At 61.9% G+C, this 179,549-nt stretch carries 154 protein-coding genes, 4 pseudogenes and 1 riboswitch; of the genes and pseudogenes, 75 read left to right on the top strand and 83 right to left on the bottom strand.

Going from position 1 to position 179,549, the window contains the following annotated elements; translation table 11 throughout:
- From G9X64_RS36465 to G9X64_RS09150, 6 genes and pseudogenes are all read right to left on the bottom strand, one after another.
- Positions 1–224: pseudogene (locus tag G9X64_RS36465) on the bottom strand (polysaccharide biosynthesis protein); the annotation flags it as partial.
- A gap of 123 nt (positions 225–347) precedes the next feature.
- The gene (locus G9X64_RS09170; protein ID WP_168307632.1) at positions 348–914 is read right to left on the bottom strand and encodes a sugar transferase; all 567 of its coding nucleotides are present in this window, start codon (positions 912–914) and stop codon (positions 348–350) included.
- A gap of 289 nt (positions 915–1,203) precedes the next feature.
- Positions 1,204–2,496 (bottom strand): plasmid replication protein RepC, encoded by a 1,293-nt coding sequence (gene repC / locus G9X64_RS09165; RefSeq protein ID WP_168307631.1) that lies wholly within the window; start codon positions 2,494–2,496, stop codon positions 1,204–1,206.
- A gap of 149 nt (positions 2,497–2,645) precedes the next feature.
- Positions 2,646–3,698, bottom strand: coding sequence for a plasmid partitioning protein RepB (gene repB / locus G9X64_RS09160; protein WP_168307630.1), 1,053 nt, complete (start codon positions 3,696–3,698; stop codon positions 2,646–2,648).
- 42 nt (positions 3,699–3,740) lie between these two features.
- Positions 3,741–4,955, bottom strand: a complete 1,215-nt coding sequence (repA, locus tag G9X64_RS09155) for a plasmid partitioning protein RepA (protein ID WP_168307629.1) — start codon at positions 4,953–4,955, stop codon at positions 3,741–3,743.
- Positions 4,956–5,513: 558 nt separating this feature from the next.
- The gene (locus G9X64_RS09150; RefSeq protein WP_168307628.1) at positions 5,514–5,972 is read right to left on the bottom strand and encodes a helix-turn-helix domain-containing protein; all 459 of its coding nucleotides are present in this window, start codon (positions 5,970–5,972) and stop codon (positions 5,514–5,516) included.
- A gap of 358 nt (positions 5,973–6,330) precedes the next feature.
- Here G9X64_RS09150 and G9X64_RS09145 point away from each other — a divergent pair, with 358 nt between their 5' ends.
- The 5 genes from G9X64_RS09145 (at position 6,331) to G9X64_RS09125 (ending at position 11,557) form a co-directional block, all read left to right on the top strand.
- The gene (locus G9X64_RS09145; RefSeq protein WP_168307627.1) at positions 6,331–7,533 is read left to right on the top strand and encodes an MFS transporter; all 1,203 of its coding nucleotides are present in this window, start codon (positions 6,331–6,333) and stop codon (positions 7,531–7,533) included.
- 218 nt (positions 7,534–7,751) lie between these two features.
- On the top strand, positions 7,752–8,312 hold the full coding sequence (gene msuE, locus G9X64_RS09140; protein ID WP_168307626.1) for an FMN reductase: 561 nt from the start codon (positions 7,752–7,754) through the stop codon (positions 8,310–8,312).
- Between the two features lie 243 nt (positions 8,313–8,555).
- On the top strand, positions 8,556–9,395 hold the full coding sequence (locus tag G9X64_RS09135) for a MetQ/NlpA family lipoprotein (protein WP_168316218.1): 840 nt from the start codon (positions 8,556–8,558) through the stop codon (positions 9,393–9,395).
- A gap of 442 nt (positions 9,396–9,837) precedes the next feature.
- Positions 9,838–10,923 (top strand): methionine ABC transporter ATP-binding protein, encoded by a 1,086-nt coding sequence (locus G9X64_RS09130; protein ID WP_168316092.1) that lies wholly within the window; start codon positions 9,838–9,840, stop codon positions 10,921–10,923.
- Positions 10,904–11,557, top strand: a complete 654-nt coding sequence (locus G9X64_RS09125) for a methionine ABC transporter permease (RefSeq protein ID WP_168307838.1) — start codon at positions 10,904–10,906, stop codon at positions 11,555–11,557. The genes G9X64_RS09130 and G9X64_RS09125 overlap by 20 nt, the downstream gene beginning before the upstream one ends.
- Before the next feature lies 1 nt (position 11,558).
- Here the strand turns inward: G9X64_RS09125 and G9X64_RS09120 are convergent, their stop codons facing one another.
- On the bottom strand, positions 11,559–12,917 hold the full coding sequence (locus tag G9X64_RS09120) for an LLM class flavin-dependent oxidoreductase (RefSeq protein ID WP_171376440.1): 1,359 nt from the start codon (positions 12,915–12,917) through the stop codon (positions 11,559–11,561).
- Positions 12,918–13,014: 97 nt separating this feature from the next.
- Here G9X64_RS09120 and scpA point away from each other — a divergent pair, with 97 nt between their 5' ends.
- Positions 13,015–15,153 carry a methylmalonyl-CoA mutase gene (gene scpA / locus G9X64_RS09115; RefSeq protein WP_171376439.1) on the top strand — a complete coding sequence of 713 codons (2,139 nt, stop codon included), beginning with the start codon at positions 13,015–13,017 and terminating at the stop codon, positions 15,151–15,153.
- Between the two features lies 1 nt (position 15,154).
- On the opposite strand, the gene G9X64_RS09110 is transcribed toward scpA, so the two are convergent.
- A complete protein-coding gene (locus G9X64_RS09110) occupies positions 15,155–16,315 on the bottom strand; it encodes a fumarylacetoacetate hydrolase family protein (protein WP_168307835.1) in 1,161 nt (386 codons plus the stop codon).
- 366 nt (positions 16,316–16,681) lie between these two features.
- Here G9X64_RS09110 and G9X64_RS09105 point away from each other — a divergent pair, with 366 nt between their 5' ends.
- From G9X64_RS09105 to G9X64_RS09095, 3 genes are read left to right on the top strand one after another with little or no spacing between them, the layout of a single operon-like run.
- A complete protein-coding gene (locus tag G9X64_RS09105) occupies positions 16,682–17,692 on the top strand; it encodes a Gfo/Idh/MocA family protein (RefSeq protein ID WP_171376438.1) in 1,011 nt (336 codons plus the stop codon).
- A 10-nt stretch (positions 17,693–17,702) separates the two neighbouring features.
- Positions 17,703–18,800 carry a Gfo/Idh/MocA family protein gene (locus G9X64_RS09100; RefSeq protein WP_171376437.1) on the top strand — a complete coding sequence of 366 codons (1,098 nt, stop codon included), beginning with the start codon at positions 17,703–17,705 and terminating at the stop codon, positions 18,798–18,800.
- Between the two features lie 18 nt (positions 18,801–18,818).
- Positions 18,819–19,229: a VOC family protein gene (locus G9X64_RS09095; protein WP_168307832.1), complete on the top strand. Its 411-nt coding sequence runs from the start codon at positions 18,819–18,821 to the stop codon at positions 19,227–19,229.
- A gap of 67 nt (positions 19,230–19,296) precedes the next feature.
- Here G9X64_RS09095 and speB read toward each other — a convergent pair whose 3' ends face one another.
- The gene (gene speB / locus G9X64_RS09090) at positions 19,297–20,352 is read right to left on the bottom strand and encodes an agmatinase (RefSeq protein WP_171376436.1); all 1,056 of its coding nucleotides are present in this window, start codon (positions 20,350–20,352) and stop codon (positions 19,297–19,299) included.
- A gap of 96 nt (positions 20,353–20,448) precedes the next feature.
- Here speB and G9X64_RS09085 point away from each other — a divergent pair, with 96 nt between their 5' ends.
- On the top strand, positions 20,449–21,612 hold the full coding sequence (locus G9X64_RS09085; protein ID WP_171376435.1) for an aminotransferase: 1,164 nt from the start codon (positions 20,449–20,451) through the stop codon (positions 21,610–21,612).
- Here G9X64_RS09085 and G9X64_RS09080 read toward each other — a convergent pair.
- From G9X64_RS09080 to hutC, 4 genes are all read right to left on the bottom strand, one after another.
- On the bottom strand, positions 21,592–22,128 hold the full coding sequence (locus G9X64_RS09080; protein WP_168316100.1) for a flavin reductase family protein: 537 nt from the start codon (positions 22,126–22,128) through the stop codon (positions 21,592–21,594). The two genes, G9X64_RS09085 and G9X64_RS09080, sit on opposite strands and share 21 nt — an antisense overlap.
- A complete protein-coding gene (locus G9X64_RS09075) occupies positions 22,125–23,480 on the bottom strand; it encodes an LLM class flavin-dependent oxidoreductase (RefSeq protein WP_168307829.1) in 1,356 nt (451 codons plus the stop codon). Before G9X64_RS09075 ends, G9X64_RS09080 begins: the two co-directional genes overlap by 4 nt.
- A 110-nt stretch (positions 23,481–23,590) precedes the next feature.
- Positions 23,591–24,529 carry a LysR family transcriptional regulator gene (locus G9X64_RS09070; protein ID WP_171376434.1) on the bottom strand — a complete coding sequence of 313 codons (939 nt, stop codon included), beginning with the start codon at positions 24,527–24,529 and terminating at the stop codon, positions 23,591–23,593.
- 30 nt (positions 24,530–24,559) lie between these two features.
- Positions 24,560–25,267: a histidine utilization transcriptional repressor HutC gene (gene hutC, locus G9X64_RS09065; RefSeq protein WP_168308102.1), complete on the bottom strand. Its 708-nt coding sequence runs from the start codon at positions 25,265–25,267 to the stop codon at positions 24,560–24,562.
- Positions 25,268–25,492: 225 nt separating this feature from the next.
- On the opposite strand from hutC, the gene G9X64_RS09060 reads away from it, so the two are divergent.
- The 4 genes from G9X64_RS09060 to G9X64_RS09045 all read left to right on the top strand — a co-directional run bounded on the left by G9X64_RS09060 (position 25,493) and on the right by G9X64_RS09045 (position 28,513).
- On the top strand, positions 25,493–26,320 hold the full coding sequence (locus G9X64_RS09060; protein WP_168316101.1) for a transporter substrate-binding domain-containing protein: 828 nt from the start codon (positions 25,493–25,495) through the stop codon (positions 26,318–26,320).
- Between the two features lie 98 nt (positions 26,321–26,418).
- A complete protein-coding gene (locus G9X64_RS09055) occupies positions 26,419–27,060 on the top strand; it encodes an amino acid ABC transporter permease (protein ID WP_171376433.1) in 642 nt (213 codons plus the stop codon).
- A complete protein-coding gene (locus G9X64_RS09050) occupies positions 27,057–27,725 on the top strand; it encodes an amino acid ABC transporter permease (protein ID WP_171376432.1) in 669 nt (222 codons plus the stop codon). Before G9X64_RS09055 ends, G9X64_RS09050 begins: the two co-directional genes overlap by 4 nt.
- Positions 27,722–28,513 carry an amino acid ABC transporter ATP-binding protein gene (locus G9X64_RS09045; RefSeq protein ID WP_171376431.1) on the top strand — a complete coding sequence of 264 codons (792 nt, stop codon included), beginning with the start codon at positions 27,722–27,724 and terminating at the stop codon, positions 28,511–28,513. Before G9X64_RS09050 ends, G9X64_RS09045 begins: the two co-directional genes overlap by 4 nt.
- A gap of 48 nt (positions 28,514–28,561) precedes the next feature.
- Here G9X64_RS09045 and G9X64_RS09040 read toward each other — a convergent pair whose 3' ends face one another.
- From G9X64_RS09040 to G9X64_RS09000, 9 genes are read right to left on the bottom strand one after another with little or no spacing between them, the layout of a single operon-like run.
- Entirely contained in the window at positions 28,562–28,915 is a 354-nt protein-coding gene (locus G9X64_RS09040; protein ID WP_168307823.1) for a cupin domain-containing protein, read from the bottom strand.
- A complete protein-coding gene (locus G9X64_RS09035) occupies positions 28,908–29,576 on the bottom strand; it encodes a cysteine hydrolase family protein (protein WP_168307822.1) in 669 nt (222 codons plus the stop codon). The genes G9X64_RS09040 and G9X64_RS09035 overlap by 8 nt, the downstream gene beginning before the upstream one ends.
- A complete protein-coding gene (locus G9X64_RS09030; RefSeq protein WP_171376430.1) occupies positions 29,576–31,126 on the bottom strand; it encodes an ABC transporter ATP-binding protein in 1,551 nt (516 codons plus the stop codon). The genes G9X64_RS09035 and G9X64_RS09030 overlap by 1 nt, the downstream gene beginning before the upstream one ends.
- A 1-nt stretch (position 31,127) precedes the next feature.
- Positions 31,128–32,183 (bottom strand): cyanuric acid amidohydrolase, encoded by a 1,056-nt coding sequence (atzD, locus tag G9X64_RS09025; RefSeq protein WP_171376429.1) that lies wholly within the window; start codon positions 32,181–32,183, stop codon positions 31,128–31,130.
- On the bottom strand, positions 32,183–32,884 hold the full coding sequence (biuH, locus tag G9X64_RS09020; protein ID WP_171376444.1) for a biuret amidohydrolase: 702 nt from the start codon (positions 32,882–32,884) through the stop codon (positions 32,183–32,185). Before biuH ends, atzD begins: the two co-directional genes overlap by 1 nt.
- Before the next feature lie 11 nt (positions 32,885–32,895).
- Positions 32,896–33,912 carry a formamidase gene (locus G9X64_RS09015; RefSeq protein WP_171376428.1) on the bottom strand — a complete coding sequence of 339 codons (1,017 nt, stop codon included), beginning with the start codon at positions 33,910–33,912 and terminating at the stop codon, positions 32,896–32,898.
- Between the two features lie 12 nt (positions 33,913–33,924).
- Positions 33,925–34,851 (bottom strand): ABC transporter permease, encoded by a 927-nt coding sequence (locus tag G9X64_RS09010; protein WP_064654449.1) that lies wholly within the window; start codon positions 34,849–34,851, stop codon positions 33,925–33,927.
- The gene (locus tag G9X64_RS09005) at positions 34,851–35,978 is read right to left on the bottom strand and encodes an ABC transporter permease (protein ID WP_168316104.1); all 1,128 of its coding nucleotides are present in this window, start codon (positions 35,976–35,978) and stop codon (positions 34,851–34,853) included. Before G9X64_RS09005 ends, G9X64_RS09010 begins: the two co-directional genes overlap by 1 nt.
- A 20-nt stretch (positions 35,979–35,998) precedes the next feature.
- Complete coding sequence (locus G9X64_RS09000; RefSeq protein WP_168307817.1) at positions 35,999–37,126, bottom strand: BMP family ABC transporter substrate-binding protein; 1,128 nt, start codon at positions 37,124–37,126, stop codon at positions 35,999–36,001.
- A 338-nt stretch (positions 37,127–37,464) separates the two neighbouring features.
- Here G9X64_RS09000 and G9X64_RS08995 point away from each other — a divergent pair, with 338 nt between their 5' ends.
- Positions 37,465–38,139 (top strand): GntR family transcriptional regulator, encoded by a 675-nt coding sequence (locus G9X64_RS08995; protein WP_168316105.1) that lies wholly within the window; start codon positions 37,465–37,467, stop codon positions 38,137–38,139.
- A 267-nt stretch (positions 38,140–38,406) separates the two neighbouring features.
- On the opposite strand, the gene atzF is transcribed toward G9X64_RS08995, so the two are convergent.
- The 8 genes from atzF to G9X64_RS08955 form a co-directional block, all read right to left on the bottom strand.
- The gene (gene atzF / locus G9X64_RS08990; RefSeq protein WP_171376427.1) at positions 38,407–40,215 is read right to left on the bottom strand and encodes an allophanate hydrolase; all 1,809 of its coding nucleotides are present in this window, start codon (positions 40,213–40,215) and stop codon (positions 38,407–38,409) included.
- A 1-nt stretch (position 40,216) separates the two neighbouring features.
- Positions 40,217–43,756 (bottom strand): urea carboxylase, encoded by a 3,540-nt coding sequence (gene uca, locus G9X64_RS08985; RefSeq protein ID WP_171376426.1) that lies wholly within the window; start codon positions 43,754–43,756, stop codon positions 40,217–40,219.
- A 3-nt stretch (positions 43,757–43,759) separates the two neighbouring features.
- The gene (locus G9X64_RS08980; protein WP_168307813.1) at positions 43,760–44,410 is read right to left on the bottom strand and encodes an urea amidolyase associated protein UAAP2; all 651 of its coding nucleotides are present in this window, start codon (positions 44,408–44,410) and stop codon (positions 43,760–43,762) included.
- Between the two features lie 12 nt (positions 44,411–44,422).
- The gene (locus G9X64_RS08975; protein WP_168307812.1) at positions 44,423–45,244 is read right to left on the bottom strand and encodes an urea amidolyase associated protein UAAP1; all 822 of its coding nucleotides are present in this window, start codon (positions 45,242–45,244) and stop codon (positions 44,423–44,425) included.
- Positions 45,241–46,071, bottom strand: a complete 831-nt coding sequence (locus tag G9X64_RS08970) for an ABC transporter ATP-binding protein (RefSeq protein ID WP_171376425.1) — start codon at positions 46,069–46,071, stop codon at positions 45,241–45,243. The genes G9X64_RS08975 and G9X64_RS08970 overlap by 4 nt, the downstream gene beginning before the upstream one ends.
- On the bottom strand, positions 46,068–46,886 hold the full coding sequence (locus G9X64_RS08965; protein WP_171376424.1) for an ABC transporter permease: 819 nt from the start codon (positions 46,884–46,886) through the stop codon (positions 46,068–46,070). Before G9X64_RS08965 ends, G9X64_RS08970 begins: the two co-directional genes overlap by 4 nt.
- A gap of 65 nt (positions 46,887–46,951) precedes the next feature.
- A complete protein-coding gene (locus G9X64_RS08960) occupies positions 46,952–48,025 on the bottom strand; it encodes a putative urea ABC transporter substrate-binding protein (RefSeq protein ID WP_171376423.1) in 1,074 nt (357 codons plus the stop codon).
- 74 nt (positions 48,026–48,099) lie between these two features.
- Positions 48,100–48,208, bottom strand: a riboswitch (guanidine-I (ykkC/yxkD leader).
- Positions 48,209–48,409: 201 nt separating this feature from the next.
- A complete protein-coding gene (locus tag G9X64_RS08955; protein WP_168307808.1) occupies positions 48,410–49,327 on the bottom strand; it encodes a helix-turn-helix domain-containing protein in 918 nt (305 codons plus the stop codon).
- Between the two features lie 86 nt (positions 49,328–49,413).
- On the opposite strand from G9X64_RS08955, the gene G9X64_RS08950 reads away from it, so the two are divergent.
- From G9X64_RS08950 to G9X64_RS08930, 5 genes are all read left to right on the top strand, one after another.
- Positions 49,414–50,688, top strand: a complete 1,275-nt coding sequence (locus G9X64_RS08950) for an extracellular solute-binding protein (protein WP_168316111.1) — start codon at positions 49,414–49,416, stop codon at positions 50,686–50,688.
- An 87-nt stretch (positions 50,689–50,775) separates the two neighbouring features.
- The gene (locus G9X64_RS08945; protein ID WP_168307806.1) at positions 50,776–51,636 is read left to right on the top strand and encodes a carbohydrate ABC transporter permease; all 861 of its coding nucleotides are present in this window, start codon (positions 50,776–50,778) and stop codon (positions 51,634–51,636) included.
- A complete protein-coding gene (locus G9X64_RS08940) occupies positions 51,633–52,469 on the top strand; it encodes a carbohydrate ABC transporter permease (protein WP_011649800.1) in 837 nt (278 codons plus the stop codon). Before G9X64_RS08945 ends, G9X64_RS08940 begins: the two co-directional genes overlap by 4 nt.
- A 12-nt stretch (positions 52,470–52,481) precedes the next feature.
- Positions 52,482–53,564, top strand: a complete 1,083-nt coding sequence (locus G9X64_RS08935; RefSeq protein ID WP_171376422.1) for an ABC transporter ATP-binding protein — start codon at positions 52,482–52,484, stop codon at positions 53,562–53,564.
- 38 nt (positions 53,565–53,602) lie between these two features.
- Positions 53,603–55,606, top strand: a complete 2,004-nt coding sequence (locus G9X64_RS08930) for an aldo/keto reductase (RefSeq protein WP_168316113.1) — start codon at positions 53,603–53,605, stop codon at positions 55,604–55,606.
- A gap of 42 nt (positions 55,607–55,648) precedes the next feature.
- On the opposite strand, the gene cydX is transcribed toward G9X64_RS08930, so the two are convergent.
- From cydX to G9X64_RS08895, 7 genes are all read right to left on the bottom strand, one after another.
- On the bottom strand, positions 55,649–55,771 hold the full coding sequence (cydX, locus tag G9X64_RS08925) for a cytochrome bd-I oxidase subunit CydX (protein ID WP_024320108.1): 123 nt from the start codon (positions 55,769–55,771) through the stop codon (positions 55,649–55,651).
- A 100-nt stretch (positions 55,772–55,871) separates the two neighbouring features.
- The gene (gene cydB / locus G9X64_RS08920; protein ID WP_168316114.1) at positions 55,872–57,026 is read right to left on the bottom strand and encodes a cytochrome d ubiquinol oxidase subunit II; all 1,155 of its coding nucleotides are present in this window, start codon (positions 57,024–57,026) and stop codon (positions 55,872–55,874) included.
- A 5-nt stretch (positions 57,027–57,031) separates the two neighbouring features.
- Positions 57,032–58,612, bottom strand: coding sequence for a cytochrome ubiquinol oxidase subunit I (locus G9X64_RS08915; RefSeq protein WP_171376421.1), 1,581 nt, complete (start codon positions 58,610–58,612; stop codon positions 57,032–57,034).
- Between the two features lie 75 nt (positions 58,613–58,687).
- Positions 58,688–60,379, bottom strand: a complete 1,692-nt coding sequence (locus tag G9X64_RS08910; RefSeq protein WP_171376420.1) for an amino acid ABC transporter ATP-binding/permease protein — start codon at positions 60,377–60,379, stop codon at positions 58,688–58,690.
- Positions 60,376–62,121, bottom strand: coding sequence for a thiol reductant ABC exporter subunit CydD (cydD, locus tag G9X64_RS08905; RefSeq protein ID WP_168307799.1), 1,746 nt, complete (start codon positions 62,119–62,121; stop codon positions 60,376–60,378). Before cydD ends, G9X64_RS08910 begins: the two co-directional genes overlap by 4 nt.
- A 4-nt stretch (positions 62,122–62,125) precedes the next feature.
- Positions 62,126–62,704 (bottom strand): GbsR/MarR family transcriptional regulator, encoded by a 579-nt coding sequence (locus G9X64_RS08900; RefSeq protein WP_024320112.1) that lies wholly within the window; start codon positions 62,702–62,704, stop codon positions 62,126–62,128.
- A 297-nt stretch (positions 62,705–63,001) separates the two neighbouring features.
- Positions 63,002–63,601 (bottom strand): HupE/UreJ family protein, encoded by a 600-nt coding sequence (locus tag G9X64_RS08895; protein ID WP_168307798.1) that lies wholly within the window; start codon positions 63,599–63,601, stop codon positions 63,002–63,004.
- Positions 63,602–63,875: 274 nt separating this feature from the next.
- Here G9X64_RS08895 and G9X64_RS08890 point away from each other — a divergent pair, with 274 nt between their 5' ends.
- A complete protein-coding gene (locus G9X64_RS08890) occupies positions 63,876–64,907 on the top strand; it encodes a hydroxyacid dehydrogenase (protein WP_168307797.1) in 1,032 nt (343 codons plus the stop codon).
- Positions 64,908–64,926: 19 nt separating this feature from the next.
- Here G9X64_RS08890 and G9X64_RS08885 read toward each other — a convergent pair whose 3' ends face one another.
- Complete coding sequence (locus tag G9X64_RS08885; RefSeq protein ID WP_168307796.1) at positions 64,927–65,949, bottom strand: Tim44 domain-containing protein; 1,023 nt, start codon at positions 65,947–65,949, stop codon at positions 64,927–64,929.
- 84 nt (positions 65,950–66,033) lie between these two features.
- A complete protein-coding gene (locus G9X64_RS08880; protein WP_171376419.1) occupies positions 66,034–66,492 on the bottom strand; it encodes a YbaK/EbsC family protein in 459 nt (152 codons plus the stop codon).
- A 940-nt stretch (positions 66,493–67,432) separates the two neighbouring features.
- Between G9X64_RS08880 and G9X64_RS08875 the strand changes: the two genes are divergently transcribed.
- From G9X64_RS08875 to G9X64_RS08845, 7 genes are read left to right on the top strand one after another with little or no spacing between them, the layout of a single operon-like run.
- Positions 67,433–68,779, top strand: a complete 1,347-nt coding sequence (locus tag G9X64_RS08875; protein WP_171376418.1) for an extracellular solute-binding protein — start codon at positions 67,433–67,435, stop codon at positions 68,777–68,779.
- Positions 68,780–68,839: 60 nt separating this feature from the next.
- On the top strand, positions 68,840–70,141 hold the full coding sequence (locus G9X64_RS08870; RefSeq protein WP_168307793.1) for a carbohydrate ABC transporter permease: 1,302 nt from the start codon (positions 68,840–68,842) through the stop codon (positions 70,139–70,141).
- A gap of 2 nt (positions 70,142–70,143) precedes the next feature.
- Positions 70,144–70,986: a carbohydrate ABC transporter permease gene (locus G9X64_RS08865; RefSeq protein WP_171376417.1), complete on the top strand. Its 843-nt coding sequence runs from the start codon at positions 70,144–70,146 to the stop codon at positions 70,984–70,986.
- On the top strand, positions 70,986–72,041 hold the full coding sequence (locus G9X64_RS08860; RefSeq protein WP_168307791.1) for an ABC transporter ATP-binding protein: 1,056 nt from the start codon (positions 70,986–70,988) through the stop codon (positions 72,039–72,041). Before G9X64_RS08865 ends, G9X64_RS08860 begins: the two co-directional genes overlap by 1 nt.
- Complete coding sequence (locus tag G9X64_RS08855) at positions 72,041–72,820, top strand: glycerophosphodiester phosphodiesterase (RefSeq protein WP_168316121.1); 780 nt, start codon at positions 72,041–72,043, stop codon at positions 72,818–72,820. Before G9X64_RS08860 ends, G9X64_RS08855 begins: the two co-directional genes overlap by 1 nt.
- Positions 72,804–73,808, top strand: a complete 1,005-nt coding sequence (locus G9X64_RS08850; RefSeq protein ID WP_171376416.1) for a LacI family DNA-binding transcriptional regulator — start codon at positions 72,804–72,806, stop codon at positions 73,806–73,808. The genes G9X64_RS08855 and G9X64_RS08850 overlap by 17 nt, the downstream gene beginning before the upstream one ends.
- The gene (locus tag G9X64_RS08845; protein WP_168316123.1) at positions 73,808–74,632 is read left to right on the top strand and encodes an inositol monophosphatase family protein; all 825 of its coding nucleotides are present in this window, start codon (positions 73,808–73,810) and stop codon (positions 74,630–74,632) included. The genes G9X64_RS08850 and G9X64_RS08845 overlap by 1 nt, the downstream gene beginning before the upstream one ends.
- On the opposite strand, the gene G9X64_RS08840 is transcribed toward G9X64_RS08845, so the two are convergent.
- The 10 genes from G9X64_RS08840 to G9X64_RS08795 all read right to left on the bottom strand — a co-directional run bounded on the left by G9X64_RS08840 (position 74,629) and on the right by G9X64_RS08795 (position 85,808).
- Complete coding sequence (locus tag G9X64_RS08840; protein WP_171376415.1) at positions 74,629–75,492, bottom strand: glycerophosphodiester phosphodiesterase; 864 nt, start codon at positions 75,490–75,492, stop codon at positions 74,629–74,631. The genes G9X64_RS08845 and G9X64_RS08840 overlap by 4 nt on opposite strands.
- 71 nt (positions 75,493–75,563) lie before the next feature.
- Positions 75,564–76,658: a pyridoxal-phosphate-dependent aminotransferase family protein gene (locus tag G9X64_RS08835; protein ID WP_168316125.1), complete on the bottom strand. Its 1,095-nt coding sequence runs from the start codon at positions 76,656–76,658 to the stop codon at positions 75,564–75,566.
- Between the two features lie 11 nt (positions 76,659–76,669).
- Positions 76,670–77,449, bottom strand: coding sequence for an ABC transporter ATP-binding protein (locus G9X64_RS08830; RefSeq protein WP_171376414.1), 780 nt, complete (start codon positions 77,447–77,449; stop codon positions 76,670–76,672).
- Entirely contained in the window at positions 77,446–78,237 is a 792-nt protein-coding gene (locus tag G9X64_RS08825; protein WP_171376413.1) for an ABC transporter ATP-binding protein, read from the bottom strand. The genes G9X64_RS08830 and G9X64_RS08825 overlap by 4 nt, the downstream gene beginning before the upstream one ends.
- A complete protein-coding gene (locus G9X64_RS08820) occupies positions 78,234–79,067 on the bottom strand; it encodes an ABC transporter permease (RefSeq protein WP_171376412.1) in 834 nt (277 codons plus the stop codon). Before G9X64_RS08820 ends, G9X64_RS08825 begins: the two co-directional genes overlap by 4 nt.
- Positions 79,064–80,053: an ABC transporter permease gene (locus G9X64_RS08815; protein ID WP_168316129.1), complete on the bottom strand. Its 990-nt coding sequence runs from the start codon at positions 80,051–80,053 to the stop codon at positions 79,064–79,066. The genes G9X64_RS08820 and G9X64_RS08815 overlap by 4 nt, the downstream gene beginning before the upstream one ends.
- Positions 80,054–80,093: 40 nt before the next feature.
- Positions 80,094–81,710 carry an ABC transporter substrate-binding protein gene (locus G9X64_RS08810; RefSeq protein WP_171376411.1) on the bottom strand — a complete coding sequence of 539 codons (1,617 nt, stop codon included), beginning with the start codon at positions 81,708–81,710 and terminating at the stop codon, positions 80,094–80,096.
- Positions 81,711–81,850: 140 nt separating this feature from the next.
- Positions 81,851–83,248 (bottom strand): LLM class flavin-dependent oxidoreductase, encoded by a 1,398-nt coding sequence (locus G9X64_RS08805; protein WP_171376410.1) that lies wholly within the window; start codon positions 83,246–83,248, stop codon positions 81,851–81,853.
- Positions 83,249–83,265: 17 nt separating this feature from the next.
- Positions 83,266–84,327: an ABC transporter permease gene (locus G9X64_RS08800; protein WP_171376409.1), complete on the bottom strand. Its 1,062-nt coding sequence runs from the start codon at positions 84,325–84,327 to the stop codon at positions 83,266–83,268.
- Positions 84,324–85,808 carry a sugar ABC transporter ATP-binding protein gene (locus G9X64_RS08795; protein WP_171376408.1) on the bottom strand — a complete coding sequence of 495 codons (1,485 nt, stop codon included), beginning with the start codon at positions 85,806–85,808 and terminating at the stop codon, positions 84,324–84,326. The genes G9X64_RS08800 and G9X64_RS08795 overlap by 4 nt, the downstream gene beginning before the upstream one ends.
- Positions 85,809–86,043: 235 nt before the next feature.
- Here G9X64_RS08795 and G9X64_RS08790 point away from each other — a divergent pair, with 235 nt between their 5' ends.
- Together G9X64_RS08790 and G9X64_RS08785 are read left to right on the top strand one after the other, a co-directional pair.
- Positions 86,044–87,090 carry a substrate-binding domain-containing protein gene (locus G9X64_RS08790; RefSeq protein ID WP_171376407.1) on the top strand — a complete coding sequence of 349 codons (1,047 nt, stop codon included), beginning with the start codon at positions 86,044–86,046 and terminating at the stop codon, positions 87,088–87,090.
- Between the two features lie 80 nt (positions 87,091–87,170).
- Positions 87,171–88,379, top strand: coding sequence for an acyl-CoA dehydrogenase family protein (locus G9X64_RS08785; protein ID WP_171376406.1), 1,209 nt, complete (start codon positions 87,171–87,173; stop codon positions 88,377–88,379).
- A gap of 79 nt (positions 88,380–88,458) precedes the next feature.
- Here the strand turns inward: G9X64_RS08785 and G9X64_RS08780 are convergent, their stop codons facing one another.
- A complete protein-coding gene (locus tag G9X64_RS08780) occupies positions 88,459–89,676 on the bottom strand; it encodes an SfnB family sulfur acquisition oxidoreductase (protein WP_171376405.1) in 1,218 nt (405 codons plus the stop codon).
- A gap of 322 nt (positions 89,677–89,998) precedes the next feature.
- Here G9X64_RS08780 and G9X64_RS08775 point away from each other — a divergent pair, with 322 nt between their 5' ends.
- Entirely contained in the window at positions 89,999–91,336 is a 1,338-nt protein-coding gene (locus tag G9X64_RS08775; RefSeq protein WP_171376404.1) for an LLM class flavin-dependent oxidoreductase, read from the top strand.
- 62 nt (positions 91,337–91,398) lie between these two features.
- On the opposite strand, the pseudogene G9X64_RS08770 reads toward G9X64_RS08775, so the two are convergent.
- Positions 91,399–92,441, bottom strand: a pseudogene (locus G9X64_RS08770) (substrate-binding domain-containing protein).
- Positions 92,442–92,656: 215 nt separating this feature from the next.
- Here G9X64_RS08770 and G9X64_RS08765 point away from each other — a divergent pair.
- The 22 genes from G9X64_RS08765 to G9X64_RS08660 all read left to right on the top strand — a co-directional run bounded on the left by G9X64_RS08765 (position 92,657) and on the right by G9X64_RS08660 (position 115,733).
- Positions 92,657–93,691: a Gfo/Idh/MocA family protein gene (locus G9X64_RS08765; protein WP_171376403.1), complete on the top strand. Its 1,035-nt coding sequence runs from the start codon at positions 92,657–92,659 to the stop codon at positions 93,689–93,691.
- 11 nt (positions 93,692–93,702) lie between these two features.
- Positions 93,703–94,605 (top strand): sugar phosphate isomerase/epimerase family protein, encoded by a 903-nt coding sequence (locus G9X64_RS08760; protein ID WP_168307771.1) that lies wholly within the window; start codon positions 93,703–93,705, stop codon positions 94,603–94,605.
- 62 nt (positions 94,606–94,667) lie between these two features.
- Complete coding sequence (locus G9X64_RS08755; RefSeq protein WP_168307770.1) at positions 94,668–95,900, top strand: ABC transporter substrate-binding protein; 1,233 nt, start codon at positions 94,668–94,670, stop codon at positions 95,898–95,900.
- 282 nt (positions 95,901–96,182) lie between these two features.
- A complete protein-coding gene (locus G9X64_RS08750) occupies positions 96,183–97,085 on the top strand; it encodes a carbohydrate ABC transporter permease (protein WP_027667130.1) in 903 nt (300 codons plus the stop codon).
- Positions 97,082–97,909: a carbohydrate ABC transporter permease gene (locus G9X64_RS08745; RefSeq protein WP_168307769.1), complete on the top strand. Its 828-nt coding sequence runs from the start codon at positions 97,082–97,084 to the stop codon at positions 97,907–97,909. Before G9X64_RS08750 ends, G9X64_RS08745 begins: the two co-directional genes overlap by 4 nt.
- Positions 97,906–98,976, top strand: a complete 1,071-nt coding sequence (locus tag G9X64_RS08740; protein ID WP_171376402.1) for an ABC transporter ATP-binding protein — start codon at positions 97,906–97,908, stop codon at positions 98,974–98,976. The genes G9X64_RS08745 and G9X64_RS08740 overlap by 4 nt, the downstream gene beginning before the upstream one ends.
- A gap of 295 nt (positions 98,977–99,271) precedes the next feature.
- A complete protein-coding gene (pehA, locus tag G9X64_RS08735) occupies positions 99,272–100,816 on the top strand; it encodes a phosphoric/sulfuric ester hydrolase PehA (RefSeq protein WP_171376401.1) in 1,545 nt (514 codons plus the stop codon).
- 34 nt (positions 100,817–100,850) lie between these two features.
- Positions 100,851–102,485 carry an ABC transporter substrate-binding protein gene (locus G9X64_RS08730; RefSeq protein WP_027667137.1) on the top strand — a complete coding sequence of 545 codons (1,635 nt, stop codon included), beginning with the start codon at positions 100,851–100,853 and terminating at the stop codon, positions 102,483–102,485.
- Between the two features lie 190 nt (positions 102,486–102,675).
- Positions 102,676–103,683 carry an ABC transporter ATP-binding protein gene (locus G9X64_RS08725; RefSeq protein ID WP_171376400.1) on the top strand — a complete coding sequence of 336 codons (1,008 nt, stop codon included), beginning with the start codon at positions 102,676–102,678 and terminating at the stop codon, positions 103,681–103,683.
- Positions 103,674–104,675: an ABC transporter ATP-binding protein gene (locus G9X64_RS08720; protein ID WP_171376399.1), complete on the top strand. Its 1,002-nt coding sequence runs from the start codon at positions 103,674–103,676 to the stop codon at positions 104,673–104,675. The genes G9X64_RS08725 and G9X64_RS08720 overlap by 10 nt, the downstream gene beginning before the upstream one ends.
- Positions 104,676–104,678: 3 nt before the next feature.
- Positions 104,679–105,608 carry an ABC transporter permease gene (locus G9X64_RS08715; RefSeq protein ID WP_168307762.1) on the top strand — a complete coding sequence of 310 codons (930 nt, stop codon included), beginning with the start codon at positions 104,679–104,681 and terminating at the stop codon, positions 105,606–105,608.
- Positions 105,609–105,619: 11 nt separating this feature from the next.
- Positions 105,620–106,489, top strand: a complete 870-nt coding sequence (locus G9X64_RS08710) for an ABC transporter permease (protein ID WP_171376398.1) — start codon at positions 105,620–105,622, stop codon at positions 106,487–106,489.
- Positions 106,490–106,622: 133 nt separating this feature from the next.
- On the top strand, positions 106,623–107,645 hold the full coding sequence (locus G9X64_RS08705) for a LacI family DNA-binding transcriptional regulator (protein WP_171376397.1): 1,023 nt from the start codon (positions 106,623–106,625) through the stop codon (positions 107,643–107,645).
- 38 nt (positions 107,646–107,683) lie between these two features.
- Complete coding sequence (locus G9X64_RS08700; protein ID WP_168316145.1) at positions 107,684–108,637, top strand: ABC transporter substrate-binding protein; 954 nt, start codon at positions 107,684–107,686, stop codon at positions 108,635–108,637.
- The gene (locus G9X64_RS08695) at positions 108,634–109,455 is read left to right on the top strand and encodes an ATP-binding cassette domain-containing protein (RefSeq protein WP_171376396.1); all 822 of its coding nucleotides are present in this window, start codon (positions 108,634–108,636) and stop codon (positions 109,453–109,455) included. Before G9X64_RS08700 ends, G9X64_RS08695 begins: the two co-directional genes overlap by 4 nt.
- On the top strand, positions 109,452–110,456 hold the full coding sequence (locus tag G9X64_RS08690) for an ABC transporter permease (RefSeq protein WP_171376395.1): 1,005 nt from the start codon (positions 109,452–109,454) through the stop codon (positions 110,454–110,456). Before G9X64_RS08695 ends, G9X64_RS08690 begins: the two co-directional genes overlap by 4 nt.
- Before the next feature lie 4 nt (positions 110,457–110,460).
- Positions 110,461–111,540 (top strand): phosphotriesterase family protein, encoded by a 1,080-nt coding sequence (locus G9X64_RS08685; protein ID WP_171376394.1) that lies wholly within the window; start codon positions 110,461–110,463, stop codon positions 111,538–111,540.
- 36 nt (positions 111,541–111,576) lie between these two features.
- Positions 111,577–112,350 carry a glutamine amidotransferase gene (locus G9X64_RS08680; RefSeq protein WP_171376393.1) on the top strand — a complete coding sequence of 258 codons (774 nt, stop codon included), beginning with the start codon at positions 111,577–111,579 and terminating at the stop codon, positions 112,348–112,350.
- Between the two features lie 35 nt (positions 112,351–112,385).
- Positions 112,386–113,228 (top strand): BtpA/SgcQ family protein, encoded by an 843-nt coding sequence (locus G9X64_RS08675; RefSeq protein WP_171376392.1) that lies wholly within the window; start codon positions 112,386–112,388, stop codon positions 113,226–113,228.
- A gap of 2 nt (positions 113,229–113,230) precedes the next feature.
- Positions 113,231–113,878: a TenA family protein gene (locus G9X64_RS08670; RefSeq protein ID WP_168307753.1), complete on the top strand. Its 648-nt coding sequence runs from the start codon at positions 113,231–113,233 to the stop codon at positions 113,876–113,878.
- 23 nt (positions 113,879–113,901) lie between these two features.
- A complete protein-coding gene (locus G9X64_RS08665) occupies positions 113,902–114,795 on the top strand; it encodes a ribokinase (RefSeq protein ID WP_171376391.1) in 894 nt (297 codons plus the stop codon).
- Between the two features lie 104 nt (positions 114,796–114,899).
- Positions 114,900–115,733 carry an inositol monophosphatase family protein gene (locus tag G9X64_RS08660; protein WP_168307751.1) on the top strand — a complete coding sequence of 278 codons (834 nt, stop codon included), beginning with the start codon at positions 114,900–114,902 and terminating at the stop codon, positions 115,731–115,733.
- A 19-nt stretch (positions 115,734–115,752) separates the two neighbouring features.
- Here G9X64_RS08660 and G9X64_RS08655 read toward each other — a convergent pair whose 3' ends face one another.
- From G9X64_RS08655 to G9X64_RS08640, 4 genes are all read right to left on the bottom strand, one after another.
- Positions 115,753–116,832 carry an ABC transporter ATP-binding protein gene (locus G9X64_RS08655; protein ID WP_171376390.1) on the bottom strand — a complete coding sequence of 360 codons (1,080 nt, stop codon included), beginning with the start codon at positions 116,830–116,832 and terminating at the stop codon, positions 115,753–115,755.
- A 93-nt stretch (positions 116,833–116,925) separates the two neighbouring features.
- Positions 116,926–117,753: an ABC transporter permease gene (locus G9X64_RS08650; RefSeq protein ID WP_025398571.1), complete on the bottom strand. Its 828-nt coding sequence runs from the start codon at positions 117,751–117,753 to the stop codon at positions 116,926–116,928.
- Positions 117,750–118,640, bottom strand: a complete 891-nt coding sequence (locus G9X64_RS08645) for an ABC transporter permease (protein WP_168307749.1) — start codon at positions 118,638–118,640, stop codon at positions 117,750–117,752. Before G9X64_RS08645 ends, G9X64_RS08650 begins: the two co-directional genes overlap by 4 nt.
- The gene (locus G9X64_RS08640) at positions 118,640–119,785 is read right to left on the bottom strand and encodes an extracellular solute-binding protein (protein WP_171376389.1); all 1,146 of its coding nucleotides are present in this window, start codon (positions 119,783–119,785) and stop codon (positions 118,640–118,642) included. Before G9X64_RS08640 ends, G9X64_RS08645 begins: the two co-directional genes overlap by 1 nt.
- A gap of 185 nt (positions 119,786–119,970) precedes the next feature.
- On the opposite strand from G9X64_RS08640, the gene msrA reads away from it, so the two are divergent.
- Entirely contained in the window at positions 119,971–120,480 is a 510-nt protein-coding gene (msrA, locus tag G9X64_RS08635; protein ID WP_171376388.1) for a peptide-methionine (S)-S-oxide reductase MsrA, read from the top strand.
- Between the two features lie 6 nt (positions 120,481–120,486).
- Here the strand turns inward: msrA and G9X64_RS08630 are convergent, their stop codons facing one another.
- Entirely contained in the window at positions 120,487–121,359 is an 873-nt protein-coding gene (locus tag G9X64_RS08630) for a LysR family transcriptional regulator (protein WP_171376387.1), read from the bottom strand.
- Positions 121,360–121,456: 97 nt separating this feature from the next.
- Between G9X64_RS08630 and G9X64_RS08625 the strand changes: the two genes are divergently transcribed.
- The 3 genes from G9X64_RS08625 (at position 121,457) to G9X64_RS08615 (ending at position 123,586) form a co-directional block, all read left to right on the top strand.
- Positions 121,457–122,242 (top strand): SDR family oxidoreductase, encoded by a 786-nt coding sequence (locus G9X64_RS08625; protein WP_171376386.1) that lies wholly within the window; start codon positions 121,457–121,459, stop codon positions 122,240–122,242.
- Positions 122,243–122,269: 27 nt separating this feature from the next.
- The gene (locus G9X64_RS08620) at positions 122,270–122,968 is read left to right on the top strand and encodes a ribonuclease activity regulator RraA (protein WP_168307744.1); all 699 of its coding nucleotides are present in this window, start codon (positions 122,270–122,272) and stop codon (positions 122,966–122,968) included.
- 96 nt (positions 122,969–123,064) lie between these two features.
- On the top strand, positions 123,065–123,586 hold the full coding sequence (locus G9X64_RS08615; protein ID WP_168307743.1) for a P-loop NTPase family protein: 522 nt from the start codon (positions 123,065–123,067) through the stop codon (positions 123,584–123,586).
- 311 nt (positions 123,587–123,897) lie between these two features.
- Here G9X64_RS08615 and G9X64_RS08610 read toward each other — a convergent pair whose 3' ends face one another.
- The 7 genes from G9X64_RS08610 to G9X64_RS08580 form a co-directional block, all read right to left on the bottom strand.
- Positions 123,898–124,890, bottom strand: a complete 993-nt coding sequence (locus G9X64_RS08610) for a carbon-nitrogen hydrolase family protein (RefSeq protein ID WP_171376385.1) — start codon at positions 124,888–124,890, stop codon at positions 123,898–123,900.
- Positions 124,891–125,251: 361 nt separating this feature from the next.
- Positions 125,252–126,538 (bottom strand): amidohydrolase family protein, encoded by a 1,287-nt coding sequence (locus G9X64_RS08605; RefSeq protein WP_171376384.1) that lies wholly within the window; start codon positions 126,536–126,538, stop codon positions 125,252–125,254.
- 25 nt (positions 126,539–126,563) lie between these two features.
- On the bottom strand, positions 126,564–127,508 hold the full coding sequence (locus G9X64_RS08600; RefSeq protein ID WP_171376383.1) for an ABC transporter permease: 945 nt from the start codon (positions 127,506–127,508) through the stop codon (positions 126,564–126,566).
- Positions 127,505–128,554 (bottom strand): ABC transporter permease, encoded by a 1,050-nt coding sequence (locus G9X64_RS08595; RefSeq protein WP_168316157.1) that lies wholly within the window; start codon positions 128,552–128,554, stop codon positions 127,505–127,507. The genes G9X64_RS08600 and G9X64_RS08595 overlap by 4 nt, the downstream gene beginning before the upstream one ends.
- A complete protein-coding gene (locus tag G9X64_RS08590) occupies positions 128,544–130,076 on the bottom strand; it encodes an ABC transporter ATP-binding protein (RefSeq protein WP_171376382.1) in 1,533 nt (510 codons plus the stop codon). The genes G9X64_RS08595 and G9X64_RS08590 overlap by 11 nt, the downstream gene beginning before the upstream one ends.
- Complete coding sequence (locus G9X64_RS08585; RefSeq protein ID WP_171376381.1) at positions 130,073–131,485, bottom strand: amidase; 1,413 nt, start codon at positions 131,483–131,485, stop codon at positions 130,073–130,075. The genes G9X64_RS08590 and G9X64_RS08585 overlap by 4 nt, the downstream gene beginning before the upstream one ends.
- An 8-nt stretch (positions 131,486–131,493) precedes the next feature.
- Positions 131,494–132,480, bottom strand: a complete 987-nt coding sequence (locus G9X64_RS08580) for a BMP family protein (RefSeq protein ID WP_011649722.1) — start codon at positions 132,478–132,480, stop codon at positions 131,494–131,496.
- 216 nt (positions 132,481–132,696) lie between these two features.
- Here G9X64_RS08580 and G9X64_RS08575 point away from each other — a divergent pair, with 216 nt between their 5' ends.
- Genes G9X64_RS08575 through G9X64_RS08565 form a run of 3 tightly spaced genes read left to right on the top strand, consistent with a single transcriptional unit; the run spans position 132,697 to position 134,869 of the window.
- The gene (locus G9X64_RS08575) at positions 132,697–133,326 is read left to right on the top strand and encodes a CDP-alcohol phosphatidyltransferase family protein (RefSeq protein WP_168307736.1); all 630 of its coding nucleotides are present in this window, start codon (positions 132,697–132,699) and stop codon (positions 133,324–133,326) included.
- Positions 133,323–133,943, top strand: a complete 621-nt coding sequence (locus tag G9X64_RS08570) for a lysophospholipid acyltransferase family protein (RefSeq protein ID WP_168307735.1) — start codon at positions 133,323–133,325, stop codon at positions 133,941–133,943. The genes G9X64_RS08575 and G9X64_RS08570 overlap by 4 nt, the downstream gene beginning before the upstream one ends.
- Complete coding sequence (locus tag G9X64_RS08565) at positions 133,940–134,869, top strand: phosphatidate cytidylyltransferase (RefSeq protein WP_171376380.1); 930 nt, start codon at positions 133,940–133,942, stop codon at positions 134,867–134,869. The genes G9X64_RS08570 and G9X64_RS08565 overlap by 4 nt, the downstream gene beginning before the upstream one ends.
- A gap of 13 nt (positions 134,870–134,882) precedes the next feature.
- Here the strand turns inward: G9X64_RS08565 and G9X64_RS08560 are convergent, their stop codons facing one another.
- From G9X64_RS08560 to G9X64_RS08550, 3 genes are all read right to left on the bottom strand, one after another.
- The gene (locus G9X64_RS08560; RefSeq protein ID WP_171376379.1) at positions 134,883–135,206 is read right to left on the bottom strand and encodes a chaperone modulator CbpM; all 324 of its coding nucleotides are present in this window, start codon (positions 135,204–135,206) and stop codon (positions 134,883–134,885) included.
- A 2-nt stretch (positions 135,207–135,208) separates the two neighbouring features.
- Complete coding sequence (locus G9X64_RS08555; RefSeq protein WP_168307732.1) at positions 135,209–136,123, bottom strand: DnaJ C-terminal domain-containing protein; 915 nt, start codon at positions 136,121–136,123, stop codon at positions 135,209–135,211.
- A 144-nt stretch (positions 136,124–136,267) separates the two neighbouring features.
- Positions 136,268–136,735 (bottom strand): universal stress protein, encoded by a 468-nt coding sequence (locus G9X64_RS08550; RefSeq protein WP_168307731.1) that lies wholly within the window; start codon positions 136,733–136,735, stop codon positions 136,268–136,270.
- 159 nt (positions 136,736–136,894) lie between these two features.
- Between G9X64_RS08550 and G9X64_RS08545 the strand changes: the two genes are divergently transcribed.
- On the top strand, positions 136,895–137,797 hold the full coding sequence (locus G9X64_RS08545; protein WP_171376378.1) for an NAD(P)-dependent oxidoreductase: 903 nt from the start codon (positions 136,895–136,897) through the stop codon (positions 137,795–137,797).
- Between the two features lie 66 nt (positions 137,798–137,863).
- Here the strand turns inward: G9X64_RS08545 and G9X64_RS08540 are convergent, their stop codons facing one another.
- The gene (locus tag G9X64_RS08540) at positions 137,864–138,706 is read right to left on the bottom strand and encodes a phosphoenolpyruvate hydrolase family protein (protein ID WP_168316163.1); all 843 of its coding nucleotides are present in this window, start codon (positions 138,704–138,706) and stop codon (positions 137,864–137,866) included.
- On the bottom strand, positions 138,699–139,895 hold the full coding sequence (locus G9X64_RS08535) for a Tm-1-like ATP-binding domain-containing protein (protein ID WP_171376377.1): 1,197 nt from the start codon (positions 139,893–139,895) through the stop codon (positions 138,699–138,701). Before G9X64_RS08535 ends, G9X64_RS08540 begins: the two co-directional genes overlap by 8 nt.
- 130 nt (positions 139,896–140,025) lie before the next feature.
- On the opposite strand from G9X64_RS08535, the gene G9X64_RS08530 reads away from it, so the two are divergent.
- The 8 genes and pseudogenes from G9X64_RS08530 (at position 140,026) to yghU (ending at position 147,505) form a co-directional block, all read left to right on the top strand.
- Positions 140,026–140,691, top strand: coding sequence for a GntR family transcriptional regulator (locus tag G9X64_RS08530; protein ID WP_168316165.1), 666 nt, complete (start codon positions 140,026–140,028; stop codon positions 140,689–140,691).
- A gap of 94 nt (positions 140,692–140,785) precedes the next feature.
- Entirely contained in the window at positions 140,786–142,039 is a 1,254-nt protein-coding gene (locus G9X64_RS08525; protein ID WP_171376376.1) for an ABC transporter substrate-binding protein, read from the top strand.
- Between the two features lie 59 nt (positions 142,040–142,098).
- The gene (locus G9X64_RS08520; RefSeq protein WP_171376375.1) at positions 142,099–143,046 is read left to right on the top strand and encodes a carbohydrate ABC transporter permease; all 948 of its coding nucleotides are present in this window, start codon (positions 142,099–142,101) and stop codon (positions 143,044–143,046) included.
- Positions 143,043–143,870: a carbohydrate ABC transporter permease gene (locus G9X64_RS08515; RefSeq protein ID WP_171376374.1), complete on the top strand. Its 828-nt coding sequence runs from the start codon at positions 143,043–143,045 to the stop codon at positions 143,868–143,870. Before G9X64_RS08520 ends, G9X64_RS08515 begins: the two co-directional genes overlap by 4 nt.
- Positions 143,871–143,872: 2 nt before the next feature.
- Positions 143,873–144,964, top strand: a complete 1,092-nt coding sequence (locus G9X64_RS08510; protein WP_168316168.1) for a Gfo/Idh/MocA family protein — start codon at positions 143,873–143,875, stop codon at positions 144,962–144,964.
- Between the two features lie 16 nt (positions 144,965–144,980).
- The gene (locus G9X64_RS08505) at positions 144,981–145,361 is read left to right on the top strand and encodes a cupin domain-containing protein (protein WP_129417095.1); all 381 of its coding nucleotides are present in this window, start codon (positions 144,981–144,983) and stop codon (positions 145,359–145,361) included.
- A gap of 34 nt (positions 145,362–145,395) precedes the next feature.
- Positions 145,396–146,474 (top strand): annotated as a pseudogene (locus G9X64_RS08500) (ABC transporter ATP-binding protein).
- A 155-nt stretch (positions 146,475–146,629) separates the two neighbouring features.
- Entirely contained in the window at positions 146,630–147,505 is an 876-nt protein-coding gene (gene yghU / locus G9X64_RS08495) for a glutathione-dependent disulfide-bond oxidoreductase (RefSeq protein ID WP_171376373.1), read from the top strand.
- A gap of 84 nt (positions 147,506–147,589) precedes the next feature.
- Here yghU and G9X64_RS08490 read toward each other — a convergent pair whose 3' ends face one another.
- From G9X64_RS08490 to G9X64_RS08470, 5 genes are read right to left on the bottom strand one after another with little or no spacing between them, the layout of a single operon-like run.
- Positions 147,590–149,104: an ABC transporter substrate-binding protein gene (locus G9X64_RS08490; RefSeq protein ID WP_171376372.1), complete on the bottom strand. Its 1,515-nt coding sequence runs from the start codon at positions 149,102–149,104 to the stop codon at positions 147,590–147,592.
- 19 nt (positions 149,105–149,123) lie between these two features.
- Positions 149,124–150,833 carry a dipeptide ABC transporter ATP-binding protein gene (locus G9X64_RS08485; RefSeq protein WP_171376371.1) on the bottom strand — a complete coding sequence of 570 codons (1,710 nt, stop codon included), beginning with the start codon at positions 150,831–150,833 and terminating at the stop codon, positions 149,124–149,126.
- On the bottom strand, positions 150,830–151,681 hold the full coding sequence (locus tag G9X64_RS08480) for an ABC transporter permease (RefSeq protein ID WP_171376370.1): 852 nt from the start codon (positions 151,679–151,681) through the stop codon (positions 150,830–150,832). Before G9X64_RS08480 ends, G9X64_RS08485 begins: the two co-directional genes overlap by 4 nt.
- A complete protein-coding gene (locus G9X64_RS08475) occupies positions 151,678–152,616 on the bottom strand; it encodes an ABC transporter permease (RefSeq protein WP_003549356.1) in 939 nt (312 codons plus the stop codon). Before G9X64_RS08475 ends, G9X64_RS08480 begins: the two co-directional genes overlap by 4 nt.
- A gap of 51 nt (positions 152,617–152,667) precedes the next feature.
- Entirely contained in the window at positions 152,668–153,558 is an 891-nt protein-coding gene (locus tag G9X64_RS08470; protein WP_171376369.1) for a proline iminopeptidase-family hydrolase, read from the bottom strand.
- 159 nt (positions 153,559–153,717) lie between these two features.
- On the opposite strand from G9X64_RS08470, the gene G9X64_RS08465 reads away from it, so the two are divergent.
- Together G9X64_RS08465 and G9X64_RS08460 are read left to right on the top strand one after the other, a co-directional pair.
- Complete coding sequence (locus tag G9X64_RS08465) at positions 153,718–154,515, top strand: helix-turn-helix transcriptional regulator (RefSeq protein WP_171376443.1); 798 nt, start codon at positions 153,718–153,720, stop codon at positions 154,513–154,515.
- 65 nt (positions 154,516–154,580) lie between these two features.
- Positions 154,581–155,483 carry a proline iminopeptidase-family hydrolase gene (locus G9X64_RS08460; RefSeq protein WP_171376368.1) on the top strand — a complete coding sequence of 301 codons (903 nt, stop codon included), beginning with the start codon at positions 154,581–154,583 and terminating at the stop codon, positions 155,481–155,483.
- A gap of 11 nt (positions 155,484–155,494) precedes the next feature.
- Here G9X64_RS08460 and G9X64_RS08455 read toward each other — a convergent pair whose 3' ends face one another.
- Positions 155,495–156,406, bottom strand: coding sequence for an acetamidase/formamidase family protein (locus G9X64_RS08455; RefSeq protein ID WP_171376367.1), 912 nt, complete (start codon positions 156,404–156,406; stop codon positions 155,495–155,497).
- 356 nt (positions 156,407–156,762) lie between these two features.
- Between G9X64_RS08455 and G9X64_RS08450 the strand changes: the two genes are divergently transcribed.
- Entirely contained in the window at positions 156,763–159,738 is a 2,976-nt protein-coding gene (locus G9X64_RS08450) for an NAD(P)-dependent oxidoreductase (protein ID WP_171376366.1), read from the top strand.
- A gap of 645 nt (positions 159,739–160,383) precedes the next feature.
- Positions 160,384–161,574 carry a Na+/H+ antiporter NhaA gene (gene nhaA / locus G9X64_RS08445; protein ID WP_168308097.1) on the top strand — a complete coding sequence of 397 codons (1,191 nt, stop codon included), beginning with the start codon at positions 160,384–160,386 and terminating at the stop codon, positions 161,572–161,574.
- A 105-nt stretch (positions 161,575–161,679) separates the two neighbouring features.
- On the opposite strand, the pseudogene G9X64_RS08440 reads toward nhaA, so the two are convergent.
- Together G9X64_RS08440 and G9X64_RS08435 are read right to left on the bottom strand one after the other, a co-directional pair.
- Positions 161,680–162,248: pseudogene (locus G9X64_RS08440) on the bottom strand (DUF2062 domain-containing protein).
- 217 nt (positions 162,249–162,465) lie between these two features.
- Entirely contained in the window at positions 162,466–164,367 is a 1,902-nt protein-coding gene (locus tag G9X64_RS08435) for a potassium transporter Kup (RefSeq protein ID WP_168307716.1), read from the bottom strand.
- 210 nt (positions 164,368–164,577) lie between these two features.
- Here G9X64_RS08435 and G9X64_RS37260 point away from each other — a divergent pair, with 210 nt between their 5' ends.
- Together G9X64_RS37260 and G9X64_RS08425 are read left to right on the top strand one after the other, a co-directional pair.
- Positions 164,578–165,261, top strand: coding sequence for a polysaccharide lyase family 20 protein (locus G9X64_RS37260; RefSeq protein WP_171376365.1), 684 nt, complete (start codon positions 164,578–164,580; stop codon positions 165,259–165,261).
- 195 nt (positions 165,262–165,456) lie between these two features.
- Entirely contained in the window at positions 165,457–166,086 is a 630-nt protein-coding gene (locus G9X64_RS08425) for an adenylate/guanylate cyclase domain-containing protein (protein WP_171376364.1), read from the top strand.
- A gap of 192 nt (positions 166,087–166,278) precedes the next feature.
- On the opposite strand, the gene G9X64_RS08420 is transcribed toward G9X64_RS08425, so the two are convergent.
- From G9X64_RS08420 to G9X64_RS36460, 7 genes are all read right to left on the bottom strand, one after another.
- A complete protein-coding gene (locus G9X64_RS08420) occupies positions 166,279–167,721 on the bottom strand; it encodes an HlyD family type I secretion periplasmic adaptor subunit (protein WP_171376363.1) in 1,443 nt (480 codons plus the stop codon).
- The gene (locus tag G9X64_RS08415) at positions 167,718–169,862 is read right to left on the bottom strand and encodes a peptidase domain-containing ABC transporter (protein WP_168307712.1); all 2,145 of its coding nucleotides are present in this window, start codon (positions 169,860–169,862) and stop codon (positions 167,718–167,720) included. Before G9X64_RS08415 ends, G9X64_RS08420 begins: the two co-directional genes overlap by 4 nt.
- Before the next feature lie 42 nt (positions 169,863–169,904).
- The gene (locus G9X64_RS08410) at positions 169,905–170,213 is read right to left on the bottom strand and encodes a hypothetical protein (RefSeq protein ID WP_168307711.1); all 309 of its coding nucleotides are present in this window, start codon (positions 170,211–170,213) and stop codon (positions 169,905–169,907) included.
- A 67-nt stretch (positions 170,214–170,280) separates the two neighbouring features.
- Positions 170,281–171,501, bottom strand: coding sequence for a GTP-binding protein (locus tag G9X64_RS08405; RefSeq protein WP_171376362.1), 1,221 nt, complete (start codon positions 171,499–171,501; stop codon positions 170,281–170,283).
- Positions 171,502–171,523: 22 nt separating this feature from the next.
- Positions 171,524–176,857: a DUF4082 domain-containing protein gene (locus G9X64_RS08400; RefSeq protein WP_171376361.1), complete on the bottom strand. Its 5,334-nt coding sequence runs from the start codon at positions 176,855–176,857 to the stop codon at positions 171,524–171,526.
- Positions 176,858–177,076: 219 nt separating this feature from the next.
- Complete coding sequence (locus tag G9X64_RS08395) at positions 177,077–178,300, bottom strand: GTP-binding protein (RefSeq protein ID WP_171376360.1); 1,224 nt, start codon at positions 178,298–178,300, stop codon at positions 177,077–177,079.
- A 50-nt stretch (positions 178,301–178,350) separates the two neighbouring features.
- Positions 178,351–179,549, bottom strand: a 1,199-nt coding sequence (locus tag G9X64_RS36460) for a DUF4082 domain-containing protein (RefSeq protein ID WP_246270931.1), incomplete at its 5' end; no start/stop codon positions are given.

Below are 179,549 nucleotides of genomic sequence, written 5' to 3'. Positions count from 1 at the left end.
GAAACGACGACCGGCAACCATTGCACGCCGGTCAGCACCGTCCATTCGTTGAGGCGGAAACAATAGGCGAGCCAGATCGTCAGAACACAAAAGCTGGAATCCACCAGCAAGGCCAGGGCGCGTTTGGCAACACGCGGCATCGCCAGCAGAGGGGCGACGAGCGCTTGCATCGGCATTAAGAACCAACCTGAGCGTGGCGTCTCAGTGGGAGTATTTTCAGGCATTGCTTACCAGCGTCTCGCAGATCAATGGACAACCACCTTCTTGTCGCTTTCTGCAACGAGCGCAACTGAAATAATCGGAAATCAAGGTCTTCCGCACCGACTTATCTATCAGAAGTAGGTAATTTAATGCCGTATGCCCTTACGGCGGATAACCTTCTCTGCGGTCAGAAACAGGATGCGTATGTCGAAGCCGAACGAGCGCCGCTCGAGGTATTCGACATCGAATTTCACCTTCTCCGGAATCGGCAATTCGTCCCGGCCATTAATTTGCGCCCATCCCGTCAGTCCAGGCAGGAGCTTGTCGACACCATGGGCCGTCCGCAATTCTATCAGATCATATTGATTGTAGAGTGCCGGCCGTGGGCCGACGAAACTCATTTTCCCCTCGAGAATGCACCAGAGCTGCGGCAGTTCGTCGAGGCTCGATTTGCGCAGAAACGAACCGATGGGTGTCAGAAATCGATCCGGATTTTCGAGCAGATGTGTGGCAACGGTCGGTGTGTCGACCCGCATGCTACGAAATTTCGGCATCAGGAAGATCTGATTGAAGCGGCCGACACGTTTTGACCAATAGAGGATCGGTCCCGGCGAGGTAAGGCGAACACAAAGAGCAACGACAAGGATTGGAACGAGCAGGATCGCTGACGCAGTCAAAGCCAAGAAAAAATCCACCGCCCGTTTCAAACCCATGCTCCGCAGTTCTTCCGCCTTACCGACCGACCATCCGCCATTCGCGCTATCGCGTTGCCGTATCGTCAAAAAGCGTTTCGCGTCAACTACGAGGACGTGGTGTTCTCCATCGACCGGCGTGGACGCCCACCCACTTGCAGATGCCGCATCGCCTCTCAGGCTTTTGTCAGGTTCCCTAACCCACTGATCCAAAAGCAAGAAGACACCAGTCAGAAGTTATCTCGGCGTTCATTTCCGTTACACTCCGTTAACCATACAAACGCGCGTCAGGCAGACCACGAAGTGAATTTCATCCTGTCTTCCCCCTTATCGGCGAATTGCTGCGGGCAAGGGCCATCAACATCGGTCCGATGGCGAATTCCCCTTTCTCGGCGCGTCGTGTCAGATCGCGCAGATAACCGCCGGCGGAGTTGATGTGCCCTGCCCTTTCGAGGACACAGGCCATGACAGTGGCCGCATTTTCAGGTCCCATGATCTCGCAGGCCTGCTCGTAGGCCGATGGGCTGACGCCGAGCATCGAACGAACGACCACAGCCGCGGCCATCAGCTCGCGCCATGTGCCGACCGAGCCCTGCGGACCATAGGCTGCGATTTCCGGGCAGGCCTGCAGCACCAACCCGAGCGGGAAGGATTTGAGCGCACCTTTGGCAGCGGAGGCAGAACTTGCGGCCGGCACACGCCCATTCTTCTCTTCATCTTTCTGTATTCGGACTGTCGGTTCGGCTCGATCTGCCGATCGATCATCCGCCGTTGCGGCCTGCTTCATTTCAGAAGCTGGTTCAAGTTCAGTGATGGATTGTGGATTTGAATTCTGTATGTGCCGCTCATCATGTTGGGCATTGCCGCTTTGATTTTGAACTTTAACCTGCATTTCCAACTGATTGGTGATTTCTTCGCGCAGCAGATCCAATTCGTCGAGTGCGTCGGCGACCTGTTCGGCGGAAGGCGACCGTGGCAGCCGCTCGACGACACTGCGAAAATGCAAGTGAACCCGGCTCCAATCGCCAGTGGCGCCCTCCTCCAATGCCATCTCGATGAGCTTGGCGATATCGCGCCGGCAAAGCGTCAGGCGTTCTCTGAGCCGCTGCAGATGCAACCGTTCCGCAACCACCTGCGCCGCCAACCGCTCGATCTCCTCAGCGCGCACAAGCAGCGGGGCCAGCGAAAAACCGAATGCCTCGCGGATCTCCCCACCCTGCTCCTTGCGGGCGTAGCGCTTGCCGTTCGGGCTGTCCTTGCGGATCAGCAGCCCGGCTTCGATCAGGGTCGCCAGATGGCGACGGATCGTCTGCTCCGCCATTCCATGCGCGCGTAGCGAGAGCTGTGCATTGGAAGGGAACACAACGAGCCCGTTTTCCTCAGAGATCTCCCCCTTAGGATAAAAGCTCAGCAAGGCGTTCAGGATAGCGAGCGCCCGATCGGTGATGCCGAGCAGCGGCTTGGCCTCGCACAGGGCACGATAGAGTTTCCACTTGTCGATAGATTGGCCGGGCTCGATTTCTCGAGCAGCCGCCTGGCTTGCTAACATGCCAAGCGTCATTGGCCGCCGCCCGAAGGGCGTCGTCACATTTCCGCTTTCCATTTTCTTCGCCTTCTTCAAGGCAAAAGATCGCGGCTCACCAAATTCGGTGCCAAAGACTCTTGACTATGATTCGCGGAAATGTGATTCTCTGGGTGTCTAGATCAGAGAGGGCTTCCGCGACGGCAACGTTCGGGGGCCTTTTCTTTTGCTTATTGATCTCCGTTCTTCGTCAAATCCTGTGTCTCCTCGAACGCCTCGTAGAGACGATCCAGATTGCTGGCGATGTAGGCTCCAAAGGCAGACGCCTTCTCCGCCTTCAGCGCGATGGTGAACTGTTTCCCGTCATCCTTGATCTTCGCCTTGACCGCACCGTCCTTGTGCTGCCAGGCGTGAGCGGCGGGCTGAAGCGCCGCTATCGATGAGGCCTGTTGTTGCCTCCTGCTGATGAAGGCAACCAGCATATCGAAACGGGCATCCGGCTCCGCTGTCCCGAATTCCGCCGATCTGGTGAACTCGATCGCTCGTGCGGCAATATTTTCGGTCTCGAATTTCACGGACAGATCGTGCCAACGATCACGGCCGGTGGTCTTGGCCGCACCGATGGCGGTCAGGACTTCGGCTGGGATCCGCTTGGTGACGGACAGCATCTTGGAAACCGTCGTCTTGTCGGCGCTGAGCGCAGATATGATCGTTTCCCTGTCGAAGCCCAACGTGTCGAGCTTGTCGGCAAACATCGTCCTCTCGATGAAGGAGAGATCGGCGCGTGCCGAATTCTCCTGGCCCTGCGCAATGACATGGTCTCGATCGTCAAGTTTCTTGACCACGGCACGGACAGGTCGACCGAGTTCCTTGGCGGCCCGGGCGCGACGGTGGCCGAAGGCGATCTGATATCGGCCGTCCTTCTCAGGATGCGGACGGACGAGGATCGGCGAATCCTGACCGCGCAGCCGGATCGCCTCGACCAATTCGCGAAACTGTTCGTCGGTATGCGCCAGCCGGTCCGTCACGAAGGAATCTTCGATCAGGGCAGGGTCGAGATCAATCACCGTCTCACCGGTCGCCAGCTTCTCCTCGATCGCTTTGGCCGCATCGGCCTTGGCAGCCAGCGCATCAATACTGCGCGTCACGGCACCTAGAGCGCCGATCCCCTTATAGGTGATCTGCTGCTTCTCGTCCCTGTGGGGCGGTTCGTCCTCATTGTTTACCGCAGTAAACTTCTTGGAATCGTCCATCAGGCCCGAGAGGAGATTCTTACGCGCCATAAGCCAGCTCCTCGTCCCAGTTTACCGCAGTAAACTTCTCGGTCATTTCCGCCCCCAAGCCTTGTGGATGAGATCGGCGATCTCGGTGTTGACGGCATCCATCGCCTCCATGGCGCGGTCATAGGTCGCGCGGGTAAACTGGTTCCGCTCGACTTCGTAAAGCGTCTGGTTGGTCATCGCCGCATCGGAGATCGCGACGCTGCGCAACATCGGATTGGTAAGCACATGGTTCTTGAACATCGAGCGCATGAAGGCGACCATTTGCGTCTGCGGCCCGTCCTGCGGATCGTAGCGAGTGACGAGATAACGCAACCAGTCGAGATTCATATTGCCACCGGCGCCTTTCAGTGTGTTCAGCACCTCGCCGAGCATCTGCAGGAATTGGCACATCGACATGACGTCGAGCATCTGAGGATGAACGGTGATCAGAACTGCCGTTGCACCGCAAATGGCGCTCATGGTCAAAAAGCCGAGCTGGGGAGGGCAGTCGATGATGACGACGTCGTAATCGTCAGCGACTGAAGACAGCGCCTCGTCCAGCCGCGCGAAGAAGACGCGTCCATAGTCACCCGCCTTGCCCTGAGCAAGGACGCGCGGCGTATCATGCTCGAATTCCATCAGTTCGAGATTGCCCGGCACCAGATGAAGATTCGGGAAATTCGTCGGCCGGATGATCTCCCTTAGCGGCCGCCGCTGATCGTCATAGCGAATGGCGGCGTAGAGCGTCTCATTCTCGTTGACATCGAACTCCGGCTGAAAGCCGTGAATGGCGGAGAGAGAGGCCTGCGGATCGAGGTCGACGGCAAGGACACGGTGACCCGTCAGGGCAAGGTGCTGGGCAAGGTGTGCTGCACTCGTCGTCTTGCCGCTGCCACCCTTGAAGTTGACGACCGCAACGACCTGCAGATGTTCGTTGCCGCGGCGATGACGGATATAATGCGTTCCGGCGCGGGCATTGTGCTCCAGGAAGCTGCGCATCTCTTCCATTTGGTCCGCCGTATAGGATCGACGGCCCGACGGCGTGACCTGGGGAAGGGCGCCTTTGCCTTCCAGAGATAGGTTGCGAAGATAGCCGCTGGTGACACCGAGGAAACGCGCCGCCTCGGCAAGCTGAAATTCCCTCAGGCCCTTCAATGCACGCGGCGGAAACATCTCGAGCCGATGCTGCTTCAGCTTGTCGGACAGTTCCTGCGCCTGACCAATAATCAGCTGGTCGACATCGGAAATTGCTTTTTCTATCTGCGGTGCCATATTCATGGAAATCTCGAAAATGCGATTTAAAAGCCCTACGTGCTGTGAAACCGCATTTAGCGCCGATTCTGGAGGAGTGGCAAGGCAAATAGGGTTAACAAGACCCTACGGCCAGGTTGTCCAATCTTTTTCAAAGGCTTGAACACGCCGCCCGGGCGGCCGCTGTCGGAGCAGCAATCGCGCATTCGCTGGCCGAATCGCAAGAGCAAGGCCGCGCAACCGGCATCATAGCCGATCGGATACGTCGGAATCGAGATGTCGTGCGTGCATAGTTCTTTGAAATACCGCGATGGGCAAACCACCTGGACAGTCCGTGACTGTTCAGTGCCGCGTGGCGGAGAACCGTCCTGATTTTCTGCCTGGGGGAGGGGACACGCCGTTACTGTCGAGGTCCTGCAGCAGAGCGCAGAGGCAAGATCCAGGCGATAGGCGGCGAATTCAGCGCCCAGCTCCGCGCCGTCCTTCGAATAGCGATCCGGCAAATGCCAAATCGCAAGCAGACCCTTTCGGGAAATGCCACTGATTGTCCGGTCGGCTCGCCAGGCGCAACGCTGCGATACTCGCCTATTCTCCGCGCGGAAGGGTGATATCCGCTACGGAAGCTCCCAATGTCAGACCGCGACTTTCCGCCTGCGCCATCGCCTTCACCAGCGCGATGACCGTTTCGCGGATATTGCTATCGGCGATCTTTAGAAAGGCGCGGTTGAGCACCAATCCCTCTTTCGTTCGCAGGAATTCGGCGACCGGATCCATATTCGCGGATAGATCCAGCCCTTGTAGCGTCAAAGGCTCGGAATTCTCCTGTTCGAAGAAGAAGCTCGGCGACGTGTGTAGCACCTCGGCGATCCGCTGCAGCCGGCTCGCGCCGATGCGGTTGATGCCCTTCTCGTATTTCTGAACCTGCTGAAAGGTCACGCCGATCTGCTCGGCAAGCCGTTCCTGGCTCATCCCGAGCAACTGCCGGCGCATTCTGATGCGCGCTCCGACGTAGCTGTCTATTGCATTCGCTGTCTTGACATTCATCGCGTGTGTTCAGCCTCGATCGCATTTTCAATCGGCGCAGCTGTAGTATCCCCCGCACCAGTTTTCCATGGTTGTTTTCATATAGCATAGTGGATATGCGACGATCGCGACTGACTGTGATATGAAAGCCCCCGTCCGGAACGACGTGAAATCACGCAGAAATCACTCGGCGGAAACGCAAATCGGACAAAAGCCGTACCAATACGGATAAAACTGGGCTGTAATTGCGTGGCGGCTTACGCTAAATGCAGTTCAGCGACCGTCGCACGAGAGTCTTCCCAGCCCCGATCGCCCGAAAATCCATCGAACAAAAGCGACGTCGCACGGCACCGGCTGTGCCTGTGCAGGAGAACTATTGATGGCAACCGTTGCCGAGCGCGCGCCCCGTTTCGAAAAAACAACGATGTCTATCCTGATGGCGGTCAGCTTCTGCCACATGCTGAACGACATCATGCAGTCGCTGCTCGCCTCACTCTACCCGCTGTTCAAGGCGAACTACGATCTCGATTTCGTGCAGATCGGTCTCCTCACCATGACGTTCCAGGTCACGGCTTCGCTGCTGCAGCCGCTCGTCGGCATCGTCACCGACCGCTGGCCGATGCCCTATTCGCTGCCGGTCGGCATGGCGAGCACCTTTTGCGGCCTCATTCTACTCGGCAATGCCGGCAGTTTCGCCTTGTTGCTGGTTGCCGCAAGCCTGATCGGCTTCGGCTCGGCGGTCTTCCACCCGGAATCTTCGCGCGTTGCCCGTCTTGCCTCCGGCGGTCGCCACGGTTTCGCGCAATCCTTCTTCCAGGTCGGCGGCAATGCCGGCCAGGCGATCGGTCCGTTGCTCGCCGCCTTCATCGTGCTGCCGCTCGGTCAGCACAGCGTCTCCTGGTTCGCCGCCATCGCCATGGTCGGCATGGTGGTGCTGAGTTGGGTCGGCAACTGGTACATCAGCCACAGGCGTCAGAATGCCAGCAAACCGGCAATAAGCCGAACCCTGCCGCTGCCGCAGAACCGGGTTGTCTGGGCGCTGCTGATTCTCGTGCTGCTGACGGCGACGAAGAATGTCTACATGGCCAGCGTGTCGAGCTACTTCACCTTCTATGTCATCGACAAGTTTGCCCTCAGCGTGCAGCAGGCACAGCTGATGCTCTTCCTGTTCCTCGGCTCGGTCGCCGTCGGCACCTTCCTCGGTGGCCCGATCGGCGATCGCTTCGGTGCCCGTTTCGTCATCTGGTTCTCGATCCTCGGCGTCATTCCCTTCGCGCTCTTGCTTCCCTATGCGAACCTCTTCTGGACGGGTGTGCTCAGCGTCGTCATCGGCCTGATCTTCGCGTCGGCCTTCTCGGCAATCGTCGTCTTCGCGCAGGAACTGGTGCCCGGGCGCGTCGGGCTGATTGCCGGGGTCTTCTTTGGCTTCGCATTCGGGGCAGGGGGGCTTGGTGCAGCACTGCTCGGGAGTTTCGCCGATACCCATGGCATCGATTTCGTCTACCGCATCTGCTCCTATCTGCCGCTGCTCGGTCTCCTGACGGTCTTCCTGCCGCGTATTCCCAAGCAGAAACCAGTTTGAGGCGACATCGCTTATCGACAATCGATCGAGCCGGAATGTCACCGACACTCCGGCTCGATGCGTCATTCAGTTTCACACGTCGCCATCCCCACAGGCCCGAACGTATTTTTCTCCTCCTATGGAGAAGAGGGATCACCATTCCTTTAATCCACTATTTTTATAGATAATATTCGTCCAATAATAACGTCGGTCTCGGCACGATATTGGAAGGAAATGGCATGTCTGCTCCCAAACTGGTCGGCCTTGCGGGTAGTTTCAACCGCCCCTCGAAAACCTTTGCGCTTGTCGAAAACATTGCCGGTCTCGCCGGCGAGAAATACGGCTTCGACAACACGATCTACGATTTGACCGATGTCGGCCCCTCGCTTGGCCAGGCGCTGCGCCGTGACGATCTCGACAGTCGCGCTAAGGAAGTCATCGACGACATCGTCAATGCCGATGTGCTGGTCATCGGAGCTCCGACTTACAAGGGCAGTTATCCCGGCCTCTTCAAGCATCTGATCGACTTGATCGCCCCGCATGAGCTGCGCGCCAAGCCGATCATCATCACCGCGACCGGCGGTGGCGACCGGCATGCGCTGATGGTCGAGCACCAGCTCCGCCCGCTCTTCGGTTTTTTCATGTCTCACACGCTGCCGACAGCGGTTTACGCGTCCGACCGTGACTTCAGCAATTACCGTGTCTCGTCCGAACCACTTTCCAAGCGGATCGGGGAGGTCATCGGCGAGCTCGCGGCCTTCTTTCCCAGCCGCAATCAGGCACTTATCGCTGCCGAGTGAAGAGCGTCGGGATAAGCTTGAAACGGCGCCACGGAGGCGCCGTTTGCATTTTGCAACATGCTCACGAGCCGCAATTAATCCACAAAATTGATGGAAATTTATCCTGCCGATATCGATGGCAGGGCAAGAGTTTTTCCGGCCCTTCCTCCACATCAGACATTCGTGCTTCGCTCGCGATCCGCGCATTTGCCATGATCAGCCTGCTCGGGGCGTTCGGCCTCATTCAGTCAGACGGGATATACAATGACCAAGAACAAAAATCTTCACGGCTTCCACCTTTCACGGCGGGCGGCTCTTGCCGCCGTCGCCGTTTCGGCGGCCGCAGTCTTTGCCTTTGCAGCACCTACTCCTTCCCATGCCGAGGACAAGTCGATCAAGGTCGGCATCATGGCCGGCGAGGAGGAGGACATTTGGCGCGTGGTCGCGAGCGAGGCGGGCAAGAAGGGTCTCAAGATCGAGACCGTCATCTTCAACGACTACACCCAGCCGAATGAAGCGCTGGAGCGCGGCGAAATCGACGCCAACGCCTTCCAGCACCAGCCCTATCTCGACAACCAGATCAAGCAGCACGGCTATCACATCGTCCGCGTTGGTTATACCGGGGTCTGGCCGATTGGCCTTTACACCAAGAAATACAAATCCGTCGCCGAGATCCCGGAAGGTGCCGTCATCGGCGTGCCGAACGATCCCTCGAACGAAGGCCGCGCGCTGCGCGTTCTCCAGAGCGAAGGCCTGATCAAACTGAAGGACGACACCGGCATTCTCGCAACCGTCGCCGACGTCACCGACAATCCGAAGAAGATCGAGATCAAGGAACTCGACGCCGGCATCGTCGGCCGCTCGATCGACGATCTGGATGCCGGTATCGTCAACACCGATTGGGCGTTGAAAAGCGGTCTTTCGCCGGCCGAACGCATCGCCCAAGAGCCGGTCGACGACAATCCGTACCGCAACTTCATCGCCGTCAAGGACGACAACAAGGATGCCGACTGGGTCAAGACGCTTGTTTCTTCTTATCAGAACGACACCGTCAAGGCCGAGTTCGACAAGGTCTACAAGGGAACGGGTCTCAGCGCCTATTGATCCGGGGCAGGGCTGGGGGTTAGAGCCTTACCGGGTTAGATTGCAGCATTCTGCCGGAGCAGGTTTTCGTCAGGGCAGAGGCGATTGGCGACGGGCATGCCCTTGGTACGTCCGAGCCGATCGCCTCTGCCCTGGCGGAAAGATGCACGGCCCACCGGCCGCACCGCTTCGCCATGGCGAAGCGATAGGTGCGCCCGCCGATTTTAAAGTCTTGCAGATTTGCCAGGCAAATCTGCGGGAGGGTTGGCTGAAACGGGCCGCCTGATCGACCGGCCGGCTTGGCCGTAGAACTGGGCTACGACGCGCGCCGGCCGGTCGACCATCCGACTCCGTTTGAGCCAACAGAATGCTGCAATCTAACCCGGAAAGGCTCTAAGGCCTGCCGACAGGCGGTCCGGGCGTTCTTGCCCAGGCCGCCTTCAGTATTTGTAAGGAAAAGCACATGAATTCCTTTGTTTCCACCACGGCGATCGAGACGCAGCCGCAAGCGGCGACCGAAGAGGTGGTGAGGCTGACCGACGTGAAGCGGCGGTTCGGCGCCACCGCAGCCCTTGACGGTGTTTCGCTGACGGTGAAGAGAGGCGAGATCCTCGGCATCATCGGCCGCAGCGGCGCCGGCAAATCGACGCTGATCCGCTGCCTGAACGGCCTGGAGCGCGCCGATAGCGGCGAGATCCTCATCGAAGGCCGAGAGATCACCGGCCTTTCAGAACAGGAACTGCAGCCGCTGCGCCGTCGCATCGGCATGATCTTCCAACATTTCAATCTGCTTTCCGCCAAAACCGTCGAAGAAAACGTCGCGCTGCCGCTAAAGATCGAGGGTCTTGCAAAGAGCGAGCGCCTGAAACGGGCGCATGAACTGCTCGACCTCGTCGGCCTTGCAGACAAGGCCAAGGGCTATCCCTCATCGCTGTCCGGCGGCCAGAAACAACGCGTCGGCATCGCCCGGGCACTCGCGGCACGCCCGGCGCTGCTGCTGTCCGACGAGGCGACATCGGCGCTCGATCCGGAAACGACCCGGTCGATCCTGGCACTGCTGAAGGACATCAATCGTAAGCTCGGACTGACCATTCTGCTCATCACCCACGAGATGGAAGTGGTACGCGGCATTGCCGATCGCGTCGCGGTCATCGATGCCGGGCGGATCGTCGAGGAAGGGCAGGTCTGGTCGGTCTTCGCCAACCCGCAGGCTGATATCACCGGGAGCCTGCTCGGCGGCATCCGCCCGCAGCTTCCTGAGCATATCGCCGGCCGGCTATCGGCGACGGCGGGCAGCGAAGCGATCCTCAGCGTCGATCTCGCCGGGCCGCAGGCGCAGGGCGCGCTGTTTGCCGAACTCTCGGCAGCATTGCCGCATTCCTTCCGCCTCGTCCATGGCGGCATCGACCATATCCAGAACCAGCCGGTGGCGCGGTTCTTCATCGCCGTTCCCGCGCGCGACCCCGCGCTTGCCGGAAAGGTCGAACAATTCCTGACGGCCCGGTCCGCCCGGGTGGAGGTGCTTGGTTATGACACCGATCATGCTTGAACTGCTCATTCGCTCCCTTTGGGAGACGATCCTGATGACCCTCGCCTCGGGATTGATTTCGCTCGTCGCCGGCCTGCCGCTCGGCCTTGCCCTGGTCGCGACGGCGCGCGGCGGCATCGCCGAAAACCTCTGGATCAATCGTGTGCTCGGCGCGGTCATCAACGGCTTTCGCTCAGTGCCGTTCATCATCCTGCTGGTGGCGCTAATCCCGCTGACGCGGCTGATCGTCGGCACCGCGCTCGGCACCTGGGCGGCCATCGTGCCGCTCTCCATCGCCGCAACGCCCTATTACGCCCGCATCGCCGAGGTGTCGCTGCGTGAGGTCGACCGCGGGCTGATCGACGCCGTGCGCGCCATGGGTGGCAACCGCTGGACGATCATCCGCGAGGTGCTGGTGCCTGAAGCGCTGCCGGGCATCGTCGCCGGTTTCACCGTCACGCTGGTGACGCTGATCGGCGCCTCGGCCATGGCGGGCGCGATCGGCGCCGGCGGCCTCGGCGACCTCGCTATCCGCTATGGTTATCAACGTTTCGAAACCAGTGTGATGATCGCGGTGGTGGCCGTCCTCATCGTGCTCGTTTGCGGCATCCAGTGGCTTGGCGACCGGCTGGTTGCCAGGCTGGACCACCGATAAATCAGCGCCGGAACCGGGCTGCGGGATGAGCGGCGGGCAACCTGCCGTTCCCGCCGCCGAAAAGCTTCTGCCGCAAGGGTCCTGCAGCATAGTCCGCCTTGAAGACGCCGCGCTCCTGCAGCACTGGGACGACCAGGTCGACGAAATCGCGCAGGCTTTCCGGCGCCACTGTCCGCGCCAGATTGAAGCCGTCGATGCCACCCTCCTCGATCCATGTCGTGAGATGATCGGCGATCTGGTCGGGCGAGCCCACCATCGGTTTCATCCGGCTGCCGAGCACCATCTGGTCGATGATGTCACGCAGCGTCACCGGCTTCGCTGCCTGTTTCGTGATGGCCGCGAGTGCGGATTGGTTGGCGTTGGTCGAGCTCTGGTCAATGACGTCGTCCAATCCATACTTCGAAAAATCGATGCCTGTCGAAGCGGAGTAATGCGCAAGCGAGGCCTCGACGCTCGCATGGCGGCGATAGTCCTCTAGCTTGTCCCGTGCTTCCTTCTCCGTCCGCCCGACGACGATGGTGACCAGGCTCAGAATTTTGAGTGCGTCGGCGCCGCGGCCGAATTCCTCCGCCTTTCCCCGCAGCGCATCGACGGTCGGCTTGGCCGCCTTGGGATTCGGGCCGGCGATGAAGACGCATTCGGCGTGGCGTGCGGCGAAATCCTGCCCGCGTGCCGAGGCGCCGGCCTGGAAGAGCAGGGGCGTGCGCTGCGGCGAGGGCTCGGAAAGATGGATGCCTTCCATCCGGTAATATTTGCCGTCGTGACGGACCGTGCGTATTTTGGAGGGATCGGCATAGATGCCGCCCGCCTTGTCACGCAGCACCGCATCGTCGTCCCAGCTCCCTTCCCAGAGCTTGTAGAGGATCTCGAGATATTCCTCGGCCGCATCGTAACGCGCATCATGTTCCGGCAGCTTGTCGAAACCCATGCTGCGGGCGGCACTGTCGAGATAACCGGTGACGATGTTCCAGCCGATCCGTCCCTTGGTCAGATGATCGAGGGTCGACATGCGCCGTGCCAGCAGGAAGGGTGGCTCGTAGGTGGTGTTGACGGTGACGCCGAAACCCAGATGTTTCGTGACATAGGCCATCGCCGAAATCGGGATCAGCGGATCATTGACCGGGATCTGCGCACCCGTCTCGATCACCGGCGCCGGGCTAGCCTTATAGACGTCATAGACACCGACGATATCGGCCAGGAAGATGCCGTCCAGCTTACCGCGTTCGGCGGTCTTGGCAAACTCCGTCCAGTAGTCGAGATCGGTATAATGCGCTGAGCGGTCGCGCGGATGCGTCCACAGGCCGTGGTTGATGTGCCCGACGCAGTTCATGTCGAAGGCATAGATCTGCATTGTCTTCATCGGACGGGTCCAGAGCTGGGAATAAAAATCAGGGATTTGTATCGCACGGCGATCCTGTGAAATGGTAGGGTGCGGATGAAATAAGCCGGAGGAAAGTATGACGAAAAAGACGCTGTCGGATTGGGCGGAACTGGCGCAGAAGGAATTGCGCGCCTCGTCCGAAACGCTGACCTGGCAAACGCCGGAAGGCATTGCCGTCAAGCCGCTCTATACGGCCGAGGATATCGAAAGCGCCGAGCACCTCGGCTCGCTTCCCGGTTTTTCACCCTTCACCCGCGGCCCGCGGGCGACGATGTATGCCGGCCGGCCCTGGACGATCCGCCAATATGCCGGCTTCTCGACGGCAGAGGAATCGAACGCTTTCTATCGCCGCAACCTGGCCGCCGGCCAGAAGGGCCTGTCGGTCGCCTTCGATCTTGCGACCCATCGCGGTTATGACAGCGACCATCCCCGCGTCGAAGGCGATGTCGGCAAGGCCGGTGTGGCGATCGACAGCGTCGAGGACATGAAGATCCTGTTCGACGGCATTCCGCTCGGCGACATGTCGGTGTCGATGACCATGAACGGCGCCGTCATCCCGATCCTCGCTTCCTTCATCGTGGCCGGCGAGGAGCAGGGCGTCTCGCGGGCCGAGCTCTCGGGGACCATTCAGAACGACATCCTCAAGGAGTTCATGGTCCGCAACACCTATATCTATCCGCCGGAACCTTCGATGCGGATCGTTGCCGACATCATCGAATATACGGCAAGGGAGATGCCGAAATTCAATTCGATCTCCATCTCCGGCTATCACATGCAGGAGGCCGGCGCGACGCTGGTGCAGGAACTCGCCTTCACGCTGGCCGACGGGCGCGAATATGTCAGGGCGGCGATCGCCAAGGGCCTCAATGTCGATGATTTCGCCGGTAGGCTCTCCTTCTTCTTCGCGATCGGCATGAACTTCTTCATGGAGGCGGCAAAGCTTCGCGCCGCCCGCCTGCTTTGGACCCGCATCATGGAGGAGTTCCAGCCGAAGAAGGCTTCCTCGCTGATGCTGCGCACCCATTGCCAGACCTCCGGCGTCTCATTGCAGGAACAGGATCCTTATAACAACATCATCCGCACCGCTTTCGAGGCGATGTCGGCCGTGCTCGGCGGCACGCAGTCGCTCCACACCAATTCCTTCGACGAGGCGATCGCGCTGCCGACGGAGTTTTCCGCCCGCATCGCCCGCAACACCCAGCTGATCCTCCAGCATGAGACTGGCGTCACCAAGGTGGTCGATCCGCTGGCGGGCTCCTATTACGTCGAAAGCCTGACGAAGGAGCTTGCCGACAAGGCCTGGGCGCTGATCGAGGAGGTGGAGGCGCTGGGCGGCATGACGAAGGCCGTCAATGACGGCCTGCCGAAACGGCTGATCGAGGAAGCGGCCGCGCGCCGGCAGGCGGCCGTCGACAAGGGCGAGGAGGTCATCGTCGGCGTCAACCGCTACAGGCTCGACAACGAACAGCCGATCGACATTCTGGAGATCGACAATAGCGCGGTGCGCAAAGCGCAGATCAGACGTATCGAGGAAACGAAGCGGCGGCGCGATGGCGGAGCCGTGCGCGAGACGCTGGCGGCCCTGGCCGAGATCGCACAGAACGGCAATGGCAACCTGCTGGAAGCCGCCATCGAGGCGGCCCGAGCCCGCGCCACGGTCGGCGAGATATCGGATGCCATGCGCGATGCCTTCGGCGACCATGCCGCCACGCCTGTGGTGATCAAGGGCGTCTATGGCCAAGCGTATGAAAATGAGCCGGAGCTCGCCGTGCTCAAGACTCGCATGACCGAAGTGACGGAAGCCATGGGTCACCGGCCGAAGATCATGGTCGCCAAGCTCGGCCAGGACGGGCACGACCGAGGCGCCAAAGTGATCGCCTCGGCTTTCGGCGATATCGGCTTCGACGTGCTCGCCGGTCCCCTTTTCCAGACACCGGAGGAAGCCGCCGGTGTCGCACTCAGCGAAAAGGTCAACGTCGTCGGCGTCTCGTCATTGGCGGCCGGTCACAGGACGCTGCTACCACAGCTGATCGACAGGCTGAGGGAACAGGGCGGTGGTGATATCATTGTCGTCTGCGGCGGTGTCATCCCGCGGCAGGACTATGAATTCCTGCACGAACACGGCGTTGCAGCCGTGTTCGGCCCGGGGACAAACGTTCTCGAGGCGGCAAACTCCGTTCTCGACCTGCTGCAGGGCAGGCGACGGAATCAGTAATTTAGAGAAGACCGCGCTTCGCCAGATTGCTCATCAGCGCCGAAATGCCGAAGGTCCATGGCGGGCATTCGGTGGAAAGGCGCACGGTGTTGACGAGCGCACCGAGGCCTGCCGAGGAAATCTCGACGACATCGCCGATCTTGTGGGTGAAGCCTTGCTTCGGCGCGTCGCGGTCCTGCGTCGGCGCAAACAGCGTGCCGAGGAAAAGCATGAAACCGTCGGGATACTGATGATGGGCGCCGACCGTCTGCTTGACGAGATCGGTCGGATCGCGGCTGATCTGCGACATCGAACTCTTGCCGTGCAGCACGAAACCGTCCTTGCCTGACACCTTCAGGTCGAGTTCGGCCTTCCGTACATCATCGAGGCTGTAGCCGGCATCGAACAGGCGGATGAACGGACCGATCGAGCACGAGGCGTTGTTATCCTTGGCCTTGCCGAGCAGCAGCGCCGAGCGGCCCTCGACGTCGCGCAGGTTGACGTCGTTGCCGAGCGTCGCACCCTTGATTTCGCCGCGGCTGTTGACCGCGAGCACGATTTCCGGCTCGGGGTTGTTCCAGGTCGAGATGGGATGCAGGCCGACATCCGCACCCCAGCCGACGGAGGAGAGCACCGGCGACTTGGTGAAGACTTCGGCATCCGGCCCGATACCGACCTCGAGATATTGCGACCACATGCCCTCGTCGATCAGCGCCTGCTTGACCTTGGCGGCCTCCGGCGAGCCGGCCTTCAGATTGGTGAGGCTGCCGCCGATCAGCGTGCTGACTCGCTCGCGGATTGAGGCCGCACGCTCCGGACTGCCGGCCGCCTTCTCCTCGATGACGCGCTCGATCATCGACTGCGCAAAGGTGACGCCGCAGGCCTTGACTGCCTGCAGGTCGACGGGCGCAAGGAGATAAGGGCGCGTTTGATCCGGAGCACCGGTACTGTTGGCGGCGATGTCCGCCAGCGAGCCAACCGCCTTGCCACTTGCTGCACGGACGAAGGCGGCGGCATCCTGCCGCTCGAGCAGGGCGCTCAGCGTTGGCGTCTCGCGCGACGTGATGTCGACCAGCATGCCCTCGCGTAACGTCACAATGCTCGGTCCCTCCGCTTCGGGATTCCAGATGCGACCGACAAAAAGACCATCTGAAGCGGCGACATCGAGAAGAGCTTGAGACATGGTGATCTTCCATCAAGGCGAGCGAGAAGAGCTCTTTTAAAAATTGCGAGGTGTTGCCGCCCTCCGACCCGGCGACGACCAAAATCGATCACATTCATGATGACGGGGCAAGATGCGCGGGAGAAAAAGACCTTCGCCTGATCGGCTCAAGCGGCGGGCTTCCTCGGGAATCCAACTGCAAAAGCCCACAAAATAACTATTTAGATACAAAATAACTGTTAAATTTCAAATATTTAAATACAGGCTGTGACGATTTTGCCCTCCATCTCGCCTTGACAGGAGCCGGCTTTCGTTATCTGTTTTGCCCAACATGGAGGAGGCTGGCTTCAGCCGGCCGCACGAAAATCCCAGGAGGATATTGCAGCGATGTTGAGATTTGCCGTCGTCGGAATCGACCATGGGCACACGTTCGATCACGTGAAGGGATTGTTGGCCGCAGGCGGCGAATTCGTCGGCTATTGCCCGCAGACCTCGGTGCCGGCACTGCGCGAGGCCTTTGAGAAGACCTATCCTGACGCGCCGCAGGTCGATAGGGAAAAGCTGTTCGACGATCCGTCGATCGATGTCATTTGCATTTCCGCCATTCCGCGTGATCGTGCCGGGCTTGCCATCCGCGCAATGAGATCGGGCAAGGACGTGATGACCGACAAGCCGGGCGTGACGACCTTCGCCCAACTCGAGGACGTCAGGCGCACCGTTGCCGAGACCGGCAAGATCTTCTCGATCTGCTTTTCCGAGCGCCACTGCGTTCGCTCCGCCGTCAAGGCCGGCAAGCTTGTCGCCGAAGGCGCGATCGGCAAGGTGATCCAGACGCTCGGCGTCGGTCCACACCGGCTTCAACTGCCGACCCGGCCGGACTGGTTCTTCGATCCCGAAGCCTTCGGCGGCATCATCGTCGATATCGCCTCGCACCAGGTCGACCAGTTCCTGTTCTATACCGGCTCGACCACCGGCGAGGTCATCGCAAGCTCGATCGGCAATTTCGGCATGCCCGACAAGCCCGCCTTCGAGGATTTCGGCGAGGTGCTTCTGCGTTCCGACAAGGCGGCGGGCTATGTCCGTGTCGACTGGTTCACGCCGGAAGCGCTGCCGACCTGGGGGGACGGGCGCCTGACCATTCTCGGCACCGAAGGCTACATCGAACTGCGCAAATATATCGATATCACCGGCCGGCCGGGCAAGGATCACCTCTTCCTGGTCAACGGCAAGGAAATGACCCATATCGATTGCAGCGGCGAAAAACTCGATTATTTCGACGCTTTCACTACCGACGTCGGCAACCGCACGCAGACGGCGATGACCCAGGACCACGTTTTTGAAGTCTGCCGTCTTTCGCTTGAAGCCCAGGCGAAAGCCGCGCGCATCGGCGCTCGCTGAGGAGGATATCATGACCAGGAAATTGCGCGTCGGCGTCATCGGCGCAGGCATCGCTGCGCGGCATCTGGCCGGCTTCGGCTGGAACAAGGAGCTTTTCGAAGTCCCCGTGCTCTGCTCGCTCGACGAGGAACGCGGCAGGGCGCTGTGCGAGGAATACGGCATTGGCGAATATACGCAGGATGCGGATACGCTGTTTGCCCGTGACGATCTCGACATCATCGACATTTCGACGCCGCCGAGCTCGCATTTCGAACTCTGCCGCAAGGGTATCGAATCCGGCAAACACGTGATCTGCGAGAAGCCGCTCTTCGGCTCGATCGCCGAGGTCGACGAGATGGGTCGCATCCTCGATCGTTACCCCGGCAGGAGGCTGATGCCGATCTTCCAGTATCGCTACGGGTCCGGCCTGCAGAAGCTGAAGCTGCTGATCGAGCGCGGCCTGGCCGGAAAGCCGTTCCTGACGACGATCGAAACCCATTGGTGGCGCGGTCCGGATTATTATGCCGTGCCTTGGCGCGGCAAATGGGCGAGCGAACTCGGCGGCGGCCTTCTCGGCCACGCCATCCACGCCCATGACATGCTGAACTATGTGCATGGCCCCTGCGCCGAGGTGTTTTCCTATGGCGCGACGCTGGTCAATCCGATCGAGGTCGAGGATACGGCAGCCCTTTCGGTGAAGATGCAGAATGGCTCGCTGGCGACGCTGTCGATGACGCTCGGTTCGCGCAAGGAAATCTCGCGGCTGCGCTTCTGCTTCAACGACCTCGTCGCCGAAAGCATCATCGAACCTTATACGATGGGCCGTGATCCGTGGACGTTCGTCGCCGGGACAGAGGAACATCAGGCGCGGATCGACGAAGTGCTCGCCGCCTATGTGCCCGGCGAGGATGGCTACACCCGTCAGTTCGAGCTCTTCCACAAGGCGATCGTCGAGGACATCGACCCACCGGTGACATTGCAGGATGCCCGCAATTCGCTGGAACTGGTAACGGCCGCCTATTTCTCGCAGCGAACGGGACAACCGACGCCTATGCCGATCGCCGCCGATCATCCGCTCTATCGCTCCTGGCTTCCGGCAGGGGAATGGCGTGCTGCGGCCACCGTCTGAACCGGGAAGGGCTCTCCCATGCTGAAATCCTTCGAGCATGTCGGCATGACGGTCAGCGACATGGATCGCACCGTCGATTTCTACTGTGGCCTGCTCGGCCTCAGTCTCGTGCTGCGCAAGACGATGGCGAATGGCATGCAGGTCGCGTTCCTCGATGCAGGCGGCGGCATGCTGGAGGTCTTTGCGCCGCCCGGCGGCGCGTCGAGGGCGGTCGACGTGCCTGACGATACGGCCGGTGTCCGGCACCTCACCTTCCATTTCGACAATGTCGACGAGGCCTTCACCCGCCTTGAACAGGCGGGCGTCGAGATCAAGGAGCGGCCGCGCTTCGCCGTCCACTCCGAGATGCTGAACAAGATCGCCTTCGTTCGCGATCCCGACGGCATCATCGTCGAGCTTTCCGAACGCTCTGAGACCCGCCAGGGCTGACGCAGGTGCTGCCGATTGCTTCGCTGCGGGCGGTCAGACCGTCCCGCAGCAGTACGCGAGGTCGGCCTTAGCATTTGCCGATCGATGGACTAAACACCATGAGGCTCAGGATCTCAAAGAGCACCTGTGCTGCCGCGTGCGCTGTGTTGGTCGTTGCGTCATATTGCGGGGCAACTTCGACGACGTCACCACCGACCAGATTTATGCCTTTCAGCCCGCGTATCAGTTCTAGGACTTCACGCGTGGTCAATCCACCGACCTCGGGCGTGCCCGTGCCGGGCGCAAAACTCGGATCGAGGCTGTCGACGTCGAAGGAAAGATAAGTCGGGCCATCGCCGACGATGGATTTTGCCTTGGCAACGACAGCCGCAATCCCCATTCCGCTGATGTCCTCGGCATGGATCACAGTCATTCCTGACGCATAGGAGAATTCCCACAAATATTCCGCCGAACCACGGATACCAATCTGGATTGTCCTTGTCGGATCGAGCACGCCATCCAGCACCGCATTGCGGAACGGCCCCCCGTGATGAAACTTCGTCTGATCGAAGGCGCCGCTTGTATCGCAATGGGCATCGATATGGATGAGGCCGACTGGTTGCTGCCGGCCGATCGCCTTCAAAATCGGATGGCTGATGGAATGATCGCCTCCGACCGAAAGCGGTGCGACACCGGCATCGACGATCTGGGTGATGCGCTTTTCGATGTCGTCGTGGCTGAGCTCCAGCCGATAACGGCTTTGGAACTGGATATCGCCGATGTCGGCGACCCGAAGATCGAAGACCGGCGCCGTGGCGAGAACGTGATTATAAGGGCCGATTCTTTCGATGGCGCGAAGCGCTCTCGGTCCGAAACGGGAGCCAGGGCGATTGGTGACACCAAGATCCATGGGGATTCCGGTGATCGCGACCTGGAGATTGCCGAAGTCCGGATCATCGGCCGCGACCTGCATGTAGGGTGCGCTGAGGAAGGTCGGTATTCCGGCGTATGGCGCCAGTCTCGTGCCGCTCTTGGAGATGATCTTCTCCGCCACTTTGCGAAACTTCTCATCGAATATCTCGCCGCCATTGGCATCTGCAAATTCTGTGCGCAGCTGTTCCAGCCGCGTTTTGTCCCACACCATGCGCACGTGTCTCCGCTTCAGGTCCGTCTCACCAGACAAAGAGGTTGAGAAAACAATTGGTATCGTTGTAGCAATCGGTATCAAAGAGAAATCGATATGATCGCTGCAAAACCCAATTCGCTCGTTGCCCGCCTCTCTGCCCCGCCCATTCCCTCCGTCGTCGCCTGGAGCCGCGAATACAAGGGCGAAAAAGGGCCGCTCATCGATTTGTCGCAAGCCGTGCCCGGCTATCCCGCGCATCCGGAGATGCTTCGGCTTCTTGCCGAGGCGGCCGGACAACAGGCGATGACGGGATACGGGCCGATCGAGGGCGAGCCTCTGTTACGCAAGACCTACGCGGCTCACCTCGCCGAGCTTTACGGCGCCGACCTTTCCGCCGGCAATATCCACACTACCGCCGGCTGCAATCAGGCGTTCATGTGCGCAGCGATCGCGCTTGCGGGCGCCGGCGATACGGTCGCGCTCACCAATCCCTTCTATTTCAATCACGACACGACGCTGTCGATGCTGGGGATCGGGCGTCGATTGGTCGATTGCGACCCCACCGTCGGCTTTCTTCCTGATCTGAGTTCAGCCGAGGCGGCCCTTGCGGCCGGCGCGAAGATGCTTGCCGTCGTCACACCCAACAATCCCACCGGGGCCGTGTATCCACCAAGCCTGCTTCACGAGCTTTTTGTTCTCTGTCGGAAATATGGCGCCTGGCTGATCCTCGATGAAACCTATCGCGACTTCCTCGGCGAGGATTATGGGCGGCCGCACTCTCTTCTCTCCGAGCCGGGCTGGGAGGACACGCTCGTCCTTCTCTACAGCTTCTCGAAATCCTTCTGCATCCCCGGTCACAGACTGGGGGCGATCACGGCAGGCCCCAAACTCGTCGCCGAGATCGCCAAGGTGATGGACAATATGCAGATCTGCGCGCCGCGCTCGCCTCAGGTCGCCGTTGCATCGGCGATCCCGACGCTCGCTGACTGGCGGGCCGGCAACCGGCTGGAGATCGCCCGCCGGGCTCAGGCGTTGAGGCAGGTCTTTTCCGGGTTGCCGGATTGGGAGATCGGAGCGATCGGCGCCTATTTTGCCTTTGTCCGTCATCCCTATGCCGATCGATCGTCTTCAGAGGTCGCTGAAAAACTCGCCAAAGAGTCCGGCATCGTCTGTTTGCCCGGCGCCTATTTCGGCGAAGGTCAGGAGCGTTACCTCAGACTGGCCTTTGCCAATGCGGATGTCGCCTCGATCGGGCTATTATCCGAACGCCTTTGCTAGGCCGCTGCGATCAACCTCCGGCGGAAGTTCATGATAGCCACCGCGCCAGTAGAGTAGCGGCCCTATGCCCTGCCGGATTTCGATCGCGCAGATATGCCCGACCAAAATGGCGTGGGAATGGTAGTGGAATGCGGTTTCGAGCTTGCAGTCAAGCACCGTCAGGGCCCTTTCAAGGGCGGCGGCGCCAGTCTTGAGGCGATACCATCCCGCGTTGCCGTAGCGCTCCGTGCCCTTTCGCCCGTCAAGACCGGCAAAGGATTGCGCCACCTGCTGCTGGTCGGCGGCTAGCACGTTGACACAGAAGCAGCCGTATCGTTGCAGCGCCGGCCATGAGGAAGATGCGCGGTTGACGCTGACGATGACGGAAGGCCGCTCCGCCGAAAGCGAGGAGACCGACGTTGCGGTAAAACCGGTCCGGTCTTGACCGTCGCCGACCGTAATCACGCTGACGGCACCCGCCAGATGACGCATCGAAAGCTTGAAGTCCGCCTCACTGATCAAAGCCTCGACACTCATCGGGCTGGCTCTTTCGTTTTGGCAAAGCGGTTTACAGGCATTGAAAGACCGAGGTTTTCACGCAAGGTCTTGCCTTCGTATTCCTCACGGAACAGCCCGCGGCGGCGAAGCTCCGGCAGGACAAGCCGCACGAAGTCGTCGAGACTGGACGGCAAGGTCGGGAACATCAGGATGAAGCCGTCGGCGGCGCGCGTTTCGAACCATTCCTCCATGTAGTCGGCAATCTGGGCCGGCGTGCCTGTCATGCCATTGCCGGTATGCTTCTCGGCATAGTGCCGGATGAGTTCGCCGACGGTGCGGCCGCTTCTGACGAAATCGACCAGTTCGTCAAACAAAGCGCGCGATCCCTTGGGCGCCGGCGGCAGCCGATCCATGGGGAAAGGCTTGTCGAGAGCCACGTCGCGCAGGTCCGCTTCCAGGAATTCGGAAAGCATCAGCCGGCCGACATCAGGATGCATCTTGTCGATCAGATAATCCACCTTCGCCTTTGCCTCGGCTTCGGTTTCACCGACGTTGATGACGATGCCCGGCATGATTTTCAGATCGTCCGGATCGCGCCCATAGGCCGGCATCCGGTTCTTGACGTTTTCGTAGAAGGCGCGGTTGCGATCGATATTCGATGCGAGGCTGAAGACGATTTCGGCGGTGCGTGCCGCCATGTCCATTCCGGGTTCCGAACCGCCCGCCTGGGCGATGACGGGGCGGCCCTGGGGTGTTCGCGCGATGTTGAGGGGGCCGCGAACCTGGAAATGTTTGCCCTTGTGGTTAAGCGTGTGGTGCTTGTCCTTGTCATAGTAGACCCCGTTTTCACGGTCGAGAAGCAGTGCGCCATCCTCGAAGCTGTCCCAAAGGCCGAACACGACATCGACGAATTCGTTGCCGCGCTCATAGCGTAACGCATGCGGGTCGAGCCCCTCGCGATTGAAGTTATAGCCGGTTTCGTCGTGATCGGAGGTGACGACATTCCAGCAGACGCGACCCTTGCTCAGATGGTCGATCGAGGCGAACAGACGCGCGACATTGTATGGCTCGTAATAACTCGTCGAGACCGTCGCCACCAGACCGAGATCATTGGTGGTAACCGCCAGAGCCGAAAGCAGCGAGAGGGGTTCGAAACGGTTCATCTTGGTCGGAATGCGGGCAAGCGCATTGGCGTCGCCGACGGCAGCAGCGGGCGAATCCGCCATGAACATGAAATCGAATTTAGCCGCCTCGGATCGCTTGGCGACATCGAGCAGATGAGCGAAGTCGTTGGCCCCATTGACGTCGCTTGCCGGATGCAGCCAGGAAGCTGGATGAAAGCCGAACGTATAGACGAAAGTCCCGAGTTTCATCTTGTCGGTCCGCGCCATCGAGCTCTCCTGCTATGTCGGCCATGCCGCCAAGGAAAGGCGACTGCGCAAATTATCGCCAGGCGCAAATTTTCATCAATATCGCTCAGCTAGGTTCCGTTTTAGTTTTTCTAAAGTATCGACTTAGGCGCGGACGCCACGGCCTGCTGACGAGAAATAGCGACGAGCCAATCGCGGAATTCGTGCCCGTGGGGCTTCTGCAAGGCGGCCCGATCCCAGGCGAGAAAATAGCTTTCACGCAGTGCAATGCGCATGTCGACCGGAATGACGAGCGTTTGCGCCTCAAGCTCATCTGATATCATCGACAGTTGTGCAAGCACGACGCCGCGCTTGTTGACTGCTGCGTCAATTGCACTGCTCGACAGGGTGAAGGAAAGGCCCGGTGTCGACGCATCGAAGGAGACACCGGCCTTGGCGGCAAAATCCGCCCAGCTGGGGTAGGGAGTGAAGTGCCGTTCCCACTCGACGTGGAGGAGGGGCTGCTCGAAAAGATCGCGAGCCGCATGCGCCCGATCCTGCATCAGCGCCGGCGAACAGGCAGGCACCACCCAATCGCGAAACAGTTCGGTATAATGTTCGTGCTGGAGGACGTCCGATCCATAGCTGACGCGGAAATCGACATCGTCGAAGCCGATCCGAGGCTCCCTGTCGCGTCCGATAATCCTCACTGGAACGTCGGGATGAAGCGCCTGCCAGTCGAAGATGCGCCTGCCGATCCATTTGTTGACGACGGAGGAAAGCGCACTGAGCACCAAGGCCGTCTCGTTGCGCGCCTTTTCCAACAGTTGCTGGGCGAGCGCAAATTGCTCGAACCCCTTCGATATCTCCTGATGGTAGAGCCGGCCCCAAGCAGTCAGCTCGACGGTTCGTCCGCTGCGCTCCAGAAGCGAAATTCCAAGAAAGCTCTCGATCTTGCGAATCTGCTGGCTGATGGCCCCCGGCGAAACGCTGAGGTCCAGTGCCGCGGCCGTCACGCCGCCACAGCGCCCCACCGCCTCGAACGCCTGCAAACTTTTCAGCGGGATCGCCTTGAGGCGCTCATCGGTCACTTGCAGAACCTCTCGTGATTTGCGTCGAACTCAATTTGCTGCCGGATGAAACGTCCCCGCAAACTGGAACCGGTCGCCTGGATGGGTAAACTCGACATATGTCACCGTACGACCGTTCTGCCAGGTCTGGCGGATGAGGCTAAGGCAGGCCTCGCCGCGTTCCGTCTGCAGGATCCGCGCCGTCGTGGTGTCGGCCGAGACAGCGCGAATGACATGTTTGGCCTTGGACCAGGGAACCTCGTCAAGCAGCCATTTGCCGGGCGGGATTGAAGCAAAGCTCTCCTCTCTCGCCCGTGGGACAGCATCGAGCATGATGATCCGCCGCTCGATGGCATTCGGCCTGCCATCGACGATATGCAGGCATTGGAGCCTGAGGACTTCCGCATCGGCAGGCTCTGACAGTTGCTGCGCCTCCGCCTCTCCAAGACGCTCGATCTTGCGCGCGAGGATTTCGAAGCGGTGTTCGTGCCCGGCCAGTTCCGCTTCGGTGCTGATATCCTGGATATCCATCACCGTGCGGTCGATCTGGGGCGATGCGACAAACGAACCCGTCTTGCGCCGTCTGACGATCATGCCGCGCTCGGCGAGCGCCGACAGCGCCTTGCTGACGGTCATCCTCGAGCAGCGATATTCCGCCGCGAGTTCATGCTCGACGGGAATACGGTCACCGGGCCGCCAATCGCCGCTGATGATCTTCGTCTCGATATCCGTGAAAATACGCTGATAAATCGACACCAGGCCCGCACCTCATCCGGCGACAACGATCATAAATGCGGAACGGCCATGCCAGCGACATCGACGCCACCCGGCACAAATTTTGCGTTCCTCGTCTTTTACATTGACACTCTAGGCCCGCCTATATCTATTTGTATAGTCAAAAGCGGAACATAGAAATCCGCGCAGAGGAAATCGAAGTCGGAACCAAAACTCCTCCGCCGGGGGAATAAAACTGGAGAGATGATCATGAAGGCAAATTCACTGCTGAAGGGTCTGGTCGGCGCTGCGTTCCTCATCGGAGCAGCCGTTTCCGCCCACGCAGCCGACACGCTGGCAGCCGTCAAGGCAGCCGGAACCCTCAAGGTTGGCACCGAAACGGCTTTCGCACCGTTCGACTATATCGATGCCGGCGAACATACCGGCTTGAACGTCGATCTCTTTGCCGAGATCGGCAAGGAACTCGGCGTCAAGATCGAGTGGGTCGCCCTTCCCTGGGACGGCGTCTTCCCCGCGCTCGAGGCCGGCAAGTTCGATGTCGTCGCAGGTCCTGCAACAATCACCAAGAAGCGCTTGGAGCGCTATCGCTTCACGCCGCCGATCGCCGAAGCAACGATCGCCATTTTGAAGAAGGCTGGCGACACGACGATCAGCAAGCCGGAAGATATTGCCGGCAAAACGATCGGTGTCGGCAAGGCAACCGCCCAGCTCGACCAGTTGAAGGAATTCTCCGGCACCCTGCCTACCAAAGTCGACGTGCGCGAATATCCAGCCTTTACCGAATCCTACGCCGATCTCGCCGCCGGCCGCATTGCCGGCGTTGCCAATTCGCTGCCGAATATCGCCTTCGTCGCGAGCCAGCGAAAAGGCACGTTCGAAGTTGTTCTGCCGCCATTCGGCAAGAAGTCCTATTTCGGCTTCATCGGTCTCAAGGATGCCGATCATGCGCCCCTGATGGATGCAATCGATGCCGCGATGCTCAAGATCAAGGCAGACGGACGTATGGCAGAGCTGCAAAAGAAGTGGTTTGGTGCGTCTTTCGAGACGCCTGATGCTGTCAAGGATCCGGCATTCTGATTAGCCGCCGGTGAAACGAACGCGCCCCGCCTGTAGTCGGGGCGCAATCCGCCGTGGGATCAGAGTTCACGGCCGCAGCGCCCAGGCAAACACCGCCCATGTCCATCAAGCTATTCGAACTGCTTCTGCAAGCCTCGATCTACACGGTGACGATCAGCGTGGTTTCCATCCTGATCGGCTTTGCGATCGCGATCGCCATTTCAGCCATGCTGCTCTCACGGCAACGGCTTTTCATGCTGCCGGCGCAGATTTTCATCAGTTTCTTTCGTGGTGCACCGCTGCTGGTCCAGCTGTTGCTGATCTACAATCTGCTGCCGGTGATCGGCATCAACGTGCCGAGCATCGTTGCGGCCGTCATTGGCCTGTCCTTGTGCACTGCGGCCTATCAGGCTGAAAATCTGCGCGGTGGTTTTGCCAGCGTTCCCGCGGGCTTGGTCGAATCTGCCGAAATGACCGGCATGACTCCCATTCAGATCTTCCGCCGTATCAGGGCACCGATCGCCCTGCGCCTGACTTTCCCGGCACTCGTCAATGAAGCGATCCTTATTCTGAAGGCGTCTTCGCTCGTCTCCGTCGTCGGAATCGTCGAGCTGACACGCATGGCTCAGGACCTTGCCGGCAGCACCTTCCTGCCGCTCGAGATTTTCGCTTCCGCGGGTCTGATCTATCTCATCATCAATTGGATCGTTGCCCTTGCGGGCGGCCTGATCGAACGCTCCCTGCCAGGAGTGCCGCGATGACCTTCGACACCAATGTGATTTTCAGCAACTTGCCGGAGATCCTCAACGGTGCGTGGGTCACCATCCTCATCTGGATCGTCACCACTCTAGCCGCTGCCGTACTGGGTTTCTTTGTCGCTGTCGCGCGACGTTTTGGCGGCGTGCTGCTGGACAGAGCGTTCGGCATTGTCATCGCAGTGCTGCGCGGCACGCCCTTCCTGATTCAGATATTCCTCGTCTACTATGGCGGCCCCTTCGTCGGATTGTCGCTCGATCCGATCCCGGCCGGCATCGTCGGCCTTTCCATCTACGGCGCGGCTTATTTCAGTGAGATCTTCCGCTCGGGCTTTGCCGCCGTCCCGAAGGGACATATCGAGGCCGGCCTGTGCGTTGGCCTGACACAAGGGCAGATCATCCGGCGCATATTGCTGCCGGAGATGACCATGCTAGTGCTGCCGCCTTCGGTCAACATGACGATCATTCTCATGAAGGAGACGGCCGTTCTGTCCATCATCACCGTGCCGGAGTTGACGGCGACACTCAGCGCCATCGGCTCGCAGCAATATGCTTTCGTCGAGGCGCTCTTCGTCCTTGCGCTATTTTATTGGGTACTGGTCGAAATCACCGGCTGGCTCGGCCATCTCGCCGAAACGAAACTCACCAGATTCAGGTTTTTCAACATATGAGCGTTCCTGCGATCGCAGTCAAAAATCTTGTCAAGACGTTCGGCGGTTCCACCGTGTTGCACGGCATCGACCTCGAAATCGAGCAGGGACAAGTTTCCTGCGTCATCGGCCCGTCGGGATCCGGCAAGAGTACGCTGCTGCGCTGCATGGCGTTTCTAGAGGAATCGACGAAGGGGACGATCACCGTCAACGGCGAGGTGCTTGGCTTTGCGGAAAACACCAAGGGCGTCCGGGAGCGGGTGCCGGCGGCGGTGAACCGGCAGATCCGATCGCAGATCGGGATGGTTTTTCAGCAGTTCAATCTCTGGCCGCACATGACGGCGCTCGGCAATGTCAGCGAGGCGCTGAAGACGGTTCACAAGATGAGCCGCAAGGATGCGGAAGAGCGGGCCATGGCCCAACTCGTCAAGGTCGGTCTCGAGGGCCGGGCGGGGCACTATCCCTCGCAGCTCTCGGGAGGGCAGCAGCAGCGCGTTGCCATCGCCCGCGCCCTTGCCCTCAACCCGAAGATCATGCTGTTTGACGAGCCAACCTCGTCACTCGATCCCGAGCTGACCGGCGAGGTGCTCAACGTCATGCGCGATCTCGCCGCCGAGGGCATGACGATGGTCGTCGTTTCCCACGAGATCGGATTTGCCGCGACGGTCGGCCAGCAGATCATCTTTCTCGATCACGGCAAGGTGCTGTTCACCGGCCCGCCGCAGGACGTCTTCAAACGACCGAGAAACCCCCGCCTCGAACAATTCCTGGACACCTATATCGATCGCGGGGCCTCGATGCTGCTGTGAAGCTCATGTCCTTCCGGATTGTCGGGCAGACCTCGGCGGATGTCGGGTTCAGCCAATTTCCTCTTCGAGTATTTTCACGGGCCGGTCCCACTGGATGAGCACGACACAGCCGGTATCGCTCCAGACCGAGTGTTCGCTGCCCGGCGCGTTGACGATATAACTGCCGCTGATGTAATCGCCCGTCTCGTCGGATTGAATGCCGTCGAGCACCAGGATGGTCTCGAGCCCCTCGTGGCGATGGCGGGGAACGGAGGCGCCGGGTTCATATTTCAACAGCGCCACGCCTGGCTGATCGCCCTCGAAGGGGCGAATCCAGTGAATGGTGACATCATCGCGGAAAGGGCCGAATTCCAGCTCCTTCCAGCCGCCTGACGTCAGGCGATGGCGGGTCGTTTCAGGCATGGGCGATGCTTTCCAGAATGTCGTCGACATGGGCGGTCCAGCCGATGATCGCACCCTGGGCGCGGATCATGGCGATGGCTGCGGCTTTGAATTCGGGAAAATAGCTTTCCGTCGCCTCTTCGGCGAGCAGGCATTCATAGCCGCGGTCGTTTGCTTCGCGCATCGTCGTCTGCACGCAGACTTCGGTGGTGACACCGGCAAAGACGAGCTGACGAATGCCCTTCTGCTGCAGCACGGTGCCGAGCTCGGTCGCGTAGAAGGCGCCCTTGCCGGGTTTTTCGATGACGACTTCGCCCTTCACAGGGGCGAGTTCCGGCAGGATTGCCGTGCCGGGTTCGCCTGAGATCAGGATGCGGCCCATCGGGCCTTCGTCGCCGATCCTGAGCGACGGGTTGCCGCGGTCGCGTTTGGCTGGCGGCAGGTCGGAAAGGTCCGGCCGGTGGCACTCCATCGTATGGATCACAGGCAGGCCGGCATTGCGGAAGCCCTGGATGAGGCGTTTGACATCGGGCACGATCCTGGTGATGCGGCTGACATCATTGCCGAGGCTGGCACCGAAACCGCCGGGCTCGGCGAAATCGCGCTGCATGTCGATGACGATGAGGGCGAGCTCATCGTGCTTCACCGGAAAGGCGAAAGGCTCTGCCTTGATCTCCATCATCAGTGATGTCCCGCCATGTGGGCGCCGATCACGCCGATATCGGCCGAACGCGCCGGTGTCTCGTAAACCAGCCTGCCTTCCGAAATGACCATGATGCGGTCGGACATCTCGAGCAGTTCATCGAGGTCTTCGGAAAGCAGCAGCACGGCGGCGCCCAAATTGCGGGCCTTCATGATGCGGGCGCGGATTTCGGCAACGGCCGAGAAATCGAGGCCGAAACAAGGGTTCGAGACGATCAGCAGATCGACCTCACCCGTCAGTTCGCGGGCGAGCACCGCCCGCTGCACATTGCCGCCCGAAAGCGCTGCGATCGGCGAGGAGGAAGAGGCCGTCTTGACCTTGAAATCGGAGATCAGTGCTGACGCACGCTTCTTCATGCTGCCCTTGTTCAGCCAGATCGCGTCCTTGCCGTCCAGCTTCAAGTCGAAGGTGCGGAACGCAAGGTTCTCGCTCACGGTCATCTTGGGTGCACAGGCATTCTGCAACGGCTCTTCGGGGATGAAACGCACCCTGTTCTTGCGGGTCTCCTCACGGGTGGCGCCGTAAGTCTCACCATTGACCATGACCTCGCCACTATCGGTCGGGCGCTGGCCGGCCAGAATTTCCGTCAGTTCCTTCTGGCCGTTGCCGGATATGCCGGCGATGCCTACAATCTCGCCGGAGCGGACCGTCAGCGCGTCGATCTCGATCGTCTTCAGGCCGGAGCGATCCGGAGCTTTCAACTGGGTTACAGTGAGCACGGATTTGGCCGCTTCCGCCACCGGCAGACGGCTGTCGAGCTCGGCGAGCTTGACGTCGCCAATCATCATCGCCGCCATCTCGGCGGTGGAGAGCTCTGCGACCTTGCCGGTGCCGACCAGCTTGCCCCGCCGCAGGATCGAGACGGCATCCGCGAACTTCGTCACCTCGTGGAACTTGTGGGAAATCATCAGCACGGTGAGCTCGCCGCGCTCGGTCATGCCGCGGACGATGCCGAGCATCTCATCGGCTTCGGCCGGCGTCAGCACCGAAGTCGGCTCGTCGAGCACGAGGAAGGAGCGGCCGAGATAGAGTTGCTTGACGATTTCGAGCTTCTGTTTTTCGCCAGCCGCAAGCTCGCTCACCGGCCTGTCGAGCGGGATCTTGAACGGCATGCGCTCCATGAAACCCGCCAGATCCTTGCGTTCCCTGGCCCAGTTGATCACCGCGGGTACTTCGGTACGGCTGATGACCAGGTTTTCCGCGCCGGTCAGAGAGGGAACCAGTGTGAAATGCTGGTAGACCATGCCGAGCCCATAGGCCGCGGCATCCTTGGGTGAGGCGACCGCCACCTCGCGGCCGTCGACCGACAACGAGCCTAACGTAGCGTGATAGAAGCCCATGATGCATTTGACGAGCGTCGACTTGCCGGCGCCGTTTTCGCCGAGAAGCGCGTGAAAAGAGCCGGCCGGAACGGCGATCGAAACGTTGTCGAGCGCGGTGAACGAGCCGAAGCGCATGGTCATGCCGAGCGTCTCGATGCCGGCGGCCTTGCCGGCTTGCGGAAGGGGCGTGTCGCGGACTGTGCTCACTTCATTGCTCCTTTTCGACGATGATGGCGACGGGACCGCCGCCGGGCGGACCCTGGTGTTCGGCGCCGCCGGACACATAGAGATCGGTAATGCCGAAGATGCCGGCGAGAACGCCGCCGACGAAGGCACGGGCATGGCGGGTGCCTGCAATATCCGAGTCATCGAGCATCGTGTGGCGCCTGCCGTCGATCCTGCCGGACGGGTCCGGCTCGGCCTTGGCGAGAACCGCCGCCAGCCGGCTGTTTTCCGGCAGGCGTTCGCGGGCTTTCCTGACGGAATGCGCGTCGATCGCATCCCGCATGACCGCGTGGTCGATCGACAGCGGACCGGACCATTTTGCGCTCATGCCGAGGACGATGATTTCGTGATCGGTGAGTTCGACCCCGGACGAGGTTGAGGCGCAGCGAGAAAAGAGATCGAAACGTGTGCAGATGTCGGCATCGCCGATCGATGTCGCATCTATCTCGCCGAGTGCCACGGCGACGCCGAGAGCCGAAGCGCCGCGCGAGAGGCCCATGGATTTCAGCGTGTCGTGGGTTGCGACCGTCCTGCCTGCTGCCTCGGCCTCGGCAATCCGGCGCGAGGTGAGCAGCGGACACTTGATCTGCACGAAATGGACATCGGCGGGATCATCGATGCCGGCATCCCTCATCGCGGACTTCACGCCTTCGGCAACGAGCAGGATCTGTTCCCGGCGCCCCAGATGTTCGGGGGGCAGCGCGGCGGTACGCGACACACCAATGGCCAGCGCCCGTTCGCCCGGGGTTTCTACGGTTTCACGCGCAAATACCGTCCAATGCGGCGAGAGCGCCCCCTCGGTGCCGCCGGACATGATGATCGAGACGCCGTCGACGCCATATCTACTGAACAATGTCTCGAAGCTGCGGGTGGCATAACCGCGGGTAAAATCATTGACGCAGCCGTTGCCTTCCGTCTTGCCGAGAACGGCGACGACGTCGTTCGCCTGAAGGCCGCTGGCAAAGAGCGCCTCGACGCCGGCAACGTCATCGGGGCCGTCGGCTGGCACGCGAAAGACATGGGCACGCAATGACGGCATCAGGGCAGCGCCTCGACTAGAGCCGCGGAATTGGAGACCGAGCCGAAGACGCCGCCCTGCATCTTCACCATCTTGATCGCGGCGAGGTGGTTTCCGTAGTCGGTCGCACCGCAGCAGTCCTCCAGAAGCAGGCATTCGTAGCCGCGGTCGTTTGCCTCGCGCATCGTCGTCGAAACGCAGACATCGGTGGTGATCCCCGTGAGGATAATGTTCTCGATGCGCTTCTGGCTGAGGATGAGTTCGAGGTCGGTGGCGCAGAACGAACCCTTGCCGGGCTTGTCGATGATCGTCTCGCCTTCGATCGGGTAGAGTTCGGGGATGATGTCCCAGCCGGGTTCGCCACGCGTCAGGATTCGGCCGCAGGGGCCGGGATCACCGATGCCGGCGCCGATCCGCTGCGAGCGCCAGCGTTTGTTGGCTGGCAGATCAGCGAGGTCCGGGCGGTGGCCCTCGCGGGTGTGGATAATGTGATAGCCCTTGGCCCGCATGGCGGCAAGCACGCGTTTGATGGGTTCGATCGGCGCCTGCACCAGCGACAGGTCGTAGCCCATATGGTCGACATAGCCGCCCTTGCCGCAGAAATCCGTCTGCATGTCGATGATGATGAGGGCGGTATTGTCAGGCCTCAGAGCGCCGTTATAGGGCCACGGATACGGATCGGCGTCGATAAAATGCCCTTTGGTTTCGACCATCGCGTCCATCATTCTCTCTCCTATTCCGCGGCAGGTTTGAGGGGTTCGCCGTAACGGCGCATCGGCTTGTCAAATCCGCAGGACGTGCCGTCCTTGACCTTTATCTCGTCTTCCCATGGCAGGCGGTATTTGCCGGCGATAAGGTCGTGCATGTAGGTGTAGGGCGCATCCTGGGCGCCGCCGGCGACGGCGACATAGCCGCGATGGCCGAACTGGTAGATGTTGTTCTCCACGCCCCAGCCGAGCCGGGCCTCCCGCACCAGGTCAGGACGCACCTCGGCGGTGATGATCTCGTTAGGCCGGCCGGAGGTGCCGTGGGCGATGATCGCGCCGTCGAAATTGCAGATCATGCCTTCACCCATGGAATCGAACGTGCCGTCCGAGCCGCACATGCAGACATTGGCGGTGATCATCAGGTTGCAGAAGGCATTGGCCTGGTTGGTGAAGCGCCAGGCATCGCGGATCGGCGCCGTGTAGCCGGCGGTGCGGATCATGATTTCGGCGCCCTTATAGGCACATTCGCGCGCCATCTCCGGGAACATGCCGTCATGGCAGATGATCAGCGCGAGCTTGGCGCCTCGGGGGCCTTCGATAAAGGGGATGCCAAGATCGCCGGGCTCCCAGGGCTCGACGGGGATCCAGGGATGCATCTTGCGGTGATAGAGCTTTAACTCGCCCTGGTCGTCGATGACGATGCCGGAATTATAAGGCATGCCACCGGGATTGAGCTCCATGATCGAGAAGCAGCCCCAGATCCGGTTGTCGCTGCAAGCTTGCCTGAAGGCCGCGACCTCCGGCCCGTCGAGCGTGCACATGATCTCCGGATTGATGTCCATGGAAAGGCCATGCAGCGCGTATTCGGGAAAGACGACGAGGTCCATGCCCGGCTGATTGCGCCGTGCTTTGGCCACCAGATCGACGATCACCTGCGTCTGTTTTGCCAAGTCCGCTTTGGTGACGGTCACCGGCAGCTGGAGCTGAACGAGGCCGATACCGACGCCGTGTTCGGATTTGTTGAGACCGCCAAGTCCGTTCATCGGAATGTTCCGTTATTTCGTGAGCGACAGCGCACCCGGCGCACCCGCGAGCGAACGGGTGGGCGAGGACGTGGCGATCAGGATGATGAGGGTGAGCACGTAAGGCGCGGCGTAAAAAAGGTAGTAGCCTTGTGTGACGCCGACCGATTGCAGCGCCGGGCCGAGCGCGCCGGCGCCGCCGAAAAGCAGGGCAGCGAGAAAGCAGCCAATCGGATTCCAGCGAGCGAAGATGACGAGAGCCACGGCCATCAGGCCCTGGCCCGACGAGATGCCTTCGTTCCATGAGCCCGGATAATAGAGCGAGAGATAGGCGCCGCCGATTGCCGCCAGCGAACCGCCCACTGCCGTTGCCAGCAAGCGAACCCGATCCGGGTGGATGCCCATGGCCCGGGCCGCGTCGGTGCTATCGCCGACGACGCGCAGGATCAGGCCGATGCGGGTGTTCTTGAAGGCCCAGAACAGGAAGAGGGCAAGTGCCGCGCCGATGAAGAACAGCACGTTGATATTGAGCGCCGCCTGGACCTGCGGAGTGCTCGACCAGCCGCCGAGCGGGATCGAGGGTAGTTTCGGGGCAACCGGCTGGATGAAGGATTTGCCGAGGAAGAACGCCATGCCGAGACCGAACTGCATCATGGCGATGCCGATGGCGATGTCGTTGACCTTGGGGAACTTGCAGATCCAGCCGTGGATGAGGCCGAAGATCGCGCCCGCCATCATGGCAGCCAGCACACCGAGGGTCGGCGAGCCGGTCATGACGGCCACCGCATAGGCTGTCATGGCGCCGAAGACGAGCGTGCCTTCGAGCCCGAGATTGATGCGGCCGGAGCGTTCGGTGATGGTCTCGCCGAGGCTGACGAAGATGAATGGGGTGGAAACGCGGATGGCGCCCGCGAAGATCGCCAGCGGCACGCCCCAGATGCCGATGCCTGTCTCTTCCATCAGAGGCTCCTTTTCCAGAGGTCGGGATTGAAGATCTTGAAGCGGCCGTAGAAAGTTTCGCAGAAGAGAATGACGATGAAGAGCGTCCCCTGCAGCACCAGAACCGTCGCATCCGGCAGGCCCATGCGCCGCTGGATGAGGCCGCCCGAGGCGTCAATGCCGCCGAGCAGGATCGCGACCGGAATGATCGCCAGCGGATTGTGCCTGGCGAGGAAGGCGACGAGGATGCCGGTATAACCATAGCCCGCGGCAAGCGAGGCGTTGGCACTTCCCTGCACTGCCGCCACTTCGATCATGCCCGCCAGACCAGCAAAGCTGCCGGCAAGCGCGGTAAATCCGGCGATCAGCTTGCCGACCGGCAGTCCCTGGATCTGGGCGGCGCGCACGTTGCCGCCGGCGATGCGGGCGGCAAAACCGTAGCTCGTCGCTTCGATCACGATCCAGGAGACCATGCAGGCGAGGATGCCGATGACCAGGCCCCAATGCACGTCCATGCCGGGAATATTGCCGAGCATGTAGTCCGCCGGCAGCGGCCTGGTCGACGGCTTGTTGAGGCTTGCAGGATCGCGGAGCAGCCCTTCGACGAACTGGTTCATCAGGGCGATGGCGATATAGGAGAGCAGCAGTGAGGAGATGGTTTCGTTGACGCCGCGGTAGTGGCGCAGGAAACCGGCAAGGCCGATCCAGATGCCGCCGACCACCATGGCAGCGATTGCCATCAGAATGAGGGTGAGGAAAACAGGCGCGGTGCCGGCGAGCGGCAAAGCCATGGCTGCGGCAGCAACGCCGCCCAGCACGACCGCTCCTTCCCCGCCGATGATGACGAGGCCGAGACGGGCGGGCAGGGCGACGCAGAGTGCCGTCAGGAGAAGGGGTGCGGCACGACTTAAGCTGTTCTGCACCGAAAACCAGCTGCCGAAGCCGCCGGTATACATCAGTTGGAAGAGGGTGGTCGGCGACTTGCCGACCGCCAGGATGAAGAGGGAGAAGAGCGCAAGACCGATCAGGATGGCCGCGAGGCCGATGACAACAGGCTCGGCTCGCCGCGCGATCCATTCAAGGACGGGGCGCAGCGAAGCCGGTTTTTCCACGATGGCTAGTGCGGGATCATTGGCCTCGATGGTCATGGCGCTTCTCCCTTTGTGGTTTACGCTGTGGACCCGACCACGCCCTCGACCAGATAATTCATGCTTTCGAGCTCGATCGCGTCTTCGGCGTAGCTCTTGTCGGCAGCCACGACCGTGTCGCCCTTATTGTCCTTCAACGGACCCTTGAAGACCGAGAAGCCGCCCTTCATCATCTCCGCCTGCGTGGTTTCGAAGGCCTTGCGGCCCTCCGCGGAGACGGCGGAGCCGAGCGCGCTCATCTTCACGAAGCCGTCCTTCAGGCCGCCACGCACGAAGTTGCCGAGCTTTTCGCCGGCCTGCGCCTTCTTGACGAAATCGCTATAGACGTTGCCCCAGGCCCATTCGGCACCGGTGAGATACTTTTCAGGAGCAAGCGGGCTCTGGTTGGCGTGATAGCCGCAGACGAAGGCGCCGCGGCCGGCAGCCGTCTCGACGACCACTTTGGGGCTGTCGACGTGGCAGGTGATGACGTCGGCGCCCTGATCGACCAGCGCATTGGTGGCTTCGGCCTCCTTGACGGCGAGCGACCATTCGCCGGTGAAGATCACCTGGCAGGTGATACCAGGATCGACTGTACGCGCGCCGAGCAGGAAGGCGTTGATATTCTGCAGAACCTGAGGGATCGGCTTGGCGGCGACAAAGCCGATCTTCTTGCTCTTCGTCGCATGGCCGGCGGCGATGCCGTTCAGATACTGGCCCTGGAAGATATAGCCGAAATAGGAGCCCGTATTGGCCGGGTTCTTGCCTTCCTGCCAGAGACCGCCGCAGTGGCGGAACTGGATGTCCGGATGTTTGGCGGCCATGGCCAGCATGTGCGGGTCGAAGTAGCCGAAGGAGGTCGGAAAGAGCAGGGTCGCGCCGTCCAGGTTGATCATGGATTCCATGGTCTTCTGGACATCGACGGTCTCCGGCACATTCTCTTCCTCGACCAACGTCACACCAGGCATCGCCTTGATAACGGCCGCACCTTCCGCATGCGCCTGGTTATAGCCGTAGTCGTCCTTGGGGCCGACATAGATGAAGCCGACGGTCAGCGCGGTTTGGGCTGCGGCGGAGGAGCCGATCAGGCCGGGCATGGCGCCGGCGAGCGCCCCGGCAGCGGAAGCCTGGAGGAAATTGCGGCGGTTCATGGAAAGGAGTTTGGTCATCGGAATGCTCCTTGCGGCGCTGGGCCGGTTGCGAACGGTACAGAAAAGTGCATGCAATGTGCATGCCAGAAACCAATCTATTGGTTTTTATGATTTATTTCTTTGTGCAAAGTTTGCACGCTGCAAAGTGCATACAGATTATTCGAATTGCTGCGTAAAAAGTAATCAACAGGTATTTCTTATTCATTCTGCATTGTCAGGCAGTACTACGCCGCCCTTCTCAAGCTCTCTTACTCATCAGAAAGCGGAAATTTAACAATAGCTTCGCTCCTCGATTTGACTTATCGAGTCCCGAACGTCATCTGTATGCAGAGTGGTGATGTGAGCAGATTCGTATTGTGAAGCAGACGAGGCGCAAAGAAGTGATCCGTAGCGGAACCACCGTCGAACAGATGGTGCGGGCGATTGCCGATATGATCGTCACAGGTGAAATCCTGCCTGGCGCGAAGTTGGACGAGGTGTCGCTCGCGGTTCGTTTCGACGTTTCGCGCACACCGGTACGAGAGGCTCTGCGTGAGCTGGGTGCCATGGGATTGATTGCGCGCGAGCCAAACCGCAGTGCCCTCGTTACCAATGTCAGCGAGGCCTATCTGCATTCGATGTTCGAGGCGATGGCGGAGCTTGAAGCAATCTGCGCCAGGCTCTCGGCTGAGCGCATGACGGTGGATGAGCGGCGTGCGTTGGAGTTGGAGCATCTGGCATCAGTAAGGCTCGTGCATGCCGGCGCGGAAGAGGAATATTCGGCTTACAACACCCGATTCCATACCCGACTTTATCGCGGCGCGCATAACGATCATGTCTTCGAGATGGTGACGCAGACGCGGGCGCGGCTGGCGCCTTTTCGGCGGGCGCAGTTCCGTCTGCCCGGGCGTCTGGCGAAATCCTATGAGGAGCACAGCCGGATCGTGACCGCGATCATGCGCGCGGACACCGCGGCTGCGGGGCAGGCGGCATATTCTCATGTGGAAATTGTCAGCGATGCCAGCGCGGTGTTTGCAACGGCCGGGGAGTAACAAGGACACTGCGCCAAATATCAGGCGCTAGAGCGGTTCAGCTTTTAACGGAAGCGCAGAACCGCTCTAAGCTCTTATTTTTGCGTAATTCAGGACGAAAAAGCGCGCCCCGCCCCGGCACGGCCTCGTCACGTGATCCTGCGGCGAAGGGTTTGACCGATGGTCAATCACCTTCTTGCGCGACCGAACCGGCGCGCGTCGCTTCGTGCTTCAAGGCCCGCAAGTATCGCCAGGAGGATCTTTTTGAGATGATACTTCGTGCTCATTTCATTTCGGGATCCTTTGATCCGTGACGTAAGCGCGCCAGCCTCCCAATTCAGTGATTTCGCGCGCCCCTTCGATTGCATGAGCCTCGCAGAGAAAACCTGAAATTTGGGAACCGTCATCGAGCGTTACCTTGCCTATGCCGAGCGGCGCCGGGATGTTCTGGACAAAGCGCCCGAAAGCTTCCGCGGTGACTTTCCAAACCTCAACCTCGAGGCCTTTGCCGTCAAAGCCGGGTTCGCGGATTAGGCCTGGCTTCGGCGGGACGGTATCGGGTAGGACGAAAAGGCGGTAATCCGGTGCAGTACGGCAGGATTTGATCCGCCTGCCGCCCGGTCGGGTCAGTTCGTGGTTGAGAGGCATACCGGTCAGATGCGCCCCAACGACGACGATCGGCACCAGGCCGTCATCGCCAGGCACAACAGGGCTTGCTTCGGGGATCGCAGCCTGCCGGTCGATGCCCATGCCGGAGCTTGCTGCGCGGTGCAGCGCATCGGCAAGCGGCGCCAGCGCATCGTCGGTGAAGGCAGGTGCAATGACGGTAACGCCGCCCGGCACCCCACCTTTTCCGAAGCCGGCCGGAACGGCGATCGCCGCGCAATCGAGAAGGTTGACGAAATTGGTGTAACGGCCAAGGCGGCCGTTGAGCACGACGGGATTGGCCAGCATATCGGCGACCGTGTAGGTAGTCGGCGCCGTTGGCAGCAGAAGCACGTCGGCCGTTTCCCATTCGGCCTCGGTCTTGCGGCGCAATTCTTCCAGCCGGTATCGGCCGTTGAAGGCCTCGACTGCGGTCTTGCCCTTGGCGCCCTCGATGATGCCTCTGACGGTCGGATCAAAATCGGCGGCATTCGTGGCGAGGAAGGTCTCGACCGCCGCCAGGCGCTCGGCGACCCACGGCCCGTCATAGAGAAGGGCGGCGGCCTCGCGGAATGGCGCGTAGTCGAACGGCACGATGGTCGCGCCGAGCGCTCTGGCCCGTTCGATCGCCTGATCGTAGAGCGCCTCCACTTCCTTGTCGCCGAAGAATTCCCGCTCGGCGTCGGCGAGAACGCCGATGCGCAACCCCGACACAGGCAGGTTCGCCGGCTTGGCGCGACGCGAGAAAGGATCGGCGGCATCGAAGCCTTCGGCGACCTTCCGGATCGCAACACCGTCAGAGACGGTCGCAGCAAAAATCGTGATGCAGTCGACGCTCTTGCACGCCGGTATAGCGCCGGTATTCGGCAAGAGACCCGGGGTCGGCTTGATGCCCACCAGATTGTTGAAGGCGGCAGGCACGCGGCCGGAGCCGGCCGTATCGGTGCCGAGTGCGAAGGCTGCGAGGCCTGAAGCCACCGTGACCGCCGATCCGGAACTCGAACCACCTGAGATATAGGCCGCATCGAAGACCGAACGCGGCGCTCCATAGGGCGAGCGCGTGCCATTGAGGCCGGTCGCGAACTGGTCGAGATTGGTCTTGCCGATGATGATGGCGCCGGCCGCCTTCAACCGTGCAACGACGGTGGAGTCGGCTTCTGGCCGATACTCATAGGCCGGGCAGGCGGCGGTCGTCGGCAAGCCGGCGGCATCGATATTGTCCTTCACGGCAAAGGGTACGCCCCAGAGCGGCAGGCTGTTTGCCTCAGGCGCGCGTGCCATCAAGGCTTTCGCGGCAGCGCGCAGTTGCTCATCCGGCACCGGGGTGATGAAGATTGCCGGATCTTTCGAGGCGGCTCGCCGCGCAATCACCTCTTCGATGGCATCGAGCGGCGTCAGGCCGGATTGATAGGCGGCGCGAAGGCTTGAGAGATCGAGGATGGTCGGCAGCATGTCAGCATTCCTCCAGGACGACGATGATATCGCCGGCTTTGACGTTTCGTCCCGGCCCGGCGCGCAGGTCGCGGACGCGGCCTGCCGCATGGGCGGTGACGTTGATTTCCATTTTCATCGATTCGATGATGGCGAGTGTATCGCCGGCCGCAACCGGGGCGCCCGGCTCGACCAGCAATTTCCAGATATTGCCGGGTACGGCGCTGGCAACCCCGAAGCAGCCGTCGGGAATATCCCCGTCCGGGCTTTCGCCCGTGCCTTCGTCAGTGACGAAGCTGTCGAGCCCGGCTTCCTTCCAGCGCTGGCGCTCAGTATCGAAGGCGGCCTGCTGTGTTGCCTTAAAGCGGCTGATCGACGCCGAATTGATCTGCAACTCTTTCACGTAGGCGGCATAGGAGAATTCCGTCTCCTCGATCCGAACGGGATAGCCCCCGTGCGGGAAGGCGGCGCGCGCCTCCGTCAGCTCCTGATTGCTCACCGGGAAGAAACGGATCTGGTCGAAGAAATTGAGCAGCCAGGGTTTGCCACTGGCAAAGGCCGGTGTCTTCCGCCATGTGTTCCAGACCTGGATGGTGCGGCCGAAGAGCTGGTAGCCGCCCGGTCCTTCCATGCCGTAGATGCACATATAGGCGCCGCCGATGCCGACGGCATTTTCCGGCGTCCAGGTGCGGGCCGGATTGTATTTCGTCGTCACGAGGCGATGGCGCGGATCGGTCGGGGTCGCAACGGGGGCGCCGAGATAAACGTCGCCGAGACCAAGCACGAGGTAGCTGGCATCGAAGACGATATCGCGCACGGCCTGTTCGTCGGGAAGACCGTTGATGCGGCGGATGAACTCGATATTCGACGGGCACCAGGGCGCGTTCGGGCGCACGAGTTCCTGATACTTGCGCATCGCAAGCTCGGCATCCGGATCATTCCAGGAAAGCGGCAGATGGACGATGCGGCTCGGCACCTTGACCTCCTGCGCCGCCGGAAGCGTCGTCTCGATCTCGGAGAGCAGCCCCAGCAGGCGCCGGCGCGTCAGCTGCGTTCCGTCATAGTGGATCTGCAGCGAGCGGATGCCGGGGGTGAGGTCGACGATACCGGGAAGGCGGGCCTCGACAACGGCCTGCATCAACAGATGCACCCGCAGCCTCAGCGCGACGTCGAGCGTCATCGGTCCATATTCGACGAGCAGATTGTCATCGCCCTGACGGCGATAGACGACGGAAACCGGGCCGTCCTGGCTGATCCTGACGATCGGCGAGCCAGTCTCTTCCGCGACCCGCCGCACCGCCGGGCCAGCAATCGGGTCTTCCGGCCGGGTCACGGCATGGAAACGGATGCGGTCGCCGGGCTTGAACTGGCCCATCTTCCACTGCTCGTCGCGGGCAATCACCGCCGGGCAGACGAAGCCGCCAAGACTCGGACCGTCGGGACCGAGAATGATCGGCATGTCGCCAGTGAAATCGATCGCCCCGATCGCATAGGCATTGTCGTGCAGGTTGGAGGGATGCAGCCCCGCCTCGCCGCCGTCGCTGCGCGCCCAAAGCGGGGCCGGGCCGATGAGGCGCACACCGGTGCGGGCGCTGTTGAAATGCACCTCGTAAGCCGTCGAAAACAGCGTTTCGATATCGCTATCCTGAAAGAAATCCGGTGCGCCATGCGGGCCATAAACCACGCCGACATCCCATTCGCGCGACAAGGCGACCGGCTCCACCGCGGGCTTGGCTGGTTTGGCCGGCACTTGGCGGGCAAAATGCAGCACATGCCCCGTCTTCAGCGTGCCGGTGGCGTTGCCGCCGAACTGGCCGAGGCCGAAGGTCGCCCGCGAGCCGAGCACGACGGGCGCGGCAAAACCACCGGCGACGGCGAGATAGGCGCGCTGTCCCGGTCCTTCGATCGTACCGATTGACAGAACCTGGCCGGCCCGGATCAGCACCGGCGCATCATGCGGCAGCCTTGTGCCGTCGCATGTCATCGCCATGCGAGCGCCGGCGAGCGCGATCGTCTGGTCGGCATAAAACCGCAGCGTCGGGCCAGAGACCGTCAGTTCCAGTGCGGCCGTCACATCGTCATTGCCGACCAGCCGGTTGGCATGGCGGAAGGAGCGCTCGTCCATCGGACCGCTCGGTGGCACGCCGACATGCCAGAGGCCGAGTCGTCCCGGCAGTTCCTGGATGCTCGACTGTGCGCCGGGGGCGAGAATCTCGACGACATCGGGAACGAAGGCGAAGTCGCGCAGCGCCGTCGTCGCCACCGTGGCGCTGGCAAGCAGTTCGGAAGCGGCAATAGTTCTCAGATAATCGAGATTGGTCTCGATGCCTGATATCGATGTCGCCGCAAGCGCGGCCTTCAGTTTCTCGATCGCCGCCGGCCGGTCTTCCGCCGCCACGATCAGCTTGGCGAGCATCGGGTCGTAGAAGGGCGTCACCTCGGTTCCCGTCTCGATCCAACCGTCGACGCGGGCACTCTCCGGAAAAATCACTTCGGTCAGCAGGCCGGCGCTCGGGCGGAAATCGGCATGCGGCATCTCGGCATAGATCCGCATCTCGATCGCCGCACCCTTCGGCGTCAGGCCTCTGGCGCCCGAGAGCACGTCTTCGCCGGCCGCCTGGCGGATCATCCATTCAACGAGATCGATGCCGAAGACGGCTTCCGTGACAGGATGCTCGACCTGCAGGCGGGTATTGACCTCGAGGAAATAGAATTCCTCGCGCTGGGGATCATAGATGAATTCGACAGTGCCGGCCGATTCATAGGAGACCGAGCTTCCCAAATCGACCGCCGCCTTGTGCAACTGCGCCCGTATCTCCGCGGAAAGGCCAGGCGCAGGCGTCTCCTCGACGACCTTCTGGTTTCGCCGCTGCAGCGAGCAGTCACGTTCGCCGAGCGCGATCACTCCGCCCTTGCCGTCGCCGAAGATCTGCACCTCGACATGGCGTGCGTCAGCAACGAAACGCTCGATGTAGACACGCGCATCACCGAAGCTGGCGCGCGCGGTCCGCTGCACGCTTTCGAAGAAGGTCGTGAGGCTTGCTGCATCGGCGCAGAGCTGCATGCCGATGCCGCCGCCGCCGGCCGTGCTTTTCAACATAACGGGATAACCGACGATCTCGGCCGCCGAAAGCGCCTCGTCGACGCTCTGCAGGAGATCGGTACCGGGCAGCAGCGGCACGCCGCTCGCTTTCGCCAATTCGCGCGCCGTGTGCTTCAGGCCGAAGGCCGACAGGTGCTCCGGACGCGGGCCGATGAAGGCGATACCTTCAGCGGCCAGCCGCTCGGCAAAGCCGATATTCTCCGAGAGGAAGCCGTAGCCTGGGTGCACGGCCTGAGCTCCCGTCGCCTTGCAGGCGGCTATGACGGCATCGACATTGAGATAGCTTTCGGCGGCCGGTGCCGGGCCGAGGCGGACGGCTTCATCGGCGGTCAGCGCCGGCTTCGAGAATCGATCGGCATCGGAATAGACGGCAACTGAGGCAATGCCCATCCTCTTCAATGTGCGGATGACGCGGACGGCGATTTCGCCGCGATTGGCGATAAGGACCTTGGTGAACATCGATCAGTCCTCGCCGTCCCAGATCAGCACCCGGATCGGTGTCGGATCGAAACCGTTACAGGGATTGTTGATCTGAGGGCAATTGGAGATGACGCAAAGCACGTCCATCTCCGCCACCAGCTCGACATAGTCACCAGGCGCGGAAATGCCGTCGACGATCGTCATCTCGCCATTCGGCTTGATCGGCACGTTCATGAAGAAATTGATGTTCGGCACGATGTCGCGCTTGCTCATGCCGTGTTTTGTCACCTCGATCACGAAATTGTCGCGGCAGGCATGCAGGTACTTCGTGCCGTGGCCGAAGCGCACTGTGTTGCTTTCGCAGGAGCAGGCGCCGGCTGAGGTATCATGGCGGCCGCAGCTGTCGGCGGTCATGACGAGCATGACGTTGCCCTCGTTCGAAATGATCTTCGTGCCGGTGCCGATATAGGCGCCACCTTGCGCCCGCATCGTATCCTGGTTGGAATAACGCTCGGCAAAGTCATCGGCACGATAAAACAGCGTATCGATTGCCTGTTGGCCGTAGCTGTCTTCGACGCGGATCGTCTGGCCCTTGCGCACGATGCCGGACCACGGCGCTTCGGCCGGGATGAAATGATCCTGCACAGCGTTTTCGAGGCTGCGCGAAGCTGAAGTCTTGATGAAATCGGTCATCGCCATCCCTCCTCAGGCCAGCATCGAGGCGTTGTTCTCGAAGCCGCGAAGGGCTTCGGCGGTCGCCGTGCGCGAGAGATCGTCGGCTGCGGGTGCCGGCGCGCGAAAGCGCGTGACGATCACCGGCTTCGGCGCATAGACCGGGTCGGGATCAAGCGGATGCGGGCAATTCGAGAAGCCGACGATCATGTCCATCTCGGCGCGCAGCTCAGCATAATCGCCGCTGTTGGAAAGCTTGCCGCGCCAATGGAAGCCGCCGTCATCGTCGACGCGGACGGGGGCGAAGAGATTGAGAATCGCAGGAATATCGCGTCTGGTAAGACCAAGCTTGCCGGCGACGAGCACGAGATTGTCGCGGGTGTTGCGGGTCTTGACGCCAGGATATTTTGCGGCGTTCGAAGCTGCCGTCGAGCCACCCATCAGGCAGTCATGGGCGCCGGAGCTATCCTCGATCAACGAAAACATCACCCGGCCCATATCCGAGAAGATGACGCGCCCCCTGCCGAGGGCCGTCGTCCACTGCACCTTGACCGTATCGACGAGATTGAGCCTTTCGCTCGTGTCAGTGGCGTTCCAGGCGACGAGCGCCACGGTCGATCCGCCTTCGCCCTGATCGATGCGGAGCGCCTCGCCGCGCTTCAGCGCAGTCGACCAGTACCAGCCGCCGGGGATGGTCTCCTGATGGATGATCGCAGCCGCATTGATTGCGGGGGCGGGCAGGGGGCTCGGCGCCGGCAAGGCCTTCGGCGCAAATTCCAGCCCCTTCTTCTGATGTTCCTCATAACGCTGCCGGTTGGCGGCGATCTCTTCGGGCGAACGTCTGACATGCATCATGGCTTTTCTCCTGACGGACTGGAAGCCGGGTCGTCCCGGCGAAGGCCCAGAGAAATGACCGGGCCGTCCCGGTCGGGGCTGAAGATGGTGGGCGCGCCGGCAAGCCTCGGCGGCCAGATGGAGATGTCCTTGGTAATCGTCGCGCCGTAGCGCTCCTTTTCCTCCGGGCGGTCACGCCGACGCTCGAAGGCGACGACGCGCGTCGCCAGCGTGAAGGCCTCGCGCATATCGTGCGTCACCATGACGACGGTCATCTGGGTTTCGTGCCAGAGCCGCTTCATCAACGTGTGGATCTCGGCGCGAATGCCGGGGTCGAGTGCGCCAAAGGGCTCATCGAGCAGCAGCACCTTCGGCTTCATGATCAGCGCCTGGGCCAGCGCCAGGCGCTGCTGCATGCCGCCTGATAGTTGCGCCGGATATTTGCCCTCGGCGCCGGAAAGGCCGACCTCGCCGATCAGTCGCCGGGCTTCGTCGACGGCGTTGCGACGAGCAGCGCCGAAAAGCTTGGCTTTATAGCGAGACGTTGAGAGTTCCCGCCCAAGCAGCACATTGCCAAGGACGGTCAGATGCGGGAAGACGGAATAACGCTGGAAGACGACGCCGCGATCCCGCCCTGGCTCCTGCGGCAGAGCTTCGCCGTCGAGCCGGATCGTGCCGCGCGTTGGCCGCTCCTGGCCAAGCAGCATGCGCAGGAACGTCGACTTGCCGCAGCCGGATGGACCGACAAGCGCGACGAAGGCGCGCGAGGCGACGGTCAGCGACACGTCCTCAAGCACGATCTGGTCGCCATATTCCTTCCAGACCTTTTCGATCACCAGTTCGCTCATGCCCGCTTCTCCAGCTCCGACCAGGGGAAGACGGCGATGCGGATCTGATCGAGGATATAATTCATGATCACGGCGAGCAGCGTGATCCAGACGACATAGGGAAAGATGACGTCCATCGAGAGATAGCGGCGGACGAGGAATATGCGATAACCGAGGCCGGAATCCGACGAGATCGCTTCGGCGGCGATCAGGAACAGCCAGGCGGGACCGAGCTGAAGCCGGAGGCAGGTGATCAGGCGCGGCAGGATCTGCGGCAGCACGACACGAAGGCCGATCTGCCAGGAGGAGCCGCCAAGCGTTTCAGCCTTGACGATCTGCTCACGCGGCAGCTCCAGCGCCTTCAGCGCAAGGTCGCGGATCATCGTCGGCGCAACGCCGATGACGATCAGCGCGATCTTGGAGGCTTCGCCCAGCCCCATGGCGATGAAGAGGATCGGCAGCAGCGCCAGCGGTGGCACCATGGAAATGACCGCAACGAAAGGGGAGAGCAGCGCCCGGAGATAAGGCAGCATGCCGATCAGCATGCCGATGACGAGCGCGGTGATCGTGGAGATGCCAAGGCCGGCAAACAGGCGGACCAGGCTCGCACCCGTATCGGACCAGAGCAGGTATTGACCGGTGCGCGGATCGGCGATGAAGGCCATGCGGTCGACCGCATCGGCAAATCCGGCAAGACCGGGCAGCAGCTTGTCGTTGGCATTTTCCGCCAGCCGTGCCGCCGAGCCGAAAGTATAGGCAACGATCAGCAGCACGAAGGGCAGCAGCGTCAAGGCAAGCTGCGCGCCTCGGCTCGGCCTCGTGTTGATCCAGCGCATGAGGAAAGCTCCGCTGATGAAGTGTGGGCGGTGCAGTCAAGGCCGCACCGCTGCTTGGACATCGCTTAGAGCGAACCGTCGGCGGCCGCCTTCATGTAGGTCTCGGTAAAGCGCAGCTTGACGTTGCCGCTGTCGCCGAGAACCTTGCCGTCAGGCATTTCGATGCCGATAACGTCGGCCGATGGCGCGCCATTGCCGAGCAGGCCCTTTTCGAACAGGAAGTTACGAACGAGATCCATCGTCTTCGGCAGGCCGTCCGAGGCGGTGAAGGCAACGGCATCGGCCGGCTTGTCGAAAAGCTTTGTGACGGCAAGCTGGGATTCGTAGCCTTTCAGATCAGTACCGGATGCCGAGCCCATTGCCTCGCGGGCAGCCTTGCCGTCGGCACTGTCGGCAGTCAGCAGTGCTGCGGTCTCATACCAGATGCCGGCGAGCGCCTTGCCGAAGTTCGGATTGTCCTTCAGCACACCGGTATTGGCGACCATCAGGTCGATGATCTCGCCCGGCACTTGCGAGCTGTCGAAGACCTTTTTGGCCGTAGGGTCCTCGAGGATGGTCGAGACCAGCGGGTTCCAGGTGACGACTGCGGTCACGTCAGCCGTCTTGTAGGCTGCGACCATATCCGCATCGGAGGTTTTGACCACCTTCACGTCGCGCTCGGTTATCTTGATGCTTTCGAGCGCGCGGGCCAGCAGATAGTGCGAGACGGAAAATTCGACGAGATTGACGTTTTGTCCCTTGATGTCGGCAAGGCTCGCCTTGTCCTTGAGAATGACGGCATCATTGCCGTTCGAGAAGTCGCCGACAATGACGGCTGTCGTATCGACGCCGCCGGCAGCCGGGATCGACAGGCCGTCCATATTGGTCAGCGTCACGGCATCGAAGGCGCCGGCGGTATACTGGTTCATCGATTCGACGTAGTCGTTGAACTGGGTGACCTCGATCTTGATGCCGTATTTGTCGGCCCATTTCTTGACGATGCCGTGATCGGCAGCGTAACCCCATGGCATCCAGCCGACATAGATCGACCAGGCGACCTTGAAATCGGTCTTCTGTTCGGCCTTGGCGATGGAGCCGAGCCCGAGCGCCAGGGACGCCGTCAGGGCGGTAATCGATAGGATTTTCGAAAAAGTCTGCATTGAAATTCCCCTTTTGCTTTTCTTCAAAAGGGATCGGCAATGACCATCGTGCCGCCAATCCCTTGGCTTACGAGGTCTCCCGGGCTTTTGTCCCGCCGTGCACCCGGCGGGATGTCTCCCCTACCGGTGGCAGCTCTCGGACCAGCCACGCCTTGCGACGCCGGAACCCTAGCCACCAACTCTGCAACTATCGAAGCAAAGTGCGTGCCAAATTATAAATCATTGATTTCGTTGAGAGGGCGATGGCCTCTATTCGCTTGAGGATGTATAGTGCATGCACTTGCCCAGAAAATGTGCGCATTCTGCCGCCGGCTTAGGCGCTGGTTCTTTTTTGCCCAGTTTAAGAACAAGCAACCGGCAGAGGACGCAAACGCCGAATTGCGGCTAGTTCCGGAAGGTGCCGGAGGGGATCGTCGTTACCAGTCGGATATCGCGGCGGAAATTCGATGGCGACATGCCGGCGATGTGGCGGAAGGATTTGTTGAAGGCGCTGATCGAGCCGAAGCCGCTGTCCATCGCCACCTGCAGCACGTTGGCGCCTTCGCTCATCAGCATCGCCTGGGCGCGCGACAGCCGTAGCAGCGTCACATATTTGCTGAGCGTCATGCCAGTCGATCGCTTGAACAGGTTCATCGCATATTTCGGATGCAGGTCGGCTGCGCGGGCGATATCGACCGAATCGATGTCTTGCAGGAAATTGGCGGCGATGAAATCGCACATGCGCGCGACGCTGCGCGAGGAATGCGGATGCGGGTGATCCCCTTCGAGATTGACGATCGCCTGCGACGTCATCGAATAGGGTTCGAGCGCGATCCGCTCGATGCGCAGCAGCAACTCGTCGACGGCGTGCTGGGCCTTGGCGGAATCGCCGGAATTGGCATAGCGGAACCAGCGGGTAAAGTTCTCGTTGTCGGCGGCATCCGTTGCCGAGGTCACCAGCGTCTCACCCTTCATCAGCCGGCTGGAAATACCGATCGGCAGGCGCAACCGGAAGAAATAGACGAGCGGCAGATGGGCGCCGGCATAGAGCGAATCGTCTGAGGATTCGTCCATTTGGTGCGGCTGACCACCCCAGAAGAGGCACATTTCGCCGGCGTTCAGCCGGAATTCGTGATCGCTCATCCGGTAATGCACGGTGCCGCGCATCACATAGTTGACCTCGACCTGCGCGTGCCAGTGCGGCATGGCCATGACGGGCGGATGGGCATGGAACATCTGCAGCGCCGTTGGCAATCCCTCGATGCTGCTCGCGCCGGGCTGATAGATTGCACGTGTGCCGACCTTACTTTCCGCCAAATTCATATTCCCTTTTTAGGAGACACCCGCTCCCTTGCAGATAGTCTAACCGCGTTCGTGAAAGATCGGCAATTGAAAAGGGAGGATTTTCAATGCGCTTCAAACTTCTCGCTGCGACCGCAGCTGTCGCAGTGCTTGCTTCCGGCTCCGCATTCGCGCAGTCGGCCAATCTCACCATCTGGAGCTGGAATGTCGCCGCGTCGGCATTGAAATCCACGCTTCCAGGCTTCAACAAACAGTTTCCCGATATCAAGATCACCGTCGAGGACCTTGGCAACGCCCAGGTCTTCGATAAGACGCTCGCGGCCTGCGCCGCCGGCGGCGACGGCTTGCCCGACATCGTCAGCATCGAGAATTTCGAAGCTGAAATCTTCTGGAGCCGTTTTCCCGATTGCTTCGCCAATCTGAAAGAGCTCGGTTACACACCCGAGATCCAGGCGAAATTCCCCGAATTCAAGCGCACCGAGCTTGAAGTCGGCGATGTCGCCTATGCCATGCCGTGGGATTCCGGTCCTGTCGCCGTCTTCTACCGCCGCGATCTCTACGAAAAGGCCGGCGTCGATCCGAGCACCATCAGCACCTGGGACGATTTCATCGCTGCAGGCAAAAAGATTTCCGCCGCCAATCCCGGCGTCGTCATGGCGCAGGCCGACTTTAACGGCGACAGCGAATGGTTTCGCATGATCGCCAACGAGCAGGGCTGCGGCTATTACTCGACCGACGGCCAGTCCATCACCATTAACCAGCCGGCCTGCGTCTCCTCGCTGCAAAAGGTGAAGGAAATGAAGGATGCCGGCACGCTGACGGCAGCCAATTGGGACGAAAAGATCCAGGCCAATACCGCCGGCAAGGCCGCGAGCCAACTGTATGGCGGCTGGTACGAGGGAACCGTTCGCTCGACCTCGCCCGATCTCAAGGGCAAGTGGGGCGTCTACAAGATGCCGAGCCTGACGGCCGATGGCCCGCATGCCGCCAATCTCGGCGGTTCGTCGCTCGCTATTTCGGCGACCTCCGCAAATAAGGAAGCGGCCTGGAAATTCGTCAACTACGCCCTCGGCACGAACGAGGGCCAGGTTACGATGCTGAAGGAATTCGGTCTGGTGCCATCGTTGCTCTCGGCCGTACAAGATCCCTTTGTCAACGAAGCACAGCCCTATTGGGGCGGTCAGAAGGTCTGGGCCGATATCCTCGCGACGCTGCCGAAGATCGTACCGAGCCGCGGCACCGCCTTCCAGAGCGATGCCGAAGCCATCTTCAAGGCGACGCAGGCGAAGTTCTTCTCCGGCGGCTATCCCGATGCGAAGGCGGCTCTCGACGATGCCGCCAACCAGATCGCTTCGGCGACCGGCCTTCCGATCGCGCAGTGAATGACGAAGCCGGGCGCTTGACGCGCCCGGCTCTCCGTCCGCCGCAAGGCGGCTGGTCATTCGTTGGTTTTGTGAGGAGGAGGCTCGATGCCATTCAGAACCCGGAGCGCCTATGCGTTCCTCGCCCCATATCTGCTGGTCTTTGCCACCTTCTGGGTCTGGCCGATCATCAATTCGTTCCTGATTTCCTTTCAGAACACCCGCATCAACCCGTGGAAATATAGTTTCCAGGCCAATTGGGGCCGGCTCTTCTACGACCCGGCCTTCTACAATGCCCTCTACAACACGCTGATCATCCTGGTGATCCAGGTGCCCGTCATGATCGCGCTCGCGACCGTTATGGCCGTAATGCTCAATTCGCCGCTGCTGAAAGCGCGCCCGCTCTTCCGCTTCGCCTTCTTTGCCCCTGTCGTCGTCGGCGAAGTCGCCTATGCCGCAGTATTTCGGCTGATGTTCAGCCTCGATTTCGGGATCATCAACAAGCTGATCTCGGCCGTCGGTCTCAGCCCGGTCTCCTGGTTCGACAATGCGAATGCCGCCATGGCGCTGATCATCCTTGCCGTCACATGGCGCTGGGCCGGCTACAACGCCATCATCATCCTCGCCGGCCTGCAGTCGATTCCCGAAGATGTCTACGAGGCAGCGACGCTCGACCGGGTGAGCAAGATCCAGCAGTTCTTCCACATCACCCTGCCGCTGCTGAAACCGATCATCCTCTTCTGCGTGGTGCTCTCGGTGATCGGCACCATGCAGCTCTTCACCGAGCCCTTCCTGATCACCAATCGTGGCGGTCCCGGCGGCGGCACCGAAACGCTCGGTCTGCTGCTTTATCGCCAGGGCTTCACCTCGCTGAACTTCGGCTATGCCTCGGCGATCGCCTATACGATGGCCGCCCTTGCCGTGGCGATCTCGCTTCTCAATCTCTGGGTCGGGAGGGATCCGAAATGAAATCCAAATCGCAATCCCTTCTTCTGCGCCAGATCGCGTTGCATGCCGCACTGGCACCGCTGGCGCTGATCTGGCTGTTTCCGCTCTGGATGATGTTCGTCTTCTCGACAATGCCCGACAACGGCATCTTCAGCCCTGACATCGTGCTGTGGCCATCGACCAACTTCGTCGAGAATTTCAAGAACCTACAGGCCGATACCGATTTCATCGGAGCAATGGTGATCTCCATCGGCGTGGCGCTCATCTATACAGTGCTCTCGGTGCTGCTGACTTCGATGGCCGGCTGGGCACTGGCACGTTACCGTTTCGTCGGCCGCTCCGTCGTCATCGCCATCATCCTCGGCACGATCACGCTTCCCTTCTCCGTGGTCGTCATCCCGCAATTCATCATGGTGGCGCGCGAGTTCAAGCTGGCAAACACCTGGGTGGCTCTGATCGTGCCGCCGCTGTTCAATTCGCTCGGGGTGCTGTTCATGCGGCAATCCTTCTCGATGATGCCGGGCGAACTCTTCGATGCGGCCCGGGTCGAGGGCGTCAAGGAATGGCAGATCTTCCTGCGCATCGCCTTGCCGCTGGCACGCCCGACCATGGCGGCATTGGCGATCATTCTCTTCCTGCACTCGTGGAACAATTACCTCTGGCCGCTGCTGATCAATTCCAGACCGGGGATGATGACGGCGCCTGTGGCACTGGGAACGCTGATCGGCCTCACCAAGGTTTCCTGGGGCGGCATCATGGCTGGCGCGGTGCTGCTGACGGCGCCGATCCTCGTCATCTTCGTGGCTCTTCAGCGCCATTTCATCGCCGGCATCGCGGCCGGCGCAATTAAATAATCGGGAGGCTGCATGGCAGAGCTTTCACTCAGCAACATCGTCAAGCGCTTCGGCGGCTTTGAGATCATCCACGGCGCCAATCTGGAGGTGAAAGACGGCGAATTCGTTGTCTTCGTCGGCCCCTCCGGCTGCGGCAAGTCCACGCTGCTCAGAATGATCGCCGGCCTCGAGGACATTACTTCAGGCGAGCTTCAGATCGGCGGCAGGGTCGTCAACGACGTCGAGCCGGCCGATCGCGGCATCGCCATGGTCTTCCAGTCCTATGCGCTCTATCCGCACCTGACCGTCGAGGAAAATTTGAGCTTCGGCCTGCGCATGAACGGCAATCCGAAGGCCGACACCGAGCGGCGCGTGCGCCATGTCGCCGAGATCCTGCAGATTACCGAGTTGATGAAGCGCCGGCCGAAGCAGCTTTCCGGCGGCCAACGCCAGCGTGTCGCGATCGGCCGCGCCATCGTGCGCGAACCACAGGTCTTCCTGTTCGACGAACCTTTGTCGAACCTCGACGCCGAGCTGCGCGTGCAGATGCGCGTCGAGATCTCCAGGCTGCACAAACAGCTGGGGACGACGATGATCTACGTCACCCACGACCAGACGGAAGCGATGACGCTCGCCGACAGGATTGTCGTGCTGCGCGCCGGCAATATCGAGCAGATCGGCGCGCCGCTCGACCTCTACGACGATCCCGCCAACCAGTTCGTCGCCGGCTTCGTCGGCTCGCCGAAGATGAATTTCCTCAAGGCCGTGGTGGTTGAGACGCACCCGGGCAGGGCGGTGATCGCACTGGAAAGTGACCCCAATACCCGCCTGACGCTGCCGGTCGCCGATCCCATCGAAGCCGGAGCAAAAGTGACGCTCGGCACGCGTCCCGAACATTTCGTCGATGCGGGCACGGGCGATGCCGACCTCACCGTCACCATCGACGTCGCCGAACACCTCGGCAACACCAGCTATATCTACGCCACCATTGGCCCCGAGCAACTCATCATCGAGCGGCCGGAATCGCGCGTCGCCGGCAATCGCGAAACGCTGACGGTCGGCCTTCCCGCCAACCGCGCATTCCTTTTCGACGGCGCCGGCAAGCGGCTTCGCTGAACCAAATTCCAGGACAGAAAGACGAAAGAGGATTTTCCATGACTTCAGATCAACCCATCCGCTGGGGCATCATCGGCCCCGGCACCATCGCCCGCACCTTTGCCGACGGCGTCGCCCATTCGCGTACCGGCAAACTGGTGGCGATCGCCACCCGCAATCCCGCAAAGCCGGGCCTTGCCGAAAATTTCCCCGGCGCCCGCATCGTCAATGGCTATGAGGCGCTGCTCTCCGACAAGGAGATCGATGCGATCTATATCGCCGTCCCTCACACCGGCCACGCCGAATGGGCGATCAAGGCGGCACGTGCCGGCAAGCACATCCTGGTGGAAAAGCCGATCGCGCTCTCGGCCTACGATGCCGAAGCCGTTTACTACGAGGCGAAAAAAGCCGGCGTCTTCGCCGGGGAAGCCTTCATGTACCGCGTGCATCCGCAGACAGAGAAGCTGGTCGAACTCGTCAAAAGCGGCGTCATCGGCACCGTTCGCATCATCCGCTCGAGCTTCGGCTTCAACATGGGCAGCTACAAACCGGAACACCGGCTTTTCGCCAACGATACCGCCGGCGGCGGCATTCTCGATGTCGGCGGTTATCCGGTTTCGATGGCCAGACTGATTGCCGGCGCCGCGGAGGGCAAAGCCTTCCTGGAACCGGAAAAGGTCTCGGGCGTCGCCCATCTCGGCCAGAGCGGCGTCGATGAATGGGCATCTGCCGTCCTCAAGTTCCCGAATGAGATCATCGCCGAAGTCTCCTGCTCGATCATGGCGCAGCAGGACAATGTTCTGCGCATCATCGGCTCCGAGGGCCGGATCGAGGTCCAGGACTTCTGGTTCGCCTCCGGCCACAAAGGCGGCGTCGGCAAGATCGAGATCTTCAAGGGCGGCAAGCAGGAGACCGTCGAGGTCAATGAAGACCGCTGGCTCTATTCTTTCGAGGCCGATGCGGCGGGTGACGCCATCCGCGCCGGTAAGACGGAATTCAGCTCTCCCGGCATGAGCTGGGCGGATTCGATCGGAAATCTGCGTGTGCTCGACCAGTGGCGCGCCTCGGTCGGTCTCGAATATGGCGTGGAAAAGGCCAGCAAACGCACGGCCAACATCGCCGGCGGCGCGATTGCGCGCGGCAACAGCATTCCGCAGCGTCAAATTCCCGGCATTTCCAAGCCGGCTTCGGTCGTGACACTTGGCTTCGAATTCTTCCCGAACTTCGCCTCTGCCTCGCTGACGCTCGACGCCTTTTACGAAGCCGGCGGCAATGCCTTCGACACCGCCTATGTCTATGGCGGCGGCAAGACAGAGGCGATCTTCGGCGACTGGCACACCAGCCGCAACGTGCCGCGCGAGGAGATCGTGCTGATCGGCAAGGGCGCTCATTCGCCGCTCTGCTATCCCGATATGATCGCAAAGCAGCTCGACCAGTCGCTTGCCCGGCTGAAGACCGACTATGTCGACATCTATTTCATGCATCGCGACAATACCGACGTGCCCGTCGGCGAGTTCGTCGATGCCATGGATGCCGAGGTCAAGCGCGGACGCATCCGCGGCATATTCGGCGGCTCGAACTGGACAAGGGCGCGTTTCGAGGAAGCGATCGCCTATGCCGAAAAGACCGGCAAGGCGGCGCCGGCAGCGCTTTCCAACAACTTCTCGCTCGCCGAAATGCTCGATCCGATCTGGGCCGGCTGCGTTGCCGCTTCCGATGACGACTGGAAGAAATGGCTGAACGAGAAGCAGATCCCGAACTTTGCCTGGTCGAGCCAGGGCCGCGGCTTCTTTACCGACCGCGCCGGCCGCGACAAACGGGATGACGAAGAGATCGTGCGGGTCTGGTATTCCGAGCGTAACTTCGGCCGCCGCGACCGCGCCATCGAGCTTGCCAACAAGCTCGGCCGCAATCCGATTCACATCGCACTTGCCTATGTGACCGCCCAGCCCTTCCCGGTCATTCCGCTGATCGGGCCGCGCACCGTCGCCGAGCTGGAAGACAGCCTCTCGGCACTCGACATCAAGCTGACACCCGATCAGGTGAAGTGGCTGGAGGGCTGAGGCAAACGAGAGGGCGCGGTTTGAACCGCGCCCCTTGTTTTTCTACTTGCGCGGCTCGGAAGCTTTCTTCCTTGCCGCGTCGTCCATCAACTCATACCACATCGCGTTGAGGACGGCGAAGGCCGCGGCCAGCGGCAGGCCGAGCATCCATGCAAAATACCACATTGTTTCGTCTCCCTTAGAGCAATTCCAGGAAAAGTGCGAAGCGGTTTTCCGTCCGGAATTGCGTAAAAATAAAAGGTTAGAGCGGTTCTACTGAACCGCTCTAGTAGGCGTGGCTGTTCTTGTCGGTGATGGATTTCTCGTCGACCTTGCCCCACAGAACCTTGTAGACCCAGGCTGTGTAGGCAAAGATGATCGGCAGGAAGATGACCGTCACAACAAGCATGATGAACAGCGTCATGTGGCTGGAGGATGCATCCCAGACCGTCAGGCTCGATCGCGGATCAAGCGAGGAGGGCAGGATGAACGGGAACATCGAGAGGCCGACCGTCGAGATGATCCCGAAGATTGCGACCTTGCTGAAGAGCAGCGTCATGACCTCGCGTTTTGCCCGCATGGCAATGAAGGCCAATGCCGCGCCGACGAAGCCGAGGACGGGCGCGATGATCATCCACGAATGGGCGCTGTAGTTGGCGAACCATGCGCCCTCCTCCAGCGCCACGGTTTTCAGCAGCGGGTTGGAAGGGCCGATTGGGCTGATATCGCTGGTGATGCGATAACCGCCGACGCCGATCCAAAGGAAGAGACCGCCGAGCGCGAAAAGCACGATGGTCGCAAGAGCGGCGATGCTGCCATAACTTCTGGCACGTTCGGCAACCGGGCCGCTCGCCTTCAGCACCAGCCAGGCCGCACCGTGCATCGTCAGCATGGCGACGGAAAGCAGGCCGCAGAGCAGCGCATAGGGGTTGAGAAGGGCGAAGAACGAACCTTCGTAGAAGATCCGCATATCGTCGGCGAAGCGGAAGGGCACGCCCTGCAGCACGTTGCCGACAGCAACGCCGAAGATCAGCGACGGCACGAAGCCGCCGACAAAGAGCGCCCAGTCCCAGCCGTTGCGCCAATTGGCGCTTTCCCGCTTCGACCGATATTTGAAACCGACCGGGCGCAGGATGAGCGCGAAGAGGATCGCGAACATCGCCAGATAGAAGCCCGAGAAGGAGACCGCATAAAGCGGCGGCCAGGCGGCGAAGATGGCACCGCCGCCGAGGATCAGCCAGACCTGGTTGCCTTCCCAGGTGGCGCCGATAGTGTTGATCGCCACGCGCCGTTCCGTATCGGTCCGGGCAACGAAAGGCAGAAGCGTGCCGACACCGAGATCGAAGCCGCCCGTCGTCGCAAAAGCGATCAGCAGGACGCCGAGCAGCAGCCACCAGATGAGACGCAGGGTTTCATAGTCGATGAGTTCGTGAAGGATCATGGCAGTCACTCCGCGGCCGGGACGAGGGTTTCGGAAATCAGAATCGCCTCCGGCTCCTCGTCCGGCTCCGGTCCTTGCTTGATCGCCTTGATCATCAGGCCCATCTCGATGACGATCAGCGTCGTGTAGATCGCCGCAAAACCGATGATGGTCAGAAGCACGGTGCCTGCGCCGAGGCTGGAGACGGCGGCGGCCGTCGGCAGAACGCCTTCGATCACCCAGGGCTGGCGGCCGAACTCGGCGACGATCCAGCCGAGTTCGATCGCGACCCAGGGCAGGGGGATCGCCAGCACGGCGATCTGCAGAAGCAGCGGATACTTGTCGAGATGTCGGCGCGCCGACAGCCAGAAGAAGGTGGCGGTCAGCAGGATGAAGAAGATACCGAGACCGACCATGATGCGGAAAGACCAGAAGAGCGTCGGCACGTGCGGGATCGTATCGCGTGCTGCCTGAACGATCTGTTCCTCGGTCGCCTGACGCGGATCGTCGACATAGCGCTTCAGAAGAAGAGCATAACCGAGATCATGGCCGAGATCCTCGAAGGAGGTGCGCACTTCCTGAGCAACCTGATCTTGTGCCGGCGCCGAACGGATCTGCATCAGAGCGTCGTAGGCCTTGATGCCGTCGCGAATGCGGGTTTCGGCTTGCTGTTCGAGCTTGTCGATGCCGGGGATTTCGGTCGTCAGCGACCGCGTGCCGATCAGGCCCATGACCCAGGGAATGTGCACGGCAAAATGCGTTTCGCGCGCCTCCTGGTCGGGGAAGCCGAAGGCGGTGAACGCCGCCGGCGCCGGTTCCGTCTTCCACATGCCCTCGATCGCGGCGAGCTTCATCTTCTGGTTTTCGGTGGCGAGATAACCGCTCTCGTCGCCAAGGACGACGACTGATAGAGCCGAGGCGAGGCCGAAGGAGGCCGCGACCGTCATCGAGCGCTTGGCAAGCTCGATATGCCGGCCCTTCAGCACATACCAGGCAGAAACGCCAAGCACGAAGATCGAGGCGCAGACGTATCCCGCCGATACCGTGTGGACGAATTTTGCCTGGGCAACCGGGTTGAAGACCACGTCGAAGAAGCTTGTGATCTCCATGCGCATCGTCTGCGGATTGAGCGCCGATCCCACGGGGTTCTGCATCCAGCCATTGGCGATGAGGATCCAGAGGGCGGAAAAATTCGAGCCGAGCGCCACCGCCCAGGTGGCGACCAGATGGCCGACCTTCGACAGCTTGTCCCAGCCGAAGAAGAACAGCCCGACGAAGGTCGCCTCGAGGAAGAAGGCCATCAGGCCTTCGATCGCCAGCGGCGCGCCGAAGATGTCGCCGACATAATAGCTGTAATAGCTCCAGTTCATGCCGAACTGGAATTCCATGACGATGCCGGTGGCAACGCCGAGCACGAAGTTGATGCCGAACAGCGTGCCCCAGAATTTCGTCATCTGCCGCCAGATCTGGCGGCCGGTCATGACATAGACGGTTTCCATGATCGCCAAGAGCACGGACAGGCCGAGCGTCAAGGGCACGAATAGAAAGTGGTAAAGCGCCGTCAGCGCAAATTGGAAGCGCGATAACGCGACGATATCTAGTTCCATTGTCTTTCTCCCACGGTCCCACGGGGTACAGGGCGTTCCTCAGCGCCGACCGGCGCGTGAGGGCATGCAGTTCGCTCAGTCCGGCCGAAGCCGGTCGAGCGCCTTTTCGAACGCCGCCTCTCCGCGGCGCGAAATTTCTGTGATGCGACCGCCTTCGATGACGGCGATGCGGTCTGCGATCGCTGCCTCCCGGCGGATATGCGTGGCGATCACCAGCGAGCGGCCCGCCGCCATTGCCGACAGCCGGAGGAGCACGTCGCGAGCGGTGACGCCGTCAAGGCCCTCGGTCGGCTCATCGAGCAGCCAGAGCGGCGTATCGCGTAGGAGGAGGCGGGCAAGCGCCAGCCGGCGCGACTGGCCGCCGGAAAGTCCGAGCCCGCCTTCGCCGAGCGGCGTATCGATCCCCCGCGGCATGGCCTCGATATTGGCAAGCAGGCCGGCGGCAGCGAGCGTTTCGCGAAGACGAGCCTCATTCGCATCCGGGTTCGCAAGGAGCAGGTTGCCCCGCAGACTGTCCTCGAAAAGTTGTGTCCGTTGCGTGAGCAGCGTCGCCGTCATCGCGGCAACGTTTCCGGTCCTTGCTGGCAATTCGCCGGAAAGGAGAGCAAGCAGGCTCGACTTGCCGGCGCCGCTGCTGCCAATCACGGCCAGGTGTTCGCCTTTTGCAAGCGCAAGCTCGATGCCCTGGAGCGCCGGTACGGCGGAGTTTTCATGGAAGGCCGACACCTTCGCCAGCGAAAAGGCGTATCCCGGCAACGACGCCGCCAATGGTTCGGGTGCCGCCGCGACGACAAGCTGCGGCGCGATGCGCCTTGCCGCAAGCAGCGTCCTGCCGAGTTCCAGGGCGCCACGGCGCAGCGCTGCGAAGGGTTCGACTGCCGCAAAGGCGACGAGCAGGCCGAGTGCGGCGACAGGAGCGGTAATCATCTTCGTTTCCGCAAGTGCCGCGACGGCAAGCAGTGACGCCGTCAGCAGCAGGGTGGATACGAGACCGAAGCCGAATGTCAGGCCGGTCTCGACGCGGTTCAGCCGGTCGTCGGCGCGGGCGGAGTATTGGTCTGCCGCGGCAATCGTCTCCCTCTGTGCGGCAAGCCGGCCGGCCATCAGCAGATCGGTCTGACCGGCGACGAGATCGATCGTCCGCGACCGCAGCGCCTCGATGCCATGGGCGCGTTGGCGGGCATGTTTGCGCGCCGCCCGGCCAGCGATCAACGGCAGGCCGAGGCCGGCACCGGCGAGAAAAAGGCCGAAGCACAGGCCGAACACGGGATGCATCAGCCCTAGCACGAGGCTTGCCGCCAGCGCTGCACCGATCGCGACAGCAGCCGGCACGAGGATACGCAGGTAGAGGGAATCGAGCGCATCGATATCGGCCGTCAGCCGGAAGAGCAGCCGTGCGGGACGGTGTGACAGCGCGCGGGCAGCACTCGGTTCGGCAAAGCCGCGAAACAGCCTTTCGCGCAGGGCGGCGAGCACGCCGAGCGTTGCGTCATGGGTCGCAAGCCTTTCGCCGTAGCGCGCGGCCGTGCGGACGATGGCGAGCAGGCGGATGCCGGCTGACGGCGCAAAGACGTCGAAGGTGATGGCGGCAGCGGCCGAAAGGCCGGCGAGCGAGGTGGCGGTGATGAACCAGCCGGAGAGGCCGAGCAGGGCGATGCCGGCAGTCACCGTCGCGGCCGAAAGTGCTGCGCCGAGCAGCAGCGCACGCCGGCGCTCGGCAAAGAACAAGCGCAGGATCGGCTTGAGGTCGGCAGCAAATCCACTCATTCGGCGGCCTCCCTCATAACAATGCTGGCATCGACGCGCATGGCGCGATGCATGCGGGCGGCAAGCAGCGGATCGTGGGTCGCAACGATCAAAGTGCGGCCCCTGGCGAGCGAAAGCAGGTTCTCGGTCACCTCGGCGGCGGTGGCGGCGTCGAGATGCGCAGTCGGCTCGTCGGCGAGGATAATCCGGAGATGCGGATTGCAGGCGGCCCGCGCGATCGCCAGCCGCAGCGCCTCGCCGCCGGAAAGTCCGATCCCGCCTTCGCCGAGCGGCCGCTTGCCATAGGCGGCGGCGACTTTTCCGAGCCTGGCGGCGCCGAGGGCATCCGTCACGTCGCCATGCAAGATACCGGGCCTGCCGAGCGCGATATTGCCGGCGATGGTGCCTGCGAAAATATGCGGTCTTTGGCCGATCCATGCCATGCTAGCGCGCAAGGCGGCGGCGGTGTCATCCGCAAGTTCGATGCCGCCTATGACGATGCGGCCGCCGGTGCAGGGCGCCAGTCCTGAAATCAGCGAAAGAAGCGTCGACTTGCCGGAACCGCTGGCGCCAAGAAGCGCCAGATGTTCGCGGGCCGCGATATCGAGGTTGAAACCGTCAAGGATCAAAGGTTCGTCGGCGTTGTAGCGGAAATCGACATTCTCAAGACGGATGGACGGCGCTTCGGCGGCGGTAGATGCCGCTGGCGCGACGTCGGCGGCTCCTCGAATGGACAGGCCGCCGGCAGCGAGAGTGTCCAGGGCCTTGAGCGCCGCTTCACCGGCCGCCCGATCGTGCCAGACAGCCGAGAGTTCGCGCAGCGGTTCGAAGAAGGCCGGTGCGAGCAGCAGGATGAACAGTCCTTCGGTCAGGTCGAGCCGACCTACCCAAGTGCCGAAGCGGATCTCGCCGAGCAGGCTGAAACCGACATAGACGGCAATCATCGCCACGCCGAGTGCGGCGAAAAGCTCGAGCACCGCCGAGGACAGAAAGGCGATCTTCAGTACCGCCATGGTGCGTGCTCGCAGCGACTCCGCCTCGCGACGCAGCCGCAGTGCGGTTGCATCCACCGCGTCGAGCGCACGGATGGTCGCCAGTCCGCGCAGCCGATCGAGCAGGAAGCCGTTGAGGCCGCCGGTCGCGACGAGTTGCCTTTCGCTGGCCGCCTGAGCACGCCAGCCGATCAGCGCCATGAAGATTGGGATCAGCGGCGCGGCAAACAGCAAAACCAGAGCAGCGATCCAGGAGACCGGAAGGATGAAGGCAAGGATGACGAGCGGCACGAAGCCCGCCTTCATGCGCGCCGGCTGAAAACGGGCGAGGTAAGGCACGATCAGTTCGGCCTGTTCGCCAATGACACTTGCGGCTTTGCCGGAGGCGGGCCGGCCGCGATCGACCGGCGACGACATGGAAAGTACCGTGGCGGCGATCTGGCGCCTGCGGCTGAGTTCGGCACGGGCGGCCTGAAAAGCCAGGCGGCCGCCGGCCGCGTCGAGACAGCTTCTTGCAAATCCGAGGGCGAGGATGCCGAGGGCGGGCCAGAGAACGTCACGCAATCCGCCGCCATCGGCGATGCGGCCGACCGAGACGGCGAGCAATGCGGCCTGCGGGATCCAGACGGCGGCGGCCAGCGCCTGCAGCATCGCTGCCCGGCGCAGCCCGCCTTTGACATCATCGGGGCGGGTGACAGGCGAGACCGTATCGCCGTCCGGCACCGGCTCGGCGCCCCGTCCGTCCTTCGCGTCGAAGAAAGCAGTGCCCATGGCGCTAACTCTTGTTCGCAGGATTTGGCCGGCGGCTGCGGCCGAGCGAAACGACCCGGTCCTTGGCCTCCAGAAGCTTGGTCACTTTCGCGCCCAGCGAGAGTAACGTTGCGAGCCTTTCTGTTTCAAGTTGTTTTACGTCTTCATACCAATGCGTCAGCTGCTCGATCAGCGTGTGCATCTCGCTCATGCGTTGCTGCGCATGCCGCTCGGCGTCGCTGGCCGGCCGCTGCATCAGGATCTCACGCAGAACCGACAGCGTCGGATCGACTTCACGCTTCTTTCGCTCCTCGGCGAGCGTCCTCAATATGTGCCAGACATCGTCCGGCGTGGTGAAGAAATCGCGGCGGTCGTCCGGCTTGTGTTTCAGGATGACCAGGTTCCAGGCCTGCAGTTCGCGCAGGCTCATCGAAACATTGGAGCGCGAGATGCCGAGCGACTCGGCGATCTCCTCGGCGCAGACCGGCGCGGGCGAGACGAAGAGCAGGGCATAGATCTGGCCGACCGTACGGTTGATTCCCCAGCGCGACCCCATTTCGCCGAAATGGAGAACGAAGGACTGAACGAGAGGCGGAAGGTTCATGGTCGTTTCCGTTGCGTCTGTAATTTCAGAAATTTCTGAAATCACTATACTGACTTTCGCGTCTCGCCGGCTATCGGCAAGGCATGCCTGCGTCAATTTGCATGTCCGTTCATTGATCGTCGGCTAGATATAGCCTGATGCGACGTCACTGGATTTGACTTGGGTCAAATCCACAGCACTTTACCGCAATGACGCAGAAACGCCCGGCGATGCGCTTTGCCTGCCGGGCGTTCTGGTCGGATTGAGATGTCTAGGCCGCTGCTGCTGCCCAGCTTTCGTTCAGGAATGCCGTCCGGCTCAGATCAAGCCAGCCAGGATGCCGACACCAGCAATGGCGGCAATGCCACCTGCCGTGCGCGTCACGAAGACGCCCTGGCGTTCACCGGCGCGGCCGATGACGTAACCAAGGACGAGACCGGCGACATGCAGCAGCGCCGTCGCGGCCATGAAGCCGGCGGCATAGGCGGCACCGGCGGCATTTTCCGGCATTTCCGCGCCATGTGCATGACCGTGGAAGATGGCGAAGAGGCCGATCATGCCGAGTGCTGCGGCGAGCGGCGCCTTGACTTTGAGCGCAACGACGGCGCCGAGGACGACGACGGAAAGCGCGATGCCAATTTCAACGAAGGGAACATTGATGCCGGCAACGCCGAGCGCACCGCCGAGCGTCATCACCAGAACGAAGGTCGTCGGCACGAGCCAACTGGCCCGGCCACCGAGCTGAAACGCGAAAACACCGACCATCACCATGGCGAGGACATGATCGAGGCCAGAGATCGGATGGACAAAGCCATGACTGAAGCCGGCAGCTTCGCCGATGGCGGGATGGGCATAGGCGACGGCCGGAAGCGCTGCGGCAGCCAAGGCAAGCAGACCGCTCTTGAGTGCTGATTTCATTGCTCATTCCCTCGTGAGTTCGAATTCCTGCGGCCGCCGAACACAGGCATGGTTCCAAGTCGCGTGCATCACGCTAGTTCAAAGAATTCGCGCCGTCAACGAAAATGCCATGAAATACCGAGCCAATTCAATTGCTTATCTGATAGGCAGATGCCGTTTTCGATAGCTTCTCTCAGCGCGCGGCACCTCAAGATCGAACTGGAAACGGTCCCGCACAGCGGCTATCAATCGTCTGGCAGAGAAGGTGCAAAGCGCCGCGACGGAGGAAACGCCCATGACGAATACCGAACGGCCGCTGGCGATCAGTGCACCCGAGCCACGCACGCTCGATCTGATTTTCAGCGACAAGGCGCGCGCCGAACTGCTGGCGAAATATGAGATCGTCGAGGCCGATCCCGAGAATATCGCCGGTCTCGGCGACGACATCCTCGGCAAGGCGCGTTACATCATCGGCCAACCGCCACTTTCGGCGGAAACGCTGTCCAGAATGCCGGCCTTGCGCTCGATCCTCAATGTCGAAAGCAATCTTCTCAACAACATGCCCTATGACGTGCTTTTTCAGCGCGGCATCCATGTCGTCACGACAGGGCAGGTCTTTGCCGAACCGGTCGCCGAAATCGGTCTCGGTTTCGCCCTGGCTTTGGCCCGCGGCATCGTCGACGCGGATGTCGCTTTTCGTCAAGGCAACGAACTCTGGGGAGGGGAGGGGAATGCAAGTGCGCGGCTGGTCGCCGGCTCAGAGATCGGCATCGTCGGCTTCGGCGATCTCGGCAAGGCGCTGCGCCGGGTGCTTTCCGGCTTCAGGGCGCGCATCCGGGTATTCGACCCCTGGCTGCCGCAATCGATCCTCGAGGAAAACGGTGTAGAGCCGGCAAGCATGGAGGACGTGCTGACGAAGAGTGATTTCGTCTTCGTCGTCGCGGCCGTCACCAGCGAAAACAAGGGATTTCTCGGCGCGGACGCCTTCGCCAGCATGCGCAAGGGCGCGGCCTTCATCTTGCTCAGCCGCGCCGATGTCGTCGATTTCAATGCGCTGATGGCGGCCGTCTCGTCAGGCCATATCGTCGCGGCGAGCGACGTCTACCCTGAGGAGCCGCTGCCTTCCGATCATCCGGTGCGGAGCCTGAAGGGCTTCATCCGCTCGGCGCACCGGGCCGGCGCGCTCGACAGCGCCTTCAAGAAGATGGGCGACATGGTGCTCGAAGACATGGACCTGATGGATCGCGGCCTGCCGCCGATGCGCTGCAAGCGAGCGGAACGCGAAACGGTTTCGCGCATGCGTTCCAAACCGGTCGCGGTGAATTAGGCCAGAAGAGGCGCGCCACTCAGGCGGCGCGCTGCTCGGCGCCTTGGATCGCGGCGAGCTTCCAGTCGGCGCTCGGCTTGCGCACGAAGGTCCATACCTCGGTGCTTTCGCTCGGGTGGCGATCGTCGCCGGAAACGATCCGGCCGCTGTCGCGTTCGACCATGGCATCGATCGAGGAATAGCGCATGGCGAGCGTCGCATATTCCTGACCATCCTCGCGCCAGGCCTCGGCAATATCGCCCTGCAGCAGCTTGACGTCGGAGACGCGGTTGCGCACGCCGTTGGTGGCGTTTTCGCCGAGTTCCTCGGCAAGATAGGACATGGCCTCAGGCGTCGTCAGCCGACGCAACGTGCCGTAATCTTCGGCACCGTAGGCGGTCTGCACTTGGGTCAGCAGTTCCTCGAACTGATCGAGATCGGCCTGAGCCAGCCCGATCTCGTCGCTCGGGCGGTTGCCGCGCGAGGACGAAGCTGAACCGGCGCCCGAACCGATCGCCGGAATCTGGAAGGACGAGTTGCCGGCAGGCGACATGCCATAGGATGGCTGGCCATAGGATTGTGGAGAGGATCGGCTCTGGCCGCCGACGCCGTAGGAAGGCTGGCGGCGGTTGGCGAAATAACGCATGGCGAGCATGACGGCACCGCCGATCAAGGCGATCTGCAACAACATGCCGAGAAAACCGAAGCCGCCGCCGAACCCGTGACCGAGCAGCATGCCGAGAAGGCCACCGGCAATCAGGCCGCCGATCATCGAACGGCCGAATCCGCCGAACATTCCAGGGCGCTGAGCGCCGAGGGGCTGTTGCGCGGTAGCCGGCGCGGTGGTCTGCGGACGTGGCGTCATCGATCGTTCGATCGGTGCTGCGGTTCCAGGCGCGGTGCTGGTGACAGGCGGGGCCTGGAAGGTGCGCGTGCCGCGGCTTCCGAAACCGCCGCTGCCGGCGCGGCGCGCCTCGGCATCGTCAAGGGAAGCAAAAACGGTAGCGCTCGTCAGAGCGGCAATGGCCGCGATCTTGGCAAAACGCGAAACGGCACTCGGCATTCCTGATCTCCTGTCATGCGCAATCACGGCATGTCGAGATGTAATATAGGGACTCTTTCCGCCGTGTGAAGCTCTTCGGCGCCATTACTGACAGACGTCGACCCAGCTGGCGCCGGTCAGCTCCGCCAGCCGTCCGGTGGCGATGCGCACGGCCGAGTTCGTCGAGCCGGCCGCCGGCACGACTTCATCAAAGCGTTTCAGCGAGATGTCACAATAGATAGGCAGCGGCGAAGGCAGGCCGAAGGGGCAGACGCCGCCGACCGGATGGCTGGTGACTGTCACAACCTCTTCGGCATCGAGCATGCGCCCCTTGGCTCCGAAGGTGTCCTTGAACTTGCGATTATCGAGCCGCGCCGTGCCGCCTGCAACGACCAGCATCATCTGCTCGCCGACGCGCAGGCAGATCGTCTTGGCGATCTGGGCCGGCTCGACGCCATGGGCTTCGGCGGCAAGCGCCACCGTCGAGGAGCTCTCGGCGGTTTCGATGATTTCGATATCGGGTGCGTGGGCGTGCAGGAAGGCGCGAACGGATTCAAGGCTCATGGGATGGACGTGCAAAAACGATGATCGGAGGATACGATGGATGCAGAAATCCAAGCATGATTCCGTAGCCTAAAGTTCCGGGCAATTCAATCAAGGCGCGGCGCGTTCGCTTGGCGATAGTGAGTTCGAATTCCATCTGATTTCATGGCGACAAGCCAGTCGGGATGATTTGCCTTGAACCATCCCGGCCGGCTATTCCCTCAAGATGAGCGAGGACGCCTATCTATTCATCGGACAAAGCGAGGTCACAGCGCAGCCATGATGGAAAGGAGTCGAAGCTGTTCACCATGCGACGACGTTTCCACCGGGCAATGATGATTGCGAGGAGAATCTCTCGAAAGCTAAATCGCGAGCAAAGCTCGCTCATGGATGTCGCCAGGCTCTCGCCGGCGTGCTGATTGTTCATGATCAATCGCGGTCAGAATTCTGAACCGCCCTTCTTTCAAACCTGAAGAGCGCAGCGCCGTGTCGCACGGACGTCGCCGTGCGCAGAGGCTGCGTGCGAAACGCGTGCCGTCTTCGGATGGTGAAGCTTGAAAGGTCTCGGATATGATCGAGGGGTAAGGAGCTTCGGAGGCCTATGCCAAAGAGGCGTTAGACGAAGAAATATCTGTCATTGCACGCCTCCATTGTTGGTTGGTTCCTGCACTACTCATAGCTGATTGAGAAAACGCAGGCAAGGGCACCATTCAGGTCTTCAACACCGCCATCGATGCTGATTTTCATCAAGAACCGATGAGGCCTCTTCATCGGTAATTGACCACGCCGAGAACATCGTCATAATAATTTTGCACACGTGCTCAATTTTGTCATTCGGCCGTTACGTTCAATCCCTAGAGCGGGATACGCCACGTTTTCGTGGGGTTTTCGGAACGGCCGTCACGCAACAGTGATGACCCGTCAAGAGGCCTCACACTGCTCTTCCAGGGAGACGAAGAAGATGACCATTTTGCCGACATTGAAATCCCTTGCCGTCGCAGCCGCCATCCTGGCTTCGACCACCGCAATTGCACTCGCCAAGGACGTTCACATCAGCGTCTGGGCCGGCGGTACCGGCCCGAACGACGTCTATCGCCTCGACGCCATCGAGATCGCAGCCCAGCAGTTGCAGCGTGAAGCCGCTCTCAAGGGCGAAGAGCTGAAAATCACCGTCGAAAAGAAGCCTTATTCGGCTTGGGAGGACTTCAAGCAGGCGCTGACCCTTGCCGCCGAAGCCAAGACCGCCCCGAATATCGTCGTCAGCGGCCATGAAGACATAGCGCCATGGTCACAGGCAGGCCTTATCGTTCCGATCGAGGATTATGTCGATCTCGACTCCTGGCCGCTCAGCGACATCTATGAAAACCTGTTGGAGATCGCCTCTTACAACGGCACCGTCTACGGTATCCCGCAGGATGCCGAATCCCGCCCGATGTTCTTCTGGAAGCCTTACATGAAGGCGATCGGTTACAGCGATGCCGATCTGGACGCGCTGCCGCAGAGCGTCCAGGACGGCAAGTACACCATGAAGAACCTGCTCGAAGACGCCAAGAAGATGCAGGACAAGGGCCTCGTCCAGGCCGGCTACGGTTTTTATCCGCGCACCAGCAACGGCCCTGATTACTGGCAGTTCTACACGAGCTTCGGCGGTACGATGGAAGAAGGCGGCAAGCTCGTTTTCGACAAGGCCGCGATGACCCGCACCTATCAGTTCTTCGCCGATGCCGTGAAGACCGGTGTTACCAAGAAGAACCACATCGGCATGCCGGGCGACCAGTGGTGGAAGGAAGTCGCCACCGGCAAGGCCGGCATCTGGGACGGCGGCACCTGGCACTATGCCCGCCTCGTCAACCAGGAAGGCCTGAAGGACTTCTTCGGCAACGTGATCTTCACGCTGATCCCCGCCGGCGAAGGCGGCAAGGCCAACACACTGACCCATCCGCTCGTCTACCTTCTGACCGCAGGTCATAACCAGGAAGACACCGAGATCGCCGCCCAACTAGTCAAGATCGCCTCCGAGCCGCGCACCAACGCTCTGCATGCGGTCAAATCAGCCCATCTCGGCATCTCCAAGTCGGAGTCCACCGTCGACTTCTACTCGGCCGACCGCTGGACCCGCGAAGCCACCGAGCGCCTGCTGCCGCATGCAAATGCGATGCCGAACAATTCCGATTTCGGCAAATATTGGAACATCATGTGGAAGAACCTCGAAGCATCCTGGACCGGCGCCAAGACCGTAGACGCCGCGGTCGGTGATGCCGAGAGCGAGTTGAAGAGCACGCTCGGCGACAAGATCGTCATCCGCTAAGATCGAAGCACTCTTCCGGGCGGCGGGAGCGCTGCCCGGTCGGTCCGCGAGGAGGCTTCCATGAAATCGTCCAGAACGCTCGGACTGGTGATGATCGCGCCTGCGGCGATCATGATCGTTCTTTTCTTCCTGATGCCGGTCGTTCTGACGGCGGTCTTTTCGATGACCAGCATGACGACGGCGACCGGAATTTCCGGCGGTGTCTACCAGATCGCGCCCAATTCTTTGATCGCGCTGAAATCGGCGATGCCAGACATCGCAGCCGAGATGGCTGAACCGCGCTACACGATCGACGATGCAGGCCTCAAGGCCGTCGAGGGCCTCGGGCTTGCGCCGGGGATTGCCGCGGAATTGCGCGCCAAACATACAGGTGAGGTCTTCCCGACACGCCGCGACGTCGAGCGCATGATCAAGGATCTTGCCGAGCGACCTTCGACACGCGAGGTCAAGCAGATCTCCGAACAGTTCAACCGCTCCGTCCTCAACACCCGTTTCGACAGCAAGGAGCAGCTGTTTTCGGCGCTGGACAGTCTGGGGTTCAAGCTGACGCCGGAGCAGAAGCAAACCGTCGCCAGGGTCACCTATACCGGCTGGACCTGGACGACCGACAATTTCTCACGCATGGCCACCTCACCCGACATGGCGCGTGTACTTTTCAATACCGTGCTCTACGTCGCGCTGGTGCTGATGCTCTTCAATGTCGGTTATGCGCTATTGCTCGCCATCTTGACGCATTACATGCCGCCAACGCCTGCCTCGATCTTCCGCGGCATCTGGCTCCTGCCGCGCATCACGCCCGTCGTCATCTACGTCATGCTGTGGAAGTGGCTCGCCTGGGACAGCGGATTCATCTCTATCCTGATGGGCAAGTTCGGCTATCCGCCGAAGAACTACCTGCTCGACAACGCCTATAACGCCTGGCTCTTCGTCGTGCTGATCAACGGCTTCATCGGCGCCTCGATGGGCATGCTGGTGTTCTCCTCGGCGATGAAGGCCATTCCGAAAAGCCAGTTCTATGCGAGCGAGGTCGACGGCGCCTCCCGCTGGCAGCAGATCCGCTACATCATCCTGCCGCAGATGCGCTGGCCAATCCTTTTCGTCACCTGCTATCAGACGCTGTCGCTGCTTGCCTCCTTCAATGAAATCCTGCTCGCGACTAATGGCGGACCGGGCAATGCGACCGAGGTCTGGGCACTGTCAGCCTATCACACTGCGCTGAGGAACTATGCCGGCAACCTGGAATACGGGTTGGGTGCCGCCATGGCATTGGTGCTCGTCGTCATCGGTGTGATGCTGTCGCTCCTCTATCTGCGCGTCTTCAACTACGGCACGCTTGTCGCCAAGCCCTTGATCGAGGACTGACCATGGCCGAACGATCGCAGCCCTCGGCAAATTACCGCAGCTGGCCTGTCATGACGGCACTGACTGTCGTCAGCCTGCCGCTGCTCCTGATGTATCTCTATCTCTTCCTCGACACGGTGACCGTGAAACAGGCGAATGCGCTGCTACCCTCAGGCTTGACGCTCAATCATTGGCGCTTCCTGTGGCAGACGACGGAGGGAAAGGCGAATATCTGGCAGGTGACTTTGAATACGCTGCTCTTTGCGGCCTGCACCACCAGCGTCGTGCTCATCGTCTCGTCAATGGCGGGCTATGTTCTGTCACGGCTGAACGTGCCGGCACGCGGCTTCTTCCTTGCCGGCGTCATGGTGCTGCACGCCTTCCCGTCGGTGACGCTGATCATCGCCATCTTCATCGTGCTGCAGATGATCGGGCTCTACAATTCATTGATCGGCGTCATCCTGGTGAAGGCAGCGATCGACCTGCCGCTCGGCATCTGGCTGATGAAGGGCTTCTACGACACCGTGCCCTGGGAAATCGAAATGGCCGGCGTCGTCGACGGCGCCTCGCGTTTCCGCGTCTGGCGCAGCCTGGTGCTACCGCAGGTCAAGCCCGGCATCATGGCGCTCGGCCTGTTCTCCTTCCTCTCCGGATGGGGCGAATTCATCCTGCCGCAGGTGCTGGCGCCGGGCAATCAGGTTCAGGTGCTGTCGGTCTATCTCGCGGGCTTCCTCGCTGACGACAACAATTACGACTTCAACATGTTCAAGGCAGTCGGCCTCTTCTACCTCATCCCGGTGCTGATCGCTTACGCGCTTTTCAACAAATACCTCATGAACATCTACGGCGGCGGGAGCAAAGGCTGATGCGCATCCTCCTCGACAATTTTTCGAAGAGCTTCGGCTCCACCAAAGTCATCGAGAACATGCAGCTCGAAGTCGGCGACGGCGAGATGCTGGCGCTGCTCGGCCCTTCCGGCTGCGGCAAATCGACGACGCTTTTTGCGGTCTGCGGCATTCACCGGCCGACCGGCGGACGCATTCTCTTCGGCGACCGCGACGTCACCGACCTGCCGAGCCAGGCCCGCAATGTCGGCGTCGTCTTCCAGTCCTATGCACTCTATCCGCACATGACGGTTGCCGAGAACATCGGCTTTCCGTTGAAGGTGAAAGGCATGCCGGCAGCAGAGATCCGCAAGGAAGTCGACCGCATCGCCGCCCTCGTTCACATCGGCAACCTGATGGGCCGCAGGCCGGCCGAGCTTTCCGGCGGCCAGCAGCAGCGTGTGGCGCTCGCTCGCGCGCTGATCCGCAAGCCCGATGTGCTGCTGCTCGACGAGCCGCTCGCCAATCTCGACGCCAAGCTGCGCCTCGAAATGCGATCGGAAATTCGCCGCCTGCAACGCGAAACCGGCATCACCGCCATTCTCGTCACCCACGACCAGGTCGAGGCGATGAGCATGTGCGACCGCATCGCCATCATGAAGGAAGGCGAGATCGTCCAGATCGCCACGCCGGCCGAAATGTACAATGATCCGAAGACCGCATTCGTTGCCGGCTTTCTCGGCAATCCGCCGATCACCTTCCTGCGCGGCGTCGTGGACAAGGGCGCCTTCACAATCCCGCAAAGCGAAATCCGCGTGCCGCTGCCCGATACCGTCGGTGCCGCCGAAGGTACCAAGCTGATGCTCGGCGTCCGGCCGGAGCATTTTACGCCGGCAGGCGACATCGCCGTGCCGGGCAAGGTCACCTTTGCCGAAACGCAGGGCCGCGAGAACCTCTACGACGTGGCTCTTGCCGGCGGACCGCTGCTGCGCTCCATCCAGCCGGTGCGCAATGATATTCATGTCGGCGACGATGTCCGCTGGGCGATCGACAGCCGCGGCGTATTCGTCTTCGACGAAAATGGCAGGAGGCTGTGATGACCCGCGATTTCTCGGCATTTTTCCAGCGTTACGGCTGGCCATCGGGCAAGGGCCGGCTTCCCTTCTGCATCGGCCATCGCGGCGCCAGCGGCCATGAACGAGAGAACACGATCGCTGCTTTCCGCCGCGCCGCCGAACTCGGCGCTGAGATGTGGGAGCTCGACACGCAACTGACCAAGGACGGCGTGGTCGTCGTCTCGCATGACGATCACCTCGAGCGCGTCTTCGGCATCGACCGGCGCATTTCCGAGATGACGGCGGCAGAGCTCGCCGGTCTCGACGGCGTCGACGTGCCGAGTTTTTCGGAGGTGGCCGCGCTCGGCCGCGAGACCGGGACCGGTCTCTATGTCGAGCTCAAGGCGCGAGGGACCGGCATGCGCTGCTGGCAGCACCTTGCCGAGATGAACCAGCGTTTCGCCTGTCTCGGCTCCTTCGACACGGCACAGGTGCGTGAACTTAGCGACGCGGCCTGCGATTTTCCGCTTTCGGTGCTGATCCGCGTCGGCCACGATCCGCACGCGCTCGGCGACGAGGCCGGCGCCGATATCCTGCATCTGTGTTGGGAGAGGGCAGGCGAACGTCCGCAGGATCTGGTGACCGACGCGCTAATGCGCCGCGCCTTCGATGCGGGCCGCGAGATCGTGCTCTGGCACGAGGAACGGCCGGCCGTTCTCGATGACCTCATGAAGCTTCCGGTTCTTGGCATCTGCACGGATCTGCCCGATCTGATGCGGCCGTCGGCAGTCAAGGAAAAAGCAGTTGGCAGACAGGGATAAGGGACCGCGCAAGGTAACCTCCTTCGACGTGGCGCGTGTGGCCGGCGTCTCGCGCGCCGCCGTGTCGCGCGCCTTCACGCAGGATGCCAGCGTCTCGCCGAAGACGCGCGAGAAGGTCTATCAGGCCGCCAAGGAGCTTGGCTACCGCGTGAATTATCTTGCCCGAAGCCTGACCAACAAACGCTCCGATCTCGTCGGCGTCGTCGCCGCCGGCCTCGACAATCCGTTCCGCACGCTGCAGATCGAGCATCTGGCAAGAATGCTGCTCGCCCGCAATTTCCGCCCCATCCTGCTGCCGACCTCGCCGGAGGCGGATACTTCGACGGTCATCGGCCAGCTGCTGCATTACGCCGTCTCAGGCGTCATCGTCACCTCGGACGCGCCGCCGACCGAGATTTGCGAGCAATGTGCGGCCGAAGGCGTACCAATCGTGCTGATCAACAAGGGCAACGATATCCCCTTCGTCGACCGCATCATTTCTGACGACCGCATGGCCGGCCATCTCGCCGCCACCCACCTGATCGACAGCGGCGTGCGAAAGCCCGCCGTGATGGCCGCCCCTGCCATATCCTATACGGCGCGGAGGCGCAGCGAGGCCTTCATCGCACGCTGCAAGCAGCTCGGCGTCGAGGCGCAGTTCCTACAGGTCAGGATCAACGACTACCGGAGCGGCTATGATGCGGCAGCCGAACTTGCCGCATCCGGCATCGACGGGCTGTTCTGCGCCAACGACTACATGGCCTGCGGCGTGGTTGACCGCATTATGCAGGGCCGCGGCCGCGATGATGCGCCGCCGATGCCCATCATCGGTCATGACGACATTCCCCAGGCGAGCTGGACCGCTTACGACCTCACCACCATCCGTCAGCCCTGCGACGTCCAGGCCGAAAAGACGATCGACCTGCTGATCAGCCGGATGGCTGAGCCTGACCTGACGGCGCGTGTCGAATTCACGCCGGTGACACTGATCAAAAGAAGGACTGCCTGATGAACTCCGCATTCGACGCCGCTGCCATCCGCGCACGGGCGGAGGTCGCCATGTCAGTTGCCCTCGAGATCGGCCGGGAAACGGCCCGGTTTCGGCACGACTCTGACCTCGGCTCGCTTGCCGTCGAGAACAAGGGATTGCAGGATTTCGTGACCATTGCCGACAGGAGGGCCGAGCAGGCGATCCGCGAGGGGCTGCTCTCGCGCTTTCCGGATGACACGTTCATGGGCGAAGAAAGCGGCGGACGATCGGGCGAGGGCGGCACCTGGGTCGTCGATCCGATCGACGGCACAACCAACTATATCAGAGGCTTCCGACACTGGGGCGTCTCTATCGCCTTCGTCGTCGGTGGCAAGGTCGAGATCGGCGTGGTCTACGACGCGGCCGAAGACAAGGTCTTTCACGCCGTCCGCGGCGGCGGCGCCTTCAAGGATGGTCTCCCGGTGCATGCGGCTGCGACTGTCGATCCGGCCAATGCGCTTGTCATTCTCGGTCATTCCCGCAAGACGAGCTTCGACGATCATCTCGCGCTCTCGCGGCGACTCCACGAACGTGGCATGGATTATCGCCGCACGGGCGCGGCCGCCATCGACCTCGTTCGCGTCGCCGAGGGTGCCGCCGATCTCTACTATGAACGCCACCTCAATGCCTGGGACATGCTTGCCGGCGCGCTGATCGCCGAGGAAGCAGGCGCGATGGTGGCCATGCCCCCAGTCGATAATTTGCTTATGAACGGCGGACCTGTCATTGCCTACTCGCCGGGGCTTACCGGCGAGTTTGCCTTCATCCTCGACATTGAAGGGTTGGCGGCGGCTCCCGGCTAATCCGTCATCCGCTGGCGCCAGGCACGTTCTGTTGCCGGTGCCTCGTCAGTCGTGATCTGATCCGGCCTGAGCGCCATCAGCGCCGAGATATTCAGCCATTCCTCTTCGCTGAAGCCGGCCTCCGGATCCTTCAGGGTGAAAGTCCAGGCATCGACACGTTTGCCTTCGTCCTGGCAGAGCGCGATCATATCCAGCCCCGCCTTGGCGGCATCGAGGATCAGCGGCCAGTGGAGGTAGATTGTGTCCGGTTCGGTCGGGCCGCGCAGGTCAGCGCGCAGTTCCGTCTCGACCGCCTTCCAGCCGTTGGCCATCCTGATATCGTAGAGCTTGTTGGTCGGATCGATGCCGCGCAGGAGATGGGGAAGCTTCTCCTTGACCGCGACGATGAGGTCGAGACTGTCGCCGCTGACGATTACCGAGGCGGCGATATCCCGGAAATGCGTGGCCAGATGCGCGACGCCCCTGGCGCCGATCGCTTCAAAGTCGTCCTTCATGTCGAATTGCAGCAATGCGGCTGGATGTGTCGATTGCATCATGGCGGCCAGATCCTCGCTGAGAATCAGCGGCCGGTCGCCCTCTCGCATCCTGATATCGCTGAGGTCACTGACGCTCTTTTCGGCGACCGGTCCATGACCCGTCGTTTCGCCTTCGAGTTCCTTGTCGTGCAGCACGACGAAACCGCCGTCGGCACGGGCGCGCAGATCGAGCTCCATTGAGGCGCCCGCGGCAAAGCCCTCCGCCATCACTTCGGCGGAAAACAGCGGGTCGGAAAACCGCTTGCGCAACCGGTGCCATTTCAGGCGAGTGCGATGCCCTTCATGCGAAATCTCCAAGCCCTGCACATCCAGCAATCTCGTCATCTGCACCAAGTCTCCGCGATGCCACTTTCCTGCCTTGACGAGCCGTGATTATCAAGGGCCGAATATGGATTTCATCGACTATAGGCTGCCGATATCGCCTCCGAAGCGGCTGCTATATCCGCGGGGTGGCCGGACTGCCTGAGGGCGGCGCCATACGCCACGACATTCGAGAGCACCGTCTGGAATGCGGCGCGCGGCCCAGTATGGTTCAGCCGCACGAGACGGGCCGGTGCTGTTCCGACGCCTTCGCTCAGCTCGACCCCGAGCTGCCCGGCGGTTGCGATCAACGCGGCAGGCTCCAGCGTCTGCGGCACCGGCACGGCCGTCATCAGGTTCGACGCCTTGGCTGCCGGCACCCAGGCCGGGGCTCCGAGCGCGGCAAGCCCCGCCCGTGTCGCCGATGCCGCAAGCGCATGACGGGCGACGATATTCTCCATGCCATCGGCCTCGATCCGGTCGAGCGCCGTCTCCAGCGCGAAGAATTCCAGCGGCGCCGGTGTTCCCGGCAGGCTACGCCGGCCGCCGTCGATCCAGTTCTTCAGATCGGCCAAAGACAAGATCGACTCGCGCGGGGCGCCGTCTCTGAGGATCAGATCCCAGGCGCGGCGGCTGACCGAAATTGCGGACAGGCCGGCCGGGCCGCCGAGCGCCTTCTGTGGCCCGATCACCGCGATGTCGATGCCGAGATCGCCGACGTCGAACTGATGGCCGCCGACCGAGGCGACCGCATCGACGACGGTGACGATGTTGCGCGCCCGGGCAAGCGCCAGAATCTCGGGCAGGGGGTTGAGAATGCCGCTTGCGGATTCGGCATGAACAAGGGCCAGCACCTTGATGTGAGGACCGGCGTCGAGCGCTTTTGCGACTGCTTCGATCTCGATCGGCAGGCCCGGCTCGGCGACAACATCCTCTACCGTCGCGCCACCCCGCCGCAGCCATTGCCCGAACCAGCCGCCATAGGGGCTGGTGATGATATTGAGTGCCGTCAGGCCGGGGCGCGCGAGGCTGACCGCCGCCGCCTCCAGCGCCACCACCGCCTCGGCCTGCACCAGCAACATGTCGTTGCGGCTGCGCAAGATACCGCCGATCCTGTCGGCAAGAATGGCATAGCGCTCCGCGGGATAGGAGGGCACGCCATGCAGGGGATTCCAACCAAGATCGGACATGGATACTTCCTTCAGCAAGGATCGGTCACGAGACGGGGGACGGCGGCAACGAGTGCGCGGGCGGCCTCGGATTGCGGCGCGGCAACGACTGCCGCTGCCGGGCCGGTCTCGACGATCCGTCCGCCATCCATAACGGCGATGCGGTGGGAGACGGCGCGCACCACGGCAAGATCGTGCGAAATGAACAGACAGGCAATGCCCTGTTCCTTCTGCAGATCGACCAGAAGCTCCAGGATCCTGCCACGCACGGTCACATCGAGCGCCGAGACCGCCTCGTCGAGCACCAGCAACGAGGGCCGTGTCGCAATCGCACGCGCAATCGCCACACGCTGCCGCTGGCCGCCGGAGAGTGCCCGCACCGGACGGGAGGCATGATCTGCGGTGAGGCCGACACGCTCGAGCAGTTCGACGATCTCGCCGGGGCGCCGGTCTTTTGCGACGCCGTGTATGCGAAGCGGATCATCGAGCACTGTACCGACGCTCGCCAGCGGATTGAAGGCGGCGAGCGGATCCTGAAACACCATCTGCATACGCGCCCGCCGGCGGCGCAAAGGCGCGCCATTCAGCGCGAGCCAGTCTGCCCCCTCGAAACGGATCGAGCCGGCATCGGCAGAGAGAAGCCGCAGCAGGATGCGCGACAATGTCGATTTTCCACTGCCCGAGGCGCCGACGAGACCGAGCGTCTCCCCGGCCGCGATGGTGAGCGACACATTATCGAGAGCAGCAATCCGGCGTCCCGCAGAAGAAAAACCTTTCGACAGGTTTTCGATGAAAAGGAGCACATCGTTCATGGCAGCACCCCCGCGATCAGCGGTGGCGTCGCGAGGTCGCGATGGCTGGCGATAAGGGCGGCGGTATGATCGCTCTCAGGCGCCGAAAGCACCGAACGGACGGGACCAGCCTCGACCAGCTTCGCATTGCGGAAAACGGCGATGCGATCGACAAAGCCCGAGGCCAGCGCGATGTCGTGGGTGATGAAGAGCAGCGTCATGCCGTCCTCGCGCACCAGCCCGTCGAGCAGGCGGACGATCTCGGCCTGGACGACCACGTCGAGCGCGCTGGTCGCCTCGTCGGCGATCAGCAGCGCAGGTCTCGCGGCGATGGCAGCCGCAATCGCCACGCGTTGGCGCTGGCCGCCGGATAGCTGATGCGGAAAGGCCCGCATCGCCCTGTCCGGCTGCGGCATTCTCACCCGCTCGAGCAATTCCTCAGCCCTGATATAGGCCTGTTTCCAACTGAGGCCGAGATGGCGTCTGGCGCCCTCGGCGATCTGCTCGCCGATCGTCAGGACGGGATTGAGGCTGGAGCCCGGATCCTGGAAGACGAAGCCGAAATCGCGGCCTGGGCGGGGCGGATGGCCAAGGCTGGGCCAGAACATCTCACCGCCGACCTTCGTTCCTTCCGGCAACAGACCGGCAAGCGCCCGGGCAAGCGTGCTCTTGCCGGAGCCGCTTTCGCCGATGATCGCCAGCCTTTCGCCGCCGGCGATATCGAGATCGATGCCGTCGAGGGCTGCGCTGTTCCTGCCGCGCCCGTAAGTGACCGAAAGCTGCCGCAGGCTGCAGAAGATGCCGCTCATGCCGCCCTCGCACCGTCATTGCCAAGCGCCTTGCCGAGACCCTCGCTGAAGAGATGGACGCCGAGCACGGTTACGGCGAGGGCAGCGCCCGGTATGACCGAGAGATAGGATGCCGAACGCAGCACGCTGCGACCCTCGGCGATCATCGAACCCCAGGTGGCGATATTGGGATTGCCGAGGCCGAGGAAGGACAGCGCCGCCTCGGTGAGGATCGCACCGGCGACGATGGTGGCGGAAAGCGCCAGCACCGGCGGCAGCGCGTTCGGCAGGATTTCCCGGAAGGCGATCTCGGCCGGATGCATGCCGATTACCCTTGCCGAGGCGACGTAATCCTGCTCGCGGATCGCAAGCACCTGCGCCCTCGTCAGCCGCGCCGGATCGGCCCAGGCACCGAGTGCGATGGCAAGGACAACAATGGGCGTCGACACTCCGATGGTGCTGACGAAGGCAAGGGCGAGCAAGAAAGCCGGCACGATCTGGAACGCGTCGACCACTCGCATCAGCGCCTCGTCGACGGGCCCGCCGGCAAAACCGGCCGCAAGGCCGACGCAGAGCCCAAGCACCATGGCCGCAAACGCTGCCGCCAGGCCGACGGCAAGCGAGGTTCTGGCACCATAGAGCAGGCCCGCCAGCACGTCGCGGCCGAGACGGTCGGTGCCGAGCGGAAAACCCGGATCGGTGAACGGCGCCAGCAGGGCGCGGCCGGCAATTTTCAGCGGATCGCCCGGCGAAATAACGGGAGCGAACAGCCCGGCCAAAAGCAGGACGAGAAGGATCGCAAGTCCGGCCGCACCTTCCGGCGTGCGTAGCAGGCGCCGCAGCCAGGTCATGCGCCGCCCTCCGATGCGCCGATGCGCGGGTCGAGTGCGGCATAAACGAGATCGACGAGAAAATTGACCGAGATGACCAGGACGGCGCTGGTGACGATGATGCCCATCAACAACGGCGCGTCGCGGCCGTTGACCGCCTCCTGCGCCAGCCGCCCGAAACCCGGGATTGCAAAGATGCTCTCGATCACCACGCTGCCGCCGAGCATGGCCGCCGATTGCAGCCCGAGCATGGTGACGAGCGGCAGCAGCGCATTGCGCGCGACATGGCGCAGCACGATCCGGCTGCGCGACAGACCCTTAGCCCGGGCGAAGAGCACGAAATCGAGCTTCCAGGCCTCGGCCATGCCGCTGCGCATCACCCGCAGGAACAAGGCGAGATAGATCAGCGCCAGCGCGCCGACAGGCAGAACCAGATGATCGGCGATATCGAGCGCGCGCGAAAATCCTGTCTTGCCGGAAGCGATCGTCTCGACGCCGGCGATCGGAAACCAGCGCAGTTTCACCGAAAAGGCGATACTCAGCACCAGGCCGAGCCAGAAGCTCGGAATGGCATAGACGATCAGCGAGCCGATCGACAGCAGCCGGTCACGCAGACCGCCCGGCCGCGCTCCGGCAAGGATGCCGAGCGCCGAGCCGAGGCCAAAGGACAGCGCCGTCGCGCTGCCCATCAGCAGCAGCGTATTGGGCAGGCGTTCGGCAATGAGCGCACCGACCGGCCGGCCGAAGGCGACCGACCAGCCGAGATCGAGGCGTGCGAGTGAGGAAAGATAGAGCCAGAGGCGCGCGAACATCGATTGGTCGAGGCCGTAGCTCTCGCGCAGCGACTGCCTGAGTGCGGCATCGCCGCCGCCGATCGAGCCGAGATAGGCGTCGACAGCATCGCCCGAGGCGGATTCAAGCAGGAAAAAGGTGAAGATCACCACGATCAGCAGCACTGGAATGCTGCTGATCGCCCTGCGCCTCAGGAGGATGATTGCACGTCTCACGCCGGACAGGGCCTCTGGAAGAGAATTGCCGTCGATCCTATCACGATTGCAGCGCCGTATCGCCCCAGTTCGAGACGGCCCAGCGCGGATTGTCCGCGACGTTGAGCACGCTGTCGCGCGCGACGGTGATGAAACCCCATTCCGCGACGTTGATCAGCGGCAGATCGGCGACGACGAGCTGCTGGAACTTGCGGTAGAGATCGGTGCGCGCCGCCGTGTCGACAGTCTCCGAGGCCTCCTTGATGATCTTGTCGAGCTCCGGATTGACGTAGCCGCCCTGATTGGAGAAGGGCACGCCGGCTGGCGTCCCGGACTGGACGAGAATGGTGGTGGAGATCGCCGGATCACCGCGAAAGACCGGCGGACCGACGGCGAGGTCGAAGTCGTGGTCGGTATAAACAGCCTTCTGGTGCGCGGCCGCATCGGCATTGACGATCTCCGCATTGATTCCGATGACGGCGAGCGCCTGGCGAAGGTAATCGCCGAACTGCCGGGTCTCGTTGAAATAGGGCGCGGGGCGCAGTTTCAGCGTAAAGCGGTTGCCATCCGGTCCTTGCTTGTATCCTGCCTTGTCGAGAAGGTCGTTGGCGGCCGCAGGGTCGAACGCATAGGTCGCGACATCGGGTGTATAGAACTCCGGCGCATTCTTCGGCACCGGGCCGGTCGAGGCGGCGGCATAACCGAGGAAGATGGTGTCGACCACGAATTTCTTGTCGATCGCCTGCGCGATCGCCTGACGGACCCTGAGATCGGCCAATTCCTTGCGACGATGATTGATCTCGACGACGAGCTGATAGGTCAAAGCCTCATAACCCTTCGAGATCACCTTGATGCCGTCGGCCTTGGAGATGCGGTCGAGATCGGCGAGCGGCACCGCGGAGAAGGCGGCAAGCTGGATTTCCTCTGCTTCGAGTGCTGCACCCGCCGACTCGCGATCGGGCAGCACCCGGAAGACAATCTCGTCGAGTTTCGGCTGCTCCTTGTTCCAATAGTTTTCATTGCGCGTCAGCCGGTAATATTCGCCGGGCTTGTGTTCGGCGAATCTGAACGGGCCGGTGCCGACAAGCGTGTTGTTGGCCGGATTGGTGGCGATATCGGTACCGTCGAAGATGTGCTTGGCAACGACGCTGGTGACGACAGGCAGTGCGTTGCGGATCAGCTGGAACGGCGTCGGCTTGGAGAAGCGGAAGATGGCGGTGTAATCATCGGGCGTATCAACGGCTTCGAGATTGGCGAAAACCAGGCGGCCGAGATTCTGCAGCGGCTTCCAGATGTTGAGTGCCGAGAAGGCGACGTCGACCGAGGTGAACAGCTTGCCATCGTGCCAGGTAACGCCGTCGCGGAGCTTGAAGGTGACAGAGAGGCCATCGGCCGAGCCTTCCCAGGAGGTGGCGAGGCGCGGTGAAAGCCCATCCTTGCCGTCGAACGACGCTTCGGCGAGCGGCTCGATCACCTTGCTTGCGACGAAGAAGACGCCGTTCGAGGCGACGATCGCGGGATTGAGGTTCTTCGGCTCGGAATCGGCCGCAACGATCAGCCGGCCGCCCGAGGTGGTCTGCGCGGTCTGCGCAAGCGCCTGCCGCGCGAGCGCCGTCGAGGCAAGCAGCAGAGCAGTGCCCTTCATCAGCGTGCGCCGCGAGATGGATGATACGGTCATGAGCCCTCCTGATCGGTGAACAATTCGCCGCATTATATTCGCGGCGAAAAGATCATAGCGACAGATATTAAATTCGAATGCGCCGGCCGGGCGAGATATTTTTCTACCCTGTGCACATCAGCCTGGGCACGCCGTGCCGGTCAGCCGCCGGCGGCAAGCCTGACCGGTGCTCCTGCCAGATTACGATAGGTAGCACCCGGATGCGGGGCGACGAGCCGCGGCCCCGCTCGCCCGAGTTTCTCCCGTAGCGTTCCCCTGGCGTAGTCGGTCTTGTAGACGCCGCGCTTTTGCAGTTCCGGCACCAGCAGATCGACGGTATCCTCGAAGCTCTCGGGCGTCACGGCATAGGCAAGGTTGAAGCCGTCGACATCGGTGTCCTCGATCCATTCCTGCATCAGATCGGCGACCGTCTGCGGCGAGCCGACGAAAACAGGGCCGAAACCGCCGACGCCGACCCAGTCGGCCATTTCGCGCACCGTCCATTCCTTGGTAGGATCGATGGTCGTGAAGGTCTCGACGGCCGATTGCACCGCATTGGTATGGCGGTGGCGCAGCACCTCGTCCGGCCCGAACTGCCCGAAATCGATGCCGGTCCAGCCGGAAATCAGCGTCAGCGCGCCCTCGAAGGAGGCGTATTTGCGGTATTCGTTGAACTTCCGCTGCGCCTCAGCATCGGTTTCGCCGAGGATCACGGTCTGCAGGTTGAAGGCAAGGATTTCACGCGGGTTGCGGCCGACGCGTTCGGCCGCCTCGCGGACATTGGCGACGTAACGCTTCAGCACAGGCTTCGACGGGGATGCGACGAAGATGCACTCGGCATGGGCGCCGGCGAAATCCTTGCCGCGGCTGGAGGCGCCGGCCTGGTAGAGCACTGGCGTGCGCTGCGGCGAGGGTTCGCTCAAGTGAATGCCGGGCACGTTGAAATGCTTGCCGGAATGGCGGATCGGGTGGACCTTGTTAGGATGGGTGAAGATACCGCTTTCCCGGTCGCGGACGACGGCGCCATCCTCCCAGCTTCCCTCCCAGAGCTTGTAGCAGACCTCGAGATATTCCTCGGCAAGATCGTAGCGGTCATCATGCTTCGTCTGCGCCGGCTGGCCGATATTGAGCGCACCGCTGTTGAGATAGGAGGTGACGATATTCCAGCCGACGCGCCCCCTGGTCAGGTGGTCGAGCGTCGAGATGCGGCGGGCGAAAGTGTAGGGATGCTCGAAGGAGAGCGATGCCGTCAGCCCGAAGCCGAGATGCTCGGTCTCGTAGGCCATGGTGGGGATGAGCTGCAGCGGATCGTTGACCGGCACCTGCGCCGAATGGCGAAGTGCAGCATCGACATTGCCGTTCAGCACATCGTAGACGCCGAGCACGTCGGCGATGAACAGCCCGTCGAACCTGCCGCGCTCCAGCGTCTTTGCCAGATGCACCCAGTAGTCGAGATCCTTGTAGGTCCAGGATTTGTCGCGCGGGTGGCGCCAGAGCCCCGGTGACTGGTGTCCGACGCAATTCATGTCGAAGGCGTTCAGCCTGATTTCGCGGGTCATGGTTTTCTTCCTTGGAATTAGGGATTGCTGCGGCCGAGGCCGTAGGTCAGCGCTAAGGCTCCGACGAGCACGGCGCCTTTGACGAAATCCTGGGTGTAATAGGGAGCGTTCAGCATGGTGAGGCCGTTCAGCAGCACGCCGACGAAGACCGCGCCGGCAATGGTGCCAAGCACGTTTGGGCGGCGCAGGTTGAAGACGGCAAAGCCGATCAACGCGGCGGCGACCGAATCCATCAGCAGCGAACCGCCGGACGAGATGTCACCACGCCCGACGCGGGCGGCGATGACAATGCCACCGAGCGATGCCAGCGTGCCCGATATGACATAAGCGAGCGTCTTCAGCCGCACGGTCGAGGCACCGGCAAGCCGGGTTGCGACCTCGTTGCCGCCGGTCGCAAACAACAGCCGGCCGATGCGGGTGCGTTCGGTGAGAATGAAGAGCGCGACGGCGACCACCGCCATCAGCACCACGGAAACAGGCAGGGTGCCGAGGATGCTGTAGCGGCCGATCAGCAGAAAAGCCGGATCGTAGGCGCCGGTCGCTTTCGAGCCGTCGGGCAGAGTGAGGCCGGCCGAAATCGATCGGCCGGCGGTCGGGATCAGTTGCAGGCCGGAAAGCAGGAACATCATCGCCAGCGTCGCCAGGAGATCAGGCACCTTCAGGCGCACAATGAGGAAGGCGTTGACGAGGCCGATCAGGGCTCCAAAGGCGAGTACCAGCGGCACCGTCGCATAGGCATCAAGGTGCCAGACGATCATCGCGTAACTCGCCGCCATCACGCTCGATGCGGCGACCGCGCCGATCGACAGGTCGAAACCGCCGACGGCCAGTGTGACGGTGACGCCGGCACCGAGAATGGCGACGACGGACACCGCCTGCAGAATGCTCATCAGATTGGCGATGTTGATGAAGGCGGGTTGGGCGATGGTGAAGCCGACGACGAGCAGTGCCAGCAGGATGAACACCGCGCCCGCCCGGAGAAATGCCCCGAGAGCCGCGAGGCCGCTGCTTTGGGCTTGCGGCGATGCCTTTGGCCGGGCGTTTGCCTGTGGAAGAGTGTCGTCATCGATGGTCGTCATGCGGATATTCCCTGGATGGCGGAGACAAGAGCGGCCCCATCTGGCGCGGGCCTCAACACGTGGCGGTCGATGACGAGGATGCGGTCGGCCACCTCATAGGCCTCCTCCGGATCGGAGGTCGCGATCAGCGTGGCCCGGTCGGTGCGGGCGCGGACTGCCCGGATGATGTCGTGACGGGCGCCGACGTCGACACCCTGGAAGGGTTCGTCGAGCAGCAGCAGCCGGCTCGGTTCCGCCTCCCAGCGGGCGATCACCGCCTTCTGCTGGTTGCCGCCGGACAGCGACCAGATCGAGGCGAGGGGACCTGCGGCCTTGATGCCGAGACGGGCGATCGCCTGTTCGGCCTCGCGTCGTTCACGGCCGCCGACAAGGAAACCGCGCGGATACCATTTGCCAAGATGCGGCAGGCTGATCGTCGCCGACAGCGAATGGCCGGGCCATGCTGGCGGCATCAGCGAGGAACGATGACGGTCTTCGGCCGCCATCGCCACACCTGCGGCAATCGCCTCGGCCGGGCCTTTCGGCCGGTAGGGCCGGCCGCCGAGGAACATCGCACCGCCGGCAAGCGCCGTCACCCCGAAGATCGCCGACAACAGCCGGCTCTTGCCGGCGCCGAGCACACCGGTCACCGCCACCACCTCGCCCTCATGCAATGTCAGATCGAAGGAGGCGGCCCCAGAAAGCAGGCGGGCACCGCGCATCTCGAAAATCGCCGGACCGGTCGCAGGCCGCGCATCCGGCCGGGCCGCATCCAGTCTGCGGCCAATCATCGTCTCGATGGCGCTCGAAAAATCGATCGGCCGCAAGAAGGTGCCGACGACGCGGCCGCCGCGCATGACGAGCGCGCGGTCGGCTACGGCTTCGAGATCGGCGGTGCGGTGCGAGATATAGAGGATCGCCAAGCCGCGCTTGCGAAGCCTCAGCAGAATATCGAAGAGACGGCGGCTTTCCTCTCCGGAAAGGCTCGCCGTCGGCTCGTCGAGGATGAGGAGATCGGCGCGGTTGGCAAGCGCCCGGGCGATCGCCACCAACTGCCGGTCGGCGCTGGTGAGTTCGCCGAAATCACGGTCGAGCGGCAGGCTGAAGCCGGCTACATCGAGCATTGCCTGCGCCGCACGGCGGATGCCGGCACGCGAGACGAAAAAGGGCGTGCTACGATCGGCAAACCAGTTGAGCAGCAGGGCATCGGCAACGCTCAGGCCGGCCGCGCCGACGAGATCGGTCGATTGATGCACGGTGACGACACCGGCCCTTGCCGCTTCGGCCGGACTGCGCGGCGCAAACGGGCGGCCATCCAGGCTGACCATGCCGCCATCGGCTGGAAGCACGCCGGAAAGGATCTTGACCAGCGTCGATTTGCCGGCGCCGTTTGCCCCCATCAGCGCCACGATCTCGCCGCGCTCGATCGAAAGATCAGCACCGGCCAGCGCCCGCGTCGACCCGAAACTGCGGGTGATATTTTCAATGTGAAGAAGCGGCATCGATAGTGTCCGGGACTGCATTCGAAGCCGGAGTGTGCCCTGTCCCGGCGGTCGAACTCCAGGCACGCCATTCCCTCACAAACTGTCCTCGGGAAACAAAGAATCTCCCGCAGCCTATAAAATCGGATCATTTAATCTACTAAAACCATAGAGATTATATCTAAATAATCCGACGCGTCGCGAGGGCTGCCAGACCTGTCAGACGACGCTCCCGATTGCTAAAAGGAACGCGACGATGAAATCCCTCGCACGGCTCGCACTGTCTGCCGCCGTCATTCCGTTCATTTTCATTCAAGGGGCAAGAGCCGACGGTCTGTCCGGCGCTCCTGCCCCTTTCGACAAGGGCGGCGTCAAGGTGGCTCTGATCAGCTACATCTCGGCCGGCGATTTCTTCCAGGCCTACCAGGCAGGGGCTGAAGCCCAGGCCAAGGCGCTGGATATCGACCTGCGCATCTTCCCCGGCCGGCAGGATGCCGCCGAACAGCGCGAGCAGATCTTGCAGGCGATCAATCTCGGCGTCTCCGGCATCGTCATCGACCACGGCCTGCCGGAATCGCTCGGCGACGTCGTGCAGCAGGCGCTCGACAAGGGCATCAAGGTCGTGGCCTTCGACGTCAACCTCAACAATCCCAAGATTCCGCAGGTGGAGCAGAGCGATCACGAACTCGCGTCACTCGCACTTGAACAGGTGGTGAAGGACAACGGCAACAGCTTCAGCGCCGGCTACGTCTATGTCGCGGGCTTTGCGCCGCTCGACCGCCGCAACGAAGTCTGGGACAAGTTCAAGTCGGACAATAAAAGCGTGGTCGAAAAGGCCCGCTTCGGCAATGTCAGCGACACGACGGCGACTTCGACCGCCGACCAGGCGAAGGCGGTGCTGACCGCCAATCCCGATATTTCGGTCGTCTTCGCCCCCTATGACGAATTCGCTCGCGGCGTGAAGCTCGCCGCCAACGATCTCGGCATAGCAAACAAGCTCAAGATCTATTCGGCCGACGTCTCGACGGCCGATATCCAGGAAATCACCGAGGAGGGGAGCCCTTGGGTCGCAACCGTCGCGACCAATCCTGCCGTCGTCGGCGCCGTTTCCATTCGCGCCGCAGCACTCCAAATCACCGGGCAGACGGTTCCCCACCAAATCACCGTGAAGCCGACGCTTCTGACGCAGGAAAGCCTGCGCGCAGCCGGCGTCAAGACGATCGAGGAACTGGCCGAAAAGATCCCGGCGTTCAGCACGAGCGATGCGGCGACCGCCAGCTGGATCCCGGACAAGCTGTTCTGAGACCACGCACTTCGATCCTTCCGGCGGAAGCCTCTCTGCGGCTCCGCCGGATCATCTTTTGGAGAATTGGAGTTCCTCCCATGAGCCAATCCAATGTCATCTTCGCGGCCAGCCGCAACCCGACGCGCGAAGACCTCTTTGCCCGTGCCCTGGAGATCTCTGCCGACCTGTCGAGGCGCGCCGCCGACCTCGACCGCGAAGGCCGTCCGCCGCTCGCCGAGATCGTCAAATTGAAGAATGTCGGGCTGCTCAATGCGCTGCATCCCACGCAAATCGGCGGCGGAGGCCTCGATTGGGTCGACGGGCTGAGGCTGGTGCGCATTCTCGCCCGTGGCGAGAGCTCGATCGGCCAGCTGCTCGGCTACCACTATGTCAACAGCCAGTACATCTACTGGGCGCTCGATGCCGCACGCGCCCATGCGCTGGGCAGCGATACCGTCGCCAGGAACCTCTATTGGGGTGCAGCCGTCAATCCGCGCGATCCCGGGCTGGTGCTCACCCGTCGCGGCAACGGCTATGTGCTGAACGGACGCAAGTCCTTCTCCACGGCGGCGCGGGTATCCGACTATATCAATGCCAATGCGACGCTCGACGACAAGATCGCCGGCTTCGCCGTGCCAACCACTCGTCCGGGCTACGTCGCCAACGACGACTGGGACAATATCGGCCAGCGCCTGTCCGACAGCGGCAGTGTCGAGTTCCGCGACTTTCCCGTCTACGAGGAGGATTTCGTCGGCGCGCCGGCTGCACCCGATGTGGCGCCGCCGGTTCTGTCGACCTTCAATACGCCGTTCATCCAACTGGTCTTCGTCAATTTCTATCTCGGCACCGCGGAAGGCGCGCTGCAGGAGGCCGTCGATTACGTCCGCAACACGACCCGGCCATGGATCACCTCGGGTGTCGAGCGGGCGGCGGATGATCCTTATATCCTCGAACGCATCGGCGAATTCACCGCCGCGCTGAAGGCGTCGGCGGCCCTTGCCGACAGTGCGGCAGCCGCCGTGCAGGCGGGCCTTGCCCGCGGCCGCGACGTCACCGCGCGCGAGCGCGGCGAGGCGGCGGCGGAAGCCTATGCCGCCAAGGTCCACGCCACTCATGTTTCGCTCGACATCACCTCGCGCGTCTTCGAGCTGACGGGCGCGCGCTCAACGGCCGACAAATACCGCTTCGACCGGTTCTGGCGCAATGTCCGCACCCATACGCTGCACGATCCCGTCTTCTACAAGGCGAAGGAAGTCGGTGAATTCGTGCTGAACGACAAGATACCGGAGGTCAGCCTCTATAGCTGAGGCGGCCATCATTCATCGAAAGCAAAAACCCCACTGCCGACACCAGCGGTGGGGTTTTCGCTTGAAAGAGGGGAAGATTTCAGAGCGCGCCGTTCTTCGGCGGCGTAACGCCGTTCAAATGGTAGTTGCCGACGACGTGATATTTCCAACGCACGGGATCGTGCAGCGTATGGGTGCGGGCATTGCGCCAGTGGCGGTCAAGGTTGAGGCCGGCCTGCACCGACGAGGTTCCGGCAAGCTCGAAAAGCGTGTTCGAGGCCTCGAGCGCCACTTCGGTCGTCAGCACCTTCGCCGCAGCGACTGCCAGCGTGGCCGCGATCACCTTTTCCTCCGTCGTCTCGACCTGCGCCGCATCGACCTTGTGCCCGGCGCGCTCCACGAGAGCCGTTGCAGCTTCCAGGCGAATGGCGATCTGGCCGACCTTGGCGATCGTCAGCGGATCGTCTGAGGCACGCTCAAGGCCGCTATCCATCCAGGGGCGCGATTTCGTCCTGACGAACTCCAGCGTTTCGGCAAAGGCCGCCCGCGCGATACCGAGGTCGACGCCGGCATGGATGATCTGACCAACGGAGCCGATCGTCGTCGGCCGCTCGAAGCCCTTGTGATGGAAGACCACGGAATCGGCGCTGACATAGACATTGTCGAGGATCGTCGTGCCGCTGCCGGTGGTGCGCTGGCCAAAACCGTCCCAGTCGTCGACGATCTCGACACCTTCGGTGCCCTTCGGCACGAAGGCCATGGTCAACCGATCCTCCGGATCGAGCGCGAAGATGGTGATCCAGTCGGCGAAGAGGACGCCGGTCGAATAGAATTTGCGGCCGTTGATCCGATAACCCGGACCGTCGCGGGTGATGCGCGTATTGTAGTGGCCGACCGTCTTGGTGCCGCGCTCGGATAGCGCATTTCCGAAACGATCGCCGGCCAGCACGCGGCCGAAGAAATAGCGCTGCTGCTCCTCGCCGCCGTCGGTTCTGAGCGCCTCGAGGATATAGAAATGGTTCTGCGGGATCTGGCCGATCGAACCGTCCGCCTCAGACAGGATCGCGGTGATCTCGGCAAGCACGGCGTTGGAAACGTCAAGCCCGCCATATTGCGCCGGCACGGTGATCGCCAGAAGGCCGGACTGGGCGAGAAGATCGAGTTCGCTAAATGGCAGGATCCGGTCGGCGTCGCGCTCGGCGGCACGTGCGGCGAATTGCGCCGCCAGTCTGCGGGCGGTGGCGATCGCCTCATCATCGCTGCCGATACGGTCGGCCACGGGCCGGATCTGATCTGCTTGCCTCAGCACTGTGTTCATCGATGTCTCCAATTCTGACGAGCCTATCGGTGAAAGAAATTAAGCGTCGAGATAAGAGCACAAATTCTATAGATGCGATGGAAAATAAAAAGTGTTTGCTTATCAGGCTTCGACCGCCCCCGTTTAGTGTTGCGGTCCGACACTCATGCAACGAGGTCGCCTGGGAAGCGATAAAATTCCTGCCCAGAACTGGCGCTCCCGGTCTCGTTTTGACGACGGGGACCTCCTACGTAACCGATGTCAGGTGCGTCACCGCGCCGGTTGCAGAAAGAACGCCAATGCGGGGCAGGGCGGCCGCCTTGCCCGATCCATGAGGAAAATCATGACACGTTCACGGCAGTTGCGCCTCGGCGCCTTCATGCGTCCCGTCAGCCTGCATACCGGCGCCTGGCGCTATCCCGGTTCCTATCCCGACGCCAACTTCAATTTCGCCCATCTGAAGTCCTTCGCACAAGCGTTGGAGCGGGCGAAATTCGACGCCTTCTTCATGGCCGATCACCTTGCCGTGCTCAATATGCCGGTCGAGGCGCTCAGGCGCAGCCACACCGTGACCTCCTTCGAGCCCTTCACGCTGCTCTCGGCGCTGGCAGCGGTGACGGAGCGCATCGGCCTCGTCGCTACGGCCTCCACCACCTTCGACGAGCCCTATCACATTGCCCGGCGTTTCGCCTCGCTCGACCATATCAGCGGCGGCCGCGCCGGCTGGAACATCGTCACGACGTCGAACCCTGATGCCGCGCTCAATTTCGGCCTCGACGAGCATGTGGAGCATGGCGAGCGTTATCATCGCGCCCGGGAATTCTATGATGTGGTCACCGGGCTCTGGGATAGTTTCGCCGACGATGCCTTCATCCGCGACCGGGAAAGCGGCCTGTTCTTCGATCCGGAGAAGATGCATGTGCTCGGCCACAAGGGCGAGGAGCTGAGCGTGCGCGGGCCGCTCAATATTGCCCGGCCGCCGCAGGGCTGGCCTGTCATCGTCCAGGCCGGCCAGTCGGACCCCGGCCGCCAGCTTGCCGCCGAGACCGCGGAGATGGTCTTCTGTTCGCCGCGCGATCTTGCCGCCGGCAAGGCGCTCTATGCCGATATCAAGGGCCGCATGGAAGCCAACGGCCGCAACCGTGACCATCTGAAGATCCTGCCCGCCGCCTTCATCATCGTCGGCGACAGCATCGACGAGGCACGTGCCAAACGCGCCACCCTCGACAGCCTGGTGCATTACGACAGCGCCATCGCTTCGCTTTCGATCGCACTCGGCCATGACGCTTCGGGCTTCGATCCCGACGCGCCGCTGCCGGCCGATATTCCCGACACCAATGCCAGCAAGACCGGCCGCGCCCAGGTGCTGAAGCTTGCCGCCGAAGAAAATCTGACGGTGCGGCAGCTGGCACAGCGCTACGGCGGCTATGCCGGCCTCGCCTTCGTCGGCACGCCGGCCAGCATCGCCGACGAGATGGAGCGCTGGCTTGACGAGGAGGGTTCGGACGGTTTCAACATCGTCTTCCCCTATCTGCCGCAGGGTCTCACCGACGTCACCGAACGGCTGGTTCCCGAATTGCAGCGCCGCGGCCTATTCCGCAGCGAATACGAGGGCACGACGCTACGCGAACATCTCGGATTGCCGCGGCCGGAGAACCGGTTCTTCCCTGCTGGCACATGAAGCGTCGCTACCGCTGGAATGGACGGGCCACGCTTCCGCTTCCGGAAGCAAACCCATAGCGCTCAAGCTGTAACCCGGACCTGAAACGCGTCGCTTTCGCCCGGCATCAGTTCGAGGGGCCAGATGATGTTGCGCTCGCCTCCCGGATAGAAATCTCGATAGGCCGGCATGTTGGCGAGAAGCATCCGGCCGAGCGCGACGCCGAGATCGTAGAGTGACATGCGAAAGCAACTGAGCGAGGGCTGCAGGAACCGTGCGCGCGGTGCATCGCGGAAGCCGATCACCGCAAGGTCGCGGCCGGGCATGACGCCCGCTTCCATCAGGCGGCGGTAAAGGCCGATCGCCATCAGCTCGTAGATCAGGATCACCGCCGTCGGCCGCTCTTCGAGCAGAAGCAGCTCATGGGCCGCCTGATAGCCGCCCTGTTCACTCGACTTGACGCGGATGACGAGTGACGAGTCGAAGGGAATATCGTGCCGCTCGAGCGCTCGGCGATAGCTTTCGATAAAGAGATAGCCGAGGTTGACCTCGCTCGACGGCGCGGTGATCACGATCCGGCGGTGGCCCAGCGCGATCAGCCGCTCGACGGCGTGGTCGGCCACGCCCTCGAAATCGAGGTCGATCCATGGAGAATTGCTGGCCGAAAGGCTGCGGCCGAGCGCGACGAAGGGGATCTTCGCCCGCGACAGAAAGTCGATGCGCCGGTCGACGCGCTGCGTGTCCGAGATGATCATCGCATCGACCATACGCCGCGCCACCATCCGCTTCAGATATTCGTGTGGGTCCTCATCGCTCGGGCAGGGCAGCATGAGGAGGTCGAGCTTGTGGCGGGCAAAGACGCTCTGCAGGCCGCTGGTGACGCCAAGGAAGAAGTTGTCGGCATTCTCGACCGTCTCCTTGCTGGATTCGATCATCAACCCGATGACCTTCGTCTCTCCCTGCCGCAGGCTCCGCCCAGACTGGTTCGCGACATAGCCGAGCTCCTCGGCCGCCGCCAGCACCCGCGGCGGGTTTCCTGATTGACATCGGGCTTGCCGTTCAGCGCGCGGGAGACCGTGCCGATCGAGATATTTAGGTGTTCGGCAAGCTGGCGAATCCCCTTCATCGCTGACGATTTTCCCGGGAGCATGATGCCGAAAAGTGTGCGCGGTTTTCGGACGACATCATGCTCCATTTCTATAATTCAGATCCGTCCGGATCTGGGCCTGTAATTTCCCATTTGCCGTCTATTGACACCGCAAAATGTTTTCGCCTACAGTCGTAAACGTTTACGGAGTGCGTGTCACGAGGAGAGTTGACACCGTTCCCCTGGAGGAAATCGTGAAATTCAGTGCCATTCTGTGCGGGTGCGGAGCTATGTCCAAAGGTTGGTTGCGAGCCATTGCTTCCAACCCTCTGCTGGCCGACTCGATCACCATCGTCGGCCTCGTCGACCTGAACCGGGAGACGGCGGAGAAGCTCGCCGCGGAGTTCGGCCTTGAAGGCGCCCTCATCGGTTCGGACCTGTCCGACGTCATCGCGGCCACAAAGGCCGACTTGGTCTTCGACATCGTCATTCCGGCCGCACGCTACGACATCGTTTCCACCGCCCTCAAGGCGGGCTGCCATGTGCTTAGCGAAAAGCCGATGGCGGCCTCGCTTGCCGAGGGTGCCGCGCTGATCGATCTTGCCGCCGAGACCGGCCGCATCCATGCCGTCATCCAGAACCGTCGCTTCATATCGGGCATCAGGCGCCTGCGCCGTTTCGTTGACAGCGGCGCGATCGGAGAACTCACCGGCATCCATTGCGACTTCTTCCTGGCGCCGCATTTCGGCGGCTTCCGCGAAGAGATGGACAACGTGCTGCTTCTCGACATGGCGATCCACACCTTCGATGCCGCCCGTTACGTCGCCGACAGGAAGCCGCTTGCCGTCTATTGCGTCGAGCGCAATCCGAAGGGTTCATGGTACCGCCACGGCGCCTCGGCCAATGCCATCTTCGAATTTTCCGACGACATCGTCTTCACCTATCGCGGCTCCTGGTGCGCCGAGGGCGAGCGCACCAGCTGGGAAAGCCAGTGGCGCCTCGTCGGTTCGAACGGAATGCTCGCCTGGGATGGCGAAGAGAATTTCAAGGCGACCATCGCCGGCGAAGAGCCCGGCCTTCTACGCGGTTCTGTTGCCGTAAACGTTCCCGGTCCGGAACATGACGAGGAAACCCATGGCCATGCCAGCGTCATCGCCGACTTCATCGCGGCGATCGGCACCGGCAAACGGCCCGAGACGGTCAATTCCGACAATATCCGAAGCCTTGCCATGGTCTTCGGCGCGATCGAAAGCGCCAAGACGGGCAGGCGCGTCGAAATTTCAGCATAGGATCAAGTGACGTGAGCAACTCTGCAAAATCCATTCGTATCGGCACCATGGTCAGCGGTAACAAAGGCGATGCCGCAACCCGCATCGGCGAGATCGCCGACTTGGGCTTCGAAAGCTTCGAACCCTTCTTCTGGCAGACGACCAAGGGCCAGGACCTTGCCGAACTCGGCAAGCGCTGCCTCGATGCGATCGGCGACCGCGACATCACCATCTCGACGCTCGGCATGTTCGGCAATCCGCTGGAAGAGAGCGCGATCGACCTCGAGACGCTGCAGGGCTGGAAGGAATGCATCGACAATGCCCATCACTTCGGCGCCACCTGCGTTGCCGGCTTCACCGGCCGCATCCGCGGCAAGCCGTTGACCGACAGCCTGCCTCGCTACAAACAGATCTGGAGCGAGCTTGCCAAGCGTGCCGCCGACAAGGGCGTCAAGATCGCCTTCGAGAATTGCGCCATGGATGGCAACTGGGCAAGCGGCGACTGGAACATCGCCCACAATCCCGATGCCTGGGAACTGATCTTCAATGAGACGCCGGATGATAATATCGGGCTGGAGTGGGAACCGTGCCATCAGATGGTCTATCTGATCGACCCTTTGCCGCAGATCCGCAAATGGGCGCACAAGTTCTTCCACGTCCACGGCAAGGACGCGACCATCCGCTGGGAAGTCATCAAGGAACACGGCATCTTCGGTAAAGAGAAGTTCGTCTTCATGCGCACGCCGGGCTTCGGCGACAGCAACTGGACCGACATCATTTCCGAGCTGCGCCTTGCCGGCTGGTCGGGCTCGATCGATATCGAAGGCTGGCACGACCCTGTCTATCGCGATGCGCTTGAAATGACCGGCCAGGTCTACGCGCTGAACCACCTCAAGCATGCCCGGGGCGGCGAATTCGTCGTCGATCCGATCTGATGATATCGTGGCCGGCAAGGAGGAATTGCCGGAAACGGGGACAACCACAAAGGAGGAGAACCATGGCTATCCGCAAATATGCAATTCTGGGCGCTCTCGCGCTTGCAAGCGTTTCGTTCACCGGCCTTTCGGCCAAGGCCGAGGACGTCACGCTGACGCTCTGGTCGCTGGACAGGGACATCCAGCCGGCGCCGAATCTTGTCAAGGAGTTCAATGCCCAGAACAACGGCATCAAGATCGAATATCGGCTGATCCAGTTCGACGACGTCGTCACCGAGGCCATGCGCGCCTATGCGACCGGTCAGGCGCCCGACATCATCGCCGTCGACAATCCAGAGCACGCGCTGTTCTCGTCGCGCGGCGCCTTCCTCGATCTCACCGATATGATCTCCAAGTCGACGGTCATCAAGCCTGAGAACTATTTCCCGGGACCGCTGAAATCGGTCGAGTGGGACGGCAAGTATTTTGGCGTGCCGAAGGCGACCAACACGATCGCGCTCTACTACAACAAGGACATGTTCAAGGCGAAGGGCCTCGATCCGGCGAAGCCGCCGCAGACCTGGGACGAGCTCGTCGAGGATGCGCGCAAGCTGACCGATCCCGCCAAGAACGTCTACGGTCTCGCCTTCTCGGCCAAGGCCAACGAAGAAGGCACCTTCCAGTTCCTTCCCTGGGCCCAGATGGGCGGCGGCAGCTATGAGCACATCAATGCCGAAGGTGCGGTGAAGGCGCTGGAGGTCTGGAAGACGATCATGGACGAGAAGCTCGCTTCTCCCGATACACTGACGCGCGGCCAGTGGGATTCGACCGGCACCTTCAACTCAGGCAATGCGGCAATGGCGATCTCGGGTCCCTGGGAGCTCGACCGCATGAGCCAGGAAGCGAAGTTCGACTGGGGCGTCACCCTGCTTCCGGTCCCGAAGGAAGGGGCTGAACGCTCGTCGGCCATGGGCGACTTCAACTGGGCGATCTTCGCCACCAGCAAACATCCGGCCGAAGCCTTCAAGGCGCTCGAATTTTTCGCCTCACAAGACGACAAGATGTTCAAGAATTTCGGCCAGCTTCCGGCGCGTTCCGACATCTCGATCCCCGAGACCGGCCAGCCGCTGAAGGATGCCGCCCTCAAGGTCTTCCTCGAACAGCTGAAATACGCCAAGCCGCGCGGCCCCCATCCGCAATGGCCGAAGATCTCCAAGGCGATCCAGGACGCCATCCAGGCGGCACTCACCGGCCAGATGAGCCCGAAGGACGCCCTCGACCAGGCCGCGGATAAGATCAAGGCCGTGCTTGGCTAGCTAGCGTCGAGTCAGCCTCTTGCTCCCTCTTCTCCCTAGCGGGGAGAAGATGCCCAAAAGGCAGATAAGGGGGTGAGGAGCGGTTCGGCGTAGCCGAAGCAATCGATCCAGTGAATCGATTGCAGCGACGAACGCCCTGAGCCCAAAGCGAAGGGCCGGGGGCGCCACTTGTTCCTCTTCTTCCCTTGGGGGCGAGAAGTGATAACTCAACCATTTCCTCCCGGCAGGGGCCGTCTTCCGCATTATGCGCCAGGCGGCCCCGTTCGGAGCATCGGAGGACGCATGAAAAGGATCCTGATGAGCGTCAGGGACGGTCGCGGTTTCGATATCGTGCTGGTCGCCTTCCCGCTCGGCTTTCTGTTCCTGATGGCGGGGCTGCCGCTGATCTACAATGTCGTGATGAGCTTCCAGGAGGTCGACATGTTCAGCCTCGGCACCTTCTCGCGTCCCTTCGTCGGCTTCAAGAATTATACCGACCTCTTCGCGCAGCCGGAAACGCTGCCGATCCTCTATAATACCGTCATCTTCGTCGTCGGCTCCATCGCCGGCCAGTTCCTGATCGGCTTCGGCCTGGCGCTGTTCTTCTGGGTCAACTTTCCCGGCGCCTCGTGGATGCGCGGCCTGTTCCTCGTCTCCTGGGTTATGCCCGGCCTCGTCGTCGGGGCCATCTGGAACTGGATTCTCTCAGGCGATTTCGGCGTGCTGAACTTCATCCTGAAAGAAAGCGGCATCATCTCCGGCAACATTTTCTGGCGCTCGGACCCGCATTATTCGCTCTATGCCGTCATCATCGCCAATATCTGGCTCGGCACCTCGTTCAACATGATCCTGCTCTCCGTCGGCCTCGCCGGCATTCCTGCCGATCTCTTTGAGGCGGCCGAACTCGACGGCGCCAATGTCTGGCAGCGTTTCTGGACGATCACGCTGCCAATGATGCGCTCGACCATCGGCGCCATCATCGCACTCGGCCTGATCTTCACCCTGCAGCAGTTCGATCTTTTCGCCGCGATCACGTCGGGCGGGCCGAACAATTCGTCGAATGTCACGCAATACTGGGCCTGGGATCTCTCCTTCCGCCAATACGACTTCGCCAAGGGCGCGACGATCTCCGTCATCATGATCGTCTTCGTCATGTTCGCGTCGGTCGTCTATGTCCGGTCCACGCGCCACGAGGTGCGCGGATGAATACGACGAACCGCGACCGCCTGATGCTCGCCATATCAATCGTCATGGCGGCGATCTATCTCTTCCCGCTCTATTGGATGTACATCACCGCGCTGAAAAGCGGCTCGGAGATGTTCGCGACGCCGCCGAGCTTCTGGCCGGCAGCGCCGCAATGGGGCACCTATGCCGCTGTTTGGGAAAGCCGCGACATGGGCCGCTACCTCTGGAATTCGCTGGTCATCGCTCTCGGCTCCGTGGCGCTCATCACCCTGCTTGGCGTCGGTTGTGCCTATGTGCTCGCCAGATACCGCAATGTCTGGGTGGATATCGGCCTGTTCCTGATCCTGATGCTGCAGGTCCTGCCGGCATCGCTGATGATCACGCCGATCTTCGTCGGTTTCTCGCAGCTCGGCCTGCTTTCCACTCCGCGCCTTGCCGTCATCATCGCGGTCGCGGCAAAGAGCATGCCCTTCTTCGTCATCCTGGTGCGCGCCACCTTCATGAGCGTTCCCCAGGAGCTGGAGGAAGCGGCACTCGTCGACGGTAATTCACGCGTCGGCGCCTTCTTCAACATCGTGCTGCCGCTCGCCCGCAACGGCATCCTGGTCAGCGCCATCCTGATCTTCATGCAGGCCTTCGGCGAATTCGTCTATTCGAAGTCGATGATCCAGGCGGCCGAGCTTCAGCCGGCAAGCGTCGGCCTCAACTCCTTCATGGGGCCGAACACCAACGAGTGGAACAACATCATGGCCTACGCCACGATGTATGTGACGCCGATCCTCGCCATATTCGTTCTCTTGCAGCGCCGCATCGTATCCGGCCTCACCTCTGGAGCCCTCAAATGACCACGCAGATCGAGCTCAGAGGCGTCAACAAATATTACGGCGCCTTCCACGCCCTGAAGAACATCGACCTTTCGATCGCCAAGGGCACCTTCGTCGCACTTGTCGGCCCGTCGGGATGCGGCAAGTCCACGCTGCTGCGCTCGCTTGCCGGCCTCGAAAGCATTTCGTCGGGCGATCTCAGGATTGCCGGCGAGCTAATGAACGGCGTGCCGCCGCGCAAGCGCGACGTCGCCATGGTCTTCCAGTCCTATGCGCTCTATCCGCATATGACGGTCGAGGAAAACCTGACCTACAGCCTGCGCATTCGCGGCATCGCCAAGGCCGAGGCCAAAAAGGCCGCCGAGGACGTGGCGGCGACGACAGGTCTTTCGCATCTCCTGAAGCGCTATCCGCGCGAGCTTTCCGGCGGCCAGCGCCAGCGTGTCGCCATGAGCCGGGCCATCATCCGCCATCCCAAGGCCTTCCTGTTCGACGAGCCGCTATCCAATCTCGATGCTGCGCTGCGCGTCCACATGCGTAAGGAAATCCGGTCGCTGCACGACCGTCTGCACGCAACCTTCGTCTACGTCACGCACGACCAGGTCGAAGCGATGACGATGGCCGACCATGTGGTGGTGATGCGCGATGGCATCATCGAACAGCAGGGTGCGCCACTGGACCTCTACGACCGCCCGGCAAACCGCTTCGTCGCCGGTTTCATCGGTTCGCCGGCCATGAATTTCATTCCCGCGATTGCCGCGGAAGGCGGCACGAGCCTTATCCTGGATTTCGGCGCAGTGAAGCAGACGCTCGCGATCACCCGCGCCATCGAGGCCGGGCGCAAGCTCATCGCCGGCATCCGGCCGGAACATATCGGCGTCGTCGAGCCCGGGCATGGCAGCTTCGATGTGCCTATCGCCTTCGTCGAATCGACCGGCTCCTCGACCTTCATCGTCGCAGAGACCCAGCCGGAACTGACGATCGTCGAAACGCGCCGCGACAGGGTCAAGGCAGGAGATATGATCGGACTTTCGGTCGATCCGGACCAAATCCATCTCTTCGACGCGTCGACGGATCACTTGGTATAGGCTCAGTCGAGCACCGATCCGGCAGGTCTGATCGTAGGAGATATTGCCCGCCTGCTTGATCTGCCGCGGGAAGCACTCCGGCGGATCTCGAAGAACAGCAAACGACAGTGTATGCGGCGGTGATATCATATCACCCGCGGAGGGGATGGGCGTGTCGTGAATATTACAACCACATGACGCTTCTGGAATAAAAGCGAAGAAACCAACGATCCGTTCAATGTCATGGAACTTTGAAAAAGTGGTCATCGCGCTGCAATAATCGCGGTTCAAACAGCCCCGCATAAATGGGGGCTCCATGCGAAAGAAAAACGTTCTCCTCATCGTCGTTGACCAATGGCGAGCCGATTTCGTTCCGCACGTTCTGCGTGCCGACGGGAAAAGCGACTTTCTGAAGACGCCTAATCTCGACCGGCTCTGTCGCGAGGGCGTGACCTTCAGAAACCATGTGACGACCTGCGTTCCCTGCGGTCCGGCCCGTGCGAGCCTGCTCACCGGCCTCTATCTGATGAACCATCGCGCCGTGCAGAACACCGTGCCACTCGACCAGCGCCACCTCAATCTGGGCAAGGCGCTGCGCGGCGTCGGCTACGATCCGGCGCTGATCGGCTATACGACGACGGTGCCGGATCCGCGCACCACTTCGCCGAACGATCCGCGCTTCAGGGTGCTTGGCGACTTGATGGACGGCTTCCATCCAGTCGGCGCCTTCGAGCCCAATATGGAGGGTTATTTCGGCTGGGTGGCACAGAACGGCTTCGAGCTGCCGGAGCATCGTCCTGATATCTGGCTGCCCGAAGGCGAGGACGCCGTTGCCGGCGCCACCGACCGTCCGTCACGCATTCCGAAGGAATTTTCGGACTCGACCTTCTTCACCGAGCGGGCGCTGACCTATCTCAAGGGCCGCGACGGCAAGCCCTTCTTCCTGCATCTCGGTTATTACCGGCCGCATCCGCCCTTCGTCGCCTCTGCTCCCTATCATGCCATGTACCAGCCGGAAGACATGCCGGCGCCGATCCGCGCGGCCAACCCGGACACCGAGGCTGCACAACATCCGCTGATGAAATTCTATGTCGACAGCATCCGCCGCGGCTCCTTCTTCCAGGGCGCCGAAGGGTCGGGCGCAACGCTCGACGAAGCGGAACTGCGCCAGATGCGCGCGACCTATTGCGGCCTGATCACCGAGGTCGACGATTGCCTTGGCCGGGTCTTTAACTATCTCGACGAGGCCGGACAGTGGGACGATACGCTGATCATCTTCACCAGCGACCACGGCGAGCAGCTCGGCGATCATCACCTGCTCGGCAAGATCGGCTACAACGATCCGAGCTTCCGCATTCCGCTTGTCATCAAGGACGCCGGCGAAAATGCTCGCGCCGGCGCGATCGAAAGCGGCTTCACCGAGAGCATCGACGTCATGCCGACCATACTCGACTGGCTCGGCGGAAAGATCCCGCACGCCTGCGACGGGCTGTCGCTGCTGCCCTTCCTCAGCGAGGGCCGACCGCAGGATTGGCGCACCGAATTGCACTACGAATACGACTTCCGCGACGTCTATTATTCCGAGCCGCAGAGTTTCCTCGGCCTCGGCATGAATGATTGCAGCCTCTGCGTCATCCAGGACGAGCGATACAAATACGTTCATTTCGCAGCGCTGCCGCCGCTGTTCTTCGATCTGCGGCGCGATCCGAACGAATTCACCAATCTCGCCGACGATCCGGCCTATGCCGCGCTCGTGCGGGACTATGCGCAAAAGGCGCTCTCCTGGCGCCTGAAACATGCCGACAGAACCCTGACCCATTATCGCTCCGGCACCGAAGGCCTGAGCGAACGCAGCCATTGATCCGAACCACCAGAGAACCCAAGGAGATATTCCCATGGTCACCTTCACCCGTCGCGGTGCTCTCGGCCTTGCCACCGGCGTCGCCAGCTCGCTGATCCTGCCGCGCTTTTCCATCGCCCAGGCCGACAACCGTCCTTCGATCACCATCGCCGTCCAGAAGATCTCGAACTCGAACACGCTGGATACGTTGCGCGAACAGTCGAATGTCGGCCAACGCATCTTCAATTCGTCGCTCTGGGAAAGCCTGATCGGCCTCGACTGGCTCGGCAACCTCTCGGCCGTTCCGTCGCTCGCCACCGAATGGCGCCGCATCGACGACAAGACCGTCGAGCTGAAACTGCGCCAGGGTGTCAAATTCCACAATGGCGACGAGATGACGGCCGAAGACGTCGCCTTCTCCTTCAGCAAGGAACGTATGTTCGGCGATACGCAGCCGAGCACCGGCAAGACGATCTTCGTCACCGAAAAGAACCCGCTCGGCCGCGAAAGCAAGGAACTGCCGGTCGAAATTCCGGCCGTCGCCCGCCGTATCTGGCCGGCCCTGCTCGGCATCGAAATCGTCGACAAATACACCGTCCGCTTCGTCAACGGTTCGCCTGACGTGACGATGGAAGGCCGCATCTCCGTTGCCGCCAGCGCCATCGCCAACCGCCGCGGCTGGGATGAGGCCAAGAGCTATCTCGACTGGGCCCGCGCACCGATCACGACCGGTCCCTACCGCGTCGCCGAATTCAAGCCGGACACCTACCTGATCTACGAAGCGCATGACGAGTATTGGGGCGGCCGTCCTCCGGTGAAGCAGATCCGCTTCGTCGAAGTTCCGGAAGTCGCCTCACGCGTCAATGGCCTGCTGTCCGGCGAATATCACCTCGCCAGCGACATCCCGCCGGACCAGATCGAAGGCATCGAAAAGAACGCCGCCTTCGAAGTCCAGGGCGGCATCATCACCAACCACCGGCTGACCGTATTCGACAAGACCCATGCCCAGCTCGGCAACCCGCTGGTGCGCCGCGCCTTCACGCATGCCATCGACCGCCAGGCGATCGTCGACTCGCTCTGGGCAGGCCGCACGCGCGTTCCGGCCGGCCTGCAGTGGGATTTCTATGGCGACATGCTGGTCAAGGATTGGACCGTGCCGGAATACAATCCGGATCTTGCCCGCCAGCTCCTGAAGGAAGCCAATTACAAGGGCGATCCGATCCCGTATCGCCTGCTGAACAACTACTATACCAACCAGACCCCGACGGCGCAGATCCTCGTCGAAATGTGGGCGCAGGTCGGCCTCAACGTGCAGATCGAAATGAAGGAAAACTGGCAGCAGATCCTCGAAAAGACGCCGACGCGCGCCGTCCGCGACTGGTCGAACTCCGCAAGCTTCCCCGATCCGGTTTCCTCGATCGTCGCCCAGCACGGTCCGAACGGCCAGCAGCAGCAGGTCGGCGAGTGGACCAACGCTGAAATGAACACCCTGTCGACCTTCCTCGAGACCAGCACCGATCGCGCCAAGCGCCATGACGCTTTCGCCCGCATGCTGCAGATCTGCGAGCGCGAAGACCCCGCCTATACCGTTCTCCACCAGAACGCCGTCTTCACCGCCAAGTCGAAGTCGATCAATTGGAAGGCCGCATCGGCCTTTGCCATGGACTTCCGCCAGGGCAATTGGTCCTGATCAAGATCTGACGACATCAGCGAGCCGGGGGAAACTCCGGCTCGCTGCCATTTGGTACACCGGCTATCCGGAAACCAGGCAAGCCCGACAGGCACGAGCATGATGCGGAAAAGTGTGAGCGGTTTTCAGACGACATCATGCTCTCGTTCGGATCTGACGGCCGGCGGGAATGCAAGAAGGAGAGGCTGAAATGTCATTGGTCGAAATTTCCAATTTGAAGGTCGCTTTCAGCGGCGTCGAAGTCCTGCACGGTGTCGATCTGGCGATCGAGAAGGGCGAGGCGGTGGGTCTCGTCGGCGAATCCGGTTGCGGCAAGTCGGTCACCTGGCTGGCGGCACTCGGGCTCCTGCCTGGAAAGGCTTCCGTCTCAGGCAATGTGCGTCTCGGGAGCGATCAGCTGATCGGCGCGTCACGCACGAAGCTCGAAAGTATACGCGGCGGCCGCATCGCCATGATCTTCCAGGATCCGTCGAGCTCGCTCAACCCCGTCATCCGCGCCGGGCGCCAGATCGCCGAGGCCGTCGAACTGCACCGCAGCCTGACGGGCAGGGCCGCCCGCAACGAGGCCGTCCGCCTGATGGAAATGGTCGGCATTCCCGACGCCGTGCGCCGTTTCGACAATTTTCCGCATGAATTTTCCGGTGGCCAGAACCAGCGGTTGATGATCGCCATGGCGCTCGCCGGCAATCCTGATCTGCTGATCGCCGATGAGCCGACGACGGCGCTGGACGCGACGATCCAGGCGCAGATCCTCGATCTCCTGATTTCGATCCGTGAGGAAACCGGCATGGCGATCGTCTTCATCAGTCATGATCTCGGCGCGGTGTCGCAAATCTGCGAACGCGTCTGCGTCATGTATGCCGGCAACATCGTCGAGAAATGCCCGACGGAATCATTGTTCCGGTCGCCGCGCCATCCCTATACGCGCGGGTTATTCGATGCCATTCCGCGTATCGATGCCGGCCGCGACCGGCTGGTACCGATCCCCGGCACCGTGCCGCAGCCCGGCCGCATGCCCGGCGGCTGCGCCTTTGCGCCGCGTTGCGGCCATGCGTCGGAACTCTGTCATAACAAGGTGCCGCCGCTCGTCGCACTTGACGACGACCGTGCAACCGCCTGTTTCCATCCGCTCGGCGACGGCGCCACCGCATCGAAGCCGAACCTCATGCAGGTCCAGCAGGGAGTGGCATGGGCATGAGCGAACCTCAGCTGATCGAAGCGAACGACCTCGTCAAGGCCTATACGATGCGCCGCGGCGTCTTCGGAAAGCCGAGCCATGTCCGGGCGGTCGACGGCGTTTCGCTGTCGGTCGCGCCGAAGACGACGCTCGGCATCGTCGGTGAATCCGGCTCAGGAAAATCGACGCTGGGCCGGCTGCTGCTCGGGCTCGAAGCTCCGACCGAAGGCAGCGTTCGCTTCGACGGGGAGGCGATGCCGGCACTCAGAACGCCGCGCTGGCGTAGCCTGAGGGCGCGCATGCAGCTCGTCTTCCAGGATCCGCTGGCAGCCCTTGACCGGCGCATCTCGATCGGCGCTCAGATCGGCGAACCGCTTGCTATCCATGCCGTCGGAAGCGAGGAGGGGCGGCGCGAACGTGTCGATGAACTGCTCATCGCCGTCGGTCTTCGCCCCGATCAGGCGGAGCGTTATCCGCACGAGCTTTCGGGCGGCCAGCGCCAGCGCGTCGTCATTGCGCGCGCCATCGCCACCAATCCGGAGCTTCTGGTCTGCGACGAGCCGGTCTCGGCTCTCGACGTCTCGATCCAGGCGCAGGTGATTAACCTGTTGCGCGACCTACAGGAAAAGCGCGGCATCGCCATGGCCTTCATCAGCCATGACCTGAAGGTCGTACGCAACATCGCCGAGCGCGTCGCGGTGATGTATCTCGGCAGAATCGTCGAGGAAGCAGCTTCGGAGGATATTTTCCGCAGCCCGTTGCATCCCTATACGCAGGCACTGGTCTCCAGCGTTCCTGTCCCCGGCACGGCGCTGCGCGACCGTATCATCCTGCAGGGAGAACCGCCGAACCCCGCTGCCCGGCCCGCCGGCTGCGCCTTTCATCCCCGCTGCGGCCATGCGATCGAGCGCTGTCGCGTCCAGACGCCGGCCCTCGTCACCATCCAGGCGGGTCGAAAGGCTGCTTGTCACCTCGTCGCGCCCGCATCCGCATCAACGCTCATGGAGAGCTGAGCCATGATCCGTTTCTTCCTGATAAGGGCGTTCCGCGCGCTGATGACCATCGTGCTGGTGGTGACTTTCGCCTTCGTCGTCCTGCGCCTTTCCGGCGACCCGGCCCTGACGATCATGGGTCCGGAAGCGCCGCCGGAGGCAATCCGCGCCTTCCGTGCCGCCTGGGGTCTCGATCAGCCGATCTGGGTGCAGTATCTGCGCTATTTCGGCGCGATCGCCCGCGGTGATCTCGGCATCTCGATGCGCGACGGCCAATCGGCAATCCAGCTCGTGCTCGACCGCATTCCGGCAACGCTGGAGCTGACGATCCCGGCCCTCATCCTTAAGCTGGTGATCGGCATTCCTGCCGGCGTCTACGCCGCCCTCCATCGCGACAGTTCGACCGATCGCGCCGTGATGGCGAGCGCGGTGGTCGGCTTCACCATGCCGAGCTTCGTGCTCGGCCTTGTGCTGGTGCTGATCTTCTCCGTCACGCTCGGCCTGCTGCCGTCGGGCGGCCAGGACAGCTGGATGCATGCCATTTTGCCGATCGTCACCATGAGTATCGGCGGTGCCGGCATTCTTGCCCGCTTTGCTCGAAGCGCGATGATCGAGGTGCTTGGCCAGCCCTATATCCGTACGGCTAGCGCCAAAGGCACTGCTTGGCGAAACGTCGTCTGGGGCCATGCGCTGCCGAATGCGGCGATCCCGATCGTGACGATCGCCGGCTTCATGGTCGGCACGCTGATCGCCGGCGCCGTCGTGGTGGAATCGCTGTTCTCCTGGCCAGGCGTCGGCCGGCTTCTCGTCGTCGCCGTCTCAAACCGCGATCTCGCCGTCGTTCAGTGCATCCTGCTGCTAGTGGCAGCGACCATGGTGTTTTCGAATTTCGTCGTCGACATCCTTTACGGCTATCTCGACCCGCGTCTGCGCAGCAACCAGGCAAGGCATTAGGGAGCGGAACCATGACAAATATCTCTGCTCAACCGGCGACCGTCATCCGCGAAGTACGCGAGAAGAAGAAGCGCGGTGTGCCCGCTTTCGTGATGATCGGTTTTGCCTGGATCGCCGTCGTGATCCTGATCGCGCTGACGGCCGACTGGATCCGGCCCTACAATATCACCGCCTTCGACCTGAAGAACCGCCTGTCACTGCCCGGCAATGCCGCGCATTGGCTCGGAACCGACGAACTCGGCCGCGATGTTCTCTCCCGCCTCATCGTGTCGATCCGCATCTCGCTGCTGATCGCCTTCGGGGCAACGCTGATCTCGGCCTTCGTCGGCACGACGCTCGGCTTTCTCGCCGCTTATTTCCGTGGCGTCGTCGAGCAGCTCGTCGTCATGCTTGCCGATTTCCAGGCGGCCATGCCTTTCCTGATCATGGCACTTGCCGTGCTCGCCTTCTTCGGCAGTTCACTGCCGCTGCTCATCTGCCTGATGGGATTTTACGGCTGGGAACGCTATGCGCGCATTGCCCGCGGCCTTGCCATCGCCGCCAGCGGCCAGGGTTATGCCGCCGCCGTCACGCAACTCGGCGCCAAGCCGGCCCATATCTATCTCAAGCATATCCTGCCGAACATCGCCTCGACGCTGATCGTCTCGATGACCCTGACCTTTCCTGAGATCATCCTGATGGAAAGCAGCCTTTCCTTCCTCGGCCTTGGCGTGCAGCCGCCAATGACCAGCCTCGGGAACATGGTGGGTTACGGGCGCGAATATCTGACCCGTGCACCCTGGATCATGCTGGCGCCGTCCTTCGTCATCATGCTGACGACGCTGTCGATCAGCATCACCGGCGACTGGCTACGCGACAAGCTCGACCCGACGATCGGCTGACCGCCTGCCGGTCGAGCTTCGATCGCCTGGCAAGAAAAACAGATCCTGTGCGTTCATCGCTGTTGACAACGGCGAGCAATCGTTATTGTCTTGTAAAGCGTTTTACTAAACCGCTTTACAATGGGTTCAGTCAATGGCCAAGGGAACGACACCGAGCCTGAAGGATGTTGCCGCCGCCGCCGGGGTGTCGGTCACGACAGTGTCGCGTTTCGTCAACGGAAGTCTCGATCTTCCCTTTCAGACCAAGAAGCGTATCGAGGATGCGATCAAGACGCTGAACTACCGGCCGAACCCGCATGCGCGCCGGTTGAGCAGGGGGCGCTCGGACACGATCGGCCTCGTCGTGCCCGATATCGCCAATCGCTTCTTCGCGACTCTCGTCGCCGCCGTCGAGCAGGCGGCAGATGAAAAGAAGCTCGCCGTCTCATTGCACGCCACCCTCAACCGGCCGGGGCGCGAAATCGAATATCTGCAGCTGATCGAGCGCAATCACGTCGACGGCCTGATTTTCGTCACCAACCATCCCGACGACGGCGCACTTGCCGCGCTGATCAACGGCAGCGGCAAGGTCATCATCGTCGACGAGGACATTCCCGATTCGAAGGCGCCGAAGCTGTTCTGCGACAATGAGCAGGGCGGTTATCTCGCCGGCCAGCATCTGGCCGAGCAGGGCCATCGCCATGTCCTCTTCATCGGCGGCGACGAGCGCATGATCAGTGCCCGCAGGCGTTATGACGGCCTGCTGAAGGCGCTGAGGGAACAGCATGGCGACGAGGCCCGGGCCGATCGTTATGCCGGCGAATATACGATCGAATACGGCCGTGCGGCGGCACTCGACTATCTCTCCGGCGATCGAAAAGCGACGGCGATCTTTGCCAGCTCCGACGAGATCGCCATCGGGCTGGTCGAGGTCTTCAGAAGCCGCGGCATCTCGATCCCAGGCGACATCTCGGTCATCGGCTTCGACGATGTCGGTCCGCTTCATCTCTTTGCGCCGCCGCTGACGGCCATCCGCCAGCCGGTGCGTGAGATTGGAAGGCGGTCGCTGGAGCTGCTTCTGGAAACCAATTGGCACGAGTGGAAACCATCCGCCTCGGAAGAACTCCTGCCTGTCGAAATTGTGGTGCGGAACTCCGTTGCGCCGCCTGCGAAATAATAATCAGCAACGTCAAAAAACCAAAAGAGGATGAGAACATGACACTGCATTTGACAAGACGAACGATGATCGCAGCCGCCGGCTTTACGGCACTGACCTTCATCGGCCTGTCCAGCGCTACGGCGCAGGAAAAGAAGACCATCGCACTGGTGCAGATCAACCAGCAGGCGCTTTTCTTCAATCAGATGAATGAGGGCGCGCAGAAGGCAGCCGATGCCGCCGGCGTCAAGCTGGTGATCTTCAACGCCAACAACGAGACAACCGCGCAAAACAGCGCGATCGAAACCTACGTCCAGGAAAAGGTCTCCGGCCTTGCCGTCGTGGCGATCGACGTCAACGGCATCATGCCGGCGGTCAAGCAGGCGGCCGATGCCGGCATTCCGGTCGTCGCCATCGATGCCATTCTGCCGGACGGTCCGCAGAAGGCACAGATCGGCGTGGACAATGCCGCGGCCGGCGCCGACATGGGCAAATACTTCCTCGACTACGTCAAGGCGAACATGGGCGGCAAGGCCAAGCTCGGCGTTGTCGGCGCGCTGAACTCGTTCATCCAGAACATCCGCCAGGAGGGCTTCGAAAAGACCCTGAAAGGTGTCGACGGCATTGAAATGGCCGGCGTCGTCGACGGCCAGAACATCCAGGACAACGCCCTTGCGGCGGCTGAAAACCTGATCACCGCCAATCCTGATCTGACGGCGATCTACGCCACTGGCGAGCCGGCCCTGATGGGGGCGATCGCCGCCGTCCAAAGCCAGGGCAAGCAGGATAAGATCAAAGTGTTCGGCTGGGATCTGACTGCCGAAGCCATTGCCGGCATCGATGCCGGCTTCGTCGTCGCCGTGGTCCAGCAGGATCCGGCCGCAATGGGCGGTGCCGCCGTCGACGCGCTCGTCAAGGCCTCGGCCGGCGAAGCCGTTACCAAGACGATCTCGGTGCCGATCACCATCGTGACCAAGGAGAATGTCGAGCCATACCGAGCTGTCTTCAAATGATCGAAAGCGGACAGCGTGACATCGCTGCCGCCGGTTCCGGAGGGGTCGCACCCTCCGGAACCGGCACATCCGGCAGCACCCGATCCGACCCGCGCATCTCGCTGCGCGGCATCCGCAAGTCGTTCGGCTCGCACCAAGCGCTACGCGGCGTCGATCTCGACATCTTCCCCGGCGAATGCCTGGGCCTCGTCGGCGACAACGCCGCCGGCAAATCGACGCTGACGAAGATCATCTCTGGAACCTACATTCCCGATGCCGGCACGATCACCATCGAAGGTGAGGAGGTCTGCTTCTCCGGCCCTGCGGATGCGCGTGGCAGAAACATCGAAATGGTCTTCCAGGATCTCAGCCTCTGCGATCATATCGATGTCGTCGGCAATCTCTTCCTCGGCCGCGAGCTCAGCCGCGGGCCGTTTCTCGACACCAGGACGATGCTGTCGGAAGCCCGCAAGATGCTGGATTCGCTTGAGATCCGCATTCCGAGACTGACCAGCAAGGTCGCCCAGCTCTCCGGCGGGCAGCGTCAGGCGATCGCCATTGCACGCGCCGCCTCGTTCAAGCCCAAAGTGCTGATTATGGACGAGCCGACCTCAGCACTTGCTGTCGCCGAGGTCGAAGCGGTTCTGGCCCTGATCAACCGCGTCAAGGCAAATGGGGTCTCGGTGATCCTCATCACCCACCGGCTGCAGGATCTCTTCCGGGTCTGCGACCGTATCGCGGTGATGTACGAGGGCACGAAGGTGGCCGAACGGCAGATCGGCAGCACAAACCTCGAAGACCTCGTCAGGCTGATCGTCGGTGAAGGAGCCAGACAATGACGGCTTATACGGAACGCGGCCGCGGCTCACGCGTCGCCGATTTCTTCGGCGAACACGCACAGGTCCTGTCGATCGCCATTTTCTTCCTGGCCTGCATGATCTTCTTCTCGATCGGCAGCGAAACCTTCTTCACGCTCGGCAACATCCTGAACATCGTGCGGCAGGCGGCGCCCATCCTGATCGTTGCCATCGCCATGACCTTCGTCATCATCACCGGCGGCATCGATCTTTCGGTCGGCTCGCAGGTCGCCCTCGTCAATGCGGTCGCAGCGATCATCATGGCGACGGGTGTTCCCTGGCCGTCGGTGGTCATCGGCATGATCGTGCTCGGCGGATTCATGGGACTGGTTCAGGGTTGGTTCACCGCCTATCAGGGCATCCCGGCCTTCATCGTGACACTTGCCGGCCTGTCGATCCTGCGCGGCCTGGCGCTCTATCTGACCCAGGGTTATTCCATTCCGATCAAGGATGCGCCGGGCTTCTTCGCGCTCGGCCGGGGCGAAATCCTCAGCTTCCCGATCCCGGCGGTCATTGCCGTCGTCATAGCCATTCTCGGTTACGTCGTCATCACCGCGACCAAATATGGCCGGCAGGTCGTGGCGGTCGGCTCCAATGCGGAGGCGGCGCGGCGTGTCGGCATGCCCGCCAAATGGATCATCGCCTCGGTCTATATCATCTCCGGCGTCGCCTGCGCCGTCGCCGGCCTGCTGATTGCCGCTCGTCTCGGCTCCGGCTCGTCCAATGCCGCCGTCGGCTTCGAACTGCAGGTGATCGCCGCCGTCGTGCTCGGCGGAACGTCGCTGATGGGCGGACGCGGCACCATTCTCGGCACCGTGCTCGGCACGCTGACCATCGCCGTCATCGGCAACGGCCTGATCCTGATGCACATATCGCCGTTCTTCACCCAGATCGTCACCGGCGCCATCATCCTCGTCGCCATCTGGCTGAACACGCGCATCTTCACGGCCAATTTCCATTTCCGGCTGGGCAGGAAAGGATGAAGCGATGATCGAACAGACAGCAGAAAGCCTGTCCGAAGCGCATGTCCGATCCGACAAGGTGATGACCGTCACCGGCCCCGTTTCGGCGGATGCACTCGGCGTGACGCTGATGCACGAGCATATCCTCAACGACTGCCGCTGCTGGTGGCATGCTCCGAAGACGCCGGAACGGCAATATCTCGCCGAAAGCTTCGTCTGCATGGAGATCCTCGGCGAACTCAGGCAGGATCCCTTCGTCAACAAGCACAATATCACGCTCGACGACGAACAGCTGGCGATCTCCGAGCTCAAGGATTTCGCAGCAGAAGGCGGCCGCACCGTGGTGGAGCCGACCTGCAAGGGCATCGGCCGTGATCCCCTGGCGCTCCAGCGCATCTCGAAAGCATCCGGTCTCAACATCGTAATGGGGGCGGGTTATTACCTCGGCTCCTCGCATCCGGAAGGCGTCGCGGCAATGAGCGTCGATGACATCGCACGGGAAATTGTCCGCGAGGCGAGGGAAGGCGTCGACGGCACCGGCGTCAGGATCGGCCTGATCGGCGAGATCGGCGTCTCCTCGGATTTCACCGCCGAGGAAGAAAAATCGCTGCGCGGCGCTGCGCGGGCGCAAGTGCTGACCGGGCTTCCCCTGATGGTGCATCTGCCGGGTTGGTTCCGCCTCGGCCACCGCGTGCTCGACGTGGTGGCAGAAGAAGGGGCGGATCTCCGCCACACCGTGCTTTGCCACATGAACCCGTCGCATGACGACATTGCCTATCAGAGCGAGTTGGCAGAGCGTGGGGCCTTCATTGAATACGACATGATCGGCATGGATTTCTTCTATGCCGACCAGCAGGTGCAGTGCCCGAGCGACGAGGAAGCGGCGCGCGCGATCGTTCGTCTCGTCGAGGCCGGTTATCTCGACCGGATTCTTCTGTCTCATGACGTCTTTCTGAAGATGATGCTGACGCATTACGGCGGCAACGGCTACGCCTATATCCTTCGCCACTTCCTTCCCCGTCTTCAGCGGCACGGGCTCGACAGGACGGTTCTCGACGAGATGATGCGCAGCAATCCGCGCCGCGTCTTTCATGCCGGAGCGTAGCTCCATCCATTCAATCGATCACAGGTACGGCAGACCATGACAAAAAAAATCCTCCTTGTCGGCGAGAGCTGGGTCAGCTCGGCCACGCATTACAAAGGCTTCGACCAGTTCGGCAGCGTTACCTTCCATCTCGGCGCCGAACCGCTGGTGAAGGCGCTCGCCGGCAGCGCCTTCGGGCTCACCTATATGCCGGCGCATGAGGCAGTGGAGAAATTCCCCTTCGATATGGCCGGGCTCGACGCCTATGACGCCATCATTCTCTCCGATATCGGCGCCAACTCGCTGCTGCTGCCGCCGGATGTGTGGCTGCATTCGCGCACGGTGCCGAACCGTCTGAAGCTTCTGAAGGCGTGGGTTGAGAAGGGCGGCGGCCTGCTGATGGTCGGCGGCTATTTCTCCTTCCAGGGCATCGACGGCAAGGCGCGCTGGCGGCGCACCCCGGTCGAAGACACGCTGCCCGTCACCTGCCTGCCTTACGACGACCGCGTCGAGATCCCCGAGGGCACGATTGCCGAGGTGGTGAAGCCGGAGCATCCGACGATGCGGGGTCTCGACGGCGCCTGGCCGGTGCTTCTCGGCGTCAACGAGGTCGAAGTGCGCGACCGTGCCGATGTCGAGATCGTCGCCCGGCTGCCTGAGGATCAGGGCGGCCATCCGCTGCTCGTCGTCGGCACGCATGGCACTGGCCGGACGGCGGCCTGGACGTCGGATATCGGCCCGCACTGGCTCTCGCCCGCTTTTTGCGAATGGGAAGGTTACGGCCGGCTCTGGAAGAACATCCTCGGCTGGCTCACCGAAAAGCAGGCGTGAAGTCAGCGCGCCGCAGGAATTGGAAAGGGAAGGACATGCAGGAAATTTCGGACAGGCCGTCCAACGCCATCAGGGATATCTTCGGCACGGACAAGGTTCTGATCGGCATGATCCATTGCCCGGCCTTTCCGGGCGCGCCGCGCTACCGGGGGGCTGCGATGGATGCGATCTACGACGCGTGCATGCGCGACGCCGAAGCCTGCGTGGAAGGCGGCCTGCATGGGCTGATCATCGAAAATCACGGCGATGTGCCGTTCTCGAAGCCCGAGGATATCGGCCCCGAGACGACAGGCTTCATGTCGGTCGTCACCGACCGGATCGCACGCGCCGCCGGCATTCCGCTTGGCGTCAACGTGCTGGCCAATGCGCCGATCCCCGCCTTCGCCATTGCCATGGCCGGTGGCGCCAAATTCATCCGCGTCAATCAATGGGCCAATGCCTATGTCGCCAATGAAGGTTTCATGGAGGGCAGGGCCGCCGAAGCCATGCGCTATCGCTCGCTGCTGAGAGCCGAACACATCAAGGTCTTTGCCGACAGCCACGTCAAGCATGGCAGCCACGCCATCGTCGCCGACCGCTCGATCCAAGAGCTGACACGAGATCTCGCCTTCTTCGATGCCGACGGCGTCATCGCCACCGGCCAGCGAACCGGCAATTCCGCCACGATGGAGGAAATCGAGGAAATTGGCGGGGCGACGCACCTGCCGCTGCTCGTCGGCTCCGGCGTCAACAAGGACAATATCGTCGATATTCTGAGCCGCACCAATGGCGTCATCGTCGCGTCTTCGCTGAAACATGGCGGCGTCTGGTGGAACCCGGTCGACATAGAGCGCGTGCGCGCCTTCCGGGCGGCGGCCGAACCGGGACTGGAGGGCTGAGCATGGCAGCAGAAAGCCTTTCAGACCGTATCCTGCGCGAGAACGACGCCGTCCTCGGCGCGATGCTGAGCCACCGCTTCGTCGAGGACGTCAAGAACGACAGGCTGAGCAAGGAGGCTTTCGAGCGTTATCTCGTCTATGAAGGCGCCTTCGTCGACAGCGCCATCTCGATCTTTGCCTATGCAGCAGCGACCGCCGGGACGATGCCGCAGAAGCGCTGGCTGATCGCGGTTCTCGACGCGCTTGCCAACGAGCAGATCGCCTACTTCGAGCGCACTTTCGCCAGCCGCGGGATCGACCCCTCATCCTTCGATACCCGCATTCCCGAAGTCGAGGCCTTTCGCGTGGGCATGCTTGACATCGCCCGCCGGGGTGGCTTCCTCGATACGGTCGCGGCGATGTTTGCGGCTGAGTGGATGTACTGGACTTGGTGTAGGCAAGCAGCTAACCGCCCGATCAGCGATCCGCTGCTGAAGGAATGGGTCGACATGCATGTCGATCCGAATTTCGCCGCCCAGGCGCAATGGCTGAAGAATGAACTCGACATGGCAGGAGAAACGCTGGAAGACGATGAAACAGTGCGGCTCAGCGCGATCTTCGGCCGGGCGATGCAGCTCGAGATCGATTTTCACGATGCGCCTTACCTTTAGCCTTACCTTGCGAAAGCGGACGCATGCGCGCCTACATAATCGGTAACGTCGCCATCGACGAAACCATCGCCGTCTCCGAACTTCCCGTCATCGGCGCCTCCATCCTGGGCAATGCCGGGGGCAGTGATCTCGGCGGCAAGGGCACGAACCAGGCGGTCGTCATGGCCCGCTGCGGCGTTCCGACAACGCTGGCTGCGCCTGTCGGCAGGGATGCGAGGGCCGATACGATACGCCATTACCTCGCGGACGAGCCGCTTCGGAGCGAACTGATCGAAATGGAAAATGCATCGAGCGACGTCTCGATCATCTTCCGGCTGCCGGGCGGTGAAAATGCCATCGTCACGACGACGGAATCGGCGCAGAGCCTATCCCTGTCTCATGTCAGACGGATCCTGTCGACGGCCGGTCGCGGCGATTTCATAATGCTGCAGGGCAATCTGTCCGACCAGACGACCCGCGATATCCTGGAGCATGCAAGAGAGATCGGCATGATCACCGCGTTCAATCCCTCGCCGGTGCGCTCCTTTTTCTCCGATCTTTGGGGTCTGATCGACATCGCCTTCCTCAACAAGGGTGAGGCGCAGGCCCTGACGGGAGCCACGGGCAGGGATGCAGCCGAATATCTGCTGAGCCGGGGGCTGCGCGAAATCGTCCTGACGCTGGGCGGCGACGGCGCGACGCTCGTGAACCGGCACGATAGGATCGAAGTGCCCGCCCAGATCTGCGATGTTGTGGATACAACGGGCGCAGGCGATACGTTCATGGCCGCAGCACTTGCATCCTGCGCGCTGCGCGGACAGCGGCTGGACAGGTTAGCCATCGAACACGCAGTTGCAGCCGCGGCCGTCACCGTCTCAAGACATGGAACAAGAAAGGCGTTTCCGACCATTTCCGAGCTTGAAGCGATCCTGAGATAATCCGCTCGGTATGAGCGCGCTTCATAAAATCATCATCGGCCTCTGCGAAGGGATGGGCTCCTCGCGATTCACTCCGTCATATCAGCAGCATCCGGACTTTTCTCATGACATCTTCCCCGATTTCCGCGCGTCTTTCCCCGACCGCCTCGTCCCGTCTCGTCGTGCTTGCCGAAACGGTATTGAAGGCGGGCGAAACTGCCCGTGGCTCGCTGCGGCGACGAACGTCGGCAGAAATGCTCGCCAAGGCGCCGCGCGACTATCAGACCGAAATCGATGTCGCCGTGGAGCGGATCATCGTCGACGAGATGGCGAAGGCCTTCCCGGACTATGCCATCCAGGGCGAGGAAGCCGTCGGCAACCGCACGGCGAGTCCGGACACGCCGATCATCTACATCGACCCGATCGACGGCACGACCAATTACGCCTGGGGCATTCCGCATTTCGGCATGACGATCTCGATCGTCGAAAGCGGCAGGCTCGTCATGGGCGTCGTCTATGACGCCATGCAGGACGAGCTGTTCAGCGCCGAGATCGGTGGCGGCGCTTATCTCAACGGCGAACGCATCCGCTGCGCCGATGTCGGCGATATCGAGAGTGCACTCGTCGGCGCCGGGCTGCCGATCCCCGGCCAGGTCACGGCGGTTGCGGAAGAGACCTATTTCGAGGCCATCAAACGGCTGATGGCGAACACGGCAGGTGTGCGCCGCCTCGGCTCGGCGGCACTGTCGATTGCCTATGTCGCCTGCGGCCGGCTGGACGGATTCTTCGAAGACGGGCTCGCGATCCATGATTTCGGCGCCTCGGCGCTGATGGTCGAAGAGGCGGGCGGCATCGTCACCCGTTTTTCCGGCGCTAAGGTGGTCGGAAAGAGCGATATCCTGGCCGCCAGCAAGGCGCTGCATCCCTGGCTGCTGGAAGGTTTCCAGAGCAAGGCGTGAACGGGCGCATTCCTCCAGTTTAAACCCGCAGGAGCTCTTCGATCTCCACATTGCCCTTTGCCGGCATCGACTGATGGACGAGCTCATTGTCGCGGAAGACGAAAAAGCCGACGAGACTCGGCTCAACCCTCGTCCCGGCGCGGATCCGATCGTCCGGCGCGACCATCGCCTTCAGGCGGGTGCCGTCGGCAAGATCGACATCGACCATCTTGTGGGTGCCGAAATCGACGATGCGATGAACTGTCGCGGCATCGACCCGGCCCGAGGGACGGATCGTCAGCGCTTCCGGGCGGGCGGCCAGCGTCACCAGCCCCTCCTCAACGGGAACGGCAAGCGGAAAGAGCGGATGCTCACAGACACCGTTTCTAACGCGGCTCTGTACAAAATTCATCGAGCCGATGAAGCCGGCGACGAAGGCCGTCTGCGGCTGCCGGTAGATGGTGCTCGGCGGCGCGATCTGTTCGGTGCGTCCGTCGCGCATGACGACGATGCGGTCGGCGAGCGCCAAGGCTTCGTCCTGGCCATGGGTGACAAAGAGCGTAGTGATGCCGAGGCGTTGCTGGATATCGCGCACCTCCTCCCGCAGTCTCTCGCGCAGATGCTGGTCAAGGCTGGCGAAGGGCTCGTCGAGCAGAAGGATCTTCGGCTCGAGCACCAGCGAGCGGGCAAGCGCGACGCGCTGCTGCTGACCGCCGGAGAGCTGAGTCGTCATCCGCCGCCCGTAATCGGCAAGGCCGACCAGGGTCAAAGCATCCTCTACACGCTGGCGAATCTCCGCTTTTGGCAGCCGGCGAAGCTTCAGGCCGAAGGCGATGTTGTTGAAGACATCCATGTGCGTCCAGAGCGCATGGCTCTGGAACACCATGCCGGTCGGGCGTCGCTCGGGCGGCAGCGTGGTCACATCCTTCGCGTCGATGCGGATGGTTCCGCCGCTCGGGCGCTCGAAGCCGCCGATCATCCTGAGAAGCGTCGACTTGCCGGAGCCGGATGGGCCGAGCAGGCAGACGAGCTCGCCGTCTCCCACTTCGAGCGAGAAGTCGCGAACGGCAAAAGTGGTCCCGAACAGCTTCGAAACGCCCTCGATCGAAAGATGCGCCATTCTCAAACCCTTCCCTGAACTAGAGCGTGATGCCGAAAAGTGTGAGCGGTTTTCGGACGACATCATGCTCACCATCTCTGATGTAGCAAAGCTTCACGCTCCGAAACCTCTCGCAAAGGCGCCGGTGCCGATCACCCGGCGGGCAAACATCAACGCGATGAAGGACGGCACCCAAAGCATGACGGAGAGCACGGCGCCGTATTGCACGACGATCTGATTGTTGATGAAGCTGATCATCAGCACCGGCATGGTGCGGACCTGAGGCGCGCCGATCAACCAGGCGCCTTCGGTCTCGTAGAAGGTGCCCACGAAGGTCAAGAGCAGTGCGGCGGCGATCGTGGGTCCGGCCTGCGGCAGGGTGATCGACCAGAAGACGCGCAGCGGCGTGGCACCCGCATCGCGCGCCGCCTCTTCCATGCGCCGGTCGACATTCTGGAAGGCTGCGACCGGAATCCAGATCATCAGCATCAGCGTGCCGACCAGCTGGATCAGCACGACGCCCCAGAAAGTGCTGATCAGGCCGAGCTGCAGGAAGATGCCGGCAATGGCGACGAGCAGGCCGAATTTCGGAAAGGCATGCGATGCGAGGAACGACAGGAACAGGATGTTCCTGCCGGGAAAGCGCATGCGCGCGAAGGCGTAAGCCGCGGGAAGGCAGATCACGGCGGAAAGGATGGTCACCGTCGTCGTCAGCCGCAGGCTGAGGAAGAGCGCGTCCCAGACATCCGGACGCGCCAGCGTCTGGCCCCAGAAACGCAGCCCGAATTGCTGCGGGATCACCGATGGATAACGCCAGACCTCGGTGAAGGCCCATGTTCCGACGACGATCAGCGGCAGCGCGATAAACAGCGTCAGCAGGCACGCGAAGAGCATGCCGATCCAGTCGAAGCGAAGATCCGTGCCCGATCTGCCGGCACTCATGGCTGGGCCTCGCGGTTGCGGGCGATCGACCTGATGTAGAAGATACCGAAGACCAGGCAGAAGCCGAAGGTGATGACGGCCTGGGTCATGGCGTTCAGCGGGTCGTTCATGTCGGCGAAGGTGCGCTGCATGAAAGGCCCCATCATTTCCGGCGATGCGGAGCCGAGCACATAGGGCAGGGTGAAGGCGGAGAAGATGCCGAGCACGGCGAAGGACGCGGTCACCAGCAGGGAATTGCCCATGCGCGGCAGGATGATCGAGATGAACACCCGAAGCGGCCTTGCGCCGACATCGCGGGCGGCTTCGATAGCGCTGTTCGAGACGGAGGAAAGCCCGGCGGTCAGCATCAGCACCGTTAGCGGAAGGTTGTCCCAGACGAGGCCGATGACCGGCCCCCACGGCGTCAGATAGGGCGTGCGCAGCTTGGGCAGGCCGACTGAATTCAGCAACAGGTCGACGGTGCCGTTCGGCCCGATCGTCCTGATCAGCGCATAGGCGAGAATGATCGACGGCACGAACATCGGGAAGATCGCAAGAGCCTGCACATAGGCGGCAAGTCGCCCTTGCGAGAACCGGAGGTATAGCGCGATCGGAAGGCCGATCGCCAGAAGCAGAATGCCGCAGACGGCGGTGGTCCAGAGCGTCAGCCACAGATTGCCGAGGCTGTAGCCATCGGTGAAGAAGAAGCGATAGGAGGCAAGCGAGAATTCCGTCGCGCCGTCAGGACCTCGAACGAAGATCGTGCCGACGACCGCCGAAAAGATCGGAAAGACGATCAGCCATGCGAGCAGGAGGACCGGCAGGGCAACGAGGAGGAGCCCGATAGAGCTCCCCCTGTTGATGGATCGGGGACGGCGCAGAACCGCCGGCGCAGTATCCGTGGACATCAGGTGCGGCTGATGCCCGGAGCGACGTTGCGGTACCAGCCGTCGGCGATCGCCTTTTCCCAATCGCCGCCCGGGAAGGTCGGGATGGTCGCCGGAATGACGTCGGCATATTTCTTGCGGAGATCGTCGGAGATGTGATCCCACGAGATGGCGGGGAAGCCGCCGATCTCGGTGATGATCGCTTCCTGCATTTCCTTCGTCAGCATGAATGCGGCAAGCTTGAGCGCCGCATCCTTGTTGGCGCCGTTCGAGAACACGGCGATGCTGGAGAAACCACCGCAAAGGGCGAGATCGGTAAGCTGCACAAGGCCGGTCGTATCAGGCAGCACGCCCTGGGAGATCGCCTGCAGCACCTGGTCCGACCAGACCGGCACCATGGTGACGACGCCCTGGGCGAGCAGTTGGATCGACTGGGTGTTGCCGGCCGTATAGGCGCCCTTGTCGTAGAGCGCAGGCGCGAGGTCGTTGAGGATCTTCCAGGCCGGCGTCAGCGTCTCCGTCGCGAAGTCGGCGCTGAAATTGTCGACCTTGAACTTCTTCGGATCGCGGCCATTGGCCTCATGGATAGCGCGGCGGACGAAGTTGCCGCCCGAACCGCCCTTGTCGGGACGGTTGTAGATGAACTGGCCCGGATTGGCCTTGATCCAGGCGGTGAGCTGATCCCAGCTCTTCGGCGCATCCTTCGGATCGAGCTTGGTCGTGTCGTAGGCGAGAAGGACCTGCGAACCGCGATAGGGAAGGGAGTAGGGAGTATCGAAGGCAAGCGGGTTGATATGGTCGTAGCCCTCGATGTTCTCGGCGGAGAACTTCACCCAGAGCCCGGCATCGATGCCGCCGGATGGCAGACGCGGATCGAACTGCTCGAAGAGGTCGGCTTGCGGATCGGTCTTCGTCTTCAGCGCGGCGAGCGCACGGTCGGCGATGGCGCGCAAGCCATTATTGTCGCCGGCATCGGTCACCTTCAGGCCAACGCCGGGATGCGCCTTTTCGAAGGCCGGGCGGATGACGTTGTTCCAGAGGTCGACGATGTTGGCATCCGAACCGCTGTAGAGATCGATCGTGCCGGCCGCAGCCGATGCGAAACGCGGAAGAGCCAGTAGACCGGCTGCCGCCGACGATGTGATCAGAAATTCGCGTCTATTCATAACCCGTCTCCATCAGGTGTCGAGGCTACGCCTCCGCAGGATTGTCTGAGGCCTTGCTAGCGCCGGCGCGTAACATCGACATGACAGATCGGGCGTATCTGAGGGAAATTGCACAGCTGTGCTCTTTGCACCGTGTGGAAATCGGCGGCACGAGATACTATGTCTTGCGGAAAAGGAGATATCCAATGACCGAAGAACGTGCAGTCCTCGCCGGTGGTTGCTTCTGGGGCATGCAGGACCTCATCCGCCGATACAAGGGCGTGATTTCGACCCGCGTCGGCTATACCGGCGGCGATGTGCCGAATGCCACCTACCGCAACCACGGAACCCATGCCGAAGCGATCGAGATCATCTTCGACCCCTCAAGGATCAGCTATCGGGAAATCCTCGAATTCTTCTTCCAGATCCACGACCCCAGCACGCGCAACCGCCAGGGCAACGACGTTGGCTTGAGCTACCGCTCGGCAATCTTCTACGTCACCCCTGAGCAGGAGCGCGTCGCCAAAGACACGATCGCCGATGTCGACGCGTCAGGTCTGTGGCCCGGCAGGGTCGTCACCGAAGTCGTGCCGGTGAGCGATTTCTGGGAAGCCGAACCAGAGCACCAGGATTATCTGGAGCGGATTCCGAATGGCTATACCTGCCATTTCGTCCGACCCGGCTGGAAACTGCCGGTCCGTCAAAAGATCGCCTGAAATTGATCAGGCTCCCATCGCCGCGCGGCTGGTTTCCAGAAGCGCGGCGACGAGATTTGCCCGTGGCGAGGATCGTGTCACCACGATGCCGACCGTGCGCACGGCGGACGAGCGGGGCAGGGGCAGCTTGACGATATCTAATCCCGCCGGCCAGGGCGGCGACCAATCCGGCACGATCGAGATTCCGAGACCGCGGTCTACCATGACCGCGATCGCCTCCAGCGCGTCGAGCTCATAACGCTCGACCGGGTGGATGCCGATCTCGCGCAGATATTCATCGGCGATGTGACCACCCCACTGGTTGCGGTCGTAGCGGATGAACGGCAGGGTCTGCAGCAGTTCGAGTGGATCTGCCCCCTCGCAGTCCCCCGGAGCGATCAGCACCAGGGGTTCTTGGCGCAGCTTGTTGAAGGTCAACGTCTTCTGCATCGGAAATCGCGGCTCGATAATGAAGGCCGCATCCAGCGCGCCGTTCAAAACCTCGGCATAGAGGTCCATCGAAGCGCCCGGCTTGAGGAAGATCTCGATCAGCGGATAGTCCTGGGCGAGACGGTGGAGAATGTCGGGCACGAGGCCGGTCAGTGCCGTATTGATCGCCCCGATCCGCATCTCGCCCGAAATCGTCGCGGTGCCGGCCATCGCCTTCAGGTCGCGTGTATCGCGCACCAGATCCCTGCAGCGTTCGAGAATGGCAAAACCCGCCTCCGTCGGCCGCATGACGCGGCCGGAGCGCACCAGCAGCCGCACCCCGAGCTCGGCCTCCAATGCGCGGATGCGCTGGGCCACAGCGGCAGGCGTAAGGTTCAGCCGCTGGGCGGCTTCCGCCAGCGAGTGCCGCTCGGCAACGACAATGAAGGTTTCGAGAAAACGCGTGTCCATCGATAGTTTTTCTATCTCTTGAACGAAGCAGAAGCCATATTTTATTTACGATCCATTGCTCCGAAAGATGGCCCGACCCTATGAGGAGATGGATGAAATGGATTTCGGCCTGAAGGACAAGACGGCCCTGGTGCTTGGCGCCGGCGGCGGACTGGGCAGCGCGATTGCCGTCAAACTTGCGCGCGAAGGCGCCAGAATTGCCGCGGCGGATATCGATCTCGCCGCCGCTGAGAAGACCGCGGCTGCGATCGAATCCGAAGGTGGCAAGGCGTTGGCACTGCGATGGGATCTTTCCGATCTCGGTTCGATCGATGCGCATGTCGCTGCAATCGAGCGCCAGTTCGGACCGGTCGATATCCTCGTCAACAATACCGGCGGCCCACCGCCGACCACCGTCTCCGGCCAGGATCCAACGGTCTGGAACCAGTATTTCCAGAGCATGGTGCTCTCGGTCATCGCGATTACCGATCGTGTGCTGCCTCAGATGCGGGCGCGCAAATGGGGACGCATCGTCACCTCGACCTCGTCGGGCGTGGTTGCGCCGATCCCCAATCTCGGCATTTCAAACGCGCTGCGTCTGTCGCTGGTCGGCTGGTCAAAAACACTGGTGCGCGAGGTCGGGCGCGACGGCATCACCGTCAACATCGTCCTGCCGGGCCGTATCGCCACCGGCCGCATCACCTTCCTCGACGAGCAGAAGGCCAAACGCGAAAACCGCTCCGTCGATGACATCGTCGCTGAGAGCACCGGCAGCATTCCGCTCGGCCGCTATGGCCGGCCGGAAGAATATGGCAATGTCGTCACCTTCCTGGCGAGCGAACCTGCCTCCTATCTCACCGGCTCGGTGATCCGCGTCGATGGCGGCATGATCCAGAGCATCTAACAGAAACCGAATTGGAACCGATAACCGATGGCTCTCAGCGCTGACGCGATAGCAACCCTCAAGACCGTCTCGACGGCGACCCTGACAACCGTTCTTCTGAAGAAGGGCCTACGGAACGTCTGGATCCGCGGCGCGGTTCCGCTGAAGCCTGGCCAGCCGCGCATCGTCGGCCCGGCCTTCACCCTGCGCTTCGTTCCTGCCCGCGAAGATCTGGCGACGCCCGCATCCTGGGCCTCGCCGATCTCGACGCGCGCCGCGATCGAGGCGATGCCGGAAGGCTGTGTTGCCGTCGTCGATGCGATGGGTGTTACCGATGCCGGCATCTTCGGCGATATCCTCTGCGCCCGCATGCAGAAGAGAGGCGTTGCAGCCCTCGTCACCGACGGTGTCGTGCGCGACCTTGCCGGCGTGCTCGATACCAACCTGCCAGTCTGGTGCCGCGGCGTCGCAGCACCGCCCTCAGTCGCCGGCCTCACCTTCGTCGCCTGGCAGCAGCCGATCGGCTGCGGCGGCGTGGCTGTTTTCCCCGATGACATCATCGTCGTCGACCAGGACGGCGCGGTGCTGATCCCGGCCGATCTACTCGACGCCGTGCTCGCGGAAGCGCCGGAACAGGAGCGCATGGAAGCCTGGATCATGAGCAGGATCGATGAGGGCGTACCGCTGCCGGGCCTCTACCCGATGAACGCCGAAACCAAGGCGGTCTACGACGCCTCGAAGAACTAAGGCGGATTGAAGGGGTCGCGGCTTCGCCCCGCCCGTAGCCCAAAAATTGTCTCTGAATGGGTTGATCTGCTACCTTTTGTAGAAGGAGCATCGGTCATGACGCGCACTGCTATTGTTGGAAATGGTGGAGGGGGAAAGTCGACACTTGCGCGTGAGATCGCGAGCGCATTTGGGACGCCTCATACCGAGATTGACAAGTTGCTCTGGCAGGAGGGCTGGGTAGAAACGCCGCCCGAAGTGTACGAGCGTCAACATGCCACTGTGATTGCGGAAAACAGGTGGGTGATCGACGGTCTAGGGAGGCTCGACCTAATCCCCCAACGGCTAGGCCGCGCGACCGAAATTATCCTGATCGACATGCCGCTATGGATGCATTTTTGGTTGGCGGCCGAACGACAAATTTCATGGGTGAGAGGGGCTCTTGAACACACACCGGGTGGACTATCAGCAATGCCGCCTACGGAAGCTCTGTTCCAAGCTATCTGGGAGGTTGAGCGATCGTGGATGCCTAAAATTCGCGCCTTATGCAGCGAGGCGGAAGAGCGGGGAAAGGCGGTAACACGGTTGGCAAGCGTTGAGGAGATCAACGCCTTCGCGGCAAAAATACGCGGTGATTAATTCAAGAATTCTGCGCCACTTCACCATCTGGCAATCTCGATAGCTTGCGCGGTCCAAGTGTCAGTGCCGTTCTCTAAGTGTGACGCATTTGGCCGATGTGGCATTAGACTGAGGTCCGGTTTTGCTGCCCCCGCGTCGCGAAGCTGCTCGTCTGCTTTCCACTAAATCTGTGCCCTTACCCGTGTGTTGCAAAAATCCCGACTTTTGTCGCGTTCGGAAGTCAGGATCTCCGCGACAAGGCAGGAAATTCGTCCTTGCCGCGCACCGGGAGGTCAGCGGGTAGACCCACCCCGCTGACCAATACCTATTCGTCAGAATAGCTTGCGACCGTCACTCCTCGGATCACCATCGATCTGGTGAGGCGTGTAAAGGTCGGCACGAGCGTTTCGCCGCCAAGGTCTTGCAGGAGACTCTGGATCATTTCTGATGGTCGTAACAGCGATTGCAGCCTCCCCACTTGTGGGGCATCGTACCGCCCATTGCCCATCAGGCGCAGCTATTCCGGAAGGGACCGTGACGCTCTGCGGCGCATGAGCTGAAAGACTTATCCAGTAGGAATTGCTGGCAGCGTGTCCTAATGCCTCCGCAGCGAAAGCCAGTGAAGGCGTTGAAGGCGTCTCGCCTGTGGTGGAGAACAGTACGCAATCGACATCATGCCGTTCATATTCTGTGAAAATTTCCGGATAATGCAGTTCCATGCCCATCGAGCAGCCAAAACGGAGACCATCCACCTCAAAGGTCACCGGATTTTTTCCCGGCGAGTACATAAAAGAGATTTTCGTATTCGATAGCAGACGCTCGTCGTAGCGTGTCACCAGCTCTCCACGATCGGATATCACGTAGAGACTGTTATGCGGTCGATGTGGCGAAGTGAGTTGATGGACGGAGCCGAATATCGTCCATAGCTTAAGTTCTCTCGCAAATTTTCTGGTTGCCTCCAGTTCCTGCCGCAAAACACTCCATTCGCAGCGAGTCCAATCGGACGGGCCAATTTCCCGAGGTCCATTCTCAGACATGATGCGCTTGTTGGGCGAACAGGTCGCTCCCTCGGGGAAGTGTATGAGGCGAGCGCCTGTCTTATGGGCCTCCTCCATAAGTCGGCGCATTTCCGCTCCGCTGGCACGGAGCGCCGAAATATCACGAGGATCGTTGAACACCGATGTTTGGGCGACAGCGATCCGTATTGAACGGATCACGGGCTTGTCCGGTAGTTGGCGGATATGTTGAAGAGCTGCGGTGTAAGATTCGCCGGTTTTGGCTGCGCGAGCACGTACAAAGCGTTTGAGATTTCCGTTTTGCGTCATTGTCAGGCCTTTCACGTCTCGGACGCAGTTCCCCAGCAACCCGCCCGAAACGATCGGACCAAGACAGCGGCCTGAGACGAAAGTCCCTTTGCCTCCGTTCAAGACCATGCTGGGGAAGGTCTGGGAGGTTAGGCGCAGGCCACGCCGAAATAAAATTGTCGAGCAGGTGCTGATTCGTCAAGCTGTTGCGATAATCCCGATCAAAGCGACGGTTTGCGACTGATCTTTGCGATGTTGCAAAACCCGATGCTATGCGACGGTCAGGTGAAGCGAATGCTTCACGGAAATATCGACTTCGCGGCCTTTCTGTTTTGGCGCAGATGGCAGCTGCTCCGGTAAGCCGGAAAGCTTTCACCGCATCTCAATAACGAGGTGCGTAATCCAGGCCGTCGATCCGTGCCGGGCGTCCGTTGAGGAAAAGTTCGCCGATGCGCGGGGCCGAGCGGGCGATGACCTTGCCGCGGCGGATCACCGCCAACCGGTTCGGCTTCAGCCGCAGCGCCTCCAGCGTGTCGCTGGCCTGGAGGATGACGAGGTCGGCGCTGCATCCCTTTTCCAGGCCGTAATCTGCAAGCCCCATCGTCTTCGCCGAATTGACGGTCAGCGCGTCGAAGATCTTCTTCTTGTCGTCGATGCCGGCCATCTGTGCGACATGGATGGCCATATGGCCGACCTCCAGCATGTCGCCCGATCCCATCGAATACCAGGGATCCATGACGCAGTCGTGCCCGAAGGAAACATTGAGCCCAGCATCCATCAGCTCCCGCACGCGAGTCATGCCACGGCGTTTCGGATAGGTGTCGTGCCGGCCCTGCAGCATGATGTTGATCAGCGGATTGGGGATGACGTTGATCTCGGCCTCTGCCATCAGCGGAATGAGCTTGGAGACATAATAATTGTCCATCGAATGCATCGAGGTCAGATGCGAGCCGGCGACGCGCCCCTGCAAGCCGAAGCGGATGGTTTCCGCAGCCAGCGTCTCAATATGGCGCGAGAGCGGATCGTCGGTTTCGTCGCAATGCATATCGACCGGCAGGCCGCGATCGGCGGCGATGCGGCAGAGCGCCTCGACAGACGCCGTCCCTTCGCCCATCGTCCGTTCGAAGTGGGGAATGCCGCCGACGATATCGACGCCCATGTCGAGGGCGCGGTTGAGCGCATCGATCGCGCCCGGCGAGCGGTAATAACCATCCTGGGGGAAGGCGACCAATTGGAGATCGATATAGGGCGCGACCTTCTCGCGCACCTCGATCATCGCCTCGACGGTCACAAGCCTCGGATCGCTGGTATCGACATGGCTGCGAATGAAGAGCAGCCCTTGGGTGACTGCCAGGTCGCAATAGCGCAGCGCACGATCTACCAGTTCCTCCTTCGTCACGATCGGGCGCAACTCGCCCCAGAGCGCAATGCCCTCGAGCAGCGTGCCGGATACGTTCATGCGCGGCAGGCCGAGCGACAGGGTGGCGTCCATGTGGAAATGTGGATCGACGAAGGGCGGGCTGACCAGCCGGCCGGTCGCGTCGATCTCTTCTTGCGCCTGCGCCTGGAGATTAGGCTCGACAGCGATGATCTTGCCGCCCTGGATGCCGATATCGATCCCCTTTCGGCCATCGGGGAGATTTGCATTTCTGACGATCAGATCGAACATCGGAGCCTCATTGGACAGAAGTGGTTCAGCGTTCGCCGCGGCGATAGGGCTGCATCAGTGCCTGTGGAACGCGCGCGTGGCGGGCCATGACGGCAAGGGTTGCAATGGAGAGGATATAGGGCGTCATCAAAAAGAGCTGATAGGGCACAAGCCCGCTTAGCGCGGTTTGCAGCCGAAGTTGAAAGGCGTCGAAGAAGGCAAAGAGCAGCGCGCCGAAAAGCGCGCGGCCGGGCCGCCAGGAGGCAAAGACGACGAGCGCAATGCAGATCCAGCCGCGTCCCTGCACCATGGTCGGGAAGAAGCTGTTGAACGCCGACAATGTCAGGAAGGCGCCGCCCATTCCCATCAGCGCGCTTCCGGCAATCACCGCGCCATAGCGCACCTTCATCGGATTGACACCCTGGGCTTCCGCCGCATGCGGATTCTCGCCGGTCATACGGATCGCAAGCCCCATGGGTGTGCGGAAAATGATGTAGGCCATCAGCAGGGCGATAGTGATCGCAAGATAGGTCGGCGCCGTCTGGGTGAAGAAGGCCGGCCCGATGAAGGGCAGGGTCGAGAGACCAGGAATGGCGATGGGCTGGAACGGCACGATGGTGGGCGGCGTATTGGCGAGCGGCACGATCAGCCGGAAGACATAATAGCTGAAGCTGGAGGCAAACAGCGTGACGCCGAGACCGGAGACATGCTGGGAGAGACCGAGCGTCACCGTCAGCCCCGCATGCAGCAGGCCGAAGACGCCACCGGCCAGCGCCGCAATCACCAGGCCGGTCCAGAGATCGGCGCCGTGATAGACGGAAAGCCAGCCGATCATCGCACCGAAGGTCATGATGCCTTCGATGCCGAGATTGAGCACGCCGGCCCGTTCGCAGAGCAGGGCGCCGAGCGTGCCGAAAATCAGCGGCGTGGCGATCCGCAGGATTGCCGCCCAGAGCCCGGCGGAAGCGATGATGTCGAACAGTTGCATCATCGCCGGATCCTATATTGGGTGAAGAACAAGGCAATCAGCATCGTCAGCAGCGACAGCGCCACCGTGACATCGGCGATATAGGTCGGGATGCCAAGGCCGCGGCTCATGCCATCCGCGCCCACGAACATGGTGGCCGTGAAAATGGCGGCGAAGACGACGCCGAGAGGATTGAGGTTGGCGAGCATGGCGACAACGATACCGGCATAGCCGAAGCCCGGCGACAGATCGGTCGTCACATAACCCTTGACGCCCATGACCTCGATCGCTCCCGCCAACCCTGCAAGCCCGCCCGAGAGACAGGCAACCTTCACCAGCGTTCTGCCGAGCGGGACCCCAGCGAAGATGGCCCCGCCGGGGTTGAGGCCTGCAGCGCGCGACTGCATGCCGAACACGGTGCGGGACTGGATGAAATGGACGACGACGGCCAGAGCGATCGCGATCGCAAAACCGATATGCAGGCGCGAGCGGGCGATCAGCTTCGGCAGCATGGCGTGATCGCTGACGGATTGCGACTGCGGCCAGCCGAAGGCCAGCGGATCCTTGAGGACGCCATCGATGAGCATCGAGACGAAGAGCACGGCGATGAAATTCAGGAGCAGGCTGGTGACGACTTCATCGACCGAGAAGCGCAGCCTGAGCCAGAGCGGGATCAGGATCAGCACCATGCCGGCAATGGCGCCGACCAGCAGCAGCAGCGGAATGAGGATAGGGGCGGGAAGATTGCCGAGCAGTTTCGAGCTTGCCGCCGCAACGGCGATGGCGCCGAGATAGAACTGGCCCTCGGCGCCGATATTCCAGAGCCGCGCCCGGAAAGCGACGGCGGCGGCAAGCCCTGTCAGCATCAGCGGCGTTGCCCGCGTCAGCGTTTCGGTCGCTGACAGCCGCGAGCCGAAGGCCCCGGTCAGGATGCGCCAATAGGCATCGAGAACAGGCGCGCCGGCAATAGCGATCAGGATGCCGGCCAGCGCCAGCGCTGCGATGACCGCGATCATAGGGGTGACGATCAGCAGGAAAAGAGGGCGGTGCTCGCGGCGCTCAAATCGCATGGCCGGCCTCTGGGGTTTCCTGCCATTCGCCTGTCATCATCAGCCCCAGCCTGCGGGCGTCGGCGCTTTCGGCCGCGACGGGCGGTGACAGGCGGCCACCGACGATTGCCTGTATGCGATCGGCAAGCGCGATCACCTCGTCGAGGTCTTCCGAGATCAGCAGCACGGCAGTACCCTGCCGGCGGGCTTCGAGCAGGCGTGCGTGGACAGCGGCCACCGCTCCTTCATCGAGGCCGCGCGCGGGCTGCGCGGCAATCAGGATGCGCGGCCGCCGATGCAGGTTGCGGCCGAGAATGAGCTTTTGCATATTGCCGCCGGAGAGCAGCCGGGCGCGAATGGCCGGGCCGCCGCCTCGAACATCGAACCCGTCGATAATCTCCCTGGCAAACGCCATACCCGCCTTGCGGTTGACGAAACCACGGCGAGAAAAGGCCGGCGATGCGATGCGCTCCAGCACGGCGTTTTCCCAGATCGCCATTTCGCCGATCACACCCTCCTCGTTGCGGTCCTCGGGAATGCGGCCGATGCCGGCGTCGACGACATCGGTAACACCAAGATTGCCGATGGCTTCCCCGAAGAGCAGAAGGTCGCCGGCGCTGCGCGCCAGTATGCCGGAAAGAAGATGCGCCAGTGCCGCCTGACCATTGCCGGAAACGCCGATGATGCCGAGAATCTCGCCCTGATGCAGGCGGAAGCTGATCGATTTCAATCGATCGACGCCGTCGATTCGCACCGTCACATCGGCCGCTTCGAGGGCAACGGCACCGGGTGTCGACGGCTCGCGCACGGGCCGCGTCACGCGGCGCCCGACCATCAGTTCGGCCAGCTCCGCCTTGCTGGTGTCCGACGCCTTGCGTTCGGCGACCATCTTGCCACCGCGTAAGACCACGATGCGGTCTGCAGCCGCCATGACTTCGTCGAGCTTGTGGGAGATGAAGATCAGCGACAGGCCCTGGCGTGCCATTTCCCTTAGCGTCGTGAACAGCCGTTCGGCCTCGATATTGGTCAGCACCGCCGTCGGCTCGTCGAGGATCAGGATGCGGGCATCGTTATAGAGCGCCTTGAGGATCTCGACGCGCTGCTGCTCGCCGACCGACAGGTCGCCAAGGCGGGCATCCGGATCGACCTTGAGGCCGAAGCGCTCGGAGATTGCCAGCAGCTTCCTGCGTGCCGCAGATGTTCCCGAGCGCCAGGACCACAGTCTTTCCGTGCCGGTCATGACATTTTCGAGAACGGTCAGATTGGGCGCGAGCGAGAAATGCTGATGCACCATGCCGACGCCGGCTTGGATCGCCGCACGCGGCTTGCCCTGCGGCACCTCCCTGCCTTCGATCAGAATTCGGCCGGCATCCGGCATGTAATGGCCGAAAAGGATGCTCATCAGCGTGGTCTTGCCCGCACCGTTCTCGCCAAGCAGTGCCACGACCTCGCCCTTGGCAAGCGTCATGGAGATATCGTCGTTGGCGAGATTGTCGCCGAAACGCTTGCTGACGCCGATAATCTCCAGCACCGACCCGGTCATGACGGCAGCCCTGCAACGGGAAAGCGGTGCTGCCACCGCCCCTCGGCCTCCAGGCGTGCGGCAAGCGACAGGAGGCGCGGCTCGTGGCCCATCGGCGCCATGATCTGCACCGGCAGCGGCATGGCGTGCTCATCCTGTCCGAAAGGCAGTGTCAATGCAGGAAAACCCGAAATATTGGCGAGGCAGGCAAGCGGCGCAAAAGCCGTCATCCGCTTGAGATGCAGATCCGTATCGGCATGATCGGACGGAAAGGAGCCGATCGCAAGGGGTGCGGAAGACAGCATCGGCATGAGGATGCAATCGGCCCTGTCGAACAGCGCCCAGAGCTTATGGCTCACCAGGACGGCATCGTTCAGCGTGTTCCACAGCGATATGGCCGAAAGCGCCCGTCCGCGCGCCGCGAAGGCCTGCGTCAGCGGCTCGGCCCTGCTTTCATCAAGCGCCGCCGTCTTCATGAGTGCTGCGAGATTGACAGAGACGATATCGGCGAAGGCGCGGCCGCTGGCGGCGACGGCCCATTCGAAGTCGGCCCAGGCCAGTGGAACGATTTCGTGTCCGTCGCTCTCCAACGCACGGGCCGCAGCTTCCACTGCCGCGAGCCGAACGCCCTCAGTCGGATAGACTGAGCCGGTATCGACAAGCAGCCCGATCCGCAAACAGTCGTTGTCAATATCGACGGGGGAGGGGTCAGGAAAGGGTCCTCGCGATTGGCCGCTCAGCCTGTCGAAAGTCAGCGCCGTATCCCGCACCGAGCGGCAGACCGTGAGTTCGCTCGCAATGCCGGCGAGGTGGTTGCCAAAGGATGGCCCGCCGGGGATAGCGCCGCGCGTCGGCTTCATTCCGATCAGACCACAGCAGGCGGCGGGCACGCGGATCGAGCCGCCGGCGTCGGTCGCATGCGCAACGGCGACGATCCCGGCGGCGACCGCTGCCGCCGCACCACCGGAGGAACCGCCCGCAGTGCGTGCCGGATCGAGCGGGTTGCGACAGATCGGCCCGATCGCCGGTTCGCTGGCGAGCGACAGGCCGAATTCCGGGCTGGTCGTCAGGCCGAACAGACAGAAACCGGCGTCGCGAAAACGGCTGGCGAGATCGGAATCCGCTTCGCCCCCCTTTCTCTCGAAAAGGCGGGAACCGGCCGCTACCGGCAGCCCGGCAAAGGGGCCGCCAAGATCCTTCGCCAAGGTCGGCACACCGGCAAAGGGCCGGGCGGCAGAGCGTTCGGGCTCGCTCCGCCGTTCCCGGTCGCTGTCGTTCGCCGAGGCGAGGCCTATGGCGGCATCCAGATAGGCGATGGCGCCGAGCGGCTCCTGCTGCTGAGCCGCCTCAAGGGAAGCCTGCATCGCCTCCGTAGCGCTCAGGCTGCCATGCCTGATCGCCGCCGCCAGATCCGTCGCATCACCTTGCATGAGCCGGATTACTTCGGCTCGTCCATCATCTTCGGAACTTCGAAGGTGCCGGCCTTGATCTCCGCCCGCTTGGCTTCCATCGCAGCCTCGGCCTCGGCGGGCGCCACGCCCTTCACGAAGACGATATCGCTGCCACCTTCCTTCATCAGGCCGTAGGACGTGTAGTTCCTGCCGACCGGCTTTCCGGCAGCGACATCCGCGATCGCAGCGTCCAGGATTGGGCGGAAGTACCACATGGCGTTGGCAAACACCGTATCGGGATAACGTGGCGTATAGTCGATCAGCGAGCCGACCGACTTGATGCCGCGCTCCTTGGCGGCATCGGCGGTGCCGATGCGCTCGCCGAAGAGGATGTCGGCGCCAGCGTCGATCTGAGCAAGACCGGCTTCACGGGCCTTCGGCGGATCGAAGAAGGTGCCGATGAAGGAGACGAGGTGTTTTGCATCCGGGTTGACCGCCTTGACGCCAGCTGCGAACGCATTGATCAGCATGTTGACCTCGGGGATCGGGATGGCGCCGACCGAACCGACGACATTCGACTTGGTCATCTTGCCCGCCAGCATGCCGGCGAGATAGGCGCCGTCGTGGTTCCAGGTGCCGAAGACGCCGAAATTGTCGCCGGCTTGCTCGCCGCTCGAACCCAGCACGAAAGCGGTGTCGGGATAGTCGGTCGCGACCTGCCGGGCCTCTTTCTCCACCGCATAGGCCTCGCCGATGATCAGCTTGTTGCCCTGTTCGGCATATTCGCGCATGGCGCGCGGATAATCGGTGCCGGAGACTCCTTCGGAGAAGACATATTCGATCACGCCTTCCTTCGCCGCGTCCTGCAGGGCCTTGTGCAGACAGGAGTTCCAGGCATTTTCGACCGGCGACGCATGAATGCCGGCAACCTTCAGCGGCGCAGCTGCCCTTGCCAGCGGGGCAAAGCCGCTGACCCCGAGCGCAATGCCGGACGCGATCACTGCCCGGCGTGAAATCAGGATATCTTTGGTCATTGATTGTTCCCCTTTTTTACCATTTGGTTCAAAAATCATAGTAGCGCCCAAAAATGTGTCAAGCAGCAAACAGGCTTAAAAATCAGGCTGTTCGACCCATGCTCGCCGCCGGCTCGCCGAAGCGCGGAGGCGATCGGCTGGATTTACAAGGTGTTACATCTTGGCGTGACGACGTCGGCAGGATATGCAAGGATCATCGGGGTTGGGGGACATGAAATGGGGGAAGAAGAGGGCGCCTCGCGGCGACCGATCGCGAGCCGGTCGTCGTCCTGGGCCATCGGCCTCAGCGCGTGGCTGGCGCGGAGCGGCGCGACACCGAACGGCATTTCGCTTTTTTCGGTCGTATTCGCGGGTATAGGCGCGGCACTCATCGTTTTCACAACACATCCGATTGCCATGGTTTGCGCCGCGATCTCGGTGCAACTGCGGCTCGTCTGCAATCTGCTGGACGGAATGGTCGCGATCGAAGGCGGCAAGAAAACAAAGAGCGGACCGCTCTACAATGAATTTCCCGACCGGGTCGCCGACAGCCTGTTTCTCATCGCGGCTGGCTATGCCTGCGGCTTTGGCTGGCTCGGCTGGCTCGCTGCTCTGCTCGCCGCACTCACCGCCTATATCAGGGTCTTCGGAGGATCGGTCGGTCTTCCCCAGGACTTCAGCGGCATCATGGCCAAGCAGCGCCGCATGGCGGTGCTGACGGCGGGCCTCCTCGCCCAGAGCGTCGAGACGCTGATATCAGGCAGCCACTGGTCGCTGATCCTGGCATGCGCGGTCATCGCGGCCGGCAGCCTTGTCACCTGCATCACACGCACGATAACGCTTGCCCGTTCCCTGGAGAGACTATGATCGCGCTCATCCGTCGCCTTCTCGTGCTGTTCGTCCGTATCCTGGTCGGCGCCCGAAGCGAGTGGCGGGGCTGCGCGCCCGATCCCCGCCGCCGCATCTATTTCGCCAATCACAACAGCCATGTCGATACCGTCGCCGTCATGGCAGCCCTGCCGTGGCCGGTGCGCCGGCTGACCCATCCGGTCGCCGCACGAGATTACTGGGGAACCAACGCCTTTCGCCGCTTCATCGCCGAGAAAGGCCTGCGCGCCGTCCTGATAGACCGCAAGCCTCCGCCGGACAGCAACCCGCTGGAGCCTCTCGAGCGCCTGCTCGAGGAAGGCCGTTCGATCCTAATTTTTCCCGAGGGGACGAGAAGTGCCACCGATGAGATCGCCCCGTTCCGCAGCGGCATCTATCGCCTCGCCTGCCGTTTTCCGGATGTCGATCTCGTGCCGATCCATCTCGACAACCTTCAGCGCATCCTGCCGAAGGGAAGCATGCTGATCGTCCCGATCACCTGCACGGCGCGCTTCGGCAAGCCGCTCCGCGTCGAACCCGGCGAGGAAAAGGACGCCTTCCTGGCTCGCGCCCGTGCCGCGGTCATTGATCTCGCAGATGGGGGGCATGCGGCATGACCAGCCTGTTCTCCCTTGTGCTGGCCGCCATCCTCGGCCTGCTTGCCGGCGCCTCCGCGATCGGTTTTGTCCTGCAGCGGGGCGCAACCGAGCCCGGCTCCGTCGCTACCGTCCAAAATCTCAACGCCCGGATTCGCTCCTGGTGGATCATGGTCGCAGTGTTCGGCGGCGCGATCCTGCTCGGCGACACGGCGACGGTCATCCTGTTCGCATTCCTGTCCTTTATGGCGCTTCGCGAATTCTGGACGCTGACACCATCGCGGCGCGGCGATCATCTGGCGCTTTTCCTGTCCTTCTTCGTTGTGCTGCCGCTGCATTACGTGCTGCTCGGAACCGAGTGGTACGGCCTGTTTGCGATCTTCATCCCGGTCTATGCCTTCCTGATCCTGCCGGCGGTGGCGACCTTGACGGGTGACGTCAACGAATTCCTCGCGCGGACCGCCAGAGTCCAATGGGGATTGATGCTGACGGTCTATTCGATCAGCCACGCTCCCGCCCTCCTCATGCTGGAGACCGGCACGCCGTCGGCGCTCCTTCTCGTCTATCTGGTCGTGGTCGTGCAGCTCAGCGACGTCTTCCAGTATGTCTGGGGCAAGCTCCTCGGAAAGCATCGTTTCTCGCCGAATATCAGCCCGTCGAAGACGATCGAAGGGCTGGTCGGAGGCGGCGCCTCGGCCATCCTTGTGGGAACGTTGCTTTATCGCCTGACGCCGTTTTCACCGCTGCAGGCCGCTGCCATCAGCACGGTCATCGTCGTCGCCGGCTTCTTCGGCGGCTTCGTGCTCTCGGCCATCAAGCGCGATCTCAATGCCAAGGATTGGGGCTATGTGATCGAGGGCCATGGCGGCGTGCTCGATCGCCTGGATTCCATCACCTTCGCCGCACCGCTGTTCTTCCACATCGTCCGCTACTGGTTCACCACGTAGAAGCTGGTTCTGGCTAAAGCCGGTCGATCTCCTCGAGGCTCTCGAACAGCCGGCGCTGAACATCCCGCTCCTGCTTGCCGATGGCGGTCATCAGCCTGCCCATCGTTCCTCGCAGGCCGTGCAATTCGTCGACCAGCTCCATGACGATATCGACGCCGGCTTCGTTGACACCCATGTTTCCCATGAGGTCCAGGATCAGTCGGGCGCGTGCGAGGTCGGCGTCGCGAAATTGCCTCTGGCCGCCTGACGTCTCGGGGATCAGCCAACCCTGTTCGATCCAGAGGTCGAGCTGGACGATGTCGATTTTCAAGCAAAGACGGAATTCGAGATCATCCATGATCAAGCCTCCATGTTCTTTCTCGGATCGTAGGAGTTTGCCGTCGCCCATTCCTTCATCAAGGCCGTCAGCCGTTCATCCGGGGCGTCGGGAAGCACGATCTTCAGCGAAATGTAGACGTCGCCGTGTTCACCGCCGCGTTTTGCAACACCTTTGCCCTTGAGACGCAGGACCTTGCCGCTGTTCGAATGAGGCGGCAGCGTCAAATTGACTGATCCGGACGGCGTCGGCACACGGACCTTGCCGCCGAGCACGGCCTCACTGAGGGAGATCGGCAGTTCCAGGCGGATATCGTCGCCGTCACGCGTAAAGAAGCGGTGCGGGGCCACACGGATTTCGATGAGGGCATCACCCGTCGGCCCGCCTCCGATGCCCGGCTCGCCCTTGCCGCGCAACCGCAAGGTCTGGCCGTCGCGCGTCCCCGGCGGGATCTGTACGTCGAGCGCCGGACCATTCGGCATCTTGACCTCCGTCCTGGTGCCGTTGACGGCCTCGAGAAAGTCGACCTCCATGGAAAATTGCCGGTCACGGCCACGACCACGGGTCTGGCCGCCGCCGGCACGGCGTGAAAAGAAGCTGGCGAAGATTTCATCCGCATCGCTGAAATCGGCAAAGCCGGCGCTGTTGTGGTAGGGATCGCCAGGCCCGCTCTTCGACGCGTAGTCGCGGTAATAATTGCGCTGTGCCCGCTCGGCGCCTGATATATCGATCTCGCCGCGGTCGAAGCGTCCGCGTTTTTCCTCGTCGCTCAAGATTTCGTAAGCGGCTGAAATTTGCTTGAATCGTTCCTCGGCCTTTTTATCGCCGGGGTTAAGGTCGGGGTGAAGTTTCTTGGCGAGCTTGCGGAACGCGCTTTGAATATCCTTTTGCGTCGCATCGCGTTTCACGCCCAGAAGCTCGTAAGGATCCTGGCTCATATATATCTCCGGTCGGGCAGCAAATACTGCTGGTTGGCTTGGGGATGATATAGGTTGTCGGGCCGCCGCCGGGGAGGGGAGGCCGGCCACCTCGTCGACCTCAATCCGAATAAAGCGCCCGCTGTCGCGCAAGTTCCGTGGAGCTTAGAACAACGCAGCGTCCTCCGCGGGGGATGCTGAGCCTTCCTGCGCGCGATCTAAACGCCGATCGATAAGAACCGAGCACCCGGCATGGCGCACAACCTTGTCAACAATCGAGGAGAAGACGTAGTCGGTGATATCGGGCACATGGGATGAAAGCAGGATGAGATCGGCCGATTTCTCCCTTGCGACGGAGACGAGCAGGGAGGCTGCAACGCCGATGCGAACCTCGATCATCGCCGGAATTTCCATCTCCTTGCAGAGCGATGCTAGTTTCTTTTCGGCGTCGACGATGGCGGTCGTCTCGAATTCCTCGGGAAGCTCCGTCAGGTGACGGCGGGGGATATTCTCGATGACGTGCATGACGACGATGCTTCCGCCTTCGTCCACCAGCGCAGCAGCCCGGCGCAGAAGGCGGCTGGCCGTTTCGCGGGGGCCCATGCCGATGCCGCAGATGATCGTCCGATACATTGAAATCCATATCCTTGAATGCGAATGATAGCACCGATCATACCGGTGTCGACCGTCCCGACATTGACGAATATCAAGAAAAAGTGCCGCTAGGCAGCGCGCATGAAACGGCCAGCTGCTTCGGAACGAACCTCCGGCTGAATCGTCGCAGTTGACGATATGGCCATCGGCAACAGTTCTAACCCGATGACGTCATTAATTGAGGTTCAAATGCCGGATTTTGCGATTATCGGATCGGGCGCGATGGGAAGCGCTGTCGCCAAACGGCTGATCGACCACGGCGCCACGGTGCTGACCTACCTCGAGGGCAGGAGCGAGCAGACGATTGCGCGGGCAAAGGCAGCCGGCATGGTGCCGGTCGGCCGCCGGGAGCTGACGAAGGCCGAGCTGATCCTGTCGATCGTTCCACCGGCGGAGGCGATCCAGGTCGCCGAACTCGTCGCGGACATATCGTCCGGAATGCAAGCGCCGCCGCCCTTCATCGACCTCAACGCGATTGCGCCGAAAACCATGCGGGCTTTGGCGGCACGCTTCGAAGGCAGCGGCGTCGAGGTGCTTGACGGTGCGATCATCGGCGGGCCGCCGATCCCCGGCAAATCAGGTCCGACCATCTATATCAGCGGCGATGTTGCCGAGCGAAGCCGGCTGCTCGAGGATTGCGGCCTGCGGATCCGACGGCTCGACGGACCGCTCGGCGCCGCCTCGGCACTGAAGATGTGTTATGCTGGCATCAACAAGGGATTTATCGGCCTTGGCACCGCCATGCTGCTTGCCGCATCGCGTTCAGGTGCTGCCGAAAGCCTGAAAATCGAACTCTCCGAAAGCCTTCCCGACGTCGATCGCAAGCTGTCTAGATCGATTCCCGACATGTACCCGAAGGCCTATCGATGGGTCGCCGAAATGCAGGAGATTGCCGATTTCCTGGGAGAAGATGATCCGGCCGCGACCATCTTCCGCGGCATGGCGGACCTCTTCTCCAGGATGGCTTCCGACGTGGAGGGGAGCCGCATGCTCGTCGGGCAGTTGGACGAGATCATCGCCTCCTCGGAAAGCGACAACTGACCTCCGCCCCCGGCACCCCACATCGGTGGAGCCGGCAGCAGGCTTCGTGCCCAATCCAAGCCATGCCTATATCGTTGCGAATTGCTCGACTTGTACCCGGATCGCGACCTCGGTTGGCAAGCGCTCCATCGAACTCGCGCCGTAAAAGCCGTTGCAACCCCTGCAGCGGGCAAGCACATAGGCGGCATCCGCAGGCATGGCGATCGGCCCGCCATGGCAGAGCACGATGATGTCGTCGCGGACTGACCTTGCGGCATCCGACCATTCGTTGATCTTCTCCACGCACCCGTCGAGCGTCAGCGCCGTTTCGGCGCCGATCGCGCCGCCTGTGGTCAGGCCGAGATGGCAGACGACGATATCAGCGCCGGCTTTGGTCATGGCAACGGCGTCCTCACTGCTGAAGACATAGGGTGTGGTCAGCATGTCCTTGGCGTTGGCGCGGGCGATGATATCGATTTCCAGATCGAAGCCCATGCCGGTCTCTTCGAGATTGGCGCGAAACGTGCCGTCTATCAGCCCGACAGTCGGAAAGTTCTGGATGCCGGCAAACCCCATTGCCTTCAGCTCGTCGAGGAAGTGATCGGGCAGCATGAAGGGATCGGTGCCGTTGACGCCGGCAAGCACCGGCGTGTGGCGCACGACCGGCAGGACTTCGCGGCCCATCTCCTTGACGATCTCGTTGGCATTGCCATAGGCTAGCAGGCCGGCAAGCGAGCCGCGTCCGGCCATGCGATAACGGCCGGAATTGTAGATCACGATCAGATCGATGCCGCCTGATTCCTCGCTCTTGGCGGAAAGGCCGGTGCCGGCGCCGCCGCCGATAATCGGCCGGCCCTCGGCGATCTTGCGGCGCAGCTTGTTCAGAATTTCGTTTCTGTCGATGGGGGTCAAAACTCTCTCCTCAGGCATGGATCTCATGGAAGCCGGCAACGAGTGCCGTGGCGAATTCCGGGCTGTTGATATGGGCGTCTATCTCGACGAGGCGCCTGTTCGGCGCGTCGCGCCAGCCGGCACGAATGGCGGAAAACAGCGCCTCGTCGGCTTCGGGATCATGGAATGGCTGACCGGCAGCATCGATCGCCGAAACGCCCTGAAGCGGCAGCAGGAAGCGAACCGGACCCTGCATCCGGTTGAGCCGTTCGACAATGAAAGCACCGATCCTGCGGTTTTCCTCAGGGGTGGTGCGCATCAGGGTCACCTGCGCATTGTGGACGTGAAGCCTGCGGTCGCGGAAGGGCGCCGGCACGGTTTCCCGCGCGCCGAAATTCACCATATCCACGGCGCCGACCGAGCCGACATAGGGCAGGCCGGTGCGGATAATGGCGCCGAAGCGATCCTCGGTCGCCGGAAAGACACCGCCGATGAGAAGGTCGGGCACCTCCGTCGTCGTCACGTCGATCACGCCCTGCAGCAGACCGGAATCGGCAAGCTTCTCCATCGACTGGCCACCGACGCCGGTCGCATGGAAGACGTAGATCTCATGCGTCTTGCCAAGCATCTCGCGGATCTGGGTCACGCAAGAGGTGGTGACGCCGAACATGGTCATGCCAATGCCCGGGCGATCATCCCTAGAGGCGGGGATCGGGTTGCGGGCCATGCCGGCTACCGCGTTTGCCGCATTGCCGATCACTCTGCGCGAGATCGCGTTCAAGCCGGCGACGTCGACGACGGAATACATCATGGTGAGATCATTCGGTCCGACATAGGGCGCCACATTGCCTGAGGCGACCGTCGAGACCATCAGTTTCGGCAGGCCGATGGGAAGCGTCCGCATAGCCTCCGTCACAAGCGCGGTATTGCCGGTTCCGCCAAGGCCAAGGACGGCGCCGATGTCGTTGCGCGATTTTAGGAACGCCACCAAGGCCTTGGCCATCGCCGAAACTGCGGCTCCCCGATCGGTCTGCCCGAGCACGGCCGCGGCACCCTGAGGATGAAATTCGGCGACTTCGCGTACCTGGATATCGGCGGCAGCACCTTCCCCAAGCGTGCCGACATCGACTAGCACGGCATCGGCTCCGGCCGAAAAGACCACCTCTCTGGCGTAGCTCAGTTCGGCGCCCTTGGTGTCGCAGGTGCCGACGATGTAGACCTTTCCCATTGGTTTTCCTCCATTTTTGATCGGTCTCCGACTTTCTTTCGATAAAATTCTCAGTTTTGTATTTTCCATATTGTATATTATTTCGTATATTGCATACTTAAATCACGAACGCCAGACGGAAATGGAGACCATGAACGCACCGCGCCACCTCACCCTTCGCGAGCGGATCTACGAGGAAATCGTTCGCCTGATCGTCTCCGGCGAGCTGCCGAGCGGCGTCTCGATCGACGAAAAGGAACTGACGGAACGCCTGCAGGTCAGCCGCACACCGTTTCGCGAGGCAATCGGCACGCTCGCCAAGGAAGGGCTGATCGAGATCAAGCCTTATCGCGGCTTCTTCGTGCGCAGTTTCACGCCAAAGGAGATCGACGACCTCTACGAGCTTCGCAAGACACTCGAATGCTTCGCGGTCGAACTTGCCGTTCCGCAGATGAGCGACCGGCATATCGCCGGCTTCGAACGCATGCTGGATGAGGCGGTGGCGGCACTCCGCCGCGGCGACATGGCGACCTACGGCATCCGCGACAAGGAGTTTCACGAGACCATCGCCGAACTTTCGGGAAGCGCGCCGCTGATCGAAACGCTAGCGCGGCTCGCGCTGCAGATCCAGATCTGCCGCTCGATCGCCAATGAGAGCCGCGATCTGGCCGAAAGGGCGGCCGAGGAGCGCGATCAGATCCTGCAGGCGTTCCGGGCGCGCGACATCCCGCGCGCAAAGGCGCTGATGCATGCGCATATCAGCGATGTCCAGCAGGCCGTCATGGCGCGGTTTCAGAAGGAGAATCCGGCGCGTTAACCGAATGGAACGCCAGGTGGAATGAAGGAGAGGGAGGTCTCCTTTTCAGCAATCGAAAAACGTGGCCGTGGAGCGGCCCCAAGAGGAGGGAGCAATGCTGAAATTTCTTGCCCGCAGCACGGCGCTAGTGGCGATGATCGCCGCAAGTTCGCTGGCGCATGCCGAAACCCTGAAGATGTGGGGCCCGGAGCAGATCACCGAACCGCTGGTAGCGCAGCTGTGGAACGGCATCAAGGCCGATTTCGAAAAGGCCAATCCCGGCGTCACCGTCGAATTCATGCCGCCGACCGGGACGATCAGCAACGGCGCGGTGCAGGCGGCGATCCAGTCGGATGCCGGCCCGGATGTGATCCTCACCAATTCCGGCATCGGCCGCATCAGCGTCGTCAGGAATGCCAAGCAGGTCACTCCGCTCACCGAGCAATATGAAATACGCGGCTGGAAGGACGAGATCTATCCCTGGCTCTACACCGAGCTGAAGGGCCAGTTCGGCGGTGAGATCTACGAGGTTCCCGATGGCCTCGATGCATTGGGCATCTGGTATCACAAGGATATTTTCGAAAAGGCCGGCTGGAAGATCCCGGCGACCTGGACCGAATTCGAAGCGCTGATGAAATCGATCCATGAGACCGGTCTGCATCCGATCGCCATCGGTCCTCGCACCACCGGCAGCGCCGGCCACCTCTTCGGCAATCTGCTACAATCGGCGAGCGGCAAGGAGGCAATCGGCAAGGCGCTGCGCCGCGAGATCGCCTGGGACGAACCTTCGGTCGCCGCCGGCGCCATCCGGCTGCAGAAGCTGGTCGAGGCGGGCTACATCAAGAAGGAAATGGCCGGCCTCGATCTCGACGGCGCTTCGCGCCTCTGGTTCAACAAACGCGCGGCGATGTTCGTCGCCGGCCCGTGGTTCACCGCCAATGCCCGCAAGGCTGGCTATGACCTCGCCAACGCCGGTTACGCACCCATGCCTTCCGACATCAAGGGTGCAGCGATACCGACCGGCGGTGTCGGCTGGAGCTGGCTGGTGCCGGTCAATTCCAGGCAGCCGGAACTCGCAATGAAGTGGATCGACTTCATGCTGTCGGATGCGGTGATGAAGAAGCGCGCGCAGGACCCGGCAAGCACGATGATCTATCCGCGCGAAATCCCCGGCGTCGAGCCGCCGACACCAGTGCTGAAGGACATCTTCGCCGCTGCCGCCGGCGGCGTCGGCTACAATCCGAGCGTCTATCTGCCCGGGCCGGTGCTCGACACCTATTTTCAGGTCATCCAGGGCCTGATCTCCGGCCAGATCGGCGGCGAGGAAGGCATGAAGCAGATCCAGGCGAAGATGGCAGAGGCGAAATAGTGGTCATTCCAGAAACGCCCGGAAGCAAGGTCGTGGCTCCACTCAGGGATGCGCCTGCCATGGCGGGACATACGGGCGGCCTGTCCGCCCGTATGTCCGAACGCCGGACGGCTGGGGCCGCCTCATCTGATGGTTCATCCGATGGCGATGCCCGCACCGCATTGTGGCTGATGGCGCCGGCGCTCGCCCTTTATGCCGTCTTCACCTTACTGCCGATCGCCGCCACCTTCTGGCTGAGCTTCAACAGCTCCGCCGGCTTCAATACCTCCGCCAGCTTCGTCGGCTTCGACAACTATGCCAAGGCGGCACAGGATCCGATCGTCTGGAAGAGCCTCGTCCATACCTTCCTCTGGCTGGCCTATCATGTGGTGATGGCAGGCGGGCTTGGCCTCCTGCTGGCGCTTGCCGTCAGCAGGCTGCGGATCACCCAGATCTTCTTCCGAACCGCCTTCTTCCTGCCGCATCTGGTGTCGCTGGCGGTGGTCGGCGTCATCTGGGCCAATATCTACGATCCCTTCTTCGGCCTGCTGAATACGGCCCTGACGCGGATCGGGCTCGGCGCCTTCACGCAAGGGTGGCTTTCCGATCCCGCTTTGGTGCTCTTTTCCGTCAATGTCGCAAGCTCGTGGCAGGGCTTCGGCCTTTACATGCTGCTGTTCATCGCCGGTCTGCAGAACATCGACCACTCGCTCTACGACGCGGCCGAAGTGGACGGCGCCAACGCCTTCCAGAAGCTGATCTACGTGACGCTGCCGGGGCTACGCGAGGTCACGACCTTCGTCGTCTCGCTGGCGATGATCAACGGGCTGAAGGGTTTCGCCACCGTCTTCGTCATGACCAATGGCGGGCCGTTCTATCAGAGCGAGCTGATCACCACCTACATCTACCGGCTTGCTTTCCAGTCCCAGGACCACGGGCTTGCGGCGGTGCTCTGCATCTTGCTCAGCCTGCTTGCGATCACCATCACCATCGTCTTCAACCGCTGGCGCGCGAGGCTTTCGCAATGAGCGTCCGTAATCGCGAATGGCCGGTGGCGCTGGCGCTGACCCCGGCATTGATCCTGATCCTTGCCCCCTTCATCTGGCTGGTGGTCTCGAGTTTCAAGACCGAGGCCGAGATCGGCCAGGCCGACCCCTTCACCTGGCCCGCCGACCTGATGTGGCGGAACTATCTGGATGCATGGCAGATCGGCGGGTTCGGCGAACTCGTCGGCAACAGCCTCATCAACCTCATCGGCGTCGTCGTCCTGTCGCTGATCACCTGCGCGCCGGCCGGCTATGCGCTTGCCAAGATCCGTTTTCCCGGCCGGGAATGGTTGTTCTACGCCTTCATCCTCGGCTTGACGGTGCCGGTCCAGGCGATCGTTATCCCGCTCTACCAGGTGCTTTTCGGGCTCAATCTCGTCAACACGCTGACCGGCATCGTCCTGGTGCAGGTGAGCAACGGCATTCCCTTCGGCATCTTCCTGATGCGGAGCTTCTTCATCGGCGTGCCTGATGATCTGATCGAGGCTGCCAAGATAGACGGCGCTTCGCATTTCCAGATCCTCACCAAGGTCTTTCTGCCGATCTCGACGCCGGCGGTGCAGGCGCTCGTCATCATCAGCGCGCTCTCCACCTGGAACGACTTTTTCCTGCCGCTGATCGTGCTGATCAGTCCCCAGGTACAGACGCTGCCGCTCGGGCTGGTCCGTTTCGCCAGCACCTATGCTTCCGACTATCGCCTGGTCTTTTCCGGGACCGTCATTTCATTCCTGCCGATCATTCTTCTCTACATCCTGATGCAGCGCCGCTTCACCGAGGGGCTGACGCAGGGAGCAATCAAGGGCTGACCATGTCGCATCATGTCCAGCGGGAAATCCGCTACAACTTCGAATACGACCACCATATCAAGGCCTGCTTCATCGGCGCCGGCGGCCATGCCTATCGCAATGTCTATCCGGCGCTGCGTTACGCGCCGGTCGAACTTGCCGGCATCTGCGATCTCGATCTCGGCCGCGCCGAGAAATTCGCCAAACTTTTCGGCGCCGGGAAAGCCTATACCGATCATCGCGAAATGCTCGCACTGGAAAAGCCGGATCTGGTCTTTCTCGTCACCGCCTATCATCCTGACGGCCGGGTGCAGGCAACCGATCTGGCGCTCGACGCGCTTGCCGCGGGCGCTCACGTCTGGATGGAGAAGCCGACGGCGGCAAGCCTTGCCGATATCGAAAGGCTGCAGGCGGCAAGTGCCGCGGCCGGCCGCATGGTGATGACCGGTCTCAAGAAGACCTTCTTCCCGACCATCGAGAAGCTGAAGGATCTGATCGGCTCGCCCGGTTTCGGCCGGCTGACCTCGATCAATGTCCGCTATCCCCAGAGCCTGCCGAGCCCAGAAGACCGCGCCAATCTCGTCAAGATGCAGAGCTTCCTCGACCATATCTATCATCCGGGCGCGATCCTCAACTTCCTCGGCGGCGAGATCGAACGCGCTGGTTATGAATGGGAAGCGCTGACGGGCGCGACCATTACCAGCCTGCGCTTCCGCTCCGGGGCGATCGGCACGCTGCACCTTGCCGCCGGCCAGTCCGGCGGCAGCATCTTCGAGCGGGTCGAGATTATCGGCGAAGGCGCCAACGCCATCGTCGAAAACGGCAGCCGGCTGACTTACTTCCGCAAGGCCGACCTGCCGTCCTATGGCCGCGCCGCAAGCTTCATCCAGCCGGACGAGAATGCGGCGCTGTTTTACGAGCCGGAGCATTCGCTCGGCCAGCTCTACAACAACAACCTGTTTTATCTCGGTTATGTGCCCGAAATCCTGCATCTGACCGATGCGATCCTCTCCGGCACGCCGATCTCCAGGGGCACGCTCGAAATCGCCAGCGAGATCATGAAGCTCTTCGAATTCTACAGACGCGCGGATGCCGGCGTCACCACCAATCTCTGACAGGGGAGGAACAGCCTTGAGCGATAGCGATGTCATTTTCAGGAAAGCCGGCGGCGAATTCATGCCGACCACATGGGGCGAACTCAATTGGAAGATCACCGGCGACGGCACGCCCGGCGCCGAGATGACCTTCGGCACCTGCCGGATCAATCCCGGCGAGCGCAACCAACTGCACTCGCATCCGGATTGTGAGGAAATTCTCTACGTCGTTTCCGGCCATTGCGAGCACAAGCTCGGCGATGCACTCTACCGTCTCGAAGCCGGCGACGCGATCCGAATTCCCCGCAATGTCCGTCACTGGGCGCGCGCGCTCGGTACCGAACCGCTCTTCGCCTTGATCATGTTCTCCTCCGGCACCCGGACGGCGGTCAATCATGAAGGCGAGGGCGCAGCCTGAAATCATCCTGTCTCGTGGGGGAGGGAATATCGTCATGGCGTCGATCGCGCTTCACAACATCCGCAAGTCCTACGGCAGCCTGCCGGTTATCCACGGCGTCGACGTCGATATCGAAGATGGCGAATTCATCGTGCTTGTCGGACCCTCCGGCTGCGGCAAGTCCACGCTGCTGCGCATGATCGCCGGCCTGGAGTCGATCTCGGGCGGCCGGCTTTCGATCGGCGGCCGCATGGTCAACGACATGCCGTCGAAGGAGCGCGACATTGCCGTGGTGTTCCAGAGCTATGCGCTCTATCCGCATCTGACGGTGGCCGAGAATATGGGCTTTTCCCTGAAGCTGCGCGGTACGGCCAAGGACGAGATCGGCCGCCGGGTGCATCCGCCGCAAAGATCCTGGCGCTGGAACCCTATCTCGACCGCCACCCGCGCCATCTCTCAGGCGGCCGGCGTCAGCGCGTCGCCATGGGCCGCGCGATCGTACGCGATCCGAAAGTGTTCCTCTTCGACGAACCGCTTTCCAATCTCGACGCCAAGCTGCGCGTGGCGATGCGCGCCGAGATCAAGGAGCTTCACCAGCGGCTGAAGATCACCACCGTCTACGTCACCCACGACCAGACCGAAGCGATGACCATGGCCGACCGCATCGTCGTCATGCGTGACGGCATCGTCGAGCAGATCGGAACTCCGTTGGAGATCTATGATCGCCCCGCAACCACCTTCGTCGCCGGTTTCATCGGCATGCCGCCGATGAACCTGCTCAAGGGCCGCATCCAGGCCGACGCCCCTTCGATCTTCCGCACGAACAGCGGCGTCGCCATGCCACTGTCGCTGCGTCCCGGCACAGCCGATCCCGGTGAAGAACTCATCTACGGCATCAGGCCGGAACAGTTCGTCATCGCCGACGAGGGAACGCCGGCGAAGATCGTCGTCGTCGAGCCGACAGGGGCAGAGACACAGGTCGTCGCCCGAATCGGCGAAGAAAACGTCAACATGCTGTCTCGCGAACGCATTGCCGTAAGGCCTGGCGACACCATCCGCTTCGCCTTGCGGGCCCCCAGCGAACACCTGTTTTTAGCGGCAACAGGCAGGCGTCTTCCCGGGGCGGATGCCTGAAGCAGCCGTTTTCTTCAGCCTTGCGAAAACTCTGACGATTGCGTGAAACCGCGCCGACACCTGTGACAAAACCTCATCGCCTCTGCTATGTCAGGAAAAATGCGGCAACCCAACCGGCGTCGCACTCTGTCTGACCAATGCCAGGAGTTTGAAAGATGAGCGGTTCTCCCGACTATACACCCCCGAAGGTCTGGACCTGGAACAAGGCGAATGGCGGCCAATTCGCCAGCATCAATCGGCCGATCGCGGGACCGACGCATGACAAGGAGCTTCCGATCGGCCGCCATCCGCTGCAGCTCTATTCGCTCGGAACGCCGAACGGCCAGAAGGTCACGGTCATGCTCGAGGAACTGCTGGCCCTTGGCCATGAAGGTGCGGAGTATGACGCCTGGCTGATCAAGATCGGCGATGGCGATCAGTTCGGAAGCGGCTTCGTCGCAGTCAATCCCAACTCCAAGATCCCGGCGCTGATGGACCGCAGCGGGCCAAAGCCGATCCGTGTCTTCGAATCCGGTGCCATCCTTACCTATCTCGCCGAGAAGTTCGGCGCCTTCCTGCCGACCGAGCCGAGTGCGCGTGCCGAATGCCTGTCCTGGCTGTTCTGGCAGATGGGAAGCGCACCCTATCTCGGCGGCGGCTTCGGCCATTTCTATGCCTATGCGCCGACGAAGATCGAATATGCGATCGACCGCTTCGCCATGGAAGTGAAGCGTCAACTCGACGTGCTCGATCGTCGCCTGGCCGAAAGCGAGTATCTGGCAGGCAGCGAATATACGATCGCCGATATTGCCGTCTGGCCCTGGTATGGCGGGTTGGTGAAGGGGTGGACCTACGGCGCAGCCGAGTTTCTGCAGGTCGAGGACTATAAGAACGTGCTGCGCTGGGCCGACACCATTCACAGCCGGCCGGCCGTGCAACGCGGCCGGATGGTCAACCGCCTCTCCGGCGAGCCCTCGAGCCAGTTGCACGAGCGCCACGACGCCAGCGACTTCGACACCAGAACGCAGGACAAGCTCGCGGCCGCCGAGTAAGCAAGCTGCATCAGCCACGTGTCGCAGCAATAAATACTGCTCCGCCGCCCTTACGACGGCGGAGCATTTACATGCTGCCCGAACTCAGTTCTTGACCGTATCTTCCAGGAAGAAACGGCCGAGCGGGTTCTGGTAGAAATTCTCGATATTCTTGCGCGAGACGTTGATATAGGGGCTGTAATAGAGGTCGATCCAGTTGACGTCGTCCTTGGCCATCTTCTGCAGATCGACATACATCTGTTCGCGCTTCTTCGGGTCGAGCTCGAGACGTGCCTTGGCCACCAGTTCCTTCACCGCTTCGTTCTTGTAATTGGTCGAATAGTTGTTGTTGGAATCGTGGCCGAGGACGAAGGTGGTCTTCTGGTCCGGGTCGAGAATGTCGTTGGTCCAGTAGTTGACCGAAACATCGTAGTCGCCGGCAACGATCATGTCCCATTCCTGGCTCGGATCAACTTTCTGCAGATTGGCCGTGATGCCGGCCTTCTGCAGCTGCTGCTGGACCAGCACGGCCGTCTGTTCGTCGACTTCGTCGCCGGCGCGCACCAGATAATTCAGCGTCAGGTCCGAGGCGCCGGCGGCGGCCAGCATCTCCTTTGCCTTTTCGGGATCATAAGGCCGCTGCAGATTGTCGGCATAGTAGTAGAGCGCGCCCTTCGGAACGTAGGAATTGGCGACCGTGCCCTGGCCGAAGGTGACGGTATCGACGATCGCCTTCTTGTCGATCGCAAGATCCAGCGCCTGGCGGACTTCCTTCTTGCCGAGCGCGCCATGCGCATGGTTGATCAGAAGATGATCCTCGCGCGTCGAAGCATCGATATCGACGTTGAGGTTCGGGTCCTTCTTCAGTTCCTCGACACGAGAAAAGGGAACGAAGATCGCCGTATCCAGCTCGCCGGCCTGAACGTTCAGCATACGGGTGTTGTCGTCGGGCACCGAGATCCACTCGACGCCGTCGAGCTTGACGCGGTCGGCCTGCCAGAAGTTCGGGTTCTTCTTGAGAATGACGCGGTCGCCGCGTCGCCATTCCTCGACCACGAAGGCGCCGGATGCGATCGGCTTTTCGCCATAGGCATCGGGACCAAGCGATTCCATGCCCTTCTTGGAGATGACCGAGGCATTCGGCAGCGCCAGCGTCGACAGGAACGGCGCGGACTGGTTCTTGAGCTGGATCGTCAGCGTGTGCGCGTCGGTCGCCACCGCCGTGTCGATCACCTTGTAGGAATCGCTCCAGAGCGAAGCGGCGTCATCGCGGATGCGCAGCAGGCTGTAGGCCGCGTCTTCCGCCGTCAGCGGCGAACCGTCCGAGAATTTTGCGTCGCGGATCTTGAACGTGTAGGTCAGCCCGTCATCTGAGGTGGTCCAGCTTTCGGCAAGCCCCGGCTCCAGTTTCGTGCCTGTCTTGTCGACGCGGATCAGCACGTCGTAGACGTTGGAGAACACCCAGTTGTCGATGTTCTGCGCGGTCTTGATCGGATCGAATGTCGTCGAATCCTCGCGGCGGCCGATGGTGAGCACGCCGGCGGCCTCGGCATAGCTTGCGCTGAGCGTCAGACCGGCGAGCAGGGCTGCAAGCCCAATTGATTTCCACCTGTTTGTCATGAGTTCGTTCCCTTCGTTGTTATGGCATGCGTTTGATTGGCTGAATCGGCATCGAATGCGGATCGTCCTTGCCGTCGGCGCCTTGCAGCAGCCGCTTGTCAGGATCGATGTCGGGAATGGCGGCGATCAGCGCCGCCGTGTAGGGATGCTTCGGCCGCGCGAAGACTTCTTCGGAGCGACCTTCCTCGACGATCTCGCCGCGATACATCACGACGACGCGTTCGCAGAGATTGCGGACGATTGCGAGATCATGGGCGATGAAGATCAGCGTGAGGTTCATCTTCGCCGTGAGATCGCGGAAGAGCTCGATGATCTGCGCCTGGATGGTGACGTCGAGGGCCGCCACGCATTCGTCGGCGATGATCAGCTTCGGATCGACGGCGAGGGCTCGGGCGATGCCGGCGCGCTGGCACTGGCCGCCGCTCATGCTGCGCGGTTTGCGGCCGGCGAATTCGCGTTCGAGGCCGACGAGATCGAGCAGTTCGCCGATTCGAACAGGGATATCGCTCCTCGCGACCTTGCCCTGCACCTTCAGCACCTCGGCCAGCATCTGCCCGATCGTCAGCCTCGGATTGAGCGCATTGTATGGGTCCTGGAATACCATCGCCGTCTCGCGCCTGAGCTTTGCCAGGCTGGCGCTTTTCTGCAGCGCCAGATCGACGCCGTCGAAGGTGACGTGACCCGAGGAAAGCGGTGTGAGGCCTAGAACGGCGCGGGCAAGCGTGCTCTTGCCGCTGCCGGATTCGCCGACGATGCCGACCGTCTCGCCCGGCATGATCTGCAGGCTGACGCCGGCAACGGCGCTGACTGTCTTGGCGCCGCCCCTGAGAAGGGCGCCACCCGCTCTGAAGCGCACATGGAGATCGTCGATTTCGAGCAATGGCCTCGCCGGTTGGCTGGCCGCTGCAAGCTCGAGCAGCGGCGCGGCCGTGTCGCCCGGGATGGAAGGGTGGCTGTTGATCAGATTGATCGTATAGGGATGCTGGGGTCGCGCCAGAATCGTCCGCTTCGGCCCCTCTTCGAGCAGTTTGCCACCGCGCAGCACGGCGATGCGGTCGCAAGTCTGGGCGACGATACCGAGATCGTGGGTGATCAGAATGATCGACAGGCCGCGCCGGTCGCGAATGTCGATCAACAGCCGCAGGATCTGCGCCTGGATGGTCACGTCGAGCGCCGTGGTCGGCTCGTCGGCGATCAGGATTTTCGGATTGCAGGACAGCGCCACGCCGATCATCGCCCGCTGCCGCATGCCGCCGGAAAATTCGTGCGGGTAGCTGTCGTATTGGCGCACGGGATCGGGAAAACCGACCTGCGCCAGGATTTCCGTTGCCGCGGCGCGGGCCTCGCGGGCGCCGAGGCCCTGATGGTAGCGAATGCCCTCGGCGATCTGATCGCCGATCCGCATGACCGGGTCGAGATGGCTGGTCGGGTTCTGGAAGATCATGCCGATCTCGCCGCCGCGCACCTTCAGCATCTCGCCATCGTCGATCCGCATGAGATCGCGTCCTTCGAGCAGCACGCGCCCGCTTTCGATCTTCAGCAGCGAGGAGGGCAGCAGGCGCACCAGGGAACGGCAGAACAGGCTCTTGCCCGAGCCGCTTTCGCCGACGAGGCCGAGGATCTCGCCCTTGCCGAGATCGAGCGACACCGCATCGAGCAGCGTGCGCGGGCCGGAATCGACATGCGCCCTGACGGTGAGATCACGGACGGACAGTACGGAGCCGCTCATTCATGCACCCCCAGCAGTTCGCCGAGCGCATCGCCCAACATGCTGAAGCCGAAGGCGAGGCAGACGATGGAGAGGCCGGGAAACAAAGTGATCCACCATGCCGTGGTGATGAAGCTCTGTCCTTCCGCGACCATGACGCCCCATTCGGCGATCGGCGGCTGGACGCCGAGGCCGAGATAGCTGACAGCAGCGCCGCTAAGCAGCACCAGGGTCGCATCGGACATCGAAAAGACGATCGAGCCGGCGATCGCGTTCGGCAACAGGTGGCGGAACATGATGCGCGGGCGGCTGAAGCCGAGGCTGACAGCGGCAACGGCATAGTCGCTGCCTTTCAGCACCAGCATCTGCGCCCGGATCAGCCGCGCATAGGAGACCCAGCCGACCAGCGCCATGGCGATATAGAAACTGCCAAGGCCCGGGCCGAGGATCGCGATGATCGACAGCATCAGCACCAGGAAGGGGAAGGCGAGGATGATATCGACGAGGCGCATGAACAGCGCATCGACGATCCCGCCGAAGAAGCCGGCGATCGTGCCGACTGTCGTGCCGATCACGAAGGGGAAGATGACGCCGATCAGCGCCATCTGCAGGTCGAGGCGTGCGCCCCAGATAACGCGGGAGAGGATATCGCGGCCGAAATTGTCGGTACCGAAGGGATGCAACAATGAAGGCGCCTGTAGGCGGACCTCGGCATTCTGCATGATCGGGTCGTAAGGCGCGACGATGGGCGCGCCGATCGCCAGCAGAACGAAGAACAGCAGCAGACCGGCACCGACGGCAAGCATCGGCCGCCGACCGAAGAACCGACGCCAGCCGAGAGATGCGGGGGAAATCGCCTCGATGCTCATAGCTTCACCCTCGGATCGACGGCGACGGTGACGATGTCGGCAATGAAGTTGATGAGCACGGTGGCGCAGGCAAAGACCATGGCGACGCCCTGGACCACCATGTAGTCACGCGAGAAGATCGCCCTGACAAGCAGCTGCCCCATGCCGGGCAGCGCGAAGACGCTCTCGACGACCACCGTGCCGCCGATCAGCCAGCCGATATTGACGGCAAGCAGATTGATGGTCGGCACCAGAGAATTCGGCAGCACATGTCGCCAGAAGACGATGCCTTCGGGCATGCCGCGGGCGCGCGCCGCCGTCGCGACATCCGATTTCAGCTGCTCGATCATCGCCGCCCGCAGGCTGCGCGTCAGCACGGTCGAAAGCGATAGTGCGACCGTCAGGCTCGGCAGCACCAGATGCGACAGCTTTTCGCCGATCGTCGCACCATAGCCCGAAACCGGCAGCACACCGAGTTCGACGCTGAACAGGATGATCAGCATCAGCCCCAGCCAGAAGGGTGGAAAGCCGATGCCGAAGGTCGAGACGATGCGCACCGCATGATCCGGCGCCCGGCCGGCATTGCGCGCGGCGATCGCCGACATCGGCACCGCGATCAGGACCGACAGCACGACGCTGGAGACGACGAGGGCGAGCGTCGGCTCGATGCGGGTGACGATCAGCTTCAGCACGTCGATCTTGTAGAGGATCGACTTGCCCATCTCGCCATTGGCGAGGTTCTTGAGGAAATAGACATATTGCAGCCACATCGGCTGGTCGAGGCCGTACTGGGCGCGAATGCTGGCGAGAGCCGCCGGCGTCGCGCGCGTGCCGAGGATGTTGCGTGCGGGATCACCGGGGATCAGCCGGACCAGAATGAACGTGATGACGCTGATACCGAAGATGACGGGCAGGAACTGCAGCGGTCGCGTCAGAACGAATTTATAGCGATGCATGTCGGCGATCGCCCCTTTGTCTTCGTCTGGTTCGGTCGGCTTCCTGTTGCATCAGCCTGCCTCGTGCCGGGCGAGAAAATCGAGAAGCGCCGGATAATAATCCTGCGGGTTCTCATAGAACGGCATGTGGCTGGCATTGGCAAATACCTTCAGCTCGGCATCCGGCAGTGCAAGCTTCATCCTGAGCGCACAGGCCGGCGTCAGCTCGTCATGCTCTCCCGTCGTGATGAGCACCGGCAGCGTCAGCCGCGGCAGATCGGGGATGCGGTTCCAGTCCTTGAGGTTGCCGATATAGAGAAACTCGTTCGGCCCCTGCATCGTCTCATAGGGCGCCATGTTCCAATCGTCGAGCGAGCGGCGCACCGGCGCCGGCCATTCCGGCAGACGGCAGACATGGCGGTAGTTGAGGATGGTGACGGCGGCGAGATATTCCGGATGATTGTAGGTGCCCTGCGCCTCGTGCTTCTGCATCATCGCCACGGTTTCGGGACCGAGCGCTGCGCGCAGCCGTTCCAGTTCCGAGATCAGATGCGGCATGTCGGCGACGGTATCTTCGAGGATCAGCGTCCTGAGGTTTTCGGGATAGGTCAGCGCATATTCGATCGCCAGCCAGCCGCCCCAGGAATGACCGAGCATGTGGACCTTGCCGAGCCCCAGCGCTTTACGCACCGTCTCCGTCTCCTCGACATAACGGCCGATCGTCCAGAGCGTGAGATCGTCCGGCCGGTCGGAAGCGCCGGTGCCGAGTTGATCGAAGGCGATGACACGATAGCCCTTGTCGGTGAGACAGGAATGCGCTTCGCGCAGGTAATCGCAGGGCAGACCCGGCCCGCCGTTCAGGCAGAAAACCGTCTCGCTGCCGGTTCCGAAACTATAGGCAACGACGCGATAGCCATCGACATCGATCTCGAATCGCTCGTCCGGCCGTATTTCACGCCACATTGATCGCTCCGGCAGAAGATTTCGCTTGCTCAATATTTGGGCACGGCTAAATTTTTACCTTAAACCGCATTCAGTGCCAGCTATAAGAAGTGATAGGGTGGGCCGTAATGCCGAACCCGGGAGCAGCTCATGCTTGACGACCCCATTCTTGACGACCCCATTCTCGACGACATTGGAACGATCAGACGGCAGTTTACAGCGCACGAAACGCTGGACGGCCGGATCGACCAGGCCTTCGAGGCGATGAAGCAGATCGGCTTCGAGGCGCTGATCTACGATTATACACCGGTGCCTTACGATCTCGACGGCGCGATCATGATACCATCGCTGCTGAAGCTGCGGAATATTTCAGACGACATGCACGACTACTGGTTCAATCGTGGCTATTTCCGTATCGATCCGGTGCAGCAGGTGGCGCTGCGCACCTCCGCACCTTTCTTCTGGAACTATGACCCGGACGCCGACACGCTGATCAACCGTTTCATGACCGACGACACCGCGCCGGTGACGCGCTATTTGAGTGAACGTGATATGTCGACCGGCGTCACCGTTCCGGTTCATATGCCACGCGGCGACTATGCCACCGTTACCGGCATCCGCTTCGGCCGGAACAAAGATTTCGAACGGCACGCACTGCGCTATATCGCCGACTTTAACCTGCTTGCCCATGTTTTCCATGAGACCGCCTATTCGCTTTTCGACACGCGGGCGAAGAGCGTCGGCACGATCCGCTTGACCGAGCGGGAACGGGAATGCCTGCGCCATTCGGCGGAAGGTTACTCCGCCAAGGAAATTTCCCGCATCATCGACCGTTCGGTACCGACTGTCGTGATGCATCTGAATGCCGCGACAAAGAAACTCGGCGCCCGCAACCGCACCCAGGCCGTGGTGCGCGCCACCCATTATCGCCTGCTCGAAGACCGGCCTACCCACAATTGGTCACCCTATAACTTGTGATAGCTGCCTTCGCCGTCGCCGCCGCGTTATGATTTTTTTCATGACGCCAAGAGATGGAGACGCCCGTGGGCGAAGTCACGACCAAAGAAGCCTATCTGCCCTTTCGCGACTATCGCACCTGGTATCGCGTCACCGGTTCGCTGGAGAGCAGCAAGCTGCCTCTCGTCGTCGCCCACGGCGGGCCTGGCTGCACGCATGATTATGTCGATTCCTTCAAGGATATCGCCGCCCTCGACGGCCGTCCGGTCATCCATTATGACCAACTCGGCAATGGCAACTCCACCCGCCTTCCGGAAAAAGGGCCGGATTTCTGGACGGTCGGCCTGTTTCTCGAAGAACTGGACGCGCTGCTTTCCCATCTCGGCATTCAGCATCGTTACGCCTTCCTCGGCCAGTCTTGGGGCGGCATGCTCGGCGCCGAACATGCGGTGCGCCGGCCGCAAGGCCTGAAGGCGCTGGTCATCGCCAACTCGCCGGCCAACATGCATACCTGGGTTTCGGAGGCAAACCGGCTGAGGCAGGAACTGCCGAAAGAGGTGCAGGACACGCTGCTGAAGCATGAGCTGGCGGGAAGCCTCACCGATCCGGAATATATCGCCGCCTCACGCGTCTTCTATGACCGCCATGTCTGCCGGGTGGTGCCGTGGCCGCCTGAAGTGGCGCGGACCTTTGCGATCATGGACGAGGACAACACCGTCTACCGCAACATGAACGGCCCGACCGAATTTCACGTCATCGGTACGATGAAGGACTGGACGATAGAGAACAGGCTCGACAGCATCGAAGCCCCGACGCTGCTGATCTCGGGAAAATACGACGAGGCGACGCCCATGGTGGTAAGGCCCTATCTCGAACGCGTTCCCGGCTGCGAATGGGTGCTCTTCGAAAATTCCAGCCACATGCCGCATGTCGAGGAAAAGCAGCTTTGCCTGGCGACCGTTTCCGGTTTCCTGTCACGGCACGATTGAGGAAGGGGTCCCTATCGGCGAACCAGCCATTTTTTGGCGACACGGCAGGCCATCGTATAGGCCGGATCGAAGACATTGCCGACATCATAGCGCACCATCTGGCCGAGCAGATGGCTGGCCGCCGTCCTGTCCAGGCCATAATCCGCCGCCAGCCAGTTCAGCATTTCGCTGGTGGCGTGCTGGAGCGCCTGATCGAGGGGCCGGGCGTTGCCGATCGTGAAGATGTCTTCGGCCGTTTCTCCACGCGGCCAGACCAGTCCGGCCTTCTTTTCCACCGTCAGCCGCACCGTGACCTCGAACGTCGTCTCGACGCCGGTTCCGACGATCTCGCCATCTCCTTGTACGGCATGGCAGTCGCCGAGAAAGAACAGGGCGCCGGGGGCCGCTACGGGCAAGCGGACCGTGGTGCCGGGGCCGAACAGCCGATAGTCCATGTTGCCGCCATATTCGCCGCTGGTCGCGGTCGATATCGCCTGGCCGAGGCTAGGCGCCACGCCGAAACAGCCGATCATCGGGGCGAGAGGCAGAACGAAATTTTCAAGACCTGCAACCGGTTCGGAAAGCCGGACCGTCAGGGCTTCGCGATCGATCGCCCAGATGGCGATATCGCGCGGCGGCAGGTCGCGAACCGCCTCGGGATCGACCACATTGGCGGCGACGACGCTGCCTGTAAAACCCGTGTCCCTGGTCGGGATCATGCTGATGATCTCGACCTTCAGCGCATCTCCGGGCTCAGCACCTTCCACGAAGATCGGGCCGTTCATGGGATTGGGGCCGGATGCCCGCTTGATGCCGTCCTTGCCATGCCCGGCGGCATCGAGCGTTTCGGTCACCACGGTATCGCCGTCGGCTATGTGCAGGGCCGGCGGAAGAGAGCCGATGACATTGTGAAAGCTCGTCGGAATGAAGCGGTGAGTGGTCATGAAAATACAGCTCTCGCTCGTTTCGAATGTCATGAGCCTGCGGCTGAACTGCCCGGCGGAGAGAGTTGCAGACTAGATCAGAGATTGCCGGCAATGCCAATATCCGCGGCACTACCCGAAACCGGCAGCCGATGGCGGGTTGCCGAAAGGGGCGTCTTTGTGATCGCGGCAACCGCATAGGGGAGTGCATCACCCATATCCACCCTGGTGGAGGCGACTCTTGCCGCAGCGCTCAAAGGGGTTTTCGGTCACGCGTTTTGCACAGGAAAGATCATTCAGGCAATGGTCGAAACGCGATACCATAACCACGACCTTGGCCGCCTTGCCCACCTTCCTTTCAAACCGACAGGCAGATCATGACAAATATCGAGCAGATGCAGGAACAGCGACTTGAAGCGCTCCGACTGACGAAGTCGGGAAGACCGAAGCTGCCGTCCAATCCGTTTTTCGGCGTCGGTCCGATCACCGATGCGACCACCGACGAGGTGGATAGCCGCCTGCGGCGCATCGCTTTCGATACATGGATCGAGAAGACCTATCGCAAGTTCGACGACAAGGGCAACGATATCGGCGGCTTCACTACCGCAGAAATTTCCCGCAGCATGCACCGTGGCTACCCGGCGGATAAAATTCTGACCGACATGATGCGGGCGATCCACCGCTACTTCCACTTCCCGAAGGCGAACCGGATGGCTGTGGGACTCGGCGGCGGTCACAGCGGCTATACCGTCTGCGTCCAGCACCTGATGAACGCCAACGACGCCTCGCAGCGCGTCTACGTCGATACGCCGCGCCCGGAAAGCGATCCGGCCCGAGCGGCAGGCTTCTTCCGTCAGTCCTGGGCCACGCAGCTGATCGAGATGCAGCGCTTCGCCGAAAAGGGCTGCGAAAGCCGCATTCATTTTGCAGCCTCCGAGGGTGTGATCCCGGCGGCCGTCGAGCTTTCCGCTCTCGGCGTGTCGATCTTCGTCGGCGTCGGCCACGAGACGACCGGGGCCAATGCCTATACCAGCCGTGAGATCCACGAGCTGCTGAACTGGATCGATGGCGATCCGGCAAACCGCCATGCAGTGTTCGACGCGACGTCGATGCTGGGCGCCATGCCTTGGGAGCCCGAGCTGGTCGATGCCGTGATGGCGAAATGCTGCTTGTTCATGCCGTTCCAGAAGGCAATCGGCGGGGTGTCGGGGTATTTCGTCGCCTCCTTCACGCCGCATGCCCTGGCGCTCGTGGAGAAGAACCAGCAGGATCCGTCCTGGGCAATCCCGCGCCAGTTCAAGATCGCGCCGCCGATCGACGCGCGGCAGCCGCTTTCCGCCAAGCGATCCGTGGATGCCGGGCCGTTTTACGATGCCGCGGAAGACCGCATGCTCGGCGGCGTCATCAATACCTACAGCGCGCTTGCCTTCGCCGAAACCACCTTCGGCCTGCTGCAGTCCGAGGCGCGGGTCGGCTCGGTGGTCGAGCTCAACAAGCGGTCTGCGGCCAATCGGGCGGTGATCGACGGCTGGGTCGAGTCGCACCCGCTGTTTTCGCTCACCGTCACCGATGCCGAGCGGCGCGGTGCGGCGGTGACGCTGTTAAAGGTGGAGGACGCCGGCATTACCGATCCTGCGATCCATGCCCGCATTATCGCGCGTTCGAAGCAACTGCTCGGCTATGAGGGCTTTACCCATCCGAACGGCGCGTTTGAGCCCGGCCTCGATGCGGCGCGTTACGTCAACGCATTTCCGGGAACGCCCGGCGACTACCGCGCCTGGGTCGGCGGCATCCGCGAGCCGGCAGATATCGTCGCACTGCTGGAGAACCTGCAATATGCCTATCTGCGCGCCAAGATCGTCGTGATCGAGGAGGAACTGGCCAAGCAGAGCGTCACGTTCGCGGCGCCTGTGAAGGCCGGCGCGATGGTCCGCAAGGACGATCCCGAACACGCCTATACGGTGCTGATCGCCGATCTGGTCGGCCTGCGGCTCGGCGCGGATGGGCAGCCCGACAACAGCGAGATCAGGACCTATGTCGAGGAAAAGGGTGGCGTCTTCCATGCCGGCCCGATCGGCGACAGGGCGGCGCTGGAAAAGGGCCGCATCCATTTCTTCTACCAGCCAAATCTCAGCACCGAGGCCGAAATCCTGCCGCAGACGGACAAGGGCCAGTATGACGCGCTGATCGCGGCGGCGACCTTCATCCCAAAGGCTTCCGTCTTCCCGTTCGGCGGCGTGCGCATCGGCGCGGGTACCGGCAATATGGACTCGGCCTCCTGGGGCGGCGGCAACGGCGAGGGCGGCGAGGCGCCTTTGATGAACACGCCCGGCATCAACAGCCGGGCGACCGCCCAGATGGCGATGAAGGCGATCCTCAAGGTTGTTCCCGACCTGCCCGTCGACAGGCTGCACCAGATGGTCGCCAACGGCGACTTTGATACCGGGCGCCAGCTCAAGGATTTCCCGACCGCCAAGCTGGAGGGCCGGAGAATCGCCATTCTAGGCTACGGCAATATCGGCCGCGAAGTCGCCAAGCTCGCCAAGGCTTTCGGCATGAAGGTGGTGATCTACGCGCGCCAGCATCACCAACGCTGGATCGAGTCGGAAGGCTTCGATTACGCCGCAAGTCCGGTTGAAGCGGCGACCGGCGCTGACGTGCTCTCCGTCCATATCGGTCTCGGCCGGCTGGATGCTGCGACGGGCGTCTACTCCAACGCAGGTGTCGTCGACACGCAGGTGCTCGACGCGATGAACGATGGTGCGGTGCTGGTCAACTACGACCGGGGCGAGGTCGTCGATGCGGCGGCGCTCGCCCAGGCGCTGTCGTCCGGAAAGATTGCCCATGCGGCAATCGACGCCGATCTCTTCAAGGATGCATCGACCGGTAAGCTCAGCGGACCGATGGTTCCCTATCTGCCGCTCGAAGAGCGCCATAAGGGCAAGCTGGAACTGCTGCCGCACGCCGCCGCCGATACCGACCATCCTTCTCGGGTGACCGGCGCCAAGCAGGCGGTCGATCAGATCTTCGATGTCATCCGTTTCAAGTCGGTCACCAATCTGAAGGGTGACCTGCCGGAAGGTTATGTCTCGGCAGGCGGCCGCACACCGGCCGGAATCGGCAGGGTGACGAAGCGGGTGGTCAGCGAGATCAGCGGCAATTCCGAACTGCTGGACGAATTGCGGCGAACCTCGGAAAAGGTCGCGGCGATCCTCGGCGCGCTCTCCGTTGTCTCCGACCCGAGCCATCGCGACCGGATCGTCGATCGCTACACCGGTTTGCTGGCCGAAAATGCCGGCCGGCAGCGGGCGATTCTCGAGCAGCTTGGCCTCTACGGACCGGCGGCGGAGTAAGCCGCGGTCACGCCCAATGCGTGCCGCTCTTTTTGGCGCGGCCGCAGCGGCGCCGCATCGAGGATGGCGACCGATCTGGATGTGTTGAAGATCCGAACAGGCGCTTCACTGCAGAGCCCTGCCAAGATCGCACGACTATCGACCACGGCAGCCATAGGCGGTAACGAGCCGGTCAAGCAGAGGCAGGTCACGCCTGGTGCGACTCCGTTTGTCGGCGTCTACTCAACTTGAGACGTTCGTTGCCTTACCGGAGATGATCGCAACGGGCTCATGCCAATCTCGACAAGTAGTTCCATAAAATCGGGTTACGCTGTTTTCAATCGGCGATTGAAGAACGGTTACTGATGCGTGTGGCAGATTGTCGCTCAGTGCGAAGTTGCCCGTCTGGCTTATGACCCGGTTTTTTCCGCCAAGTGTGTGCAGCACATCGGCTATGGTTGTGGTTATTGGCGTCTCAATGGGGGGCTGAAAAGCCTAAACTGCAGTCTGTAATCAGTTTTCGCGCGCTGAACGATGTCGGTGGAGCCTCTGGAAATCCGTGCTGCTTTTAGGTATCCCTTGCCGGATGGCGTGTGCTGCGTGCGCCGCGGGCTTCCCCGAAATCGACGGAGACAAGATCAACCTTCCAGAAGGGAGCGCGAAACCATGTCCTTGCCGATCGCGACAGGTCGCATTCAATCTACTCTCCGCGGATTTCTTGATAGCGAGGCATCTGGTGGCCTCGTTCTAATGGCTGCCGCGGCGATGGCCCTTGCGGTGGCGAACTCGCCGCTGGCGGGCGCGTATTTCCATGCCCTACATCTTTACGTCGGGCCACTGAGCTTGCAGCATTGGATCAATGACGCCCTCATGGCCGTATTCTTCCTGCTCGTCGGTCTGGAGATCAAACGCGAAATGCTCGATGGCCAGCTCTCGACCTGGAGCAGGCGAATCCTTCCGGGTGCCGCCGCGGCGGGAGGAATGCTAGCGCCAGCCGCTATCTATCTGGCTTTCAATGCCGGCACGCCAGCAAGCCTACGCGGCTGGGCGATCCCGACGGCCACCGACATTGCCTTTGCGCTCGGAGTGCTATCGCTCTTTGGGAACCGGGTTCCTGCATCGCTGAAAATCTTTCTGGCGGCGCTTGCCATTATCGACGACCTCGGCGCCGTCCTTGTCATCGCACTCTTCTATACAAGCGGTCTCAATCTCCCGGCTCTTGCCGGAGCTGCCGCAGTTCTGGCCCTCCTGTTTTTCATAAACCGAGCCGGCGTGAAGACGCTGACGCTCTATCTCGCCCTTGGCGTTGCCTTGTGGGTGCTGATGTTCACCTCGGGGATCCATGCCACGCTTGCAGGCGTGCTGCTGGCCTTGACGATACCGATCAAACTTTCGCCCGGCGCTCCGGAGGCTAGCGACGCGGAATCCCCGCTGCACCGGCTCGAACACTTCCTTCATCGGCCCGTGGCATTCGTCATCGTCCCAATATTCGGCTTCGCCAATGCCGGCGTTTCCCTTCTCGGCACGTCCATCTCGAGTTTAGCGGATTCTCATACGCTGGGAGTTGCAGCGGGATTGTTTGCAGGCAAGTTGCTCGGCGTGCTGTCAGTCGTCGGTCTCCTCGTGAAGTTGCGCTTTGCGCAGCTCCCGGCAACGGCAAACTGGACGCAAATGACGGGCGTTGCACTCCTGTGCGGCATCGGCTTCACCATGAGCCTTTTTATCGGTCTCCTCGCTTTCGACGACCCCGCCGTGCAGGACAGGGTCAAGATCGGCATCCTGCTCGGTTCGGCGATCTCCGGCGTGGCCGGATCCGCGGTGCTGATGGCGGGCCGGAGGAAAATCAGCCGGCCGTAGCCGTCGATGAACTCACCTTTCGTTTCTCCGGAGTGGATTTGCTCCTCGCGTCGATGCCTCTCCGGACGAAGGTTTGGAGCTCGCGGCCGCCAAGTTCTTCTGCCCTTAACGATCTTCGCGCGCCGCCCCTCGTTTGGATCTTAACAAAGTCCGCCGCTTTCCTCGTTGCTGGAACAAGCGAACGCCTTGCCAGGTCAATGCATAAAAAACCCCACCGCATAACGCGGCGAGCGGAAGACCTCCGATAAGCACCGGCTTTAGGATCGGATACCAAAGCGGTGCGAAATCGAGGTGCCGAAGAAGGGTAAACAAATTGGCTTCACCCACTCTCTCGGGCGCCCGGCCCAACAGAAAGATGCCAATCCGGTAGGCGGCAGCAAAGATCAGCGGAAAGGTAAAAGGGTTCCCAAATGCCGTCCCGAGCGCGGCCGCGATCATATTGCCTTTGAGGATGAAGGCTAAACAAAACGCCGTCACGAAGTGAAAGCCCAGGAACGGCGTACAGGACACGGCGACACCTGCCGCAACGCCAGCCGCAACGGCATGAGGAGTAACCTTCAACCGAAGCACTCGAATGGCAATGTACCGGATGGACCGCAACAGCCCCTTGGATGGCCAAAGACGGCGCGGATGCGCTCAGCCAGTGAGAGCGGCCTCCGTCTCCTAAACAACATTCCTTGACCTTCCGCCGTGTGATCTTAGATCTACAATCGATGATATATCGAGAGACTCGCGCTTGGAATGCAAGACATCGATCTGTGCAGGCGAGCGTACTTTTCGCGCACGCCCCCCACCGCTCTCGGTTTACCAGGAGCAGCGAGATGAGATCGAAGACGGACAAGATCGGCGTTCCTCGCAATGTGACGCAAGATCGGCGCTCATCGGCAGCCGCTAGATGGTTGTCTGCAGCCCGAGTTCGACCACCCGCCCCGACGGCAGCCCGAAGTAGTCTGTCGCATTGCTGGCATTCTCCGCGAGCGAGATGAACAGCCGGTCCTGCCAGAACGGCAGGCCGCCTTTCTTCGACGGGAGGATCGTTCGGCGGGAAAGGAAGAACGAGGTCGACATGATGTCGAACTTCAGGCCAAGCTTGCGGGCGAGAACGAGCGCACGAGGAATGTTGGGCGTCTCCATGTAGCCGAACGTGATCACCAGCCGACTGAAGTGGCGATTGAAACTTTCGAGAAAGATTTTCTCATCGTCCGGGACGAAAGGCGTAGTCGAAGTCACGACGCTGAGAATGACGTTCTGCTCATGGAGCACCTTGTAGTGCTTCAGGCTATGGAGGAGTGCGGTCGGCGCGCCTTCGATGTCGCTCGTCAGGAACATTGCAGTGCCAGGCACTGTAGGCGGCTTCTTCCGAGCCAGGTTGTCGATGATCGCCGAAAGTGGGATTTCGTCAGCCTTGGTGCGGGCAGCAAGCAGCCGACGCCCCGCCGTCCATGTCTGCATGATGAGCGCCATCGTCGACGCCACCGCAACAGGAACCCATCCGCCTTCTGCGAACTTCGCGATGTTGGCGGCTAGAAACCCGGCGTCGATCAACGTAATCGGCACGATGACTGCAAGAGCCGCCGCCAGCTTCCAGCTCCAGATACGGCGCATCACGATGAACAGGAGGATTGAAGTGATGAACATTTCGCCTGTCACGGCGATACCGTAAGCGGCGGAAAGGCCGCTTGAATTTTGGAAGAAGAGTACCAGAGCAGCCACGAAGATGAACAGCAGGTTGTTCACCTGCGGCATGAAGATCTGTCCGGATTGTGTTTCGGAGGTATGAAGGATGCGCAGGCGCGGAAGCAAGTTGAGGTGCATCGCCTGACGGACGAGGGAATAAGCGCCTGAGATCACGGCCTGGCTGGCGATGACCGTTGCCGCGGTGGCCAGACAGACCATAGGAATCCGCGCCCACTCCGGATGCATGCTGAAAAAGGGATGCTCCGCCATCTGCGGGTTGGCGAGTACGAACGCTCCCTGGCCGAAGTAATTCAGAAGCAGACTGGGGAAGACGAGCGAAAACCACGCCGTGACGATCGGACGGCGTCCGAAATGGCCAAGGTCGACATACAGGGCCTCCGCGCCGGTCACGGCAAGAAAGACGGCCCCGAGCACCGCGATGGCCGAGCCGATGTTGTTTGCGATATATCGGAGTGCGTGTACCGGATTGACTGCGGCTAACACCGACGGGTCGTCAAAGATGTGGATCGCTCCGCTGACGCCAAGGACGATAAACCACAGAGCCGTTACGGGACCGAACACCGACGCCACGCCGCTCGTCCCGAACCGCTGGACGAAAAACAGCACGGCGATGATCGTGAGAGTGATCGGCACAACCCAGTTGGACAACGCCGGTGCGACCACCTCGATGCCCTCGACCGCAGACAGGACTGAGATCGCAGGCGTGATGATCGCGTCGCCGAGAAACAGCGAGGCGCCGATCACACCGAGGACAAGCACCCACTTCGGGCGTCCCGCAAGACCTTCGCGAGCGAGAGTCATGAGAGATAGCGTGCCGCCTTCACCCCGGTTGTCCGCCTTCAGCACGAACGTCACGTACTTCAAGGTGACTACGATCGTGAGCGCCCAGACGATCAGCGAAAGTATGCCGAGCACGTTTGCGTGGTGCGCCCCCGATCCGCCGGTGGCATGGAGGGCTTCCCTAAACGCGTAGAGCGGGCTAGTCCCGATGTCGCCATAAACAACACCTAAGGCGGCGAGAACGAGCGATGGCAGACCTCGCCGGGTCTGGTGCTCCAGTTCCGGGTCTGCTGATCGCAGCTTGGTATCGGTCAAATGCGGTGTCCTGTTGGGCGAGCGATATCGGCGCGACGTTGCCACCGGCTCGACCACATAGCAATGCGAAAACGAACGCCGGCTTCGTTGCCACTGACGACATTGAGATTCTTCCGGGCGAACACGACGACTGTCGCGGCTGGCTGTCTTTGGTTGATAGAAGCCTAGTACGATTTCGAGCTGCTCTTGTGCCGACCCCTAACTGGTTTGATGCCATATTACGCCTGCGCCGCTGGGTTCAGCTCATTTCAACTCCAGTCGGCGGCACCCTACGCTTATAGTAGATCTAAAGCGCCTGACGGCACCAACGCAGAGCGCTTCGAACTTCGCGCCGGCGATTGTCCGAAAAGCATTGGCGATTGCCGGGATGATCGAGAGCGGGCCGAGCGGTCGGAGAGCTTGCCCGCTTCGTCGTTGAATCGGGAATACTGGTATCATTTTTCAGTTTTCATACCGAAGGATTGGCCTCAGACTGCACCGTTGAACACCAAGCTGGGACAGTTCCATCAGAAAGTCCTATTCCAGATCCAAGACGGCCAGTACATTTTCGAGCTGTCTAACCCCGCCGCTAGGCAGGCCAATCCAATGGCCCCGCTGAGACCCCTGAGGCAGATTGCGTTGCTGTCGGCATCATCGATGAACGGGCGATGGACTGACGTCACCGTGAACGCGAAATGGTCCCAGAGCAACGATGGATTCATTCAAGTGTGGGTCAACGGGGCGCAGAAGGTCAGCCTGCGTGGGCCTAACGTCGATCGCAAGGCAGCGGTCTACTTTAAGTACGGCATTTATCGGAGCTTCGTCAGCAGGGCGAAAGGAAAATCTCTCCCTACGCTTGTCGCGTGGTATCGAGATATTTATCGCGGGAGCTCGCGAGAAAGCGTTGAGAAGTAGCAAGGCTAGAATGACCCGAAAACTCGCTACGATTTTTGCTGCTGACATCGCCCAGTACAGCGCGCACATCGAGAGCAACGAGACGGCGGCATTGTCGCATCTTCGCGAGTTGCGAATGATCATGGATCCCCTGATCGCGGGCAACGGAGGTCATATTGCCAATACTGCAGGAGACAGCGTCAGGTCGAAGCCGTTTTGGCCGCCATCGAAACCCAAGACCAGCATGAGCGCTACAACGATATGCAGCCGCTTGCTGAACGATTACGCTATCGGATAGGGATCAACATCGGCGATGTCGCACTTCAGCCCAACGGCGATGTACTTGGTGGTGGCGTAAATATAGCCGCAAGGCTTGAGGCTATTGCACAACCTGGCGGCATTTCGGAGAATGTATTCGAACACGTGGACAAGAAACTTCCGACCGAGCTTCGGAAGATTGGCGAGCACTACGTCAAAAACCTCAGCAAGCCCCTACGCGTCTATTCCGTCGCGTCTCAAGGTGAAGCGCGCTATCCTGCGGTCCGGCGGATGCTGGTCTCAGCTCTGAGGAAACCTCTTGTCCCGATAGCGTCAGGGGCGACGGCCATTACGCTATCATTGGCGACCTTTTTTCTGATTCTCAATCGAATGCCGGATTGGGTCCAGCGGAGCTCCTATATCGAAGGCAGTCTTGTCGGCGAGCCAGAAAGGGAGATCCTCTCGCGTTTCGATCTTGTCACGGAAGGACGTTTCAAAGACTCGCGCTATCTCGTTATGATGTGCTCTTGGCGGGCAAAGGCCGGATCGTCCGGCCGCGGTGCGTCAGCTTTGATTCGTGTATTGTAGTTCCATAATATGCGTTACGCCGCAATTTGTTGTTTGTGAAGGTACATTCTATTCCCAACTGCGACATGCCAGCAAAGTTAAAGTGTCCTGTTTCTGCAAAATACGGGCCAACCAGGCAGCCGCTATGGGATGCGAAATATCTGCCTCGACGCTCACTCGGGATCCCGTCGGAGCGAACTAGTCCGGCGTGACCTACGGTTCGCGAATTGCGTTATCGAGGCCACGCATCAGCGGATACAGGAAATAGGAGATCACCGTTCGTTTGCCGACCTTGATTTCCGTGGACACGGTCATGCCGGGAAGCAGCCGCACCGGCACATCTGCGGCATTCAGCCGGGTATCGGCAAGCAGGATCCGCGCCTTGAAGAACGGGGCGGCCGGCTGGCTCGGGGTCTCTGTCTGCTCCTGTTGGCCGGTGAGGAACGTGTCCTGGCTTATGGTTCTCACCTCGCCCGAGGCGGTGCCGTATTTCTGGAAGGGATAGGCGTCGAGCTTGATGCGAGCTTCCTTGCCGACGGCGACGCGGCCGATGTCGCGGGTGTTGATCGAGACTTCGGCTTCGAGCGGCACGTTAATCGGCACCAGCGTCACGACCGGTTCCGCCTCGCGCACCACTGAACCGACCGAGCGCTGGGCGAGATCGAGCACGACGGCATCGGCGGGTGCGGTCAGCGCCACCATGTTGCGGCGCAGTTCCATCTTTTTCAGTTCCTCGTCAGCCATGTCACGCTGGCCGCGCAATTCCACCAGTTGCTCCATTGCGGCGCGGCGGAAATCCTCGATGAAGGCCTGGCGGTCGGCTTGGAGCTTAGCATAGGCGTGGACGGCCTCGTCGGCCCGGCCGCGGACGGCGGTCAGGTCGGATTCGACGTCCAGGCGAGCGTCGCGCGAGCCGAGCAGCGTGATCAGCGAGCCGCTCTGTTTGTTATAGAGTCGCTCCCGCGCTGCCTCGATCTGCGAGAGCCCGTCGCGCCTGTCGTTGAGCACGGCCTCTTGGTTCTTGCTCGCCGCAAGAGCGGCCGACTGACCGGCTATCTGCTGCTCGAAATTCTGCAGCTGCGCCATGTAGAAGGCCTGTCGCTGGCCGAAGAGCTGCGCCTGCAGCATCTGGTCGGGCGTATCTCCCGCCATCTTCGTGTAGTCGTTGCCGGCAAGCTCGGCCTCGATACGCCTCACCTGGGCGTCGAGGGCAGAGAATTTCGCCTGCTGCTGGTCGACATCGGCCTGGCTGAACGTGGCGTCGAGGGTCGCGAGCGTCTGCCCGGCATGCACCACTTCGCCGGCCTTCACCTCGATCGTGCGGATGATCGAGGTTTCGAGCGGCTGGACGACGATGGTCGGCTGGGTGGTGACGAGCTTGCCGGGCGCAATCACCACCTCGTCGATCGACGAGACCGAGGCCCAGATAATCCCCGCGGCAATCAGCGCCGTCACGCAATAGAGCGTCATGCGCGCAACTCTGGGCGGCGCGCGTTCCTCGAGCTCGACGGCATCGGATTGGAATTCCGCAATGGCCGGCGGCAACGGTGGGCGGGCGGTCAGTTCCCTTCCCTTGCCTGAGGCCGCCTTGTCTGAAGGGCCTTTGCCTGAAGGGACCGGCAGGTTTTCGCTGGGTTTTCTGTTGTGCGCGTTCATGCGACCTGCCTCATCTGCTGGGCCCACAGGTGGCGATAGGTCATGCAGCGCGATACAAGCTGATCGTGCCGGCCGATATCGGCGACCTTGCCGCGCTCGATGACGAGGATGGCATCGGCATCGACGAGCGTCGAAAGCCGGTGCGAGACGATGATGACGGTGCGGCCGGCGGCGATGCGGCTCAGATTCTCGCGGATGATCGCCTCACTGTCGGGGTCGAGCGCGCTCGTCGCCTCGTCGAAGATCAAAAGCTTCGGATCGGTGATCAGCGCGCGGGCAATGGCAAGCCGCTGCTTCTGGCCGCCTGACAGGTTGGAGGCGTTTTCCTCCAGCATCGTGTCAAAGCCGCGCGGCAGGCGCTCGATGAACTCCTCGGCACCGGCAATGCGGGCGACTTCCATGATCTCCTCGATGCTGGCATCGGGCTTGGCGGCGGCAATATTCTCGCGCACCGAGCCGCGAAACAGGAAACTATCCTGCAGCACGACGCCGATGCTCGTTCTCAGATGCACGAGGTCGATCTCGCGGCTGTCATAGCCATCCATGCGCACGAGGCCTTCCTGGCTCTGATAGAGCCCTTGGATGAGCCTTGTGATCGTCGTCTTGCCCGAGCCGCTCTTGCCGACCACGCCGAAGAGGCAGCCCGCCGGAATGGCGAAGGAGACATTGTCGAGCGCCGGCGCGCTATCCGGGCCGTAACGGAAGCTGACCCTGTCGAATTCGATGCGGCCCTGCAGATGCGGCCGAACACCTCGCCCGCGGCCCGCCTGCTCCGGCCGCTGGTTCATGATCTCGCCGAGCATGCGCACGGAGAGCGCGACTTCCTGGTATTCGTGCACCATAGTGACGATCTGCACCAGTGGTCCCGAGACCCGACCGGCGAGCATGTTGAATGCGACCAGCGCGCCGATCGTCATCGCGCCGCTGAAGACGTCGAGCGCGCCGAGGCCGATGATCGCGACGCTCATCAGCTTCTCCAGCAGTCCGGTCATCGCCTGAGCGATGGTCGAGATCTTGTCGACCCGGAAACGCACGGAGATCGACTGGGCCGAATAATCGTCCCACACCTTGCGCTGGCGCGGCTCCAGCGCCAGCGATTTGACGGTGCGCATGCCGTGCACGGTTTCCACCAGCAATGCCTGCCGGTCGCCTTCGGCCTGGTAGAGCGCCTGCAACCGGCGCTGGAACGGCCCGACGAGCATCATCACCACGAGCCCGACGAGGGCGGCGAAACCGAGCACGACAAGCGTCAGCTTGACGCTGTAGAGAAGCAGGATCGGCACGAAGACCAGGAGCGAAACGCCGTCCAGGAGCGTGAGAAACAGCCGGCCGGTCAGGAATTCGCGGATGCGCCCGGTCTGCTGCATATGCTTGACGAGAACGCCGGCCGAGGCCTGCTCGAAGAGCGCGATCGGCAGGTTGAGCAGATGGCCGAAGGTGCGGGTCGCAACGCGGATGTCGATCCTGTTCGTCGCATAAAGCAGCAGATAGCGGCGCAGGAAGGTGAAGGTCGCGTCAAAGACGAGCGCGATCGCTATGCCCGCCGTCAGAACCGTCAGCGTCGCATAGCTCTGATGCACCAGCACCTTGTCGATGACGAGCTGAAAGAAGATCGGCGTCGTCAGCCCCAGCCCGTAGAGCACGAAGGCGGCGAGCGCGACGTCGCGGAAAAAGCTGCGCTGCTTGATGATCTCGGGGACAAACCAGCGGAAGCCGAAGGGCCGGTCCTCATCGGACATGCGATAGTTGCGCTTCAGCAGGATCACCGATCCGAGCCAGGCCTTGGCGAACTGCTCTTCGCTGAGCATCATCACCTCGGCGCGTGATGCCAGCGGGTCGAGAACGCGGATTCTCTCATCCTCCCCGCTCCCGACAGCGCCGGCGACGACCACCCAGTTACCGTTCGTCAACTCAGCGAGCACCGGGAATGCCTCGCCGAGTTGGAACAGGGATCGCCAGTCGAGCGTCAGATGCCTTGCCCTCAGGCCGGCATCCTTGGCCATTCGCAGCAGCTGCCGCACGGCAACGGGATCGTTGCCGACGGCATAATCGTGCTGCAATCGTTCAGGAGCAAGATCGACGCCGTGATGACGCGCGACGAGCGCAAGACAGTGCAGGTTGGTATGCAGAAAACCACTCATGGCCCACCCGAAACAATACGAGACCGAGGCAATATTTGTTTATCAGTTGAAGTTCGGCGAGGCGTTCGAAGCGCCGCCCTGCACCGTCTGGATATCGGCAGCCGCCGCAGCCGACATATCGCCGATGCGACGGACCGCACCCGCCTCGACCAACCCGCCAAGCGCCTTCTGCATGAGATCGACCGCATTGGCGAAGGCATCGACCGGCATGATGATGCGTTGGCGGAAAACCGGCTTCGGATTGTTGTTGGCGTCACGATCGGTGGCCGAGAGCGACATCAGGTCGATGCGCACGATCGTTCCCGTGATGGTGATTTCTCCGATGCCATCTGCATAAAGTTCGTTGCTCATCGTTCTCTCCTTTGGGTGATAATCAAAACGTCTTCGCCTTAGGGCGCCTCGCATCTATTAGGACGCTCTAACTATTTGAATGTGCGTGCTGCCACGCCGGAAACGGGTCCCGAAGCCCGGCGGCGGACTGCGGATCGAAGCCCGTCTCCTCACCGGTCAGGCAGTCGTCAAGCGCAGTAAGGATTGCATCTTCGTCGAAGCCGGCGCCGATGAAAACGAGTTCCTGGCGGCGGTCGCCCCAAACCTCGTCCCAATGCCGGTCGATAAGCTGGCGGAACTGCGGATAACGCGGCCATTGCGCCTTCGGCACGGACGCCCACCAGAAGCCCTTGGTGTCGATGCGGCACTGCGTGCCGGCAATCGACAGCAGGCCGATTTCGTCGGGTCTTGTTGCCAACCAGAAATGGCCTTTCGCGCGGATGAGGCCAGGCCATTTCCTGTCGAGAAAATCGCGTAACCTGGAGGGATCAAACGGCCGGCGGCTGCGATAGACGAAGCTCGAAATACCGTATTCCTCCGTCTCCGGCACATGGTCGCCCCAACCGAAGAGTTCCTTGTGCCACAGCGGATGGCGGGCAGCTCTCGCTTCGCTGAAGAGGCCGGTATTCAGAATGGCGTCGAGCTCCAGCTGACCGAAGCCGGCTTGGATGACACGGGCATCGGGGTTGAGTGCGGCAACGATGCGGCGAACCTCGGCGAGCGCTGCAGGCGGCACATCCTGCGCCTTGTTGATGACCACGACGTCAGCAAATTCGATCTGCTCGACGAGCAGTTCCACCAGCTTACGCTCGTCGTCTCCGTCCCGGCTCTCGCCGCGATCCCTCAGGAACTCCGCACTCTCATAATCAGCCAGAAGATTGACCGCATCGACGACGGAAACCATTGTGTCGAGCCGTGCGACGTCGCAGAGGGCTGCCCCGCTCTCGTCGCGGAAGGAGAAGGTCGCTGCGACCGGCAGCGGCTCGGCAATCCCAGTGCCCTCGATCAGCAGATAGTCGAAACGGCCGGCGGCGGCGAGGCGGCGCACTTCGCTCAGGAGATCGTCGCGCAATGTGCAGCAGATGCAGCCATTGGTGAGCTCCACCAGCGTCTCGTCCGTCCGCGACAGATTGGCGCCTCCGTCACGCACGAGATCAGCATCGATATTCACCTCGCTCATGTCGTTGACGATGACGGCGACCCGGCGCCCCTCGCGATTGCGCAGGACATGGTTGAGGATCGTCGTCTTGCCGGCGCCGAGAAAACCGGCAAGGACCGTCACCGGAAGTCTGTTGTCTGCACTCGTCATCGGTACTCCCCGCTCGCTTCTTTCACGCCGCGAGCTGCGGTCTGAATGCTACGTCCACATAGTAGTTTGTGCTGTTATAGCTGGCACTCGGGAACAACCCGCTCGACCCATAAGCATAGACGCCGTTGCTGCCGCTGGGCGCCCTGAGGTCGCCGTTCGTCACATCGGCGCTGAAGTAATTGCCGGTCGCCGAATAATTGCCGTTGGTGCTGTAGGAAACGACGTAGGTCGTATCTGCGGCGATCGCCACCTGCTGGGTGAGTGTCGCGGTCTGCCAGCCGCTTGCCGTTTCGTTGCTGAAGGCGACGCTGCCGAGAAGCGTGCCCGAGGCGGTCCAGAGATAGCCATTGTGCGGGCCTGTATTGTCGGCACCCTTGTAGAAGCGGATGCCGGTGATCCAGCCTGCCGTATCGGCCTGGAACTTCATGCCGAGATTGACCTGCTGATTGTCGTTGGTGGAGACGATTGCAGGCGTCGCATTAGCGGTAAAGAGGTTCTGCTCCGGGCCTGCAGCCGGGTTGTTGATGGTGAGCGCAACCTGGGCCGTGGCCGTGCCGCCCTTGCCGTCTGATATCGCGTAGCTGAAGCTCGCCGGTCCCGAATAGCCTGCGGTCGGCGTAAAGGTCACCGTCTGGGCCTGGGCATTCCAGGCGACCGAGCCGTTGACGGCGCCGCTGACGCCGGTGATCGTGAGCGGATCGCCATCGGCATCGCTATCGTTTGAAAGCAGCGCCGAGGCCTGGATGGTGATCGGCGTGCCCGTATTGGTCGAGTAGCCGCTGTCATTGGCGGCGACCGGAACCGCATTCTGCGCGCCCTGCTGATAGAGCACGTCGACCCAGTAGTTGCTGGCATTGTAGGAGGCGGTCGGGAACAGGCTGCCCGTGCCATAGGCATAGACGCCGTTGCCGCCGCTGACCGAACTTGCCGGCGCCGTCAGCGCGCCGCTCGTATAGTCTGTCGTGAAGTAGTTCGCGGTTGCCGAATAGAAGCCGTTCGAATGGTAGCTCGCCACATAGGTGACGCCGGCCGTGACATTGATCGGCTGCGTGAAGGAAACCGTCTGCCAGCCGCTTGCCGTCTCGTTGATGAAGGTTGCCTGGCCAAGGAGCTGGCCGCTCGTGGTCCAGAGCGAGCCGACATGCGTGCCGGTATCCTGTGCGCTCTTGTAATAGGTGAGCCCCGTGATCTGGCCGTTGGCGGAAGCGATGAACTTGACGCCGAGTTCGACCGAGTTGGCATCATTGGCGGCGGCAACCCCGGACGTGTCGGCGCTGGTAAACAGGCTCGAGGTCGTGCCGCCGCCGGGCTGCGAATTGACCGTGAGGCTGACGGTGGCCGAAGCCGTGCCGCCATGCCCGTCCGAGATCGAATAGGAGAAGCTTGCGACGCCCGTATAGCCCGAGTTCGGTGTGAAGATCACCGTGTTGGTCTGGCTGTTGAAGGTCACCGTTCCGTTGACCGCGCCATTGGCGCCGGTGATAACAAGCGGGTCGCCGTCGCCATCGCTGTCGTTTGCAAGCAGGTTGGCTGCGGCAATCGACAGGGCCGTATTGGTATAGGTCGTATAGCCGTTGTCGTTGGCGGCAACCGGCACCGTGTTGCCCGTCGACTGGTTGTAGACGACATCGACCCAGTAATTCGTCGACTGGTAGCTCTGGGTGGGGAAGGTCGAACCCGATCCGACCGCATAGACGCCGTTCGCACCGGCGAGCGCCGTCAGGGAGCCGTTGGTATGGGCCGTATTGAAATAGCCCGAGGTCGCCACATAGCTGCCGGTCGTGTGGTAGGAGGCGACATAGGTCGCGCCCGCCGTGATCTGCAGCGGCGTGGAGAAGGTTGCCGTCTGCCAGCCGGAGAGCGACTCGTTGGTGAAGGTGACCGTGGCGACGAGCGTGCCGTCGGCTCTCCAGATGGAGCCGGTATGCACGCTGGTATCGCCGGCAGCCTTGTAATAGCGGATGCCCGAGATCGTGCCGTTTGCGGACGCGACGAACTTCATGCCGAGTTCCATCGCCGTATTGTCGTTGAAGCCGTTGCCGGTCGGTCCCTCGCTTGATGTAAACAGCGTCTCGCCGGCCGGACCTGCCTGAACGGTGAGGCTGACACTGCCCTGATCCGTGCCGCCGCGGCCGTCCGACAGCGTATAGGTGAAGCTTGCCGGGCCCGAATAATTGTTGGCCGGCGTGAAGGTGATGGTTCCGGTCTGCGTGTTGAGAGCGACCGTGCCGTTGAGCGCATTGCCGACGGCGGTGATGGTCAGCGCATCGCCATTGGCATCGACATCATTTGCCACGAGTGCGGCAATCGAGACAATAAGCGTTCCGTTGTGGCCGATGATCAGACCGCTGTCGTCGGTTGCAACCGGCTGGCTGTTGGGGCCGGCATCAAAAACCACGTCCACCCAATAGTTCGAGCCACCGGGGCTCTGGCCGGGGAATGTGCTGGTGCCGCTATAGGCAAAGACGCCGCCGCCATCGACGGCCTTCAGCGCCCCGCTGGCATAGGGCTCGCTGAAATAGTTCTCGGTGACGGAGAAGAATCCGTTGCTGTGATAGGAGGCCACATAGGTCGTGCCGGCGGCGATCTGGATCGGCGAGGAGAACATCACTGTCTGCCAGCCGGAGAGCGATTCCCCCACCGACACGCCGGTTGCAAGCAGCGTTCCGTTGCCGGACCAGAGGCTGACGACGTGGTCGCCGGTATTGTAGAAGCCCTTGTAGAAACGGATGCCCTGCACGGAGCCTGCCGTCGTTGCCTGGAAGCGCAGGCCGAGCTCGACCGGATCGCGATCGATCGCCGTTTCGACCGCAGGCTTTTCCGCAAGCGTCCACAGGCCCTGTGTGCCCGGCAGGGTGACCGTGACCTGCTTGCCGGCCGATGGTGCCTCCAGATTGACGCTGTCGTCGACGGCGCGCGAAAGGATCGTATAGGTGCCGCTTGCCTGGACGACCCAGTTGTAGCTCCAGCTTTCGCGGCCCGTGGCCTTGAACCAGTGCTGGCCGCCATCGGTAGAAACCTCGACACCGGCAATGATGCCGCCGCCGAAATCCTGCGCCGTGCCGGTGATCGTCACGCGCTGCCCCTCGACGAAGCTTGCGCCGATGATCGGCGACGAGATCGACGAGGTGGGCTTCAGCGTGTCGCTCGATTGGGTGGCGAGGATCAGGCTCGCATCGAGCGTGGTCGGCTGGATGCCCATGTCCGCGAACATATTGACCATCGCCTGCTGCACGTTGCGATCGGTTGACGTGGCCGGGCCCTGGTGGTTGTCACTCAGGCCCCAGGACCAGAAGACGGTGCCGGCGCCGAAGACCAGCGCGCCGCTTTCCGCCCGGTACATGGTGAGGCTGTGGGTGGCGATCGCCGAACCGACCGTCGTGCCGTAATCGCGCAGATATGTATCCACCGAGATCGACGAGAGCGACAGGTTGATGAGCCCGTCAGGCCGGAAGCCGTTCTCGACATCGGAATCCCACTCATAACCGAGCAGGTTCTGCACCAGATTATAGGTCTCGCCCTCCTGCAGCTCCGAAACGTCGGTATTGCGCCAGAAGCGCAGGTTCGAATAGTCGTAGGGAATGGAGATCGTATCCTGACGGTAGCTATCCACCTGGAACATCGTGCCCGTCAGCGAATTTTCCGGCTCCTGCCCCGGATCGGCATAGCGCGGATCGCGCCAGGTGCCGGTGCCGACATTGCTCGGATCCGAGCTCGTGCCCCAGGTTTCCTTGTAGCAGACCATGGTGCGGTAGGCCTGGCCGCTACCGTCGATGCTGCTTTCCCAGCGAACCTTCCAGTAGCACTCGTTGCCGCTCCAGAAGGCAAGGTTGACGCCGGAATCACGCGCCGCCTCGACATTGGCGCGCTGCTCGGCGGACCAGTACTCGTCATGCCCGACGGAGAGATAGGCATCGTGGTTGAGCAGCAGCGCGCCGTTGCGCGTCGCATCGACGCCGGAAATATAGGAAACGTCGTAACCGTTCTGCTCCAGCCACGAGATGGCGGAGGATTCGACGCCGAAGATGTAATCGTGCGAGCCGCCGATCGGGCTCGTATTGGTGATGATCGGGCGGTTGTAGCTGACCGCCGAGGCACGGCCGATCGCGGTCAGCCCGCAGCTGCAGTTCGGCGGCAGGTAGCCGATCATGTCGGCGGGATCGACGGGAACTTCGCCATAATAGAGGCTGGCGCCGCCCCAGGCATTATAGGCCTGCCATGTCGTATCCGATGTCTGGAAGACGATATCGCTGGTCGAGGCGTCGTCGCGCACGACGAAGGGGATGATGCTTGCATCCTCGGTGCCATCCTCGCGCACCAGCTTGGCGAAATAGACGCCCGAGACGGCATCGGCAGGGATCTGCCAGCTGGCAGAAACCGACCAGTTGCCGCAATCGATGAGACCGAGCGACATGTCGACGATCGGATGCGGCTGGATCTGCGCCGTGGTAAGCGATTTTTCGATCGAGTCGACCTTGCGCGCGCCATCGCCGCCGTAATAGCCCATGCGGTAGATATCGATGCGGTAATGGGTGGAATCGGTGGCGATCTTGAAATCGACCGTCTGGCCGATATTGCTGCTGGTTTCGGTGGCAAAGCCTTGGATGGTGCCGCCGCCATCGCCCTCGATACCCCACTCGCTGATGGGGTTGCCCTGCTTCATGTTTTCAAGGGCGATCTTGTTGGGCGTCACCGCTGCCGCAGCAGCCATCGGCGCTGCGAGTGCGGCCGGGGCCGCTGCCGCTTCCACGGAAGCGTCCTGGCTCGGCTCTACCGAGAGGCTCGCGACCGAGGTCTGGAGGCGTAACGAAGTGGTGCCGGGACCGGTGGAAGCACTGGTGGAAGAACTGGCCGGCGCCGCCGTCTCGGCGCTTCCAGTGTCGGCGTCGGTGGTAACACCCGTAAGCGCGGGAGCGGCAGGCAGTGTCGCAGCCTCCTCGAACGGATCCGGGCCAAGCACGGTGCGTTGTGATGTCGAGGAAGGCGTCTGGAACACCGTCGCAGCCGACGCCGTCTTGGTGAAACTATCTTGCGCGCCGCTCTCTCCCGCGGACGCCGGCATCGCCGTCGACGGTGCGGGGAACGATTGCATGTCGCCTGATGATATCAGGGAAGATGTGAGCGTGCCGGAGAAGGAGGAGTGGACTGTTGCGCTGCCCTGATTGGCAAAACCGTAGGGACCCTGAGTGCTTGAAGACACCACGGTCGCAGTTCCAACCAATGCGGTCCAGACAGAGGGTGGGTGACAGACGATCGGCGTGCCGCCGGCAGTACTTAGATATTCGCGATTCCTCACATGAAATCTCAGCAAGAGCGGCGTCCCCGTTTCCCATCGACCACCATTGGAAGGCTTCATCCTGCCAGCTTTCGAAAGGGAATGTACGACAGCAATCTGGGGTATGTGGGTGATACTCCGTACTCCGATATGATGACCCTCACCGCATACCCGACCGACAAGGCCGCAAAGCTGCCTCCGGCGACTGCTCAGTGGCCGACTCTGGGTGAAGAGGAATTCTAGTTCGGTATTGTCTCGCCGGTCCGGCCGGTCGAGCCGGTACTCCCGCCTCGACCCGTGCTACCAGGCCGGAAACGGATCTTCGAGAGCCGACCAGTCCCGCGGGTCCGAGCTGGCCAGGCAGTCGTCCAACGCGGTCCGGACGCCTGTCTCGTCCATGCCCACACCGATGAACACGAGTTCCTGCCGGCGGTCGCCCCAAGCGCTGTCCCATCGGCTCTCGAGATGCTGACGAAACTGATGATGGCTAGGCCAGTCTTGTCGAGGAACGGCCGCCCACCAGAGACCCATGGGTTCACAGCGCCGTTGCACTCCGGCAGCCGACATCAAACCCACGTGACGCGGGCGCGTGGCAAGCCAGAAATGGCCTTTGGCGCGGATGACCCCCGGCCAGGGCTCGTCCAGGAATGCTCGAAACCGCTTGGGGTCGAAGGGACGTCTCGTGCGATAGACAAAGCTCGATACCCCGTATTCCTCCGTCTCCGGAATATGGTCGCCCGGATTGTACAGTTCCTTGTGCCACAACGGGTGAGCGGCGGCCTTTGCTTCATCGAAGAGGCCAGTGTCGAGGACGGTTGCAAGAGAAACCTTCCCAAAGTCCGTCTCCACCTGGCGGGCATCCGGGTTGAGTGCAGCCACCGTCTTGCGGACTTCCGCGCGGACCTCTTCGCTCGCATCCGAGATCTTGTTGATCACGACAATATCGGCAAACTCGATCTGGTCCACCAACAGGTCGATGAGCGTCCGCCGGTCGTCACCGTCCCGCTGCAAGCCGCGATCGCGAAGCAGATCAGCGCTGCTGTAATCGGCTAGGAGGCTTGCGGCGTCGACGACGGTCACCATCGTATCAAGCTTCGCAAAATCGGAGAGCGAAACACCGGTCTCGTCGCGGAATGAAAAGGTTGCCGCGATAGGGCATGGCTCTGCAATTCCGGTCCCCTCTATCAACAGATAGTCGTATCGCCCCTCTTCGGCCAGTCGGCGCACTTCCGTCAGGAGATCGTTGCGCAGGGTGCAGCATATGCAGCCATTGCTGAGCTCAATCAACGTCTCGGTCGTATGCGACAGGTTACAGCCGCCGTCTCGAATAAGACTGGCGTCTATGTTCACTTCGCTCATATCGTTGACGATGACGGCGACCCGCAGGCCCTCGCGATTGGTCAACACGTGGCTGAGAAGCGTCGTCTTGCCGGCGCCGAGAAAACCCGAGAGCACTGTCACCGGCAGCCGGTCGATGCCGTTTATCAGCATCCCTTCAATGAGGGCATTCGGAGCGACTGGCATTTGCGTTTTACAAGCCTCGTTCGAAACCGTCTCTAACCTCGTTTGACGCGTCAAGCTGCGAGCTGCGGCCGGAAGACCACATCGGCATAATAGTTTGCCGAGTCATAGGTGCTGGTCGGGAAGAGACCCGTGGTAGCAGATCCGCCGTAGGCATAGACGCCGTTGCCGCCAGCCGCAGCGCTGGATAGCGCCGACAGCGGACCGTTGCTGACGCCGTTGGTGAAGAAGCCATCGGTCGCGACGTAAGCACCGGTGGTGTGGTAGGAGGCGATATAGGTGGTGTTGGCGGCGATGGTGACGGGCGTTGTGAAGTTCACCGTCTGCCAGCCGCTCGCCGTAGTATTGGTGAAGGTGGCGGTGGCGAGCTTGGTGCCGGTGGTGGTCCACAGATCGACGACGTTCTGGCCGTTGTCGTTGGCGCTGCGGTAGAACTTGATGGCGGTGACATCACCGACAACGTTCGACTGGAACTTGACGCCGACCTCGAGCTGCTGACCGTCGTTGAGATTGGTCTGGGCCGGTGTGCTGGAGGCGTTAAACAGGCTGTAGGTCGCAGGCGCCACTGTCGCAGTGATGTTGAAGGTCTCGTTGGCGGCAAGGCCGCCGAGGTCGGTTGCCGTCACCCTGACGCCGTAGGTGCCGGATGTCGTCGGTGTGCCGCTGAACGTCCGCGTTGTGGCGTTGAAGGCGAGCCAGGCAGGCAGTGCCGTGCCGTCGGCAGCCGTTGCCGTGTAGGTGAGCGTTTCGCCGCTATCGACATCGGTGAAGGTCGTCGTCGGCAGCGTGAACGAGAAGGCAGAGCCGACGGTGGCGTTCTGGGTAGCCGTCTGGACCGCAAGCACCGGCGCGTCGTTGGCGCCATGGATGGTGACGGTCAGGTTTGCCGTGGCGGTGGCACCGCCAGTGTCGCGCATGGTGTAGCTGAACACATCGCTCAGTGTGTTGGTCGACTGCCGCAGCGCCTGCACGGCGGCATTGCTCTCGTTGACGGCATAGCTATAGACGCCCGATGCGCTGAGCACGAGACTGCCATAGGTACCATTCAAGGCCGTGCCGAGCGTGCCGGTCGTTGCGCCGAAACGGATCGCCGTCACCGTCTTGGTGTCACCAGCATCCGGATCGGTGTCATTGGTCAGCACATTGCCGCTGGCAACCACACCGCCCGAACCGTTGGCGACCCCGCCCTTCTCGGTCGCATCCCCCGCATCGGCAACCGCCGTCGGCGTCGTGTTGCCGGGCGTCGACACGG

The organism is Rhizobium sophorae, from assembly GCF_013087515.1.
In the GTDB taxonomy this organism is placed as follows: Bacteria; Pseudomonadota; Alphaproteobacteria; order Rhizobiales; family Rhizobiaceae; genus Rhizobium; species Rhizobium sophorae.
The sequence above is the reverse complement of the archived record's forward strand: the minus strand, read 5'-3'. Positions and strand labels throughout refer to the sequence as shown.

Coding starts and splice junctions, on each gene's coding strand:
- G9X64_RS09170 (WP_168307632.1), bottom strand. CDS start 914: ATGGGTTTGAAACGGGCGGTGGATTTTTTCTTGGCTTTGACTGCGTCA.
- repC (WP_168307631.1), bottom strand. CDS start 2,496: ATGGAAAGCGGAAATGTGACGACGCCCTTCGGGCGGCGGCCAATGACG.
- repB (WP_168307630.1), bottom strand. CDS start 3,698: ATGGCGCGTAAGAATCTCCTCTCGGGCCTGATGGACGATTCCAAGAAG.
- repA (WP_168307629.1), bottom strand. CDS start 4,955: ATGAATATGGCACCGCAGATAGAAAAAGCAATTTCCGATGTCGACCAG.
- G9X64_RS09150 (WP_168307628.1), bottom strand. CDS start 5,972: ATGAATGTCAAGACAGCGAATGCAATAGACAGCTACGTCGGAGCGCGC.
- G9X64_RS09145 (WP_168307627.1), top strand. CDS start 6,331: ATGGCAACCGTTGCCGAGCGCGCGCCCCGTTTCGAAAAAACAACGATG.
- msuE (WP_168307626.1), top strand. CDS start 7,752: ATGTCTGCTCCCAAACTGGTCGGCCTTGCGGGTAGTTTCAACCGCCCC.
- G9X64_RS09135 (WP_168316218.1), top strand. CDS start 8,556: ATGACCAAGAACAAAAATCTTCACGGCTTCCACCTTTCACGGCGGGCG.
- G9X64_RS09130 (WP_168316092.1), top strand. CDS start 9,838: ATGAATTCCTTTGTTTCCACCACGGCGATCGAGACGCAGCCGCAAGCG.
- G9X64_RS09125 (WP_168307838.1), top strand. CDS start 10,904: ATGACACCGATCATGCTTGAACTGCTCATTCGCTCCCTTTGGGAGACG.
- G9X64_RS09120 (WP_171376440.1), bottom strand. CDS start 12,917: ATGAAGACAATGCAGATCTATGCCTTCGACATGAACTGCGTCGGGCAC.
- scpA (WP_171376439.1), top strand. CDS start 13,015: ATGACGAAAAAGACGCTGTCGGATTGGGCGGAACTGGCGCAGAAGGAA.
- G9X64_RS09110 (WP_168307835.1), bottom strand. CDS start 16,315: ATGTCTCAAGCTCTTCTCGATGTCGCCGCTTCAGATGGTCTTTTTGTC.
- G9X64_RS09105 (WP_171376438.1), top strand. CDS start 16,682: ATGTTGAGATTTGCCGTCGTCGGAATCGACCATGGGCACACGTTCGAT.
- G9X64_RS09100 (WP_171376437.1), top strand. CDS start 17,703: ATGACCAGGAAATTGCGCGTCGGCGTCATCGGCGCAGGCATCGCTGCG.
- G9X64_RS09095 (WP_168307832.1), top strand. CDS start 18,819: ATGCTGAAATCCTTCGAGCATGTCGGCATGACGGTCAGCGACATGGAT.
- speB (WP_171376436.1), bottom strand. CDS start 20,352: ATGGTGTGGGACAAAACGCGGCTGGAACAGCTGCGCACAGAATTTGCA.
- G9X64_RS09085 (WP_171376435.1), top strand. CDS start 20,449: ATGATCGCTGCAAAACCCAATTCGCTCGTTGCCCGCCTCTCTGCCCCG.
- G9X64_RS09080 (WP_168316100.1), bottom strand. CDS start 22,128: ATGAGTGTCGAGGCTTTGATCAGTGAGGCGGACTTCAAGCTTTCGATG.
- G9X64_RS09075 (WP_168307829.1), bottom strand. CDS start 23,480: ATGGCGCGGACCGACAAGATGAAACTCGGGACTTTCGTCTATACGTTC.
- G9X64_RS09060 (WP_168316101.1), top strand. CDS start 25,493: ATGAAGGCAAATTCACTGCTGAAGGGTCTGGTCGGCGCTGCGTTCCTC.
- G9X64_RS09055 (WP_171376433.1), top strand. CDS start 26,419: ATGTCCATCAAGCTATTCGAACTGCTTCTGCAAGCCTCGATCTACACG.
- G9X64_RS09050 (WP_171376432.1), top strand. CDS start 27,057: ATGACCTTCGACACCAATGTGATTTTCAGCAACTTGCCGGAGATCCTC.
- G9X64_RS09045 (WP_171376431.1), top strand. CDS start 27,722: ATGAGCGTTCCTGCGATCGCAGTCAAAAATCTTGTCAAGACGTTCGGC.
- G9X64_RS09040 (WP_168307823.1), bottom strand. CDS start 28,915: ATGCCTGAAACGACCCGCCATCGCCTGACGTCAGGCGGCTGGAAGGAG.
- G9X64_RS09035 (WP_168307822.1), bottom strand. CDS start 29,576: ATGATGGAGATCAAGGCAGAGCCTTTCGCCTTTCCGGTGAAGCACGAT.
- atzD (WP_171376429.1), bottom strand. CDS start 32,183: ATGCCGTCATTGCGTGCCCATGTCTTTCGCGTGCCAGCCGACGGCCCC.
- biuH (WP_171376444.1), bottom strand. CDS start 32,884: ATGGACGCGATGGTCGAAACCAAAGGGCATTTTATCGACGCCGATCCG.
- G9X64_RS09015 (WP_171376428.1), bottom strand. CDS start 33,912: ATGAACGGACTTGGCGGTCTCAACAAATCCGAACACGGCGTCGGTATC.
- G9X64_RS09010 (WP_064654449.1), bottom strand. CDS start 34,851: ATGGAAGAGACAGGCATCGGCATCTGGGGCGTGCCGCTGGCGATCTTC.
- G9X64_RS09005 (WP_168316104.1), bottom strand. CDS start 35,978: ATGACCATCGAGGCCAATGATCCCGCACTAGCCATCGTGGAAAAACCG.
- G9X64_RS09000 (WP_168307817.1), bottom strand. CDS start 37,126: ATGACCAAACTCCTTTCCATGAACCGCCGCAATTTCCTCCAGGCTTCC.
- atzF (WP_171376427.1), bottom strand. CDS start 40,215: ATGCTGCCGACCATCCTCGATCTCTCAAGCCTTCGCGCCGCCTATCAA.
- uca (WP_171376426.1), bottom strand. CDS start 43,756: ATGTTCACCAAGGTCCTTATCGCCAATCGCGGCGAAATCGCCGTCCGC.
- G9X64_RS08980 (WP_168307813.1), bottom strand. CDS start 44,410: ATGACCGATTTCATCAAGACTTCAGCTTCGCGCAGCCTCGAAAACGCT.
- G9X64_RS08975 (WP_168307812.1), bottom strand. CDS start 45,244: ATGATGCATGTCAGACGTTCGCCCGAAGAGATCGCCGCCAACCGGCAG.
- G9X64_RS08970 (WP_171376425.1), bottom strand. CDS start 46,071: ATGAGCGAACTGGTGATCGAAAAGGTCTGGAAGGAATATGGCGACCAG.
- G9X64_RS08965 (WP_171376424.1), bottom strand. CDS start 46,886: ATGCGCTGGATCAACACGAGGCCGAGCCGAGGCGCGCAGCTTGCCTTG.
- G9X64_RS08960 (WP_171376423.1), bottom strand. CDS start 48,025: ATGCAGACTTTTTCGAAAATCCTATCGATTACCGCCCTGACGGCGTCC.
- G9X64_RS08955 (WP_168307808.1), bottom strand. CDS start 49,327: ATGAATTTGGCGGAAAGTAAGGTCGGCACACGTGCAATCTATCAGCCC.
- G9X64_RS08950 (WP_168316111.1), top strand. CDS start 49,414: ATGCGCTTCAAACTTCTCGCTGCGACCGCAGCTGTCGCAGTGCTTGCT.
- G9X64_RS08945 (WP_168307806.1), top strand. CDS start 50,776: ATGCCATTCAGAACCCGGAGCGCCTATGCGTTCCTCGCCCCATATCTG.
- G9X64_RS08940 (WP_011649800.1), top strand. CDS start 51,633: ATGAAATCCAAATCGCAATCCCTTCTTCTGCGCCAGATCGCGTTGCAT.
- G9X64_RS08935 (WP_171376422.1), top strand. CDS start 52,482: ATGGCAGAGCTTTCACTCAGCAACATCGTCAAGCGCTTCGGCGGCTTT.
- G9X64_RS08930 (WP_168316113.1), top strand. CDS start 53,603: ATGACTTCAGATCAACCCATCCGCTGGGGCATCATCGGCCCCGGCACC.
- cydX (WP_024320108.1), bottom strand. CDS start 55,771: ATGTGGTATTTTGCATGGATGCTCGGCCTGCCGCTGGCCGCGGCCTTC.
- cydB (WP_168316114.1), bottom strand. CDS start 57,026: ATGATCCTTCACGAACTCATCGACTATGAAACCCTGCGTCTCATCTGG.
- G9X64_RS08915 (WP_171376421.1), bottom strand. CDS start 58,612: ATGGAACTAGATATCGTCGCGTTATCGCGCTTCCAATTTGCGCTGACG.
- G9X64_RS08910 (WP_171376420.1), bottom strand. CDS start 60,379: ATGAGTGGATTTGCTGCCGACCTCAAGCCGATCCTGCGCTTGTTCTTT.
- cydD (WP_168307799.1), bottom strand. CDS start 62,121: ATGGGCACTGCTTTCTTCGACGCGAAGGACGGACGGGGCGCCGAGCCG.
- G9X64_RS08900 (WP_024320112.1), bottom strand. CDS start 62,704: ATGAACCTTCCGCCTCTCGTTCAGTCCTTCGTTCTCCATTTCGGCGAA.
- G9X64_RS08895 (WP_168307798.1), bottom strand. CDS start 63,601: ATGAAATCAGCACTCAAGAGCGGTCTGCTTGCCTTGGCTGCCGCAGCG.
- G9X64_RS08890 (WP_168307797.1), top strand. CDS start 63,876: ATGACGAATACCGAACGGCCGCTGGCGATCAGTGCACCCGAGCCACGC.
- G9X64_RS08885 (WP_168307796.1), bottom strand. CDS start 65,949: ATGCCGAGTGCCGTTTCGCGTTTTGCCAAGATCGCGGCCATTGCCGCT.
- G9X64_RS08880 (WP_171376419.1), bottom strand. CDS start 66,492: ATGAGCCTTGAATCCGTTCGCGCCTTCCTGCACGCCCACGCACCCGAT.
- G9X64_RS08875 (WP_171376418.1), top strand. CDS start 67,433: ATGACCATTTTGCCGACATTGAAATCCCTTGCCGTCGCAGCCGCCATC.
- G9X64_RS08870 (WP_168307793.1), top strand. CDS start 68,840: ATGAAATCGTCCAGAACGCTCGGACTGGTGATGATCGCGCCTGCGGCG.
- G9X64_RS08865 (WP_171376417.1), top strand. CDS start 70,144: ATGGCCGAACGATCGCAGCCCTCGGCAAATTACCGCAGCTGGCCTGTC.
- G9X64_RS08860 (WP_168307791.1), top strand. CDS start 70,986: ATGCGCATCCTCCTCGACAATTTTTCGAAGAGCTTCGGCTCCACCAAA.
- G9X64_RS08855 (WP_168316121.1), top strand. CDS start 72,041: ATGACCCGCGATTTCTCGGCATTTTTCCAGCGTTACGGCTGGCCATCG.
- G9X64_RS08845 (WP_168316123.1), top strand. CDS start 73,808: ATGAACTCCGCATTCGACGCCGCTGCCATCCGCGCACGGGCGGAGGTC.
- G9X64_RS08840 (WP_171376415.1), bottom strand. CDS start 75,492: ATGACGAGATTGCTGGATGTGCAGGGCTTGGAGATTTCGCATGAAGGG.
- G9X64_RS08835 (WP_168316125.1), bottom strand. CDS start 76,658: ATGTCCGATCTTGGTTGGAATCCCCTGCATGGCGTGCCCTCCTATCCC.
- G9X64_RS08830 (WP_171376414.1), bottom strand. CDS start 77,449: ATGAACGATGTGCTCCTTTTCATCGAAAACCTGTCGAAAGGTTTTTCT.
- G9X64_RS08825 (WP_171376413.1), bottom strand. CDS start 78,237: ATGAGCGGCATCTTCTGCAGCCTGCGGCAGCTTTCGGTCACTTACGGG.
- G9X64_RS08820 (WP_171376412.1), bottom strand. CDS start 79,067: ATGACCTGGCTGCGGCGCCTGCTACGCACGCCGGAAGGTGCGGCCGGA.
- G9X64_RS08810 (WP_171376411.1), bottom strand. CDS start 81,710: ATGACCGTATCATCCATCTCGCGGCGCACGCTGATGAAGGGCACTGCT.
- G9X64_RS08805 (WP_171376410.1), bottom strand. CDS start 83,248: ATGACCCGCGAAATCAGGCTGAACGCCTTCGACATGAATTGCGTCGGA.
- G9X64_RS08800 (WP_171376409.1), bottom strand. CDS start 84,327: ATGACGACCATCGATGACGACACTCTTCCACAGGCAAACGCCCGGCCA.
- G9X64_RS08795 (WP_171376408.1), bottom strand. CDS start 85,808: ATGCCGCTTCTTCACATTGAAAATATCACCCGCAGTTTCGGGTCGACG.
- G9X64_RS08790 (WP_171376407.1), top strand. CDS start 86,044: ATGAAATCCCTCGCACGGCTCGCACTGTCTGCCGCCGTCATTCCGTTC.
- G9X64_RS08785 (WP_171376406.1), top strand. CDS start 87,171: ATGAGCCAATCCAATGTCATCTTCGCGGCCAGCCGCAACCCGACGCGC.
- G9X64_RS08780 (WP_171376405.1), bottom strand. CDS start 89,676: ATGAACACAGTGCTGAGGCAAGCAGATCAGATCCGGCCCGTGGCCGAC.
- G9X64_RS08775 (WP_171376404.1), top strand. CDS start 89,999: ATGACACGTTCACGGCAGTTGCGCCTCGGCGCCTTCATGCGTCCCGTC.
- G9X64_RS08755 (WP_168307770.1), top strand. CDS start 94,668: ATGGCTATCCGCAAATATGCAATTCTGGGCGCTCTCGCGCTTGCAAGC.
- G9X64_RS08750 (WP_027667130.1), top strand. CDS start 96,183: ATGAAAAGGATCCTGATGAGCGTCAGGGACGGTCGCGGTTTCGATATC.
- G9X64_RS08745 (WP_168307769.1), top strand. CDS start 97,082: ATGAATACGACGAACCGCGACCGCCTGATGCTCGCCATATCAATCGTC.
- G9X64_RS08740 (WP_171376402.1), top strand. CDS start 97,906: ATGACCACGCAGATCGAGCTCAGAGGCGTCAACAAATATTACGGCGCC.
- pehA (WP_171376401.1), top strand. CDS start 99,272: ATGCGAAAGAAAAACGTTCTCCTCATCGTCGTTGACCAATGGCGAGCC.
- G9X64_RS08730 (WP_027667137.1), top strand. CDS start 100,851: ATGGTCACCTTCACCCGTCGCGGTGCTCTCGGCCTTGCCACCGGCGTC.
- G9X64_RS08725 (WP_171376400.1), top strand. CDS start 102,676: ATGTCATTGGTCGAAATTTCCAATTTGAAGGTCGCTTTCAGCGGCGTC.
- G9X64_RS08720 (WP_171376399.1), top strand. CDS start 103,674: ATGGGCATGAGCGAACCTCAGCTGATCGAAGCGAACGACCTCGTCAAG.
- G9X64_RS08715 (WP_168307762.1), top strand. CDS start 104,679: ATGATCCGTTTCTTCCTGATAAGGGCGTTCCGCGCGCTGATGACCATC.
- G9X64_RS08710 (WP_171376398.1), top strand. CDS start 105,620: ATGACAAATATCTCTGCTCAACCGGCGACCGTCATCCGCGAAGTACGC.
- G9X64_RS08705 (WP_171376397.1), top strand. CDS start 106,623: ATGGCCAAGGGAACGACACCGAGCCTGAAGGATGTTGCCGCCGCCGCC.
- G9X64_RS08700 (WP_168316145.1), top strand. CDS start 107,684: ATGACACTGCATTTGACAAGACGAACGATGATCGCAGCCGCCGGCTTT.
- G9X64_RS08695 (WP_171376396.1), top strand. CDS start 108,634: ATGATCGAAAGCGGACAGCGTGACATCGCTGCCGCCGGTTCCGGAGGG.
- G9X64_RS08690 (WP_171376395.1), top strand. CDS start 109,452: ATGACGGCTTATACGGAACGCGGCCGCGGCTCACGCGTCGCCGATTTC.
- G9X64_RS08685 (WP_171376394.1), top strand. CDS start 110,461: ATGATCGAACAGACAGCAGAAAGCCTGTCCGAAGCGCATGTCCGATCC.
- G9X64_RS08680 (WP_171376393.1), top strand. CDS start 111,577: ATGACAAAAAAAATCCTCCTTGTCGGCGAGAGCTGGGTCAGCTCGGCC.
- G9X64_RS08675 (WP_171376392.1), top strand. CDS start 112,386: ATGCAGGAAATTTCGGACAGGCCGTCCAACGCCATCAGGGATATCTTC.
- G9X64_RS08670 (WP_168307753.1), top strand. CDS start 113,231: ATGGCAGCAGAAAGCCTTTCAGACCGTATCCTGCGCGAGAACGACGCC.
- G9X64_RS08665 (WP_171376391.1), top strand. CDS start 113,902: ATGCGCGCCTACATAATCGGTAACGTCGCCATCGACGAAACCATCGCC.
- G9X64_RS08660 (WP_168307751.1), top strand. CDS start 114,900: ATGACATCTTCCCCGATTTCCGCGCGTCTTTCCCCGACCGCCTCGTCC.
- G9X64_RS08655 (WP_171376390.1), bottom strand. CDS start 116,832: ATGGCGCATCTTTCGATCGAGGGCGTTTCGAAGCTGTTCGGGACCACT.
- G9X64_RS08650 (WP_025398571.1), bottom strand. CDS start 117,753: ATGAGTGCCGGCAGATCGGGCACGGATCTTCGCTTCGACTGGATCGGC.
- G9X64_RS08645 (WP_168307749.1), bottom strand. CDS start 118,640: ATGTCCACGGATACTGCGCCGGCGGTTCTGCGCCGTCCCCGATCCATC.
- G9X64_RS08640 (WP_171376389.1), bottom strand. CDS start 119,785: ATGAATAGACGCGAATTTCTGATCACATCGTCGGCGGCAGCCGGTCTA.
- msrA (WP_171376388.1), top strand. CDS start 119,971: ATGACCGAAGAACGTGCAGTCCTCGCCGGTGGTTGCTTCTGGGGCATG.
- G9X64_RS08630 (WP_171376387.1), bottom strand. CDS start 121,359: ATGGACACGCGTTTTCTCGAAACCTTCATTGTCGTTGCCGAGCGGCAC.
- G9X64_RS08625 (WP_171376386.1), top strand. CDS start 121,457: ATGGATTTCGGCCTGAAGGACAAGACGGCCCTGGTGCTTGGCGCCGGC.
- G9X64_RS08620 (WP_168307744.1), top strand. CDS start 122,270: ATGGCTCTCAGCGCTGACGCGATAGCAACCCTCAAGACCGTCTCGACG.
- G9X64_RS08615 (WP_168307743.1), top strand. CDS start 123,065: ATGACGCGCACTGCTATTGTTGGAAATGGTGGAGGGGGAAAGTCGACA.
- G9X64_RS08610 (WP_171376385.1), bottom strand. CDS start 124,890: ATGACGCAAAACGGAAATCTCAAACGCTTTGTACGTGCTCGCGCAGCC.
- G9X64_RS08605 (WP_171376384.1), bottom strand. CDS start 126,538: ATGTTCGATCTGATCGTCAGAAATGCAAATCTCCCCGATGGCCGAAAG.
- G9X64_RS08600 (WP_171376383.1), bottom strand. CDS start 127,508: ATGATGCAACTGTTCGACATCATCGCTTCCGCCGGGCTCTGGGCGGCA.
- G9X64_RS08595 (WP_168316157.1), bottom strand. CDS start 128,554: ATGCGATTTGAGCGCCGCGAGCACCGCCCTCTTTTCCTGCTGATCGTC.
- G9X64_RS08590 (WP_171376382.1), bottom strand. CDS start 130,076: ATGACCGGGTCGGTGCTGGAGATTATCGGCGTCAGCAAGCGTTTCGGC.
- G9X64_RS08585 (WP_171376381.1), bottom strand. CDS start 131,485: ATGCAAGGTGATGCGACGGATCTGGCGGCGGCGATCAGGCATGGCAGC.
- G9X64_RS08580 (WP_011649722.1), bottom strand. CDS start 132,480: ATGACCAAAGATATCCTGATTTCACGCCGGGCAGTGATCGCGTCCGGC.
- G9X64_RS08575 (WP_168307736.1), top strand. CDS start 132,697: ATGGGGGAAGAAGAGGGCGCCTCGCGGCGACCGATCGCGAGCCGGTCG.
- G9X64_RS08570 (WP_168307735.1), top strand. CDS start 133,323: ATGATCGCGCTCATCCGTCGCCTTCTCGTGCTGTTCGTCCGTATCCTG.
- G9X64_RS08565 (WP_171376380.1), top strand. CDS start 133,940: ATGACCAGCCTGTTCTCCCTTGTGCTGGCCGCCATCCTCGGCCTGCTT.
- G9X64_RS08560 (WP_171376379.1), bottom strand. CDS start 135,206: ATGGATGATCTCGAATTCCGTCTTTGCTTGAAAATCGACATCGTCCAG.
- G9X64_RS08555 (WP_168307732.1), bottom strand. CDS start 136,123: ATGAGCCAGGATCCTTACGAGCTTCTGGGCGTGAAACGCGATGCGACG.
- G9X64_RS08550 (WP_168307731.1), bottom strand. CDS start 136,735: ATGTATCGGACGATCATCTGCGGCATCGGCATGGGCCCCCGCGAAACG.
- G9X64_RS08545 (WP_171376378.1), top strand. CDS start 136,895: ATGGCCATCGGCAACAGTTCTAACCCGATGACGTCATTAATTGAGGTT.
- G9X64_RS08540 (WP_168316163.1), bottom strand. CDS start 138,706: ATGCCTGAGGAGAGAGTTTTGACCCCCATCGACAGAAACGAAATTCTG.
- G9X64_RS08535 (WP_171376377.1), bottom strand. CDS start 139,895: ATGGGAAAGGTCTACATCGTCGGCACCTGCGACACCAAGGGCGCCGAA.
- G9X64_RS08530 (WP_168316165.1), top strand. CDS start 140,026: ATGAACGCACCGCGCCACCTCACCCTTCGCGAGCGGATCTACGAGGAA.
- G9X64_RS08525 (WP_171376376.1), top strand. CDS start 140,786: ATGCTGAAATTTCTTGCCCGCAGCACGGCGCTAGTGGCGATGATCGCC.
- G9X64_RS08520 (WP_171376375.1), top strand. CDS start 142,099: ATGGCGGGACATACGGGCGGCCTGTCCGCCCGTATGTCCGAACGCCGG.
- G9X64_RS08515 (WP_171376374.1), top strand. CDS start 143,043: ATGAGCGTCCGTAATCGCGAATGGCCGGTGGCGCTGGCGCTGACCCCG.
- G9X64_RS08510 (WP_168316168.1), top strand. CDS start 143,873: ATGTCGCATCATGTCCAGCGGGAAATCCGCTACAACTTCGAATACGAC.
- yghU (WP_171376373.1), top strand. CDS start 146,630: ATGAGCGGTTCTCCCGACTATACACCCCCGAAGGTCTGGACCTGGAAC.
- G9X64_RS08490 (WP_171376372.1), bottom strand. CDS start 149,104: ATGACAAACAGGTGGAAATCAATTGGGCTTGCAGCCCTGCTCGCCGGT.
- G9X64_RS08485 (WP_171376371.1), bottom strand. CDS start 150,833: ATGAGCGGCTCCGTACTGTCCGTCCGTGATCTCACCGTCAGGGCGCAT.
- G9X64_RS08480 (WP_171376370.1), bottom strand. CDS start 151,681: ATGAGCATCGAGGCGATTTCCCCCGCATCTCTCGGCTGGCGTCGGTTC.
- G9X64_RS08475 (WP_003549356.1), bottom strand. CDS start 152,616: ATGCATCGCTATAAATTCGTTCTGACGCGACCGCTGCAGTTCCTGCCC.
- G9X64_RS08470 (WP_171376369.1), bottom strand. CDS start 153,558: ATGTGGCGTGAAATACGGCCGGACGAGCGATTCGAGATCGATGTCGAT.
- G9X64_RS08455 (WP_171376367.1), bottom strand. CDS start 156,406: ATGACCACTCACCGCTTCATTCCGACGAGCTTTCACAATGTCATCGGC.
- G9X64_RS08450 (WP_171376366.1), top strand. CDS start 156,763: ATGACAAATATCGAGCAGATGCAGGAACAGCGACTTGAAGCGCTCCGA.
- nhaA (WP_168308097.1), top strand. CDS start 160,384: ATGTCCTTGCCGATCGCGACAGGTCGCATTCAATCTACTCTCCGCGGA.
- G9X64_RS37260 (WP_171376365.1), top strand. CDS start 164,578: ATGCCATATTACGCCTGCGCCGCTGGGTTCAGCTCATTTCAACTCCAG.
- G9X64_RS08420 (WP_171376363.1), bottom strand. CDS start 167,721: ATGAACGCGCACAACAGAAAACCCAGCGAAAACCTGCCGGTCCCTTCA.
- G9X64_RS08415 (WP_168307712.1), bottom strand. CDS start 169,862: ATGAGTGGTTTTCTGCATACCAACCTGCACTGTCTTGCGCTCGTCGCG.
- G9X64_RS08410 (WP_168307711.1), bottom strand. CDS start 170,213: ATGAGCAACGAACTTTATGCAGATGGCATCGGAGAAATCACCATCACG.
- G9X64_RS08405 (WP_171376362.1), bottom strand. CDS start 171,501: ATGACGAGTGCAGACAACAGACTTCCGGTGACGGTCCTTGCCGGTTTT.
- G9X64_RS08400 (WP_171376361.1), bottom strand. CDS start 176,857: ATGAAGCCTTCCAATGGTGGTCGATGGGAAACGGGGACGCCGCTCTTG.
- G9X64_RS08395 (WP_171376360.1), bottom strand. CDS start 178,300: ATGCCAGTCGCTCCGAATGCCCTCATTGAAGGGATGCTGATAAACGGC.